Raw genomic sequence first — 230,686 nt, 5'->3', positions numbered from 1 at the left:
CATCGTCGGTGCATAAACCGAGGAGTTCCAGTGGCTGGTGCCCCTGCTGCCGGCCGTCGTAGCCATAGCGGGCCAGATGCAGCCCCAGTGGCGTATGAAGGATGGCCGCCAGTGCCGAGGTTGGCCGTGCACCGAGCCTCTCGACGACGTCGGACCACTGGCTCCGCACTCCTGGATCGTCGTGACCTCGGTCGAGATAGGCCGCCGCGGTGTCGAGATCGATGCCCGCCAGCCGCACCACGACCGGCCGGCTCAGTCGACCGGTGCTCCGCGCTGATGTGTAGCCGTCCGGTCGGGCAGTCAGGACCACCCGGACGCGTTGGCTGATCGCGTCGATCGCTGTGAGGGCGGCGCTAAGCCATTGGCCGGGCATTTCGTCGAGCCCGTCGAGCATCAAGGACACGTGGCCGCCGTCTATCAGCGCGCGGGCGGTGCCACGTCCGGCCGGCCCCCGAGTCAACGCTGTGTAGTCCCGAGTCATCGCTGCTGCCGCGTAGTCGGACAACTCGACAGCCTCAGGATTCCAATCACACAGGCTGACCCAGACCGGGACCGCTGAGCTCGGCCGGCTCTTCGACGTGGAGTCGGCACGGTCGGCGAGTATCGAGAGCAAGAGCTTCAGCATCGCGACGCTCTTGCCGGATCCCGGCGGGCCGGTGATCACCAACTGTGCGCGGGGAAACCTCGAGAACACCTGGTCGTAAAGATCGACGACCGAACCATCCGGGACCGTAGCCGGCATCGGGGCGGGCCGTTTCCGCTGTTTGCGACGGGCGCGACCCGAGGCCGAACTGGAGTCCTTCAGGTCGAGGACGGAATGGTCCAGGTCGACCGACCAACGTACGTCGATCCAATCGTTCGCGAGACCGCCGGCCCAGGCGTGCTCGCGCCAGAACAGGGTGGACTCCTCGGCTAGACGAGCCGCGGCATCCGTGAGGCTGTCGATCGCGGTGTCACGCGGCGCCTTCGCCCACAGGCCGATCAGATACGCGACGACGACTGATACCAGCAGGACACCCCACACGACCGCCGGGTTCCGCAACTGTCGGAGGTGGACCGTATCGGAGGCAAGATTGCCGGCGACGCCGAGCGCGGCCGTCGTCAGCGCCAGGATCAGCCCACGCACCCACCAGAGTGCCGACCGGGTCAGGCCACGCTGCCCCATCCTGCGATGCACCAACTCGTCCCCCGTATCCCCAGGTCGCCGGACCCCGCTCCGGCCACCAGGAGTCCTCAGTACGGGCCGGACACTCGCAGCCGCACTGAGTTCACTCCCTGTGAGGCAGTACGGTCGACCCGGCCGAGGGGTTCAACCCACTCGGTCACCCACCTCAGCACCGTTGCTGGCTTCACCGCACTCCGTCCCAGCTCAACTCCTCCAGATTGACCACGATCGCCTCCTGGGTAGTCCTCGCGATCACCACCACCGCCTCCACCTCCGGGTCCGGGTTCTCCTCCCGGTGCGGCACGTACGGCGGCACGAACACGTAATCGCCCGGGCCGGTCTGGATCCGCGTCTCCACCGGTTCCTCTCCCTCCAGGTCGAGGAACACGAAGACCGGCGAGCCCGCGACCACGTAGATCGCCGTCTCCGAGGCGCCGTGGTGATGGTTGGCCGAGTTCGTGGACGCCGGGACGTGGGTCTGTCCCATCCAGAGGTTCTCGGCCCCGACGGTCTTGCCGCTGATCGCCTCCACCCGGCGCATACCGGTGGTCTGCGTGGTGTCGCCGATCAGGCCGGACGGCGCGATGCGGTGCAGCCGTCGGTGAAAAGGATCCTCGGGAAGATACAAACCAGACATTCAGGCACCCTCTGCTAGTTCGAATACGAGCAATCGCGCGATCGCGGCGGCGGCGGCCTGCGTGACCTCGGGCGGCAGGCCGGTCCGCGACCACACGTTCAGCGGGAGCGGCCGGGGCGCCGGCAGGTCGACCCGCGGCACCAGGCCCTCCGGCGTCTGGCCGAGCGTCGCCATGAGCGCGACGCCGAGGCCGGCCCCGACCGCGGCCTGCACCCCGGCGAGCTGCGCCGACTCGGCGCTGATCTCGGCCGGGATGCCGTGCTCGGCCAGCGTCTCCAACGCGCGCGAGCGGAGCACGCACGGGTCGTCGAACGCGGCGATCGGGATCGGCCGACCGGCCGACGGCGCCCACGACGGGGCCGCGTACCAGGTCAGCTCCAGCTCGCCGACCGGCACCGCCCGCGGGTCGTCGCTGCTGCCCAGCAGCAGCGCGAGGTCGATCGTGCCGGCCGCGAGGCTGTCGCGCAGGCGGGTGCCCCGGTCGATCCGGAACCGCGTCCGGCTGGCCGGGAGGCTCTCTTCCAGCGCCGCGGTCAGCGCGGGCAGCAACTGCGCGGCGGCGTGCTCGGTCGACCCGATGACCACCGCCCGGTCGGTCTCGACGCCGAACGCGCGCAGCGCTTCGTCGTGGGCGGCGAGGATCCGCCGGGCGTGGGCCAGCAGGTGCTCGCCGTCCGGGGTGAAGCGCGAACCGCGGCCGTGGCGGACGACGAGCGGACGACCGATCGCCGTCTCCAACCGGCGGACGTGCTGGCTGATCGCGCTCTGGCTCAGCTGCAGCGAGCGCGCCGCCCGCTGGAACCCGCCGCGGTCGGCCACCGCGACCAGGCTCCGCAGCGGCGCGATGTCCAGCGTCATGCCCACCCCCTCACCGGGAACTCATCAGTAGACGTGATGAATCCCGATCGCGAACCGTCGTTGGACATTCCCTACTTCCTCGATCAGGATAGTCGACATGAAGCCGCCGGTCAGTGTGATGCACCTCCCCGCGGACTGTCGCTGACATCGCCGTCACGGCCCCCGAGGCGCCTGAGTCGCGCCCCCTCGAAGAACCCCCCGACACGGCCCGGAAGGCACCCGTATGTCTCGCCGCACCCTGAAACTCGGCGCCATCCTCCTCGGAGCCGGCGGTCCCGGTCAGCACCACACGTGGCTCGATCCGGACGTCGCCGCCGACGCGAGCGTCGACGTCCACTGGTACATCGCCCGAGCCCGCGAGGCCGAGGCGGCCAAGTTCGACCTCGTCTTCATCGTCGACAGCCAGTTCATCACGCCGGACTCGCCGAATCACTACCTCAGCCGGCTCGAGCCGTTGACCCTGCTGTCGGCGATCGCCGTGCACACCACGCACATCGGTCTGGTCGGCACGGCCACCACCTCGTACAACGAGCCGTTCAACCTGGCCCGGCGGCTCTACTCGCTCGACCACATCAGCGGCGGCCGCGCCGGCTGGAACGTCGTGACCAGCGGCGACGCCGGTACCGCGGGCAACTACAGCCGCGACGAGCACTACGACTACCCGACGCGGTACTCCCGGGCGCTCGAGCACGTCCGGGTGTCCCAGGGACTCTGGGACTCCTACGAGGCCGACGCGTTCCCGCGCGACAAGGAGAGCAAGGTCTTCTTCGACCGCACCAAGCAGCACGCGCTGAACCACCGCGGCGAGTTCTTCCAGGTCGTCGGCCCGCTCAACCTCGAGCGCTCCCGGCAGGGCCAGCCGGTGATCTTCCAGGCCGGCGACTCGGAAGACGGCCGCGACCTGGGCGCGGCGATCGCCGACGCGATCTTCACCCACGCGGCGACGCTCGAGCAGGCCCGGGCATTCCGCACCGAGCTCCGCCGTCGCGCGGCCGAGAAGGGACGCGACCCGGAGAACGTCCTGATCATGCCCGGGATCTTCCCGATCGTCGCCGACACCGACGACGAGGCCAGGGCCCGGGAGACCGAGATCCTCGGCGCGAAGAGCTTCGACAAGGCGCTGGCCGAACTCGGCCGCCCGTTCGGCTGGCACGACTTCCGCCAGTACGACCTGGACGCGCCGTTCCCCGACGTCGACCCGGGTAGCAGCTTCCGCACCCAGGCCGAGGGCATCGCCCGGCACGCCCGCGAGCACGGCCTCACGCTGCGCCAGGTGGTGCAGCGCCAGCTCGACGCCGGCCGGTCGCCGTTCGTCGGCTCGCCCCTGACCGTGGCGACCGAGATCCAGCGCTGGTTCGACGGCGGCGGCTTCGACGGCGTCAGCATCAGCGTCAACTCGCCGCGCGAGTTCGCCCGCTTCACCGATCAGGTCGTGCCGATCCTGCGCGAGCGGGGCGTCGTCCGCGAAGAGTACGAAGCGGACACCCTGCGCGGGAACCTCGGCCTTCCCCTCCCCGAGAACCGCCACACCGCGGCCCGGCGCACGCCGGAGCCGGTCCGATGAACCCTCCCCACCGAAGGAAGAGAACCGCCATGCGGATCCGCTTAGCCCTCGCAGTCGTGCTCACCCTCGTGCTGGGCGCCTGCGCCGGCGGCGGGACCGGCGCCTCCGGCGACGGCACGGCCACGCTGAAGTGGGCCACGTCCTACTTCCCGACGCACTGGGACCCGGTCGTCTCGGGCAGCGGCGCGCAGTTCCGCGAGCTCGCGCTCGTCTACGCGTCGCTGACCAAGACCGACGAGAAGGGCAACGCGGTCCCCGACCTGGCCGAGAGCTGGAAGTACAACGACACCGGCGACGAGGTGACGTTCCACCTCCGGGAGGGCCTCAAGTTCAGCGACGGGACGCCGGTGAACGCGGCCGCGGTGAAGGCCGCGATCGACCGGGCCAAGACCCAGAAGAACTCCGCGCTCTTCGGCGACCTGACGTCGATCAAGTCGGTGACGACGAGCGGCGACCTGGACGCGGTCGTGCACCTCACGCAGACCGACTACCAGATCCCGCTGCTGTTCGGTGAGCGCGTGCTCCAGATCGCCAGCCCGAAGAGCGACCCCGAGACGCTCGACCAGCGTCCGGTCGGCGCCGGGCCGTTCATCGTGACCCAGCTGATCCCCGGCACCAAGGCCGTGCTGAAGAAGAACCCCGACTACTGGGACGCGAAGAACATCCACCTCGACAACGTCGAGCTGGTCTCCGCCCCGGACGCGGCCACCGTGGTCTCCGGCCTGCAGACCGGCGTCTACAACTTCGCCGACATCACGCCGAACAACGCCAAGGCGGCCAAGGACGCCGACCTGGACGTGTTCGTGCAGCCCGGGTTCAACGCGAACAACATCAGCATCAACATCAACAAGGCCCCGTTCACGAACCCCAAGGTCGTCGACGCGGTCCGGTACGCGATCAACCGTCAGGAGTTCGTCGACAAGCTCGGGTTCGGGTACGGCGAGTCGACCGACCAGCCGTTCCCGAAGGGGTACGTCGCCTACGACCCGCAGTCGACGGACAAGTACCCGTACGACCCGGCCAAGTCCCGGGAACTGCTGAAGGGCATTCCGAAGATCAAGCTGACGCTGGTCATCCCGAACGCCGACCCGCAGGCCGAGATCGTCCAGTCCCAGCTGGCCGCGGTCGGGATCACGATCGACATCAAGGTCGACAAGAACTGGGCGACGCCGTTCTTCGCCAAGGATCTGACGCTGTCGCTGTACGGGACGACCGGCCGCGACTCGGCTCTGCAGACGCTCACCGCGCACTTCGGGCCGAACGGGCCGCTCAACCTGAGCTCGCCGTACGAGCCGTCCGGGTTCGAGGCCGCGGCGGCGAAGGTCCGGCAGACCCCGCTGGACTCCCCGCAGTACGCGACCACGCTGCAGGCCGCCACCCGGGCCGGGCTGGAGAGCAAGGCGCTGGTCTTCACCTACTCCTCACCGAACCTGCTGGCCAAGAGCAAGGCGCTCTCGGCGCTGCCGGCCAACCCCGGCCACCTCGACTGGACCGGCGTGCGGATCGACAATGGCTAGCGTCGCGGTCGTCGACGCCGCCCCCGCGGTGATCGACGCCGCTCCCGGCCTCACCCTGCGGCGGGGCGCCGTCCAGGTCCTGGTCACCGTCGCCCGCTCGCTCGCGATCTTCGTGCCGGTCTTCCTGGTGGCGACGTTCGTGACGTTCGCGCTGCGGGCGCTGAGCGGGCTGAGCCCGGCGCACAGCCAGCTGGGCGAGGAGGCCACCCCGGAGGCGGTGGCCCGGATCGAGCACGAGTGGGGCCTCGACCAGCCGTTCCTCGTCCAGTACTGGCACTGGCTGGGCGACGTCCTCCACGGCGACCTCGGGCGCAGCTGGACCAACGGGGTCGACGTCACGACGCTGATCGCCGAGGGGCTGGCGATCAGCCTGTCGGTGGCCACGCTGGCGATGGTCATCGGCGTCGTCTTCGGGTTCGCGTTCGGAGCGCTGGCCGCGCTCCGGCGCGGCACCTGGATCGACCGGTCGATCACCGCCGTGCTGACGCTGTTCTCGATCATGCCGCCGTTCGTCATCGGGATCCTGCTCGTCGAGATCTTCGCGGTCGGGCTCGGCTGGTTCCCGTCCGGCGGCTACGTGCCGTTCGGCGTCGGCATCTCGCCGTGGTTCTCGCACCTGCTGCTGCCCGCGCTCGCGCTGAGCTTCGACGCGATCGCCGACGTGGCCCGGCAGCTGCGCGCCGGGCTGGTCGGGGCGTACTCGGAGAACTACGTCACCGGGGCGGTGGTCCGCGGGCTCGGGCGTCGCCGGATCTTCTTCCGGCACGTCCTGCCCAACGGCGTCGGGCCGGCGCTGGCCGTCCTCGGCCTGAAGTTCCCGGTCATCATCGGCGCCTCGGTCGTCACCGAGTGGATCTTCGGCCTGCAGGGCTTCGGCCGGTTCGCGAACGACGCCGCCCAGGCCGGCGACGTGCCCGAGGTGCAGGGCGTGCTGGTCGTCTCGATCGTGCTGGTCGTGAGCTTCAACCTGATCGTCAACCTCGTGCTCGGCCGGATCACGCCGGCCGCGCACCGGGGGGTGTGAGCGATGGTCCGTCGTGTTCTCGCCCTCCGGGCCGGCCGCATCGCGCTCGTGATCCTGTCGGTCGTCGCGCTGCTCGCGATCGCCGGCCCGCTGGTGGCGCCCGACCGGGCGACCACGACCCCGCTCCTCGGCGTCTCCGGCGACCACTGGCTCGGCACCGACTACCTCGGCCGCGACGTCTTCAGCCGGTTGCTCGAGGGCTCGCGCGACAGCGTCGTCGGTTCGGTGCTCGTCGCGCTGGTCGCGCTCGTCGTGGGAACCGTCCCCGGCCTGCTGTCGGTCCTGCTCGGACGGGTCTTCGAGTGGACGACGCTCCGGCTGGCCGACACGCTCGTCGCCCTGCCGTTCCTGGTCTTCGCGGTGGCCGTCACCGCGCTGCTGGGCAACGGGCTCACCCAGGCCATGGTCGTCACCGGCGTCCTCGTCTCGCCGCTGTTCTACCGGGTGACGCGGGCGGCCACGATGTCGGTCGCGCACTCGCAGTACGTGGAGGCGGCGCGGATCTCCGGCGCGTCGATCGGGTGGATCGTCCGCAGGCACGTCTGGGCCAAGGTGCTCCCGCCGGTCGCGGTCGCGCTGGCCCAGACCATCGGCCTCGGCTTCATCATCGTCTCCAGCCTCACGTTCCTCGGCATCGGCGTGCAGCCACCCGCGCCGACCTGGGGCGGTCTGCTCGCCTCCGACCTCAACTACCTGCACTACCGGCCGTTCGCGCCGGCTGCGCCGGCCCTGCTGATCATGGCGACGGTCTGGGCCTCCAACCTTCTGGCCGACGCGATCCGCGACGTGTCCGGGGCGGCCGGACGAGCTCTGGTCGACGCGAGGAAGGCGGCACAGGTCCGATGACCGCACTGTCCGTCCGGGACCTTCACATCCACGACTACGTCCACGACCGCGAGATCGTGCACGGCATCTCGTTCGACCTGACGCCCGGCCGGGTCGTCGGCATCGTCGGCGAGTCCGGCAGCGGCAAGACGCTGACCTGCCGGGCCGCGCTCGGCATCCTCCCCGAGCACTTCGCGATCACCTCCGGCTCGGTCGAGATCGGCGGCCGGGACATCACCGGGTTGTCGGACGCCGACTGGACCGGGCTGCGCGGGTCGACGATCAGCGCGGTGTTCCAGGACCCGGCGTCGTACCTGAACCCGTCGATCCGGGTCGGGGCGCAGATCGCCGAGGTCGTCCGGGTCAAGCTGCGGGTCTCGCGCCGGGAGGCGCGCCGGCGCACGCTCGAGCTGCTGGCCGCGGTCCACCTGCGCAACCCGGCGCTGGTCTACCAGCAGTACACCTACGAGCTCTCCGGCGGGATGCTGCAGCGGGTGCTGATCGCCGCGGCGATCGCGGCCGACCCGGCCGTGCTCATCGCCGACGAGGCCACCACCGCGCTCGACGTCATCGTCCAGGCCGAGATCCTCGACCTCCTGGCCGACCTGCGGGAACGGAACGGGCTGGCGCTGCTCGTGGTCTCCCACGACCTGGCCGTGATCGCCCAGGTCTGCGACGAAGTGCTGGTGCTGCGCGACGGCGAGGTCGTCGAGCGGGGCACGACGAGCGACGTGCTGCACGACCCGCAGCACGAGTACACCCGGCTGCTCATCGCCGAGCACGAGCAGTACGGCCTGGACAAGTACCTGGAGTCGACCCGTGCCACTGCTTGAGATCACCGGCCTGAACGTCCACTACCGGCGTCATCACGCGCTGCGGAACGTCTCGCTCCGGGTGGAGCCGGGCGAGACCGTCGGCGTGATCGGCGAGACCGGGTCGGGCAAGTCGACGCTGGCCCGCGCCGTGCTCGGGCTGGTGCCCGCGTCGTCCGGAACGGTCCTGGTCGACGGGGCCGACGTGACCGGGTTCCGCTCCCGGCACTGGCGGGCGTTCCGGCGCCGGGGCGTCGTCCAGTACGTCTTCCAGGACCCGCTGCGCAGCCTCGACCCGGACCTGACCGTCGAGGAGTCGCTGATCGAGCCCCTGCTGGTCCGGGGCGTGAACCGTGACGAGGCGACCTCCCGGGCCCGCCATCTGCTGGAGCGCGTCCGGCTGGACGAGGACCTGCTCGACCGGCTGCCCAGCGCGATCTCCGGTGGCCAGCGGCAGCGCGTCGCGGTCGCCCGGGCCCTGATCACCGACCCGGCCCTGCTCATCCTCGACGAACCGGTCAGCGCGCTCGACTCCGCGAACCGCGTCCAGATCCTGGAGATCCTCAAGGGCCTGCCGACCGCGCAGATCTTCATCTCCCACGACCTCGGGTCGGTCGTCGGTGTCGCCGACCGGATCGCCGTGATGTACCAGGGCGAGCTCGTCGAGGACGGGCCGGCCCGGCGGGTCGTCACCGCGCCCGAACACCCCTACACCCAGCTCCTCGTGCGCTCGGTCCCGACGCTGCGGTCGGCCGCGGCCGACCGGGCCGGTCGCGAAGAGCTCCGCGCGCTCCTGCACGCCTGATCGGGAGGTTCCATGCCCCGCCAGATCCACCTCGCGCTGCATCCCTACGGTGTCGGCGGCCCCGGCCAGCACGGTCTGTGGAAAGACCCGCGGATCGCCAAGAACGCCAGCATCGACATCCGGTACTACATCCGGCAGGCCCAGCTCGCCGAGGAGGCGCTGTTCGACGCGCTGTTCATCGTCGACAGCCAGTTCATCAACAGCACCTATCCGTCGCACTACCTGAACCGGCTGGAGCCGCTGACGCTGCTGTCCGCGGTCGCGGTCCACACGTCGCACATCGGCCTGGTCGGCACCGCGAGCTCGACGTACAACTCGCCGTTCAACCTGGCCCGCCGGTTCGCGTCGCTCGACCACATCAGCGGCGGCCGGGCCGGCTGGAACGTCGTCACCAGCTTCGACACCGGCACCTCGCGCAACTACGGGCTCGAGGAGCACCTCGACTACGCGACCCGCTACGGACGCGCGCTGGAGGCCGTCGAGGTGATCCGCGGTCTCTGGGACTCCTACGAGGACGACGCGTTCCCGGCGTCGGGCGACGTGTTCCTCGACCCGACGAAGCTGCACGCGCTGAACCACGTCGGCGAGCACTTCCGCGTGGACGGGCCGCTGAACCTCTCGCGGTCGCCGCAGGGACAGCCGGTGATCTTCCAGGCCGGGGTCTCGGAGGAGGGGCGCAACCTGGCCGCGGCCGTGGCCGAGGGCATCTACGCGCCGGGCAGCTCGCTCGACGCCGCCCACGAGTACTACACCGACGTCAAGCGACGCACCGCGGCGGCCGGGCGCGACCCCGACCACATCAAGATCTTCATCCACGGCGGCCCGGTCGTGGCCCCGACCGACGCCGCCGCCCGGGAGCGCGAGCGGGAGATCTTCGCCGAGGACAACGACTTCGCGCGGAACCTGGCCCTGCTCGGCCGGGGCTTCGGCGCCCACGACTTCAGCGTCTACGACCCGGACGGGCCGTTCCCGGACGTCGCGCACCTGGCCGAGCGGGGCGGACGCACCGGGGCGACGAAGATCATCGAGCGGGCCCGGCGCGAGAACCTCACGCTGCGGCAGGTCGTCGACAGCGTCAACGAGTTCAAGCACTCGCCGTTCGTCGGCTCGCCGCAGACCGTCGCCGACACGATCGAGCAGTGGTTCGCGGCCGACACGTTCGACGGGATCAACCTCGCGTTCCGCACGTCGGAGGAGCTGGAGTTCTTCGTCGAGTCGGTGGTTCCGCTGCTCCAGAAGCGGGAGCTGTTCCGCACCTCCTACGAGGCCGACACCCTGCGCGGACACCTCGGGCTGCCGGTCCCGGCGAACCGGTACGCGTCGTGAACCGCGACGTCCACACCGTCCGCTTCCCGTCGGTGGCGCCGCCGGCCGACGTCGACGTGCTGGTCGTGGGGGCCGGGCCGGTGGGCCTGTCGGCCGCCGTCGAGCTCTCGGCCCGCGGGGTCGGCGTCGCGGTCGTCGACCGGGCCCGGGAGGCGACGCTGATCCGGGCCGGCGCGATGGGCCACACCCCTCGGGTCGTCGAGCACTTCCGCCGCTGGGGGCTGTTGCAGCAGATCCGCGACGAGTGGACGTTCCCGCCCGAGTGGAACCGCGGGATCCGGCTGGTCACCTCGCTGGTCGGCCACGACCTGGCCCCGAACCGGGCGCCGTCGTTCAGCCGGGCTCCCTCGTCCGAGGAGGCCCTGCGCCGGCCACAGTCGGCGCTGCAGAAGGTGTTCCTCGACCACCTGGCCGCGCGCGGGGTGCCGGTCGCGGGCGGCCACGCGCTCACCGCGCTGCGCGAGCACGCCGACGGCATCGACGCGGTCGTTTCCGGGCGGACGATCCGGGCCCGCTACGTTCTCGGCGCGGACGGCGGCAGCAGCACGGTCCGGCGCCTGGCCGGCATCGAGCGCGACGGCGAGCGGGCCACCGAGAAACGCCTGCGGCTGATCGTCCGCACCGGCGACATCTCCGACCGCGTCGGCCCGGCGCCCAGCGGCACGAACATCGTCTTCAACCAGAAGGCGTCCGGGTTCCTGGCCGCGGTCAGCACCCGGGAGTGGCGGGTCTACGCCGGGCCGTACCCGCTGGACCACGAACCGTCCGAACAGGAGCTGCTCGACACCGCGCGGGCCGCGTTCGGGTTCGACCTCGACCTCCAGATCGCCTCGGCGACGACGTTCTACGAGGCCACCCGCATCGCCCGGACGTTCCGGTCGGGCCGGGTGCTGCTGGCCGGCGACGCGGCCCACGTCCGCACGCCCGGCGGCAACCTCGGCGAGGGCTTCGGCGACGTCGTGAACCTCGGCTGGAAGCTCGCCGCGGTGCTCGACGGCTCGGCCCCCGACGCGCTGCTCGACTCCTACGACCAGGAGCGACGTCCGCACAACTGGCGGGTCGCGGAGTTCGCGCTGGCCCGGGCGGTCCGCGGGCGGGCCACGCTGGCCGCGGTGCGCCGGATCGGGGTACCGGCCGACGACGACGTCAGCGAGTCGGCCGTGGCCCGGCGCGAGGAGATCACCCGCCGGATCGGCGCCGACCGGCTGGACGCGTCCGGGGTCACGTTCGACGAGCGCTACGACGCCTCGGCCGTCGTCTGGTACGAGGACGGTCAGCGGGAGACCGAGCCGGGCTGGCGTCCGGACGTCTACGAGGACGACCCGCGGCCCGGACACCGCGCGCCCGACGGCGTCGTCGACCCGTACGGCGGGACGCTGTACGACCGGATCGGGAACGCGTTCGCGCTGCTGGTGCTCTCCGCCGACCGCACGGTCGAGGCCGCGTTCGCCGCCGAGGCGGCCGGACGGCGGCTGCCGTTCACGGTCGTCCACCTCACCGATCCGCAGGTCCGCGAGCTGTACGGGGCGGCGAACGTCCTCGTCCGGCCCGACCAGCACGTCGCCTGGCGCGGCGCGGAGCTCCCGGACGGCGGGGCCGCCGCGGTCCTCGACCGGATCCTCGGGGCCCGGGCCGCCGTCCTCACCACCGAACTGGCAGGAGCCTGACATGTCCGAGCACGACTACAGCGCGCCGTCGGGGCTCCGCACCCGGGGCACGATCCTGATCCTGCCCGGCCGGGGAGAGACGCAGCGCAGCTACGGCCGCCTCGGCGCCCGGCTGGCCGCGGACGCCTACCACGTCCGGGTCCTTCCACCGGCCGCGGCCGTCTCCGACCTCGGGGACGACTTCGTGGCGCCGGTCGTGCTGATCGGGGCGGACCTGGGGGCGGCCGTGGTGGGCGCGGCGGCGGCGCGCGGAGACTTGCCGGGGGTGGACGCGGTCGTGCTGGCCGGGCTCCCCGGCTACGGTGTTCAGACCACGGACGGATGGGACGCCGAGCTGGACGCGCGCACCCACTGTCCGACCCACCGCGGGGTGCTGAGCGGGGATGCGGACTTCCGGCCCGGTGCGCTGGACTCGGCCGTCCCCAGCGACCTGCTCGACGCCGTCTACGGGAGCACCAGCGAGCTCCCGCACCTGCTGCTCGTCGGTGACGCCGACCCGTACGCCGACCGGGCCGCCCTGACCGGCGCGGCCAAGTCGCTGCCCCGGGCCCGGCTCGCGGTGGTGCGGGGCGGCCATCACGACGTCCTCAACGACCTGCAGCACCGGTCGGTGGCCGCGGAGATCGTGACGTTCCTCGAGGCGCTGCGGGAGTCGCTGGTGCCGGTCGTCACGGTCGAATCCAGTGCGTGGTGAGGGCATGACCTCGTTGGCCATCGATCCGCACCGGCTCCGGCACGTGTTCGGGGCCTTCCCGTCCGGGGTCGTCGCGGTGGCGGCGGTGCTCGGCGACCGCCCGGCCGGGCTGCTCGCGAGCAGCTTCACGTCGGTCTCGCTCGACCCGCCGCTGGTGTCGTTCTGCGTCGCCCACACGTCGACCACCTGGCCGGTGCTGCGCGACGCCCGCCGGCTGGGCGTCAGCATTCTCAGCGGTGAGCTCGAACAGGCCGGACGCCGCCTGGCCGGCAAATCGGCGGACCGGTTCGCCGGTCTGTCGTGGCGGGCCACCGACGACGGCGCGGTGCTGCTGGAGCAGGCCAGCGGGTGGTTCGAGACGAGCATCGACCAGGAGGTGCGGGCCGGTGACCACGACATCGTGGTGCTGCGGGTCCAGGACCTCGACGCCCACCACGACCTGAGCCCGCTGGTGTTCCACGGCAGCCGCTTCCGCCACCTGACCTGACGGGTCACCCGGGCGCCCGGTCCGGAACGGACGGGCCTTCCGCGGCTGGTGCGGACGGGCCGGTCAGGCCGGGAAGCCCAGGGCGGTGGCGGCGCGGGCCGGGGTCGGGTCGGACCAGTACTGCCCGTAGGCGGCGGTGGTCGAGATCGAGCGTGGCTCGGCGCGGTCGAGGTAGAGGATCCCGTCGAGGTGGTCGGCCTCGTGCTGGGCGATGCGGGCCGGCCAGCCGGAGAGCTCCAGCGCGTAGGTGCGGCCGCTACGGTCCGCTGCGGTCAGCCGGACCCGGCGGTGCCGGGCCACCACCGCGGTGAGCCCGTCGACGCTCAGGCAACCTTCGTAGAACGCCACCGTCTCGTCGCCCAGCGGGGTGACGGACGGGTTGACGAGATCGAGCGGCGCCTGCGGCGGACGTTCGCGCGCCGCGGCCAGCTCGGGGGCGATCCGGGCCGGGTCGTCGATGACGGCCATCGCCAGCGGGATCCCCACCTGGGGCGCGGCCAGCCCGACGCCGACGCCGGGCAGGTGGGCGCGCATCGCGTCGAGGAGTTCGGCGAGCAGATCGTCGGGGAGCTGGCCCTCGTAGCGGGCGGCCGGCCGGCGCAGCACCGGGCTGCCCACCGGCACGATGGTCCACGGCCGGGGCGCGGTCAGCAGCGTCTTCACCTGAGCGGCGAGGGAGTCGTCGACGGTCGTCACAGGAATCAGGGTAGTTGTCCGCTCGTGCGTGCCGATTTACGTTTCGAGGGCCTGTTCCGTTTCAGGCTCGACTCCTGAGGAGGCCCGATGGAAACCTGGGACGCGATCCGTTCACGCCGGAACGTCCGCGAGTACACGCCGGAACCGATCTCCGACGAGCACCTCGACCGGATTCTCGAGGCCGGCTGGCGTGCTCCGTCGGCGTCGAACCGGCAGCACTGGGACTTCGTGCTGGTCACCGACCGGGAACAGCTGGCTGAGCTCGGCACCGTCTGGCGCGGGGCCCAGCACATCCCCGGAGCACAGGCGGCGATCGCGCTCGTGGTGCCCGAGCCGCCGGACGAGCGCAGCAAGGTGGTCGATCAGTACGACCTCGGTCAGGCGACGTATGCCATCATGCTGGCCGCGGTGGATCTGGGGATCGGGGCCGGGCATTCGTCGGTCGGGGATCAGGAGAGGGCCCGCGAGATTCTCGGGGTGCCGGCCGAGTACCAGGTGGCGTTCCTGATCGGTCTCGGGTACCCGGCCGACCGGCCGCTGCGCCCGATCGAGAACCCGAAGCGTCGCCCGTTCGACGAAGTCGTTCACCGCGGCCGCTGGTAGCGGAAACGTCAGTCGGGTAGTCGTCCGCTGCGACGATGGCGGCCTGCACCCGAGGCGGCCATCGATGTGAGGTGGGCACATGCGTCCGCGAACCGCAGTGGCAGTGATCCTCGTGGCGGTCGCCGCGGCGACCGTCTTCTGGCTCGGCCGCGCGACGGCCCCGTCGACGGAGTCGGCGCGCAGCGCCGGGTATTCGGCCGGGCTCCGCACGGGCGAGGCCCAGGGCCGGCAGGAGGGCCGGGCGCTCCAGGAGGGAGCGGCACTGCCGGCGACCTCCCGGCGGCCGGTCACCGACGCCTACAACGACGGCTACGCCGACGGGGCCAACGACGCGTTCGGCGGCGGCGACGGCGGATGGGACCTGTCCAAGCCCTACGTGATCGCGGTGGAGAAGGGCAGCGGCCGGATCGTGTATCGCATCCGGTCGCACACCCCGCTGGTCGCGAACGTCAACTACTACCTGTGCGCGAACGGCCGCGACCTGTGCGAGGAACCCCGGCGCTGACCGGCACCTTCGACGGTGATCGCGGCTCAGCCGAGCCAGAGGCAGAACGGGTGCCCGGCCGGATCGAGGTAGACCCGCACGTCCTCCTGGGGCTGCCACTCGGCCGGCCCGACGCCGCCGTCCGGCGGCCGGAGCGACACGAAGGTCGGCTCCTCCGACGCGATCTCCCAGCCCAGCAGCCGCGCGTAGAACCGGGCGAGGCCCGGCGGGTCCGGCGTGCTGAGGTTGACGGTGGTCAGGGTCAGTCCGGTGGTCATCGCGCGGCCTCCTCGGGCGCCGACGGGAGCAACGGTCAGGGGCGGAGCGTGACTTTCCCGGTGGTGCGCCGGGCGAGGAGGTCGTCGAATGCCCGGCCGACGTCCGCGAGCGGATACGCCGCGTGCGTGAGCGGCCGTAGCCGACCGGTCTCGACCAGCCCGAACAGCTCGGTGAGCGGCTCGGAGTAGGCGCCGGGGTCCGCCAGGGCCGGCCGCAGCCAGAAACCGGCGACGGCCAGGTTCCGCTCGGCGAGGACGGCCGGGTCGACCGGCGGCCGCCCCTGCCGGGACGCGTTGCCGAACGTCACCAGCCGTCCGAAATTCGCCAGCGCGTCCAGCCCGGCGCTGAACGTCCGGCCGCCGATCGAGTCGAGGACGACGTCCACCGGGGCGCCGTCGTTGGCCGCCCTGACCCGCTCGGCGTAGCCGTCGGCGTCGTCGGGAATCGCCGCGTCGGCGCCCAGGGAGAGCGCGAGCTCCCGCTTGGCCGGGGTGGACGCGGTGCCGATCACCCGGGCCGCGCCGAACTGCCGGGCCAGCTGGATCAGCAACGAGCCGACGCCCCCGGCGGCCGCGTTGACCACCACGGTCTCGCCCGGACGGAGGCGGGCGGAGTTGCGGAGCAGGTGCCAGGCGGTGAGGCCCTGCACGAGCAGAGCGAGCGCGGCCGCGTCGTCGACGGCGTCCGGGACCGGAACGGCCTGATCGGCGGCGACCACCGCCCACTCGGCGAAGCCGCCCCCGTCGAAGGTCGGGGCCAGCACCCGCCGGCCGGCGCCGGTGCGGCCGACGACCTCGGTGCCGGGGACGAACGGCAATGTTGGAACCGGATGGTAGGAGCCGGCGATCCGGCTGGTGTCGGCGAAGTTCACCCCGGCCGCGGTCCCCTCGATCAACACCTGTCCGGGGCCGGCGGTGGGCTCGGGCCGGTCGACCAGCCGGAGGACTTCGGGGCCACCGAAGCGGGAGCACTCGACGGCGAGCATCGGCGTCAGCGGCCCGGCCGGGACCGGTGCTCCGGGCCAGGTCGTGCCGTGTCCGCCGGGTGGTCGTGGATCATCGGTCCTCCGGGGCTCGCGTGCTCGTACCGTGCCGCCAGCGTTCCACGAACCGGTCCGCCGTGCTGTTCCGCGGTCGCCGGAACTCACTTTCAGCTCCTAGTCAGGAAACGACTGCCACCGTGCAGGCGTGACGCACCGAATCCGCCGCGCGCTGCTGCTCCTGGCCGCGACCGCGCTAGCTGTTCTCGCCTGCCGCCACCTCGGTGCCCTGGGCGCATCGTGGTCGGTCGCCCTGCACCGGCTCGCCGGGCTCGGCTGGGGACGTCTGTGCGCGCTCGGCGTCGTCTGGATGCTCGGGCTCTGGGTGCACACGCTGGTGCTCACCGCGTCGCTGCCCGGGCTGACCCGCCGCCGCGCGCTGACGCTCAACCTCTCCGGCAGCGCGGTCTCCAACGTGCTGCCGCTGGGCGGGGTCGCCGGCACCGCGATGAACCTCGGGATGGTGCGCGGCTGGGGGCACAGCGGCCGGGACTTCGCCCGCTTCACGATCGTCTCCAAGGCCAGCGACGTCGCGAGCAAGCTGCTGCTCCCGCTGGTCGCGACCGGTGCGCTGCTCGTGCTCGGCCCGGTCCGCCCCGGCCCGCTCTGGCTGGGGATCTCCGGCCTCGCCGCGGTGCTCGGCGGCCTGCTCGTCGCCGCGATGTCCGGACGCCTGAGCGCGCTGCTGAGCGTCGTCGGATTCATCGAACGGGTGGCCCAGCGGACGGGAAGCCGGCCGCTCGGCTGGACCGCGCACGCGGAAGCCGTGTTCACCGGGTCCGGCGAGCTCGTGCGCCGCCGCTGGGCCGCGCTGACCGGCGGGATGAGCGGTTACCTGCTCCTCCAGGGTCTGCTGCTCTGGCTGTGCCTGGCCGCCGTCGGCCTGCACGTCGCCCCGCCGGTCGTCTTCGGCGGTCTCGTCGCCGAGCGGGCCCTGACGCTGCTCGCGCTGACGCCCGGCGGCGCCGGACTCGTCGAGGCCGGAACCGTGGCCGTGTTCGCGGTGCTGGGCGTCGATCCCACCGCCGCGCTGGCCGGCGTCCTGCTCTACCGGGCCTTCATCTTCCTCGCCGAGATCCCGGTCGGTGGCGTCGCCACCGCGCTCTGGGCGCTCGGCCGCCGCATCCGTCCCGCCTGAACCCTTCCGGAGCACCCATGCGCATCGCCCACGTCACCGACGTCTACCTGCCGCGGCTCGGCGGCGTCGAGCTGCAGGTCCACGATCTGGCCACCCGCCAGCGGAGCGTCGGCCACGAGCCGATCGTCGTCACGACGACGGCCCCGCCCGACCTCCCCGAAGCCGACCGGTTCGCCACCCACTTCGCGCACGTGCCGGTCGTCCGTCTCGGCGCGGGCTCGCCGGGCGCCGGACCCTACCGCGGCGTCACCCAGCGTGGGCTGGAGCGCGTCCTCGACGCCTTCGGCGTCGACGCCGTGCACGTTCACCTCTCGACGTTCTCGCCGCTGTCCTGGTCCGCCGCCCGGTCGTCGATGCGCACCGGCCGGCCGACCGCCGTCTCGGTGCACTCGATGTGGCACGACGTGCTGCCGCTGGTCCGCGGGTACGCCCGGTGGCACGGTGCGCGCACGTGGCCGGTCGCCTGGGCCGCGGTCAGTACCGCGGCGGCCGCCGCGGTCCGGGAGGCTCTCGATGGTGCACCGGTCTCCGTTCTGGCCAACGGCATCGATGCGGACGCCTGGCGGCAGCCGCCCGTCGCTCCGGTCGACGACGTGCCGACGCTGATCAGCGTGTCGCGGATGGTCCGGCGGAAGCGTCCCCGGGCGCTGCTCCGGACCTTGCTCGACCTCCGCGCCGAGTATCGGTTCCGGACCGTGCTCGTGGGCGACGGCCCGCTGCTGCCCGCGTTGCGCCGGGACGTCGTCGTCGCCGGGGCGCAGACGGACGTCACGCTGACCGGTGCCCTGGACCGGGCGGCCATCCGCGGCCTGCTCGGCCGGGCCGACCTGTACCTGGCGCCGGCGTTGCGGGAGTCGTTCGGCATCGCGGCGCTGGAGGCGCGCAGCGCCGGACTGCCGGTGCTGGCCAGGGCCGGGAGCGGCGTCGGCGACTTCGTCGCACACGGCGTGGAAGGCTGGCTCGCCGCCTCCGAGACCGAGTTCCGGACGACGATCGCCGGTCTGCTCGCCGACCCGGCGACGCTGCGGGCCGTCCGCGCCCACAACGGCGCGGTGCGACCGGCCGTCGACTGGGACTCGGTGCTCGCCGCGGCCGACGCGCTCTACGACCGGGCGGGCCGGAACCGACTCGCCGGAGCCGGCCGATGAGCCCGCGCACGGTCGTCGCGTTCCACGCGCATCCGGACGACGAGGCGCTGCTGACCGGCGGCACGCTCGCCCGCGCGGCCGCCGAGGGGCACCGCGTCGTCCTCGTCGTGGCCACGGTCGGCGAGGCCGGTCTGGCGTCCGCGGGCGACGGCCTCGGACGTCGGCGGTGGCGGGAGCTCCAGCGATCGGCCGCGGCGCTCGGCTGCGCCCGCGTCGAGACGCTCGGCTACGCCGACTCCGGCCTCCACGGCGACGCCCCGGGCGCCCGGCGCTTCCGTGACGTCCCGATCGACGAGGCGGCCGTCCGGCTGGCCGCGCTGCTCCACGACGAACGGGCCGACGTGCTGCTGAGCTACGACGCCCGCGGCGGCTACGGGCACCCCGACCACGTACACGTGCACCACGTCGGCGCCCGGGCCGGCCGGCTCGCCGGGGTCCGCGTCCTCGAAGCCACGATCGACCGGGACGCGCTCCGCCCGGTGCTCCGCCTGCTGCGCCTCACCGGCCGACTGCTGCCGCGTTTGCCGCTGAACGACGTCGACACGGTGTTCACCGACCGGGCGTCGATCACGCACGTCGTCGACGTCCGGAAGCATCTCGGCGCGAAGCGAGCGGCGCTAGCCGCGCACGCGAGCCAGGCAGAAGGCGGGCCGCGCACGGTCGGAGCCCTGCTGCGCCTCCCGCCGAGGGTCTTCGCCGCTGTGCTGGGCCGCGAGTGGTTCGTGGAACGCGGCGGTGTGCCGGGTGGGCCGCTCGACGACATTTTCGCCGACGCCGGAGCCCAGGCTCCGGCCTCTCGGTGAGTTCGCCGCGGCGGTGGCTTTCACCGACGACCCGGCTCGTGAGGTGACGGAGGGGCTCGGTCTTCTGGTCCGGCCGGGCCCCGCAGTCCTCGTCGCGTGCCGGACCCAAGATCAGCGGCGGGGCCGCAGGCCTAACGCTCTCGCGACCTCGATCGCGTCTTCCCGCGAGGCCACGCCCAGCTTGCCGACGAGATCCGAGACCCGGTTACGTATCGTCTTCGGCGCCAGATACAGCCGGGCCGCGACCTGAGATGTCGTCAGACCCTGAACCAGCAGTTCGAGGATTTCCAGCTCACGCGCGTCCAGGCGGGCCAGCCCATCGGTACGCGGTGCGACGGCGGCGGCCGCCACAACCGCCGCTTTGGCCCCCCGGCCGAGCACCATCGTCCCGCCCGCGACGGTGTGGATCGCGGCCAGGATGTCCTCCGGGTCGGAGTCCTTGAGTAAATATCCGTCGAGGCCGGCGCCGATGCTGCGCATGACCGCCTGGTCGTCGGCATGCATGGTGAGCACGACTACGCGGATCGCTGGCCAGCGGGCCTTCAGCCCCGCACCGAGCGAGATCCCGTCGCCGTCGGGGAGGTCGAGGTCGACGAGGGCGACATCGGGGGTTGTCGACACCGCCGACGCCTCGGCGACTGATCGTGCTGTGGCCTGCAGTTCCAGCCCGTCGTCGGACTGTACCAGCGCGGCCAGCCCGGACAGGACGATCGGGTGATCGTCGACCAGCAGGACCCCGATCATGCGACGGCTCCCGCAACCGGCAGCTCGACGTGCAGGTGGACGCCGGTCGGCTGCGCCGACTCGACTTTCAGTCGCCCCCCGAGTTGTTCGGCTCGACGCAGCAGTGACGTGAGGCCGACGCCCGGTACGACGTTCCCGCCAGTGCCGTCATCGCGCACGTCCACCTCGATCCGCCCAGCTACCGCGATTCGTACGTCGACGGTCACCCGCGACGGGTTGCCGTGCCGCAGCGCGTTGGTGATGCCCTCGGCGACACAGCGGTAGACGGCGACCGTGACCTCTGGCGTCAGCGCCGGCCCTGACGTCGGCCAGGGTTCCGTACGCAGACTGATGCTGCGGTCCTCACTGGCGAAGCTCTCGACCAACCGCGTCAGAGCCTCGGCCAGGTCTCCGTCGTGAAGGGCGGATGGCGTCAGCCCGGACACGATCCGCCGAAGATCGCCACGGCAGTCGGCCAGCTCGTTGGACAGCGCCTCGAGAAGAGGTGTGGGGTCGCGGCGCAGTGCGGCCTGTACCCGCATGCTCAACCCGGCCAAGACCGGACCGACGCCGTCGTGCAGGTCGCCGAGGATGCGGGACCGTTCGAGATCGCGTTCGCGGGCGACGTCCTGCCGGGCATGCTCGGCTTCGATCGCCAGCCCAACCGCGCGGGCGACCAGCGAGACCGTCGGCAGTAACTGCGTCACCATTCGACTCTGGCGCGGTTCAGGGCCCTCGGGATGCTCGAGGCGGACGGAGAGCGTGCCGACCCGATCGCCCGCGACCACCAGCGCATGGTTCAGAAAGAGTCCGCCCGGGTGATCCGGCTCGTCAGCGCCGAGCACGATGCTCACCTCCCGGTGCCCGCTCGCCGCGGCCACAAGGGTGGCCGCCTTCGCCAGCAGCTCGCGCGGATCGGCCTCCCGATGCAAACCCGCCGTGATCAGCGCGACATCGGCGGGCGTGAGCACGCCAGGCCCATACCGGCGTTCCAGGTAAGTGCGACGGATCCAGATCCCGAGCGGCCAGGACATCGCGGCCGCCGCGACCGCTACGAACGCCCCGGACGCGTCCGGCGACGGCAGACCCGACCATCGACCCACCGCGCGAGCGCCGACACCGAGGGCGGCGCTGACTGCGACGGCACCCACGACCAGGGCGGCGTCAATCAGCGGCTCGACGATCGGGCGCAACTCACGGACGAGCAGCACCCGGGAGGTGGCCGCCGCAAACGTCCACAACCCGATCATCGTCACGAGCGCGGCCCGGCCCTCGTCCGCGGTCAGCCGACCACCCATCACGGACCCGAACAAGACGGCGGCCCAGAAGGCGAGCCATACCAGCCGACGGCGGGACATCCGGTCGCGGGGCCGGCCAACGGCCCAGGCAATCGCGAGCAGCGCGACGGCGATGGTGAGCAACCCGAACCGGTCCCAGAGCCGCGCGAACGCGACCCAGGGTAGATCGTCGTCCTGGATCAGGGCGACTCCGCCTACCACCGCCGGGATAGCCGCACACGCTGCGAACACCCATCCCAGGCGTCTGGTGTCCGGTCGGTCTACCAAGAGCCCGGCGGCCAGGCCCAGTGCTCCCCAGCCGGCGCTCACGGTCGCGGCGGTCGGCAGCCGATCGAGATTGAGTCCGGCGAAGACCGGGAGCATCCCGGCGCCGGTGGCGAGCGCGACGCCGACGATCGCAGCCGGGAAGCCCGGTGGCCCGGTAGCGCTGTTGGGCTGGACGCTCACATCGCCATGATGCTGGATCGTCGGCGAACACGTCTGCTGCGGGACAAACCTCGGGCCATGACGGGACAATCCCGGGACGGCCGATGACACAAGAGGACGGCGAGAGCATCGCCTTCGGGATGGCATGCCTCCGATGCTGGTCGCAGCCCCGGAGCGTCCGGGCCGAACACCCAGGAGAACACCGTGTCCCAGACCGAATCCGGCGCCGTGCAGGCCGCGAACATCCGCCGCTCGCCGTCAGCTGCCCTCCTCGTCGGCGCGGCCATCGCGTTGTCCACCGGCGTCCAGCTCGCCGTCTTCGTGATCGGAATGTTCGTCGCGAGCGACCACGACATCCACCGATCGCAAGGCGTCAAAGACTCCCTGGTCAGCCTCTCGGTCGTCGCCGCGATCTGCCTGGCCGTCGGCTTCGCCATCGCCCTCTTCACCCGCCGGACCGCCGGCCGCAGCAAGGTCGGAGCGATCACGCTCGGCGCGTTGTCGGTGCTGTCCGTCCCGATTTTCTGGTCAGGCGGTCCCGCGATCTTCGGCGGACTGGCGGCCTGGCTCGGCGGCCTGACCAACGACGGTCCGCCACACACCGGTGCTGCCCGCGCGTTCGGCATCGTCGGCCTGGTCGTCGCCGTACTCAACGTCGTCGCGATCCTGGTACTCACGCTGGGCAACGTCGCGACCAAAGGCTACGGCGCCTGACCGAATCGCCCCGGCCATGTCCGCAGCCTGGTGCGCCCGGAAATCTGGAGACATTCAGGGAGCGCTCATGGGCGGTCGACGCGGCGCGACGACTATCGGTGATTGCTTTGCGATGTTGACAACGGTGACTTGACTTTGGTCTGGGGGAGTCGTGGTCGGTCGGGTATGGATCGGGCTGGTCATCATCTTCCTCGGGGTCGTCGGCCTGTTGCTCGGTTGGCAGATCGAAGAGAACGGCGACAATGTCGCGGTGCTCGCGGTGTTCTCGGCACTGGCGGTCGCTGCCGGTTGCCTGGTAGCCGCCTCTGCCGGTGGGGAGGTCGCGGTCCGGGCGACGGGCGGCCTGCTCTTCGCGGCCGGCCTTGTCGTGGCCGTCACCAACCATGACGTGTCGTGGTGGCTGCCGAGCAACTGGCAGGCGCCGGTGTCGCTGACCGCGCTGGTCATTTCGCTGGCCGGCCTCGGAGTTCTGCTGTTGGCGTTCGGTTTCAGTCTGGCCGGGCTCAGCGGGGGCCTTGGCCTGCTCGGCCTGGCCTGCCTCGCGCTCGACCTTCTGCCGTACATCGGCAGTGACGAACAGTCGGTTCTGCGGGCGGGGGCGACGGCCCTGGGCGCCGTGGCGCTCACTGCCGGTGTGAGTGCAGCCGCCGCCCGGCGGACCCGCGTCGACCGGCGGGTGATGACTGGCGTCGCCGCCGCCGGAGCGGCCGTCATCGTCTATGCCGGCTACGACTCCTACGGGAGTACGTCTCCAGGCGGTTACCGCGCTGCGGTCATCGTCGCGACGCTCACCGGAGCCACGGCATCTCTGGCTCTCGGGGCGGCAATTTTCTGGCCGAGAGTCACGTCATGGCTTCCGTAGTCTTCCGGCGGTAGGGACTCGGAGGACTCGGAGACCGGGCGCGCGACCGGACCGCAGACCGTTCCTCCCGAGCGGGCTCACCAGCCGCCGCCGGTCCAGCCATCGGAGTCGCCTTCTCCAGCACCTGCAGAGCCGGTGACCATCGCCGCGCAATTAGCCGCTGTAGCTGCCAAGCCCTCACCGGCGACGGTAGCTTCCGCGGCGCCAGCACCCGAGTCTGGCTCGCGCGCTCGTGACCGGCTTCAGGCCGCCTCGTTGTGGGTCGGCGTCGTTGTCGGGCTCGTCACGATAGCCAAGGAGTTGATCGCGGCGATCCAGTTGATCTTCCGCTAACCCGAATCCAATGTGGACGTGGAACGGCCCGGAGCGCGGTGTCGCGGTCCGGGCCGGGATGGTGCTGGGTGGATCAGGAGCAGTAGCTGTAGTCCCAGCAGTCGTTGTGGTGACGGCGCTTGTGGTGGCGACGACGCGGGCGGCAGTCGTAGTCGTACGAGTAGTTGTCGTTGCAGTAGTGGTACGAGTTGTCGTAGCAGCCGCTCATGTCGTCCAGCCTCCGGAGAGTTTCGCCGGGAAGGTGTTTCCCCGTCCTGGAACCAGATTCGCGCGGAACGGCGCACCGTTCGATCGGCGGCGTGACGCCGGGAACGTTCGGCTCGTAACAGTCGACATGCGTGTTCCGGGCGGCCGCGCGACGCACCGACGTCCACCCTTGTTGCGTTCAGGGCCTTGACTCAGAACTCCGAGAACATCAGATGCAGACCGACGCGGCCCCGGGTCGGGTGAGCGAATGCCCGGGGGACTGTAACCAGGATCCCGAAGCCATGACGGTGGTAGAGCCCCACCGCCGCGAGGTTCGTTTCGACCACCGCGTTGAACTGCATCCCGGCGTAGTTCTGGCTTCTCGCCCAGTCCAGCGCGAAGCGGCACAACGCCGTGCCGACGCCGCAGCCGCGTGCCTCCGAGGCGACCATGAAGCTTGCGGTGGCGATGTGTGACCCCGGCCCCGACCGGTTCGGCAATCGGTGAGCAACATTCGCTCTTTCCTATGTGGAGATCAGTGTCGGCGCTGGCGACGTTCTTCGGTCGTCACCGCGCGAGCGCAGCGCTCGGATCCGGATCGAGCCGCTGGCCGTAGGTCCGGCCGGCCGGGAAAGTGGTTGGAGGTTCGTCCGGGACCTGGGATCGTCCAGGCATCGTTCACTGCGCCTTGCGGTGGGCCGTGGGGTAAGACCCCGTGGGAGATCGGGTGCTGCGGCCTCGGCCGGGTGGACGGTCTGCTGCGGGCGCCGCCGCCCAGGAGGACGGAACCTCATGCGATCAGTCCTGGCCACGCTCGCGCCCGCGGATGTCCGGCGGTTCGATCGTGACGGATATGTGGTGGTCAAGCGCGCGTTCTTGCCCGCTGACGGGCTCGCGATGCAACGGCGCTGGTGGCGGGAGCTGAAAGAGAGACACGGTTTTGATGTCGACGACCGCTCTGGTTGGCGACCCTTTGCCGGGGACCTGAGAGCCGCCAAGCGCGACCCGATCCAGGCCAGAATCCTGACCGGGCGGGTACGCGGCGTCGTCGACGACCTGCTCGGGAAGGGTGCCTGGCGGACGCCGAGAGATTGGGGCCGCTGCCTGGTCACCTTTCCCGAGCCGGGCGTCTGGCAGGTACCGACTCGGCTCTGGCATTGGGACAATCCCTGCGACCTGCACCTTGATGGCCCGAAGGGGCTGTTTGTCGTCAGCTTCGTCTCGTCGGTGGGTCCGGGATGCGGTGGAACGCTGCTCCTGTCCGGTTCCCATCGTCTGCTGCTCCAGCAGGCAGCGGGATCATCTGCGGATCAGCGACGCGGTTCGGGAATGACGCACTGGGAGCGATTCCATCGCTCGCACCCGTGGCTCCGAGCGCTGACCGGTCACGCGCCGTCGCCGGCCGACCGATCCGCCGCTTTCATGACCGGCGAAACACTCGTCGGCGGCGTCCCGCTGAGGGTTGTCGAATTGACCGGCGAGCCAGGCGACATGGTTTTCTGCCATCCGGCCATAGTTCACTGCGCCGCGCCCAACCGGGGCGTGCGGCCGCGCTTCATGCGGATCAAGAACGAGATTCTCACCCACGAGGGTCGTGAGCTACGTCGGCGACTGAACGCCGTTGCGCACTACTGACGAGTGGTCGGCGTAGCCGATTCGGCCGACGCTCAGCCTGCTCGCACTCCCTCTCACAGCCGCGGGCCGCTCACGTCGGCGGACAGGCCAATCCGCTAGCGCGGGAAATCGTCGCCGGGGTCGATCCCGGCGACGAACCGGGCCAGTTGATCCCAGCTCAGCGGCAGCCGTTTGCTCCGGTAGGCCGACACGACGACGCCGTCGGCGAGCTCCATCCGGGCCTCGATCTCGCCGAGACCGGGGTTGAGCCGCATGTCGACGGTCCGGTCGCCGACCCGGATCGCCTTGGCCGGCCAGCCAGCCGTATCGGTGAACGGGCGCGGGAAGCCGTTCGCGAGTTGCACGGTGAGCACGATGCCGGGCCCCTTCGAAACGCACTGTGCCGGAGCCTGGCCGGGCAGGCAGAACGCCGCCTCGGCCAGGCGCGCGGACCCCGACATCTCGCTGAGCACGACGCCGTCGGGTAGCGACCGGAAACGGACCAGGTCCTCGATCGGCGTGACGCCGTCGACGAGTCCGGCCGCGACCCGGCGCAGGTCGTCCTCGGAGATCCCGAGCGGGACGTCGCCGGCCTTGTTGCTGGCGACGATGCGGATCCACTGACCGGGCTTCCGCTGGTAGATCAGCTCGAGGTAGGGCCCTTCGGCTTCCGGGAGCGCGGTGTAGGGCGGGGCACCGGCACCGTGCTGCGGGACGGTGTAGAGGGTCGCCGGCGTGCCGTCGAGCGTGATGTTCGTCAGCGTTCCGGGCTTCGTCCGGGGGACCGGTTCGTCGGAGAGGACCTGAATCGCGAGCTGGCCGATCGGCGTGGCGCGGTCGGTCTCGATCGACCACGCTCCCGGGCCGGCGAGGTGGGCGTGGGGCTCGGCGAATCCGGCGGGGAGCCAGCCGACCGTGACGGGCGCGCCCGGCACGGCGCCGGACGGACGGTCGAGGGCCTGCAACCGGTCGGCGTCGTCGGCGCGCGGCCACAACAGGATCCCCCCGGCGAGAACGATGAGCGCGACGACCGCGGCCGCCACCATGCGCCTGCGGGCGCGGCGGCGCCGGGCGTGGACGCCGCTCACTAGCCCGGGAGCTTCGGTGACGTCCTCGGCGCACTCGGCCAGCAGGGTCTTCAGCCCGTCGTCGTCCCACTCGGTCATCGATCTTCCCTTCATCGGATCTCGGCCGCGGCGTTGGCGCGTAAGCGGGCCAGGCCACGGCTGGCGTGGCTGCGGACCGTGGCCGCCGTGCACCCGAGTAGCGCGGCGATCTCGCCGTCGTCGCGGTCCTCGTAGAACCGGAGCACGAGCACCGCCCGCTGTTGCCGTGGGAGCGTGGCCAGCGCCGCCATCAGGGCGGCGCGCTCGCTGACCCTGTCGGCGGGGTCACCGTCGCCGGACCGGTCGGCGTCCACCGCGACCGGGATCTCCGAGGACGAGGAGCGCCGTCGCCAGCTCAGGTACTGGCGGAGGATCGTCTGGCGGACGTAGGCGCCCGGCCGATCGGTGCGCCGGATGCGCGACCAGCGACGATGAACGCGGACCAGCGACTCCTGGACGAGGTCCTCGGCCAGCTGGTGGTCACCGGTGAGCAGATAGGCGAACCGGAGCAGCGCGACACCCCGCTCCGCCACGTACTCGTCGAACGTCGACACGCCGCTCCTCTCGGTGGGCAAGCCTCCCTCCTAGGACGCGCCGGCCACACGAGGTGTGGAGCGGATCCGGAAAGTCGTCGCGATCCGCTACGCCCAACCGGCCGGGGTGTCGGCAAGAACGACGTCGTCGCGACGACGCAGGGGCGGAGCGTGTCGCTCGCACGTCTCGGGCTACCTGCCTGGGGGTTCCGCTAGTGCTCGGCGCAGTGAGCGGAGATACCGCGTGGTGACCCGGTCCTGGACGAGGCGGGTGAGAGGCCCGCCGAGCCTGGCCAACGGGGTTGCCGGTTTGGAGAAGGCGGTGACCTCGAAGAAGACGCCTTCGGCAGTTCTCTCCACGACGAAGCGCTCCTCGCCGCTTTCGGGGTGTCCTTGGAGGGTGCCGTAAGCGAAGCCGCTGTGCTTGTCGCCGTCGATGTCGTCGACGACTCGGCAGGGCGCCAGGAGGGTGAAAGGGGCGGGGCCGAAGCCGACGACGACGTGGGAACCGAGCCGTGCGTCGCCGTCGGCGAGGACGGTCAGGCCCGCGCCCCGGTGCATCTGCCAGCCTCGGAGCGCCGTCACGGCGCGGTCGAAGTCCGCAGCATGGTCGCTGACGCGCTCACGGCGACGGAAGAACCGGTAGCCGGGCGGGGCCTGGCTCGCGGTTGCGCCGACCTGGGAGTAGGTGAGGGCGAGCGATCCCGCACGTTCAAGCAGGGCATTCGCCCGAATTCTCATATCGGAGAACTACCCCATTCCGCGGCGACCACCAGAGGTCGACGGCCGCGGACGAAGCGGGCTCTGCGGGTTTTCCGCAGCTTCCCAGTTTCGCTGGTGTGGCGCTGTGAGCTGTGGCTACGGTCCGTGCGTGACGGAGGACGAGTTCTGGTCGTTGGTGAGGCAGCTGGGTGGGGTGGTCACGGAGGAGTCGATCGAACGGCTGACCGCCGTGCTCGCGACGCGTCCGGAGGCCGAGATCACAAGCTTCGCCGATCAGCTGGCGGAGGTCTTGTATCGGCTGGACACGCCGGCGCACGCCGAACAGGATCTGGTCGATCCGGAGTCCGGCGAGTCGCTGGGGCTGTCCGACGACTCGTTTCTCTACGTACGGGCCGGCACCGTCGCCGCGGGGCGCGCGGTCTACGAGCGGGCCCTGATCGATCCGGCGGCGCTGCTGACGACGCTGGACGCGATGGACGGGGAGTTCCTGCTTTCGGTCGCTCCGGACGCGTGGGAGCGGGCGACCGATCTGGCGTGGGACCACGAAACCCCGCTCAGTTACGAGACCGGCAGCAACTGGCAGGCCTGGGGCACGGAGGAGCCCCACGACGACGATCCGTGGGTGCCGCCGTGGCTGCAACTGCACAGCAGCTACGGCATCGGCTGGCAGCGCGTCGGAGAGGACGGCTTCCGCGCGCATTCGACCGCGCAAGACATGGTTCACGACTCGATCGTGAAGGACCCGGCGTGGCAGGCCTGGTGGAAGCCGGCGGGCATACCCGACCTGGAGCTGAACTTCCGGTACGCCTTCGAACCCGACGAGTTCGAGAAGCCTCGAGCCCGTGGGGGCAAGCGCCGTGCGCAGGCAGTGGTGTACTTCGGGATCGAGCGCATGACGGCTCCGACCTCGGACCGGTTGCGGGCGAGCGTCGAGGAGGATTTCTTGCTCGTTTTCGGGCTGGTCCGGGATGCCTTTTCGCTGGCTGTGCTACCGCCGCTTCCCGGTCCGGTGGCGTGAGAGGCAAGAGGTGGGTGGAAGGTGGTCGGCGCTATTGCGCGCTGCTGACCGACGACGTGCCGTTGGGGGAGCTGTTACTACTGGTGCCGGTGGCGCTGGAGATCGTCCGGCCGGTGGTGGCGACCATGCAGATGTCCGTGCTCTCCGACTGGCCGACGTTGCCGGAATCGCTGACGGGTCCGTTTGCACGGCTCGCAGAGCTAGGTGCGGCGCGGGCGCCGGGTGGGTGGATCGTCGATCTGGATCCGCGTGAGGACGAGGAGTATCGGCTCGTCGAGACACTCGGTCCGTGGATGATCTGCGCCGACGGCTACGGGCGCCATACCGACGGGTCCCTCCGCGGCGGCGAGTTCGAGGTGTTCACCATGGCCGACAGCGGCCAGGCGTTGTATTTCGAGTTCACCGATGACGAACTGCGTCGCTTCGACGACGAGATCCGCCGGCTCGATCTGGAGCCAGGGCGGATGCGGTACGTCGAGCCGTGGGCGGACCACTGACGTGGGATCGAGAACGAGCCCGGGGCGCGGTTGGGCGTCGCGGTCGAAGATTGAGCGGGGCGCTGCCTACGCCAGAGTCACCCAACGGCCGGCGTAGTAACGCGGTGGCGCGCACCGGGAGGCCCGTCGACGTGGAATCGGAACAGGATCGGTCGGTTTATGGGGAGGCTGTGCGGCGAGCAATGCTGGAGACCGCCCGGCTGGAGGCGGACCCGAGCGTGCGGATCCTCGCGAGCTGGGTCGACCCGGGCCGGTACGAGTGCGGTGCGTTGTGCGTTCTCTTCGTCCAGCACGGCCCGACGCGGGATTTGGTATTGGGCCTGGACTGGGACCTCACCCGCGATCCGGATGGCTTGGGGCGGACATCGATGACGGCGGAGCGGATGGGTATGGACGTCTTCTACAGCCACGTTCAGGAGCCGCCCGGTAGGGCACTGCAGTGGGCGAGGCATCGGGGCGGGGTGGCCTGGTCCACGGCAGCGGATGAGCCGCCGGCGATCCCGGACGAGCACCGGCTTTCCGTTCGGATGGCTGAAGGGCGGGCATGAGCTTCGTCGACTTCCGCGCACTGTTTTGCGAGGGTCTGCGTACGGAGGAGGAACTTCTGCGCACGCGTATGGGGCTCACCCCTGAGTCCGGTTGGTTGCCCCGACTGCGGTACCGGATTGCGAAGTCACGTCTTCGGGCTAGCCTGCGCCGCGGAATGAGCGTCTCGGGCTGGTGAGCATGACCGTTCGTCGCTCAGCGGACGATCGTGGTGGTCAGGTCGTCGCGGAGCCGGCCGCCCTAAAACGTCGTGGGCACGAGGCCGTCGGCGTCATCACGGGGGAGATGCGCCCGGCTGGTGGGCGGCCGCGTTGCCGGTGGTCACCCTCGAGTTGGTGAGCGCGGTCAGTAGGCGGTGGTAGCTGTCAGCGGTGCCGATCGTGGGGCGAGCGTCCGGGTGCTCGGCGTAGTAGCGCAGCGCGGCCGCGAGGAACTGACGGTCGATGAAGATGCCGTCGAGGGTGAGCGGGTACCACTCGTAGGTCGGCGTCCGCGCTGCGAGTACTGGTCCGGTGTAGGGGCGGCCGCCGGGGGTGGCATGGCGGACGAGTAGCCAGACCGTATTGCCTTCGACGGACCGGGAGCTAGGCCCGTCGCGCGCGAAGGCGTCCCACGGGATCCTGCGGCCGAGCGGAGTAACGACGCCCTCGGCGGTGAGACGGAGCGGCGCTGATCGGTAGAACAACCAGACGTGCGCGCCGGTGATCCCGATCGCGACGAGGACGAGAAGAGCGCAAACGACCGTTTTCGCGGCACCGGTGGTTAGCTCGGTAAAGCTGTGTTCAGTGACGAGACCGGCCAGGAACGGCGTGGTCAGGAGGAACACGGCTCCGCGGATCAGCGGGGTGCTCGGGGCGAGGAACATCGCCGTGCCGCGTCGGTGGCCGATCTGCAGGCCGGCCGGTGGCCTGCGGTTCGCCGACCAGAACAGGGCCATGTAGATCCCGACGAGAATCGGGACAAGGCCGACAGGGATGACGATGATCCAGACCGGCAGGGCGTAGAGCTGTTCGGTCGGCCAGAGATGCCACGCAGTAAATCCGCCCGCGCCGAGGACGCCGAAGAGTAAGGCGATGCGTCGGCTGCGGCGGGTCACGGGGTCGGCTCTCATCGTGCTCAGCGCCCGTGCAGTAGTGTCGCGGCCACGCGGGGGACGTCTTGGGCGAGCGCGGTGAGCAGGCGTTGGAATCCGTCAGGTGGGCCGATCGACGGGCGGGCGCCGGAGTGATCGCGGTAGTAGCGCAGAGCGGCGCCGGGGAGCGCCGGGTCGACGTAGACGTCGCGCAGGTCTCGGGAGCACGGCGGTATTGAATATCGGGTGGTGGCGACGCGGACGTCAGGTCGGCCGTCGGGGGCCGCGGTCCGGACGAGCAGCCACACCGTGGTGCCGCGCGCGGACCGCGAGCTGGGGCCGTCAGGCGCGAGTGCGTCCCACGGGATGCGGCGTCGCAGCGGGGCGATGATGGCATCCGGGGTGATACGGAGCGGCGCGGCTCGGTAGAGCGTCCAGATGTGAAGTCCCAGACCGACGATGGCCACAGACGCGGTTGCTGCGTGAAACAGGACGCGGGTGGTGCCGTCGAACAGTGCGGCGAAGAAGGGCGACGTCGCGAGAAGCGCGGCGAACGGGGCAGAGGTGACGACGAGCGATCCGCGGAGCACCGGAGTGCTCGGCGCAACGAATGCCGGTTTTCCTCGGCGCAGGCCGATTGCGAGACTCGCGGGTCGGCGGCGGCTCACGGCCCAGAGAGCGGCGACGCTGCCGGCTCCGAGGGCGCCGAAGACCAGCGCCGTTCGGCGGCTGCGGCGCGTCACCGGGTCGATCGTCACTCGACGCAGTATCGAGCGCGAGCGTTCGACCGGGGAAGCATGAAGTCCAAGGTTGCGGACTATCCGCAACTTCCTGACCAGCGTAGACCTGGGATGGCGGGTCCAGGTCCTCGACCTTTGGCTCGATGGCCGTACCGCTGACGGACCGGCGGGTTACGAGGGTTCCCGTTGCCCGTCTCACAGCGACCGGCCGTTGGGCCATGGGCGTCGGTGACGGTGGTTGCGGCTTGCGACTTTTGGACGGGTATCGGGGTTTCTTCGCGCGGCGGCGACTGCTTAACGAGCGGGCTACCTAGGAGTTGCAATATCCGTGCAGTCGCTCTTAGCGGAAGGCTCGAAATTCGGTCAAGAGGTGGACAGACCATGCCTCTTGGCTGCGGTTGACCCGCAAGTTTCGGCTCCGGGCGCTGGCAATTGCAGAGACTCTGCTTACGCTTCGCGCATGATCGTGCCAGGGCGAGGCGGGCGTGCCTTGCCGCCCCGGTATGGCAGCCGTGGGTGGCAGGCTCGAGGGAGGCATCAAGAGGGTCGTTTCGAGCGGTGCTCTGATCGTTCGGTCGCCCGACTCTGCGCCCAGCGAATCCTGCTTTTCGCGCCGCCCGAGCCGCGCGAGAATGTCGGCAGACCCCGCGCCTGGATCGATCTGATCGGGCGCTGGCTGGCAAGGATCGGGCTTGTGAGCCTTTTGGCGACTTTATCGGGCTGCAGCGTTCCGCAAGGCGGATTCACCGGCGTGAGCGTGGATGCGTCCGGTCAGCCGGTCGCCGTCATAGCGGTCTGTAAGGGGTGGATCGACGGCGTCGTCCTATACCGCGACGACGGCGAAAAGTTGATCACGCTAGGCAATTGGGATAGCGACCAAAGAATTCGTCGGTATGCGGCGGTTTCGTTGATCGCTCCGCCGACCGGCTGGACGGCAGACCACCCTCTGGACGTGCTCCAGCCCAACACGGTGTACTCGATTTTCGGCGGGACGGATAGCAGCAAGTGGAGCACTCTATCCGTAGATTTTACCGTAGAGGAGCTGCGGGATATTTCGCCGGGAGAGGTTTTATATCTCCAATTCCGGAAAGGTGCCGAGCGGATTGCGCGTACGCCGGCTACCACTTTCCAGCGAACGGTGTGCGCCGACTTTCGGGATTGAGAGATCGCCGGACTTTGGTCTCCCGACAGGCGCGCGCCCGTCAAAATGAACATCGGCGGACCACCCGTCGTGACGAGCACCCGCGGTCGGTAAGCCGAACCGAGGTCTCGCCTCCGTCAGAATTTGAAGAGGCCGGCCGAACTGAATGTCGTGTGCGCATCCGAGGCGAATACCCTGGCGGGTCGACCGTGAGAGGCGGACGCGGTGGCGTTCAGTGAGTTGCCTGGAGAATTGGGGTTCGAGCCGAGCGATCATGACGTCCGGGTCGAACGGCCCCCATGGGTCTTCTGGGTACGCGGCGTCAAACGATACGAGTCATTGACCCGCAGCGTGTTCGACGGAGGAGCGACCGATCTATCGGGCCTTGCATTGATGCTGGTAGCCCTTCTGCTCGCGGTGATATTTGAGCGGGCCTGGGGCCACCGTGCACGATGGAAGGTGGGTGTTCTGCGGGTCGAAGGGTCGCGGTGGGGTCCGGTAGGCCGCGTCAAGGTACTCCTTAAGGAGGTGCTACCGGCTGGGGTTGAGCCTGGGGCGCGGATAGGCGAGCTCGTGGATCGTGTGCGGGCCGGCGAGTTTGACAGCGATGACGAGTTGAAGTCCGGACGGAGTTAGTCCGGGTGCCCGGGCGATGCTGCCCTGTCCTGCGGAAGCTGCGGGTTGTCCGCAAAGGGTCCTGACCAACGAAGCCCCTTCGTAGTGTCGACGTGTGCTTAGGCGCGCGGCGGTCGATTCGGCGCGTTGGCGGTGAACGCAAGGAGATGCCAGGTGCGACGTCTTGATTACCGGAGGCCCTGGTTCACGGCGGTGGTGGCCGGTCTGGGCGTCGTCTCTGCGATTCGGTTCGGGTGGAGCCTCGCGGACAGCTACCGGGCCGCGGCCTGGGCGACAGACACGGTCAGATACGCGTTGCTGCTCGCTCTATTTACGTCTATCGCGGTCGGCTGGTTCGTTCGGTTTGTCGGCGAGTGGCGTCGGGACCGGCAACGAGACAACCCAGCGCGATCGACTAGCGAGCCCGGGGCGTGAGCGGGGGCGAGTCCTGGCGCGAGGCGCTCCGGTTCCTCAACGACTTTGCTGTGTCGACCGGACCGCATGCGCGAATGTTCCTGCCGGGTGTGCGACGGGTGCAGGTGGTCAACCGCGGCCGGGGCGGATGGGTCCGGCTGGACTTCTACGGATACTCGCTCGCCGACGCGACGGACCTGGCTACACGCCTCCTCTTGCCCGATCCGGAGCCCGTCGATGCCCGCGACGCCGACTTCGCCTTCGAGGGCATCCCGAGCAATGAGCCTCCGGATGGTGACGGCGCTGCCGTACGGTTGCGACCGTCGCCAAAGCTGCCGACACTGGCCGCTCACCACGACCTGCCAGGAGCGATCGAGTAACAGTGGTCCAGGGGAACGGTCCGTCGGCTGAGAGAGTCGAAGACCGCCCGCCGTGGCGCCCCGCACGCGCGTTCGGCGTGGTCACGCAGGTAGTGCGGGTTTCCCGCAACTTTCGCGACCCATCGCCCGTCGCAGCCATCGCCGACCGATACTTCGGCGGGTGACCCACTGCAAGCCGTCCGCCCTGCCTTCGGCGCTGGAGACCGAGGAGGTCACCCCGTCGGCCGTGGCCGCAGTGGTACGGCGAAGCCGGACGGTCACGCTGGCCTTCAGCGCAGCGGCCTTGGCTGTCGGCATCTTCATCAAGGTCCTCTTCGTGGGTCCCTTGCGCGGCGAGTACTGGTCGGCTGGGTTATTCCTCCCGATGTACGCGGTCGGATTGGTCTTCTTCGGCCTCCACGTCGCGATGTTCTGGCGCGTCTCCCGACGGCGTCCCGCAGCATTCATGCTCGGTCGCCAACGCGGACGGGCAGTCTTCGTCGGGCCGACCCGGCTCCTGGATCACGCAGCCCTCCCGTATTTCGCTGCTCTGGCCGGGGGATTGCTCGTGATCGGCCGTGTGCCCGTGGACTCGTTCTGGGTGCGGGCGGTCGTTGCCGGCGTCTTCGTCGTGCTGGCCGTCGTTCTGCTGGCCGTCGCGACTTGGCTGACGTTGTTCCGCCGGCCGTTCGTGACGCTGAGCAGTGACGGGCTCGCGATTCGCTGGGCCAGTGGCCTGACCCAGGGTTCCATCCATACGCTGAGTTGGGACGCCCTTGCGCCGGGAGGTCCGCCACCGCCCTCGGGCAAGAACCGGGGAATCTGGCTACTGCTCAACCGACCGCGCTGGCCGGTCGCCACCCCACTGTCGCCTTTCCCACCGGTACCCGCCGAATACGAGCGGTTCTGGATCGCTGAGCGGCGGATCTTCATCGACCCGGTCTTTCTCGCTCATGCGATCCGTTACTACGGCGAGCATCCCAATGCCCGCGCGGGGATCGGTACCCAGCAGGGACACGACCAGCTGACCGCGGCGCTTCGCGCTCTCCACGTCCGACGATCCCCAGCCGATTCGCCTCCGTGGTGATGGCTATCGAGCGGATTAGAGTCCCGGCATGACCGACCGCGCATCACCAGCTGCCCCACTCTCGGGTGTGAGCGTGGCCGTGGTCGACGACCATCCCACGACGCGGGCCGGGACCCGACTGCTCCTCACTGAAGCCGGTCACCCGGTGGTCGCGGAAGCCGGATCGCTCTCCGGGGCCTACCAAATCCTCACCGGCCGGGCGGCCCCGGTCGTGCTGATCCTGGATCTGAATCTGCCGGATGGGCACGCGCTGCGGCACCTGCCTGAGCTGCGCCGGGCCGCGCCGTCCGTGCCGATCCTGATCCTCTCCGCGCAGGACGATCTTCCGGTGGTTCGCGCGGTCCTCGCGGCCGGCGCAGCGGGTTTCGTGCTCAAGGACGCTCCGGCGACCGAGCTCGCCGCCGCGGTCGCCGCCGTGGCCGCGGGCCGGCAGTACGTGCAGCCGCAGCTGGCCGTCCGGCTCGCTCGGGGCCCACAACCGGCCTCCCCGGCGTTGAGCGAGCGGGAACAGGCCGCGATCCGGCTGTGGGCCGCCGGATACACCAACGCTCAGACCGCGCAGCAGCTCTCGGTCAGCGTCCGGACGGTGGAGTCCATCCGCGCGGACCTGCGTAACCGTCTCGGGCTGGTCGACCGGGCACAGCTCGCCGCGTACGCGCGGGCTCACCTGCCGTCGTGACCTGCAAGTCATCCGGAAAGTCGCGATATAACTACACGGCGGTCATCAAACAAGTCACAACCGCCTCGCTGAGCACCAATTCTCGTGTTCGATGAGGTCGTGTCACCCGAACCATCCGTGAGCGGTCCGCGCGCGGCCCAGACTCTGCGACAGCGGCTGACCAGCGCGTGCGTGATCCTCCTCGTGACCGCGGCCTGCCTGGACCACCGGCCGATCCCGCGCGTCCTCGACCTGATCGTCGCGCTGGTCGGCACCGGTCTCGCCGCGGGTCTGGCAGTACGCGCGGCCCGGCGGACCCGGATCCTGTATCTGGCCGGGGCGCTGTTCGGTGTCGCGCTGGCCCTCTCGAGCCTGCCGTTCGACCGGAACGTACTTGGCCTGGGCGTGGGTCGGGCGTTCTACGTCCCGGCGCTGGTCCTGGTCGCGGTCGCGGCGGTCCTGGCCTGGCCGGAACTTCGCGCCGCGTTCAGTCAGGACCGGGAGCGGATGCGCACCGCGGCCGTCGAGAACAGCCGTGCCCACGTCAGCCGCGAACTGCACGACGAGACCCTGCAGGCCCTCGTTCATCTGCGACGCAGCCTCGAGCGCGCCGCCGCGAGCACCGACGAGGGGCTGATGCGGAAAGCAGCCGAGGACGGGGCCGCGGTGGCGGCCGAGCAGATCACCGCGCTGCGCGACATCATCGCCGACCTCCACCCGTCGGTGCTGACTGAACTTGGGCTCAGCGCCGCCCTGGAGACGCTGGCCGACCGCACCGCCCGGCGGCATCCCGAGATCACGATCACCTACCGCCCCCCGAAGGCCGACGAGGCTCCCGTCGATCTGGCGACCGCGCTGACCGCCTACCGGATCACCCAGGAAGCCTTGAGCAACGCCGTCAAACACAGCGGCGCGACCCACGTCGCCGTCCGACTCACCCAGCACGGCGATCAGCTGGTCCTCGAGGTCAGCGACAACGGCCTCGGTCTGCGTCACTCCGACGAACAGGACGCACCCGGCGAAGCCGGGGGACTGGGCATCCCGGCCATGCGGGCGCGGGCCGCCCTCCACGCCGGCGACGTCACCATCCACAGCGACCCCGCCGTCCCCGCGACCGGCGGCTTGACGGGCACCACGGTGACCGCCAGCCTGCGCGCCGTCCTGCTCCCAACTCATCGCGGTCGCGTCAACCCGACCGATGGGTCGGCCCAGGCCAGCGTCGCCTCCAGGTAGAGGCTGTCCGGCTTCCGCGGCGCGGCCACATGGTTCTGCTCGTCAGTTTTGACCGCGTTTACTCGTCCGGTTGGACCGCAGTGGCCGACCTTCGACGTTGATGTTCGCGAGTTCTGCCCGCAGCCGGGTACTTGCGCGACAGCCGGCCCGCGACTGCCTCCGGCGCTCTGCCGCTGATCACTCGCTCACGGAACTCTTGTTGGTGCCCATCATCCCGACCAGCACCATCAACCAACCACTGATCGCCATACAGAGCAGAAATGGCCAGATCGGCAGACCGGCGACCGCGCCGGGCCGCCACAGGCACAAGGCGGCCGCCGCAAGGAGCAACACGAGGCCTGCTGCCCCGGCCGCGACCAGCTGCGGAGCCCGAACGCCACGCGCCACCGGCCCCCGACCCCACCGGCTACCGATGACGCTGCCCAGCACCAACAGCACGGCGAATCCGACGCCAAACGGAGTGCCCGCGCCTGTCCCGGCGCTCAACAAAATGAGGAGGCCGATACCGCACGAAGTGGCCGCGAGAACGAACAGCACCCGACGCACGGTCGCAAACTCCTCACTGCGAAGGGCCACTTAGGTCGCTCGGTGCCCCACCGTCCTGTCGTACAAACCCGCCGAAGTTCCGCCGTCGGGCCACGCGTCTGCGGTCGTTTCTCACGAACATCCAGAGCCTGACCGCCCACCGACTGCGGTCAGAACTGACGAGCGAACCCGGTCACATCTCGCGAACAGAGCCAGCCACCTGCCGATCAGCAATGCGTCACAGCTCGAGGCTGCGATCGACGTCTTCGCGTGGCCAGACCGGTACCGGCCCAAGCTCCTCCCGGATGAACACCGCCTCGTCCCGGTCCAGACCGTAGGAACCGTCGAGCGCGCCTTCGTCGCCGCCGGCGGAGGCCATCGACCACGCGATCCGACACGGCCCCGGGTGGTTCTCCGGCGCCGCGCACAGCGCCTCGCCCAGTACCGACTGAAGTCGCTGCACCTGCTCAGGTGTCGCCAGCACGTTTACCACGATGCGGAAAGGCCAGCGCTCCTCGCCATCGGCTGGCGTTGACTTCGGCTCGGGCACGCGGTCGACGGTAGCCCGTGTTGATGGACCCGGCATCGGGGGTCGCCCGCCCACTTCAGGGTTCGAGGACGTCATACCTGCCTTTCGCGCAAGCAATTCGACCTCCGCTCGGCGGACTCGGCCGTGTAACCACCCCGAGGAGGCTTCTCGGGACCGGCTGTTGATGGAAGGAGCAGCCTGCTGAGCAGGCAGACGGAATGTCACTGCTTCACTCAACGCGACGACTTCTAGCACCGCCGTCGGAAGAGTCGAATGCCTCGGCCTCGGCCCATCTATTTCTCATCCGTCGAGCGAGAGATAGTCAACGTTGAGCCGTCGCCATTCCTCGCTAGCCGTCCGGTCCAAATGGCGGATCACTACGACGCCGCCCCGCTCCAGATATGGCTGCTGCCCGAAGTTTCTGGATCCCAGTTTCACGCCAACTTCAAGGAATAGGGCTGACCAGGCAATCGCCAGCACGGAGACGATCGACGCGGGCGCCACTCATCGATAACGCTGAGATCCACAGCGCGGTGATCAACACGAGAACTGCGAACCCGACTGCTTTGTGCACCTGCCGTGCCCGGTGGATCCGGAGGGAGCCACGCTGTTCCGCCTCGGCCGTGTCGTCGAGCGGCATCGTCACATGCTGCCCAGAGACGACTCCACCCCAGGTTCTGAAGACAGGTACCGCCACCATCCGAATCTCCGCCGATCCGGACGCGAGAGATACCGACGGCGGCACCAAATGCGCGACGTCATCCAGCCGAACCCGAGCAGTAGCCACCAAGCGCCACGCCCTTTCTCACCCACGGCACTGACCGCCTACCCGGTGCGCTCGCCGACTCTAAGACACAGGAATCGCAGGTAGATGCCGGTTGCGGATAACCCGCAACCTTCGCCTCGTGCCTTCACTTCGACGTCGCGTGGACGTGAAGATGGCGCAAGCGGACTTGGAGTCCACCAGGACCCAAGCAACCGTGCTGGCCGCGCATGGGTGGTGCGCCGCCGAAAATGTCAGAGCCGGTTGCTAGACAGTGCGGGCTGAGGGAGGTAGTGGCGTGGCAACCGTGACGCTTCAGGATGAAACAGCAACTGGCCGGGCGCTGGCCACGACGTCGCTGGAAGTTCTACCGGCCATGCTGACCGCGCGCGAACTCGTCCGGCTGCGGGTCCGCGAGGAGGCCGCGCGAACCGACGTTGGTATGCCGTTGGTGGCCGCTCACGAGGGCCGGCCGGTCGACTGGGAGCGCCAGGCCGAGGTCGCCGAGGCCGCTTTCGACCGGAATGGCTTTGTGCTGCTGGTCGGGGATAGGCAGATCGAGAGCCTCGACGAGGTGCTCGACCTCAGCGACGATCCGGTGATCTCGTTCGTCCGCCTGATCGCCTTGGTCGGCGGTTGATGACGCCTCCACTGATCTTCGGCGGGCTCATCCCCGACGCCGAAGCGCTGGTTGCTTCCGGCGCCGATCCGGTATTCGGGCCGGGCGGCTCGCGACGTGCCGACGTCGTGGCCAGCGCGGTCGATGAGGCGGTCTCCGCCGCCATCAGGGCGGGCGGGGACGGTTCGGGGCATTATCCGCGTCCGCCCTACCCGGAGACGGCGGCCGGGGAACTGGAAGCGCGTCTGCGCGCACAGGAGGACGGGCTACGCGGCATGTGCCTGAGCCTGCATCGCCGGGTGTCGGCCCGGGGCTCGGGTAACGGCCACCGGGGTTGGCGCTGCGATGAATCGGTGCTATCCCGCGTCGCTCGCCCCGGGCGGAGCTGGTCGGCGTTCGACCTGAGCTGGGCGCTCGCGCAATTCCCCAGCCAGGGCGGGTGGGGGCCGGGCTTCGGATACGTCGCGGCCCTGCACCTGCCCCTGCTGATGGCCGCTTCCTTACCATCCGAGGCGTTGGCACCATTCGCGCCCGCCCTCAAGGCGGTCGACAGCTTTCTTCGTGAGCATGGTCCTTTCCGGATGGGCGTCGCGGAGTTGCGCACCATGCGCCGGGAGGTGGCGACGCTCCTGGGCCGCCTGGCCGACGAGTCGGCACACCGCTGGCCCTTCGGGATCAATCACGACGAGGATGAGTTCGCCCCAGCCGCCCGAGCGCTGCTCGCCGACCGTGATCCCGCCGTGTCCGCGCTGCTCGACCACTGCGACGAACTCGGCGAGGGACGCAAGCCGTCGGCCGCGTGGCAGCGGCGCGGCACCGACCTGCTGGCAGCGGTCCCGGGCAGCACCGAGATTGTGCGTGAGTTGCTGGTGCTGTTCACCGGTCAGCGCGAGCGGGAAATCACCCTGGCCGAAGGTTGGACAGAGCGCCGATTGCTCTTCGACTGGTCGACGACGACCCTGCGGGGGCTGGTGTGGCTCGCCGCTTCCGATCCCGACGAGGCCACCACGACGCTGCTGGCCGAGGTCGCGAAGGCGGCTGGGCGTCCGTACGCGAAGGGCGGCCCCGGGGTTCCCCGGGTAGCGAAACTGGCCACCGCGGCAGTAGCCGTCTTGGAAGCACGTGACGCGCAGGGACCGGCGCTGGTTCGGCTCCGCGACGCGGTCCGGAACAAGCCGCTCCGCGCCCGGATCGACGCGCTGGTCGCCACCGCCGCTCAGCGGGCCGGCCTCACCTTTGACAGCTACCTCGAACTGGCCGTCCCCGATCACGGCCTCGACACCGACCGCCGCTTGAGCGTGGACCTGGGTGAGTACGCCGCCACGATCACCATCGACGCGGTCCGCGACGTCAGGCTGGAGTTCAGCCGGGCCGGCAAGCCCCTGAAAACCGCACCGGCTGCCGTCCGTCGTGAGCACACCGACGCCGTGGCAGCGCTCCGCGCCGAGGTAAAGGCCATGCGGGCCACCCTTGCGGCCGAGCGCCGCCGGGTGGATGACCTTTTTTCGGCCGAACGCACCTGGACGTTCGACACCTGGCGGTCCCAACTGCTCGCCCATCCGGTCACGGGCGTCTTCGCCGAGGGCCTGCTCTGGCGGATCGGTGAACACACCGTGCGTCCGCGAGCATCCGGAACCGGAGCCTGGCAGCTGGAAGACCTGACCCACCGCGTGGTGACGCCGCACGCCGGCACGCCCGTCCGGCTCTGGCATCCCGGCTCCGCTCCCACCGAGGAGGTGACGGCCTGGCGTGACCGGCTCATAGCCGAGGGCGTCAGTCAGCCGCTCAAACAGATCTTCCGCGAGGTCTACCCGCTCACGCCCGCCGAGGAAGCCACCCGTTCGTACTCCAACCGGTTCGCCGGGCACATCCTGAACTATCGGCAGGCCGCCGCGCTGCTCAGTGGCCGTGGCTGGGACGTCAAGGCGCTCGGCTACTGGGACGACGGCTACGAGGGCACCGCGGTCAAGAAGCTCGGGGCCGGAACCTGGCAGGCGTCGTTCCGCTACGCGCTGGTCGAGCAACACGACGACGTCGCCCAGTTCTGCTCCACCGACCAGGTGCGCTTCGGCCGCCGCGACGGCACCGCATGGCGGGCAGCAGACCTGGCCGAAGTGCCGAGGTTGGTGCTCTCGGAGGCCCTACGCGATGTCGACCTGGCGGTCGGGGTCGCCTCCATCGCCACCGATCCAGCTTGGTACGACCGGGGCGACGGACCGCTCGTCACCTACTGGCACACCGCGGTCGACGCGGAGCTGAGCCCTTCGGCCGAGGTCCGCCGGGACGCGCTCACCCGGCTCCTGCCCCGCACCAGGCTCGCCGGACGGGCCGAGCTGACCGGTCGGTATCTGCGGGTGCATGGCAACCTGTCGAGCTACCGCATCCATCTGGGCTCCGGGAACGTGTTGGTGGAGCCCGAGAACAGCTATCTGTGCATCGTTCCGGGCGCCGGACAGGGCCCACAGGTGCTGCTGCCCTTCGACGACGACCGGCTGTTGTCGCTAATCCTGTCGAAGGCGTTCCTACTCCTCGACGACCAGGGCATCGACGACCCGACGATCCTTTCCCAGCTGCCCCGGCGAGCGGACACCTCCGTTTAGCAACTGTGGTGCCGCTCACAGGGCTACGACCTCGCTGCCGACGATCGGGGGGTAATCCTCATCCGAGGCTGGATAACCCAGCTGAGCTGAGCAGGCGCCGAGAGCCACCGGCGCCGAATCCAAGAGCGCACGACCTGCCACCGGTACCAGGCCCGGGACGAATTCACATGAAGGACCTCCGCACGGTCAACAGGGAAATGTGGCGCGATTTGATCGCGCCACAGCTCAGGGCTGCCGGAATGACCGGATCTGGAACAAGTTTCGTCCTGCCTGATGGGCGGGCAATCGCTGCGATGGGCGTCCAAAATCGCTTTTAAGGCTTCGGTTCTCGACTGCGATTCCTAGTCAACCTGTCGGTCGTCGACCGATACGTTTGGGAGCGCGAGCGCAAGGCAAACCCAGACTTCCCTACGCCCCGGCGCCGACCCCTGGTTCTGCCTCGAGTCGGCCAATCATGTGGCCGAGGTCGCGGACGAAGTAGCCGGCACCATGGTCCGCTACGGCCTGCCAGCGGTCCGGATGCAGATAGCCAAGATTCACGAGTCGACGCCGGGAGGCGGTCAGGTCGATCCGCCTGGTGTTCCTACTAGAGGTCCCGTCAGCCTCGGGCGCAGCGACCCCGCGTGATGGCACGACTGTTCCGCCGTCGGCCCGGCCCGCACAGTGCGCTGGCGCAGTTACTGGAATGGCCGAAGACTCGGCAGCGGTGGTGGGCGTGACGACGCCGCGCTGGCGCGCTTGGCGCAACGGCCCGCTTCAGGGACACATGGTGGTGCGAGTTGGCTAATCTGCCCGAATGGCTGCCGACTACACCGCGACTCTGGCGACCAAGCGCTCCGCCGCGGCGGTGGCTTTCATTGACGACCTGGGCCGTGTACTGCTGGTCGAGCCTACTTACAAGCCTTATTGGGAGCTTCCGGGAGGAGCCGTCGAGGCGAACGAGTCCCCTTATGAGGCGGCGGCTCGTGAGGTGAGGGAGGAGCTCGGTCTCCTGGTCCGGCCGGGCCGGCTGCTGGTGTCGGATTGGGTGCCGCCGCGGGAGAGCCGGACCGAGGGCATGATGTTCGTCTTTGACGGCGGTCAGGGCGTGGACACCAGCGCCATCTGTTTGCCGCCGGAGGAGCTGGGCGGCTGGCGGTGGTGCACCGTCGACGAGGTGGATGCGCGGATGTCGCCGTTGCTGGCCCGTCGTGTGCGCGCGGCGCTGGTGGCCGCTGGGTCCGGCCGAACTTTGTACTTGGAGAACGGCGAGCAGGTCGTCGGGTGAATGGCGGTGGCCGCCCCGGCAGGGGGACCGGGGCGGCTCGGGCTATGCAGCCTGGAGGTTCGCCCCTAGCGGCAGCGGCTTCCTCGGTCTCCTGCACGACGACGCCGAAGCTGCCGTGCACGATCAAGAATCTGGGGAAACGTCTGGAGTCGAGGTTGGCCAGATCATGACCGGTGCCCTATTCCTCCGACACCCTCGGTGGTCCCGGCTGAGCCGAGGCCGGCTATGCCCTGGCCACACTGGGGCTCGGGTTGGCGCCGGCGAGCGGACCGGCCGGCCGCGAGAGCCCGGAGCGTGTGAAGTCGGTGCTCCGAGGTAGCCGGTGTCGCAGTGGCCGTGATCGGCGCGGTCGCGGCGGGCGAAATTGCTGCCCAGAACTTACGTCCATCACTACGCGGAAGGTCACCACGCGCCCGAAGCGGCGGCTCCGGCGTCAGGGTTCCAGCACCGTGATGCCCGCCGTGCCCGCGGCCGGGACGTCGGCCAGAGCCTGCGGCGCCGCGTCCAGCGGCAGCCGGCGCGTCACCAGGCGATCCAGGGGGAACGACGGCGTCCGCACCAGGCGGAGCAGCCGCGGGTACTCGTGCGCAGCCAGGCCGTGGCTGCCCAGCACCTGCAGCTCGTACGCGATCACCCGGTCCATCGGCACGGCCGGCCGGCCGCCCGCCGGCGGCAACAGCCCTACCTGGACGTGCCGCCCCCGCCGGCGCAGGCCGCGGATCGACGCCTCGCACGCGGCCGGGTGCCCGACGGCGTCGAGTGAGACGTGCGCCCCGCCGTCGGTCAGGTCGGGGATCGCCGCCGCGTCGGCCGGGTCCAGAGCCTGCGACGCTCCGAACGCGAGCGCCAGCTGGCGGGCGTCCGGAGAAGGATCAGTGACGATCACCTGCGCACCCGCGGCCACCGCGATCGCGACGGCCGACAGGCCGACGCCGCCGCACCCGTGCACGGCGACGAACTCCCCGGCCCGCACCGCGCCGACGTCGAGCACCGCGCGGAACGCGGTCGCGACCCGGCAGCCGAGCGCGGCCGCCGACGCCGGGTCGAGGCCGTCGAGCGCGACCAGGTTGACGTCGGCGTGGTCGAGGGCCACGAACTCGGCGAACGATCCCCACCCGGTGAAACCGGGCTGGGTCTGACGGCGGCAGACCTGCTGGGCGCCCGCGGAGCACTCCGGACACGACCCGCAGGCCATGACGAACGGGGTCGTGACCGCGTCCCCCACCCGCCAGGAGACGACCGAGGACCCGACCGCGACGATCCGGCCGGCCAGCTCGTGACCCGGCACGTGGGGTACGGAGACGTCGTCGTCGTGACCCTGCCAGCCGTGCCAGTCGCTCCGGCAGACGCCGGTCGCCTCGACCGCGACGACCACGCCGTGCGGCGCCGGGGTGGGGTCGGGCACGGTCGCGATCGAGATCGGGCCGCCGAACTGCTCGAACACCGCTGCGCGCATGTCAGCGAGTGTCGTCGGTCCAGGGGAACGGCTCGCGGTCGGGGGCGACCCAGCCGGTACGGGCGGCCGGCGAGTCCAGGGTGGCCGGCGAGTAGAAACGCGTGAGGAGCCGCGTGTCGAGGAGGGCGGGATTCCGCGCGGCGAACGCCTCGAAGGACGGCTCCTCGCCGAGGTGGAACCCGACCAGCTCGACCCAGGCCCGCGTCATCGTCACGTGGTATCTGGACGGCGCCGCGCTCCGGATGCCGTCGCCGATCAGGTCGACCGCGGGTCCGACGCCGTGGGCGCGTACGGCGAGCCAGGTCAGGTGCACGTGCTCGCGATGGCCGAACCGGCGGCCGTCCGGCGCGACTTCGGCGAACAGCGATTCGAAGGTCATCGGGCCAGTGCCTCCAGCCCGGCGCGCAGGCCCGCGACCGCCTCCGGTGGCAGCCCGCCGAGGGCGCGCTCTTCGAGCGCCGCGATCGCCGTGCGGATGATCGCGGCCGTCGCGCGGCCGGACTCGGTCAACTCGATCTGGACGGCCCGCCGGTCGCCCGGACGGTGCCCGCGGGTGATGTGTCCCCGCCGTTCGAGACGGTCGAGGACGCTCGTCAGCGTGGTCGGTCGCGAGCCGACGTCGGCGCCGAGGGCGGACACCGTCCGCGGACGGTCGTCGGCCAGCGTCGCGAGCACGTTGATCTCGGACGCGGTGAGGTCGAGGTCGACGAGCTCGGTCGCGAGGACCTGGAGCGTCGCATGGGTAGCGCGCTGGAGCGCGAGAAGAGGAGACCATTCCACGAGATCGGATGATACGAGATCGTAGTATCCGCTGTCGATTGAGTAAGTGGGCCCGTGGGAAAGTGGAGGGCGTCACCGCCGGAGAGGGAGGTCGCCGTGGAAACGCCCGATCAGGAGATCCTGTACGCGATCCGGGAGCACATCTCCGAGCACCAGCTGAGCATGAACGCGACCGGCCTCGACCTCGGCACCGGCGCGGCGCTGGTCGTGGCCAGCCGTGAACAGTGGCAACAGGACCCTGACCAGGTCGTGACCCTCAGCGCCGGCCAGCTCGCGCAGGCCATCGCGACGGCGAAGCACCAGGGCATGCAGGAGGTCTACGAGCTCGCCCAGAACGCGCTCACCGAAGACGCCGGTCCACGGCAGACGTGAAGGATGGTGAGCGTCCGTGCGGCGGCGCGCGGTCAGGCGTCCGAAGGCTGATTCTGTAAGCGGAGCGGACCGCCTACCGAAGGGACGCGCGCCATGGACGAGCCCGGGAACAACACCGCCTGGCAGGACCGGTTCGGCGACACGTGGGTGCGCAGCGACGAGGCGGCGCGCAAGCGGTCGGAGGCGCTGGGGACGCTGGCCGACTTCCGGTGGTGGGCCCTCTGCGAGGGTCCGGCCTGGGAGGACGGGATGCGCGGGACGGTCGGGGTCGCGTCGCCGTGGTCGTCGGTCGAGATGCACGGACCGCTGGAGCCGGGCGACAGCGGTCTCGTGCAGAGGGTCCTCGATGCGCTGAACCGGGAGCTCTAATCGAGCGGGGGTAGCTCGGCGGCCTGGCGGGCCATGGCCGCGAGGTGGAGCCAGTCGCTGGGCTGCAGATACTCGAACTCGCCGCGGAGCTGGTCGGAGCGCACGTCGACGACGCGGAGCGTCGCGGCGACCGGGTGGGCGCTGAACGGGTCGAGCTCGAGGAACACGTCGCGGACGCCGGACGGCAGGCGCAGCGCGTCGGACTCGACGGTCAGGACCGCGCTCAGCCCGCCGGGCGAGATGTCGACCGTGGTCCCGTTGAACCGGACCGGCCGCGTCTGCGCCGGTCCGGCGCTGCCGGCCAGCGCCGGCAGAGAGACCGTGGTCCCGCGGAGCGGAACCACGAGCGGCATGCGATGGGCATCGCGGCGCTGCCACGCCGGAGGGATCTTGGCCATCTTCAAGGTGACGACGCCCAGGTCGACGTCGAGCGCGGCGACCGTGCGCATCACGCCGAACGGGGTCGGGATGCTGATCATGCCCCGCTGAGGCGGCGACTCCGATCCCATGACCAGCACCGAGATCTGCTCCTGGTCGCCGACCTCGGCCGGGGCGAGCGTGAGTAACTCGACGGCCTGTACCGGGCCGGTGAGGATCAGCTGAGTGCCGGCGGGCAGGGGGATGGTCATGGTGTGGCTCCTCGTGGGGGGACGTACCCACAGTGCGGTCGATCGGGCGGGGATGCCACGGATTGGTGGGGTTCGCACCTGTGTTGCACCCGGGGGCGCAACTGGTGCGGAGGCCGGGTGGCGGGTGCGGTAGGGTTGGGGAGTCGCGGGATGTGGCGCAGCTTGGTAGCGCACTTGACTGGGGGTCAAGGGGTCGCAGGTTCAAATCCTGTCATCCCGACAGCGGCGAGGGTTTCCGCAGGTCATTAGGCCTGTGGGAACCCTTTTTCGTGTTACCTCGCGGACTGGAACCGAACCCTGCCGAGGATCCCTGCTCCGTCACCCGGGCGCAGGTCGAAGCGTTCCAGACCTCGATGATCGAGACCCGATCGGGCGGGTACGGCGCTGAACAAACACAAGCCGCTGGTCGACGTCGACGAGAGCGCGCACCGACAAGGCGGTCGCCGCGTCGGTCTTCGGCTTGCTGGAGTCGTTCATCGGCCGGTGGGACGCGGTCGACATCTACCGGGTCACCGACGGCCGGATCAGCGAGGAGTGGGCCGCCGACGACGTGACGATCATGACCCAGGTCGGCGCCTTCAGTCCGCCTTGGCCAGCCTGACCGGCCGGGGTGGAGCCGGGAAGATCGTGACCTGCTCCAGGCGTCCGGCGGCGAGCATCCGGGGGAGGAGCGGCAGGTGGCCGGCTCCGGTGATCTGGACGGCTCCGCAGGTCTGAACGAGACGGGCGAGGAAGTTCAGGGCCACCGCGCCGACGAACGTGGCGTCCGAGAGGTCGACGATCGCGGGACCGCGGCCGGCGCCGCTCAGGTCGTGGATGATCGCGTCGAGATCCCCGGAAGCCTGGCGGTCGATGGGGCCGTGCAGCGAAATGGTGTGGCCGCTCCCACGCGCCCGCAGCAGGAAGGTGGAGCGCTCGGCGAGGTCCCGGGAGCGCTCGACGATCTGACGCGACGCGTCGCGGGTGGCTTCGGCGCGGTCGCGTAGGCGCGCCGCCTGCGTGCGCCGGCTGAAGGCGAGGGCGGCGTCGGGTCGAGGGGTGCCGTGTGGCGAAGCCATCGCCATTGAGCGTCATCCATGGCCGAATCCACCGCTGCCGCTCTCAGCGCACGATCGGGCCACGACTATGGCCGAAACGAACCGTCACCGGCCGCGCAGGGTCTTGCTGGGCGGTTGACCGTAGGTGATGCGGTAGAGCTCGGTGAAGCTGCTGTGGTCGGCGAATCCCCAGGCCGCGGCCACCGCCGACACGCTCGTGGTGGCCGGGTCGCCGTCCCGGAGCGCCTCGTGGGCGTGGGTGAGCCGGACCCGGCGCAGGTAGGCCATCGGGGTGGTGTCCAGGTGCCGACGGAACGCCAGCTGCACCGCGCGGATGCTGACGTGGGCGGCGGCGGCGATGTCGGCCGGTCCGATCGGGCGCTGCGCGTTGTCGTCGATGAACGCGACGGCGCGGCGCAGCGCGTCCGGATGGGCGTCGTGGCGGTCCTCGATCGTCGGGTCGCGCAGCGCGTCGTTCGGGAAGACGGTCAGCGCGGTCGCGGCGAGCAGCCGGGACGCGGTGGCCAGCACGAGAGGCGGGGCCACTCCGTCCGCGACCAGCTCGCGGAAGTAGGCGACGGTGGCCAGCCACCGCTGGGCGTCCCGGGCGGTGGCCGGCTGGTAGCCGGTGAACCGGATCGGCGTCGGGACGCGGGCCGGGCTGGTGGCAGCGACCTGCGTGAGCAGGGAAGGCTCCAGGCCGACGTACTCGAGGTCGGACTGGACGATGTCGGCCAGATACGGCTCGTCGGGCTGCCCGGCCAGGAAGACGTCCCCGGCCCGGTACGGGCGGGCGTCGCCCGGGGGGCGGAAGACGATGCCGCCGGCGGCGAGGTGACCGAAGTACAGCCCGCCGAGCTCGTGGCTGCCCACCTCGCAGTCCATGCCGTACGTGATGCGGTGCAGCCCGACCTCCCCGAACTGGTCCAGGCCGATACGCAGGTAGGGCGGCGCGGATGGAGCGGCGAACCGGCGCGCGTCGTAGACGCTCAACAGCATCTCCCGGACCGCCTCGGCGTCGGTGCTCTCGAACAGCGTGGTCATCATCGCCTCCAGTGCCGGCCGGACCACCGAAGCGAATAGGACTCCGGCCGAGTACGCAATCCCTTCAGGATTGATCGGCCGCGGTCAGCCGGCGGAGCAGGTCGTCCAGCTCCCGCACCATCGGGTGTCCGGCCCCGTGCGTGCGCCGGTAGGTGCCCAGCGCCTCCCGGACCAACGGCACCGCCTGCCTGTTCGCTCCCCGGTTGGCCAGCAGCGCGGCCAGGTCGACCTGCACGCCCATCGTCGCCGGATGCTCCCGGCCGTACAGCCGCCGGTAGGCGTCGAGGACGTCGGTCATCTCCGACTCGGCCTCGGCCGGTCGCTCGAGGAGGTTGAGGACGACGGCGTGGTTGTGGCGGGTGCGCCAGGTGTCGGGGTGGTCGTCGCCCTGGTGACGGGCGCGCCGCTCGATCAGCCGGCCGTACGCCTCCCGGGCCTCGTCGAACTTGCCCTGGTGGGCGTAGACGGCGCCGAGGTTGTGCAGCGCGGCCAGCGTGACGTCGGCGCCCTCGTCGGCGTCGGCGACGAGGCCGACGTAGATCTGCTCGGCCTCGGCGAGCCGGGCCGGGGAGCCCCGTAACGTGCCGGCCAGCGTGTTGCGGGCCCGCAACGTGTCGGGGTGCCCGGCGCCGAGCGTGCGGGTGAGGCGGGTGACCGTGTCCCGGATCAGCCCCTCGGCCTCGTCCCGGCGATCGAGGTCGGTCAGCGTGTTGGCCAGGTTCGACGCGATCGTCAGCGTCTGCGGATCGTCCCGGCCGCGGAGATCCTCCCAGCCCGTCAACGCCTCGCGCAGCCGCTGTTCGGCCACCGCCAGTTCGCCGGCGTCGGCCAGGAGCCGGGTGAGATCGTTCAGCGTCAGGAGCCGGTTCTCCGGGTCGTCCGCCCGCGCGTCGGCCAGCCAGCTCAGCAGCTGGACGGCGTCGTCGCGCCGGTCCGGGTCGTCGCCGATCGTGACCGCGTAGAGGTGCAGCGCGTGCCGGGTGTCCGGGTGGTCGAGCCCCAGCCGTTCCCGCTTGCTCTCGAAGTCCAGGCCGCGTGCGGTCTCGGCGTTGAGCACGAGGTCGACCTCGACGACCGGGACGTCGCCCGGCTGCTCGGTGACCGTGATGTCCGCGCGGCCGTAGTCACCCTCGACGTGTTCGGTGGTTTTCCTGGTTCTCCTCCAGAAGGCCATGCTCCATCATCGGCCTGAATGGACGTGCGCGGCCCAGAGAGTCGGCGTCGCGGGGTAGCGGGCCCGGCAGCGTCGCACGGCGTGGTGCAGCGCCGTCGCCGGGTCGGAGCCGGCCCGCAGGCCCGCGTGCAGGTCTACCGCGACCCGCCGGGCCACCAGGTCGTTGACCGGCCACAACGTCCCGATGACGGCCCGGTAGCCGGCGAGCTGGAACGCCGAGACGAGGTGCAGGCTCTCGTCCGGGATCCGGCGCGTGCCCAGCGCGGTCTCGCACGCCGAGAGGACGGCCAGTCGGGCATCCGACAGATCGAGCGCGGACACGTCCAGCGCCGTGAGCCGGCCGTCGGAGAGCAGGAGATGACTGGCCGACGGGTCGTCGACGTCGCTCGCGCCGTGGCAGGCGAAGTGGACGGACGGATGGGTGGTCAGCGCGGCCCGGACCGCGGCCACCGAGGCCTGTTCGCCGTCCAGGCGGAACGGCGCGCCGATCGCCGTGGCCTCGCGCTCCACGTTCGCCAGCACGGGCGCCCCCGGGGCGTCGCCGACCGCGACCGTCACCAGGTCGCCCTCGTCCACAGCGACCGGCCCCGAGGCCTCGCCCAGCGCGCGGAGCGTCGGCGTATAGGAGGAGATGACCCGGTCGAGCACACCGGCGCCGTCCGGACCGGGGGCGGCCGCGTGCAGCGGGAGCATCGCCAGCTCACCCACCGGCGACCACCAGACCCGAGGCCAGGCCACCCCGCCAGCTACCCCGCCGGCCGGCCCGGCGGCCGGCCCGGGGGCCGTGTGCCCGAGCCTGGCCAGCACCGGCTCGGCGATCTCGTCCCAGAGCCAGCGCAGCACGTCGGCGACCGTGTCCTGGGCCGCGCGCTCGCCGGGCCCGGGGACGGCCGCCGCGGCCAGCGCCGCGCCGAACGCGGCCGCCCGGTCGGTCACCGCGCCGGGCGTCAGGCCGGGAAGGCCGACCGGTGTGACGCCCGACGGTTTGACGATCAACGCGTCGCTGCGCACCGCGCTGACGTTGACCAGCACGACCGGACCGTCCGCGGTCGCCGCGAGGAGCCGGGTCAGGTTGGGGGGAGCCAGGAAATCGGCCAGCCCGTCCAGCCGGCGAGCCCGGTCGAGCAGCTCGGCCAGCCGGAGGTCCTGCGCGTGCCGGTCGTCGGCGTCGAGGCCGGTCACCGGGGCCGACGGGACCAGCCGGTCGAACGCGGCGCTCAGCTCGTCGGCCAGGCCCGGTGCCCGGGACCGCAGCTGGGAGAGGTCGCTGCGCCGCTGCAGCCCCTGGCCGCCCAAGACCCCGCGGCCGAGTTCCAGCAGCCGCACCGCGGTCGGCGGATCGCCCGCCTGGAGCGCGCAGGCGGCCGCCTCGGCGGCCAGGCCGTCGAGCCGGGCCAGCGCCCGCTGCTGGTCGACGCGGGCCAGCCGGCGCGGCGCGACCAGCGGCAGCAGCTCGACCGCGTAGGTGTACGCGTCGGTGGCCGCGGACCACGCGTCGGTACGGGCCTCGATGCGGGCCCAGTCCCGGGCGGCCTCGACGCGCTTCGCCGGGCGCAGGGCCGGTATTCGCGCGGCCTCACGCAGGGTGTGCCGGACGGCGGCCAGCATCCCCGGGTCCGACCGGCGCTCCGCCGACGCGAGCAATGCGTTCGCGTGGATGACCAGGGCCTCACCGCGGGTCGACGATCCGGGCGGGCTGCCCCGCACGACGGCCGCGGACCCGGTCACCGCCTGGCGTAACGCCTCCGGGTCGCCGGTGAGCTCGTACTCCGACAGCCGGGCGGCGGCCAGGTTGCCTTGCGCGGCGACCTGGTCCGGATCCTGGTCGACGGCGTCGACAAACGCGGCGATCGCCGCCGCGAGGTCGCGCTCGTCCCGGGTGTGGACGAAGCGCTGCCGATACAGCAGGCCGGTCAGCAGCATGGTCGTGACCCCGGCCCGGCTCGCGCCGGCCCGGCTCGCGCCGGCCCGGCCCCCGCCGGCCCGGCCCGCGATCCGGAGGGCCTCGTCCAGGACCGCGAGGTCACCGGTCAGATCGACCAGATCGTCGAGGGCGGTCAGGTAGTTGTCGAGCCGGTTGGGCCAGAACCGGGATTCCGGGTCCGTCCCGGCGACGACGTCACGCATCAGGTCGACGCCTTCCCGCCCGGCGGTGGCGTCGCCGGTGTGCCGCCCCCGGTCGCGCAGCGCCGCGGCCAGGTTGATCTGCCGCTGCAGCCGCAGCGGGGAGCCGCTCGGCGTGTCGTCGAGGGTCGTCCGGAGATGGCCGATCGCGGTCTGCCGCACGGTCTCGTCGCCGGTGTCGTCGGCGACGTCGAGCAACGCGTCGCCGAGCAGGCCGAGCACCAGCGGGACGCGGTCCCCGGTGGCCGTCCGCGCGTCGGCCGCCAGGAGCTCGACCGCCTCGGACAGTGCACCCCGGTCGGCGGTGAACCGGTACCGGACGAGCTGGGCCTTCGCGCGGACGAAGCGCACCGGCGGGTCGTCCGGCAGCGCGGCCGCCGCGGCCAGGGCCTCGACCGCGAACCCGGCCTGCCCGGTGTGCTCGGCCAGCACGACCAGCGTCTCGGCCCGCATCGTCTCGGCGACCAACCGGCCGTCGGGATCCAGCCGGGGGATCGACTCGTCGCATCCGGCCAGGACCCGGTAGAGATCGTCCAGCTCGCCGAACTCCTCGAAGCGGTCCAGCAGCAACGCGCTCAGGTTCGCGCGCAGCGAGTGCCTGATCGGATGGTCGGGCACGTGGGCGATCGCGGTGCGCAGGGTCGCGATGGCGTCGAGCAGGTCGGCGGCGTCGCCGCGGTACCGGTACCGGTCGCGCAACGCCATCGCCAGGTCGTTCATCGCGTTGATCGAACCGCCGGCCGCGTCTCGCCGATGCTCGGCGATCGCGTCGTCGGACGGGTCCACAGCGGAACGCTATCCTTCGAACGATGAGCGCGGACCAGCTTGCGGTGCTCTGTCGACGTCTGGCCGACGAGACGGACGCGGTCCGCCGGCCGTCTCCGATCCGGACGCTCGCCGAGTCGATCGCCGCCCGGGTCCGCGACGGCGTGCCGGCCGACGACCTCACCGACGATCTCGACGATCTGGAGGACCTCCTGCTCCGGGCGGGCCAGGCGGCCGGGCTGGGTGGGACCCGGTCGTTCCAGCGGCTGCCCGGCGCCGGTGACGGTCACCGCGTCCTGGAGGTGCTGACCTGCCCGGGCCGGAGCTGCGACCGGGTGGAGCGGCCGGCGGCCGAGCCGATCCTCTGCGCGGTCCACCGCGCGCCGATGACCGTCACCCGGCTGCGGCCGTGACGAAGTTCCTCGAAGCGCTCGGCGGCAAGCTGGCCGAGCGCTGGCTCACGCTGCTCGTGCTGCCCAGCCTGCCGCTGACCGCCGCCGCGGCCGCCGGGCTGGTGCTCGGCCACCGGCACTGGCACGACGTCGGACGCCTGATCGACCGGCTCAACCACCTGGCCTCCGAGCCGGCGTTCCGCACCACGAGCGTGCTGGTGCTGGTGCTGGCCGGGGTGCTGGTGGCGTCGGCCGGCCTCGGCCTGGCCGCGTCGGCGCTGGGCGTGGTCGTGGAGCGGCTCTGGCTCGCCGACCGACCGCGCTGGTCCGTCCGCCGTCGCCGCCGACGCTGGGACGCGGCCGAGGAGAAGTTCACCGCGGCCCTGCTGGCCGCGGCCCGCGGCGGCGAGGGGACCGCGCGGGCCCAGGAGCTCAACGCCCGGCGCAACCGGATCAGCGTCGCTCCGCCGACCCGCGCGTTCTGGCTCGGCGACCGGATCGCCGCGGTCGACGCCCGGGTCTGGTCGATCTACCGGCTCGATCTCGGCTCGGCCTGGCCGCGGCTCTGGCTCGCGCTGCCGTCCGACGTCCGGGCCGAGGTCACCACCGCCCGGACGGCCCTGACCGCGGCGTTCCGGCTGGTGGCGTGGGCGGTCGGCTACCTCCTGGTCGGCGTCGTCTGGTGGCCGTCGGCGGTCGTCGGGCTGGCCACGGCGGCCACCGCCTGGTACCGGGCCCGGGTCGCGGGCGAGGCGTTCGCCGAGCTCACCGAGTCGGTGGTCGATCTCTACGGCCGGCAGCTGGCCGAGCTGCTCGGGGTGGAGTGCGAGGGGCCGCTCACCGCCGAGGTCGGCGAGCGGATCACGTCCGCGCTGCGCAAGGACTCGTGATTCGTCGGGCGGCACCAAGCCGGCCGGCGAACTGGTCGCCGACGACCAACCGGTGAACGGCGGGCGTCCCTACGCTCACCCCGCATGGGCGATCTCGACGACATCCGGGTCTGGCTCCAGGAGCAACTCCCCCTCCTGCTCGAAAAGCACGACGTCCCGGCCGCGGGATGGGCGATCGCGCTTCGCGGCGAGGTGGTGGACGGCGCGGCCGGCCTGCTGAGCAAGGCCACCGGCGTAGAAGCCACCACGGACGCGGTCTTCCAGATCGGGTCGATCACCAAGCTCTGGACAAGCACGCTCGTTCTGCAGCTGGTCGACGAGGGAACGGTGGAGCTCGACCGGCCGGTGCGGGAGTACCTGCCGGAGTTCCGCATCGCCGACGAGGCGGCGGCCGCGCGGATCACGGTCCGGCAGTTGCTCGACCACACCGCCGGGTTCGAGGGTGACATCTTCACCGACACCGGCCTCGGCGACGACTGCCTGGAGAAGTTCGTCGCGACCCTGGCCGACGTTCCGCAGCTCTTCCCGCCGGGCGAGCAGTTCTCGTACAACAACGCCGGCTACTGCGTGCTGGGGCGCCTGGTCGAGGTCCAGCGTCAGAAGACCTTCGACGCCGCGCTGCGCGATCACCTCATCACGCCGCTCGGGCTGACCCACACCGCGACCGACGCCTACGAGGCGATCAGGTACCGCGCCGCGATGGGCCACATCGAGCTGGAGCGGGGCGCCGGGTACGAACCGGCTCCGATGTGGGCGATGGCGAAGTCCAACTCGCCGGCCGGCGCGATGCTGGCCATGCGTCCCCGGGACCTGATCGCGTTCGCGCAAATGCACCTGGACGACGGCCGGGCCGCCGACGGCACCGCGGTGCTGAAGCCCGGCACCGCGGCCGCCATGCACGAGAAGCAGGTCGACCTGCCCGACCTCGGCCTGATGGGGACGTCCTGGGGCCTCGGGTTCGAGCGCTTCGACCTCCCGACCGGCACCCTGATCGGCCACGACGGCAACACGGTCGGCCAGGCCGCGTTCCTGCGGATCGTCCCCGACGCCGGGCTGGCCGTCGCGCTGCTGACGAACGGCGGCGACGCGATGTCGCTGTACCGGGACGTCGTCGGCCGGGTCCTGACCGAGTTCTCCCCGGTCAGCCTGCCCCCGATGCCCACCCCGCCGGCCGACCCGCCGACGATCGACGCCGAGAGGTTCCTCGGCACCTACTCGGCCCAGGTCTTCGACCTCACGGTCAGCCAGGACGACGACCGGCGGATCTGGATCGAGCAGGTGCCCAAGGGCTTCTTCGAGGAGATGGGTGGCCGGGCCGAACGGACCGAGCTCGTCCACTACCGCGACGACATGCTGATCCCGGTCGAGGCCGACCGGGGCATGTACATGCCCCACGCGTTCCTCGGCGACGACGGCACCGGCCACGCGCTCTACCTCCACCTGGGGCGCGCGATCCGCCGCGCCGGAACGGAAGCCCGATGAAACTCACGACCGCGGCCGTCAGCGCCCTCGTTCTCGTCCTCGCCGGGTGCTCCGGGAACGCCGCCGACACCGGCGCCGGGTCGGCCCCGGTCGTCGACGGCGCCACGTTCACGCTCGGCCTGTCGTCCGACCCCGGTGCCCTCGACCCGCAGATGGGCGCCGGTACGTCGCTGTTCACCGTCACCCAGTTCGCCTACGACCCGCTGGTCAGCGTCGACGGCAAGTCCGGCGAGATCCAGTCGGCGCTGGCCAAGTCCTGGCAGGTGCAGGACAAGACCGTCACGCTGACGCTGAACGACGGCATCACCTGCGCGGACGGCGCCAAGCTCACCGCGTCGGCGGTGGCCGACAACCTCAACTTCGTCGCGAACCCGAAGAACGCCAGCCCGTTCCTCGGCGTCTTCTACCCGAACGGCGCGAAGGCGGCCGGCGACGACGCGAGCGGCAAGGTCACGATCACGCTGGCCGAGCCGGCCCCGTTCGTCCTCAACGGACTGGGGAACCTGCCGATCGTCTGCCCGAGCGGCCTGGCCGACCGGAAGACCCTGCAGAAGGCGACGTCCGGCACCGGCCCGTACAAGCTGGTCGAGGCGGCCCCGGGTGACCACTACACGTACGAGGTCCGGGACGGCTACACCTGGGGACCCAACGGAGCGACGACCGCCACCAAGGGCACGCCCAAGACCGTCGTCGTGAAGGTCGTCCAGAACGAGACGACGGCGGCGAACCTGCTGATCTCCGGAGGCCTGAGCGCGGCCGAGATCATCGGGCCGGACGCGCAGCGGCTGAAGAAGGCCGGCCTGTTCTCGGCCGGCATTCCGGCCCTGGTGGGGGAGCAGTGGTACAACCACGCGGCCGGTCGCGTGACCAGCGACCCGAAGGTCCGGATGGCGCTGACCCAGGCGCTCGACCTGGCCCAGCTCCGGAAGGTGGTCACGTCGGGCCAGGGCACGGCCGCGACCACGCTGGCGGCGAACGCCCCGGTCGCCTGCCCCGGCGACTCGGTGAAGTCGGCGCTGCCGGCCACCGATCCGGCCGCGGCCGCGAAGCTGCTGGACGAGGCCGGCTGGGTCAAGGGCGCCGGTGGCGTGCGTGCCAAGGGCGGCAAGCCGCTCAAGGTGACGCTGCTATACCAGAACAACCTCGGCAGCGGCGGCGACGCGGGCGCCGAGCTCGCGGTCAGGCAGTGGAAGGCGATCGGCGTCGACGCCGTGGCCCACGCCCAGAGCGAGACGACGCTGACCAGCACGATCTTCGGGGCCGGCGACTGGGACGTGAGCTGGGTGTCGCTCAACGTCTCCAGCCCCGACCAGCTCGTGCCGTTCCTGTCCGGACCGGCCGCGCCCAAGGGCACGAACTTCGCCGCGATCCAGGACGCCGACTACGACAAGGCGGTCACCGCGGCCAAGGCGCTGCCCGGCACCGAGGGCTGCAAGGCCTGGCTCGACGCCGAGTCCGGGCTGATCGCCAAGGCCTCGATCGTGCCGTTCGCCAGCAAGAACGTGCTCATGTTCGGCAAGGCGGCCCGCTTCGACATACCCGGCCAGCTCGCCCCCACCAGCATCCGGATGCTGGCCAAGTAATGACCGCGGCCACCGTCGCACTGGCACCCCCGGCCAACCCGTGGGTGGGGTTCGGCGCGCGCCGTCTGGGGCGGCTGCTGGTCTCGCTCTGGGTGCTGGTGACCGCGTCGTTCGCGATGATCCACCTGATCCCGGGCGATCCGGTCCGGGGCGCGCTCGGCCCGACCGCCCCGGCCGACCTGGTCGAGGCCCGGCGGCACGCGCTGGGCCTCGACGACCCGCTGCCCGTCCAGTACCTGCACTACCTCCAGGGGCTGTTCACCGGCGACCTGGGCACCTCGCTCCAGTCCCGGCTGCCGGTGGCCGACGTCGTCGCCCAGCGGTTGCCGGCCACGCTCATGCTGGCCGTGCTGGCGTTCCTGACCGCGGTCGTGATCGCGATCCCGCTGGGCGTCGCGATGGGCGTGGCGACCCGGCGGGGCCGCGGGCACCGCACCGAGGTCGCGTTCACGTCCACCAGCACGGTCGTCGCGACGATCCCGGACTTCCTGATCGGCGTCGCGCTGGTGTACGTGTTCGGGATTCTGCTCGGCTGGCTGCCGATCGCCGGCAACGACACCGCGGCCTCCTACGTGCTGCCGGTGATCTCGCTGGCGATCGGACCGGCGGCGATCCTGGCGCGGATCGTCCGGGTCGAGATGTCGGCGGTGCTCGAGGCCGACTTCGTCCGGACCGCCCGGGCCAAGCGGCTGCCGTCGCGGACCGTCTACCTGCGCCACGCCCTGCCCAACGCGGTCACCGGCGCGCTGACCATCGGCGGGTTGCTGCTGAGCGCGATGGTGGCCGGCACCGTGCTGGTCGAGAACGTGTTCGCCTGGCCCGGGCTCGGCAGCACGATCGTCCAGTCGATCCTCACCAAGGACTATCCGGTGGTGCAGGCCATCGTCCTCGTCTACGGCGTCGGGGTGCTGCTCACCAACCTCGTGGTCGACGTCGTCCTGGCGCTGCTCGACCCCCGTTCGACGATCCGGGAGGCCTGAGGATGCGCCGGCTCACCCCGACGGCCGTCGTGAGCGTCGTGCTCATGGCCGTGGTGCTCGTCGTGGCCGCGATCGGGCCGGTCGTGTGGGGGCACGGCGCGGACGCGGTCGACACCGATCAGATCCTCGCGCCGCCGTCCGGCGCCCACTGGGCCGGGACCGACAACCTGGGCCGGGACATCCTGCTGCGGGTGCTGGTCGCGACCCGGCTGTCGATCGTGCTCGCGCTGGCCGCGGTCGTGATCACGGTCGTGACCGGGCTGGTGTTGGGGGCGGCGCCGTTCCTGCTCGGCCGCCGATCCGGGCGGCTGGTGGTGGCCGCGGTCAACATCGCGGTCGCGTTCCCCGGCATCCTGCTCGCGCTGTTCTTCGCGGTCGTGTTCGGCGTCGGGGCCACCGGCGCGGTGCTGGCGATCGGGCTGGCCGGCGCCCCGGCGTTCGCGCGCCTCACCCACACGCTGGTGGCCGAGGTGTCGAACCGGGACTACGTCGCGGCCGCGCGGACGGTGGGCGTCGGCCGGGGCCGGATCCTGGTCCGGCACGTGCTGCCGAACATCGGTGAGCCGCTGATCGTCAACGCGGCGATCGGGGCCGGTTCCGCGCTTCTCTCGTTCGCCGGGCTGTCGTTCCTCGGGCTCGGCGTCCAGCCACCCTCCTACGACTGGGGCCGGCTGCTCTACGACGGGCTGAGCACGCTCTACGTCAACGCGGCCGGTGCGCTGGCCCCCGGCGCGGCCGTCGTCCTGACCGGGCTGGCGTTCAACTTCTTCGGCGAGTCCCTGGCCAAGACGCTGGGCGTGCCCGCCGTCGTCGGCCTGCGGGCCCGCGTCGCCCGGAAGGCCGCGCCGGTCGAGCCGGACCCCGATGTCGTTCTGGACGTTCAGGACCTCGAGGTGACGCTGGCCGGGCCGGACGGGGAGATCCGGCCGGTCCGTGGTGTCACGTTCCAGGTCCGCCGGGGCGAGGCGGTCGGCATCGTCGGGGAGTCGGGGTCGGGCAAGTCGATGACGGCGCTCGCCGTCACCCGGCTGATCGGTGACTACGGCCGGGCCGACGCCACCCGGCTCGCGTTGCTCGGCCACGACCTGCTGGCGCCGGACACCGCGGCCCGGCGGCGGACGCTCGGCACCCGGCTGGCCATGGTGTTCCAGGACCCGATGACCGCGTTCAACCCCACCCGCCGGATCGGGGCCCAGCTCGCCGAGGTGGCCACCCACCACCAGAACCTGAGCCGGCGCGAGGCGCGCGGCCGCGCGGTCGACCGGCTGGCCGCCGTCCAGATCCCGGATCCGGACGCCCGCGCCCGCCAGTACCCGCACGAGTTCTCCGGCGGCATGCGCCAGCGGGCGATGATCGGCATGGGGCTGATGGCCGCCCCGGCGCTGATCGTGGCCGACGAGCCGACCACCGCGCTCGACGTCACCGTGCAGCAGCAGGTGCTGGACCTGCTCGCCTCGATCCGGGCCGGGGACGGGGCCGCGCTGGTGCTGATCAGCCACGACGTGGCGGTGATCGGCGACGTGTGCGACCGGGTGCTGGTGATGTACGCGGGCCGGATCGTCGAGGAGCTCCCGGCCGGCGCCAAGGGACTGCACCCGTACACCCGGGCCCTGATGGACGCGGTGCCCGACATGGCCACCGACCTGGACCGTCCGCTGGCGACGATCCCCGGGCGTCCGGTCGACCCGGCCGACGTGCCGCCGGGGTGCGCCTACGCGCCGCGCTGCCCGTTGGCCGACGACCACTGCCGGACCGAGGACCCACCGCTGCTCGCCGACTCGCCGCAGCACCTGGTGGCCTGCTGGCACGCGGGGGAGGAGGCGCCGTGAGCGAGCTCGAGTTCTCGCACGTCACGGTCCGGTACGGGCGCACGACCGCGGTCGACGACGTCAGCCTGACCGTGCCCGAGGGCGCGGTGATCGGCCTGGTCGGGGAGTCCGGCTCGGGGAAGTCCACGCTGGCCAGGGCGGCCGTCGGCCTGGCCCCGCTGACCGCGGGCCGGATCACGCTGGGCGGCGCCCCGGTGCCGACCCGCGGCCGGCCGCGTCCACTCCAGATGGTGTTCCAGGACCCGTACTCCTCGCTCGACCCGCGGATGAGCATCGGTGCGACGCTGGCCGAGGCGATGCCCAGCGGCGTCGACCGGCGCGCCGAGGCCCGGCGCCTGCTCGAGCTCGTCCACCTCGACCCGGGCACGGTCACGACCGTCCCGTCCCGGCTGTCCGGCGGTCAGCGCCAGCGGGTCGCGCTGGCCCGGGCGCTGGCCGCCAAGCCCCGCGTGATCATCGCCGACGAGATCACGTCCGCCCTCGACGTCTCGGTGCAGGGCGCGGTGCTCAACCTCGTCCGCGAGCTCCAGCGCGAGCTGGGACTCTCGATGCTGTTCATCTCCCACAACCTGGCCGTCGTCCGCTACGTCGCCTCGCACGTCGCGGTGATGCGCTCCGGCCGGCTCGTCGAACACGGACCCACCGCACAGGTCCTCGCCGAGCCCGAACACGACTACACCCGCGAGTTGCTGGCCGCCGTACCCGGCCGAGCGCCCCGAAGGAGTACTCGATGATCCACCTCGCCGATCTGGCGATCCCGTCCGCGCCCGCGCTGTCCCCGGACGGCACCCAGGTCGTCTACGTGCTGCGCACGTTCGACGTCGACGGCGACCGGAACGTCGACGAGCTGTGGCTGGCCCCCGTCGTCGGCGGCGCTCCGCGTCGCCTCGCCGAGGGCTCCGCGCCGTCCTGGTCTCCCGACGGCCGTCGGCTCGCGTTCCTGAGCGACGGGCAGATCGCGGTGCTGGACGTCGACGGGGGCGAGCCCGAGCCGGTGACCGACGGGCCGGCCGGGGCGCCGGTCTGGAGCCCGGACGGGAACCGGCTGGCGTTCCTCGCCCCGGCCGGTGACGCCGGCGGCCCGCTCGTGTCCGACGGCCTCGACTACCAGACCGACGGCTCGGGGCTGCACGGCGCGGTCCGGCCGCACGTCCACGTCGTCGATCTGGACGGCCGGACCGTGCGCCGGCTCACCGACGGCCCGGACGGCGTCGGGTCGCTGGCCTGGTCGCCGGACTCCACGACGCTCGCGCTCACCCGCCGCTCCGGTCCCGACGCCGACCTGACCTACCGCACGCCGGTGTTCCTGCTGGACGTCGACTCGTCCGAAGCACGGGTGGTCGCTTTCGCCGACGGGGTGGCGTCCACCGTGGACTGGGCCGGGGACGACGGGCTGCTGGTCGTCGGCTGGGCCGGTGACCCGCGCGGACACGCCCACCTCCACCACGTCGACCTGGCCTCGAAGGCGGTCACCGACCTCTCCGGGGAGCTGGACCGCAACGTGCTGCCCGGCGGGATCGGGTATCCCGGCGGACGGCCGGTCGCGGCCGACGGCCGCGTGTACTTCTGCCTGCGCGAGCACGGGTGCACCCACCTGTGGTCGGTCGCGATCGACGGCGGGGACGCCCGGCCGGTGGTCGACGGGGCCGGGCGGGTCGTGTCGGGGCTGTCGGTCGCGGGCGGGCGGGCCGCGGTGGCGCTGGCGACGCCGGAGTCGTTCGGCGAGATCGTGGTCGTGGACCTGGCGACCGGGGTCTCTTCCGCGGTCACCGACCGGACGGTGGAGCTGCACCCGCGGGAGGAGCGCTGGTTCGAGATCTCCGACGGGACCCGGGTGCAGGGCTGGATCATGCGGGACCGGGCCCGCCGCGGGCCGCGGCCGCTCCTGCTCGACGTGCACGGCGGGCCGCACAACGCCTGGAACGCGGCCGCGGACGACGTCCACCTGTACCACCAGGAGCTGGTCGAGCACGGCTGGGTCGTGCTCGTGGTCAACCCCCGGGGCAGCGACGGCTACGGCGAGGAGTTCTACGACGGCGTGCACGGCGCCTGGGGCGTGGCCGACGCCGACGACTTCCTCGAGCCGCTCGACGAGCTGGTGGCCGAGGGGCTGGCCGACCCCGATCGGCTGGCGATCGCCGGCTACAGCTACGGCGGGTTCACGACCTGCTGGCTGACCGGCCACGACGACCGGTTCGCGGTCGCGGTGGCCGGGGGCACGGTGAGTGACCTGGTCAGCATCAGCGGCTCCAGCGACGACGCGCACTTCCTCAGCGCGTTCGAGCTCGGCGGCCTGCCGTGGGCGGAGCCGGACAGTTATGCCGCGATGTCGCCGCTGACCCGCGTGGCCGACGTCCGCACGCCGACGCTGCTGCTGCACGGGGCCGAGGACCGGACCTGCCCGGTCGGACAGGCCCAGCAGTGGCACACCGCGCTGCGCCAGCAGGGCGTGCCGGCCCGGCTGGTCGTGTATCCGGGCGCGTCACACGCGTTCCTGCTGGTCGGGGCTCCCTCGCAGCGTCTGGACTACCACCGCCGGGTGGTGGACTGGCTCACCAAACACACGACCGCGGCGCATTGGCAGCGGCGGCTGGCCGTCCTGGCCGCACGGCACCGCGTGCCGGGCGCGCAACTGGGCATCCTCCGGGGCGGCGAGGTGATCGAGCTCGCCCACGGCGTGCTGCACAGCGGCACCGGTGCACCGGTGCGCACCGACTCGCTGTTCCAGATCGGCTCGATCACCAAGGTCTGGACCGCCACCGTGGCGATGCTCCTGGTCGACGAGGGCCTGCTCAGGCTGGACACCCCGGTGGCCGAGGTGCTGCCGGAGCTGCGGCTGTCCGACCCCGACGTCACCAAGGCGGTGACCGTCCGGCACCTGCTGACCCACACCAGCGGCATCGACGGCGACGTGTTCACCGACACGGGCCGGGGCGACGACTGCGTCGAGAAGTACGTCGAGCAGCTCGAGGGGGTCGGGCAGAACCATCCGCTCGGCGTCACGTTCTCGTACTGCAACTCCGGCTACTCGCTGCTGGGCCGGGTGATCGAGAAGATCACCGGTCAGACCTGGGACCAGGCGCTGCGGTCGCGGCTGTTCGAGCCGCTCGGGCTGCGGTCCACGAACACGCTGCCCGAGGAGGCGCTGCTGTACTCCACCGCGGTCGGCCACCAGGACGGCGAGCCGGTCACGACCTGGATGCTGCCCCGGGCGATCGGGCCGGCCGGCCTGATCAACTCGACGGTCGCCGACGTGCTGACGTTCGTCCGGGCCCACCTCGACGGTGGTCTGCTGAGCGCAGGGAGCGCGGCCGCGATGGCCGACCACCAGGCCGACCTGCCCGACAAGCAGGTGCTCGGGGACTCGTGGGGGCTGGGCTGGATCCGGTTCGGGTGGGACGGGCACCGGCTGATCGGCCACGACGGGACGACGCTGGGGCAGGCGGCGTTCCTGCGCGTGCTGCCGTCGGCCGGACTGGCCGTCGTGCTGCTGACCAACGGCGGGTCGGCCCGGGATCTGTACCAGGACCTGTTCCGGGAGATCTTCGCCGAGGACGGGGTGTCGATGCCGGCGCCGTTCGCCCCCGGGACGTCGGCCGAGGGCGACGCGTCCGCGTACGTCGGGACCTACGAGCGGGCCGGCGTCCGGATGGAGGTGGAGCCGACCCTCCTGCGGACGACGATCACCGGGCCGCTGGCCGAGCTCGAACCGGACCCGGTCACCGAGTACCCGCTGGTGCCGGCCGGGCCGGGAGTGTTCGCGGTCAGGCCGCCGGAGGCCGAGAACTGGATGCCGGTCACGTTCTACACGCTGCCCACCGGCGAGCCGTACCTGCACTTCGGCGTGCGGGCCACCCCGAAGGTGAGCTGATGGCCGAGCTGCGGGACATGCTCGCCGACGTCCGGGCGCTCGTCGAGTGCGAGTCGCCGTCCGACGACCTGGTCGCGGTGGCCCGCTCGGCCGAGGTCGTGGCCGAGCTGGGCACCGGCATCCTCGGCGTCGCGCCGGAGCGGATCGACGGGATCCACCTGCGCTGGCGGCTCGGCGCCGACCCCTCCCGGGTGCTGCTGCTCGGCCACCACGACACGGTCTGGCCGATCGGCACCCTCGCTGACCTGCCGTACTCGATCGACGGCGGGATCCTGCGCGGACCCGGCTGCTTCGACATGAAGACCGGGCTGGTCATGGCGTTCCACGCGGCCGCCGGTCTGGACGGCGTGACGCTGCTGGTCACCGGCGACGAGGAGATCGGCTCGCTGACCTCGCGCGAACTGATCGAGCAGGAGGCGCGCGGTGCGTCGGCCGCGCTGGTGCTGGAGGCGTCGGCCGACGGCGGGGCGCTCAAGTGCGAGCGCAAGGGCACGTCGATCTACGAGGTCCGGATAGTCGGGCGGGCGGCCCACGCCGGGCTCGAGCCGGAGCGCGGGGTGAACGCGACCGTCGAGCTGGCTCACCAGGTGCTGGCCGTGAGCGCGCTCGCGGACGGCGCCACCACGGTCACGCCCACCGTGGCGCACGCCGGCACCACGACGAACACCGTGCCGGCCGAGGCCACGTTCGCGGTCGACGTCCGGGCCGGGACCCCGGCGGAACAGGACCGCGTCGATCGCGCGATGCGGGCGCTCCGGCCGGTCCTCCCGGGCGCGGTGCTCGAGGTGACCGGTGGCCCGAACCGCCCTCCGCTCGACGCGTCGGCGTCGGCGTCGCTGTACGCGAGGGCGTGCCGGATCGCCGCCGACGGTGGACGGCCGGTGCCCGGCCGGGCCGCCGTCGGCGGTGCGTCGGACGGGAACTTCACCGCCGGGGTCGGCACGCCGACGCTCGACGGCCTGGGCGCCGTCGGCGGGGGTGCGCACGCGGCCGACGAGCACGTCGTCATCGCCGAGATCCCGCCGCGCACCGCGCTGCTGCGGACGCTGGTCTCGCAGCTGGTGGGCCAGCCGTGACCGCCTACGAGGAGGCCGAGGCCGCGGCCGACAAGGCCGGCGTCGTCGTGCGCGAGCTGACCGAGATGGCCGACCTGACCGGGGCGGTCAACCTGCTCGCCGACATCTGGGGACGCCGGGAGAGCCCGCCGGTCACCGCCGAGCTGCTGCGCGCGTTCAGCAAGGCCGGCAACTACGTGACCGGCGCGTACGACGCCGATCGGCTGGTCGGCGCCTGCGTGGCGTTCTTCCACGAGCCGGCCGGCAGCGCGCTGCACAGCCACATCGCCGGGGTGTCGGCCGACTGCACCGGCCGCGGGATCGGCTTCGCGCTGAAGCTGCACCAGCGGGCCTGGGCCCTCGACCGGGACGTCGCGGTCATCGCCTGGACGTTCGACCCGCTGGTGGCCCGGAACGCGTATTTCAACCTGGGCAAGCTGGGGGCCCGGCCGGTCGAGTACCTGCCGAACTTCTACGGGCCGATGACCGACGCGTTCAACGGGCACGAGGACTCCGATCGGCTGCTCGTGCACTGGGCCCTGCGCGACGATTCTCGTCTTCCGGACGCACCCGGCGCGCCCGTCGTCCTCGAGATCGGTGCGGACGGCGGACCGGTCGCCGTTCCCGCGGACGGCGCGGTCGGGCTCGTCGCCGTGCCCCCCGACATCGGGGTGATCCGGGCCACCGATCCGGCCCTGGCCCGGCGCTGGCGTCTCGCCGTCCGGGACGCCCTGACCAGCGTGCAGATCGACGGCTTCGACAGCGGCGGCCACTACGTAGTGCGGAGGGAACCGTGAAGTTCACCGGCGTCCAACTGCGACGCATCTCGATGCCCCTGGTGGCCCCGTTCCGGACGTCGTTCGGCACCCAGACCACCCGGGACGTCCTGCTGGTCGGCGCGATGGCCGACGACGCCGAGGGGTGGGGCGAGTGCGTGGCGATGGAGAGCCCGCTCTACTCGTCCGAGTACCTCGACGGGGCCGCGGACGTCCTGCGGCGGTATCTCGTGCCGGCCTTCCTGGCGTCGCCGGTACCGGCGACCGGCGTCGCCGGGCTGCTCGCGCCGTTCAAAGGCCACCCGATGGCCAAGGCCGCGCTGGAGATGGCGGTCCTCGACGCGTCACTGCGCGTTCTCGGGCGGTCGTTCGCGGGAGAACTCGGAGCCGTGCGGGACCGCGTGCCGTGCGGGGTCTCGGTCGGGATCATGGACAGCATCCCGCAGCTGCTCGACGCGGTCGGCGGCTATCTCGACGAGGGCTACGTGCGGATCAAGCTCAAGATCGAACCCGGCTGGGACGTCGAGCCGGTGCGGGCGGTCCGCGAGCGCTTCGGCGACGACGTGCTGCTGCAGGTCGACGCCAACACCGCCTACACGCTGGGCGACGCACGGCAGCTGGCCCGGCTCGACCCGTTCGATCTGCTCCTGATCGAACAGCCGCTCGACGAGGACGACCTGCTCGGACACGCCCAGCTGGCCCGGCAGATCCGGACCCCAGTCTGCCTGGACGAGTCGATCACCTCGGCGCGGGCCGCGGCCGCCGCGATCACCCTGGACGCGTGCCGGATCGTGAACATCAAGCCGGGGCGCGTCGGCGGCTACCTCGAGGCCCGGCGCATCCACGACGTGTGCGTGGCCCACGGCGTGCCGGTCTGGTGCGGCGGGATGCTGGAGACCGGCCTCGGCCGGGCCGCCAACGTGGCGCTCGCCGCGCTGCCCGGCTTCACGCTGCCCGGCGACACCTCGGGCTCCGGCCGGTACTACGCCGCCGACATCACCGAACCGTTCGTCCTCCGGGACGGGCACCTCGACGTGCCGACCGGCCCCGGTCTCGGGGTGGTGCCGATCCCCGACCGGCTCGACGAAGTAACGGTAACGACCGAGTGGCTACCAGCGTAAACAACTACGGTGAGCCGATGCGGCCTCGCGTGAGTCTCGGTCGCGTGGTCGACGACCTCGGCGCCACGCTGCTCGAGCACGTGTACGGCGACGTCGGCCGCCCGGACGAGCTCGGCGCGGTCGTCTTCCACGACCCGTCCGACCAGCCGGTGCTGCCGGCCTCGGCGCTGGTGCTCGGCATCGGCCTGTCGGTGTCGCCGGAGCTCGTCCGCCGACTGGGGGAGCAGCGCGTGGCCGCGCTCGTCGTCCGGGCCCCGGTGCCGCTGACCGACGAGGTGCGGGCCGCGGCCGACGAGGCCGGGGTCGTCGTGCTCGGCCTGCGCCGGGGCGTCACCTGGGGCCACCTCAACGAGATGCTGCGCTCGCTGCTCGCGCCCGGATCCGACCCCGGCCCGGCCGACGAGGCCGTGCTCGGCGGGCTGCCCGCCGGTGACCTGTTCGCGGTGGCCAACGCGATCGCCGCCCTGCTCGACGGGCCGGTGACGATCGAGGACCGCAGCTCCCGCGTGCTGGCCTTCTCCGGGCGCCAGGACGAGGCCGACTCGTCGCGGGTCGACACGATCCTCGGCCGTCAGGTGCCGGAGCGGTACGCGCGGGTGCTGCACGAGCGGGGGGTCTTCCGGGAGCTGCTCCGCGGCGACCAGCCCGTGTACATCGAGCCGATCCCGGACCGGATCAACGGCTTCGTCGTGCCCCGCGTCGCGATCCGGGTGCGGGCCGGCGACGAGGTGCTCGGCTCGATCTGGGCCGCGGTGCCCGGGCCGCTGAGCGACGAGCGGAACGACGCCCTGCGCGAGGCGGCCAACCTCGTCGCCCTGCACCTGCTGCGGGTCCGGGCCGGGGCCGACGTCCAGCGGCGGATGCGGGCCGACCTGCTCAACGCGGCGCTGGAGGGCGGGGTCGGGGCGGGTGAGGCGCTCGAGCGGCTCGGGCTGTCGAGTCAGCCGCTGCTCGTGCTGGGCGTGGCGCTGGACGAGCGGGACACGTCCGACAGCGCGCGCGTGATGCACGACCGGCAGGGGCTCAGCGACGCGTTCGCGCTGCACCTGCACGCGGTGCACCCGTCCGCGGTGGCCGCGGCGATCGGCGCGGTCACCTACGGGCTGGTGCCGGCGACCGGGGCGCCGGAGAAGGCCGGGAGCCGGGCCGAGCGGATCCTGCAGGGCTTCCTCGACCGGCTGGGCGACCGGCTGCCGTCGATCACCGCCGTCGGCCCGGTGGCGCACGACCTGTCCGACGTCGCCCGCAGCCGGTCGAGCGTCGACCGGGTGCTGCGCCTCCTGCGCGACGGACGTCCCCGGCGCCGGATCGGCCGGTTCGACGAGTTGCAGGGCGAGGCGTTGATCTCCGAGCTGCGCGACCTGGCCGCGGCCCGCGGCGAGAAGCCGACCGGGGCGCTGGCCCGGCTGGCCGAGTACGACGACGAGCACCGCGGCAACCTGATCCAGACGCTGCGGGCCTGGCTCGACGCGTTCGGGGACACCGTGCTGGCCGCGGAGTCGGTCGGCGTGCACCAGAACACGTTCCGGTACCGGCTGCGCCGGGTGGCCGACGTGGGGCAGTGCGATCTCAGCGACCCTGATCAGCGGTTCGGCCTGATGGTGCAGTTGCGGGCCTTGCGTCCGTAGCCGGGTTCGTGGCCGCGGGTTCGTGGCCGCGGGGGTGGGCCGGGCGGCCGCTCGGGAGATCGGGAGGGCGGCCGTGCGGACCGCGACGCGGGCCGCGAGGAGCGCCCCTCCGTCGTCCGGGGCCACCAGCGAGACGGCTCCCGTGACCTCTCCGCTCCGGGTCACGATCGGCGCCGCGACCGTGGAGACGGTGGCCGGGCCCGCGCCTCCGACCGGGTTCGGGCCGGTCACCGCGCAGACGCCCTCGGCCCGGACCTGGGCCATGAACCGCCGTATCCGGCCCGCCTCCGGCGCCTCGGCCAGCACCGCGTCGCGCACCTCGTCCGGCGCCGACAGCCGCTCGACCAGCACCGCCTCGGACCCGTCCCGCACCCCGAGCAGGATGTGCTGACGCGTCACCCGGTGCAGGTCCTCCAGGTACGGCAGCGCGGCCGCGCGCAGGCCGTGCCCCCGCGGGGCCCACGACGCGATCTCCAGCAGCTGCAACCCGACGACGAACTCGCCGTCCGGGAGACGCTCCAACGCGCCCACCGTTCTACGAAGGGACGGTCGGTCTGCACTGTCCGCACGAGCGGATGCTGGCGCAGGTGAAGAAGCCGGTGCCGATGACCCACCACCTGCGGACGATCGACCCGGAGACCGGGGACCTGATCGGCGCGCTCTCCGATGACCAGGCCGGCTACGCGCGGACGCTGATGGAGGCGGCCGGCGTGCCGGTCGCGTACGAGTCGGTGCCGGACGCGCCGCACACGATGCACCAGTTCGACCCGCCGCGATACGCGAAGATCGTCACCGAGTGGGCTGCTGACCTGCGAAACGCGGCCTGGTCCGGGGTCAGCGCACACGGGGCCAGGTGTCCCATCGCAACGGGTTCGCGACGAGCCGGATAGTGTCGGCGGCCGCCCGGCACGTCCCGGTCGCGATCGCGACGCTCCGCGCGGTCTTGGGCCGCTCGGCGCAGCTGACTTCGAACTGCACGGTCGGTTGCCGCACGCGCACCCGGCTGAACTCGCCGTCCTGAATGGTCTGCCCGGGCCGGTGGGCGATCACCGCGTTCGGCTCGAAGTCGAGCGTGAGCGTGTTCGACGCGACGCCGACGTCGATGAACGAGCCGGTGGCCGGGTCCTGGTACGTCGCCCCGTACGTGCGGAGCTCGTCGCCACGGCGGCTGAACGTGACCGAGTCGAGCCGGTAGGCCGGCGGGGTCGCGATCGTGAACGGCAGGCGCAGTGCGGTGTCGGTGACGTGGGTCGACGTCGCGATGCGGACGGCGGTCTCGAGGGCGTCGGGCCCGTCGTCGACCAGCACGCCGGCCTCGGCCCCGGGAGCCCACTGCCACCGCAGTTCGTGCTCGTGCGTGCCCGCCGCGGTGAACCAGCGGCTGGGCTCTCCGCCGATCTCCGGTCCGGCGACGGACGAGGCGTTCTGCATGCCGTGGAACGTCTGGTTCAGCGCGTGGCCCCGTGGCGCCAGCCGGATCCAGTAGTCGGACTCGCCGTCCCGGTCGGACGCGATGAGCGCGACCTCCGTGGTGCTGACCTGCTGCGTCACGTACGGGTTGCCGGACGGCAGCCAGCCGACCTGGATGGCGTGGCGGGCCGGATCGAACTCGGCCGGTGCGCTGGTGAGCGTCGGCCCGTAGCCGGGGCCGGGCACGGCCGGGGCCGCAATGTCGGTGCGATCGGGGCCGACGCCGGTGACCAGCACCGCGACGGCCGACGTCAGCACGAGCACGGTCAGCCCGGCCACCGAGGCCACCCGCCGTCGGTGGCGCCGCCGCCTCCGTTCGGCGCGGCGGACGACCCGGTGCAGGTCGACGGCGCTAGGGCGTGGGGCGTCCGCGGAGATCTGCTGGAACAGCACCCGGGTCGTGGTCTCGTCCATTCTCAGCTCCTCGTCCCGAGGCCGGCCGGGGCCGTGGTCTCGAAGTCCGGTAACGCGCGCCGCAGCGCCGCCAGCCCTTTCGACGTCTGGCTCTTGACCGTCCCGGGTGAACACCCGAGCGTCTCGGCGACCTCGTCGACCGGAAGATCGGAGAAGAACCGCAGGACCAGCACCGCGCGCTGCCTCGGGGGTAGCTGGGCCAGCGCGGCCCGCACCGCGAGCGTCGCCGCGGTGCCGGGGCCGGCCGCGCCCGCCGCGTCGGGGAAACGGTCGACCAGCACGACCCGTCGCGCCCACGGCGTCCGGCGTTCGCTGAGGAAGACGCGCACCAGCATCTGGCGGGCGTACGCGTCGGTGTTGCGGGCGTCGTCGGCCTTGTCCCACTTCAGGTACAGCCGCTCGAGCGAGTCCTGAACCAGGTCGTCGGCGCGGTCCCGGTCCTGGCAGAGCATGTACGCCAGCCGCTGGAACACCGGTAAGCGGGCTCGCACGTACTCCAGGTACGCGTCGCCCGGCCGCTCGCTCACGTCGGTCCTCCGGTCGCCGAGGATCAGTCCCGTCTATGACGGGCGCTGCCCGGCGTACGGTTGCCCGCGTCGGCGAGCTAGCCGAGGACCGCCAGGGCGTCGATCTCGACCAGCATCTCTTCGCGGGGGAGGCCGACCATCACGGTCGTGCGGGCCGGGAGCACGCCCGACGTGACCCGCGACGACACGAACGCGCCATAGGCCTCGTTCATCGTCGCGAAGTGCGCCCGATCGGTCAGGTAGACGCGCAGCATGACCACGTCGTCGAAGGTCGCGCCGCCGGCCTGGAGGATCGCCTCGACGTTCAGCAGCGTCCGCTCGGTCTGCTTGGCGACGTCGCCGGGGTGCAGGTACTCGTTCGTCGCCGGGTCCACCGGCCCCTGGCCGGACACCTGCAGCACGTTGCCCTGGCGGACGCCCTGGGAGTACGTGTGCGCGGGCGTCGGGGCCTGGTTGGTGCTGATCGCGGTGTTCATCGAACTCCTCAGTCTCGGTACCCGCACTCGCGGGAGATGTCGGTGGTGGCGGTGAGCAGGGCGGGCACCAGATCGAGCACACCCTCGTAGGGCAGCAGCACGTCGGGCACCGAGATCGACACCGCGGCCAGCGTGCGGCCGTCGGCACCGCGGATCGGTGCGCCGACACAGTTGATGAACGTCTCGTTCTCGGCGTGGTCTTCGGCCCAGCCGTGCGCGGCCGCGGTGTCGACCTCGATGATGAGCTCGGCCGGCCCGGCCGGCGTGCGGTCGGTGAACCGCGGATAGGTCAGGTCGGCGATCAGCTCGCCCCGCTCCGCGGGATCGAGCCCGGCCAGCAGGACCTTCCCGACCGCGGTGCTGTGCAGCGCCGCGGTCTTCCCGATCCGGGACGCCATCCGGACGGGCATCTCGCGCGGCTCCAACTTGTCGACATAGACCGCCACCGAGCCGTCGAGGATCGCCAGGTGCACGGTCTGGCCGATCTCGTCGCGGAGCGCCTTGAGCCGGGGCATCGCCACCACCCGGACGTCGAACGAGTCGAGCGCCTGCTGGGCCAGCCGGAACAGGTGCGGGCCGAGCACGTACCGGTGCTCGCCGTCGTGGTGGACGAAACCCTCGTCCTCCAGGACCCGGAGCAGCCGCAGCACCGTGCTCTTGTGGACGCCTTCGGCCGCGGCGAGCTCGCCGAGCGTCGCGGTGCCGTTGGCGACGCGATCGAGCAGCGACAGCGCCCGGGCTACTGACTGACTCATCCGACGAGGTCCTCCCAGGCGGGCAGCGTCACCGGTCGATCTTCCCGGACCACCAGCGCGGCCGCCGCACAGCGGTGCCCCAGCGCGACCGCTTCGGGGACGGCCAGACGGTGCCACCGCCCGGCCAGGTAGCCGGCGGCGAACGCGTCGCCGGCGCCGACCGGCTCGACGACCTCGACGTCGAGCGCGGGGACGTGAACGGGCGCCTCCCCGGGCGTGAGGACGAGGACGCCGTGCTCCTCCTGTTTGAGCAAGACCCGGCGGGCCGACGGCAGCGCACGCAGCAGCGCCCCGGGCTCGGTGGTGCCGAAGACGAGCGCGGCCTCGTCGGCGCCGAGCAGCACCTCGTCGGCGGCGGCCAGCAGCCGGCGCAGCGGGGCGTCGTCCCGATCGCGCCACAGCGCGGGCCGGTAGTTCAGGTCGACGGTGAGCGTGGCCGGCCCGGCGGCGAGCGCGTCGCAGAACGCGGCGGCGTCGTCGGAGAGACCTGGGGTGATGCCGCTGACGTGCACGAACCGGGCGCCGGCGAGCGCGGCCGCGACCGCCGGACGGCGCAGGTAGCCGGGGGAGAGCGCGGACGCGGCCGAACCGTCGCGGTAGTAGAGCATCGCCGACCGGCGGGAGCCGTCGGACGCGGTGCCGGGCGCCTTGACGTACAGGCCGGTCGGACGGACCGGGTCGTTCTCGACCGCGCTCACGTCCACTCCGGACTCCGCCGCGACCGCGAGCACGTGGGCCCCGAACCCGTCGTCGCCGAGCCGGGAGAGCCACGCGGTGGGCACGCCGAGGCCGGCCAGCGTCAGCGCGACGTTCAGCTCGGCCCCGCCGACCGTGCGCACGAACTCCGCGGCGTCGCGGAGCGGGACGTCGTGGGCCGGCGTCAGCACCGCCATCGCCTCGCCGACGCAGACGATTTTTCCCGCTTGATCCATTGCCCCCGGCATGCGTCGATGCTAAAACGGTGGCATCGATTTTGCAACGCCCATTGCACAATGCGCAACGCTCGGAGGTGTGGCGGCGTGCGGTACGACGCGGAGAAGATCGGGCTGCTCGGCCCGGAGTACAAGGCGATCCCGGTCGACGCCTGGGGCCGCACCGGGGCCGACTTCGTCGCCTACGCGCCCGGTCTGGCGACGCTGCCCACCCCGCTGGTCACGCTCGACGCCGGGGCGCTGAACAGCAACGCCGCCGCGCTCACCGGCTGGGCCGGCCGGGTCGGCGTCGATCTCGCACCGCACGGCAAGACCACGATGGCCCCGTCGCTCTGGCGCGCCCAGCTCGACGACGGCGCCTGGGGCATCACGGTCGCGACGCCGTGGCAGCTGGCGGTCGCGCTCTCCGAGGGCGTGCCGTGCGTGCTGGCCGCGTATCCGGTGCTGGTCCCGGCCGTGCTGCGCCGGCTCGGGCAACCGCGGTCGGCGCGCGTCCTGGTCTGGGCCGACGGCGTGGACGTTGTCGAGGCGATGGCGCCGCACGTCGCCGGGGCCGCGCAACCGATCGACGTGCTCGTCGACTTCGGAGCGTCCGGCGGGCGCACCGGCGCCCGGACGATCGAGGCCGCCGTGGCCACCGCCCGGGCCGTCGCCGCCACGCCCGGCCTCCGCCTGGCCGGGGTCGCCGGCTACGAGGGCGTGCTGGCCCACGACGCGTCGGCCGAGAGCCTGGCGACGATCCGGGCCTACCTCGAGCAACTCGCCGCCCTGCACACCGCGCTCGGTGACCTCTACGACGGCGAGGCGATCGTCACCGCGGGCGGCAGCGCGTACTTCGACCTGGTCGCCGACGTGCTCGCACCGCTGCACGACCCGCCGGCCACCCGCGTCGTCGTCCGGGCCGGGGCCTACCTGGCCCACGACGACGGCTTCTACCGGGGCATCTCGCCGTCGAACCGGGCCTCCGGGCCGGGCTTCCGGGCCGCGCTGCACGGCTGGGTCCGGGTGATCTCCCGGCCCGAGCCCGGGCTCGCGCTGGCCGACGGCGGCAAGCGCGACCTGCCATTCGACGAGGGCCTGCCCGAGGTGCAGGCGGTCCGCCGTAGCGGTGCCGGCCCGGCCGAGGCGGTGACCGGCGCCGAGGTCACCGCGCTGGCCGACCAGCACACGTTCGTCCGCCTCACCGGCGACGCCGAGAACCTGCGGGTCGGCGACGTCCTGCGGCTCGGCCTCTCCCACCCGTGCACGACGTTCGACAAGTGGGGCCTGCTCCCGGTCCTCGACGACGCCCACGCGCCCGAGCCGGTCGTCGTCGATCTGGTGCGAACGGTGTTCGGATGAGCACCGCGATCCGGGGCGCCACGATCGTCGACGGCACCGGCGCGCCCGGGTACCGCGCTGACGCACTGATCGAGGGCGGTCGCATCACCGAGCTCGGGTCGACGGCCACCGCCACGCACACGATCGAGGCCGACGGTCTCGTCCTCGCGCCCGGCTTCATCGACATGCACGCACACTCCGATCTCGCGGTCGTCGCCGACCCCGAACACCTGGCCAAGACCACCCAGGGCGTCACCACCGAGGTCGTCGGCCAGGACGGCCTGAGCTACGCGCCGATCGACGACACCACGCTCCCGATCCTGCGCGAGCAGCTGGCGGGCTGGAACGGCGTCCCCGACGAGATTCCGTGGCGGACGGTCGGGGGCTATCTGGACGTCGTCGATCGCGGCGCCGCCGTCAACGTCGTGTATCTCGTGCCGCAGGGCAGCGTCCGCATGATGGTCGTGGGAACCGAGGACCGGCCGGCGACGCCGGACGAGGTCCGGCGGATGGCCGCGCTCGTGGGCGAAGGCCTCGACGAGGGCGCGGCCGGGATGTCGAGCGGGCTCACCTACGTGCCGGGCATGTTCGCCGACACCGACGAGCTGGTCGCGCTCTGCCGGGTCGTCGCCGAGCACGGCGGGTTCTACGCGCCGCACCAGCGCTCCTACGGGAAGGGCGCGATCGAGGCCTACGCCGAGATGGTCGAGGTCGCCCGGCGCAGCGGCGTCGCGCTGCACCTCACCCACGCGACGATGAACTTCTCGGTCAACCGCGGCCGGGCGGGCGAGTTACTGGCGCTCGTCGACGCGGCGCTCGGCGACGGCCTCGACGTCACGCTCGACACCTACCCGTACCTCCCGGGCTCGACGACGCTCGCCGCGGTCCTGCCGAGCTGGTCGGCGACCGGCGGTCCGGCCGCGACGCTGGCCCGTCTGGAGGATCCGGGCGCGCTGGCCCGGATTCGTGAGAACCTCGAGGTCACCGGCTCCGACGGCTGCCACGGCGTGGTGGCCGAGTGGGACACGCTGCAGATCTCGGGCGTCCGGAACCCGGAGCTGTCGGCGCTGGTCGGCGCGACGATCGCGGCGGTGGCCGCGGAATCCGGCCGGGAGGCGTTCGAGGTCTTCGTCGACGTGCTCCGCCGTGACCGCCTCGGCACGACGATCCTGCAGCACGTCGGCCACGAGCCGAACGTCCGCGAGATCATGCGGCACCCGAAGCACCTGGCCGGCAGCGACGGGTTGCTGGTCGGCGGGCGTCCGCATCCGCGGGCGTGGGGGACCTTCCCGCGGTACCTCGGCCACTACGTGCGGGAGGAGCGGGTCCTCGGGCTGGAGGAGTGCGTGGCCCGGATGACCGGCCGCCCCGCGGCCCGGCTCGGGCTCGCCGACCGCGGCGTGCTGCGGGTGGGCGCGGTGGCTGACCTGGTGTTGTTCGATCCGTCGACGGTCGCGGCCGGGGCCACGTTCGAGGATCCGCGCCGGCCTGCGGTCGGCATCCCGTACGTCTTCGTGGACGGTCAGCGAGTGATCGACGACGGGCGCCGGACGTCGGCGCGGCCCGGCCGGTCGCTGCGGTGAGCGCGCTCGGGGCGATGTTCGCCGACCGCGTCGTGTGCGTGGTGCGGGCGCCGGTGCTGCCGTCGGCTCCGGCGTTGTGCCAGGCGCTGGCCGACGGCGGGATCCGCACCGTCGAGCTGACGTTCACGACGCCGGACGTGCTGCGCCACCTGTCGGCGGCGGCGTCCGTGCCCGGCGTGGTCGTGGGCGTGGGCACGGTGCTGACCGCGTCCGACGCCCGGGCCGCGATCGACGCCGGGGCCCGGTTCCTGGTGACGCCGGGCGTGCTGCCCGCGGTGGCGTCGGTCGCGCTCGACGCGGGCGTGCCGTTCCTCCTCGGCGCGTTGACGCCGACCGAGGTGCTGGCCGCGGCCGACCTGGGCGCGGCCGCGGTGAAGGTGTTCCCGGCGTCGGCGTTCGGGCCGCGCTACCTGCGTGATCTGCACGGGCCGTATCCGGGGCTGAAGCTCGTGCCTTCGGGGGGTGTCACGGCCGCCAATGCGGCCGAGTACCTGGCGGCGGGGGCCGCCGCCGTTACCGCCGGGACGGGCGTGGTCCCTCCCGACGTGGTCAGCGCCGCTGACTGGTCCGGCATCACCCGACGCGCTACCGAGTTCACCGGAGGTCTGACGTGAGTTGGCTGCAAGATTCGACGGGCGGCTTACTGCTGCTCTGCGCGGCGGCGATCGCCGTGCTGCTCGCGCTGATCATCGTGGTCAAGCTCGAGCCGTTCATCTCGCTGCTGATCGCCGGGTTCGCGCTGGCGCTGGCGGCCGGGCTGCCGGTGTCGCAGATCGTCGGCACCGCGCTGAAGGCGTCGGACTCGGTGCTGGAGACCGGGTTCGGCGGCATCCTCGGCCACATCGCCGTGATCGTCGGGCTCGGCACCGTGCTCGGCGGGATCCTGGAGCGGTCCGGGGGCGCCGACGTGCTGGTCGAGAAGCTCACCGGGCGGTTCGGCGAGCGCGGGGCGCCGGTCGCGATGGGGCTGGCCGGGTTGATCTTCGGGATCCCGGTGTTCTTCGACATCGGCATCTTCGTGCTGGCGCCGCTGGTGTACATCGCGGCGCTGCGGGGCGGGCGGTCGCTGGTGCTCTATGCGCTGCCGATGGTCGCCGGGTTGTCGATGACGCACGCGTTCCTGCCGCCGCACCCGGGTCCGACGGCGGCGGCCGGGCTGCTCGGGGTGAGCCTCGGGTGGGTGATCCTGATGGGTCTGATCTGTGGGCTGCCGGCGTTCGCGGCGGCGGGTATCGCCTGGCCGCTGTGGATCGGGCGGCGGATCAGCATCTCGGTGCCGGAGGAGATGGTAGAGGCCGAGACGTCGGTCGTCGCCCAGCCGGCGGTGGTCGGTGCGGGTGTCGGCGGTGACCGTGGCTCGGGCGGTAGGGATGACGGCGTGAGCGGTGGCCGCGCCGCGGGCGGCGGCGTAGGAACTGGGGACGGCGGCGTGAGCCGGGCGGAGGATGGCCTGGCCGGAGCCGGAGCCGGAGCCGACGACGCGGCCGATACCTCGGCGAGCACGAGCACGAGCGCGAGCACGAGCGCGAGCGCGAGCGCGAGCGAGGGCCGCGGGGCGGGCGCGGCCGCGCCGATCAGCCCGGCGCCCGCGGGCCCGGCCGGTGGGTCGGTCGGGGTAGCCGGAGCGGTCGGGGTGCGGCCGGTGGGGTTGGGGACGGTGCTCGGGATCATCCTGGTGCCGCTCGTGCTGATCCTCGGCGCCACGTTCGGCACGGTCGCGCTCGACCCGGGCACGTTCCTGCAGGTGCTCACGTTCCTCGGCAACCCGGCCGTCGCGCTCACGATCGCCACGCTGCTCGCGTTCTGGCTCCTCGGCGTGCGCCGCGGAAGCACGGTCGCCGAGCTCTCCGAGGTCACGGCCGCGGCCCTGCGCCCGGTCGGGATGATCCTGCTCGTCGTCGGCGCGGGCGCGTTCTTCGGCAAGGTCATCTCGGCGACCGGCGTCGGCGACGCGCTGGCCGGCACGCTCAAGGACGCCGGCCTGCCGATCATCGCGCTGGCCTACCTGATCTCCTGTGCGCTCCGCCTGGCCCAGGGCTCGGCGACCGTGGCCCTGGTCACCACCGGCGGCATCGTCGCCCCGCTGGTCGAGAACGAGAACTACTCGGCCGCCCAACTCGCGGTGCTGGTGATCGCGATCAGCGCCGGCTCGATCATCGCCAGCCACGTTAACGACGGCGGCTTCTGGATCATCTCCCGCTACTTCAACATGACCGTGAAACAGACGCTCGCCACCTGGACCGTCCTGGAAACGATCCTCTCGATCGTCGGCTTCGCGATGACCGTCATCGTCTGGTCGATTCTCTAGCCCGCGCCGGGCGGGCCCATCAGGGGGAGGGCCCGCCCGGCAGCGGCCGGACTACGTGTGCAGGCCGTAGCCGAAGCGGAACAGCGGGTCGTACGACCGGTCGCCGACGTTGATCGGGACCTGGGACACCGAACGAGGCCAGCTCACCGGCAACCGGCCCGTGAACGGCTTCCGCCCGAACAGGACGTCCGCGACCCCGGCACCCTCACTGCCCGGCAACCACGACGCGACCAGCGCGTCCATCACCGGCAACTGGTCGGTGACGACCTGCGGCCGGCCGGAGACCAGCAGCACCACGCACGTGGAGACCGCCGCGCAGACCTTCGCCACGACGGCCCGATCGCCGGCCGAGAGCGTCAGCGACTTCGGTTCCTTCTGGGCCTCGGTGCCGTTCGGCCACACCGGACCACCGACGTCCCCGAAGCCCTCCGCGTACGGCGTCTCGCCGACCACGACGACACCCACATCGGCGTTGCCGACCGGGGCGGACGCGTCAGCGCTGTACGTCACCGACGGGTCCACCGCGCGGATGCCGTCCAGGATCGTCGTGCCGGGGATCGTGTCGGCTCCGGACCGGCCCTGCCAGTCGAGGGTCCAGCCGCCGGCCTGGTTGCCGATGTCGTCGGCGTTGCGACCGGCCACGTAGAGGCGAGCCTTCCGCGACAGCGGCAGCGCGTGACCCGAGTTCTTGAGCAGCACCTGGGACTTCGCGACCGCCTCGCGGGCCAGGGCCCGGTGCGCCGCGGTGCCAACCTGGCCGACCGACGCGTAGGGGTGCTCGAACAGCCCGAGCCGGAACTTCGTCCGGAGGATCCGCCGGACCGCGTCGTCGATCCGCGCCTGGCTGACCCGCCCGGCGACGACCTCGGCCTTCAGCAGGGCGACGAACTGCGGCGCGGTGTTGGGCTCCATGAACAGGTCGATTCCCGCGTTCACCGCGGTCCGGACCTGCAGCGCGGTCGGCCGCGGCGCATCGGCCGGCACCGACGGGTCGGGCAGCTGGTGGATGCCCTCCCAGTCCGTGACGACGAGCCCGTCGAACCCGAGCTTCTTCTTGAGGACGTCGGTGATGAGCTCCTTGCTCGCGTGCATCTTCACCGGGTTGCCGACGCCGTCCTCGGTCCAGTCGACGCTGGAGAACGACGGCATGATCGCGCCGACGTGGTGCTTCCGGATCGCGGTGACGTAGGGCGCCAGGTCGATGCGCGCGAAGTCCTCGCGCGACGTGACCGTGACGCCCTGGTCGATCGTGAAGTCACCGCTGCCGGTGCCGAACTCGGTGTCGCCGTCGCCCGCGTAGTGCTTCGCGGTGGCCAGCACGCCCGAGCGCTGGAGCCCGTCGATCGCGGTCTCCATCGAGATGACCAGGGCCGGATCCTCGCCGAAGCTCTCGTACGTGCGTCCCCAGCGTTCGTCGCGGGTGACGCAGACGCACGGCGCGAAGTCCCACGGCACGCCGGCCGCGGCGGTCTCGTCGGCGGTCGCGGCGTAGACCTTCCGCACCAGCGCCGGATCCCGCGTCGCGCCCAGGCCGATGTTGTGCGGGAACACCGTCGCGCCGAGCAGGTTGCCGTTGCCGTGGACCGCGTCCACCCCGTAGAGGAGCGGGATGTGCAGCGGTGTCGCCAGCGCCGCCCGCTGGAACCCGTTGATCATCGACACCCAGGCCGCGGCGGTGTTCGGCGTCGGCGTCGAGCCGCCGCCGGAGAGCACCGATCCGTAGCGCAGGGTGGTGATCTTCGAGGGATCCGCGGTGACGGCGGCCCGCTCGGCCTGCGTCATCTGGCCGACCTTGTCGTCCAGGGTCATGCGTTTCAGCAGGTCGTCGACCCGCCGCTCGACCGGTAGTCGGGGGTTGAGGTAGGGCGCGTCCGACGCCGCCCGAGCGGGCTCGGGGAGGACGGTCGGGAACGCGGCCAGGGCCAGGGTGGTCACGACGACGGCGACGCCTCGGAAGGGGCGCCGTCGTCGGACCGGGGTAAGGGGAGCCATGCCGTCGATTGTGGCCTGGGTCACATCCACAATGGGCGGTTATCGTGGGATTAGCGCACGGTGAAGATCGGCCAATCCGCCGCGTTCCGGAAGTTGCCGACGCGCTGGACGCTCGCGGTCGTCGACAGGCAGAACTTCTTGAACTCCGCTTCGGTGACCTCCGGATTCGGGTTCCAGTTGCAGGTGCCGGTGATCTTCAGGTCGTCGGCGGCCACGATCATCGTGCTGAACGTGCCGCCCTGACCGTTGCCCGACCGCTCGTGCTTGATCCGCGCCGGCCGGTCCTCGTAGACCGAGTCCGGCTTGCCGATGCCGGTGCCGAGCGGGTTCGCGTTGATGCTGATGAAGCCCGAGCCGGGCCCGGCGAAGGCGACGGTCGCCGACGGCTTCCGGCCTTTGCCGGACGACAGGTCGATCGTCGCCTGGAATTCGCTCAGCAGGGCACCGGTCGGGGCGCGCAGCGTGAACGGCAGCCGGGCGTGGCCGGCGAAGTTGACCCGAACGGCGGTGGCGATCTTGGCCGCCAGTTGCTCCGGGTTGGGCAGCCCCTCGATGTCGACCTCGGCCTCCGCGTCCGGCGCCCAGTTCCAGAGCAGCTGCCAGCCGAAGGGGTCGTCCCACTTGTTCAGCGTGGACGGATGGCCGTTGATGCTCGGGCCGGGCCTCGTCTCCACGATCTTGTTGCCCCTCTCGCGGTTCAGTTTCGTGCCCCGGGAGCCCAGCACGATCGAGACGGAGTTCCTGGTCATGTTCGGGCCGCGCCCGATGGCGTAGAAGCCCAGCGTGGTGTACCGGACCGAGGTGCCCCGCTCGTACAGCGAGTCCGGCACGTTGCTCACCAGCAGCTCGCTGCGCATCAGGTCGAACCGGACCGGCACGCTGCCCGGCTGCGGGATGCTCGCGTGCGGGTTCTCGGCCGGGAGCTTCTGGATCGGTAGCTTCATCGGCCCGGCCGGTGGCGCGGCCCGCTCGGCGCTGCCGCCGAGCGTCAGCGTGGTGACCGCCACGACGACGACCACGAGCACGGCCGCGGCCGCGGCGATCACCCAGCGCGTCCGGTCGCGGTCGCGGGCCTGGGCGAGCTCGATGATGCGATCGATGTCGACCGCGGCGGGCGGCGGCGCCTCGGCCACCACCCTGGTCAGTAGCGCGCGGGTCCGGGACTCGTCCATGATCAACTCCTCGTCCGGGTCGACGTCGTGTCGTCCGCGTCGACGTCGGGCAATGCGCGGCGGAGCGCAGCGAGGCCTTTGGCGGTCTGGCTCTTGACCGTGCCGGGGGAGCAGCCGAGCGTCTCGCCGGTCTCCTCCACCGAGAGGTCGGAGTAGTAACGGAGCGCGATCACGGCCCGCTGCCGGGGCGGCAGCCCGGCCAGCGCGCGGCGGACCGCGACCGCGGACGCGGCATCCGGGTCCGACGAGCCGAGGTCCTCCGGGAACCGGTCGACCAGCACGACCCGGCGCGCCCAGTTGGTGCGACGCTCGGACAGGAACGTCCGCACCAGCGTCGTGCGGGCGTAGGCGTGCAGGTGCGAGGCGGCGCTCGCGCGGTCCCACCTCGTGTAGAGCTTGACCAGCGCGTCCTGCACCAGGTCGTCGGCGTGGTGCCGATCCTGGCAGAGCAGGTACGCCAAGCGCTGGAGCGCGGGTAAGCGCTCCTCCACGTACTCCCGAAATGCCTCGTCCGGCCGGTCGCTCACGCTGTGCCCTCCGGTTGCCCCCGCGGTCTCACCACTAAGAGCCCGCCGGGAGCACGGAGGTTGCCTCCTTCCGGAGGCGAATCTGGTGGATCAGCGGTAGCAGTACGAATCGGACGACGCGTCGCCGCCCTGGAGCCGGATCTGGTGGACCCGCCGTCCCCGGAAGTCGTCGCCGTGCGGGAAGAACGACTCGTCGATGCTCAGCCCGCCGGCCGGGTCGACGTCGAGCTTGGCCATCCAGGCGCCGACGCCGTCCGGATAGAACTGGTCGTCCCAGGCCCCGTACAGCGAGTTCGTGAAGTACACGCGCCGGCCGTCCCGGCTGACCTCCACCATCTGCGGCCCGCCGGCCAGCGGCAGGTCGGGCCGGGCCGGGTGCGGCGTCCGTCCGACGATGCCGCCCAGCCGCACCGAACCGACCTCGACCGGGTGCGCGGGGTCGCTGACGTCGTACTGCTTGAGCTCGCCCGTCGCCCAGCACGAGACGTAGAGGAACTTGTCGTCGACCGACAGGTCGATGTCGGTGACCAGCGGCGGAACCGCGCCGAACGGCTGCAGCGCGGGCGGCAGCAACGCGGGGTCGGCCGGCTCGGCCGGGATCGTGACGACCTTCTCGACCGCGAAGCGGTCGCCGTCGCGGAACCACCGCCAGACCGACGCGGACAGGTCCGCGGTGGAGACCACGACGCCGACGAAACCCCAGGTCGCCTCCGGGTCGTGCGAGGGCCGGACCTCCAGCACCATCTGCTGCTCCGCGCCCAGGTCGACGCGCTGCAGGTGACGTCCCTCGGCCAGGTCCCAGAAGTGCAGCGCGTGCCCGTACTGGCCGCCGAGCAGGAGCTCGGGGACGACGCCGTTCTCGATCATCGAGGGGCTGCCCCACTCGCTGGACACGAGGACGTTCTGGTTCAGGTGCCACCAGGCGTCGTAGTGGAAGTGCTGCGGCCCGCGGTCGGTCTCCCATTTGCGGACGACGTCAAACGTGGCGTGGTCGAGCAGCGCGATGCCGCCGGGACCGTCCGGATCGTCCTCGGGACCGCCGAGGCAGGTGAGGAACACGCCGTCCGGGCCGCAGTGCAGCGTGTGCGGGCGGGAGTAGCCGGCCTTCGCGGCCAGCTCCTTCGCGTCGATGGTCTTGACCAGCTCGGGGGCGCGCGGGTCGGCGGCGACGTCGAGCACGTAGATGTTCGAGGACCGCAGGCCGGGCACCAGCAGGTTGCGCCGGGCCAGCCCGTGCATGTCGTGACCCTCGTGCTTGAGGGCACTGGAGCAGGCGTTCCAGCCGAAATGGTGCAGCTCGTCGCCGAGGTTCGGCACCTCGGTCCAGCCGACGACCCGGCCGTACTCCGGCGATGCCGGGTTGACGTCGACCACGGTCATCGCGTCCCGCTGCTCGGCCGCGCGGTCGAACACGGCCACGTACGCGAGCTCTTCGACGGGAGCCGCCGCGGCGTCGGCGGCAGTGCGGTAGAAGGTCGGATCCAGTGCGTGCGTCATGGCTACACCGCCTAACCGATAGGTCTGGTAGGTGGAGCCAGCCTACGGAACTCCCCGCCCGACCGACACCGGTCAGGGTGTGGCGGCGGCTGGGATCGGGCGGGTCCAGGCGACGAGTTCCTCCGGCGGCAGCGGGCGGCTGAACGCGTAGCCCTGGAGCCGGTCGGCGCCCAGCGAATCGACGACCGCGCACGTCGCCGCGTCCTCGACGCCCTCCACCACCACCTCCAGCCGCAGCGCGTGCCCCAGCTCGATCAGCGCACCCACGACCGCCTTCCCGCCCTCGGTCGCCCCGATCTGGGCGGTGATCGACCGGTCGATCTTGAGCTCGTCCAGCGGCATCGACTGGAGGTGGCCCATCGCCGAGAAGCCCGTCCCGAAGTCGTCGATCGACAGCCGGACGCCCAGCCCGCGCAGCTCGGTGAGCACCGCCGACGCGCGGCCGGCGTCGGGGAGCACCGCGCTCTCGGTGATCTCGGCGGTCAGCCGGCCGGGCTCGACCCGGTGCCGGTCGAGCAGCGACCGGACCCGGGCCGGAAAACCGGCGTCGAGGAAGCACGCGCCGCCGACGTTCACCGCCACCGGCAGGTCGAGGCCGGCGTCGAGCCAGGCCCGGTGCTGGGCCAGGGCCCGGTCGAGGACCAGGTCGGTCAGCGCCGGGATCAGGTCGTTCTCCTCGGCGATCGGCACGAACTCCTCCGGCGTGAGCAGCCCGCGGGACGGGTGCGGCCATCGGACCAGCGCCTCGACCCCGCGCACCTCGTGTGTCGACCGGCGGACGATCGGCTGGTAGTGCACGGTCAGGTCGCCGCGCTCGACGGCCTCGCGCAGCTCCGCGACCACGGTCAGCCGCTCGGACGTGTGCCGGTCGTCGTCCGGGCGGTAGAACGCGATCCCCAGCCCGCCCCGCTTGGCCAGGTACATCGCGATGTCCGCGTGCTGCAGCAGCTCCCCGGCCGAGCCGCTCGGCGTCGGATAGCGGGAGATACCGACGCTCCCCGACACGTCGACCATGACGCCCTCGACCACCATCGGCCCGCAGAGGGCCACGTGGAAGCGATCGCCGATCTCGACCGCGGTGCGGTCGTCGGGGACGCCCGGGATCAGCACGGCGAACTCGTCGCCACCGAGGCGCGCCACCAGGTCGTGCCGGCGGGCGGCCTGGGTCAACCGGGCCGCGACCTCCTTCAGCAGCTCGTCGCCGGCGTGGTGCCCGAGCGTGTCGTTGACCTCCTTGAACCGGTTGAGGTCGAGCAGCAGCAGCGCGACCCCGTCGCCGGGGGCGCAGTCGGCCAGCGCCTGGTCGACCCGCTCGTGCAGCAGGCCGCGGTTCGCCACGCCGGTCAGGCTGTCGTGCGAGGCCCGGTACTGGCTCTCGTCGGCCTGCCGCTCGGTGCCCCGCTGATAGGCGAACAGCACGAGCGTGCAGAGGACGACGAGCGCGACGTCGACCGCCGAGATGACCTCGACCGCGACCAGGATCCGGTGGTTGGCCTGCTGGGCGTCGCGGAGGACGCCGCTGGCCTCCAGGCCGTTGCGGGCGATGTTCACCGTCGCCTGCTTGCGCAGCGCCGACGCGCTCAGCGCGGCCTGCTCGGCGTCGAGCAGCACCTCGGCCCGGTCGCCGCGCTTGTCGGCCTCGACGAGCGTCCGCAGCGTGTAGCTGTACCCGCCGTAGGTGTTCTGGAGCGCGCGGGCCTGGAAGGCGTCGGCCTTGCTGCCGTTGGCGGTCAGCCAGCGGAGGTTCGGCTCCGCCGAGCCGATCGACGAGATCAGCGGCTGCCGTCCGACCGCGCTGTCCGCGCGCAGAAAATCGACCAGCTGTTCGTATTCGATGCTGATCTTCAGGTAGACCTGGTTCCACTGCTGGCTGGTCTGCTCGTGGGCGGAGATCGTGGCCATCGCGCTCGCCGACCCGCGGCTGCTGAACACGGCGAGACCCGCGAGGAGAGCCAGGCCGATCGCCAAGGCGGCCGCCGCGCTCCGCGCGACCGCGCGTCGTCGCATCCACGAGAACCCCATCCTGGGACCCATCGGCCGCGGTGGGGGTGGGCTGAGCCGCCGGACGCAACAAACCCCTGCAGAACGAAGTGCGCGGGCCGATGAGGAGGGCATGCGCGTCCTGCTCGTCGTGGCGCTGCTCGTCGCCGTCGCCGGCTGCACGAGAGAACCCACGACGACGCCGCTGGCCGCGCTCGTCGTCGTGGGCGCGGAGCTCAACTCGGTCACGCAGCTGGTCCGGGGCTTCGCGACCGGCGTCGACCGCGTCGGCGGCGTGCGTCACCGCGAGTTCGGCCCGCAGATCGCCGACACCGCCCAGCAGTTGCGCCAGTTCCAGACCCAGCGCACGCCGCGCCCGGACAGCTACGCGATCTTCACCTACAGCCCGGAGCTGTTCGCCGACCCGCTGGCCGAACTGGCCGACGACGGGACGCCAGCCGCGATGCTGCAGTGCGCGCCGGCGCCCGGCTCGGACGTCCCGCTGCTGGTCGGCAACGACAACCGGCTGCTCGGCGGGCTGCTCGCGCGTCAGGTCGCCCGCCGGGTGCCGACCGGAGCCACCGGCACGATCGTGATCGGCAACCCGGCCCCCGGCGTCCAGTCCTACGACGCCCGCATCACCGGGCTCCGGGAGGCGTTCGGCGTTCTGTTCCCCGGCGTCCGGGTGCTCGGTCCGTTCGACACGAAGCTCGACCCGAAGATCAACCAGGAAGCCTGGAACGTGCTGGTCGCGGCCAATCCCGATGCGCTGGCGTTCGTCGGGGTGGGCGACATGGACAGCGTCAGCATCGTCGCGGCCCGGGCCGCGCACCACGCCCACTGGGCCGCCGGCGGCGTCGGTCTGGCGGCCGGGGCGCTGCAGGCGGTCGTCCGGGACGACCTGGCGCTCGTCTCGGGGGAGACGTTCCTGCAGGGTGCGGTGCTGGGCCGGCTGCAGGCGCGGTACCTGCGCTACGGCGAGAGCCTCCCGACCGGCTGGGTGCAGATCCCGCCGCTGGCGATCACCCGGATGAACGTCGCCGGGATCGTCGCCCGGCAGCGGGACGCAGCCACGACCGCCGCCTGGTTCCGCGCCCAGGCCGACCAGATCGCCGACCACCCGGCCCGGTACCTGAAGCCGCTGGCCGACGCGACGCTCAGTTGACGCCGTTCTCGGCCGCCACCGTCCGGGCTGCCTTGACCGCGTCCGACCAGGCCTGTTCCGGCTTCTTGCCGTGGTACTCGACGTTGCGCAGCTCGTTGAGGTAGACGTCCTGGATCGCCGCGTCCGAGGGTGCCTCGTACGCCCGGCGGGTCTTCCGGGCCGACGCGCTGAACACGTCGATCGTGCGCTGACCGCCGTAGTAGGGCTCGGGCTCGGTCAGCGCGGGCATCGAGTAGCTGGACGGCGTCGACGGGAAGAGCCGGGCGTCGGTGTACGCGCGGGCCTCGTTCTCCGGGCTGAGGATCCACTCGATGATCTCGAACGCGGTCGCCTGATCGGTGGTCGAGGCCGGGATCGCGAGGAACGACCCGCCGATGTTGGCGCCGCCGGCCGGGCCGGCCGCGACCCGCCAGGCCCCCGACGCGCTGGGCGCGTCGCTCTCGATGTCCTGCGCGTGCCAGGCGGCTCCGAACGACACCGCGATCGACCCGGCGGCCAGCGCCGGCCCCCACCGCTTGTCGTCGTTGTCGATCCCGGCGCACAGCCCACCGGTCGACGCCTGCACCGCGACGTCCCAGGCGTTCTTGACGTGCTCGTCGTCGCCGACGAAGTGGTTGAACTGGTCGACGAAGCGCTTGCCCGACTGGCACACCTCGATCGTGAACATCGTCAGCGTGTTGGCCAGCACGTACGTCCCCGGTAGCCGCGCGCGCAGCCGCTTGCCGAACGCGAGGAACTCGGCCCAGGTCGCGGTGGCCGCGTCGACGTCGGCCGGGTCGGTCGGCAGGCCCGCGCGGTCGAACACGTCGGTCCGGTAGAACATCGCGGTCGGGCCGATGTCGATCGGGATCCCGACCTGCCGGCCGTCGACCGCCGTCGCCTCCTGCCACTTCGACGGCAGGTAGGCCGACGTCAGCCGGTCGGCGCCGAGCGTGGTCAGGTCGACGAACTGGTCGGCGCGGGGCAGGAACGAGGCGATGTCCTCACCCTTGATCCCGGTGATCGCGGGGGCCCTCCCGGACAGGGCGGACGTCAGCTTCTGCCGGAAGTTGCCGGAGTACTCGCTGTAGATCAGCGTCGTGTCGTTCCGGAACTTCTGTTTGGCGTCGGCGACGACCTTGGTGCTGAGGCCGCCGGGCCAGCACCAGAGCGAGGTCCCGTCGGTCTTCCCGGCGCCGGTCTTCGTGCCGCACCCGGCGGCGGCCACCGGCGCGAACAGCGACGCCTTCAGGAGCGATCGACGGCGAATCTGCACCTGTACCCCCGAAATTGCCGCATAAACGAAATTTCGCCCAGGCTACAGGTAGGGGCGGAAGAGCAGGCGAGCCAGGCCCTCCAGCGAGTCGATCGCGCGGCCTGGCGTTCTACGCGGTGAGGACGACCTTGGCCCGGGCGTGGTCGGTCTCGAGGTAGCGGATCGCGTCGGCCGCGGCGGCCAGCGCGTACGTGCGGTCGATGACCGACGTCAGCCTGCCCTCCTCGACCAGCGCGCCGAGCTCGGTCAACGCGCGCGTGCTCGGCTTCGCCTCCGGCACCTCGATCCGCTGCTTCACGAACCGCGACTGGAGCTTGGCGGCCACGATGAGTTTCATCGGCCCGAAGGGCGTCCCCCCGGTGGAGACCCCGCCGCCGGAGAGCAGCAGGGTCCCGGTCGGCGTCAGCGACCGCTTGAGGTCGCGGAGCGACCGGTTCCCGACGAGGTCGAAGACCACGTCGTACTGCCGGTCACGCGTCCGGAAGTCGGTCTTCCGGTAGTCGACGACGTCGTGCGCGCCGAGCGATTCGACCAGTTCGACGTTGCGGGTGCTGCACACCGCGGTGACGGTCGCGCCGTGGGCCGCGGCGAGCTGCACCGCGTACGTGCCGACGCCGCCGGACGCGCCGTTGATCAGCACGGTCTGCCCGGCCTCGACCCCCGCGATCTCGACGAGGCTGAGCAGCGCGGTGTTCCCGGCCAGGGGCAGGGCCGCGGCCTGCTCGAACGTCATGCTCGCGGGTTTGCCGGCGACTGCGTTCCGCGGCGCCACCACGTACTCGGCGAACGCGCCCGGGGCCTCGCCGAACACCGCGTCGCCCGGCCGGACGTGGGTGACCGACGCGCCGACCGACTCGACGACGCCGGCGAAGTCGGTGCCGCGGACGCGCTGTTTCGGGGCTGTGAGGCCGCCGACGTCCGGGGCCATGAGCCGGGCGACGTAAGGGTCGCCGCGCATGACGTGCCAGTCGCGGGCGTTGACCGAGGCGGCGCGGACCCGGATCAGCACGTCGTCGTCCTTGCTCGGCCGGGGTGTCGGCACGTCGGTGAACGAGAGCACGTCGGGTGAGCCGTAGCGGTCCTGGACGATGGCCTTCATCGGAGCTCCTTACGTTGTAAGGCTGGCTTACGGCGTAAGGTAGCCTTACGGTGTAAGAACGTCAAGGGTTCTGGGTTCAGCGGGAGACGAGGCGCTCGAGGCCGTCGAGGATCAAGTCGAGCCCGAACTCGAATTCGGCCTGGTCGTCGCACCAGCCGAGGCGCGACTCGGGGTCGACGTGCGCCTGGGCGTCGACCAGCATGCCGACGAGGTTCGGCACCATCGTCGCGAAGTCGCCGAGCAGGACCTCCGGGTCCGCCTCGGCGGGCATCGAGCCGCCCGGATCGAACATCTCCTGGGTGAAGCCCAGCGACCGGCTCCCGAGCGCGTGCATCGCGCGATGCGCGAGGTCGTAGGAGAAGCCCCCGTCGCGCATCAGGCCGACCAGCCGGTCGTGGTACAGGATCGTCGCCGGGCTCATCACGGTCCGGGTCGCGAAGACCCGCGGCGCCCACGGGTGCCGCAGCATGACCTGCCGGGCGGTGAGGATGCGCTGCCGCGCGGCGCTCTGCCAGGCCGCGCCCGCGGTCGGTACGTCGATCTCCGCTACCGCGTCGTTGATCTCGCTCGCGAGCACGTCGACGACGCCGTCGAGGACGTCGTCCTTCTTGGCGACGTAGTGGTAGAGCGACATCGCCTCGACGCCGAGCTCGGTGGCGAGCCGGCGCATCGTGAGCGCCTCGACCCCGCGTTCGTCGGCCAGCGCGATCGCCGCGCGCAGCACCCGCGGCCTGGTCAGCGGGGCCCGCGCCTCAGGAACGTCCTCGGCCTGAGCGCTCACGTCGCGAATCGTACGTCAGCCGTTCTGGACCGCGGCGCGGTGCTCGGGGAGCCAGAGCGCGAGCTGGAGGGCGGTGAGGGCCACGTGGACGGCGACCAGGATGAGCGCGGTCGTCAGGGCGAACGAGGGCCAGAAGTAGGCGAAGAACACGGCCGAGCTGAGCGCGCTCAGCGTGATCGCCAGCATCCAGGCGATCATCGGGCGCTCGCTGTTCGGGGGGCGCGTGGCGCTCCCGGCGGTCGCGTACAGGTACACGGCGACGGCGATCGCGGCCGCGGCGGCGAAGTACAGGAGGGCGAGCTTCTCCCAGCCGGTGCCGGGTTTCTGGGTGGAGACGAGGGTCCAGAGGTCGATCGGGAGCAGGCCGGGGTTTCGTCGCGAGACGAGCGTCAGGCCGGTGAACCAGAGCGTGCCGGCGAGGACGTAGCGGAACACGATGCGTTGGGTCTTGGAGATCGCCGCCCGCTGGCGCGGAGAGCGTCCCTTCGTGTCGCGCGACCGACGGAGCGTCCAGAGCGTGAAGAGGGCCGCGTAGACGCCGAGGGGAGGGAGGAGCAGCGTGGTGGCGGTCATGGCGAGGTGCCAGACGATTCGTGGGCGGCGGGGGGCGCCGATGCCGTCGAGGCCGCGGGGGAACGGGAGGGGTGGGGGGAGGGGTGCCTTGGGGCCGCGGGTGAAGAGCGAGAGCGACCAGTCGGTTTTGACCTTCGCTCGACCTGAGGGTTCGTCGTCCGAGGGTGGGTGCGGCAGGCCGTCGAGGAGGGAGCCTGCGGGGCCCGGGTCGCTTGCCGCTGGCGGCGCCGCCGGACGCGCCACCCCAGCCGACCCCGCGACGCCCCGAGCCGGCGAGCCGCCCGCAGCGCCCCGCCCGAGCGCGGCCCGCCCGGCGGGTGTGGTGCGCCCGGCAGGTGTGGCGCGCTCGGCGGGCGGAGTGGGTGTAGCGCGTCCGGGGGGCTGAGTGGGCGTGGCGCGTCCGGCGGGCGGCGTGGGTGTGGTGCGCTCGGCGGGTTGAGCGGGCGCGGCCCGCTCGGCGGGCGGAGTGGGTGTGGCGCGTTCGGCGGGCGGGGCGGGCGCGGCGTGCCCGGGGGGCGGAGTGGGTGTGGCGCGTCCGGCGGGTTTGGCGGGCGGGGAGTCCGCGGTGGGCGTGGCGCCGGCGGTGGGGGAAGGGGGCGCGGCGGCGCCGCGCGCGGTGGGTGAGGGCGGCGGAGGCGCGCCGGGTGCCTCGGCGGTCGATGGCGTGACGGAGGCCTTGCCCGCTGCGCGTTTCCCCTCCGCGGCCGGAGCAGGCCCAACCACCGGGGCCGCCGCGCCCCCGAGCGGCACGGCGCGTGCGCCATCCCCGCTCGAGCCAGGAGCGGCGGACTTCCCCGGAACGGAAGCCTTCCCGCGAAGGTGCGGGCCGCCGGACACGGGTGCATCGGCTGGGATGGAAGCCCTGCCTGCGGCGGGCGCTGCGCCCGGGATGGGCGCGCCGCTGGCCGCGAGAACCGTCGGCGCCGCCGCCTGCCGAATCGGCTCGTCGGCCGGGGGCGCGGAGGTGGCGCTGCCCACGTCCCTACCGCCCGCGCCGGGAGCGTCCCGGTCGGGGGGAGCGTCCCGGTCGGGGGGAGCGTCCCGGTCGGCGGGCGCATCCGCTGCACCTTGGACCGGCGAGATCGGCGCCGAGCCCGCCGCCCGCGCTGCCGATGCCCCGCCGGCAAGCGGAGCCGCCGCACCGGCGGCGCGGGGGGCTGATGCGGCACCCGCGGCGCGCGCAGTCGGCGCGATGCCCGCGGCCCGTGGAGCGGGTGACGCACCGCCGGTGGAGGGTTGGCCGGCGGCCGCGGTCGCAGCCGGTTCCTGGCCAACTGCCGCCTGTGCGGCGAGCCTCGGAGCGGTTGCCGCACCCGTGGTGCGTGGGCCGGGGCGGTCTGTGCTGGCGGCTCGAGTCGCCGGCACGGTGGGCACGTCCATCGCGGTCCTGGGCGGCAGGACAGAAGTGGCGTCTGTGGCCGACAGCAGCGCCGTCGCCTGGTCCGATTCGGGTGCGGCGACCGCGTCGGGTGGCCGCGACGCCGCGACCCTGCCTGCGCCGGGTCGCTCCCCGGCGGCGGCTTTGTCAGGGGCGGAAGGACTGTTCGCGGCGGGCCGCTGAACAGATGCGGCGTCGGACGCGGAGAGCAGGGTCGTGGCCCTGTCGTCGGTAACTGCTGAGATTGGCGCCTCGGCGAGCGCGGCCGTCGCGGCGGCGGTCCCGGTGGGTGGCGGCACAGTGGCAGCCCCGCCTGCCACTGCCCGCTCGCCTGCCCCGCCCAACCCTGCGCCTGCCCCACCCGCTCCCGCGGCAGGCCCGCCAGCCCCTGCGGCGGCTTCGCCCGCTCCCGCGGCGGGCCGGCACGCACTGGCCGTACCGGCCGCGGCGGCGGCAGGGTCAGCGACCGGCCCCGTGTGTCTTCGGAGACGGTCCAGGAACGCGCCCGACGGTCTTCGGGTCAACTCCTCGTACGCCACCCCCGCCAACTCACACACTTCCACCTTCACCGCGAACACCGGCTTCCCCCGCCGCGCCGCATGGGCCAACTCACCCCGCACCCGCACCGACGAAACCGCCGCGCGACTCCCCACCACCACGACCACCGTGCACGCGTCGATCGCCCTCCGGACGCCCGGCGGGAACGCGTCACCGTCGGGGTGATCCCAGTCGACGACGAACCCCGCCCGCTCCAGGTCAGGAACCAGCGACGACGCGACGAACTCTCGGTCGGCCCGGCTGTAACTAACGAAAACCGCCATCCCGCCCCACCCCCAGCAGAATGCATCGCTCGGGGTCGATGGAACCGCATACCAGGCGCTCCCGGCAGCCGTTATCACCAATTTCCTGGGTGGACGTACCCGACCGTCCCGCCCAGTCCTATTTCAGACTGGGCACCTGCGCCCCGAATCGTTTCAGCCACCCCTCGCCGGTTCGGCCCCGGAACTCTCGGGTACCAACCGGCCGCACGAACCGGTCGGAGATCACACAAAGACTCTTCTGACTCGCCTCGAACGGGGCTTTTTTCTGCCAGTGTCTTCCTGACGGGCACCGCCCGGAAAGCTGCCCCGAAGGAGCCGTGGTGCCGACCACTGCGTTACCCGACGAGGAGACCCGGGGCGTTTCGTCGACCCGTCGGCCGTCGCGCAGCCAGGTCATCACCGGAATCGTCGCCTACGCACTGACCCTGCTGGTCACCGGCCTCCTCGTCACCGGCGGCAACGCCCGCCCGTCGGCACCGACATCCACCCCCACCCCCGCCCCCCGCGCTCCCGTCGTAGCCGCCCCGCAGCGTGACGAGGCGCCCCCGATGTCCGACGAGATCCCGCCGATCCCGGACGTCGAAAAAGTCGTACAGCTCGACCCGCTCCGGCAGGAGAGCCGGGTGAAGGCCCGGGACAACGGGCAGAGCGTCCGCTACGGCGACCACTCGGTCTGGGTCTTCGCCGACACCGTGCTGACGAAGCCGGACGCGTTCCTCTCGAACACCGCGGTCTCGACGTCCGACCTCGACGCCTCGGACGGCATCACGCTCACCGCCGGGGACCTCTCCGGCACCGGTGACGGCACGGTCCACGACGAGTTCCTGCCCTGGAGCTCCCGCGAGAAGTCGTTCGAGAAGTCGCACGCCAGGAACTGCCTCACCGAGGCCTACTGCCAGGTGACGTTCGGGCTCTGGCCCGGCCCGGTCATCGCCGATCAGGCCAACCACCGCGTCCTGGTCTTCTACCACAAGCTCTGCCGCGGCGGCGCGCCCGGCGAACCGTGCTCCCAGCGCTACGGCCAGGACCTCGGCACCGGCGTCGCCGCCGTCGACATGACCACGTACGAGGTCACCCGCCTCACCCCGGCGAACGGTCCGGGGGTCAGCAGCATCGAGGGCCGTGACCCGACGTTGTTCTTCCCGGCCGGCACGCTCTACGCGTCCGAGGCGGTCCTGGCCGGCGACGACGTCTACGTCTACGGCGACTGCACCGCCGACAGCCGCTGCCGGGTGGCTCGCGTCCCGCTGGACCGGCTCACCGACCGCTCGGCCTGGCGTTTCTACGGCGGACGCGACGACGACCACCGTCCGATCTGGTCGGACGACCCGGCCGACGCCGTGGCGACGATCCACGCCGGGGCGGCCGGGAACAGCGTCTTCTTCGACCCCGCGCTGAAGGCCTGGATGAACGTCTACATGGAGTTCGGCTCGCACGAGCTGGACGCGCAGGTGGGCGGGTCCCCGTACGGGCCGTGGTCGGCGCCGTTCACGATCGCCGACACGGACGCCGGTGCCTACGGCGCGAACTACGCGGCCTTCGCCCACCCGGAGTACGCCCAGCGCAACGGCCTGATCCAGTACGTCACGTACTACCAGCAGTCGACCGGCGCCCAGCGCCTGCTGCGGATCACCCTCAGCCCTTGATCACGGGAACCGGCCGCGGCGGCGACGACAGCATCAGCGTGACCGCGCCGGCCTCACCGGCGACCAGGCGGTGGGTGTGGCCCGGGCGGGCGGCGAGCTGCCCACCGGCGGCGAGCTCCGTCTCGTCCAGAGAAGCGGGAGAAGCCACGGTCTCGCGGAGGCTGCCGCCGAGGACCGTCACGGTCTGGAAGCCCACGGAGTGGGCGTGCAGGTCGGTCGCGTCGCCCGGGGCCCAGCGGACCAGCCAGGCGTCGTAGAGGAAGTTGCCGCGGAGGGCCACCGGCCCGCCGTCGGACGCGGCCAAAAGCGCCTCGGCCCCACCGGCCGCGGCGATCTCGGCGGTGATGATCTCGGCGCGCTCGCGGAGCGCGGTCGGCGTGAGCGAGGACGGGGCCAGGAGGTAGGGCTCGAGGTGGTCGAGCCCGGAGGTCCGGGCGGGGGCTGCGGTGCTGATCATCTCGGCCATGCACCGATTGAAGCGGCCCGAGGCCGGCCGCTCTGTGCGCGCGCTGCCGCGCCCAGTGTTCGCTTCCGAACGGTGTCAGCCGGCCAGGGCCAGCGTGCGCTCGGCGATCTCGGCCGGCGACGGGCGCGCGGCGAGCTCGTCCTGGATGGTGACGCTGGCCTTGCGGAGCCCGTCGTCGGTCAACAGGCGGGTCACGTCGTCGAGCGTCAGGTTCCGGCCCGGGAGGCTCAGCCCGGCACCGGCCCGGACGACGGCCTCGGCGTTGTGGCGGTGATCGGCCGCGGTGGCCTGGATCAGCTGCGGTACGCCGGCCGCGAACGCGGACCGGATCGTCCCGGCACCGCCGTGGTGGACGATCCCCGAGCAGGTCGGCAGCACCGCGTCGAGCGAGACCGAGCCGATCGTCCGGACGTTGTCGGGCAGCTGCGGCGGTAAGGCCGGCTCCGGCCGCACCAGCACGATCTCGGCGTCGACCCGGCCCGCGATCGGGACCAGCGATTTCATCAGCCCGGCCGGGCTCCGGCCGACCAGGATCCGGGGCTGCGCCGGGGTCTCGCTGAGCCACGACGGTAGCGGCGCCAGCAGCGGCGGCTCGTACCGCATCGTCCAGCCCGGCCGGTCCCCGACGATCGCGGACGGCAGCACCTGGATCACCGCGGCCGGCTCCGGCAGCCGGTCGATCCGCAGGCGCCGGAGTGCCGGTCCGCCGGCTGCCGCGCTGAGCTCGGCGCCGTCGTACAGGTTGATCTCGTGCCGGACGACGGGGACGCCGCGCGCCGCGGCGGACACCAGCCCGGCCACGGCCAGCGGTTCGGTGACGACGACGTCCGGCGCGAACCGGTCGGTGGTGGCCCGGACGGCGTCGAGCAGTCGCGCGTTGATCGCGCCGAACAGCGCACCGAGGCCCCGGGAGCCGGTGGTGCCGGCCAGCGGGCGCCGCAGCGTCACCGCCCGCGAGGCCGAAGTGAGGTCGAAACCGGGCGCGACGTCCTCCACCGGAAGACCGGATCTCTCGACCGGGGCAATCGCGTCGCCGCCGGTGGCGATCAGGACGTCGGCGCCGGCCGCGGCCAGCGCACGCGAGAGCGGGAGCAACGGAAGTACGTGACCCGGCACGGGCGCCGCGACCACCAGAACGCGCATGCCTGAAAGGTAGGGGACGCACCCTTCCCGCAGAAGGAGATCTGTGACTACTGCGCCAGCAAGTCCCGCGAAAGAGACGAACGGCGCGTCCGGGCGGGAGGATAGGACATGCGATCGCTGGTGGTGACCGAGAACATCACGCTCGACGGCGTCATCGACGCGGACGGCGGCTGGTTCGACCCGGCCGGTCCGGACGACTTCTCCGACGTGACCGAGGCCCTGAACGAGCAGATGCGAGCCGCCGACGCGTTCCTCACCGGGCGCGAGACGTTCGAGGCGATGCGCGGGTACTGGCCGGCCCGGACCGATGACACGAGCGGGGTGTCCGCCTACCTGAACCAGGTGCAGAAGTACGTCGTGTCGTCGACGCTCACCGACCCGGGGTGGGAGCCGACGACGGTCCTGCGAGGACTCGACGAGATCGGCCCGATCAAGCGCGCACCGGGCAAGGACATCGTCGTCACCGGGAGCGTGTCGCTGGTGCAGCAGTTGGTGGCCGGGGGACTGGTCGACGAGTTCCGGCTGTTCGTGTACCCGGTCGTGAAGGGAAGCGGCCGCCGGCTGTTCGAGGGCGCGCCGGCCCTTCCGCGGCTCGGGCTGGCCGAGACTCGGGCGTTTCGGTCGGGTGTCGTGCTGGTTCGGTATCGGTCACAGTGGTCACACGCGTCACAGGTTCGTTAGGGGCGAATTAAGCGGGTCGCATCCGATCCTTTGCGGGTCGGGGGAGTCTCGTCGGGCGACGTACGGTCACCGATCGTGACCGTTCCCCGAGTCGTGCCCGCGCTGCTCGCCGTCCTGATCGGACTCGGCGTGCTCGTCGGGCCGGTCGCCCCGGCGGCCGCGGACGACGAGGGCGGCACGGCGACGCTGCAGCAACGGCTGGACGAGGCGGCCACCGGCTACAACAACGCCCGGGCCGAGGCGCAGGCGTCGGAGAAGCGACGCACCGCGCTGGTCTCGCAGATCGCCGTGCTGGAGAAGCGGATCTCGGCCCTCGACGCCCAGGTCCAGGAGTTGAGCGCGGCCGCCTACCGGAACGGCGTCCCCGACGCGGCGACCGCGATGGCGAACTCGCGCTCGCTGCCCGACCTGATCGGCAACCTGGGGCTCGTCGACACGCTCTCCGAACGTCGCAGCCAGACCCTCGCCGACCTCCGGCAGGCCAGGCGGGACCTGGCCGACACGCAGAAGGACGTCGACGCGCAACTGACGAAGCAGCGGGCGGCCCAGCGGACGATGGGGCGGAAACGGGCCGCGGCCGAGAAGGCGCTGGCCGACGCGAAGGTCGGCGGCCAGCCGACCGGAGGTTTCACCGACAACGCCGACGACCACCCCGCAGCCGCCGGCCCGCCGGCACGCAAAGCCGCCCCCAAACCACGACGGAAACCCACCGCCGCACCCCGCCGCTCCGACGGCACCTACGGCTCCGAGGGCTGCAGCCAGGACGACCCGACCTCCGACGGCTGCCTCACGCCCCGGACCCTGCACGCGCTGCGCCAGACCCGGGCGGCCGGCTTCACGCACTACGTGCACTGCTTCCGGCCGGCCTCGTTCGGCGAGCACCCGAAGGGCCGGGCCTGCGACTTCGCGGCGGCCAAGAGCGGCTTCGGAGGAGCGGCGACCGGCGACGACCGTGCCTACGGGAACCGGCTCGCGGCCTGGTTCATCGCGAACGCCGACCGGCTCGGGGTGCTGTACGTGATCTGGTACCGCCAGATCTGGTTACCTGGCAGCGGCTGGCGCGCCTACCAGAGTGGGAGCGACCCGTCGGCCGCCCACACCAACCACGTCCACCTCTCGGTGCAGTAGGGGCTCAGTCGTCGTCGCCGAGGACGGCCAGGCCGCTGTCCCGGCCGTCGGCCGGGAGGTCGCGCTCGCTGCGGTCGGCCCAGCCCTGGGTGCGGGTGACGCCGAACGACGCCAGCCCGACCATGCCGAACGCGGCCACCGCGACGACGACCAGGAACGCGATCCCGGCGATGATGCCGTAGACGACCAGAAGTGGGCCCATCGGGCCACAGTGGCAGGTCCGGCCGGGAACGCGTGGCTAGTCGGCCGAACTGACGCGCGGAACCGCCGCGAACGCGCTGGGGCGGAACCAGTCCGGCACGGCCCGGCGCAGCGCCGCCGGCCCGGTCAGCTCGACGTCGCCCGCCCGCATCGCGTCCGACCAGGTGACGTCGCCGCGCCAGACGTCGATCAGCCGGCGCAGGTCGGCGGTGACCTGGACGGCGACGTCGTAGCCGGGGTCGGCGTCGCAGACGTCGGCCTCGGCCGGCGTGAGGACGAGCCACCAGTCGCGGCGGCGGGCCGGCGCGGTGGGGAAGCGGAAGCCGACGACCGTGCGCCCGGCCGGGACCGCGCTCAGATCGACGTTCCGGTGCCAGTCCCAGAGCAGCAGCTTGGGGTCCAGGTCGCGGTCGCCGAGCTCGCCGATCCAGCGGACGCCCCACGCGCCGAGCGCCTGGACGATCGGCGCCAGCTCCTCGCCGGCCGGCGTGAGCACGTACTGGACGTCGCGGTCGCTGGGGCGCCGCTCGACGATCCCGGCCGCAGTCAGGTGCTGCAGGCGTTTGGACAGCAGGGTCGGCGAGATGCGGGGGAGCCCGCGGCGCAGGTCGTTGAAGTGCCGGCTGCCGGCCACGAGCTCCCGGACGACGAGCAGCGTCCAGCGTTCGTCGAGCAGCTCCATGGTCTTGGCGACCGGGCAGAACTGGTGGTACGAGGCACCCATGACTCGACGGTACAGATCGTGTACTAGGGCCGGCCCGGCGATTTTCCTACCGTCGGGAGCATGGATGAACTCAAGCAGAAACATCGTGCACTCTGGGCCCTCGGCGACTACCCGGCCGTCGCCGCGGACCTCATTCCCTCCCTCGGACCCGTGCTCGTCGAGGCGTGCCGGATCAGACCCGGGCAGCGCGTGCTCGACGTCGCCGCCGGCACCGGCAACGTGGCGATCCCGGCCGCGCTGACCGGCGCCGACGTCGTCGCCAGCGACCTCACGCCGTCGCTGCTCGCCGCCGGGGAGAAGCTCGCCGCCGAGCGCGGCGCGACCCTCGACTGGCGCGAGGCCGACGCCGAGGACCTGCCGTTCGAGTCCGACGCGTTCGACGTGGTCGTCTCCTGCGTCGGCGTGATGTTCGCGCCACACCACCGGGCGGCGGCCGACGAGCTGGTGCGGGTCGCCCGGCCGGGCGGGACGATCGGGCTGATCAGCTGGACCCCGGAGGGGTTCATCGGGCAGCTGTTCGCGACGCTGAAGCCGTTCGTGCCGCCGCCTCCGCCGGGGGTCTCGCCGGCGCCGCTGTGGGGCTCGCCGTCGCACGTCGCCGAGCTGTTCGGCGACCGGGTCACCGACCTGACCGCCGAACGCCGGACCGTGCGCGTCGACGCGTTCGCCACCGGGGCATCGTTCCGGGAGTACTTCACGACGGTGTACGGGCCGACGATCGTCGCCCTGCGCGGGACCGACCGGCCGGACGAGCTCCGGCGCGCGCTGGACGAGCTCGGCGACCGCTGGCTCACCGGTGGCGCGATGGAGTGGGAGTACCTCCTCTCCACCGCGACCGTCTGCTAAATCCTGGTTTCGCACCCGCCGGACCGTTCCCGCGGGCGGTTCAATCGGCGAATGAAGGTCGAAACGCACTTCGGTGCCGCCCTGCCGGACTGGGTCAGCGCCGAACTGGCCGAGGTTCCCGCCCAGACCCATTCGGACGCCGAGCGCATGGCGCTCGTCCACCGGCTGGCCGCCCGCAATCACGTCGAGGGCAACGGCGGCCCGTTCGCCGCGGTGGTGGCCGAGCGGGCCACCGGCCGGATCGTGTCGGTCGGGGTGAACGTCGTGCTCTCCAGCGGGCTGTCGTCGATGCACGCCGAGGTCGTGGCGCTCTCGTTGGCCCAGGTGGCCGCCTCGGCCTGGGACCTGGGCGCGGCCGGCGGCCCGGCCCACGAGCTCGTCGTCAACTGGCGCCCGTGCGCGATGTGCTACGGCGCGGTGCTGTGGTCGGGCGTGACCCGGTTGGTCGTCGCCGGGTCAGGGCCCGAGCTGGAGCAGCTCACCGGCTTCGACGAGGGCCCGGTGCGCGACGACTGGGACGCCCAGCTCGCGGCGCGCGGGATCGAGGTGGTGCAGGACGTGCTGCGGAACGAGGCGCTCGCGGTGTTCGCCGACTACGGCGGCACGCAGGCGCTCGTCTACAACGGGCGCGGCGGATCGCGATAGGGCGGTTTGTCGCGTTTAATGACCTCGCCGGGAGGAACCGTCGTCGAACGCGAACCGAGGAGGAACCGCGATGACGTCGTTCCTGACGCGCAGGTCGCTCCGCCGCACCGAGCAGGCGTCGCTGGCCGACACCGTCCGCGCGCTGGCCGTCCCGCTCGCCGCGACGATCGCGATCGGGGTGATCCAGCGGCGGCCGTGGGCGGTCCGGCTGGCCGCCCGCATCGACGCCGACCGGCACGGCGTCCGGCAACTGCAGCGCCTACGGGCCCGCTACGGTGACCGTCCACTGCGCCTGCGGACCCCGTTCCGGCGCGTGACGCTCCTGCTGTCCCCGTCCGACGTCCGGACCGTGCTGTCCTCGACCACGGCCTTCACCCCGGCCGCGGCCGAGAAACGCGCCGCGCTCTCGCGCTTCGAGCCCGGCGGGGTGCTGATCTCCCCGGCCGGGGAACGGCCCGCGAAGCGGGCCCTCAACGAGGAGGTTCTCGACGCCTCCCGGCCGCACCACCGTCATGCGGACGCGATGCGGGCCGTCATCCGGGAGGAGGGCGCCGCGCTGGCCGTCAGCGGCGTGCTCGATTGGGACCGGTTCGCGGCCGGCTGGTGGCGGATGGTGCGGCGGATCGTCCTCGGCGACTCGGCCCGCGAGGACTTCGAGACGACGGACCTGCTGGCGCGGTTGCGCCGGGACGCCAACTGGGGACCGTTCCACCCGGCGCGGCCCCGGGTGCGGGCCGACTTCCTGGACCGGGTGCGCGCGTACGTCGACCGCGCCGAGCCCGGCAGCCTGGCGTCGCTGGCCGGGCCGGAGGGCGTCGGGCAGCTCCCGCAGTGGCTGTTCGCGTTCGACGCGGCCGGGATCGCCACCTACCGGGTGCTGGCGCTGTTGTCGTCGCGTCCGGGGCATGGGCGGGACCTGCCCTACCTCCAGGCGTGCGTGCAGGAGGCGATCCGGCTGTGGCCGACGACGCCGGCGATCCTGCGCGACTACGTGGCGCCGCCGTTCGGGGCCGACGATCGCCCGGTCGCCGGCCGGGTCGACCACAAGCTCGCCGACGGGGAGCTGGTCGTGATCTACACGCCGTTCTTCGCCAGGGACGAGAGTCAGGTGGAGTGGGCGCACCGGTTCACGCCCGAGGCGTGGCTGGACGGGCGGGCGGCGGAGAGCTGGTCGATGCTGCCGTTCAGCGCCGGTCCGGCCGAGTGCCCGGGCCGTAATCTGGTGCTGTTCACGACGAGCACGATGCTCGAGACGCTCCTGCGGGGGCACGCGTTCGCGCTGACGACGAGGCCGTACCCGGACCCGCTGCCGGGAACGTTCGACCACGTCGGAACCCGCTTCCGGGTACTGCCCCGCTGACGCCGAGGACCTGACGCGGTGGGTTGCTCGCGGCCCGGGCCGCGGGTGCCCGAGGAGGCCGGGGCGCCGGTATCGGAACGGCAGGGCAGGATGCTCGGGGTGCGGGAATTCTCGGATTCGGAGCGGCGGCGGCGCATCGGGGCGCGGCAGATGTGCGCGACCGACCCCGTCTCAGCGGCCGAATGCGTCGTCGCGCTCCACGCGACCGACCCCGCGACCGTGTTCCTCTCCGTCCGCGCCCGCGTTGCCGACAGCCTCCCGTCCGCGCTGGAGGACGCGCTCTACGAGCAGCGCACGCTGGTCCGGATGCTCGGCATGCGCCGGACGATGTTCGTCGTCCCGAGCCCGCTGCTGCCGGTCGTCGAAGCGTCCACGATGGAGCGCGTGGCCGGGGCGCAGCGGCGGCTGCTGGTCAAGCATCTGCGCGAGGCCGGCATCGACGACACCGAACGCTGGCTGGCCGACGTCGACCGGTGCACGCTCGACGCGCTCGCGGCCCGCGGCGGCACCGCGACGGCGGTCGAGCTGGCGGCCGACGAGCCCCGGCTGCGCACGACGCTGCACCTGGCCCCGGGCAAACCGTACGAGGCCAGGACCGCGATCACGAGCCGGGTCCTCACCGTGCTCGGCGCCGAGGGACGCATCGTCCGCGGGCGCCCGTCCGGCTCCTGGGTCTCCCAGCGTTACCAGTGGGCGCTGGCCGAGCAGTGGCTCCCGGTTCCGCTCGACCGTCCGTCCGAGACCGACGCCCGGGCCCGGCTCGCGTCGGCCTGGCTGCGCGCCTACGGCCCCGCCCACCCGGCCGACCTGCAGTGGTGGACCGGCTGGACCGGCGCGCACGTCAAACGGGCGCTCGCCGACCTGGGTGCGGTCGAGGTCGCGCTGTCCGGCGGCACCGGCGTCGCGCTCCCCGACGACCTCGAGCCGACCGCCGATCCCGGGCCCTGGGTGGCGTTCCTGCCCGCGCTCGACCCGACGACGATGGGCTGGGCCCAGCGCGACTGGTATCTGGGCGAGTACGGCCCGCGGCTGTTCGACCGCGCGGGCAACGCCGGCCCGACGGTCTGGTCCGACGGGCGGATCGTGGGTGGCTGGGCCCAGCGCGCCGACGGTTCGATCGCGGTGCGGTTGTTCGAGGACGTCGGCGCCGACGCCCGGGCCCGCGTCTACGCGGAGGCCGAACGGCTGGAACGGTGGTTCGCCGACGCGGATGGCGTCCGGGTGATCCCACGGTTCCGGACGCCGACCGAGCGGGAGCTAGCGGAGTAGCAGCCGCGCGACGTCCAGCGCCCGGCCGGGCGGCCCCGGGTCGCCCTCGGTGTCCCACACCGCGGACAGCATCGCGACCGCGAATCCCCAGTCGGTGAGCCGGTCCAGCGGAACACCCAGCCCGTCGGCGAGTTGCTCGATCCGACGCGGCACCGCGGCCAGCAACGCGTCGTCGGCCCGGTCGGGGTCGGGGTTGTAGAGCATCGCGCCGGCCTCGAAGCCGGGGTCGCCGACGTAGCCGTGCGGGTCGATCGCCAGCCAGCCGTCGCCGGAGCGCAGCACGCTGTCGGAGCGCAGCACGTTGTCGTGGTGCAGGTCCCCGTGCAGCACGACCCGGCGCGGGGCCGAGCCGCACAGCTCGGCGAAGAGCGCACCGGCCCGCCGAACGAGAGCGAGCGGCAGCGGCCCGGCGTCCCCGAAAGCCCGCTCGTACTGCGAGAACGCGACCCCGAGCGTCGAGACGTCCGGGAGCGCGGGGTCGGGGGCGGCGTCGTGCAGCGAGTTCGCGACGAGCACCAGGATCTCGGTCGCCTCGGTGTCACGGCCCGCGGTCACCATCTCGCGCAGGCGCGTGCCCGGAGTGGCCCGCTCGAGCAGCAGGGCGCCCCGGGCCGCGTCCGCGGCCAGCAGCCGCACGGCCCCGCGCCCGTCGAACGCCCGGAGCGCGGCCGCCTCCGGCCCCAGGTGCGCGCCCGACACCGGCCCCAGCTTCAGGACGACCGGCGTCCCCGACGCGTCGACCGCCCGCGCGACCCAGTTGAACGACAACGCGAACGGCTCGCCGACGGTCAGTTCCCATTGCGCCGCCACGGCGTCCACGAGCGACGGCAGCTCGGCGAGCCACCGGCGTCCGTCCTCGCCCCACGTCCCCTCGACGTTCCGCACCAGGTCGGCCGGGAGGATCACCCGCGGATCGCCGTCGCGTCGCCGCCGACCGGGAACTCCGCCGCACGCCAGGCCTCGAACCCACCGGCCAGGTCGGTCGCCCGCCAGAGCCCGAGCTCACGCAGGCGCTCGGCCGCCACGCTCGACGACGATCCGTCCCACGACACGAGCACGATCTCGACGTCGTAGCTCGTCATCTCGGGCAGGTGCCCACCGCTCCCCGGCACCAGCCGCCACTCCAGCACGGACGGGTCCACCACGATCGCCCCCGGCAACAGCCCCTGCGACGCGCGCTCCGTCGGCGTCCGCAGGTCGATCAGCAGCGCACCACGCACGAACGCGGACACGGTCTCCGCCGGGGTGAGCCGCCAGGCGAACTCCTCGTTGTCGTGGTTCTCGCGGTTCTCGGGCACGACCCCGATTGTGTCCCGCTCTGCCCAATGCTGCCCATCCGACTGCCTCGGTGTCCCGAGGGATGGCAGGCTGACCGCGTGCCTCCCTCCCCGTCCGATACCACTGCGGACGCGGTGATCGCGGCCGCCGCCGCCGCGCTGCACGACCGGTTCGGGTCGGTGCGGATCACCGGCCCGGAGCGGTTGTCGGGCAGCTCCCGGGCCCAGGTGTTCCGGGCCCGAACGTCGGGCGAGCCGGGCACGGTCATCCTGAAGACCCCGACCGGCGTGTTCCCACCCCGCGAACGGGCCGCGTTGACGCTGCTCAGCCGCTCCGGCGTGCCGGGCGCGCCCCGGTTGCTCGCCGTCGCCGACGATCCCGAGGTGCTCGTCCTGGCCGACGCCGGCCGGGGGCCGTCGCTCGCCGACCGTCTGACCGGCTCCGATCCGGACGCGGCGACCGAGGCGCTGCTCGGCTGGGCCGAGGCGACGGCCCGGTTCCAGGCCGCGACCGTGGGCCTCGAATCCGCCTACGCCGACGAATTGGCGTCGCTCTCGCCGCTCGGGCCACCCCCGCTCGACACCAGCGCCGAGCTGCTGGCCGAGGCCGCGGCCGAGCTCGCCGCGTACCTGCCGCAGCTCGGCGTCGTGCCCGACCCGGCCGCGCTGGCCGTGCTGGCGACGGCCGCCGACCGCTTCGAACCCACCGCCCGGGCCCTCGACCCCGGCGACGCCTGCCCGGACAACAACGTCGAGACGCCCGCCGGCCTCGTGCTGATCGACTTCGAGTTCGCCGAGTTCCGGTCGGTCGCCTGGCAGGCCGCGTACCTGCGGGTGCCCTGGCCGAGCTGCTGGTGCAGCTGGCGGATGCCGCCGGACGTCGCCGGCCGCGCCCTCGACCGCTGGCGCGCGACGCTGGCCCCGGCGCTGCCCGCCGTCGCGACGCCGGAGTTCGACGAGACGCTCGACCGGGCCGTCGTCGCCTGGGTGCTGCTCACGACCGCGTGGTTCCTCCCGTCGGCGCTGGCCGGGGACCCGCCGACGACCGACCCGCGCCGTCCGCGGCCGAGCCGGCGTCAGATTCTGCAGTACCGGCTCGGCCTGCTCGCCGAGGCGTCGATGCCGTCCGACCTGGAGCCGCTCCGGGCGCTTGCCGCCGAGGCGCACGCGGCGACCCGGCGGGCGTGGGGGAACGTGCCGCTGCCGCTGGCCCCCGCCTACCGTTGAATCCGCCTACCGTGGAACCGGCGATCGGCCGCCCGGCTGAGGGGGCCATCAGCCGAACCATGGGACTTTGCGTCGGGGGACAGGCCAACGCCCGCCCCGGGGCGCATGATGGGGCGGCGCCGCGGGGGGAAACGCGGCCGCACCCGGGGGAGGGGCCGTGCACCGTCCGAGTGACGTCGGGCCGACCGTGACCGAGCACCGGATCGCCGCCGACGAGGAGGTCCGAGCCGTCCTCCGGTCGCTGGCCGAACCCGCGACCGGCGGGGTCCAGCTCCACGGCGGCTCCCGTGCGGCCCGGGCGGAACTCCTCGCCGCCGTCGTCGGCACGAACACGCCCGCCGTCGTCGGCACGAACACGCCCGCCGCCGTCGGTACGGACGCGTCCGACTGCTCCGCGCGCGGCCGGATCGTCGTCCGGCTGGTCGGGCCGACCAGCGCGGGGGAGGTGCTCGACGTGACCGCGGCCGCCCTGGTGGACGCCGCTCGCGCGGCCGGGCACCCGGCCGGGCATCCGTGGCCCGTCCTGGCCGTGCCGCTGCGGAACCGGGCGCATCCCTGGTCGGTGCGGTTCGGGTTGCTCGCCGTCCACGTGCTGCCGAACTGGCCGGTGCTCGTCGCGTTCGAGGACGCCGACGCCGATCTCACCGACGCCGGGGCGTTCCGCGACCCCGACCTGCGGGATCTGATGACGAGCTGGGCAAACGCGCCCGGGCTGGGCCGGCTTCTGCTCGCCGCCGCCGAGCCGGTCGCGCTACCGGTGAACCCGCATCGGCCGCTCCGGTCGTACCGGGTCGGGGCCCCCTGAGCCGGACGTCGCCCGGTGCACCCCTTCCACCGGGCGGCGTCCCTGCACTCGGACTAGCGCTGACTAGCGCACGCCGACGAGGTCGACGACGAAGATCAGCGTCTCACCCGGCGCGATGACGCCGGCCGCGCCGCGGTCGCCGTAGGCCAGGTGCGGCGGGATCGTCAGCTTGCGACGGCCGCCGACCTTCATGCCGTTGACGCCCTGGTCCCAGCCCGAGATGACCTGGCCGGCGCCGACCGTGAAATCGAGCGGGGCGCCGCGGTTGTACGACGCGTCGAACTCCTGGCCGTTGGAGTGGGACACCCCGACGTAGTGCACCGAGGCCGTCTGTCCGGCGCCCACGGCCGGGCCGTCGCCGACGGTCAGGTCTTCGATGACCAGGTCGGCCGGGGGAGCACCCTCGATCGGGCCGACGTCGGGCTTCTGCATCAGTTGCCTCCTGAGAGAACGAATGGGACGCCTTCGATCGAACCATGGCGGCCATCCGGGCTCGGCGGCGGCACGCCCGGGGCGCCTGGTGCTGGATGCAACTGTCCTAAGCGGACCGTAGGACAACCTTAAGCCGGAAGCGATTATGGGCAACTGATCCCCCGTCTGGGCGATCCTGGTCGGGCCGGCCGGACCACCCCCCCGGGTCCGGCCGGTCCCCGCCGTTGTCAGGTGGTCGGGACCACCACTGCGCCGACCGGTGCGGCCGGTCCCCGCCGTTGTCAGGTGGTCGGGACCACCACTGCGCCGGCTGGCCCGGCCGGTCCCCGCCGTTGTCGGGTGGTCGGGACCACCACTGCGCCGACCGGTGCGGCCGGTCCCGTTGGAAAAGGGGGCCGGCCCGGCGCGCCCATCCCGCGCCCGACCATGCCCCCTACCCGGCCCCTTCCCCGGAACACCTCAAGTTGTAGGGGTTCACCGGGCGCCGGACGCGATCTGGCCATTTCTTGTCCGTGAATCGACCGGCTTCCGGCCGGACATCACCCCGAGCGTGCCCACTTCCGCCCCCGCGTCCCGCTGCGCCAGCGCGACGCCCAGCCGTCGAACGCCTTCCCGGATCTCGTCCACCGTCGTCGTCGTGAAAGAGAGCCGGAGGGTCGCCCGATCGGGCGTCGTGGCGTAGAACGGCGCTCCGGGGACGAACGCGACGTCGTGCGCGAGCGCGACCGGCAGGAGCGCGGCCGCGTCGCGGCCGTCTGGGAGGCGGACCCAGGTGAACATGCCGCCGTCGGGGTCGGTCCAGCGGCTGCCCTCCGGGAGGGTCGAGGCCAGCGCGCCGATCATCGCGTCCCGCCGTTCGCGGTACGCGTCCCGCAGGCGTTCGACGTGCCGGTCGAGGTCGGTGGCGGCCAGGTAGGCCGCGGCGGCGGCCTGGTCGATCGTCGACGTGTGCAGGTCGGCGGCCTGTTTGGCGACGACCAGGGCCGGCCGGAGGGACGCCGGTGTGCGCACCCAGCCGAGCCGCAGCCCGGGCGCGCCGATCTTCGAGAAACTGCCGAGGTGGAGCACGCGGGCCGAGAACGACGCCAGCGGCGGTATCGGCGCTCCGCGGTAGCGCAACTCGCCGTACGGATCGTCCTCCACCACCCAGAGCCCGGTCTCGTCGGCGAGGCGGGCGACCGCGGCCCGGCGGGACTCCGGCAGCGTCCGGCCGGTGGGATTCGCGAACGTCGGCACGGTGTAGAACAGCGCCGGCCGGTGCCGCCGGACGACGTCGGCGAGCGCGTCGGGGTCGACCCCGTCGTCGTCGCCGGGCACGGTGACGATCCGCGCGCCGGCCAGCTGGAAGCACTGCAGCGCGGCCAGGTAGGTCGGCTCCTCCACCGCGACGACCGCGCCCGGGTCGACCAGCGCGGTCGCGACGAGCGTCAGCGCCTGCTGGGAACCCGTCGTGACCAGGAGGCCGTCCGGACCGGTCGGCAGGCCGCGCGCGGTCAGCCGGTCCCCGATCAGCGCGCGCAGCGCGGGGTTGCCCTCCGAGGGCGCGTACTGCAGCGCGAGCCGGGCCTGCGGCCCGGACAGCACCGCGTCGAACGCGGCCCGCACCCCGTCGAGGTCGAACAGCTCCGGCGCGGGCAGCCCGCCCGCAAAAGACAGTACTTCCGGACGGTCGAGCAGCGCGAGAAGGTCGCGCACCGGCGAACTCGCGACGCCTTGCAAACGGGCAGCAACCACGGGGACCCTCCCGGCCTCGGACGAACGGCGGGGCCCGAGCGGTGGTACCGCCTCGAGCCCCGGCCCGCGATGTGGCCCCGGTTGAGGATCCGGTCCGACGCTAGCTCGCGTTCCTAACTTTCGGAACGCTCGTCTCGCGTCGTGGGACGCTCGGCCAGCGCCCGCGCGTACCGCTCGGTGATCGTGACCATCGCGTCCGGGTCGCCGCGGTCGACGCCGAACACGTACCCAGGAAAGTCGAGGTCGCGCTGGATCGCCCAGATCGCGTCGTGGTGGACCGGCGGCATGATCCGGGCCGGGTCGCCGACCGTGACCCAGCCGATCGGCACGGTCGACCCGGGCGACAGGACCGTCCGCAGGTGCACGCAGCCGTTGACGCGGACCTCGCTGCCCGCCCCGATCCGGGCCCCGTTGAACACCGAGCTGCCGGTCGCGAGGAACGTCCGCTCGCCGACCTCGGCCCCGGTGACGCTCGCATGCGGCCCGACCAGGCTGTGGTGCCCGATCGTGAGCGGGTCGCGGGCGGTGCCCCGGAGCACGGCGTTCTCCATCACGATGACGTGCTCGCCGAGGCGGATCGGGCCGCTGTCGGCGGTGACCACCGCCCCGAACAGGATGCGGCAGTGCGGCCCGACCTCGACGTCGCCGGAGACCACCGCGGTCGGAGCCACGTACGCGGTCGGGTGCACGACCGGGCGCGCTCCCCGGTGCTCGAGGATCATCGCGTCCGGGCGCCGTGGCCGTTCTTCTCGAGCGCGGCCCGCAGGCGCTCGGCGGCGTCGTCCATGTCTTCGGAGTCCGGCCGCGGGTCGGCGTTGCGGAAGTCGAAGTCGTCGAGGTCCCAGGCCGGGTACGTGTGCAGGTGCAGGTGTGGCACCTCGAAGCCGGCGATGATCAGCGCGGCCCGCGGCGACTCGAACGCCTCCTTCTGCGCCTGCCCGATGGTCTGCGCGACGCTCGTCAGGTGGGTCAGCAGGTCCGCCGGGGCGTCGGTCCACTGGTCGATCTCCTGGCGCGGCACGACCAGCGTGTGGCCGGGCCGGATCGGCGCGATGCTCAAGAACCCGACCGCGAGCTCGTCCTTCCAGACGAATCGGCCCGGAAGCTCCCCGTTGATGATCCGCGTGAAGATGGTCGCCACCGCCCCAGCATGCCAGAGCCCCGCTTCCCCGCAGCACGCCCGCCACGGCCGGGCTGGTCGGGCGGCCGGGTCGGCCGGCCTGGGTCGAAGAAGCATTGCTGGTGTCTGGGCACCAGCAATCCTTCACCCGTCGTCCACAGATCCTCCGGCGCCGTCGGCGAAACCCCGCCTCGTCGGCCACCGTGGTGCCGTGAACCTCGACGCCCTCCTCGCCGTTCAACAGGGCGTGATCTCCCGCCGCCAGGTCCTCGCGTGCGGGCTGAGCGACGAGGCAATTCGCTGGCGTCTGCGCCGCGGACTGTGGCGACGCGTCCTCCCCGGCCTGTTCGCGACCTTCGGCGGGCCGCTCGAGCACGAGCAGCGCATGATCGTGGCGGCTCTCGTCGGAGGCGATGGCGCGCAGATCACGGGCGTCGCGGCACTGCGGTTCCATCGGGTGAGGTACCTGCCGGACGACCCACGCATTCACGTCCTGGTGCCGGCGGACCGGGTGCGGCGTTCGCGCGGCTTCGTCGTGGTGTCGCGGACTTCCCGGCCGGATCCGCACCCGGTTCTGCGTCCGGCGTTGGACGTCTGCTCGCCCGCCCGGGCCGGTGCCGACGCCGCCCGCACCGGCTACCCGAGGCGCGCGGTGAGGGCGATGCTGGCCGACCTGCTCCAGCGTCGGCGCGTCACGATCGCAGCGCTCGACGCCGAGTACCGGACCGGCCCGAGCCGGGGGAGCCGGCTGCTCCGCGAGGTACTCGACGAACTCGGAGCGGGCGTACGTTCGGCAACGGAGGCCGAGCTTCGTGCCCTCGCGCTGGCCAGCGACGTGTTGCCGCCGATCCGGTGGAATCCCGCGCTGCGCGCCGCCGACGGTACGCGGCTACCCACGCCCGACGGCTGGATCGAGGACGTCGGCCTCGCCTTCGAGCTGGATTCGGCCGAGTTCCACACGTCGCTGGAGGACTACGAGCGGACCAGGGATCGGCACAATCGCCTGGCCGCGCACGGCGTCCTCACGCTGCATTTCAGCCCGGCCGACGTGCGGAAGAATCCCCGCCGGGTGCTCGACGTCATCGAGCGCGCCTACCGCAGACGGCCGCCGGGCTTCTCCGGCGTGCGGGCGGTGGACGAAGGTTTGCTGGTGCCCTGACACCAGCGAACCTTCACCGCGCACTCAGCGGACGCGCGGGCCGGAGCCCGTCGAGCCTCGGACCACCAACTCGGGCTGGAAGACGAACTCCGACTTCGGGCCGGGCACGCCGTGGAGCTCGTCCAGCAGCATCTGGACCGCGGCCGTGCCCATGGCCGGCACCGGCTGGCGCACGGTCGTCAGCGGCGGATCGGTGAACCCCACCAGCGGGGAGTCGTCGAAGCCGATCACCGAGACGTCGGCGGGCACCGAGCGGCCGAGGTCGCGGACGGCCCGGATCGCCCCCAGGGCCATCAGGTCGTTGCCGCAGATCACCGCCGTGCAGCCCTGGGCGATCAGCGTCGCCGCGGCCGCGTGGCCGCCCTCGACGGTGAAGAACGTGTGCTCGATCGGGGCGTCGGCGCCCAGCAGCTCGACGAAGACCGAGACCTTCCGCTGCACCGGGACGAACCGCCGCGGCCCCACGGCCAGCCCGATCTTCTCGTGCCCGAGACTCACCAGATGCGACACCGACTGGCGGATCGCGGCCCGGTCGTCGGCCGAGACGAACGGGGCCGCGACGCCCGGCTGGTAACCGTTGATCAGGACGATCGGTAACTGGCGGGCCGCCAGGCGGTTGTACCGCTCGACGTCGGCGGTGCTGTCGGCGTGCAGCCCGGAGACGAACACGATCCCGGCGACGCCCCGCTCGATCAGCACCTCGGTGAACGCGTCCTCGGTCATGCCGCCTGGGACCTGGGTGCACAGCACCGCGGTGAAGCCCTGCATCGACAGGCCCTGCTCGATGATCTGGGCGAACGCCGGGAAGATCGGGTTGTCGAGCTCCGGGGTGATGAGTCCGATCAGGCCGGCGCTGCGCTGCTGGAGCCGGGCCGGCCGTTCGTACCCGAGGATGTCGAGCGCGGCCAGCACGGCCTGCCGCGTCGCCGGTGACACGCCGGCCTTGTCGTTGAGGACCCGGCTGACCGTCGCCTCGCTCACGCCGGCCTTGACGGCGACGTCAGCAAGCCGGGGGCTCATGATCCGCACTCTAACGCCTCGGTTCGAGCCCCGGATCGCGCGAGACGGCCCGGCTCCCCACGGGGAACCGGGCCGTCTCCGGAGCGCTTCGATCAGGGGGCGGGCGGCGGACGGTAGTCCGATCCGGGCGCGCTCGGCGGCTGCGTCGGGTCGTTGTAACCGGGCGCGCTCGGCGGCTGGTACCCGCCCGGGGCCGACGGGGCGTCGTAACCCGGCGCGCTCGGGGCGCTGTAGCCCGGGCCCGACGTCGGCGCGCCACCGTAGCCCGGCCCCGACGTGGGGGCACCGTACCCGGGACCGGACGTCGGAGCACCGTACCCGGGACCGGACGTCGGGGCGCCGTAACCGGGGTTCGGGCCGGTCGGGCCGCTGGGACCACCCGGGCCCCAGCCCCCGCCGCCGCCCCCACCGGGACCGCCGGACCCACCGCCCCGGCGCCGCATGAAGAGCACGACGCCGATCACGATGATCGCGATGACGAGGAGGCAGCACACCGCCCCACAGATGCCGAAGCCGCCGCCGCTGCGACGCCGGCCACGTGCGGCCTCGGACGCGACCGAGGCCAGCGCCGGGTTTTCGGCGGCCCACGCGGCCGCGGGCACGAGGACGGCGAACACGGTGGCAGCCGCCCCGGCACCGAGTACGGCGAGCATGCGCCGGAAGGAAGTCATGTCCCCAGTGTCCTCACCTGCGCAATCCGGGGGAACCCGGGTCCACCCCTAGGGGGCGAGCGCATCCAGGACGGTGAGCGCGTGCCGCAGCGAGGCCACCGGGTCGGCGTCCGGTGAACCGACCGCCGGATCGAAGTTCAGGTCGACGAACACCTCGGTGACGCCCTGGGCCGCGAGCGCCGGGAAGTCGGCGCGGATCTCCTTCAGCGAGCCGGTCAGCATCCGCTTGCGCGGCCCGACGACCGCCACCCCCCGGCAGACGAACCGCAGCGCGTCCGGGTCGCGACCGGCCTTCTCGGCGCCCGCGCGGACCGTGCCGATCGCGTCGCCGAGCTGGGTGAGATCGAACCGGCTGGCGCTGATCCAGCCGTCGGCGAGCCGCCCGGCGCGGTCAAGGGCCCGGGGTGCGGCGCCGCCCAGCAGGATCGGCGGCCGCGGTGCCTGCACCGGCTTCGGCAGCACAGTGGACGGTTCGACCCGGTAGAACTCGCCCTCGAACGCGACGGGGTCCGGGCCCCAGACCGCGTCCAGCGCGTGCAGGTACTCCTCGAGCCGGGCCCCGCGTTGCTCGAACGGCACGTTGGTCGCCGAGAACTCGGCCGGTATCCAGCCCAGGCCGAGCCCGGTGATCAAGCGGCCGCGGGAGAGCACGTCCAGCGTGGCCAGCTGCTGCCCGAGCACGGCCGGGGCGAGGAACGGCGCGTTGATGATCGCGGTGCCGAGGCCGATGCGTCCGGTCGTCGCGGCGGCGAAGGCCAGCGAGACGATCGGGTCGAGCACGCTCGCGTAGGCCGGCGGGAGCGGCTGCGCCTCGGGGACGAGCAGCCGCTGGAACGACCAGAGCGTCCGGTAGCCGAGTTCCTCGGCGTGCCGCGCGACCGTGACCACGTTCTCCGGCGTGGCCCAGGAGCCGGAGACCGGCAGTCCGAATCCGATGTCCATGGGCCCGAGCATGCCAGCAACCCGGCTGCACCCGGAGAACCCCCGTAGCCTCACCGACCGATTTCGCACGTCCGCCGGGAGCCCGCCGACCTTCCTGGTGACGCCAACGGCAACCGCCGCCGGCGCCAACCAAGGGGGATTCTTAGTGCGAAACACCACCGTGCGTACGAAGCTCGCTTTCGGCGTTCTGACCGCCGCGATCTTCACCACGATGGCTGTCGGTGCGGGCTCCGCGGCGTCGGCTGCCGAGTACCCGTCCGGGGGTTACGACAACTACCGCTACAGCACCTCGTACGGCCCGTGGGTCAAGCGTCACTCGCAGCGCCCGGTGTCGACGACCGTGCAGCAGGCCGCCCCGGTCAAGACCGCCCCGGTGAACACCGCCCCCGCTACCCCCGCCCCGGCCGCTCCGGCCAACACCGTGACCGCGACCGGACCGACCGCGACCGGCGGGAACAACGCCCCGGTGCAGGCCGTCCTGCTCCAGATCAACAAGGTGCGGGCCGCGGCCGGCGCCAAGGCGCTGACGCTGAACAACCAGCTCGTCTCGGCCGCCCACCAGCACAACCTGACGATGGCCGGCGGGTGCGGGCTCTCCCACCAGTGCGCCGGTGAGGGCAACGGTGGCGCGCGGATCAGCGCGCAGGGCCTGAAGTGGTCGGCGTGGGCCGAGAACATCGGCTACGGCACCACGTCGGCCGCGACCGACGCCGCTCACACCGCGGTCGCCACCAAGATCACCCAGAGCATGATCGACGAGGTGGCCCCGAACGACGGTCACCGTCGGAACATCCTCAACCCGTCCCTGAGCCAGATCGGCATCGACCTCTACCGCGACAGCAACGGCACCCTCTGGATGACCCAGGATTTCGCCAACTGAATCGCCTGACCGGCCCTGATCGCACCTCGCGATCGGGGCCGGTTGCATTTGGTAGCGGGAGCATCACTCCTTGCAACCGATGTGCAACCGTGCGACACCCTTTTTCGCACCCGAACGGGTCAAATCTTTGTGTGTCGGACCGGAACAGCCCCGCTGCGGGAGTGGGCGCGGCCGGCACCGACCGAACGACCTCAAGGGGGACCGCATGACCACTCTTGCCACTCCGGAGCGCCTGTCCGAGCGGGAACTCGACGCGCTCGTGCGGGATCACCTCGCGCTGGTGGGCCACCTCGTCCGGGAGATGCTGGGCCGGGTCCCCGCGCACGTCAACCGCGACGACCTCACCTCGGCCGGCCTGGCCGCCCTGGCCGCCGCCGCGAAGTCCTACGACCCGTCCCGGGGCACGCCGTTCGGCTCGTTCGCCACCGTCCGGATCCGCGGTGCGCTCCTCGACGAGCTCCGCGGCCTCGACTGGGCCAGCCGATCCGTCCGCCACCGGGCCCGGAAGATCGAGACCGCCACCGCCGAGCTGACCGCTCAGCTCGGTCGCACGCCCACCGAGGCGGAACTGGCCGAGACACTCGGCGTGGCCGTCTCCGAACTGCACTCGGCGGCCGACGACGTCCAGCGCGCCGTCGTGCTCTCGCTGCAGGGCTTCGCCGCCGGGACGGCCGAGGACCTGGTGCCCGACCGCACCCAGGGCCCGGAGGAACTCCTGCTCCACCGCGAGAAGATCGGCTACCTGCACCAGGCCATCTCGGCGCTGCCCGAGCGGCTCCGGACCGTCGTCGAGTCGTACTTCCTCGACGAGCGCCCGATGGCCGTGATCGCGGCCGAGCTCGGCGTCACCGAGTCGCGGGTCTCGCAGCTGCGAGCGGAGGCGCTGACCCTGCTGCGCGACGGGATCAACTCCCAGCTCGACCCCGACCAGCTCCCGACCCACGTCCGCCAGGACGGGTGCATCGCCCGCCGGCGTCACACCTACTACACCGACGTCGCGGCGCGCGGGAACCTGCACTCGCGTCTCACCCACACGTCGCCGCTGGGTACCCCGCTGCGCGGGGCCCTCAAAGCGGCGGGCTTCTGAGCTACCGGCTGCACCGCGGTCGGTGACGCGCGGCCTTTCCCGCGGGCCGCGTTCGGGAGCCCCTGCCTAGTCGGCGGGGGCTCCCGGTTCGTCGTCGGTCGGCCAGGGGCCGGTGACGGCCGGGCGGGACGGGTCGGCCGACCACTGGGACCACGAGCCCGGGTAGAGCGACGCCTCGATGCCCGCGATCGCGAGCGCGGCCACCTCGTGCGCCGCGGTGACGCCCGAGCCGCAGTACACGCCGACCGGCGCGCTCCCGGTCACGCCCTTCCCGGCGAACAGTTCGCGGAGCTCGTCGGCCGGTCGGAACGTGCCGTCGGGCCGGAGGTTGCCCGCGGTCGGCGCCGAGACCGCGCCCGGGATGTGGCCCGGACGGGAGTCGACCGGCTCGACCTCGCCCCGGTACCGCTCGCCCGGCCGCGCGTCCAGGAGGACGCCCGAGCCGGCCAGCGCGGCCGCCTCGTCGGCGTCCAGGACCGGGAGTTGCCCGGGCCGCAGCGGAACGTCCCCGCCGCCCGGAGCCGGGTTCTCCCCGCTCTCGACGTCGTAGCCGGCCGCGATCCAGGCGCCGAGCCCACCGTCGAGCAGCCGGACGTCCTCGACCCCGGCCCAGCGCAGCAGCCACCAGGCCCGGGCGGCGGCCAGCCCGCCCGTGTTGTCGTAGGCGACGACCGGCTTCCCGATCCGGACGCCCCAGCGCCGGACGGTCTCCTGCAGGTCGGCCAGGGCGGGCAGGGGATGCCGGCCGTCGGCCACGGTGCCCGGAGACGCCAGCTCCGTGTCCAGATCAGCGAAGAGCGCACCCGGGACGTGCCCGGCCCGGTAATGCTCCCGCCCGGCCGGGTCACCCAGGGCCCACCGGACGTCCAGCAGGGTTACCTGCGGCAGTCTGCACAGGTCTGAGGCGGTGATCAGGAGGGCGGTCACCGGCCGGTCCCCTCGGTGGTGCCCAGCAGAGCGTCGGGAAGAGCGGGATCACCACCGCCGGGCGGGACACCGTCGCGCGCGGCTCTCGCGACCGCGGCCTGCATCGCCGCGTTCAGCGGCGTCGGGACGCCGTGCAGACGGCCGAGGAGCACGATCTCGCCGTTGAGGAAGTCGGCCTCGGTCGCGCCGGCGCCCTTCCCCAGGCTCTGACGGGTGGAGCTGCCGCCGTACCGGTCCATCAGGTCGGCGGAGAGCCCGACGCGCATGTCGGGGTCGGCCGAGAGGTCGGCCGGGTCGAAACCGGCCTTCTCGACCACCCGGCGGGCCTCGGCCTGGAGCGCCTCGGCCAGGTCGTCGAAGCGCTCGTGGCCGGCGTAGAGCGCGTCGACCGGGTTGACGACGTTGTTGATCAGCTTGCCGGCCTTCCATCGCGGGAGGTCGTCGACCAGCCGGACGGCGAAGCCGGAACGGCGCAGGTCGGTGGCCCAGACCTCGGCGTCCGGGTCGAGACCGCCCGGGTAACCGCCCAGGTAGAACGCGCCGACGACCGGATCGCCGGGCGCGACGACCTCGCCCGGGCGCAGGTAGCTGCTCGGCATCTGGACGGCCGCGCCGGACGTGCGGGCGAAGCGGCGCAGCGCGACGCGCTCGTTGTCCAGGCCGTTCTGCAGGCTGATCAGCGGCAGCGACTCGGCCGCGGTGGTACCGCCGGTGACCGGGCGCCACGACCACTCGGCCAGCACGGCCTCGGTGTCCTGGGTCTTGGTGGCCAGCACCAGGACGTCGCCGACGGTCAGGTCGACCTCGGCCGCGGACCCGGCGACCGGCAGCTTGATGCGCCGCTCGCCCTCCGGGCGGACGTAGCGCAGGCCGTCGGTGGCGATCGCGGTGCGGTGGGCACCGCGGGCGACCAGGACGACGCCCACGCCGGTCGAGCGCAGCTGGGCGGCGACCGGTGCGCCGATCGCGCCGGCGCCGATGATGACGTAACGGCTCACGTCAGCCCTTCCTCTCGGCTCGGTGTCCTGCTTACCGCACGCGGGGGCGGGTCCGGCGCCGGGCCTCGCCGTTTTCGCGGAAGGAGGATTCGCGGAAGGAGGAGAAGCAGCGCGCAGCCCAGGGCCGTGCCGCCGGCGACCGTCATCGCGGCCCGGGCCGAGAACGCGTCGGCCACCCAGCCGATCAGCAGCGCGCCGAACGGCGTCGTGCCGAACCAGCCCAGCGTGAGCAGCGACATCATCCGGCCGAGCATCGCCGGTTCGGCGACCTGCTGGACGAGCGCGGTGACCGTCGACTGGTACCAGGTGATCGCGATGCCCATGACCGGGAGGATCACGAAGAAGACGGCCAGGTTCGGGGCCACGCCGGCCGCGGCGACCGTTACCCCGAGTGCGCCGGCGGCCAGCGCCAGCCGGCGCCGGTTCAGGCGCGCCCCCACCGCGACGAGTCCGCCGAGTACGGCGCCGACCGCGTCCGTCGAATAGGCCAGTCCGACGTAGTTCGAGCCGCCGCGGTAGGTGAACGTGACCATGGCCGCGAGCATCACCGCGAAGTTGAACGTGAGACCGCCGATCGCGACGTTGGCCAGCAGGGCGTCCCGCAGATCGGGGTGGTGCCAGGCGTATCGCAGGCCGAACGTCTCCGCTCGGCGGATCGTGGTCGGCCGGTCGGCACTCTCACCCCGTCGGAGAAAAAGGAGCGCGATGACGACGACCAGGTACGACGCGCCGTTGGCGGCGAAGCAGGCGGCCGGGCCGAGCGTGGCGTAGATCAGGCCGGCCAGCGCCGGACCGGCCAGGCGCGCGGCCGCGCCGCTCGTCGTGATCAGGCTGATCGCGCTGGAGCGGTGATCGGCGTCGATGAACCGGGGGAGCAGCGTGTAGATCCCCGGGCGGTCGAACGCCTGGGCGACCCCGAACAGCCCGGTGGCGACTCCGAGCGACCACACCGGCGCGTGCCCGGTCGCCGCGAGCACGGCCAGGACCAGCGCGGTGGTGGCGCTCAGCGTCGAGGTGCCGATCAGTAACCGGCGGACGTCGACCCGGTCGAGGACGCGGCCGGTGAACGGCGACAGGATCAGCGTCGGCCCGAACTGCACGGCGGTGACGAGGCCGAGCGCGGCCGCGCTGCCGGTCAGGTGCAGGACGAGGAGGGACGTCGCGAGGTTCTGGGACCAGGTGCCGATGAACGAGACGACCTGGGCGCCGAACAGGATCCGGAACGCCGGGATCCGGAGGGCGCGGGTGCCGCGGAAAGCGGCCCGTGCGCGGGCGCGCACGCTGGAGGTCACCCGTCCAGCCTCCGCTACGGCCCGGACGCCCCTGAGGTCAGGGGGCCGGGGTGACCGATGGCCAGGGGCCGCCGGGGACGGGGATGCCGGTCGCGGACGGGCGCGGTTGCGTCCAACCGGGGGTGCCGCCGGCGGGCTCCTCGACCCGCCATCCGGGCGACGGGGCGGTGCTGACCGCCGGGACCGACCCGGGGCGGGGGACGTCCGGCTCGGCCGGGACGGCCGCGCCGACCGCCGGTTCGGCGTCGGCCAGCCGCCGGAGGTGGTCGCTGACCATCGGCCGGGCCGCCCGGGCCAGCGCTTTCACGGTTTCCGACGCCCCGGCGGTGAGCTCGGCGGTGGCCAGCGAGGTGGCCCGCTGGTGTTCGGTGACCTGGGTCGACACCCAGAGCCGGTCGAACTCGTCGGCGGTGGCCGTGCGGTAGCGCTCGGCGAGGGCTTCCTGTTCGGGCGTCGGGGTGGCCGGCAGGACGACGTCGAGGGCGATCGCGGCCTGGGTGAGGGCCTGGTCGGCGAAGGTGTGGTCGTCGATCCAGCGGGCGGCGAGGTCGCGGACGGTGGACGTGCCGGCGCGCTGCTGGGCGATGCGGGCCGCGCTGATCTCGGCGAGGTTGCCCTGGTGGGCGGTGCGCAGGAACAGTCGATCCTGGGCGTTGGGCTGGGTCGGGGTCGTGGCCAGCAACCCGACGATGATCAGCGCGGCGAGCGTTCGCATGCGCGGTGTATGCCCGGTTGTGTACCGTTTACTCGGTGCGGCTCGCCAGCCGGTCGTGGCGCTGGGACGCGGCCTGGGCGCTGCCGAGGCCGAGCCCGAACGCGATGTCGGCCCACGTCATGCCCCGGCCGCGGGCCAGCAGGAGCAGGCTGAGCTCCAACTCGTCGAGTTCGGCCCGGACCAGCGGCACCAGCGTGAGGGCCGCCGTGAGGTCGTCGGCGTCGACCTCGGGCTCGCCGTCGCGGTAGCCGGCCGACCCTCCGGCCAGGAACGCGGCCAGGCGGACAGCCTCGTGCGGGCCGAGCATCGCCGGGTTGACCTGGCGCGCGCGGGCCTCGGCGTCGCCGCCGTGCCGCTCGGCCAGCCGGAACAGGGCGGTGTAGGTGCGCTCGGCGCGAGCCCGGCTGGGGTTGGGCTTCTGCATGGTTCCGATTTTAAACTACCCGTTGTCAACGACACGTTGAATTGCTCGAACCTGTGGACGACGCGCGCCGCCGTCGTCGCGCGGACGCTACGGTTTCCCGGAGCACGAACGGGGCCGGGAGAGACCCGGCCGAAGACGGATTGGTGAGCTGCGTGGCAACAGAATCGGTGGCGGCCGGTGTCGGAGCGCCGGGGGTGGCGTCGATCGGTCGGCGCATCGCCGACGAACTCGGCGTCCAGGAGCGGCAGGTCGATGCCGCGGTCACCCTTCTCGACGGCGGCTCGACGGTGCCGTTCATCGCCCGGTACCGCAAGGAGCAGACCGGCGCGCTCGACGACGCCCAGCTCCGCACGCTCGAGGAGCGTCTCGGCTACCTGCGCGAGCTCGAGGAGCGCCGGGCGGCGGTCCTCGAGTCGATCCGCAGCCAGGGCAAACTCGACGACGCGCTGGCCGGTCGCATCAACGCGGCCGACTCGAAGGCGCGGCTGGAAGACATCTACGCGCCGTTCAAGCCCAAGCGGCGTACGAAGGCGATGGTGGCCCGCGAGGCCGGGCTGGAGCCGTTGGCCGACGCGCTGCTGTCCGACCCGGCCCATGACCCGCAGACGCTGGCCGCGCAGTACGTCGACGCGGAGAAGAACGTCCCCGATGCGGCGGCGGCGCTGGACGGCGCCCGCGCGATCCTCGTCGAGCGGTTCGGTGAAGACGCCGACCTGATCGGCGAGCTGCGCGAGCGGATGTGGGAGCGCGGTCACGTCGCTTCGCGGGTCCGGGAGGGGCGGGAGGAGGCCGGGGCCAAGTTCTCGGACTACTTCGCGTTCTCCGAGCCGTACTCGCGGCTGCCCTCGCACCGCATCCTCGCGCTGTTCCGGGGGGAGAAGGAGGAAGTTCTCGACCTCGATTTCGCGTCCGACGATGCTGAGCCCGCAGGCGCCACTGACTACGAGATCCGGATCGCGGCGAAGTTCGGGATCCGGGATGCCGGGCGTCCGGCCGACCGGTGGCTGCTCGACTCGGTGCGCTGGGCCTGGCGGACCCGGATCGTGGTCCGGCTCGGCATCGACCTGCGGCTCCGGCTGCGCCAGTCGGCCGAGGACGACGCGGTCGCGGTGTTCGCCGGCAACCTGCGTGACCTGCTGCTGGCCGCGCCGGCCGGTACGCGCGCCACGATGGGGCTCGACCCGGGCCTGCGCACCGGTGTGAAGGTCGCGGTCGTCGACGGCACCGGCAAGGTGACCGCGACCGACACGATCTACCCGCACGAGCCCCGCCGCCGCTGGGACGAGTCGATCGCGACGCTGGCCCGGTTGTGCGCGGCCCAGAACGTCGAGCTGATCGCGATCGGAAACGGGACGGCGTCCCGGGAGACCGACAAGCTGGCCGCCGAGCTCATCGCCAAGCACCCCGAGCTGAAGCTCACGAAGATCGTCGTGTCCGAGGCCGGTGCGTCGGTCTACTCGGCGTCGGCGTACGCGTCGCAGGAGCTGCCCGGTCTCGACGTCTCGCTGCGCGGCGCGGTGTCGATCGCCCGGCGCCTGCAGGACCCGCTGGCCGAGCTGGTGAAGATCGACCCGAAGTCGATCGGGGTCGGCCAGTACCAGCACGATCTGTCCGAGCTGAAGCTGTCCCGCTCGCTCGACGCGGTCGTCGAAGACTGTGTGAACGCGGTCGGCGTCGACCTGAACACCGCGTCGGTGCCGCTGCTGGCCCGGGTGTCGGGCATCAGCACCGGCCTGGCCGAGAACATCGTCGTGCACCGGGACGCGAACGGGCCGTTCCGCTCGCGGGCGGCGCTGGCCGGGGTGCCGCGGCTGGGCCCGAAAGCATTCGAGCAGTGCGCCGGTTTCCTACGCATCCCGGGCGGTGACGACCCGCTGGACACGACGTCGGTGCACCCGGAGGCGTACCCGGTCGTGCGGCGGATCGTGTCGTCGGCCGGCAGCGACGTGCGGAGCCTGCTCGGCAACACCGCGGCGCTGCGGGCGCTGAAGCCGACCGACTTCGTCGACGACCGATTCGGGTTGCCGACCGTCACCGACATCCTCACCGAGCTCGAGAAGCCCGGCCGCGACCCACGCCCCGAGTTCAAGACCGCGACGTTCACCGAGGGCGTCGAGACGCTGTCGGACCTGACCCCCGGCCTCGTGCTGGAGGGCGTCGTGACGAACGTGGCCGCGTTCGGAGCGTTCGTCGACGTGGGCGTGCACCAGGACGGTCTCGTGCACGTCTCGGCGATGTCGAAGACGTTCGTGAAGGACCCGCGGGATGTCGTGAAGCCGGGCGACATCGTGCGGGTGAAGGTTCTGGACGTCGATGTGCCGCGGAAGCGGATCTCGTTGACGTTGCGCCTGGAGGACGAGGCCGGCCCGGGCGGGAGCCGGGCGTCCGGCGGAGGCCGGGGCCGTGAGGGCGGCCGTGACGGCGGCCGCGACGGTGGGCGTGACGGCGGCCGTGACGGTGGGCGTGACGGCGGCCAGCGTGGGCGGGACGGGTCCGGGGGCGGGGCGCCGGGTGGCCCGGGGCGCGGGGGGAGCGGGTCGCGCGGTGGGGGCTCGCAGGGTGGGGGCTCGCACGGCGGGAGTGGCCGGGACGGCGCGCATCGTGGTGGTGCGGGTGGCGGGCGTGGGCAGGGAGGTGGCGGCCAGCGGCAGCGGGGCGGCCGGCCTGAGCCTGAGGGTGCCCTGGCCGACGCGCTGCGCCGGGCCGGCTTGGTGGGCGGCGACTCCGACGACCGAGGAGACCGCCGCAAGCGCTGACCCGCCGAGGGCCGGTTTGCCGGGGTTCGGCCTGCTGGGGGCCGGCCTGTTGGGGCTCGGCCTCTGCGGTTAGGCCGTTCCGGAGGGTGGCTCGTCACGGATGGGCCGCTGGGCGTGGCCTGTGCCGGATGGCTCGCCGAGGGGGCGCGCCGAGGGTGGCCCGCCGCAACGGGCCGCCGTGTCCGGGCCAGCGACAGCCGGCCCGACGCGGACGCAGTGCCGAGGACCGGTCCGCCGCGAAAACCTCGCTCCTGCGCCTTGACCCGCGCCCCGCCGCCCGGGGCCGACCCCGGCCGTCTCGGACGTACTTCCACCGCGCCATTCCGCAGCTCGCACGCCCTCGGTGCTCGCGCCGAACGGCGCTGCGGGGCCTCGCGACCCCCGTCGGTCAGCCCCGCGAAGCAGGGGCTTCGAAGGGCGTGTCCGGGTAGAGCTGAGGCCCCGTCACCCCGCAATGCAGGCACTGCGCCAGATCGAACTTCGCCGGCTCGGCCGCCGGCTTCGCCGCCCCCACCGGCGCGCCGCCCACCGGCGCGCCGCCCACCGGCGCCCCCGAACCCACCGGCACCGCCGCCGGAGCCTCGCCCGCGCCAGTCAGAACCCCGTCCCCCGGCACCCCAACGCCCGCACCCGGCCCGTCCCCGTCCGAAAGCGCCCCCGGAACGCCCCCACCAGCGACAGCCGCCCCCGGAACAGCTCCACCAGGCACCGCCCCACCCGGCACGGCCGCGCCCGCGGCCGGCGCACCGGGCGCGCCGGTCGGCGCGCCGGCATCCGCACCGACCGAGCCGGCTGCGGCCGGCCCAGCGCCCACCGGCGCCCCCGCCCGAATAGTCGTGAACGACAAAACCCCACCCACGACGAGAAGCGCCGCACACACCATCATCGCCATCCGGAACCCGTCCGACATCGCCCCCGGATCCGCATAAGCCTGACCACTCAGCCCCGCCACCACCGGAATCACCGCCACCGACAGCAACCCCGCCGCCCGCGCGACCGCGTTGTTGACGCCGGACGCGATTCCCGCGTGCCGCGCCTCGGCCGAGCCGAGCACGGTCGCGGTCAGCGGCGCCACGGTCAGCGACAGCCCGGCCCCGAACAGCACGACCGCGGGCAGCACCGACCCCAGGTACGTCGCCCCCGGCCCGATCCGCGTCGCGAGCAGTAAGCCACCCGCGGCCACCAGCGGCCCCACCGTCAGCGGGATGCGCGCGCCGATCCGGTCGGCGAGCGCGCCGGAGCGCGACGAGAACGTCAGCATGATCGCGGTGACCGGCAGCAGCGCGGTGCCGGCGGCGATCGGCGAGAAGCCGGCGACGACCTGCAGCTGAAGCACGAGCAGGAAGAAGAACACGCCGAGCGCGGCGTAGACGAGGAACGTGACGCCGTTGATCGCGGTGAACATCCGGTTCGTGAACAGGTCCAGCGGCACCAGCGGATGCGGCGACCGACGCTCGACCAGCAGGAACCCGGCCAGCAGGACGACGCCCGCGGCCACCAGCGTCCACACGAACGGACCGAAGCCCCGCCCGCCGGCGATCAGACCGTAGGTGAGCACGCCGAGCCCGGCCGCGCCGAGCACGGTGCCGCTCACGTCGAAGCCGCGCACGCTCGACGTGTCCCGGGTCTCCGGCACGTGCACCCGGGCGATCACGACGACGACGACCGCCAGCGGCAGGTTGAGCAGGAACACCGTGCGCCAGTCCCACTCGACCAGCCACCCGCCGACGAACGGGCCGATCGCCCCGGCGATGCCGCCGAACGCCGACCAGGCCCCGACCGCCCGCGAGCGGTCGCGCGGATCGAACGTGGCCGCGATCATCGCCAGGCTGCCCGGCGTGAGCAGCGCCCCGCCGATGCCCTGCAGGGCCTGCGCGAGCGCGAGCAGCCCGGCCGACGGCGCGAGCGCGCAGAACAGCGACGCGACCGCGAACCAGATGACGCCGAAGATGAAGACCCGCCGCCGGCCGAAGCGGTCGCCGAGCGCGCCGCCGAGCAGGATCAGCGCGGCCAGCGTGAGCGTGTACGCGTTGACGATCCACTGCAGCCCGGCGAAGTCGGCGTCGAGGTCGTGGCCGATCCGCTCCAGCGCGACGTTGACGACCGTGCCGTCGAGCATGACGAGGCTGGAGCCCAGCACCGTCGCCAGCAGCACCCAGCGCCCCTGCGCGGTTCCCATCCGGAGGCCCGTGCCATCCGCCATGTCAGCCCTCCGCCCCTGAACCCCTGCCGCCGGGACGCTACCCGATCCCTCCGACGAGACCATCCGTCAGACGACGGTCGCCGATTACTCTGCGCCGAGCAGAGGTGTCAAACGACGATCCGGTGAACGACCCCCGGGCAGGATCGCCCACTTATTCGATATTTGCGGGGAGAAGTCGGTCGGTGACATGGCTGACATCGGCTGATGCAGTAGGGGACTCTGCGGTGAACACTGTTTGGAGCTGCTAGGTTCCATCACCGTGAGAGTGGTCACACACCGTCGTCAGAACCTCCGTCTCAGACCGGTCCGCGCCGTCGTGGCCGGCGTCGCCTGCGCGAGTCTGATACTCGCCGCCGCCGGGTGCGGCATGGCGCCGACGCGGTCCAGCGCGGCCACCAGCGACCGGTCGCAGGCCCAGCTCGGCCTCCTGGTCCCCGACTCGACGGCCGACGACTGGGACGCGCTCCGCAGCGCCGCGGTGGACGCCGGCGACCAGTTCGCGATCGACGTCTCCCCGGACGCCGCCGACGAGACCGACCCGGCGGCCCAGATCCGCAAGGTCGAGGCGTTCGGCGAACAGCAGCTCAAGTGCTTCGCGATCGCCCCGGTCGACCCGGCCGCCCTCGTCGGCCCGCTCGCCGCGCTCGCGAAGAAGAAGGTCTCGATCTTCAACCTCGGCCTCCAGATGGACGACGAGGCGGCCGCGAAGGCCGGCTACCAGATCACCTCGATCATCGGCCCGTCCGACGAGGAGATCGGCCACCAGGCCGCCCGCGAGATGATCACCGCGGTCGCCAAGGGCAGTGAGGTCGCGATGGTGCTCGGCACCGACTCCGACCCGAACGCCGCACTCCAGCGCAAGGGCTTCACCGACGCCGCCGACGGCAACCTCGTGGTCTCCACCACCAAGGCGACGAACGACAACTACAACACCGCGGTCCAGGTGGTCACCGACACGATCGCCGCCAAGCCGAGCCTCAAGGGCATCTTCGCCAGCAGCGACGTCATCGGTCGCGCGGCGGCCAAGGCGGTCAAGGCGGCCGGGAAGGCCGACTCGATCTCGGTGATCTCGGTCGGCGGCACGATCGAGGGTCTGCGCGCCGTGCAGTCCGGTGAGCTCGAGGCCACCGTGGCGACGTTCCCCGCGTCGGTCGGCGAGCTGGTCGTCCGGGCCTGCCGTCAGGTCGTCGACGGCGGCACGGTCAAACCCCGGCTGGTGACCCAGAGCTACGCGGTGAACAAGGCGAACGTCGGCGCCGAGCTCGACTCGTACCCGCAGCCGACGCAGCCGTTCCCCGACCCACTGGTGTGACCCATTGCCCTGTAAATGGGGCATAGTGTGGTGAATGGGGACCCTGTCGTTCGCCGCCGACGAGCTGCGACCGGCGGCGCTGCTGGCCCTCGACTCGGACGGCCGGGTCGCGCTGGCCGACGCGCCGGCCGGTGAGCTGTTCGCCTGCCCGGCGGACGCGCTGCTCGGCCGGCCGCTCGCCGACCTGCTCGCGCCACCCGACCAGGAGCCGTCCGCGCGGGGCCTGCTGCAGGCCGAGCCGGGCACGGTCGCGACGACGCCGTTCCGCCGGCCCGACGGCAGCGTGTTCACCGCGTCGGCGGCCCGGGCCGCGCTCACCGGCCGGGACGGTCCGCTGGTCGCGCTCACCCTGCGGACGGCGGCCGAGTACGGAGCGGCCCAGAGCTGGCTCGCCGGCATCGTCCGCTCGGCCCGCGACGCGATCATCGGGGAGTCGCTGGACGGCCGCGTGACCTCGTGGAACGCGGCCGCCGCGCAGCTCTACGGCTACACCGAGGAGGAGATGGTCGGCCGCCGGATGGCCGACCTCTACCCGCCCGAGCGGGCCAGCGAGGAAGAGGACATCCTCCGCCGGATCCTGGTCGGCGAGAGCGTCGAGATCTACGAGGCCCAGCGCCTGCACCGCGACGGTCACCGGATGCTCGTCGAACTCTCGGTCTCGCCGGTCACCGACGCGGCGGGCCGGATCGTCGGTGCGGCCCGGGTCTCCCGGGACGTCACCGCGCGGCACCGCTACGAGGCCAAGTTCCGCTGGCTGCTCGACGCGACCGCGCTGGCCATCATCGGCGTCGACCGGGACGGGATCATCCAGCTCGTCAACTCCGAGGCCCAGCGGCTGTTCGGCTACCCGGCCGACGAGCTACACGGCCAGCCGGTCGAGATCCTGCTGCCGGAGAGCGTCCGCGGACGGCACGGGCAGCACCGGGCGATCTACGCGACCGACCCGCGGATGCGCCGGATGGGGGAGGGCCTGCAGCTGCGGGCCCGCCGCAAGGACGGCTCCGAGTTCCCCGCCGAGATCTCCCTCGCGTCCATCCAGACCGACGAGGGGCTGCTGGTCGCCGCGACCGTCACCGACATCTCGGCCCGGCTCGACCAGGAGACCGAACACCGGCGCCTGGAGAACGAGCTGCAGCGATCGCAGCGCCTGGACAGCCTCGGCCAGCTGGCCGGCGGCGTCGCCCACGACTTCAACAACGTGCTCGCGATCATCAGCACGCACGCGTCGATCCTCGAGGAGGACCTCGAGGACGCGGCCGCCACCACGCCCGCGCTGGACGGCGCGCACGAGGCGGTCGCGCAGGTCCTCGCCGCGTCCGAGCGCGGCGCGCGCCTGACCCGCCAGTTGCTCGCGTTCGGCCGCCGCGAGATCGTCCGGCCCGAGGTCTTCGACCTCAACGACGTCGTCCGCGACGTCCAGCGCATGCTCACCGGCACCCTCGGGGCGGACGTCGTCCTGGGCGCCGATCTGGCCCAGCGCCCGGCCGCGGTCAGTGCCGATCCGGGACGCATCGAGCAGGTCCTGGTGAACCTGGCCGTCAACGCCCGGGACGCGATGCCGGCCGGCGGCTCGCTGACCGTCCGGACCGGCCACACCGTGATCGGGCCGGTCGAGGCGGCCGAGCACGGTCTGGAACGCGGGGCGTACGTCGAACTGGCGGTGATCGACACCGGGACCGGGATGCCGCCGGAGGTCGCCGAGCGGGCGTTCGAGCCGTTCTTCAGCACCAAGGCGGCCGAGGGGCACGGTACCGGCCTCGGGCTGGCGTCGGTGTACGGCATCGTCGCGCAGGCCGGCGGCACGATCGGGCTGGACTCCACGGTCGGGGTCGGCACGACCGTGACGATCCTGCTGCCGTCGGCCGAGCTGGCCGCGCTGGACGACGACCGGCCGGACGCCGGACCGCCCGAACCGGCCCGCCCCGGCTACGGCACGATCCTGCTGGTCGACGACGAACGGGAGCTGCGCGCGTCGATCGAGACGATCCTGACCCGGGTCGGCTACACGGTGTTGTCGGCCGCGTCCGGGGCCGAGGCGGTGGAGCTCGCGACGACGTACCGGGGGCGGCTGGACCTGCTGCTGACCGACATCACGATGCCCGGTCTCTCCGGCCGCGAGGTCGCCGACCGGGTCCGGGCCACGCACCCGTCGATCCAGGTGCTGTACATGTCGGGCTTCGCGCAGCGGTTGCTCACCTCGAAGGGCACCATCGACCCCGAGGTGACGCTGATCGAGAAGCCGTTCAACCGGCGCGACCTGCTGGCCGCGATCGAGGAGACCCTGCGCCTCCCGGTCTAGCGGCGGCGAAAGCGGTTGCGCACCGCGTCGAGGAGGCGCGCGAGCGGGTGGCGGCGTCGTTCCGGGGGATACGGCTGCCAGGCCGGCGGCGGCTCCTCCACCGGCCCGGAGGCCCGGGCGCTGGGAACCGCCCTAGCGGCCCGCTCCCGGCCCGGAACCGCGTGCAGCGCGGCCCCGGGGACGCGTTTGGGCAACCGCTCGGGCGTCCCCGGTCTGGCCCGCGGGCCTCGGGGACTGGGTATGGGCATCGGCTGGCTCATGGGTCTCCCTCGTGCTGCCGGTGCACACGTTCGAACTTCCCGGTCGTCCTCGCGTGAGCGTCACGCAGATGATTGCCCGAGGGCGTGCCACCGATTGATGCATGCACGCATGGGCTCCATACCTGTCGCCAGGACCAGCGCTTCCGGGGATAGTCTCCGGATATGGCGATCTATGACATCCCGCTGCGGACGCTCTCCGGCGACCCGGCGACCCTGGGCGACTACGCCGGGCAGACGCTGCTCGTCGTGAACGTCGCGTCGAAGTGCGGCCTGACCCCGCAGTACGAGGGCCTCGAGCGGCTCCAGAAGAAGTACGAAGACAAGGGCTTCACGGTTCTCGGGTTCCCCTGCAACCAGTTCATGGGGCAGGAGCCGGGCTCGGCCGAGGAGATCCAGGAGTTCTGCTCCGCGACCTACGGCGTCACGTTCCCGCTGTTCGAGAAGATCGAGGTCAACGGCGACAACCGGCACCCGGTCTACCAGGAGCTCACCGCGGTCCCGGACGCGTCCGGCGAGGCCGGTGACGTGCAGTGGAACTTCGAGAAGTTCCTGATCGGCAAGGACGGCGACGTCGTCGCCCGGTTCCGCCCACGCACCGAGCCGGAGTCGGCCGAGGTCGTGAGCGCGATCGAGTCCCAGCTGAGCTGAGCCCCGCCGTGGTGCTGTCTCCCGCCGAGCGTCGGCCCCGTCGTGCCGACGCCCGGCGCAACTACGACCGCTTGCTGGACGCGGCCCGCGAAGCCGTCGCGACCCACGGCGCCGACGCCTCGCTGGACGACATCGCCCGGCGGGCCGGCGTCGGCTCGGGAACCCTCTACCGGCACTTCCCGAGCCGGTCCGCGCTGCTCGAAGCGGTGTTCCACGACCAGGTGGCGGCCCTTCTCGAGCAGGCGAACGCCCTGACCGGCACCGAAGACCCGGGGGCGGCGCTCGACCGCTGGCTGCAGGCGGTACTCCAGCACTCGATCCGTTACCGGGGCCTGGCCGCCTCCCTCAAGGCCGCCGAGAGCGGCTGGTGCCACGCGACGATGCGCACGGCCGCCGACGAACTGGTCGAGCGCGCGAAGGCCACGGGCACGGTCCGTCCCGAGGTCACCGGCTCCGACCTGCTCAAGATCATCAACGGCCTGGCTCTGGCCAACCTCGAGTGCGCGGACGCCGACGCGAGCAGCGCGCGGATGCTCGGCTACGTCCTCGCCGGGCTGCGCCCGCCGGGCCGGCCCCAGCTATCGAGCTAGGACTTGCCCTCGGCCACCACCGCGGCCAGCAGCGCGGTGTCGGCCCCCTCGCCCGCGGCCGGCGGATGCGGCAGCCGGTGCTGGTTGAGGATCTCCGCGTCCCGGAGCGCGACGGCCCGGGCCAGGTCGGTGATCCGCCGTTCCATCTCCCGCGTCCGCAGGTAGAAGTTGATCACGACGAACACGAACGCGACGACGGTCGCGTACAGCACGAGGTCGGCTCCACGGCCGACGCCGACCCAGTGCGCGATCGCCGTGATGTCGTCCGGCCGGACGACCGCGTACGCGGCGAACAGCAGGAACGCGACGAACGCGAGCCGCTTGCCGGCCTGCAGCCGGACGCCGTGCTGCTGCCGGACGAAGTAGAACAGCGACGCGGCGACCGCGAGCAGCAGCAGGAACTGGATGACCATCGGTTACACGCCTCGATGACGCAGGGACAGCTCGAACAGGATGTTGACGCCGTTGACCAGGGACTGGCCCTTGGCCCGGGAGTAGTCGGTGTAGAGGATCGTCACCGGGATCTCGGCGACCCGCCAGTTCGACCGGGCCAGCTTGCCGACGATCTCGGACGCGTGGGCCATGCCGTTCATCCGGATCCGCAGCCCCTCGGCCGCCGGCCGGTTGAGCACCCGCAGCCCGTTGTGCGCGTCGGTCAGCTTCAGCTTCCGCGCGGTCGGGCTCAGCGCCACCACGGTCTTGAGGACGAACCGCTTGAGCCACGGCACGGTCTCGCGCGACTCCAGGAACCGCGAGCCGAGCACGACGTCGGCCTGGCCGGAGCGGGCGACCTCGAGCATCCGCAGCGCGTCCTCGACCCGGTGCTGGCCGTCGGCGTCGAACGTCACGAAGTACTCGGCGCCCGGACGGTTCAGCGCGTACCGGAGACCGGTCTCCAGCGCCGCGCCCTGGCCCATGTTGATCGGGTGCTGCACGAGGTGCGCGCCGGTCGGGGCGATCGCGGCGGCCGAGCCGTCGCGGCTGCCGTCGTCGACGCAGACGATGTTCGGGAACGTCTGCCGGGCGTGCTCGACGACGTCGGCGATCACCTGGGCCTCGTTGTAGACCGGGATGACCAGCCAGACGTCCTTGTTGTCAGGGACGTGCGCGTCGGCCGGGGCGTCGTGCAGATCGCCCTCGGCGACCGCCGGGGTTTCGACGCCGGTACTCTCCGCCACCTCTTCGCTGCTCAGGACAGCGGAGTCCTCGTCCGTCACGATGCTCTCGCCTTCGTTCTCGATTCCGACGAACTCTAATCGCGTCGCGCCACTCATACCCATCGCCTCGTCACCGACCACCAGATCGTGACCAGACCGTTGACCGTGCTGGCCAGGGCCGGTACGGGAATCACCGACGGATCGACTTTTGTCGTCAAAAGTCCCATCCACTCGCGGTCCGGCACCGTCGCTTCCGCCTTCAGAACGCGACGCCTCGCCCGGATGTGCGCCCGGTGCGACCACAGCCAGCGCCAGCCCTTCACCTTCGCCGGGAACCAGCCCTGCGAGGCCGCCATCAGCGTCATCGCCGCTTCCAGCCCGGCCAGCGGCAACGCCAGCAGCACCAGCGCCTTCCCGCTCCACAGCGTGGTCACGAACAGCAGCCGGTTCCGCTCGACCAGGTACATCTTGAAGTCGTTGCGGGAGAACTCGTACCGGTGCACGGCCACCGCGTCGGGCACGTACAGCACCCGCAGCCCCTTCCGCCAGGTGCGGATCGAGAGGTCGGCGTCCTCGTGGTAGGCGAAGTACTCCTCGTCGAAGCCGCCCAGCGCGTCCCAGTGCGCCTTCGGCACCACGACGCAGGCGCCGGACGCGCCCGCGGTCTCCATCGGCTCGGTCAGCGTCTCCGGCTGGCCCATCCGGCCCGACCACGACAGCCCGAGCACGTGGATCGGGTTCGCGCCCGCGTTGAGCAGCGCCGGGTCCTCGGCCAGCCGGACGCTCGCGACCGCGATGCCCACGTCCGGCTTCGACGCCTCCTCGACCAGGCGCGCCATCGTCGTCGGCTCGACCACCGCGTCGCCGTTGACCAGCGCGAGGTACTCGCCGGTGGCGGCCCGGGCCCCGAGGTTGCAGCCTCCGGCGAACCCCGTGTTGGTGCCCGGCCGGACGACCGTGACCCCGTCGACCTGCTCCAGGACGTCCACGTCGTCGGTGGTGCACCCGTTGTCGACCAGGACGACGTCGACGTCGACCTTCTCCGAGGCGAGCAGCGCCTCGACCGACCGCCGCAGCCAAGGCTCCGCCTTGTAGGCGAGCACCACCGCGCTCACGCGCTCAGGCGGCTGGGACATCAGTCAGCTCCTTCTGGGGGACGCTTCGCAGCGCGCGGGACAGCACGGCGCCCAGGACGACGATCGTGACGGCCGCGCTGGCCAGCTGGGCGATCACCGCGTCGGTCACCGGCTCGAACGGCAGCGCGAACGACGCGGCGAACACCACCGCGCCGAGCACCCAGCCGCCGGCGACCCAGCGGTGGTGGCCCAGCGCCAGCAGCGCCGGTTGCACGATCTGGACGGCCATGCCGGCGACGGTGCCGAGCATCAGGGCGGTGACCAGCATGTTCGAGCTGGTGAAGGTGGGGCCGAACGCGATGCGGCCGAGCCAGTGCCCCAGCACCGCGCTGCCCAGGAGCGCCACCGCGCCGACCGCGGCGACGAGCAGCAGCGCCGGGCGCACGGCCCGGCGGAGCGCGCCGGGGTCGCTCTGCGCGGCTGCGTGCGCGAAGCTCGGCAGCACCAGCGACTGCGCGCCCTGGAACACGAACAGCGGGATCCGAGCCAGCACGACCGCGGAGGCGAACGTCGCCGCGGTCGCCGCCCCGGCGTCGTCGTTGGGCAGCAGCGCGTTGACGACGACCGGAGCCGCGTTCGCGATCGCCAGCGACAATCCCCAGGCCACGGTCAACAGCCCGACGCCCCGAGCCAACGGCCCGAAGTCTTGGGGGGCTCCGGGGCCACCGGCCTCCGCGTCGCCGCGTACGTCCGGGAGGAACCAGCGCGCGGTCAGCGCCACGGCCACCGCGGGGGCCAGGCAGAACACCAGCCCGTAGCCCGCGGACCACCCGGCCACGCCCGCGCCGCCGAGCGCCAACGCGGCCAGCACCACCCCGGCGACCAGCCGGACCGTGCCCTCGGTGCCCACGGAGGTCCCGTACCGGCCGAACGCCCGGCGCCCCCCGAAGTTGCCCCGGGTCACCGACACGACCGCGTACGACGCGCTGGCCAGCAACAACCCGGCCAGCAAGACCCCGGAACCGTGCAGCACCTCGGGCAGCAGCACGGGGGAGAGCGCCAGCGTGAGCACCGCGATCCCGGCGAACAGCCCGCCGGAGATCAGCCCGAGCTGCCGCACGACCGGCCGCGGATCGAGCCCGCGGGCCAGCCGCGTCGACACGTTCCGGCTGGTCTCCTGCTCGACCGCCGCGAACAACCCCGGCCCGATGATGTTGACCAGCAGATACACCGACGCCAGGGCGGAGTAGTCGGCGTCGTCGAAGACCCGGCTGGCGATCGCCAGGAACAGATATCCGGCCCCGCCCAGCACCAGGAACCCGGCCCCCACGGACGCGGCGCTGCCCAGCAGCGCACGCAACCGGGAGGTGGTGTTCACGCGGCGGCTCGGGCCTTCTCGACCAGCTCGACGAACGACGGCCGCTCCAGCGCCGACGCCAGCTGATCACGCCAGTGCGGCTGCACCGGGAGGCCGGCGGCGGCCCAGCGGTCGTGGCCGAGCACGCTGTATGCGGGTCGCTTCGCGGGGCGTGGGAACGCGTCCGAGGTGGTGGTCCCGACCCGGTCCGGGTCGAGCCCGGCCAGCCGGTAGATCTCCTGGGTGAGGCCGTGCCAGGTCGTCTCGCCGGACGCCGTGCCGTGGTAGATCCCCGGTGCGGCGTCCGCGCGGCCCAGGGTGACCAGCTGCTCCGCCAGGGCGAACGTCCAGGTCGGCTGCCCGTGCTGGTCGTTCACGACGCTCACGGTCGGGCGCGAGGCGGCCAGCTTGAGCATCGTCGCGACGAAGTTCGTGCCGGTCTCGCCGTACAGCCAGGCCGTGCGCACCACGTAGCCGGTGTCCGGGAGGAGGCCCAGCACGGCCTGCTCGCCGACCAGCTTGCTCCGGCCGTAGGCGTTCACCGGGTCGGTCGCCGCGTCCTCCGGGCACGGGCGCGTCGCGTCGCCGGGGAGCACGTAATCGGTGGAGACCTGCAGCAGGCGCGCGCCGGCCGCCGCGCACGCCGACGCCAGCACCTCGGGCCCGTACCCGTTGACCCGGGTCGCGGTGGCCTCGTCGGTCTCGGCGTCGTCGACCGCGGTGTAGGCGGCGGTGTTCACCACCACGTCGTGGCCGCTGACGGCCGCGCGGACCGCGTCCACATCGGTGATGTCGAGGTCGGCCCGCGTCGCAGCGGTCACGGTCTCGCCGGACAGCAAGGCCGTCAGGTCGTGTCCCAAGGCGCCTCCGGCGCCGGTGATCAACCAGCGCACGACTACTTCTCCAGTGCGGCGCGCTGCTTGAGGGGCTCCCACCAGTCGCGGCGGTCGCGGTACCAGGCGACGGTGTCGGCGAGCCCTTCGGCGAACGGGACCTGCGGGGTGTAGCCGAGTTCGGTGGAGATCTTGGTGATGTCGACGGAGTAGCGCCGGTCGTGGCCCTTGCGGTCTTCGACCGGGGTCACGAAGTTGTCCCAGTCTCGCCCGGTGGCGTCCAGCAGCAGCTGGGTCAGCTCCTTGTTCGTCAGCTCGGTGCCGCCGCCGATGTTGTAGACCTCGCCGGCCCGCCCGCCCTGCAGGGCGAGCTGGATGCCCCGGCAGTGGTCGTCGACGTGCAGCCAGTCGCGGATGTTGCCGCCGTCGCCGTAGAGCGGGACGGGTTTGCCGTCGAGGAGGTTGGTGACGAACAGCGGGATGACCTTCTCGGGGAACTGGTAGGGCCCGTAGTTGTTCGAGCAGCGGGTGACGACGACGTCGACGTGGTGGGTGCGGTGGTAGGCCAGCGCCAGCAGGTCGGAGGAGGCTTTGGAGGCGGAGTAGGGCGAGTTGGGTTGCAGCGGGTGGGTCTCGGGCCAGGAGCCGGTGTCGATGGAGCCGTAGACCTCGTCGGTGGAGACGTGCAGGAACCGGCCGGTTCCGCTGCGGTGGAAGGCGTCGAGCAGGGTCTGGGTGCCCAGGACGTTGGTGGTGACGAACTGGGCGGCGCCGAGGATGGAGCGGTCGACGTGGGATTCGGCGGCGAAGTGCACGATCGCGTCATGTCCGGGGACCAGATCGTTCACCAGGTCGACATCGGTGATGTCGCCTTTGACGAACGTGTAGTTCGGGTGGTCGGCGACCGGGTCGAGGTTCGGCAGGTTCCCCGAATAGGTCAGCGAATCGAGGACCGTCACCGACCAGTCCGCCGCCCCGGCATAACCGCCGGTCAGCAGCGTCCGGACATAATGCGACCCGATGAAACCGGCACCCCCGGTGACAAGAATCCTCACGGCCGCGGAGTGTAGTCACCGGGAGCGACAGACCGTGAATCGGCGGATCGCCGGGGTGTTTCACGCAGTCCTCCTCGCGAGGCCCCGATCGCCGTATTCTGAGCGTCGTCGCCGGGAGGGGGCGCGATGACGGCGGAGTCCCTGGCGGAGTGGGCCCGGGCGCACGCGCGGTCGGCCGGGCGGTCCGGAGGTGCGCCGGCGCGTGTGCGACCTCTCGTCGTCCGCCCATTGCTCCGTCACACCGACATCACCGACGGCCGGGTGTCGTCGGTGACCTTCGTCCGGGCGCCGACCGGCGTGACCTCCCTCGTGGCGACCGACTTCGCCGGGGCGGTCCGACACCGGGACCTCTCGTCCGAGCGGACTCGCGTCGAGCGCGCCCCCGAACCCGGTGCCGAGATCAGCGCCGCGGTGGCGTACGCCGGATCTGACGACCGCATCCGGCTGGTCACCGGGGCCAGAAACGCGGCCGTGGGTGTCGGCGACCTCGACCGGGAAGCCGACCGCTATCGGATCGGCCCGGCGGAGGACTGGGTCGTGGCCCTCGCGCTGACCGAGTCGGGGCCCGGCCGGGCGGTCGTCGCCGCCGGGACGGAGCGCGGCGCCGTGCACGTCATCGAGAACGTCGGGAGCGCCTTCAACCTCCGTACGCTGCGGACCCCGGGGGAGTCCGCGGTGACCGACGTGGCGTGGCTGGACTCGTTCGGTGACCGCGAGTCCGGCGCATCTTTCGTGCTGGTGGGGTGCACGGACTCGAACGCCTACGTCTTCGAGGTCGGTTCCGAACAGCTCGTCGCCCGGCTGCCGGGCCACCACAGAAGGGTGCGGTCGGTAGTCGCCGTGCCCGGTACCGACCTGCTGGCGACCGGGGACGACGACGGGTCGATCCGCCTCTGGCGCGGCGGAAACGTGGTCGGTGAGCTCGCCGGCCACACCGGGACCGTGCGGTCGCTCGCCGCGGTGACCCTGCCGGACGGGTCGACGCTGCTGGCGAGCGCGGGCGGCGACTCGACCGTGCGGCTGTGGCACGTCGAGGCACGCGTGTGCGTGGCGGTGCTCGACGACCCGGCGTTCGCCATCGTGGTGGCGCTGGCGCTCGTGGACGGCCGACCGGTGCTGGCCATCGGATACGACCAGTCGGAAGTCCCCGGCGCGTTCCAGGTCTGGGATCTCGAGACATCCGCCGAGCCGGTCGCAGGGCGACACGAGGGCATGGTCCGAGGGGTGGCGTTCGCCCCTGACGGATCGGGTGACGTGATCTCCGGCGCGGACGACGGGCGCCTGGTGAAGTGGAGCCCCGGACGAGCCGACGGGGTAGAGCTCTCCCGCCGGGCCGGGCCGTTGCGCGCGGTCGTGGCCGGGCCTGGCTGGATCGTCTCTACAGGCGGCCGGGAGCTCGAGCTGTCGCCGTATCCGCCGCGGACGGGGACGCTTCCGGTGCGGGCGTCCTACGACGCCGAGGTCGGGCCGCTGGCGTACCTGCCATCGCTGGGCGGCGAATCGGGTCTGCTCGCCGTGGGCGCGGAGAACGGCCACGTTCACATACTCACGATGGACGATCTGTCCGAGGGCCTTTCGGAAGCGCTCGTGACCAACGATCACGGCCAGGAATTCGTGCCTCGCGGTGCTCTCGGCCGGTCCCACAACGCCCACTCGTACGAAGTCCTGGCACTGGCGCTCTGCCGCCTGGGTGATCGGCCGATCGCCGCGACCACCGCAGTCCGATACGACCAGGTCCTACTGTTCTCCGTCGATGACAACGGTGGCTGGCTGGGGTCGTTGCCCAACGCTCCCGACGGAGTCACCGCGCTCGCGTACGGTGCGGGAGGGCTCGCGGTGGCGGACCCCGCAGGTGTCCTCACGATCTGGGACCCGGCCACCCGGCAGGCTCTGCGGACCATGCGGAGCGGAGCGGTGCACGCGCTGGCCTGGCTACCGGGCGGGCGAGCGACGCTGGTCGCAGGCGGAGCCGACGGGGTCGTCCGCCTCTGGGACGCCGGCACCGGCGAGGTCGTCGCCGAACTCCGACAGTCGGCCGCGGTGTGCTCGCTGGCCGCACGGCGGCTTCCGAGCGGTGAGCCTCAGCTGGCCGTCGGCACCGCCGACGGCGAGGTCCGGACGGTCACCGTGCCGATCGACGCCGCGGGCTTGCCGCTGCCGCCGCGCAGGCCGGACGCTCTCACGGTCACCGACTGGCCGTTCGCACTGGACGGCCTCCGCCCGAACTCGAACGAGCTGCGGGGCCGCACCGTCGGGCTGGCCACTCTCCCGGACGGTCGGATCCTGGTCGCGGCGGTGAACGACGACGCCGTCCAGATCTGGGACGTGCGAGTGGGAAACCTCGTCCAGAGGGTCCGGAGCCGTGCCGCACCGCAGAGTCTCGCCTGGATCCGCCCGGTGACCGAGGAGCCGGAGCTGGTCGTCGGCTATGGCGACGGGAGCGTGCGGGTGTGGGATGCGCTGACCGGGGCGGTGCGCCACGACCTCGGGTCCGGACCCGCCAACGGTCACGTGGCGGTCGACGGCGTCCGCCACCGCGGCTCGCTCCTGGTGGCCGTCGGATACCCGGACGGCCACTCCGAAATTCGAGACGTCGATGCTGATACCTCGATCGGGCTCGAACGGCAGCGTGCGTCCGTCGTCGATCTCCGGTTCAGCCGGGACGACGGGAACGGTCTGCTCGCAGCGGCCACGACCGACGACGTCGCCCGGGTCTGGGTGCCGCCCCGACCGTCGGCGGTGCGGGACCTGAGGGCTCCTCGACCGGGTCCGAACGGAACTCGCGCGGTGGCTTGGAACGATTCGGTCGTGGGCGCCGAAAGGCTCGCGACGGCCGACCACGACGGGGTGCACGTCTGGGATCCGCGGACCGGTGAGCTCGTGCGGCGGATACCGCAGACGGACCTGGCGACACTCTCGGTCTCGTGGCTCCGGCTCGGGAACGGCGACGAAGTGCTGGTGGCCGCGTGCGGAAGCGGCGAAGCCGCGCGGCCGGCCGGAACGCTCCGGTTCCACTCGCCCGGGACCGGAGAGATGCTGGCCGAGTTGCCTGGCCGGCTGAGGCAGACGTGGGCGTTGGACTCGGTGCCGCTGCGGGACGGACGGGTGCTGCTGGCGGCCGGTGGGACCGGTGACCGGCCCGTCCAGCTGTACGTCGTCGAGGCTCAGCCCGAACCGGCCGAGGCGCCGCCGCCGGGGCCGGCGGCGCCCGTGCCGCGGGAGTGGGGCGTCGTCGCCGACGGGCTGGTCCGGCTCGCGTCCGGCGGGGTCTCGCCGCCGTTCGGGTATCTTCTCCGGACGGTCGAGCTGCTCGGCGCGCCGCCACCGGCCGGCGTTCCCGAGCCGATGCGTCATCCGATGCTCGGTCGCCTGCGGGACCTCGGCTGGCCGGTGGCCGCCCGGGTCGGACTGGCCGTGCTGCTGCTGGCCGACCTTCCGCCGGAGCCGCGGTTCACACCGCCGGACTCGAGCGCGTCCGATCAGCTCGACACCCTGCGGACCGCGCTCTCCTCCGCCACGGTTCCGCCGCACCCCGCCGCTCTTCCGGTCGACGAGATACGACGTTCGGCCGACCGCCTGGACGGGCGGGTGGTGAGTCTGCTGCGTGTTCTCGGGCCGGACGCCGTCGCGGCCGATCCGCTGTTGCCGTTGCGGTTGCGTGACCGGGCCGCGTTCCTGCCGAACCTCGATCCGGCGACGAGTGGAACGGCCGCCGCGGCCGTGCTGGACGCCTCGGACGCGGTCGGGGCCGTCGCAGCGGCCGGCCACGCCGGCGCGGGTGGGCTCGGAAGGCGCGGCCGGCTGACCGGCCTGCTACCCAGCCAGCTCGCCCTTCCCGATGACGCTTTCGACCTGCGATTCGCTCGCGGTGAACTGCTCTTCCGCCATCACGACGCCGAACCCCAGTGGCGTCCCGAGCCGGTCGTGCTCGTGCTCGACACCAGCCCGGGTACGTTCGGCCCGGTCGAATCCGCGCTCCGTCTCGTCGCCCACGTCGTGGCGGTGACGTCGTGGCGGGCGGGTGTAGCGCCCCAAGTCGTCACCACCGATCGGCCCTGCGTTCCCACCGAACTCCGGACACCGGCCGATCTCGTCACGGTATGGACGCGTCGCGGATGGGATCCGGCCACTCTCGGAACGGCGGTGACGACCGCCCGGCGCAGCGGCCGAGTGGTCGCAATCCTGACCGACTGGCACCGGGCCGTCGAGCACCCGGTGGTGACCGGGTCGGAGACCCGGCTCGTCACCAGCCACGTCCCGGGAGACGAACCCGACTCAGCCCCGGCCGGCCCCTATGAGGTGCGCATCCCGCCGGGACCGACGGCGGCCGAGGTGGCGACGGCGGTGCGCATGCTGGTAATTCCCTCGGCGGTCCCGAGCGCGGCGGCCCGGGACGCGTTCCGATGAATACGCTGGCCGAGTGGGCGGACCGGCAGGCACGGTCGGTGGGACGTTCCGGGACGGCCGCGGCTTCGCCGTCGGCACCCGGTTCGCGGACGGTGGGTGCCGCGTTGCTGGCCTCGCGGCGGGTAGAGGACTGGGTGTCCGGCCTCGCATTCTGCGAGACGCCGGACCAGCACACTCGCCTGGTCGCATCGGAGTACAGCGGCGCGGTGCGGACCTGGGATCTAGGGGTGCGTGGGCGGCAGCCGGCCAGGAACCTCAAGCGTTTCCCGACTCGTCCGTCCGCCGCGCCGCTGAGCACGATCGCCGTGCTGGGTGAGCCGGGGCTCCCGCCGCTGATAGTGGCGGGCGGCCGAGAAGGAACGGTGGAGTACGAGTTCCGGCCCGATCGAGGCGTCTTCGCGGCGATCACCGGCCGGGGGGAGCCGTCGGTGACGCGGACGCTGGGGTCGCTCGAGACGGGCCAGGAATTGGCGGAGTTCGCGATGGCGCCGTCCGCCGCCGGCGGAGGGTGGTGGATCGCGATCGGTGACCCCGCCGGCCGGGTCTGGGCGTCGTCTTCGTCGGCGCGCGACGGTCGGCGAACACTGTCGCCCGACCATCGCAACCTCCCCACGACCGGCGGAATCCGGTGCCTCGCCTGGGTCCGGTCCGGTGGCTCCTTCGGAGTGTCGTCCGATGGCGAGCCGCTGCTGGCGATCGCCGATCGGGAAGGTCACGTCCACCTGTGGGACACCGGCACAGGCGATCGAATCACCACCCTGGACGGTGACCACCTCGGCGTCCGCACGATGATCGAGGTGCCGACCGCCGACGGGCTGCTCGTCACGACCGGGTTCGGGCTCCGGGTCTGGAACGGCGAGCGCTGTCTGGACGAGCTGACCGGGCACACCGACTTCGTCCGGTCGGTGGCCGCGCTCGCGCTCCCCGACGGAACCACCTTGCTGGCCAGCGGGAGCCAGGACGGCACCGTGCGGATCTGGGACCCGGAGCGGCTGACGTGCCTCGGCCTCGTTCCGGTCGGAGACAAGGTCCATTCGGTGGCGCTCGTGGCCGTGGCCGGTGGACGCACGCTGCTTGCCTGCGGAACCGGTGACCCGCCGGGCACACTCCAGCTCTGGGAGCTGGCCGTCGCCGGCGATTCGGCCGGCCCGTCCGAGCCCGACGGATCGGTGATCGTCGGTCGTCACCGTGGCCCGGTCCGGTCGGTCGCCTTCGAAGAGCGCGACGGCGCGCCGTCCGCTGTCCTGTCCGGTGGCGACGACGGGATCGTCGCGCGATGGCGGACGGACCACCGGGCGGAGGGAGAGGTGATCGCCCGGCACGACGGACCGGTACGGGCCGTGCTGTCGCGTCTCGGAGACTTCGACGCCGTGGTCTCCGGCGGTGACGACGGGATGCTGGCGGGCACTCGCACCGGGTCCATCGGCGCGGTCCGGCCGTTCAGCGCGCAGTACGACGCACCGATCACCGCGCTCGCCACTTGGCCATCGTTCGGCCACGACGGGGGCCTGCTCGCGATCGCCGCCGGATCGGTCTTCGTCGAGGACGTCCGGGACATACCCTGGCTCGGTCCCTCGGCCATCGCGTCCGACATCGGCGGACGCCCAGCGATTCGGATCGAACCCTTCGGCATCGAGGTCCGGGGAAAGACCAGCCCATTCCGGGCGCTCGCGTTCGGGGAGGCGGGTCCGCGACTGTTCCTGCTGGGCGAGGAAGAGTACGACGGTCCTCCGCGTCGTCCCTGGGGCCTCCCGACGCCCGCGCCCGGCGTCCACGACGGATTCGTCGACTCGCTCGGTGACGCCGTGAACGCTCTGGCGTTCGCCGAAACACCGGCCGGTCCGATCGTGGCGTCGGGTACGGAGACCGGCGAGGTCGTGCTGCGGGACGTCACCGACTCGCGCATGATCGGTCGTCTCGTCACCGGACGCGACGCCGTGCACGCGCTGGCCTGGCTCCCGGCCGCGGCCGGACGGTGGCCCGTGCTGGCGGTGGCGTGCGGAGACGGCGGCCGAGTGCTGATCTGGGACCCCGGCACCGATCGCGTACGCCGAGAGTTTCCTCAGCCGGCCGTCGTGCGGTCGCTCGCGGCCCGCGCGGTACCTGGCACCGACTCCGTTCAACTCGCGCTGGGTGCCGACGACGGTACGGTGCGGACGCTGGTGATTCCGGCGGCCGAACCGTCCAGGCCGGCCCCGGAACCGTCCGCGGGAGACCTGACGATCACGGACTGGCCGATTCCCCTGGAAGGGATGGACGGCTCGCGCGGAGCCACGACCGGCCGGTGCATCGCGGCCGCGGTGCTCGCCGATGGACGGCGGGTCGTCGCCCGGTCCCTGACCGATGGCGTCCACGTCTGGGACTGCCACACCGGCCGGCTGCTGCGGACTCTTCGGGCATCCTCGGCCACGCAGATAGCCTGGGTACGGCCGGTAGGCTCCGATCCGCAGCTGGTCGTGAATTTCTTGGATGAACCAGCGCAGATCTGGAACCCGGTGACCGGGGTGGTGGTCCAGCGGTTGCCGAACCCCGGGAACACGACATTGGCCGTGGACGCGGTGGAAACCACGTCGGGGGCCCGGTACCTGGCGCTGGGATTCTCGTCCGGGACTGTCGAGCTGATCGACGGCACCGGTCGTACGACTCTCGAGCATCCCACCGAGGGCCCGGTGGCAGACGTCCGCTACAGCGACGGGCCACCCGCCCGGCTCGCGGTGGCGCACCGCGACGGGAGTGTTGCGGTATGGGACGCCGGGCAATCGCCGGCCCGGTTCCGGGTCTTCGACAGCGAGGAGTCCGACCCGTTGAACGGCATGAGTGCCGTCGCCTGGTCGTCGGAGAGAGGAACCGCCCAGCGGCTGGCGACTGCGGCCGACGGCGGCGTCAAGATCTGGGACGCCGAGACCGGCGCGCTGCTCCGGACGCTTCCGGTCGTCGGGGCGGCTCTCTCCGTCGTCTGGTTGCCGTTCCCCGACGGTACGGAGGTGGTGGCCTGCGGCGGCGGAGCGCCGGCGGATGGCTCCAACGGCACGATCCGGATCTTCGATCCGGCCTCCGGAGCGCTGTTGGCCGAGCTCCTCGAGCAGATGTACCAGGTCTGGTCGCTCGACGCGGTGCCGCTCGCGGACGGACGCGTCCTGTTGGCCGCCGGGGATTCGTTGCGCACCCCGCTGCGCCTGTACGCGGTCACGCTGCGACATCGGTCCGCTCCTGCGCCGGCCGACCCGGTCACGCCATTGGAAGCGGCCTGCGCGGACCAACTGGTCGCACTCGGCGCGGGTGGACTCTGGCCGCCCCTCGGGTGGCTGGTGCCGGTCGTGGACGCGCTCGGTCCGGACCCATCGTCCGAGCACGCCGGGCTCGCCGCCGACCCGGGCCTCTCCCCGGCGCGCGATCTGGGGTGGCCGGTGCGGGCCCGCGTCGGTCTGGCCGCGTTGTTGCTGGCGGCCCTGCCGTCCGAATCCCGCTGGGTGGCCCCGCCGGACGTCAGCGCGGCCGATGCGCTCACCGCTCTCCGGGCCGCGCTGCGCTCCGGCGCGGCCCCGCCGGTCATCGACCGGCTTCCGCACGAACGGTTGCGGGACGCCGCGCGTCGGCTCGACCGCCGCCTGTGGGCCCTGCTCCGCGTGCTCGGCGCCGAGGCCGTGGCCGCGGACCCGCTGCTCCCACTCCGGCTCCGGGATCGCGCGGCCACCGCTCCTGATTTCGCTGCCGCCCTGGTCGGGCTCGCTGCCTCGTTCACCGATGCGGACGTCGCCGAGCGGACCGGGGCGACGACGGTGGCCGGCCACGCCGGTGCCGGCGGCATCGGACGTCGGGGACGTCTGACCGGACTGCTGCCCAGCCAGCTCGCGCTTCCCCCGGACGTACTCGACCTCCGGCTGGTTCGGGGCGAGCTGCTCTACCGGCAGTTCGAGGGTGAGCCCGAGCCCCGCCCGGAACCGGTGACGCTGGTGCTCGACACCGGCCCGGCCACGTTCGGCCCGGTCGAAACCGCCCTGCGCCTGGTCGCGCATGCGGTGATCGTCGCTTCATGGCGGGCCGGGCTGCCGGCCGCGATCGTCACCACCGATCGGCCGGAAGCCGTGACGGCGATCCGGTCGCCCGCCGACCTGGTCGCGGTCTGGACCCGCCGAGGGCTGACCTCGGACACGCTCGCTCGTGCCGTCGCCGCCGCGGGGACGACCGGTCGCGTCGTCGCGGTCCTCACCGACCACCACCGCGCCGCCGAGCATCCGCTGGTCGGGGCGCCGCGCCTCCGGGTCGTCACCAGTCATGTGCCCGGCGACGAACCGGACGTCGGGCCGGCGAGCGGCTTTCACGCACACGTCCCGCCGTCGCCGGACCGAACCGCGGTGCAGTACGCGGTGCGCGCACTGCTGCGGCCCGCAACGAGAGCGACCCCGGCGGGCAACGCCCCGATATCGTGAGCTCCACGCGGTGTCACCCACGACGGTAAGGGGGCCGGATGGGCGCGTCCTCGGAGTACGGCCTGCGCGAGTGGGCGGCGGCCCACGCCCGGACGGTCGGTCGTTCGGGCAGCCCAGCCGACCGGCCGACGGCGCCGTCACGACCGACGCTCACGGCGCGCTCCCGTCTCTTGCACACGGTATCCGGCCATTCCGCCGGCATCGCGGGCGTGGCCTGGGCCCGGTCGGCGGCCGGTGCGACCGTCTTGGTCAGTAGCGACATCGACGGCCGAACTGTCATCTCCGACGGTGGATCGGGCCGTGTACGGCACACGTTCGGCGGCGCGGTCCGCATCAACATGTTCGCGAACGCGAGCCTGGATCTGTCCGATGCCTCGTCGATGGTCATCGTGCAAGCGACGAACGGCTTCAACGTCGTCGACGTCGACGACGGGTCCTACCGCCCACTGCCGGGCGCTGACCGGCAGGCGACCGAGGGTCCTGGCTACCTGTTCCGGGATCCGGACGGATCCGTCTTGTTCGCCTATCTGGACGCCGTGTTCACTTTGCGCATCCTCGACGCCGAATCCGGATCTGACCGTGCCACGGTCAGCATGGGGTACTCGTATACCGGTGAGCGGACGCTGAGTTACGTAGCCGTCTCCGAAGACGGCTGGATCGCGGTCAGCACCAGCGACGACCGACGCGTTGACGTGTTCCACCGCAGCGCTCCGGCGCGGCGGGCCGCGCTGGAGTCCGACGTCGACGAGGCGTCGCCGTCCGTCGCCTGGTTCCGCGACACCGACGGCCGGTCGCGGCCGGCCGTCGGGCACCGCGACGGAACGATCGAGGTCTGGGACGGCCCGTGGAGCGGCGCGCCGGAGCCGACTGTGGTTCGGACGATGAGATGTGTGCTGCCGGACGGTCGGGGGCGCCGCCCTACCGGCGATTCCGCGCGCGATGATCCACCGGCCGTGCGCGGTCTGCGCACGGTCACGTTGGCGGACGGAACCGCGCTGCTGGTGAGCGCCGATCTCGGGGGCACCGTGCGGCTCTGGCAACCCTCGACCGGCGACTGCCTGGCCGCACTCCGGGTCCCCGACGTCGGAGCGGGCGTCCGCACGGTCGCGGCTACCGCGACCGACGACGGACGGCTCCTCGTGGCCTTCGGCCCGGTGGCATCGGCCCGGCCGGACGTCCATGTCTGGGAGATCGAGACCGCGTGGTCGCCGGCGCGTGACGACGGGCCGGGCGTTTTCGGCGCGGGCACGCCCACGGTCGCCGTCGCATTCGAACCGGCGGACGGGCCGCCGACCGCACTGGTCTCGGCCGATGCCGACGGCTTGGTGGTCCGTCACCCCCTCGACGGCCCGGGTCGGCCGGAGATCGTGCGGACGGGGGGCGGTCGTGTCGCCGGTCTCACCCCCTTGGGTGTCCGAGTCCCGACAACGATCACGTTGGACGACGGAAAGATTCTCTGCCCCGGTGTGCAGAGCGTCCTCCTCTCTACCCCGATCGCCGCCGTGGGCTCGGTGCCGCGGGGTGGCACGGTCCTGGCCGTGCGGTCCGCTGACGGACGGGTGTCCGTGCTGGACATGGACACGCCGGCCGCTGTCGTCGTCACAGTGGAGCCCGCCGCCCCGCCGACCGGCGCCGGTGTGCTCGCGTCGGCGTATCCGGCTCACGACCTCATCGCGATGGAAGGCGCTCCGTCGGAGCTGATGGTCTATCGGAACGAGACACTTCTGGTCCGCACCGACGCGCACTCCCGCCGCATCACCGCGCTGGCGTTCGCCGAGACGCCGGACGGTCTGTGCCTCGCATCGGCCGGCGAGGACGGACAGATCCGGCTGTGGGACGGCGAGGCGTTCGTGGTGCTGCGAACCCTGGGGTCCGGTGCGCCGGTCCGGGCGCTGGCTTGGGGCCCGGCCGGGCCGGGCGAGTGGCCGGTCCTGGTGTCCGGCGGTGACGACGGCGTCGTCCGGTGTTGGGACGCGCGCGACGGCCGTGAGATCGCTCGCCGGGAGCAGGGGGTGCCGATCACCGTTCTCGCGGTCGCTCCCGACCGGGAGGCCGGCCGGAACGTCGTCGCGGTCGGCGGCATCGACGGGGTGCGGCTCGAGCACATGTCCCGTCGCGACGATTCGCCCGGCCCGGGCCCCACCCTACGCGTCGAGCCGTGGCCGGTAGCTCTCGACGACGTTCCCGCCGGAAGCGGCGAGGCCGAGCATCATCCGTTCCTCGCCACCCGCACGCCCGACGGTGACGTCTGGGTGATCGGGTCACAACCACCGGACATCCAGATCTGGAGCCTGGCGTCCGGCCGGGTCGTGGCGCGCACGACGATCCCGCATCGGTCTCCGTTCCCGCTCGCCGGCTGGGCCCAGTGGCCGGGGTCGCCGCCCGAGGTCCTCATCGTGTCCGGGGACGGGATCGTCGGGTGGGATCCGGTGTCGGACCGGACTCGCGAGATTCGTGAGGGTGACGGCGGCGGAACTCTCGGACCGTACGTCGATACCGCGCCGGGGCGGATGCTGGCAAGTGCTGAGGCGTCGAGGGTGCTGTTGGTCCGAGATGTGGCGTCCGGCGAATCCGTGGTCGAGGCCGCGGCCCGTCCGGCTACTGGGTGGCGGGCGATTCCGCGGTACGGCCGAACGACGACCGGCCGGTCGGTGGTCGCCTATGCCGGTCCGGGCGGCGGGATCGCGGTGGTGGACGCGATTTCCGGCGAGCGAGTGGCGCGACTGCCCGGCCAAGGGCACAACGTCGTCAGCATCGCGCTCCATACCGACCCGCGCACCGGCCGCCTGCTCGTCGCCTCCGCGAACGCGTCGCGTGGATACGCGCTCTGGGACGTCGAGAACGCCGAACTTCTTCGGTCCGGCGAGCATGCCGAGGGGCAAGAGCCGCTCTCGGTCGCCTGGGTCGATCTGCCGGACGGGCGCCTACTCCTCGCCGCCGGGTACATGGGCGACGACGGGCACATCCGGCTCTGGGATCCGTTCACCGGCGCACTTCTGCACACCATCCGCACGGACTTCCGGATCCTCCGTGCGCTACAGGCGATCACCGTCGGTGACGGACGGCTGGCGCTCGTGGCCGCCGGCGCGGGGCCGGCCGCCGTCCGTGTCTACGTGTTCCCGGGCCTGGCTCCCGTCGCCGCTGTCGTCGAGCCGGTGCCGCGGCGGCTCGAGGACGCCGTGCGGGGGCTGTGTGCGCTGGGCGTGGGCGGCCTGTGGCCGCCGCTGTCCTGGGTGGACGACTTGGTCACAGATCTCGGCCAGGCCCCGCGCACCGACCATCGCGCGTTCGGCGAGCTCCGGTCACTGCGCTGGCCCGCGTCCTCACGGGTCGGGCTGGCCGCACTCCTGCTCGCCGAACTGTCCGCGCCGGACCGCTTCACGCCGCCGGCGGACATCGATGCCGCCGCGCTGGAGACCGCTCTCCATACCGCCCTCAGCGCGCCGACCGCTCCGGGCACGCCGCCCCCGTTGCCCGCCGACCGACTGCGGGCGGCCGCCGACCGGATCGACGGACGGCTCGTGTCGCTGCTCCGGATCGTCGGCCCGGACGCCGTGTCGGCCGATCCGCTGCTACCGCTGCGCCTGCGCGATCAGGCCGAAACGCTGCCGGACGTGGCGCCCGACGCACTCGGGCTGGCCGCCGCGCTCGTCACCGACACGACGTCCGCACGTCCGACGTCGCTCGGTACGGTGCATCGCCCTGGCTCCGCCGGAGTGGGACGCCGGGGCCGGCCCACGGCACTCCTCCCGAGCCAGCTCGCGATGCCCGACGACGTATTCGCGCTGCGTCTCGTCCGCGGTGAACTACTGTTCCGGCAGCACGTAGCCGACCCCGAGCTGCCGCCGGATCCGGTCGTGCTGGTCCTCGACACCGGGCCGGGCACGTTCGGCCCCGTCGAGGCCGTGCTGCGGCTCGTGGCGCACGCCACGGTCTGCACGCTGTTGCGCGCCGGTGTCCCGGGCCGTCTGGTGACCACCGACCGGCCCGGCCTGCTCTCGACGCTGCACCGCCGGCCCGACCTCATCCAGCTCTGGACCCGACGTGCGCTGACCGACGATGGTCTGCCGGCCGCGTTGGCGACCGCTCGCCGCGCCGCCGAACCGCACCCGGTCGTGGTCCTCACGGACTGGCACCGAGCGGCCGACCAACCGGTGACCGTCTCCTCCGCGACCAGGCTCGTGACCAGCCACGTGCCGGGCGACGCGCCGGACGGGCCGACCGGTGACCCGTTCCACGTCCATGTGGCGCCCGTTCCGGAGCCGCTCGTGCTGGCCGACGCGGTCCGGACACTGCTGCGGCGGACAAGTGCCCCAGCCATGGGAGGCGTCCGGTGAATGCTGGCACTCCCCGCGGATGAGCCACCAGCCGGGCGCCGTTACCCGCGCGGGCTGAACGCCTCGTTGTGAGGACGTAATTCCGATGCGACCTCGACGATCCGGCTCCCGCCGTCGCGCATCGCCCCGTCGCCCAGCAGGCGGTTGACCCGGTGCCAGAAGGTCAGCGGAGGGCCCCAGGCCGGTCGGGACCCTCGCGGAAAACCCACCCGGTCGAGGATGTACACCACCTCGTCCTGCTCGAAAGCGTCGACCAGGGCCCGCAGCTCGCGATCGGACAGCGTCCGGCGCGTGGTCTCCGGCGGCTTCGCCGCCACGCCCCTCGGCGCCGCCCCCGGGGACGCCGACGCCGATCCGTCGCACAACGCTTTCAGCCGAGCGATGAAATCGTCAGATGGCATCCCGTCGTCGTCGACCGGCTCGGCTTGCAACGCCCCGAGCAGAATTCCCAGGGGGACGGTGTGGTCGAGCCAGAGCGGCAGGATCGGCCGACCGGCCGAGCCGGCGTAGAGCGTCTCTCTCTCGACCCAGGCGGAGTCCGCCGCGGCGGCCGACCAGACCACGAGAACGGCGGCGCAACCGTCGATCTTCTCCTGGACCACCGGAACGAAGCGGGCGCCGGTCTCGGTCTCGGAGTCGTACCAGGTCGTCACCCCGTGATCCGCCAGGTGTCGCACGAGGCGGCGGACGTACGGCTGATCCCGACGGCTGTAGCTCACGAACACATAGCCGGCCAACGTCCCTCCCCGGACCGACGGCAGTGGCGCCAGGGTACTGAACAGGTGCGCCCGGCCGTACCCTGGGCGGACGGGACGCGCGTCGGACGGGGGACGGATGAGCGACCCACTGGGCGACTGGGCGGTCACCCACGCCCGCACGGTTGGCCGCACCGGTGTCTCCGGGCCGGGAGCGTCCCCTCCCGTGCCCGACTTCGCTCTGCCACCCCGGGTCGCCTGCGCCCGTCGTCTGGAGGTCGAGGCGAGGTCTCCCTGGATCAAGGGTCTGACCTGGTGCGAAAATGCCGACGGCCGACCGCTCGTCGCCGCCGCGGCAGGGACCTACCAGGTCCAGCTGTGGGATCCGCAGTCCGGCGGTGTGTACGCGACGCTCGGCGCGGCCGACGGAGACGTCACGTCGATCGCCGGGCTGCACGGGCCCGGTCTGGCGCCTCGACTGGTGACCGCCGCGACGGACGGTTCGGTCGACGTCTGGGATCTGGGCCGCCGGGAGCGAACGTACCGTCTGGACGCAGGCGATTCCGCCTGGGCGGCTCTCCGGGCCTGGATCGAACCGGACGGCCGCGCCAGGGCGGCTGTCAGCTCCGCTCGACCGGACGGCAGTCGGGTCGAGCTGTGGGACCTGGACAACGGTCGCACAATTCGATCCTTCGGACCGGTGCGGGGATCGGTGGGTGACGTCGTGGCCTGGAGAGACGCGTCGTCGGGTCGATCGCGGATCGCGATCGGAATCAACTTCTCCGGCTGCGAGATCTGGGACGTCGACACGGGCCGGCTGTTGCAATCGCTGGAATCCAGCCAGGAGGCGATGTGGGCCCTGGTCACGGCCGGGCGGCCAGGGCGATCCCCCTTGCTGATCGCCGGGTACACCGACGGAACATTGGACGTCTGGGCGGACGCGCGAAAGGTACGGCAACTCGTCGGACACACCTCCAACATCCGGGCGGCTGCCGTCCTCGAGAGCGGGGACACCGGCGTCCTCCTGATCAGCGCGAGCGACGACGGAACCGTGCGGGTGTGGCATGTGGCCAGCGGGGAGTGTGTCGCGACGATCGAATCCGGGCAGGGCATGGTGACTGCGGTGGCGGCGCTCGCGCTCCATGACGGGCGCGCCGTGGTGGCGCTCGGCTCAGCGGACGAGTTCGCGAACGGGCGGCTGCAGGTGTGGGAGCTGAACATCGACCCGCCGCTGGTGGATCTGCCGGCGGCCCGGAACACCGCGCCGCTCACCTCGGCCGACCTGACGGTCGACGAGTGGCCCGTCCGCCTCACCGGAGTCCGGCCTCGCCCGGTCTTTACCTGGGGCCGCAACGCGGCCCTGACCCGATGGCCGGACGGACGAATCGTGCTGGCCGCCGCCCAGACCGGCGAGGTCCGGATCTGGGACGTCCACACCGGCGCGACGATCAGCGTCTTGCGAGCCCCCGGAGAGCCGCGCTCGCTGGCCTGGGTCCCGCCGGGCACCGGATCACCCCGCCTCGTGGTGGGCTACACCGGCTACGTCTGCCGCACGTGGATGGTCGAGGACGGCACCTGGGTCGAGCGCGATCTCGCCGGCGATGGCAGCGGGGGCAACGGGGTCACGGTCGTCGACGTGACCGAGCGCGACGGGCGAGCGCTGATCGCGGCCGGACGCGGCGACGGAACGATCGAGCTGATCGACGCCGACAACGGTGCCACCCTCCAGACGCTCGGTGACGTCGGCCCGTCCCGTCGCGGTCTCGTGGTCGGCGCGGACTCGGCCGGCCGGACCATGCTCGCGTCCTTGACCGGGTCCGGCTACGTCCAGGTGCACGAGGTGGACTCGGGAGAGCTCCTCGCCGACCGAGGGCCCTACCAGACTCCCCACATAGCCTGGGTACCCGGCCGCGACGGCACTCTGCGGCTGGCTCACACCACGTATGACATGACGTCCCGCAGGGCCCCCGCGTCCCCCGTCAGCGACGTCGGCTGGTGGGGCGAGAGGGACACCGCGTCGATCCCCGGGCTGTCGGTGCCCCTCGACGTGGCCTCGATCACCGCGCTCGTGTTGCCGGACGGGCGGGCCACACTGCTGTTCGGCGGGTCGGGACACAACCAATCCGCGGAATCGGAGGACCACCTGACCGACGGCGGTGCGGTCCGCTTCTACGATGCGGAGACCGGAGCCGAGCTGTACACGCTGCCGGGCCGGCTCGTCCAGGTGTTCGCACTGGCCACCCTGCCCCTGCCCGACGGTCGGTTCCTGCTCGCGACCGGCGGCACCGGCGACGAATCGGTGCGCCTCTACACGGTCTCCGGACCCTGGGCCCGCCCGGCGCGCGCACCGGTCGCGCTCGCTCCCGTCACCGCCGGACTGCGCCACGCCGCCACGGGGCTCGTCACGCTCGGACTCCGCGATCTCTGGTACCCCCTGTCGTGGATCGACCAGCTGATCACCGCGACCGGCCCGGACGGTGACGACGATCCGGGTATCCGGCGGCTTCGGCAGCTGCGATGGCCCCCCGCGGCCCGGGTCGGCCTGGCCGCGCTCCTCCTCGCCGACCGGCTCGGCGCGCCGAGGTTCCGGCCTCCCGACGGGTCGACGCCCGGCGGACAGCTGGCCCATCTGCTCGCCGCGCTCGCCTCAGACCCGGATTCCCGTTCCGCGCTGCCGCTGCCGCCGGACGATGTGCACGCCGCCGCCGACCGCCTCGACGGGCGCCTCATCACACTGCTGCGGATCCTCGGTCCCGACGCCGTCGCCGCCGATCCCCTCCTTCCGCTCCGGCTCCGGGACGGAGCCCGCGCCATGCCGGACGTCGACCCCGGCTTGCTCGGACTGGTGGGTGCCGTCTCACCGCGTGAGGAGGCGGTCCGGCCGGCGTCGGCGAACGCGGTGGGCGGCCGGCCGGACGCCGGCGGGGTCGGGCGCCGCGGGCCGCTCACCCGCCTGCTTCCCAGCCAGCTGGCGCTCCCCGCCGACGTGTTGGATCTCCGCGCTCAGCGGGGGGAACTGCTGTTCCGCCAGCAGCCGGTGGAATCCGAGCGACCGCCGGAGCCGGTGACGTTGATTCTCGACACCAGCCCGAGCACGTTCGGCCCGGTCGAGAACGCACTCCGCACCGTCGCGCATCTGATCGTCGTCACCCTGTGGCGGGCGGGTCTGCCGGCCTGGGTGATCACCACCGATCGGCCCGGACTGTGCCTGCCGCTGCGCGAGCGGGCCGATCTGGCCGTCCTGTGGACGCGTCGCGGGCTCATCCAGACGGGACTCGAGACGGGACTGGCCACCGCTCGGCGTCGCGGCCGTCCGTTGGTAGTGCTCACCGACTGGCATCGGGCCGCCGACCATCCGCTCGCGCCAGGGCCCTCGCTCCGCCTCCTGACCAGCCACGTGCCGGGTGACGAGCCGGATGCGTCGCCCGGGCCATTCCGCGACCACCTCCCGCCTCATCCGGACGGACCCGCTCTGGCCGGAGCCGTCCGGGTCGCGCTCCGTTCGGCCCGAGTCCACGCCGGAGCCCCGCGATGACCGGCGAACCGGTCTGGCGTCCGGCTGTCCTCGCGACGGCAACCGGTGACGGACGCGTGCGGTGCGACCTCTGCCCGCACGCCTGCGTCCTTGCCGATGGCGAGATCGGCGAGTGCCGGGTCCGGCGCAACTCCGGCGGGCGGCTGGAGACCGCGACGTTCACGACGACCGTCGCGCACCTCGACGCGGTCGAACGCAAGCCGTTCTTCCACGTGCGCCCGGGCTCTCAGGTACTCACCGCGGCCGGGCCCGGCTGCTCGTTCCGCTGCAACTACTGCGTCAACCACCGGCTCTCGCAGTATGGGCGGCCGGGCGGTTCGTCGGACTTCGCCGGAGATCCCGCGCAACCGTCGACCTTGGTGAGCCAGGCCGCCGACGCCGGGGCCGCGATCGGCCTCAGCTACGCCGAGCCCTCGCTCGCGCCCGAACTCACGCTCGCGCTCGCCGGACTCGCCGCGCCGCGTGGGGTCCCCGTGCTCTGGAAGACGAACGGCTTCCTCACCGCCGCGGCGATCGATCTCGTCGCTCCGGTGCTGACCGCGGTCAACGTCGACGTGAAGGCGGCGACGGACGCGGCCCACCGCCGTTTGACCGGCGCTCCGCTCGCCCCGGTGCTGGACGCGATCGAGCGCTTCCGGGCGGCCGGAGTGTGGGTCGAGGTCTGCACGCCGCTCATTCCCGGCGTGTCCGACGCGCCGGCCGAAGCCCGGGCGATCGCCGCGAACCTGGCCGCGATCGATCCGGCCGTGCCCTGGCATCTCGTCCGGTTCACGCCGGACTTCCGGATGCGCCGTCCCGATCCGACGCCCCCCGCGGTCCTCGCGCGCGCGGCCGCCGACGGCCGGGAGGCCGGCCTGACGTTCGTCTACGTCGAGCGGGCGCTCGGCGACCAGGGGCGTGCCACCTATTGCCCGGCCTGCGGTGTGGTGCTCGTCGACCGGACGTTGTGGGCCTCCCGGGAGAACCATCTCGTCGACGGCCGGTGCCCCGGCTGCGGGCTCGCGATTCCCGGTCGGTGGGCTTGACGCGGCACTACCATGACAACGGGGTGCTCGGACGTTCCGATGGGGAGGGACGCGGATGTCTGAGGCAGAAGCGAACGACGAGGTCGTGTTCGTCGCGTCGTTACCAGATCTTATCGATGCGTCCGAATACGACGATCATCCGGACGGAAGGCTGGTCCGTCTCCGGCTGACGGTCGGGGCCGACGGCGTCGAGTTGCTCGGGGACGCCTTCCGTCCCCAGGAGCTCGAAGCCCTGCTGCGGACGCTCGGCGGCGGCCCGACCGAACAGATGCTCTGCGGATGAGCGAGGCCGACGAGCCCGGTGCGCTCGGCGAGTTCGCCGCCGGTGTGGCCGCCGGTCTCGATCCCCAGCCGCAGGCCGGAGCGTCCCGCACCGGCCCGGCCGTGACCAACATCGGGTCCCGGTGGAACCACACGACGTGCTCGGTGTGCGGCCAGACGTTCCGCCGCGAGGACGCCGTGCGCATCACCGAGCAGGATGGCATCGCCGCCCCCGCGGTGACCCATCGCGATCCGGCCCTGCGCTGCGACCCGGACGTGGGGGCGCCACCGGCCGAGCAGTCCGGTGATGACGTCGCCGACTTCGCGGCCGGGCTGGCCGCGGCCTGGCGGCCGCTCGACGGCGCACCGATCAGCCGTCTCTCCCCCCGTGACTGGCGGATCCCGCGTCCGGGTGGCCGGCCGGGGTCGGACCGGCGTCGGCGCTGCCTCTACTGCGGACACACGTTTCGGGCCGAGGAGCACGTGGTCGTCTGTCCGTGCAGCCCGCACGAGCCGAAGTGCGGTGCCGCGGTGCACCGCGATCCCGGAGCGGGTCTGGTCTGCTGGGAGAAGTGGCGGCCGGACGGCGAGCTGGCCATCTGTCCGATCACGCTGACCCGGCTCGATCCGCGATGACCGGCGCCGGGAGCGCTGATCGTTTCGACCGCCAGCACGGCATACCCGGCTGGGATCAGCAGCGTCTCGCAGCGGCGACGGTCGTCGTCGCCGGTGTCGGGGCGCTCGGCAACGAGGTGGCGAAGAATCTCGCGCTCGCCGGGGTCGGCCGCCTGATCCTCTGCGACCCGGACACGGTCAGCCTCACCAATCTTCCGCGGACCGTCCTGCTCGGCCCGGACGACATCGGCCGCCCGAAGGTCGTGACGGCACGCGAAGCGCTGAGCCGCCTCGCGCCCGGCTGCGTGATCGAGACCCGCCAGGCCGAGCTCGCGGCCGGCGTCGGGCTCAGCGAGCTGGCCGACGCGGACGTCGTCGTCGGATGCCTGGACTCGCGGCACGCCCGGCTCCGCCTCCTGGGCCGGTGCGCTCTGGTCGGAGCCCGGCTGGTCGACGGTGGCACCCATCCGTGGGGCGGAGAGGTGCGCCTGCGCCTCGAGGTGGACGAAGCGTGCTACGGCTGCTCACTGACGCCCCACCAGCGGGGCGAAGCCGATCTCCCGTGGAGCTGTGCGGATCCGCTGCCGGGTGGCGAGCCGGCACCCGCGTCGATCCTGTCCACCGCGGTCGTCGGCGGCTGGCAATCGCTGGCCGCCTCGGCGCTGGTCCTCGGCACGCCCCCGCCATACCGGGTCCTGCGGATCGACGGCCGAACCGGCCGGACGGCCCCCGTGCTGTTGACGCGCGACGGCGGCTGCCCGTACCACCGGCCGCTCGAAGGCCCGCGGACACACCTTCCGATCGATCACCGCGCGACGGTTGCCGAGTTGCTCCTCCACCTTCCGGCCGACGCCGACCCGGCAGTGTGGACAGCGTTCCCCGTTTCCGGCCACTGCGGAGCGTGCGGTCGGCGATACGATCCCCCCGGGTTGTCCGACCCCCTGTCCGTCACGGACTCGGAGTCGGAGGACGGCACCGCGCAGACGCGTTCGGGGGGCGTCGACGCGTGTGGACACTGTGGAGCGCCGCTGGGCCGGCCGCGGCTCTCCGAACGACTGCGCGACGCCGAGTCCGGTCGCCGGCTGTACGAGTACGGGGTGGCGCCGGGCGAGATCCTGCCCGTTCTGACGCCGGAAGGGGGGTACCGATGGTTCAGCCTCAACGGCGCCGTGCGGCCGGTGACGAACCCGCACGCCGTTTCCGCGACCTCCCGCTGACCGACGACGACCGGATGACGCTCCGGCGTGTGCTGCCGCGGATCTTCGCCGAGGCCGGTTCGGCCCGTGATGTTCTGCTCCGGATCGGGCTGCGACCGGACCAGATTCTGCCGTTCGCCGATGCCCGGACGTTCTGGCAGGAGATGTTCGCCCGGATCGACGCCGGCGCGGTCCAGCAGCCGCACTACCGGCTGCTCGCCGAGGTGCTCGAGGTCTACCCGTATCACCCCCAACTTCGTGAGCTGGCCGAACGGTACGGCGTCATCGGCCCGGGCGACCACGACGAGGTCGTGCCGTTCCGCTCGCTAGCGGCCGCCGACGAGCCGGACCCGGAGCCGGAGCCGGAGCCGTCCCCGGTGGAGGGCATCCGCGCCACTGATCTCGACGACCGGGTCGTGCACGTCCTGGTCCGGGCGGGCTCGGAAGACGAGCGACAGACCGCGGAGGCCACCCTGGCCGGGCTGGGCCTCGAGCCCCAGGAGGTTTGGTCCACCCCGTACGCGGTCTCCTTCGCGGTGGCCTTCGCCGACCCTGCCACCGTCCGCCGTCGGCTTGACGACACCGACCTGAGCTGGAACGTCGTCCCCCCGGGCCGGCGGGATTACCTCCTGCGCGCGCTGTACGTCGAGGGACCGGACGGTCGGGCGTTCCGCATCCGGGACGTCCCGGCCCAGCAGACGGTCGGCGACGTCTCCGCGCAGGTGATGGGGGCCGAGTACCCGACTTCCGATCCGACCAGGAACGTCGTCGTCGAACACCTGAAGCCCGACGGCACCGACCGGCGGCTCAACTCGCAGGACACCCTGGACGACGCCGGGGTGCGCGACGGCGACCGGGTCCGGCTGGGCGTCGAGGCCACGGCCGGGTCGATCAACCCGCTCGACCGGCAGGACGCGCTGTTCCGGGCGCGCAACCAGCTGATGGCGTTCGCCGACTCCCGGCCCGACGTCTCGGTACGCGCCAACTCCACCGAGCTGCCGACCGAGTACGAAATCGACTTCGTGGCCCGGAGCTTCGCGCCCGGACCACCAAGCAGCGGCGCGCCGGACGAGCCCGGCGATCCGGTCGAGACGAGCAAGCACCAGGTGCGGATCCAGCTCCCGCCCGAGTTCCCGATCCAGCCACCGCTGGTCTTCTGGGTCACGCCGATCTTCCATCCGAACGTCTATCCGAACTACGACGGTCCGCTCGCCCGCAAACGGCCGTTCATGCGGGGCAAGGTATGCCTCGGCGCGCTCGACGAGCTGTACCAGCCCAGCCTCGACTTCTCCGAGCTGGCCCAGGTACTCGTCGACATCGCCGGGTTCCGCAACTACGGCCTGTTCGAGGTCGGCGGGGCCGTCGACGAGGAGCCCACGGTGCGCGGGAACTACTACGACCGCCGGGCGGCCGAGTGGGTCTGGGACAACCAGGACCGGATCGCCGGAATCGGTGGCACGGTGTTCTTCCGCCCACGTTCGGTCGGTGGCACCTATCGCAACGTCATCGAGTTCCTGCCCGACCCCGACGACTCCGACCCCGACGATCCGCGCTCCGAGGACGAATTCGGCGCCGGCGGTGGGGGGTGACCGCCGAGGTCGAGATCTACCGGACGGACGACTATCTCAGCGTGGGGCGGGTGCCACTGGTCCCGCTGCTCCAACACTTCTTCGAACCGATGCTCGGCCGCTCGCTGGCCGGCTGCCGATTCCATCTCTTGTTCCTGCCGGTCGCCGAGGACGGCGTCCTGCCGGGGCCGCCCGAGCTCGTCAATCTCCGTGGCAGCCACGGTTACGTGCAGGTCCGGATCGTCCAGGCGGGGGGAGACGACACCGTGCTGTACCGCCATCCACATCCGGTCAGCGAAGTGATCGCCGGACCGCTCCAGGAGCAGCTCGCGAAGGCCGCTCCGGCCGAGACACACTGGGGGTTCGGTGTAGTCGCCCCCGGATTCGACGGTCGCATGGTCCGGCCGACACCCGCGGTCGACGGGGTCATCGGCATCCGCACCAGCGGAACGGTGACCCCGCTTTTCCACCTGGAGGAGGTCGCCGAGCCGGACCCTCCGCTGGCGACGCTGGAAGACCTCGGCGTCACCGATCCCGCGCCCGCTCACGGCTCGGTCGCGGTCGTCGTCGCCGCGGACGTACACGCCCAGTTCGACCACGAGGCGGACTTCTCCCGCGAGGTCGAGGAGGGCGGTTTTCTGGCCGGGCACGTCCACCGCGACTCCGCGGACCCGACTCGCCTGCTGGTGGAGATCACGGCCGCGCTGGCGGCCGAACGCACCGGCGCCTCGATGCTGCACTTCACGTTCACCGGCGAAAGCTTCCTTCGGATCGCTCGGCAGCTCATCCGGCGCGGCAACGGCGAGCGGCTGGTCGGCTGGTATCACACCCATCTGTTTTCGGCGAGTGATCGCCTGGGGCTGTCGTCGATCGACGTCGACCTGCACCTCACGACGTTCCGGCGCCCCTGGCAGGTGGCCGGGCTGGTCAACCTCGACCGTACGAGCCGGGTATTGCGCTTCTACCACCGGGCTCCGGACGCGTCGGCCGCGCCGATGGAGCTGTCGCCGTACTGGGTGGCCGCGCCATGACCGTCGACGCCACGCCGCCGCCTGCCGCCCGGTCGCCGCGCGCCGTCCGGTTGCCGTGGGGCGAGAGGTCCGCCGAGCAATCGGTGCATGCGGTGTTGCGCTGGGCGGTCGATCGGACCGGCAGCCTGCCGGTGGGGCCGCTGACCGGAACCCGGCGGCTGGGTGAGCCCAGCGCATCCCTGCAGACGTCGCTCCGCGAGCTCGCCCAGCAGCACGCGGCCCGGCTCGGCGCGGGCGTGCCGCCGTTCGGCGACGACGGGTCGATCGGTTCGGAAACGCTGCTGCTCGCGGCCGCGCTGGCCGGCCGCGGTCAGCCGGTACTGGCCGAGCGGCTGGCCGGAACGGTCACCCCGTTCGTCGGCTGGGCCGATGCGGTGGCCCGCCACGGACTGCTCGACGCCGTCCTGGCCGGCGGGCGCGGGCCGGCGGCCCGCGGCCAGCAGTCTCGCGTCCCCGATCCGCTGATCGACCTCCTGCGCGACGGCTCCGGTCTGACGGCGGTACTCGACCGGCCGTCGCTTCGGCGGCTCGGGTCGGAGGCCACCGGGCGCGAAGCCCAGCTGGCGGTCGACCTGCTGGGTCGTCCGCGGGGGCCGGCGGTTCTCGTCAATGCCTGGTCCCGCTGGTCGGCCGATCCGGAGGTGCTCCGCTGGCGAGAGGAGCTGCTGACCCGGTTCGCGCTCTCGCACGCCGACGCGGTCCTCGACGTCTACACCGCGGCCCGGGCGCGCCACGGCGGCGACTGGACCGCCCGGCTCGGTTGGGCGGCGACCGAGCTGGGTTCCGGAAACGCGGATCCGCTGGCGCTCGCCACCGTGCGGTACTGGGCGCCCCTGGCCAGTATCGACCGGCGATCGCCGCAGGCACTGCGGAGCCGGCGGCTGCTACGCGATCACCGGTACGCGCTGACGCTCGTCCACCGATTCCGACTGACCCGGGCGGTGCAATCATGAGTGGCCAGATCGAGATCACACTGGTTCCCCTCGGCGACCCGCAGCAGCTGAAGGATCGCATCCTGCTCGTCGAAATGGACGAGCCCGAACTCACGCTCGGCGGGCTGCTGACCGATTCCCCGGCGCTGAGCCTGGCACCGCTCGAGCCCGAGCATCTCGAGATCCCGGTCCGCCGGCTGCGGCTGAGCGTGGTCGCTCCGTCCGCCGGCACGCCGGTCTACCGTCCACCGGATCTCGCTCCACTGCGCGTGGACGGCGATGTACCAGCAGACGCGACGCGACCGAGGCCGACTGACACACCGGGGGCGCCGAGCACACCGGGGGTGCCGAGCACGCCCGGCACGCCGGGTACCGACGTTCCACTCGGAGCGGTCATCGTCGCCGGCGTGGACCACCCGGCCGAGCTGTCCGACCGGGACGCCGTGCTGCTCGCCCACGACCTGGAGATCACCGCTGCGGCCGGATACCTCGAGCGGGGCTTGTCGGTCCTCGTCCGGTGCGAGAAGTTGCTCGTCGAGCACCTGGCCGAGGACATCGTCGGGCGGTCGGGCCGGGACGCGGTGCACGTGCGCGCCGCGGCGACCGAACAGCCCGCGGGTCCGTTCGGCATGTCCGCGGACCGGCGCACGATGTTGCTGGCCGCGTTGCAGCAGGCGGTCGCGGACGCCAAGCCGCAGGACGTCCTCGTCGTGCGCCATCTGGACCTCCTGGCCGGAGGCACCGACGCGACGCTCACCGCGGAAGCCCGCGAGCTGACCGACGTCCTCTACGACCGCAGTGACCGGGTGCTGCTCGCGTTCGTCGACCCGTCCCTGGTCGTCCCGGAGGTGCTCGCCAACCGGTTCGACGTCCGATTGGCGATCGACATCCTGCCCCGGGTGCTTCCGGCGGCCGACGGCTCGACCGTCCCGGTCGGCCGGGCGCTGATCACACGCGACGAGGCCGAGCGGTTCGCCGGTTTCGACGACGGTGGCCTCTACAAGCACGTCGCCGGTCTGAATGCCGTCCGGCTGCGCCACGCGTTGCGGTTCGCCCATCACCAGTACCGGGAGCAGGCGGATGAGGGACGGCGACCGTCGTTCGCCGACCTCCTGCACGAGCTCCGTGTCTTCAAGGCTCGGACGTCCAGCGCCTTCGAGGTCCCGACCGTCCCGTTCGACGCGATCGGCGGTTACGACGACGTGAAGACGGAGCTGATCCGGGCACTGACGATCATCAACGGCGCACCCGATCTCCCGGTACATCTCCAGCACGACCTGGTGCCCCGCGGCTTCATCTTCCACGGGCCGCCCGGTACCGGGAAGACGCTTTTCGCCAAGGCGATCGCGGCCCGGCTGGACGCCACCATTCTGGTCGTCTCCGGACCCGAGATCACCGACATGTACGTGGGGGAGAGCGAGCGGAAGATCCGCGAGCTGTTCTCCGAAGCTCGCCGCAACGCCCCCTCCGTGGTCGTGTTCGACGAATTCGACTCCATCGCGGCCAGCCGCACCGGCCGGGACGACGGGGGCAGCCGGGCCGGGAACGCGATCGTCGCCCAGCTGCTCACCGAGCTCGACGGGTTCCGTCCGGAGGTTCCGGTGCTGATCGTCGGTACCACCAACCGGATCGACCTGATCGACGAGGCGCTGCTGCGTCCCAGCCGCTTCCGGCCGATCAAGATCGACCTGCCGAACTCTCGCGCGCGCGAGGAGATCGTGAGGGTGCACGCCCAGCACTTCGACGTGCCGGTCTCGAAGAAGCTCACCGGCGCCATCGCCCGCGCCACCGAAGGCATGAACGGTGACGAGATCCGATCCATCTTTCGGGACGCTCGTGCGGATGAGCTGGTCGGTGATCCGAAACGTCCGGCCGACGCACGGCGGCTGGGCGAGCTCGTCGGTGAGCTCCGCCGTGGCAAGCAGCAACGCGACGTCGATCGCCGACAGCCACTCGGTAGTCCGGGTGAGCGCCGGGGCCGGACGACTCTGGTGCTGCCCGCGTCCGCGCTCGGGTCGCTGGGTGATCTGGCCGGACTCACCGGCCAGGGCGAGACCTCGCTGGCCGCCGAGGGGGTTGCGAGTGCCGCCGCGGCCGACGAACTGGCCGAGGCGCTCCGGCCGCTGTCCACCCAGACCACCGCAGCCCTTGGGGAGGGCGATCAGTAGTGACGACGACCACACTCGACCGCGCGACGCGCGTGCTGGCCCGCACTTACGCGACGCGACTCGACGAGGTCAAACGTGACTTCGTCGGTCGGGACGAGGCCGTGGACCTGGTAGGCCTGGCCGCCCTGTGCGGAGAGCACGTACTGCTGCTCGGGCCCCCGGGTACGGCGAAGAGCAGCCTGCTCGACCGATTCCGGCGCATGCTCAAAGCGCAGTACTTCAGCTACCTCCTGACCCGGTTCACCGAACCGGCGGAGTTGTTCGGCCCGGTCGACCTCCGGTTGCTGCGCGAGAAAGGTGTGTACCGGGTCAACACGACCGGCATGCTACCGAAGGCCGAGGTCGCGTTCCTCGACGAGGTTTTCCAGGGCAGTTCGGCCATCCTGAACACGCTGCTGACGCTCGTCAACGAGCGCACCTACCACAATGGAGCCGAGGCCGAGCCGGTCCCGCTCGTCACGCTGCTCGGGTCGTCCAACGAGATGCCGGACGATCCGCTGCTGGCCGCGTTCAGCGACCGATTCCTGTTGCGCTGCACCCTCGGCTACGTTCCGGACGACGACATCGAGGACGTCCTCGGGCTCGGCTGGACCCGCGAGAAATGGCTCACCGGTAAGGAGGCGCTCACCGACAGCGGTAACGGTGCCCTCCCGGCCGGCGCAGCGACGTTCCCGGTGACCGATCTGATCCGGCTGCGGCGTGTCCTCGGCGAGGTCGACCTGGCCCCGATCCGGCCGGCCTACGGGCGCATCGTGCGGGCGCTCCGCGCGGAGGGCGTCACGTTTTCCGACCGGCGGGCGGTCAAGGGCCAGAAGGCGTTCGCGGCGACCGCGCTGCTGGCCGGGCGGCGGGAAGCCGAGCTGTCCGACCTGGCGCCCCTCGTGCACCTCTGGGCGAGCCCGCGGGACGAGCCGACGATCCGCCGGGTCGCCGCTGACCACGACGTCCCGCTGGACAGGCTCGGTCACGTCACCCGGGACCCGGCCGAACTGCGACTCGAGCTCCGGAAACAGGTCGCCGAGCGGGAACGGATCACCACCGTCGAAGAGTTTCGCGACCTGCTGCGCCGTGGTCGTGCACTCGCCGTCGAGCTCCGCCGGGACCATCCGCAGCAGGGCGCGCTGATCGAGGACGTCCGGCGCGAACAGCGGGAAATGGTGACCGCCTACCGCGAGCTGCTAGGGGCCGAAGCAGAGAGGAGCGTCGATGTGTAATCCACGCCGCGTCCGGGTGCGGGCCAGCCGGACGATCGAGGACGCCTGGGAGCAGCAGGTGCGGCGCCAGGTCGTGCGGCGGGGCACGGCGACCGGCGAGGCACGCGTCCGCGAGTCGCTGGACGCGACGCTGGGCGGGCCGACGCTCGCCGCGCTGGCCGGCGTCCTCGGCCGGATCCCGGGCTGGGAGCAGGACGGCGACTCGTTCCGGCACGCCGTGGAGGGTGGCTATGTCGCCTACCATCCGCAGACCCGGGAAATGGAGATCGTTGCCCAGGCCAGTGCGGATGTACAGGTCACCGGGGACGCCTCCGAGGTCGTCCGGGGAACCGTGTCGGAGACCGCTGAGGTCGAAGGCGTCGGCACCTACTACGACGACGGGTGGGGCGGACGCCGAGAGTCCGACGCACGGCGCGACGCCGAACTGGACGCCGAACGCGGCCTCGCGGCGCGGGCGCGCGAACTGCTGGACGAGGCGCGCAGGCAGGCCGATCTGGCCGAGGGCGCGCGGGTGGAGGCGGAGGCGGGCGAACGGGCGGACGCCGCGCTCGCCGAGGCGGCCCGAACCCGCGCGGAGGCGCTCAGCCGGGCCGCCGAGGCCCGCTTGGAAGCAGTCGGCGTGCAGGCCCGCAGCGTGTTCCATCGAGCGCTGGCCGAGGCGTACCGGGACGCGATCCTCGCGTATGCCCGCGCCCGCCGGGCTGAGGGCCTCCGCCTCACCGAGGCCGGCGGCGTGATCGAGATCGAGTTCGAAATGCCCGCCTGAGACGGTGTGGCCGGACGACAGGGACGTGGGGCGATGCGCGTACGGGTCACCTTCCGCTACAACGCCGAGACCGGGGAGGTCGAGGAATTCCGCGTCGACGATGTCGGCTCGTCCGGCGTCACCGGTCGCGCCGAGGACCACGACGCGCGCCACGACCGGGCGACGGCCGACGTTGCGCAGGTCGTCGAACGCAACGCTCTGATCGAGGAACTCGCGCCCGGCCCGGCCGTCGAACGGCAGGCCCACGTGCGGCCGTCGGCCGAACCGGAGACCCGACGGGAGGCCGAACGCGATGCCTGACGCCGACCTCCTGCGCCACGCTGCGGCGTGTTACCACACCGCCGGGCAACCGGCCGAGGCCGCCCGCTGCCTCGCGCTCGCGGGCGCGCACCGCCAGGCCGGCGACGAGTTCGCGGAGCTCGGGCTCGATCGGGCCGCCGCCGACCAGTACGTACTCGCCGGCGAACCGGAACTCGCCGGCTGGCGCCTCGTGCATCACGCCGGCGACCCCTCGGCGGCCCGCGCCGTGCTCGCGGCCACCGACGGTCACTCGGCCGTCCGCCGCGCCGTGGTTCTGACCCGCTGCGACGTCGCCGAGGGGGTCCGCCGCCCGCCGTTGCTCGACACCTTCCGGGCGGTGTGCGCGCTGCTCTCCGGAGCGGATGCGACCGCCGAGGCTCGGCAGGCCGAGGAGTGGGCCATAGCCCTGGCCGAGCAGACGCGACGGTACGACCAGGCGGCGCTGGTATTCGCCGCGGCCGTGCGGGGCGGCCGCTGGGGGGCCGTGGATCGCTGGGCGGAGTGGTCGCGCCGGGTGCTACGCACCGAGCTGACGCTACCGCCGCTGCCATCGGCGCCCGCGGATGCCCGGCCGCCCGAGGAGATCGATCCGATGGATGTGACGGGGCCGCTGTCGCTATGAGCGATCCATTCTCCAGGCAGGTCGAACCGATTCCCGCCGATCAGCTGCCCTCGCGGGCGTCGGGCCGGACGGCGCCCGACGACCCCTCGGATGACGGCTACGAGGTCGACGACTACCAGTTCGACGACGAGGCTCGGGCTGAGGAGCCCGGGAGCAGGGCGGCCGATCCGGTGCCGGCTCCGGTCGTTGATCTGGCCGGGCGCTTCGGGTCGGCGTCCGCGGCCTTGATCTACCTCGGGCAGGCGCGGGCCGCCGGGTATGGCTCCGACGTCCGGATCCTCCGTCCGGCGTCCGGGCCGGCCTGGTGGGTGGCGGGAACGCTACCCCTCGACCTCGGCCGGGAACTGGTCGCGGCCGTCGGAGGCCGCGCCTACGTCGAGTCCGGCGGACGGCTCTGGCCCGACACCGGCTGGGGACCGCCTCCGGCGCCGGGAGCCGCCCGCGGTGGCCTCGACTTGGGGACGTTGACCGACGCGGACCTCACCGAACTGGTGCGGGTGGCCGGCCTGCGGGCGGTGGCCTTGGGCGTTGCGCCGGCCGAAGCCATTGTCCTGCTGCGCGGGGAGCACGCCTCCGGCCTGGTGCAGCGGGCGCTCGAGCTGGGCCTGTCGGTCTCGCACCAACTCGTCCGGCTGGAGCCGCTGTTCGAGGGACCGCCGACCGGCCGCCAGGGCGCGGTCGCGCGGACGACCACGCTGACCGCGATGCGGCTGACCGCCGGAAAGGGCACGCTACCGCCGTCGTTGCTGGTGGCCCTGGCGAACGATCCGTTCGTCACCGTGTGCCGGGTCGCCGTAGGCGGCCGACTGCTGGTCGAGGCCGGCTTCGCTTCGCCTCTCCCGGACGATCAGCTGGCGGCTCTCGTCGATACGGACGCCTGGCTGCTGGCCGGCCCGGGCGCAGGGTGCGCTCGGCTCACCTGGATCGGAGAGGCGTCGGACGCTGCCGGCCTCGCGCGGCTCGCAGACGACTATCCGCTGACCCCCGCGTCCGGCTCGGACGACCCCCCGGTCCACCTCAGCGTACCGGCAGTGCGGATCGTACCGGCGCGGGCACACGGGATTCCGGTCGACGCGGTGCTGCTGGAGGGCGACGATCTCGAGACGCTGCCCGCGCTGCTGGAGGGGCATCCGCTGGCCGACATCGCGATCCTCGTTCAGGGACGTGATCGGCACCTGCTCACCGCGGCCGGAGGGCTGCTGGAACGGCTGGCGATCGGTGAGCCGCTGCGGGCGGTCGGCCCCGGTCCGCTCTACGTCCCGATCGGATACCGCTTCCGGCCTCGGATCCCAGCTGCGGCCCGGCGCCGGTTGTTCGGTCAGGACGAGCGCACCGCGGTGGTGGCGCTGCCCGAAGGCGCGGTCGCGTTCGACCTGTCGCGCCATGAGCCGGTGTGGACGCTCTGGGTCGGCCCGCTTCCGGACATTGATCCGCAACTGCCGGTGGAGGCGATCGAGACGCTGGCCGCGATCGAGGTCGAGTTGACGCCTGAACTTCCGAAACCGGCCCCGCCGAAGGAGCCGCCGACGGCCGGCCGCCGGGCCCGGGACTGGATCGCCCGGCTGGCCGGCCGGGGACAGCGGGAGGCGTCCGAGCGGCGGAGCTGGCGCGACGAGGCCTGGGACGCCGAAGTCGCGGGCAATCTGCCGGCGGCGGCCGAGCTGTTCAGCCGCCACGGAGAGCCGCTGCGCGCGGCCCACTTGTACGAGCGGGCCGCCCTCGAGGCCGACCGTTTCCGCCGCTGATGTCGGCCTCGCTGAGGCTGGTCGTGCGACCGGGCTCACTTAACGTTTCGTGAAGGCCGCAGCGCGCGAACATCGGTACTTCTGAATCGCGTACGCTGCGCACCGTGCGCGGAATCCTCCTGGCCGGCGGCACAGGTTCCCGTCTGTGGCCGATTACTCACGCTGTGTCGAAGCAGCTGATGCCCGTCTTCGACAAGCCGATGGTGTATTACCCGCTGTCAACGCTGATGTACGCGGGCGTCCGGGAAGTGCTGGTGATCACCACACCGGGGGACGCGGCGCAGTTCGAGAAGCTTCTCGGCGACGGCTCGCAGTGGGGCATGGACATCCAGTACGCGGTGCAGCCGTCTCCGGACGGGATCGCGCAGGCGTTCCTGATCGGTGAGCAGTTCATCGGCGACGAGCCGGTGGCGCTGGTGTTGGGCGACAACATCTTCCACGGTGCGGGTCTGGGCCGGCAGCTCTCGACGCACAACGGGCTGACCGGTGGCCGGGTGTTCGCCTATCCGGTGGCCAACCCCGAGGCCTACGGCGTGGTGGAGTTCGACGAGACCGGCACGGTGCTCTCGCTGGAGGAGAAACCGGAGAAGCCGAAGAGCAAGTACGTGGTGCCCGGGCTGTACTTCTACGACAACCGGGTCGTGGCGATCACCAAGGGCCTGAAGCCGAGTGCCCGGGGTGAGCTGGAGATCACGGCGGTCAACCAGGCCTACCTCGACGAGGGGGCGTTGAAGGTGACCGTGCTGGATCGGGGCACCGCGTGGCTGGACACCGGCACGTTCACGTCGCTGGTTCAGGCGGCGGAGTACGTGCGGGTGATCGAGGAGCGGCAGGGCTTCAAGATCGGCTGCGTCGAGGAAGTCGCCTGGCGGCAGGGTTACATCGACGACGCCCAGCTGCGTGCGCTGGCCGAGCCGCTGCGCAAGTCCGGCTACGGCGACTACTTGATCGAGCTCCTCGAGCACTAGGGTGCCGGAAACACCGTCAGACGAAAGGGCTTGGACGTTGGCGACCAACGAGGCACCCGGCACCGCCGGCGCGGACTACGCCGAGCGGCTGCAGCGGCTGGAGACGGCCCGCTGGAAGCAGGTGCTCAACGTCCAGGCCCCCTACCGGTGGAACCTGCGCCGGCTGCAGCTCGGCCGCACGCTCGATGTCGGCTGTGGCATCGGTCGCAACCTTTCGCACCTGCAGGACGGCAAGAATCCGCCGCCGGTCGGCGTCGACCACAACCCCACGTCGATCGAGCTCGCCCGGGCCCGCGGCTTCACCGCGTACACGGTCGACGACTTCTTCGCCTCGGACGACTTCCAGCCCGGCTCGTTCGACGCGATCCTGGCCTCGCACCTGGTCGAGCACCTGCTCGAGCCGGACGCCAAGGCCGTGGTCGAGTCGTACCTGCCCTACCTCCGCTCGGGCGGCCGCGTCGTGTTCATCACGCCGCAGGAGAAGGGCTACACGACCGACGCGACCCACATCCGGTTCAGCGGCTTCGACGAGGTCTCGGCGCTGGCCCGGGACGTGGGTCTGACCGTCGTGAAGAAGTACTCGTTCCCGTTTCCGCGGTTCGCCGGGAAGTTCTTCGCCTACAACGAGTTCGTCGTGGTGGCGCGCAAGCCCTGAGGTGACCACCAGGTCGCCGACCCCAGCACACCGATGAGTGCGGGCACCAGCAACGCCCGCACCACGGTCGCGTCCAGCAGGATGCCGATCGCCAGCGCGCTCGCGAACACCTTGAGCTCGGTCGCCGGGGCCGCGGCCAGCGACGCGAACGCCAGCGCGAGGATCAGCGCCGCGCTGGTGACCAGCCGTCCGGTGCTCCCGAGGCCGCCGACGACGGCCTCGGGCGTCGAGCCGGTGCGGTCGTACTCCTCGCGGATCCGGGCCAGCAGGAAGATCTCGTAGTCCATCGAGAGCCCGTAGAGGAACGCGAACACGATCGCCGGGATGAACTCGGTGATCGAGCCCAGGGCCGGCAGCCCGCCGAGCAGCTGCGACCCGTACCCGTACTGCCAGATCAGCACCAGCGCGCCGAGGCTCGCGGCCAGCGAGAGCAGGTTGAGCAGGACGGCCTTCACCGCGAGCACGACCGAGCCGAACGCGCGGGTCAGCACGGCGAACGTCACCAGCGCGATCAGGCCGAGCATGAGCGGGAACACGTCGTAGATCGCCGAGATCGCGTCCTTGCTCTGGGCCGCTGGCCCGCCGACCTGGGCAGACTCGGGCACCGCGTCACGGACCCGCCGGAGGGTCTCGGCCCCGGCGTCGGTGCTCGGCTCGTCGGCCGGGAGCACCTCGAGCAGGCCGGGCTCGGACGTCACCACCGCGACGACGCCCGGGATCTCGCGCAGCGCGTCCGCCGCGGAATCCCCCGCGAGTACCTCGATCGGGGCGAGGACGCCCGTGGGCACCCCGGCCGTCCGCAGGGCCTGCAGGCCCGCGGCCGCCGGGCCGGTCGCGGTCGACGACTCGGTACCGGGGTCGCCGAGCCGGAGCCCGCTCGCCGCACCGGCCAGCGCGAGCAGTACCACCAGGCCCGCCGCGGCGGCCGCCCACCGGTGGCGCAGGACGAGCCGGGCCCAGCCGCTCCAGCGCCGGTCGGCGTTCCGGCCGACCGGCCGGTGCGGCCAGTCCAGCCGGGGACCGGCGGTGGCCAGCAGCACCGGCAGCAACGTCAGCACGAGCAGCACGCTCACCAGCGGGATGAGGATCCCTCCGAGCCCGATGCTGCGCAGCACCGGCACCGGGACGAGCACCATCGCGACCAGCCCGATCGCCACGCTGACGCCGCTGACCAGCACTGACCGGCCTGCCGTCAGCATCGCCCGGCGCACCGCGCCGACGTTGTCGGTCGAGGCCCGCTCCTCCCGCCAGCGGGTGACGATCAGCAGCGCGTAGTCGATCGAGACGCCCAGGCCGATCAGTGCGACGACGAACTGGACGACGGTGTTGACCTCGGTCAGCTCGGCCAGCCCGCGCAGCAGCAGGAACGAGCCGAGGATCGCGATACCGGCGAGCAGCACCGGCAGCGCGGCCAGCGACGAACCGAACACGAACGCCAGCACGACCAGCGCGCCGACCGCGCCGATCAGGACCTCGGTGAGGATGCTGAGCCCCTGCCGGCCGCCGCCCGAGTCGGTGAGTTGCGCCAGCCCGGTGACCTGCACGGACGAACCGGCCGGCAGCGCGGCCCGGACCACGCCGACCGGCACGGCACGCCGGTCGGACGCCCAGACCAGCCCGTAGGTCACCCGTCCGGAGTCGGCGAGCAGCGCGGGGTCCCGGGTGTCGGCATAGGAGACCGCCCGGCCGCGGACCGCGTCCGCGGCGGCCGCGAAGGCCCGTCCCAGGGCCGGGTCGTCGGCCGTCGAGCCGGGCGGCAGCCGGACGACCACCACCTGCGGGGTGACCGCCCCGCCGCTGCCGTACCGGTCCACGATCCGCTGGTTCGCCTCGTAGCCGGGTTGCCCGGGCTGGCTGAAGTCGGCGGTGAGCGCCTTCGAGAGGCCGGGCGTGACCAGCACCCCGGCGACGGCCACCAGCAGCCACGACAGGCAGACCACGAGCTTGTGCCGGAGCACGAAGTCGGTGAGTGTTCGCATGTACGCCAGCTCACCGGGCGCGGCTGCGGCCGCCCTGGGACCGCGCCGGGAAAACCCTGGGAGTCCACCGGCCCGGCCGTCGGATTCCCAGGTTTTCCCCAGCCTTCGCGTGCTCCCGGCCGCCAGGATGGAGGGATGACCAACGAGGTGTCCCGCGTCCTGGTCGTCGACGACGAGACCGCGCTGGCCGAGCTCGTCGCGATGGCCTTGCGCTACGAGGGCTACCGCACCGCGGTCACCGGTTCCGTGCGCGGTGCGCTGACCGAGGTCGGTCGCTTCCGCCCCGACCTCATCGTGCTCGACGTCGTCCTTCCCGACGGTTCCGGTGTGGACGCCTGCGCGCGGCTGCGTCGCGGCGGGACGACCGCTCCGGTGATCTTCCTGACCGCCCGCTACGACGTCCGCGACCGGATCGCCGGGCTCGACTCCGGCGGCGACGACTACCTCACCAAGCCGTTCAGCCTGGACGAGCTGGTCGCCCGGGTCCGGGCCGTGCTGCGCCGGAGCGGGCCGTCGTCGCGGACGCTCCTGGCCTGCGGAGACCTGGAGATCGACGAGGACGCCTACGAGGTGCGCCGCGGTGGCGTCCCGGTGACGCTCACGCCGACCGAGTTCCGGCTGCTGCGGTACCTGGCCGCGAACGCCGGCCGGGTGCTGAGCAAGGCCCAGATCCTCGACCACGTCTGGGGCGGGGACTTCGGGGCCAGCGACAACACGGTCCAGACGTACGTCAGCTATCTGCGCCGCAAGCTCGACCCGCTCGGTCCGCCGCTGCTGCACACGGTCGCGCGGGTGGGATACGCAATGCGGCCCCCACCGTGATGCTGCGGACCCGGGTCGCGCTGACCACGGTGGCGCTGCTCGCGGTGGGCCTGCTGGGGACCGCGATGGTGAGCGCATGGTCGATCCACTCGGTGGCGAACCAGCGCACCCAGTCGAACCTGGCGTCGGCGGCGGCCCAGGCGGGCGCGGTGCTGACGCTGGTGGACACGGGGCCGGGGGCCGACCCCGCTCCGATCGAGGCGACGTTGGGGGCGGTGCTCAGCCGGAACGAGCACCTGTCGTTCGGGGCCGTCGTCGATGCCCGGGGCCGCACGCTGGCGACGTCCGGCGCGGTCCCGGAGGCGGCGCTGACCCGGGCCGGAGCCGTGCGGACGGCCGACGGGCGCGCGCTGCCCGCGGACACCGTCCGCTCCTATCCGTACCGGTCGGGGCCGAGCCGGGTCCCGGCCGGGGACGAGCGGACGCTGGTGCGCGTCCTGCGCGTGTCCGGCGGTGCCACGCTGGTCGTCGGCTCGCGGACCGGGGCGACCGACGCGCTGGTTCGGACCGTCCTCACGACGATCCTGAGCGTGCCGATCGTCGCGCTGGTCGCGACCGGCCTGGCCAGCTGGTGGCTGGTCCGCCGCGGCCTGCGGCCACTGGCCCGGATCGCCGACTCGGCCGACGGCGTCAGCCTGGAGGACGTCGGTCAGCGGATCGCCGTGCCGGAGGGGTTCGGCGAGGGGCGTCAGGTCGCGCAGGCGCTGAACCGGATGCTGGATCGGATCGGGACCGCGCTGCGCGAGCGGGACGCGTCCGAGGAGCGCCTGCGCCGGTTCGTCGACGACGCCTCGCACGAACTGCGCACGCCGATCGCGACGATCCGCGGCTACGCCGAGCTGTTCCGTCGGGGCGTGCCGGCCGAGGATCTGGCCCTGGTCATCGGCCGGATCGAGTCCGAGGCGCAGCGGATGGGGCTCCTGGTGGACGACCTGCTGGCGCTGGCCGCTCTGGACCGCGACCACGCCCCGGTGATCGCGCCGGTCGACCTGGTCGCGGTGGCGACCGACGCGGCCGCGGCGGCGGCCGTGGCCGGGGCGTCCGGGCTGACCGTGCACGCCCCGGACCCGGTGACCGTGTCGGCCGATCCGGTCGGCGTGCGCCGCATCCTCGACAACCTGCTGGCGAACGCGGCCCGGCACACCCCGCCCGGCACGCCGGCCGAGGTGCGGGTGTCGGTCGAGGACTCCGGCGACGTCCTGCTGGCGGTCGTCGACTCCGGGCCCGGCCTGCCGGATCCGGACCGGGTGTTCGAGCGCTTCTACCGGGGCGGGACCCGCAGCCCGGGCCCGAGCTCCGGTGCCGGGCTGGGACTGGCCATCGTGGCCGCGATCGCGGCCGCTCACGGGTGGTCGGTCGTGGCTCGGAACATGCCCATCGGTGGTGCCCTGGTAGGCGTAAAGATCGAAGGGGAAGGGGTGCAGGACCGCCGGCGGACGCCCGACGGGGGCGGGAAACGGAACGACGGCGGGGACAGTACGGTGGCCGCGTGAAGATTCGACCGCTGAGCATCGACGGTGCTTTCGAGATCACCCCGGTCCTGCACGGCGACCCCCGCGGGTTGTTCACCGAGTGGTACCGGTTCGACCATCTCGCGGAAGCGGTCGGTCATCCGCTCCGGCTCGCGCAGGGGAACCTGTCGGTCTCCGCGCGCGGGGTCGTGCGGGGGATCCACTTCGCCGACGTGCCGCCGAGCCAGGCGAAGTACGTCACCTGCGTCCGCGGCGCGGTCGTCGACGTCATCGTCGACCTGCGGGTGGGTTCGCCGACGTTCGGGCAGCACGAGACCGTCACGCTCGACGAGGGTGACCGGCGCGCGGTGTACGTGGCCGAAGGCCTCGGGCACGGGTTCTGCGCGCTGAGCGACGACGCGACGCTGACCTACCTCTGCTCGGAGACGTTCGCGCCGACCCGGGAGCACGCGATCCATCCCCTGGACCCCGATCTCGCCATCGACTGGCCGGCCGACGAGCCGCAGCTGTCGGCCAAGGACGCGGCCGCGCCGTCGCTGGCCGAGGTGCGCGCGGCCGGCGGGCTTCCCGACTACGAAGAGTGCCAGCGCTACTACGCGTCGCTGAATCGCGCCTAAAACGAAACGGAGAGCGACCGCCGTACGGGGCAAATCGACCACGCGTCCCGTTGCCGGGTGCGAGTGGGAAACCCCCGCTAATGTTCAATCATGGAGCGGCGGATCTTCGGTCTCGAGACCGAGTACGGAGTCACGTGCACGTTCCGGGGCCAGCGGCGTCTCTCGCCCGACGAGGTGGCGCGGTACTTGTTCCGGCGTGTTGTCTCGTGGGGTCGGTCGAGCAACGTCTTCCTGCGTAACGGCGCCCGGCTCTACCTGGATGTGGGGTCCCACCCCGAGTACGCCACGCCGGAGTGCGATTCGGTCGCTGACCTGGTCACCCACGACCGGGCCGGCGAGCGGATCCTCGAAGGCCTGCTGGTCGACGCCGAGCGTCGGCTGCGCGACGAGGGCATTGCCGGCGACATCTACCTGTTCAAGAACAACACCGACTCGGCCGGCAACTCGTACGGGTGCCACGAGAACTACCTGGTCTCGCGGCACGGGGAGTTCGCGCGGCTGGCCGACGTCCTGATCCCGTTCCTGGTCACCCGGCAGCTGATCTGCGGCGCGGGCAAGGTGCTGCAGACGCCCCGGGGTGCGGTCTACTGCCTGTCCCAGCGGGCCGAGCACATCTGGGAGGGCGTCTCGTCGGCGACCACCCGGTCGCGCCCGATCATCAACACCCGCGACGAGCCGCACGCGGACGCCGAGCGGTTCCGTCGTCTGCACGTCATCGTCGGCGACTCGAACATGAACGAGGTCACGACGCTGCTGAAGGTCGGCGCGGCCGACATCGTGCTGCGGATGATCGAGGCCGGCGTCACGATGAAGGACCTGACGCTGGAGAACCCGATCCGGGCGATCCGCGAGGTCTCGCACGACATCACCGGCCGCCGCACGGTCCGGCTGGCGAACGGCAAGGAGATCAGCGCGCTCGACATCCAGATGGAGTACCACTCCAAGGCGTCGGAGTTCGTCGAGCGCTACGGCGGCGGCCCGGCCGCGCGCCGGATCATCGACCTCTGGGGCCGGGTGCTCAAGGCCGTCGAGGGCGACGATCTGGGCTCGGTCGAGCGGGAGATCGACTGGGTGACGAAGCTGAAGCTGATCGAGCGGTACTCGGAGCGGCACGAGCTGTCGCTGTCGAGCCCGCGGGTGGCCCAGCTCGACCTGGCCTATCACGACATCCGTCGAGGTCGCGGCGTGTTCGCGGTGATGGAGAAGCGCGGCGCGGTCGAGCGGGTCACGCGCGATCTCGACGTGTTCGCGGCCAAGTCGGTGCCGCCGCAGACGACCCGCGCGCGCCTGCGCGGGGAGTTCATCCGGCGGGCCCAGGAGCGGCGGCGGGACTTCACGGTGGACTGGGTGCACCTGAAGCTCAACGACCAGGCGCAGCGGACCGTGCTGTGCAAGGACCCGTTCCGGGCCGTGGACGAGCGGGTCGATCGCCTGATCGCGTCGATGTAGGAGCGGTCACCAGTTCAGGATGTCGGTCGTGGTCGGCTGCAGTGAGCCGACCACGATCGCGCTGACCGGGAAGCCCTTCTTCTCGGCGGAGGAGAAGCCGGCCAGCTCGGCCGGGATCGACGTGGAGCCGGGTGCGCCCACGCGGAAGCCGTCGCCGGTCCGGCAGCCGGTCGCGGTCGGCGGGCAGCCGCGCCACTGAATCCCCGCGAACGCGGTTCGCCGTGGCTTCAGGAGCATGCCGACCGGTTTGTGCGGACGGTTGACCTTCGTGGCGGGCACGCTGAGCGCGGTGCCCTTGCTGGTCAGACCGACGACGGGCCAGCCGCTGAGTGCGCACTCCCGGCTGCCGAGGTTGGTCAGAATGACGAGCCCGACGCCGGGGCCCGTCTTGCCGGTGCCGAGCTGTCGGATGACCCGGGCGGACAGCTGCGCGGTCTTGCACGGTGCCGTGTCGCCCGGAGGGGGCGGGGGAGCCTGGGTGGCGGGTTGGAGCGGCGGCTTCGTGCCCGGCTCCGGTGGGGCGACGCTGAGCGGCTCGACGGGCTGGTTGGAGCCGACTTCGTCGGACTGGTCGTCCTGGGAAGCGTAGGGTGTCCCGGGTCCAGCGGGCGTCCCGACGGTAGGGGTTTGTGGCCCGCTGCCGCTGCTACAGCCGGCGAGCAAGACCACGCTCAGGCATGCCCCGACGAGGCTCCGCTGCATTGTGCTCTCCTAACTGCCGGTCAGGACCAGTTGAGGATGTTCGATGTTCCAGACTGGATCGTGCCGACCTGCAGGGCGCTGATGGCGAGCTCGGGCGACTCGCCGGACGGCACGCCGATGAGTGTCGTTTCGGAGATGTGGTCACCGGGTGGCCCGAGATGGAGACGAGCTCGGGTCACGCAGGCGTCGCCGGACTTGGTACAGGCCGACCAACGGAGGGCCGCATACGCGGATTCGCCGTCCGCGAGGCTCACGCGGACCGGAGGTGCGGGCTGGGGAACCTCACGGGGTATCACCTTGCCGTCACCTGCGACCGAGGTATTGGGCCAGCCCGACAAAACGCACGCGGTTGAGGAATCGTTCGTGAGCGTCACGAGGGCGTAGACCGGACCTCCGACCGCGTCGGGCGGTTGACGAATCACTCGGATACGTAGCTGCCCGGCTGAACACGTACCCCCAGGCCCGTTGGTGGCCTGGACGTCGTGACTCCCGCCCTGGGCGGTGGCCGGCTCCGGGCGCAGAGCGCCGCCGGCCGGCGTCCCGTCCCGGTCGGAGCTGCAGCCGGCGGCGAGCATCACCGCGACGAGCGCTATCAACTGGACACGCATCAAAGACGCGATCGCGACAAGAGCGGACATAGTGCAGTAAGGATGCCTTGGCCTCAAGGGCCGACGATCCAGGCGCGCCGGGATGTGTCGGGATGCGGCACCTGAACGCGACGAGCTTTCTCGATACCCCTTCATGACGTTTTAATACGTTATGTTGCAATTAGGTAGCTGTACAAACCGGGGGCACTGATCCGCGTCGTCCTGCCGGACACCCGCTCCCACAGACTCAGCACGTCTGATGAAGGAGACCCATGTTCCAGGCCCCATCCAAGGTCGCGCGGCTGGCAGCTGCGACGGCTGCGTTGCTCGGCGCCGGAGGCGGCGCGTTCGCGCTGGCGCCGGCGGCATCCGCTGATACCAGCACGCTGATCACGATCACCTCGATGAGCACGCAGAAGGGTTCGACGGCCGGCGGCACATATGTCGTCATCACTGGTAGCGGGTTCAACAGCGTCGCCGACACCGACCTCGACGGCTTCGCGGATTTGAGCGCCGTGTATTTCGGCACGACCGGCGCCGGCAACTCGGCCACCACGAACAACGCGACGGTGGTGACGGTCGTGGACGACACGCTCTTGCTGGCCAAGGCTCCTGCGGTGGCGGCCGGCAAGGTTGACGTGACGATCAAGGACTCGGCCGGCAATACGACAGCGAACACCGCGAAGGACGACTTCACGTTCATCGACCCGGTCAGCGTCACGAGCATCACCAGTGCGTCGGGCGTCGTCGGTGACAGCACCGCCAACACACCCGTGTTTGCGCTGTTCAATCCGCTCGGCGGCAGCACGGTCACGCTCGGGTTCTCGACTCCAGCGCTTACTCAACCTGCGGCGACCAAGCTCACCGTCACCTTCGCCGGCGCGAACGGAGCAGTCCTCACGACAACCGGGTCGTACACCTGGACAGCGGGAACCGCTGCGAGCGGCAACAACGCCGCGACGCCCAGCACCGGCACACTCAAGGTCACGGCTCCCGCTGGAACGCCAGGCGCGAACGCGGTGAAGGTCGTCATCTACAACGACGGAGTGGCTGGTACGGGCAACTCGCTCGACTCCAAGTACGCCGCCGTCATCAGCTCGTTGAGCCGGACAACTGCGCCGCTGTCGGGTGTGAGCGGAAGCCTGTCCACCACTCCGCCGACACCGGCGCTGACGGTCTACGGCAAGGGACTGCAGGGCGTCACCCAGCTGACGGTCAGTGGCGCGTCCAACGCGAGCCTCACTTGCGCGGGTGTGACCGGAAAGCTCGATACGCAGTTGAACTGCGCGTCGATTCCGGCGGTCACCACTGCGGGCGCGTACTCCCTGACATTCACCCCGACGACCTCGACCATTCCGGTCGCCGTCGTGGGCCCGAGTGGAAGTGGGACGACCGCGACGACGGGTAACACGCTGACGTACGTCACAGCCTGATCTCCGACTGACGCGGCCCGGGCTCCCGGAAGACGAGCCCGGGCCGCCAGCGCCTACCGCAGGGAGGCGGCGTGGCGGCCGGCGGCGGCCGCCGAGAGAAAGTAGAGCGGGTCCTCGTCAAGCGAGCGGCCCATCGTGGAGAGCCTGACCGGCGAAGCTCGTAGGGCTTCGTCGAGCCCACCGACAGGCACTTCCACTATCCGGTGCCGCTGCGGCAGCTGTGCTAGCTGACCGCCGATCCGCTCCGCCAGATTCTGCGGTATCGGCGTGGGTACCGGCAGGTCGGCGCCCGCCAAAGCCACCTTCCCGTAAGCCGTCAACGAATGATGCGACACCCCCACATGCCGCTCCCGCGCATCCCCCGACGAAATCCGCAACGACCCCACCGCCCGGCCGCCCAGCACGGAAACGGCGTTCACCGCTTCCCCCGCGGCCACGCCCGAGAACCCCCACGGCGTTCCCGTCCCGAGGTTTCCCGGTCCCTGGGACACCACCGCCACGTCCGCGTCCAGCACGTGCCGTGCGGCCAGTAGTCCGGTGTGCAGCGTGACCGCCTCCAGGTCGCCGCCGAACGCCTGACCCACGGTGACCGTCCCGGCCAGCAGGCCCGACAGGGCGGCCACCGACCGGGAGAACCACAGCGGCAGCGCTCCGCCGTCGGTCATCACGTAGACCACCCGTGCGGCCGGGCTTGCGTCCAGCACCCCCGCCAGCACGGCGGGCAGCGCCGAGTGCAGGTCGGCGACCACGACCGGCATGCCGTCGAGCGACGACGCCGCCGCCAGCACTTCGTGGTGCGGCGAGTCCTGCTCGTCCACGCCCAGAACCGTGACCTGCTGCGGCGTGTACCGGGCCTTCACCATGTGCCCCGGTCCGGCCAGAACCTCTGGATCCGGCGGCAACCGTGACGGCAGCGCTACGACCAGCGCGTACCCGCCGGTCCCCAAGCCCATCGCCAGCGCCGTCGTGTTCAGCAGCACGTCGTCCCCGGCGACCGGCTCACCGACCAGGGCCGGGTACGCCAGCGCGCGCAGGGAGGAGCCCTCCACCGCTACCGACAGCTCCACCGCGCCGGCCCACGACCGTCCGACCGACTCCACGACTCCCCGCCGCCAGCGAATCACCCGGCCCACCGTAGTGCTCCGCCCCGCGGCGCTGCGCGCCCCGCCACGCCACGGCCCGCCCCGCGGCGCTGCGCGGCCCCGCCCCGCCCCGCCACGGCCCGCCACGTCCCCGCGCGGAGCGCCCCGCCAAGGCACGACACTGTCAACAGGCACCCCGGCTGCGCCACGCTGGTCGCAGAAGTGAAGTAGCGTCGGCTGGTGTGTCCCGTCGACGCACCGAACGCCTGGTCAACCTGCTGCTCTGTCTGCTCTCCACCCGCCGGTACCTCACCGCGGCGCAGATCGCGGCCATCGTGCCCGGGTACGAGCATGATGAGAACGACCCGAAATCGCACGAAGCGTTCCAGCGAATGTTCGAGCGCGACAAAGGTGAGCTCCGCGACCTCGGCGTCCCGTTGGAGACCGGCACGAACAGCGTGTTCGACAGCGAACCGGGCTACCGCGTCACCCGCGGTGACTATGCGCTCCCCGAGGTCCACCTCGACCCGGAGGAGGCCGCCGCCGTCGGCATCGCAGCCCGCCTCTGGCACCACGCCGAGCTCAGCAACGCGGCCAGCTCCGGCCTCACCAAGCTGCGCGCCGGGGGAGTCGACCTCGCCGACGGCCCGCCGCTCGGCATCGAGCCGGTGGTCAGCGCCGATCCCGCGCTCACCCCGATGCTCGCGGCGATCGACGTCCGCCGCGCGGTGAAGTTCGGCTACCGCACGCCCCGCGACGACCAGCCCCGTCAGCGACGCCTGCAGCCCTGGGGCGTGGTGTCCTGGCGCGGCCGCTGGTACGTCATCGGCCACGACCTCGACCGGAACGCGACCCGCTGCTTCCGGCTCTCCCGCGTCGTCGGCACGGTCTCCGCGGTCGGCCCGCTCGGCGCGTACGCGCCTCCGGAGGGCCTCGACCTGGTCGCGCAGGTCGCCGCGTTCGACCCGGAGCCGACCGACCAGAAGTCCGCCCGCGTCCGCGTGCGGGTCGGCGCGGCCGCCGGCCTGCGTCGCTGGGCCGACGCGGTCCGGCCCGAGGAAGAAGAGACCCCCGAACTGCTCGAGGCGGACGTGACGGGAGCCGGCGCCGTAACCCTGCTCGACGATCCGGGCGCGCCGGAGGCGGTCGTCCCGCCGGCCGCGGAACCCGACCCCGATGCCGACGAGTGCGGCGAACCGGCCCCCGACGCCAAGGCGGCCTGGGACATCGTGACGCTGAGCTACTCCGACCCGGAAGCCCTGGCCGCCCGCCTGGCCGGCTACGGCTCCGCGGTCGTCGTGCAAGATCCCCCGGACGTCCGCGACGCGGTCATCCGCCACCTGACCAGGATGGCGGCGGGCATCCCGGCCCCCCGCCCGGGCGAGGCCTCGACTCTGGAGACCCGCGCCGTGGGAGGCTCCCGATGAGCGGCGCGGGCACCGAACGGCTGGCCCGCCTGCTGGCGCTGGTCCCGTACCTGCAGGCCCGCCCCGGGGCGCTGATCTCCGAGGTCGCCGAGGACCACGGCGTCACCGAGCGGCAACTCCGCGACGACCTCCAGCTGCTGTTCGTCTGCGGCCTCCCCGGCTACGGCCCCGGCGACCTGATCGACATGTCGCTGGACGACGACACGGTCACGCTGACCTACCACGCCGAGCTCGACCGGCCCCTCCGTCTCACCGCCGACGAGGCCCTGGCGCTGATCGTCGCCTTGAGAGCACTGGCCGAGACCCCGGGCGTCGACGGCGCCGCCGTCGGCCGGGCCCTGGCCAAGGTGGAGGGCGCGGCCGGCGAGGCCGGTCGCTCGGCCAAGCAGGTCGCGGTCACCGGCGGATACGAAGACACCGGGGTCGCCGCACAGGTGCGCGGCGCGCTCGAGCGCGGCCGCGCGCTGAAGATCGTCTACTACACGGCCGGGCGCGACGCGACGAGTGAGCGGGTCATCGACCCGATGCGCCTGCTCGTCGTCGACGGACGCGCCTACGTGGAGGCGTGGTGCCGCCGGGCCGAGGCGGTCCGGATGTTCCGCATCGACCGGATCGACGCGCTGGAGGAGCTGCCCGAGCCGTCGGTACCGGCCCGGGGAATGAGCCCCGAGAGCGGGTTCCGCCACGGCGCGGTCTTCGCGCCGGCCCCTGATTCGCCGCTGATCACGCTGCGCGTCGGCCTGGGCAGCCGCTGGATCACCGAGTACTACCCGTGCGACGACGTCCGGGCCGAGCCGGGCGGCACCTGGCTGGTGACGCTGCGGGCCAGCGACCTGGAGTGGGCCCGCCGGCTCGCGATGGGCCTGGGCGAGGACGCCGAGGTCGTCAGCCCGCCCGAGCTGGCCGAACTGGTCCGCTCCGAGGCGCGGGCCGCCCTGGCCGCGTACTAGTCCGGCCCTGCACCCCCCACCCTCCGGCCCTGCACCCCCCACCCTCCGGCCCTGCACCCCCCACCCGCCCGCCCGGACCGGAAAGCTAACCTCCTCCCGTGACCCTTGCGAGCTGGATCGTCCTGGCCCTGGTCGTGCTCGGCGTCGTGCTGCTCGTGCTGATCGCGCTGCCGCTGCTGCCCAAGCTGGGCCGGCTGAAGCGCGCCGCCGACGTCGCCAAGGGCAAGGCGGCGGAGGCGCAGGCGCTGCAGGCCGAACTCGAGCGGCTGCAGGGACAGGTCCTCGACGTGCAGACCAAGATCGAGACGCTACGCCCGGCGCGCTAAATGTCTACAACGCGTCGAAATAGCCACCTCCCAGCGTAGGGGCGGTTCCCGGGGCTCATTCTCAGGGCCTATCCTTCGAACCGCAGGGCCGGTGAGACGTAGGATGAACCGGTATCCGATTCGAGAGGTGTCGTCATGGGTGCTCTCAAGCCCTGGCATATCGCAGTGCTCGTCGTCGTGCTGCTCTTGCTGTTCGGGGCCAAGCGTCTCCCGGACGCGGCGCGTGGCCTGGGCCGCTCGCTGCGGATCTTCAAGGCCGAGACCGAAGGTCTCATGAAGGACGACGTCAAGGGCAAGGCCGAAGCGAAGCACGAGCGTGCGCCGCTGGCCGATGACCGCGGCGATCCGGCCGACCAGTTCGGCGAGCGGACCAACCCGGTCGTCGAATCCCGGGTGGTCGACTCGCGAAGCGAGACCCGCGACCAGCGGTGAGCCCAGCGCTTCGCCTCCGACGACGTACGCCCAAGCGGCCGGTGTCGTCGGACGGCTCGATGACGCTCATGGAGCACATCCGTGAGTTGCGTGACCGCCTGTTCAAGGCGTGCGTGGGCATCGTCCTCGGTCTGTGCGTCGGGCTGTACTTCTCCGAGCCGGTCCAGAAGTTCCTGACCGACCCGTACTGCAGCCGATTCGTCGACCAGAAGTGCCAGCTCAACGCGCAGACGCCGCTCGAGCCGATCATCGTCAAGCTGAAGATCGCGCTGTACATCGGCCTGATCATCTCGTCGCCGATCTGGCTGTTCCAGCTCTGGGCGTTCGTCGCACCGGGCCTGCACCGGCGGGAGCGCCGGTGGGCCTACGGGTTCATCGCGTTCGCGGTGCCGCTGTTCGTCGGCGGCGCCATCCTCGCGCACTTCGTCATCAACAAGGGCATCCACTTCCTGTTGCCCACGAACGGCGACTATCAGTTCACCACCGACATCGCCGGCTACATCGACTTCGTCACCGGCATGCTGCTGATCTTCGGCGTCGGGTTCGAGTTCCCGCTGCTGGTGTTCATGCTGAACCTGGCCGGGGTGGCGAGCGCGCGCCGGCTGCTCGGCTGGTGGCGGGCCGCGGTGTTCCTGACGTTCGCGTTCACCGCGGTCGTCACGCCGACGCCGGACCCGTTCGGCATGACCGCGCTCGGCGGCTGCATGACCCTGCTCTACTTCGGCGCGGTCGGCGCCGCGTTCCTCAACGAGCGTCGCAAGGCCCGGGCCCTCGCGCGGAGCGGCTACGGCAGCCTGTCCGACGACGAGGCGTCCGAGATCGAGCCGGCGCTCGACCCGGTCGAACGCAGCGGTCCGGTCGAACCCAGCGAGGCTCCGCGTCCGACGCGTCGCGAAGACCTCTGAGTCGTCCCGCCGACGGCCCCGCGTGCTCCGCGCGCGGGGCCGTTCGCTGTTCCGGCGCCCGCGCCCGGAGTACGCTGCGCCGATGCACGCTGACCGGCCCGCCCTCGGTGACCTGGCCGGCCGCGTCGGGGTGCTGGCCCACCCGTCCGCGGGCCGCGGCCGCGTCGGCCGCCATCTGGCCGAGGTCCTCGCCGCGCTCGGCCCCGCCGACCCGCTGGTCCTGTCCGCGGCGACGGCCACGGACGTGCTCGCCGCCGCTCACGACGCGGTTCGGTCCGACGTCGCCGGGCTGGTCGCCGTGGGCGGGGACGGAACCGCGCACCTGGCGATCCAGGCCGTCGCGGGCACCGGGGTGCCGCTCGGGCTGGTGCCGCTGGGCACGGGCAACGACCTGGCCGACGCGGTGGGGGTCCCGTCCGCCCCGGCCGAGGCGGCCCGCGCGATCGTCGCCGACCTGGCCGAGGCCCGCACCACCCCGATCGACGCGGTCCGGGTGACCGGAGCGAAATCCGGCGGGGAAGCGCACTGGTACGCGGCGATCCTGTCGGTCGGCTTCGACTCCGCGGTCAACGCGCGGGCCAACCGGATGCGCTGGCCCCGCGGCCCGCGCCGCTACGACCTGGCGATCCTCGCCGAATTGGCCCGCCTCCGCACGTACTCGCTCAGCCTCCGGCTCGACGGCACCCCGGTCGAGACCCCGGCGCTGCTCGCCGCGTTCGGCAACACCCGCTCGTACGGCGGCGGCATGCGCATGTGCCCGGACGCCGACCCCACCGACGGCCTGCTCGACGTCACGGTCGTCAGCCCGGTCTCCCGCCTGGAGCTGATCCGCGTCAAACCGCGCCTCTACGACGGTTCCCACGTGACGCACCCCTCCGCCCGTACCTACCGCGCCGCCACGATCGAGGTGGACGCTCCGGGAGCGGCCGTTTTCGCCGACGGGGAGCCGTTCCTGACGCTCCCGCTGACGCTGACCGTGGTACCGCGGGCGCTCCGGCTGCTCGGGGCGCGGCTACCGGGCTGACTCTCGACCTCAGGCTGAGACCGCTCAGGTCGGGTCCGTGCGTGCCGATGAGGTATTCGTGCTCCGTCGCCTGCTGGTCGTCCTCGTCGTCCTCGGTGTTGCCCTCGGGGCCGCGTCGCCCGCGCGGGCGAACCCGTACTGGCGGGTGAGCGTCACCGTGGCGCCGGGCAAGGCGTCGTGCACGCTGACCTGGATCCGGGACTACTACGACGGGCCGGTGAACGGATACACGGTCTGGGTGGTGCCGCAGAACGTCCTGATCAATGCCCCGCAGACGTATCGGAAGATCCCGGTGACGCCGCAGTCGCCCGGGACCACGAAGACCGTGAAGGTCGGTGCGCTGACCAAGGGCGCGCCGTACGTGTTCTGGCTCGAGGCGTCGTTCCCGAGCTACTTCCGGAACGGTCCGATCACCATGCAGGTCGCTACGACCCGGGTGTGCGTGCCGACCTAAGCTCTGGGGCGTGCTGGCCGATGTGGTGTCCTCGCTCCGCTGCCCGCACTGCGACACCGCTGCCGACGTCCCGGTGGCCCTGACCGACGACGGCCGGGTCCTGCGCTGCGCGGCCGGCCACACGTTCGACGTCGCTCGGCAGGGTTACGTCAGCCTGCTGACCGGCCAGGCGCCGGCCGTGCCCGGGGATACCGCGGCGATGGTCGCGGCCCGGGAGTCGTTCCTCGGCGGCGGCCATTTCGCGCCGATCGCCCAGGCGGTCGCCGCGAGGGCCGCCGCGACAACCGCCCCCGGCCCGGCCGCGGCCGGGCCGAGCGCGGGCGGGCCGAGCGCGGGCGGGCCGGGTGTCGGCGGGCCGGGTGTCGGCGGGCCGGGTGCCGGCCTGGGCGGGCGGGAGGGCCTCGGGCTGCTCGATCTCGGCGCGGGTACCGGCTACTACCTGGCGGCCGCGCTGGAGGCCGTGCCCGGCGCCGTGGGGATCGCGGCCGACATCTCGGGGTACGCGTTGCGCCGGGCGGCCCGGGCGCATCCGCGGATCGGGGCCGTCCGATGCGACGCCTGGCGTCCGCTGCCGGTGAGAACGGGCGCGGTGGACGTCGTCCTCAACGTCTTCGCCCCGCGCAACGGCGGCGAGCTCTCCCGCGTCCTCAGGCCCGGAGGGGTGGTCCTGACCGTCGCGCCGACCGACCGGCACCTGCGGGAGCTCGCGAGCGCGGTGGGCGCGGTGTCGGTCGACCCGCGGAAGTCCGACCGGGTGGATGCGGCCCTCGGGCCGTACCTGACCGCGGCGGGCAGCGAGACGATCGAGACGACGGTGCGGCTGGACCACGCGGCCGCGGTGACCGCGGTCGCGATGGGGCCGTCGGCCTGGCACGTCGAGCCGGACGAGCTGGCGGCGCGCATCGGGGCGCTGCCCGCGCCGATCGAGGTGACCGTGTCGGTCACGCTCAGCGTGTACGAGAGGGCGGTATGAGCGGGTATCTGGAGGAGCTGTTCTCGCTGCGCGGGCGGGTCGCGCTGGTGACCGGCGGGAGCTCGGGCATCGGCCGGACGATGGCGTCGGCGCTGGGCCGGTCCGGAGCGCGGGTCGTGGTCGTGGCGCGACGGCAGGACGCGCTGGCCGAGACCGTCGCCGAGCTGACCGCCCAGGGCGTCGAGGCCGTCGCGGTGAGCGCGGACCTCGGCCGGCGGCACGACGTGTGGCGTGCGGCCGCGGAGGCCGTCGACGCGTTCGGCGAGCCCGACATCCTGGTGACCGCGGCCGCGGTGAACCACCGGCCGCCGATGGACGCGCTCACGCTCGAGGAGTGGGACGCGACGCTCGAGCTCAACCTGACCGCGCCGTTCCTGCTCGGGCAGCGCTTCGGGACCGCCATGGCCGACCGCGGCTGGGGCCGGATCATCCACGTGGCGTCCCAGCAGGCCGTGCGGGCGTACCTGAACAGCGGCGCCTACGGAGCCTCGAAGGGCGGAGTCGTGGCGCTGACCCGCTCCCAGGCCGAGGCCTGGTCGTCCCGAGGGGTGACCTGCAACGCGGTCGCCCCGGGGGTGGTCCGCACGCCGCTGACCGCGCCGGTCTTCGCCGACGAGGAGAAGGCCGCGGCGATGGCGGCGCGCACGATGATCGGCCGTAACGGAGAGCCCGAGGACTACGCGGGCGTGGCCGTCTTCCTGGCGAGCGAAGCCGCCGCCTACGTGACCGGTCAGACGGTCTTCGTAGACGGCGGCTTCTCGGTGCATTGAAGAGCGGCGGGCCCGGTCGGACCCGCCGCTTCGTCACCTACCGGCGTCAGCCGAGATCGCTGTAGGTGAAGGTCGCGCCGCTGGTGATGCCGTAGGCAGCGCTGTTGTCCGGCGTGAACGTCACCGACACCGGCCCGGCCGCGTGCCCGGGGACGTCCTGGCAGGTGACCTGAGTGTCTTCCTTACCGGTGACGTTGGTGCAGGTGGCCGAGTTGCCCGTGCCGAACAGCCACCCGGTGGCGTTCTTCAGGCCGGCGCCGGTGATCGACAGCGCCGGCTTGCCGCTGGCGCCGGTGATGCCCGAGGTCGGCCCCGTGATGACGCTGAGCTTCGTGATGACCGCGACGTACTTCGCGTTCGTGTCCGCGGTTCCGGCCACACCGTCGCTGTAGAGGACCACCGACACCGTTCCGCCGGTACCGGTCGGTGTGCCCGCCGGGGCGGTGATCGAGAGCGTGTCCGCCGCCGAGTAGGCGACCTTCGCGACCGCACCGTTCACGGTTGCCGTGATCTTCTTGCTCGTGACGTCCGACGACTGCCCGACCGAACCGGAGGGAGCCACGGTGGCCGTGAAGGTCGTGCCACCGGCGGCGCTCAGCTTCACCGTGTTGGCGACCGTCGGAGTGAGCGGCTGGATGTAGGTGAAGTTGTCGGTCGCGGTGTCCGCGCTGCCGCCGTTCGCGTTCGTCACCTGGACCTGCACGTTGGTGCCGGTGCCGGCCGGCGCCTTCGCGGCGATCTGGGTGTCGGACAGCACGATGATGCTCATCGCGTTGTTGCCGCCGAACGTGACGTCGCCGTCCGAGGTGGTCTCCGAGACGCCGGTGAACCCGGTGCCGGTGATCAGCACGTTCGTGCCGCCCGCGGTGCTGCCTTTCACGACGCTGAGTGATTTGACGGTGGGCAGATCGGCCGCCTGCGCGACTCCGGCCAGCCCGACCAGACTTCCGACGACGGTGGTGGCGACGACGAACGTCGCTGCGGTCCGGGTGCGGCCGCGGTAACTCTCCAGCATGTGTTCTCCATGCGACGGCGGGGACGGAGCCCCGGATCCAGACGGCGCCTACACGCCGCCGAACGCTCGTCGCCAGACAAACATACCGAAAGACTAATAACAACACTAAACGGTCAAATGGCCTGATGCGGCCGGGTCAGAGGTTCGTGTACGTGTAGATGGAGCCCGCGGTGAGGCCGGCGGTCGTGCCGTCGGTGAACGTCGGGAGGACCGGGACCGCGCCCGCCGGGCCGGCCGGGATGTTCACGCACGTCCACGTCGTCGACTCCTTGCCGGCGGCCGCGGTGCACGTCCCCGGGGTCTTGCCGAACGTGAAGCCGGTCGCCGTGGCCAGGCCGACGCCGGTGATCGTCAGCGCCGGCTTGGCCGTCGAGCCGGTCGTGCCGGCGAGCTTTCCGCTGGTCACCGACAGCTTGGTGACGACCGCGTCGTAGCGGGCGTGGGTGCTGTCGGCCGGTCCGGCGACCCCGTTGTTGTAGACGACGATCGGGAGCTTGGCGCCGGTCTTCGTCGGCAGTCCGGCCGGGGCGGTCAGGTCGACGTGGGTGGCATCGACCCAGGTGAGCGGGGCGGTCGTGCCGTCGACGGTGGCGGTGATCTTCTTGGCCGCGAACGTGCTCTGGGAGGTGCCGAGGTCGAGGTTCTTGCCGGAGAGCGTCAGGCGGACGACCGTGCCGCCGGCCGCGGACAGCTCGGTCCTGTCCGGGACGGCGACCGTGATCGGGTCGAGGTAGGTGAAGTCGTCGCCGGTGGTGTCGGGGCTGGTGTATGTGCCGTCGGTGACCGAGACCTGCACCTTCGTGCCGGTGCCGGCCGGGGCGGTGGCCGCGATCTGGGTGTCGGAGAGGACGAGGAACGTGGTGGCGGGGGTCGTGCCGAACAGCACCGACGACTTCTTCGTGGCGTCGACGCGGCTGAAGCCCTTGCCGGTGAGGACGACCGTGGTGCCGCCCGCGGTGCTGCCGTAGGCGCTGCTCAGAGACGCGACCGAGATGACGACCGGGCCGGTGGGGGTGGGCTTGGGCGTGGTCGACGCTTTCGGGGTCGCCTTGGCGCGTGCTTTTGCCCTCGGTTTGGGGGCACGCTTGGCCGCCGCGGGAGGCGTCCTCTTGGTCGTCGGGCCGGAATTGGCCAGCGCGGGGGTCGCGGCGGCGAGCGTGCCGATTCCGAGCGCGCTCGCGCACAGGAGAGCGGCGGCCGCGGCGGCCGCGCGGGTGTCGAGCTTCACGAGTCGTCTCCTCCGTGAGACCAAGGCGGTACCGGAGAAGACATCGGCACGCCGCGGCAGCGCCTGAGCCCCCCACGGCCCCGGTCGCCGGCGGCGGCGCCGCCCTGCCGCACCGCCCTGCCGCACCGCCCTGCCGCACCGCCCTGCCGCACCGCCGCCCTTCGGACCGGCCGCCGGCGGTGCAGGCCGCGCGCGGCCTCGCTTCGGTCAGAGGCCGGCCAGGGCCAGGACCGCGGCCAGGCCGTGTACCTCGCCGGGCGGGCTCGCCGGCAGCACCAGAGCTTGGATCCCGCTCTCGGCCGCGCCGGCGTCCGCGAGCGTGTCGCCGACCATCAGCGCCCGCTCCGGCTCGACCCCGACCGCCTCGCACGCGGCCGCGAAGATCTTCGGGCTCGGCTTCATCGCGTCGACCTCGTACGAGAACACGAACGCGTCCACCCACTGCGTCAGCCCGTGGTGGTCGAACGTCGGCCGCAGGTCGTGGGCGATGTTGCTGACCACGGCCACCTTGATTCCGTGCGCGTGCAGCGTCTCCAGGACGTGGGGAGCGTCCGGATACGGCACCCAGGCCTCCGGCGGGAACATCGCGTCGTACAGCGCCTCGGCCAGCCGCGGATCGGGCAGGTCGGCGCGGGCCATCAGCGCGACGTAGGCCTCCCGGTGCTGCTCGGGAGTGAGATCGCGGGCCGCGTAGAGCTCGGCCAACGCACCGGAGAGCCCGGTCGGCGCCGGGCCACCCGGACGTCCGGACCGGATCAGCCGCTCGATCATCTCGCCGGATTCGGCGTCGGTGAACTGCAGACCGAGGGGAGTGGCCGCCCGGACGAGCCAGTCGGCGGCCGGTTCGACCGACAGCAACGTGCCGGAAAAATCGAAGAAGACGGCGTCAATAGGACGGAGCTGTCGGGCATCGGACACGGTCCTCACGCTAACGCACCGCGCGAACCACAGGCCTCCGTGGTGATCCCGCGCAAAAACCTATCGAGCTGGTAGGTATTGCGTCCGGCCCGCGTGAAACAGGGCCGCTATTCGGAAATAACAATGTAATGGTATTACTTTGGTGGCGACCGTCCGTGACGGTTGCACCGTTTTCTGTTGCGACGAAAGCCCAGGTGACCGGCCAGTAGTTGACCGAACGGCGGTTTTGTTTCGACGAACGGACGTGGTCGGCCTAGTACTCGCTGTTACCTCGGCATCGTAGTGGTGGTCACTCCCGGATTTTGTGGTTCATGATCGCTTCGGGCACCGCTTCGCTTGCGGGGACCGATAGCGTGAGACTTGAACGGGCCTGTATTGTCTTTTCGCAACGGGCCAAAGCAATTTGAAACTTTCCGTTAACCAGAGGCTTTTTCGAAAGCTCCGCGTCGATTGTGAGGCGGTCGGACAGGTCTGTGCGGCGTCGGTACGCCGCCTGGGACCGCCGTATGTCCCCACAGCCAGACGGTCACGAACAGCGAGGATGGGGGGCAGTCCATGCTCAGTCGCGCCGAGATCATCGAGGAAATACTGACGCTGGCGCCGGCAGGCGAGTTCGGTGCCGACCCGGAGGCCGTGCGCGCCCGCTTATGGGAGCTGACGAGCACCCTGATCAGCTCGTACAACAACGACGAGCCGATCACGGTCGATCCCATGGACATCTACCGGCAGCGCGCGGTACCGCTGGAGGAGGCCCGCCTGGCCGACTTCCTGCGCGGCCGGCGCGTGCTGGTCACCGGCGCCGCGGGCGCGGTCGGGTCCGAGGTCGTCGAGGCGCTGGCCAACCGGCTGCCGACCGGCGCGATCCTGGCGCTCGACCTCAAGGAGTCGCCGGTTCCGGCCGGCGCCGAGGGCCGCGTGATCCCGGTCGTCTGCGACATCCGGGACGTCGAGGCCACCGGCAAGGTGTTCGCCGAGTTCAACCCGGAGATCGTCTACCACCTGGCCGCGCAGCGCGAGCCGGGCCTGGCCGAGTTCGAGACCGCGTTCACGATCACGACGAACATCTCCGGCACCCGCAACATCGTCACGCTGTGCGAGCAGTTCGGCGTCGAGATCTTCGTCCACGCGTCCACCGGCAAGGCCGCGCGCTACTACACGCCGGACGTCTACGCGGGTAGCAAGAAGGTCGCCGAGTACATGATCGCCGAGCTCGCGCCGGCGATGACGACCAAGGTCGGCATGGTGCGGTTCACGCACATCGCCGAGAACAGCATCGTGTTCGACGACTTCCGCCGGAAGGTCGGCAACGGGGTCCTCAACATTCACGAGCCGTACCGGCTGATGTACGTCCAGAGCATGGTCGAGGCCGTCGCGCTGGTGCTCAACACGACGCTCTACGTCGACGACGGCGAGGCGACGCTGGTCACGGTCGGTGACCTGGGCTGGCCGCTCGACATCCTCCGCCTCGCGCTGCACACGATCGCGATCAGCGGCCAGGAGGTTCCGCTCTGCTTCATGGGTCTCCCGGCCGGCTACGAGAAGCACACGTTCCTCGGGCAGCTCGACTGGTCGGCCCCGTGGAAGACGCACCCGATGCTCAACGCGCTCGAGTCCGAGGGCGCGCACCTCACCGACGACGAGGGCATGATGATCTCCCGCCCGTCGCGTCCGGCGGCGTCGGTGCTCGCCGAGGTCGACCGGCTCTGTTCGGACGTCGAGGCGTCCGACGTCGAGGACCGCGACACCCACAAGCGGCGGCTGGCCGAGTTCCTGCAGTGGGGTTGCAAGGCGACGTTCGAGAGCTCGGACGCCGTGCAGCGGATGCGCATGCTGATGTGGGGCTGCGACCCCGAGGTGCTCGCGCGGGAAGGCGCCACGGTCGGCGAATTGGGCCCGGTGGTCCCGATGCTGATCGATTCTTTGCAGGGTGTGCAATTCGGCCCGGAATTCGCCACGCTGAACGCCGACCGCGTCAGCCGGACGCTGCGCAGCTTGGCCGAGGAGCCGGAATTGAAGCCGATGGTCGACGCGATCAACCCGGCGCCGAATCCGGTCGCGGCCACCGCCTGAGTGACATTTCCGAATCCCCGGGTGCGGCTGCGGCCACACCCGGGGATTCGCGCTTTCCGCGACCAATTCTTTCGCTTGCCAGGAATCGTTGGTGAATCGCCGGTAACGGCCCGAAGTGTCGGAATACGGCTCAGTACCAAGCTGCTCACCGGGGGTGACGTCGTAACGCCGCCCGCGCGCCGCGTGAATCGATCGCGCACTCGCGTAGCCTGGGCGGTATGAGCTCCCCCGCCGAGCAGTACGCGGCGGCTCGTCGGAGGGCCTCCTACCCGGCCTACACCGACTTCACCGCGCAGCTGTCGTTCGACCTCGATGATTTCCAGCGGGAGGCCTGCCAGGCACTCGAAGACGGTGGAGGGGTGCTGGTCTGCGCCCCGACCGGGGCCGGCAAGACCGTCGTCGGCGAGTTCGCGGTCCACCTGGCGCTGCGTCACGGCACCAAGTGCTTCTACACGACGCCGATCAAGGCGCTGTCCAACCAGAAGTACAACGACCTGGTCGCCCGGTACGGCGCCGAGCAGGTCGGCCTCCTCACCGGTGACAACGCGATCAACGGCGACGCGCCCGTGGTCGTGATGACCACCGAGGTCCTGCGGAACATGCTGTACGCCGGTTCCGCCGCGCTGACCAACCTCGCGTTCGTCGTCATGGACGAGGTGCACTACCTGGCCGACCGGTTCCGCGGTGCGGTCTGGGAGGAGGTGATCATCCACCTCCCCGAGTCGGTCGCGCTGGTCTCGCTGTCGGCGACGGTCAGCAACGCCGAGGAGTTCGCGGAGTGGCTGGTCACGGTCCGCGGTGACACCGCCGTCGTGGTGTCCGAGCACCGCCCGGTGCCGCTCTGGCAGCACATGCTGGTCGGCCGCCGGATGTTCGACCTGTTCACCGAGAAGTCGACCGCCGAGGCGACCCAGAAGGACGTCGACCCCGACCTGACCCGGTTCGTCCGGGACCAGCTCCGCCGGGTCCAGTACACCCGCAGCGGCCGGCCGATCCGGGCCAAGAACCTGGTGCCGTTCCGGTCCGACGTCATTGAGCGCCTGGACGCCGAGGGCCTGCTCCCGGCGATCACGTTCGTGTTCAGCCGGGCCGGCTGCGACGCGGCCGTCCAGCAGTGCATGGCCGCGGGCCTGCGCCTGACCACGCCGGACGAGCGGGCCGAGATCCGGCGCATCGCCGAGGAGCGCACCAAGGACCTCGCGGCCGAAGACCTGCAGGTGCTCGGCTACTGGGAGTGGCTCGACGGGCTGCAGCGCGGGCTGGCCGCCCACCACGCCGGCCTGCTGCCGGTCTACAAGGAGGTCGTCGAGGAGCTGTTCGTCCGCGGGCTGGTCAAGGCGGTGTTCGCCACCGAGACGCTGGCGCTGGGCATCAACATGCCGGCCCGGTCCGTCGTCCTCGAACGTCTGGTCAAGTTCAACGGCGAGACGCACGTCGACCTGACCGCGGGGGAGTACACGCAGCTCACCGGACGCGCCGGACGGCGCGGTATCGACGTCGAGGGCCACGCGGTCGTGGTCTGGTCGCCCGAGATCGACCCCCGGCACGTGGCCGGCCTGGCCTCGACCCGCACGTATCCGCTGCGGTCCAGCTTCCGGCCGTCCTACAACATGGCGGTCAACCTGGTCGGGTCGGTCGGGCGCGAACGCGCCCGCGAGCTGCTGGAGACGTCGTTCGCGCAGTTCCAGGCCGACCGGGCGGTGGTCGGCCTGGCCAAGCAGGCCCAGCGGCAGCACGACGCGCTCGACGCCTACCAGGAGTCGATGACCTGCCACCTCGGTGACTTCGCCGAGTACGCGGCGCTCCGGCGGCAGATCAAGGAGCGCGAGAACTCGCTGGCCAAGCAGGGTGCGGCCCAGCGCCGGGCGGCCGCGGCCGACTCGCTGGAGAAGCTGCGGATCGGCGACGTCGTGATGGTGCCGACCGGCCGTCGCGCGGGCCTGGCCGTCGTCCTCGACCCCGGGACGCAGCCGCTCGGCGAGGCGCGGCCGCTCGTCCTCACCGCGGACCGGTGGGCCGGACGCCTGTCGCTGGCCGATTTCACGCAGGAGATCGACGTCCTGACCCGGATGCGGGTGCCGAAGCACTTCAATCACCGGTCGCCGCAGGCGCGCCGGGACCTCGCGTCCGCTCTGCGGACGGCCGGGGCCGACGTGGCCGCGGTCAAGCGGCGGAAGGGCCGCGCGGCCGCGGCCGACGACGACGTGCTGGCCGAGCTGCGCGCCGCGCTGCGCAGGCACCCGTGCCACGGCTGCAACGACCGCGAGGACCACGCCCGCTGGGCCGAGCGGTTCGACCGGCTCTCGCGGGAGACGCACCAGCTCGAGCAGCGCGTCCACAACCGCACGAACTCCCTCGCGCGGACGTTCGACCAGGTCTGCGGCCTGCTGGAGAGCCGGGGCTACCTCGACGGCGAGCGGGTCACCGACGCCGGTCGCGGGCTGGCCCGGATCTGGTCGGAGTCCGACCTGCTGGTCGCCGAGTGCCTGCGCGCCGGGGTCTGGGAGGGCCTGTCGGCGCCCGAGCTGGCCGGCGCGGTGTCCGCGCTGGTGTACGAGGCGCGGCGGGCCGACGAGAGCCCGGCGCCGGTGCCGAACGGGCCGCTCCGGGACACGCTGGCGGTGATCGGCCGGCTCGCCTCCGAGCTGCACGCCGAGGAGAGCCAGCGTGGGTTGTCGCTGACCCGCGAGCCCGACTACGGGTTCGTGTGGCCGGCGTTCCGATGGGCGCGCGGCGAGGCGCTGGAGCGGGTGCTCACGTCGGTGGCCGGTATCGAGGGCGAGATGCCGGCCGGGGACTTCGTCCGCTGGTGCCGGCAGGTCCTCGACCTGCTCGACCAGATCGCCGGCGCGGCCTCGGCCGAGAGCGGACTCCGCAAGACCGCCCGCGAGGCGATCGAAGCCACTCGCCGAGGCATCGTCGCGTATACGGCTGTCGCTTAACGCCCTGTGTGATTAGATCTCCGGCATACCGGGCGTTCTAGTCAGTTATCTGGGCAAGTGGGGGCTGAGTGCCGCACGATGGGCAGTACGACCGGGGGTTCCTCACCGACGATGCCGGTGGCGTTCCCAGCGCTCGGTCCGCGGCCGACGGTGTGGACCCGGCCGCGGACCACGCGGCCTTCCAGGCCGCGTTCGGTGCCCGCGGCGGCGGTCCGGCCGCCGGTGACTTCATCGACGACTTCGTCGATCTCGTCGGGCATCACCTACGGACGCCGCTGACCGCGATCCGGACGTTGCTCGAGCTGCTGGCCGACGACAGCGCGGGCGGGCTCGACGCGGCGACGGCCCAGCGGCTGGTCGGCGCGGTCAAGTCCAACTCCGACCGGATGCTGCGCGTCATCGACACGCTGTTCCTGCTGGCCCGGGCCCGGCAGTCGAACACCGATCACGTGCCGGTGGACCTGGCCGCGGTCGTCGACCGGGTCGGGACCGCGGTCGCGCCGGCCGCGAACGGCAGCGGGGTCGCGGTGACGGTCGAGGCGACGCATCCGGTCTGGACGGTGGGGGACCCGGTGCTGCTGGAACAGGCGATCGAGCACCTGGCCGGCAACGCGCTGCGGTTCACCGACCGCGGCGGCCGGCTGAGCCTGCGGGCCCTGGCCGGACCCGAGCCGGTCGTCGAGGTGCAGGACACCGGCATCGGCATCGCGCCCGAGCTCCAGCCCGGGCTGCTGCGCCCGCTGCGTCTGGTGGCCGGCGTCGACGGCGGCTCGGCCGAAGGCGAGGGGGAAACCCACCTCGGGTTGGGCACGATCAGCGCGATCGCCCAGGCGCACCACGGCGACCTCGACGTGAGGTCGTCGCCGGGTACGGGCACCACGTTCCGCCTGAGGTTGCCGGCGCTGAACTGAGCGGTCAGCCGGCCAGGGCCTTCTCGAGGCGGCCGACCGCGCTCTCCAGGCCCCAGCGCTCGGCCAGCGCCGCGACCCGCTCGGGGTCGACCGGCGCGTCCGGCAGCTCGTCGATCACCTCGGGAATCGGCGCTTCCCGGGCCACCTTCACGACGTCCGGGGCGACCGCGAGGTACTCCCGGGCCGCGTCCAGTTTGCGCCAGTGCGTGGCCGGGAGCGCTTGTGCCTTGGCGTCCACCGCGGCCATCAGGCCGGCCAGGTCGCCCCAGCGTCCGAGCAGGCCGGCCGCGGTCTTCTCGCCGATCCCGGCGACGCCGGGCAGCCCGTCGCTGGGGTCGCCGCGCAGCGTGGCGAAGTCGGCGTACTGGCTCGGCTCGATGCCGTACTTCGCGCGCACGGCCGGGGCGTCCAGTTCCTCCAGCTTCGCGACCCCGCGTCCGGTGTAGAGCACGCGGACGCCGCGGTCGTCGTCGACCAGCTGGAACAGGTCGCGGTCGCCGGTCACCACGTCGACCGGGCCGGGGCCGCGGGTGGCCAGCGTCCCGATCACGTCGTCGGCCTCGTAGTGCGGCGCGCCCGCGGTCGCGATGCCGACCGCGGCCAGCACCTCGAGCAGCACCGGGACCTGCGGCGCGAGCTGGTCGGGAACCTCCTCGACGGTCGGGTCGCCGCCGACCTCGGCCAGCCGGTGCTCCTTGTACGACGGCACCAGCGCGACCCGCCAGGCCGGCCGCCAGTCCTCGTCGAGGCACGCGACCAGCCGCGCCGGCTGGTACCGGGTGACCAGGGTCGAGACCATGTCGAGGAAGCCACGCACGGCGTTGATCGGCGTCCCGTCCGGCGCGGTGATCGACGTCGGTACGCCGTAGAACGCGCGGAAGTACAGGCTGGCCGCGTCCAGGAGCATGAGTGAACCCACGGCGTCAGACTGCCAGATTCGAGTGATTCGAGTCGCGTCTGAGAAACACCGAGCGGGGTAGATACGTTTTCCTGACGACGACCTGGGGAGGCAGTCGTGGCGGACGAACTGGCCATTTCGGATGTAAAAGACGAGAGTCGCTACGAGGCGACGCTCGACGGCGTCGTCGCGGGCGTGGTCGAGTACCAGCTCGACGGCGACGTCATCATGTTCACGCACACCGGCGTGCCGTCGGAGTTCGAGGGGCGGGGCATCGCGTCGCAGCTGGCCCGGTACGTGCTCGACGACGCACGCAGCCGCGGCCTGGACGTGCTGCCGCGTTGCCCGTACATCGCGGGCTGGATCGCGAGGCACCTCGAGTACCTCGACCTGGTGCCGCCGGCCTCCCGAGTGAGGTACAAGCTGCCCGCCGAGGCCTGACCGACCTGCCCGCAGAGGCTCAACCGACCATCTAGCCTGGCGGCATGTCTGAATCGCTCTACCCGTCCGGCCGGCTGCGGATGGCCCAGCGGGCCACCGCGGCCGCCGGCCTGGACGCGCTCCTGCTCACGCCCGGTGCCGACCTCCGCTACCTCACCGGCTACGACGCCCATGCGCTCGAGCGGCTGACCTGCCTGGTCCTGCCGGCGACCGGCGACCCGGTCCTGGTCGTCCCGGCGCTGGAGGAGGCGGCCGCCAAGGCGTCCCCGGCCGGGGGCATCGACCTGGAGATCCGCGCGTTCCCCGAGGGCGACGACGCGTACGCGCTGATCCGTGGCCTGCTGGGCGCCGGTCCGCGGCGGCTCGGGCTGGCCGACCGGATGTGGGCCGAGCAGGTGCTGGCGTTCCGGGGCACGTTCCCGGACGCGGAGCAGGTGCTGGCCGGTGGGGTGCTGCGTCCGCTGCGGGTGCGGAAGTCGGCCGCCGAGGTCGAGGCGCTGCGCCGGGCCGGTGCGGCGATCGACCGCGTGCACGCGCGGATGGGCGAGTGGCTGATCGCCGGGCGCACCGAGGCCGCGGTGGGCCGCGACATCGCCGACGCGATCCTCGAGGAGGGCCACGCGCAGGTCTCGTTCGTCATCGTCGGCTCCGGTCCGAACGGCGCCAGCCCGCACCACGCGGTGTCCGGCCGGGTCATCGAGGACGGTGACCCGGTCGTCGTCGACATCGGCGGCATCACCGCCGAGGGCTACTGCTCCGACTCGACCCGCACCTACGTCGTCGGTGACCCGCCCGAGGGCTTCGCGACCGCGTACGCGGTCCTCTTCGAGGCCCAGGAGGCGGGGGTGGCCGCGGTCCGTCCGGGTGTCACCGCCGCCTCGGTCGACGCCGCCTGCCGGGACGTCCTGACCGCGGCCGGTTACGGCGATGCGTTCATTCACCGGACGGGGCACGGCATCGGGCTGGAGGAGCACGAGGAGCCGTGGATCATCGGCGGCAACGAGACCGTGCTGGAGCCGGGCATGGCGTTCAGCGTCGAGCCGGGGTTCTACCTGTCCGGGCGGTACGGGGCCCGGATCGAGGACATCGTGGTGTGCGGCGAGGACGGCCCGGACCGCTTGAACGTGACGCCGAGAACGCTCACGTTGCTGTGAGCCCGTGATCCCGGGCGTACAGCGCCGCCTGGGTGCGGTCGCGCACACCGAGGCGGCCCAGAATTGCCGAGACGTGGTTCTTCACGGTGCCCTCGCTGACCACGAGCGCGGTCGCGATCTCCCGGTTGGTCGCGCCCCGGGCGAGCAGCCGGAGGACGTCGACCTCGCGCGAGGTCAGCCCGGCCGACCCCGCCCGCGCCCCCGGAACGACCCCAGCCCCGCCCCGCGCCTCCAGCGCGTTCAGCAGCCGCGCAGTCGCCGCCGGGTCGAACTGATCGACACCGGCGTGCGCCATCCGCACCGCGCGTGCCAACTCCGCGGCCGGCAGGTCCTTGAGCAGGTAACCGCTGGCACCGGCCCGCAGCGCCCGGACCACGTACTCCTCGTCGTCGAACGTCGTCAGCATGAGGATCTTGCAGTTCGGCGCGCGTCGCCGGACGGCCGCGGCGGCCTCCAGTCCGTCGGCCGACGGCATCCGGACGTCCATCAGCACGACGTCCGGCTGGCGGGCCACGGCCTCGGCCACCGCCTCCCGCCCGTCGGCGGCCGTGCCGACCACCGCGATCCCGTCCTCCAGCGCCAGCAACGACGCCACGCCCTCCCGCACCAGCCGCTGGTCGTCGACCACCAGCACCCGGATCGTGCTCACCGCGCCGGAACCCGGGCCTCGGCCGCCGCCGGGAACCGCGCGGTCAGCGTGGTGCCCCGGCCCGGCGGCCCGTCGAGCACGAGCGTCCCGCCGAGCGCGGCCACCCGCTCCCGCATGCCCGCGAGACCGAACCCGCTCACCCGGTCGAGCGACTCCGGCAGCCCGATCCCGTCGTCCGCGACGACCACTTCGACCCCGCCCGCCCGCGGAGCGTCCGGATCGAAGTGGACGGTCACCGTCACCCGGCGGGCACCCGCGTGCCGGACCGCGTTGGTCAGTCCCTCCTGGGCGACGCGGTAGACCGCGTCCCGGACCTCGGCCCCGCCGAGGCCCTCTTCACCGCTCACGGCGGACGTCACGGACATGGACGCCGTCCGCAGACGCGCGGCCAGGGCGGCGAGCCGGGTCCGGAGCGACAGCGGGTCGGCGCGCAGGGCCGAAACCGAGCGGCGGACCTCGGCCAGGGCCTCGCGGGCGGAGCCGTGGGCGTCGGAGACGGCCCGGGCGGCGACGTCGGCATCGCGGGTGCGGTAGGCGGTGGCCTTCTCGAGCTGGATCGCGATCGCGGTGAGGTGGTGGCCGAGGCTGTCGTGGATGTCGCGGGCGACCCGGTTGCGCTCGTCGGCCGCGGCCAGCGCGGCGACCTCGTCCAGCAGCCGCTCGGCCCGCGCGCGCTGGGCGTCGGCGGTCACCGCGACCGCCGCCATCGCCACCGCGAGCACCAGCCCGACGAGGAACATGACCAGGTCACCGACGGCCTCCCGATCCGTCGGCCGGGTGAGCGTCCAGAGCACGAGTACCGAGCCGTAGGCGAGCGCGGTGAGGGAGCCGGCCCGGCGGCCGAGCGTGAGGTAGACCGCGAACGGGACCAGCAGGAACAGGATCCGGGCCAGGCCGGAGCCGTCCGCGGCCGCGACCGCGTGGATGAGCAGCGCCCGGGCCACCAGGCCCGGGACGGTCCCGCGGTCGATCCGCTCCACGACGAGCAGCGCGAGCAGACCGACGACGAAGCAGGTCAGCCGCCAGGCCGGGCCGTGGGCGAGGCCGGCGACGGCGAAGTAGAGCCCGCCCACCAGGACGGTCACGTAGAGAGCGGACGCCACGCCGGCCAAGGGACGGGTGAACACGCCCTCACGCTAACCGCCGGGCCGACGCCGTCGAAATAGGCCGTTCGGCATAGGCCGGACGGCAGGGGAGGGGGTGCCGGGCGGCGCGCAGAGGGGTCTCCCGGCACTCCTGCCGGGGCGGGTGCGCTCCCTACGGTCGAGCCCTCTTCCTCATCAACGGAGGCGTCCGATGACCGACTCTGCGCTGTTTCGCCTGGCCGGCCTGGCCGGCCTGCTGACCGGGGTGCTGCTGCTGTTCAACGACCTCCGGCGCGAGGACCTCGTCCCGGAGAACGCGCTGACCGAGAGCATCGCGCCGATCCCGGCCCTGCTCGCGCTGTTCACGCTGACCGGGCTCTACCTGTACCGGCGCCGGCGGGTGCTCGCGCTGGTCGGCTACGCGCTGAACTTCGCCGGGATCGCCGGGCTGCTGGTCCTGGAGTTCCTCGCGCACTTCGTGTTCGCCGGGCTGACGACGGCCGAGCGCGAGGACCTGGTCGCGGGCCGGACGTCGGTGGCGTTCCTGGTGATCGCCGGCGTGTTCGCGGCCGGGGTCGTGCTGTTCGCGGTGACCTCCTGGGCGGTGTATCCACGCTGGGCGGTGGTGCTCTACGCGGTCGGGTTCCTGCTCGCCGCGGGCCGTGGGGCGGTGCCGGATCCGGTGGTGTCGCTCGGCTTCCTGCTCGGGTCGGTCGGGGTCCTCGGCCTGTCCTGGGTCCTGTGGACCGGCGGTCCGGTGGACCGGCCCGTCGGAGCGACTCTCCGTAGCCGGGCAGAATGACCCGTATGGCGACGCTCTACCGCAACGGTGAGATCTACAGCCCCGCCGATCCCTTCGCGACCGCGCTGCTGGTGGACGGTGACCGGGTGCTGTTCGTCGGCTCCGACGACGCCGCCGACGCGGCCGCGTTCGGGGCCGGCGAGGTCGTCGATCTCGAGGGCGCGCTGGTCGTCCCGGGGTTCGTGGACGCTCACGTGCACGCGACCCAGACCGGCCTGACGCTGGTCGGGCTCGACCTGTCCGGGCTGCCGACGCTGGCCGCGGCCCTGGACGCGGTCGAGCGCTTCGCGGCCTCGCGCCCCGGCCCCGTGCTCGGCCACGGCTGGGACGAGACGGCCTGGCCGGAGGGCCGGGCGCCGTCGGTCGAGGAGCTGGCCCGGGCGGCCGGAGCCGACCGGCTGGTCTATCTCTCCCGGGTCGACGTGCACTCGGCGGTCGCGTCGGCCGCGCTGCGGGCCGCGGTGCCCGACCTGGCCGGGATGGCCGGTCACGACCCCGACGGCCCGCTGAAGCGGGACGCCCACCACGCGGTGCGCACGGTCGCGCTCGGAGCGATCTCGGCCGGTCAGCGGGGTGAGGCCCAGCGGGCGACCCGGGCGCACGCGGCCGCCCGGGGCATCGTCGCGCTGCACGAGTGCGGCGGGCCCGACATCGGTGGCGAGGACGACTTCACCGGCCTGCTCGCGCTCGCCGCGGCCGAGCCGGGCCCGGACGTCTTCGGGTACTGGGGCGAGTGGCGCTCGGCGGCGAAGGCGCGCGAACTCGGCGCGGTCGGCGCCGGTGGCGACCTGTTCATCGACGGGGCCCTGGGCTCGCACACCGCGGCCCTGTCGGCCCCCTACGCGGACGCCGACACCCGCGGCCACCTCTACCTCGACGCCGATCAGATCGCCGAGCACGTCGTCGACTGCGTCCGGCACGACACCCAGGCCGGGTTCCATGCGATCGGCGACGCGGCCCTGACCGCGCTGGCCGACGGGCTGGCCGGCGCGGCCGACGTCGTCGGGCTCGATCGGGTGCGGGTCGGGCGGCACCGCGTCGAGCACGCTGCGATGCTCGACGGCGGGCTGATCAAGGCGCTGGTCAACCACGGTGTGGTGGCGAGCGTGCAACCGGCCTTCGACGCGCTCTGGGGCGGTCCGTCGGGGATGTACGAGCGCCGGCTCGGCCCGGCCCGGGCCGCCGGGCTGAACCCGTTCAACGCGCTGGCCGGGGTCGGGGTGCCGCTGGCGTTCGGATCGGACGCCCCGGTGACGCCGCTCGACCCGTGGGGCACCGTGCGGGCGGCGGCGTTCCCGCACGACCCTGGGCACGCGATCAGCGTCCGGGCCGCGTTCGCGGCCCACACCCGCGGTGGGTGGCGGGCCCTCGGCCGCGACGACGGCGGGATGCTGGTGCCGGGCGCGGTGGCGTCGTTCGCGGTCTGGGACGTCGAGGAGCTGGTCATCCAGGCCCCGGACGACCGGGTGGCGCGCTGGAGCACCGATCCGCGGGCCGGCGTGCACGGCCTGCCCGCGCTGAGCGGGGGAGCGACGCCGCCGCGGTGTCTGCGCACCGTCGTGCGCGGCGAGACCGTGTACGTGGCGTGACACGCCGACGAGGACGACACGCCGGGACTTCTGCCCCGCCCGAGCGGCTCGGTTGACCAGGGACGATGTCCGCTCTGTACCGATTCGTCCCTATTGACAGGAGACGGATGGCAATTACGGTGAACCGGTAACTTCCGCGGGCACCGGACGGCGACGGAACGTGCCCTCGCGCGCTGGGCAAACGCGGTGGCGCCACCGCAGGGGCCAGGTCCAGCACTCGAGGGGTGGCGGGACGACGACGGTCGCGTCCGGCGCCAGGTCGTGGTGATGGAGGTTCGGAAGGATCAGTAGACAACGTCTCGCGCGGTGGCAGCCAGCCGGTGCGCAGTCGGTCCGAAGGTCCTCCCACCCTCCTCCTGCACCGGTCGGGGAGTTTCACTGCACAGGGGCCGCGGCGTGCACGCCGCGGCCCCTGTGACGTTCCCGGCGCCTACCACAGGGAGTTCTTCGGTCTCGGTCCGGCCACCGTGCCGCAGTGCGCCGGGGGAGTGGGCACAATCGTTCTCGGACACGACCCCCTCCCGGGTCGGGAGGGAGGATCGGTGCTGCGCGAGAAGGACGGCGGGGCCGTCGCTGCTCCTCCGCCCGAAGCGGAAGACGCTCCCGAGGTGCGCCAGGGACGGCGCTGGAAGAGTCGGCCGCCGGGTGAGCCTCCGTTGCCGGGCTGGATCGCCGCGCTGCTCGCGGTCGCGTCGGGCGCGCTGCTCGTGCCCGCGTTCCCGCCGTACGACCAGTGGTGGCTCGCCCCGATCTCGGTCGCGTTGCTGGCTGCCGCGGCGCACCGTCAGCGGGCGCGCCGGGGGGCCTGGCTGGGGCTGCTGCACGGCGCGGTGTTCTTCGGGATTCTGCTGCAGTGGGTCGGCATCTACGTCGGCGCGCCGTTCGCCTACCTGCTGGCCGGGGTCGAGGCGGTGTACCTGGCCGGATTCGGCGCGCTGCTGGCCGCGTCGTCGCGGGTGATCGACCGCTGGCGGTGGACCTGGCCGCTCGTGGTCGGGGCCGCGTGGGTCACGCAGGAGGCGGTGCGGTCGCGCTGGCCGTTCGGCGGGTTCCCGTGGGGACGGCTCGCGTTTGCCGAGACCGACGGCCCGCTGCTCAAGCTCGCCGTGCTCGGCGGGGCTCCGCTGGTGACGTTCGCCACGGCCGCCGTCGGCGGCCTCCTGGCCGCCGCGGCGTGGCGACGGTGGCCCCGCGCGGGCGCGGCGGGTCCGGCGGCCGCGGCGGGTCCGGTCGCCGTCCGGTCCGTGGCCTGGCTGGCCGCGGCCGGGCTCGTGCTGCTCGCGGCCTGGTTCGTGCCCTCGCCGACCGCGAGCGGGAGGACGATCACGGTCGCGGTGATCCAGGGCAACGTGCCGCGGCTCGGGCTCGAGTTCAACGCCCAGCGCCGCGCCGTGCTCGACAACCACGTCTCGCGCACTTTCGCCCTCGCCCAGGACGTCGCGGCCGGCCGCCGTCCGCAGCCCGACATCGTCATCTGGCCCGAGAACGCCTCCGACATCGACCCGCTCCTCAACGACGACGCCTACAGCGAGATCAGCGAGGCGGTCGCCGCCATCAAGGCCCCGATCCTGGTCGGCGCCGTCCTCCAGGGCCCCGGCGACTACCTCACCAACGCCGGCCTGGTCTGGGAGGCCGGCAAGGGCCCGACCGACCGGTATGCCAAGCGCCACCCGGTCCCGTTCGGCGAGTACGTCCCGCTGCGCTCGATCGCCCGCAAGGTCACGACGAAGGTCGACCTGATCCGCCGCGACTTCAAGGCCGGCACCGAGATCGGCACGGTCGGCATGCCCACCACCGACGCCGGCACGGTCCGCGTCGGCGACGTCATCTGCTTCGAGGTGGCGTACGACGGGCTGGTCACCGACACGGTGAACGCGGGGGCGCAGATCCTCGCGGTCCAGACGAACAACGCGACGTTCGGCAAGTCGGGCGAGAGCCCCCAGCAGGTCGCGATGGCCCGGCTGCGGGCCGTGGAACACGGAATGTGGGCGGTCGTGGCGTCGACGAGCGGAATCTCCGCCACAATAGGACCGGACGGGACGATTCATGACCACGCGGGCATGTTCGAAGCCGGAACCTTGATCCGGTCACTCGCGTTGTCGGATGACCGTACGCTAGCGACCGCACTGGGCAGGTGGCCGGAAGCGGTGTTCTGCGCGCTCAGCGGCGCCGCACTGGCCGCGGCCGGGATCGTGCGCCGGCGAACGACGAGGGAAGGCTGACACTGGTGACGGCCGAGAAGATGGATCCCGAGATCTCCGACGATGACCGGGCTCCCGAGTACCCCGGGCTGGGGCACGTCGTGGTCGTCATCCCGACGTACAACGAGGCCGACAACATCCGGGTGATCGTCTCCCGGCTGCGCGCCGCGGTGCCCGACGTCGAGGTGCTGATCGCCGACGACGGGTCACCCGACGGCACCGGCGAGATCGCCGACGAGCTGGCCGCGGCCGACCGGCTGGTGCACGTGCTGCACCGGGCGGGCAAGGAGGGCCTGGGCGCCGCCTACCTGGCCGGGTTCGCCTGGGCGGCCGAGCACGGCGCCGACGTCATGGTCGAGATGGACGCCGACGGCTCGCACAACCCGGAGGAGCTGCCCCGCCTGCTCAACGCGCTCCGCGACGCCGACGTCGTGATCGGGTCCCGGAAGGTGCCGGGTGGCAAGATCGTCAACTGGCCGATGTCGCGGGTGATGATCTCCTCGGTCGGCAACCTCTACACCCGGCTGGCGCTGAGCTTCCCGGTGAAGGACAGCACGGCCGGCTTCCGCGCGTACCGGGCCGAGGTGCTGGCCGCGAAGAATCTCAGCGGCGTCGCGTCGCAGGGGTACTGCTTCCAGATCGACATGGTCTACCGGGCCTGGCGGTCCGGATATCGCGTCGTCGAGGTGCCGGTCACGTTCGTCGAGCGCGAGCGCGGCCAGAGCAAGATGAGCCCGGACATCGTCCGGGAGGCACTCTGGCGGGTCGGCCTGTGGGGCGTGCAGGCTCGGCTCGGATCGGCGAAGAAGGCGCTCGACCGGCTGCGCTGAGAGCCTCCTGAGAGTTCATCTCAAGGCTGCGAACCGGACGTACGCTTGATTTATGAGAGCCTTGCCCGCGGCCTTCGTTCTGTCGATCGTCTTCGCCGTCGCCGAGATCGCCGTCCTGGTGCAGATCGGTCAGGCGATCGGCCTCGGTTGGACGCTGCTGCTGATGCTCGCCAGCGCCGTGCTCGGCAGCTGGCTGCTCCGCCGCGAGGGCGGCCGCGCCTTCCGCGCGCTGCGTGAAGCCGCGCGGGAGGGCCGCACGCCGGCCAAGGAGACGGCCGAGGGTGCCGTCGTGCTGGCCGGCAGTCTGCTGATGATCCTGCCGGGCTTCCTGTCCGACGTCGTCGGCATCCTGCTGCTCCTGCCACCCGTTCGGACGCTCGCCGGACGGCTCGTGCTCCGGTCGGCCGCCCGGCGCCTCCCGCCCGAGGTCAGCACGGCCCTGCTGGGCCCGATGCAGGTCCGTTCCAAGCGCATGCGGACGCCGGCCGGCGCGGCGTCGCCCGGCCAGGGTGAGCAGATGCCGGCGAGGACGACGAACGCCGGGGCCGGCACCGTCATCGAGGGCGAGATCGACCGCTAAGGCGTGTTTCATAAGTTCAGGACGCCGTGGGCGCGGCCCAGGCGGCGATCCGGCAAGGCGGAGCCTTGTCCGGATACCGCTGTTGTATCCGGACAAGGCGACAACGCCGCCGGTCGTCGTCTGGGTCGCGCCCACGGTGGGCTGCTGGCTTATGAAACACGCCTTAGTCTTGTCTTTTAACCTGGGGCGGTGTGGCCTGCGGTTTCGTGTGGTCGTGATTGGACACGAGGGCGGCCTTCGGTGATCATGTCGTCTCGCCAAAGATGAACATGAACGCAACCGAAGGCCGTGATGAGCAGTGTGCCCGACGCGGGTGACCGCGTCGAATCGTTGGAGAGACTCGCCGGGTTCCGCGAAGAGTTCTATGGCTGTCTGACCCGCCGCGCCGATACGTTGTTCGAGCTGGTCGACGCGGTGCTCTGCGCCGACGGGCCGGTCCGGACCCTGGCCGGGCTGAGTCTGGCCCCAGAGCATCGCCGCGGTCACGGCGCGTTGTATGACGCGGTCAACAACGGACACGTCGAACTCGGACGGCTGCGCCGGGCCGTGGCCGGGCTGCCGCTGCCACGCGCCGCCGGCGGCCGGATCGTGCTGGCCGTGGACGTGAGCCCGTGGCTGCGCCCCGAAGCACACACCAGTCCCCGCCGGTTGTTCTGCCACGTCACCGGGCAGACCCGGGCCTCCGACCAGCGCATCCCGGGCTGGCCCTACTCGATCGTGGCCGCCCTGGAGACCGGCCGGACCTCCTGGACAGCGATCCTGGACGCCGTGCGTCTCGGGCCGGCCGACGACGACGCCGCGGTCACCGCCGCCCAGCTGCGTGAGGTCATCGACCGACTGACCGGCGCCGGGCACTGGCAGCCCGGCGACCCGGACATCCTCATCGTCGCCGACTCCGGTTACGACTGCGCCCGCCTGACCCACGACCTGGCCGACCTTCCGGTGACCATCCTCGGACGCATCCGCGCCGACCGGGTCCTGCGCCTGCCCGCCCCGCCCCGGCCACCGGGCACCTGGGGCAGGCCCCGCCGCCACGGCGGCGAGTTCCGCCTGGCCGACCCGGCCACCTGGCCGCAACCGGCCTGTCACACCAGCACCGCGACCAGCCGATACGGCGACGCCGACGCACGCTCCTGGAACCGGCTGCATCCCCGGCTGACTCACCGCGCCGCCTGGATCGACCACAACGGCCCGCTCCCCGTCCTGGAAGGCACCCTGATCCGGTTGCAGGTCGAGCACGTCCCCTCCGGGCACGACCCCAAACCCATCTGGCTCTGGTGCTCAGCGGTCGACCTCGACGCCGGCCAGGTCGACCGGCTCTGGCAGGCCTACCTCCGCCGCTTCGACCTCGAACACACCTTCCGTCTGCTCAAACAAACCCTCGGCTGGACCCGCCCCCGCCTGCGCGAACCCGAAGCCGCCGACACCTGGACCTGGCTACTGATCGCCGCCCACACCCAGCTACGCCTCGCCCGCGACCTCGTCACCGACCTGCGGCTGCCCTGGGAGAAACCCGCCATGACCGGCAGGCTCAGCCCCGCCCGGGTCCGCCGCGGATTTCGGAACCTCCGCCCGAAAACCCCACTACCAGCCAGAGCACCAAAACCCGGCCGACCCGGACCAGGACGCCCACCCGGACGCCCCAACCAAAACCGGGCACCCCACCACCACGTCGGAAAAACCGTCCTCCGAGCCCGCACCCTCACACAACGACAAAAACCCGAAGGTTAAACAGCAAGTTAGATCACGGCACACGAAAAGCCCGCCACCCCCGGAGGGGTGGCGGGCTTCGTCGTTGGCTGGGTTACCTCGTCAGGCCGAGCGGCTACGGCGGCCCCGGAGGACCTCCAGACGCTCCGCCAGAACCTCTTCCAGCTCGGCGACGGTGCGCCGCTCGAGGAGCATGTCCCAGTGCGTTCGCGGTGGCTTGGCCTTCTTGGCCTCAGGCTCGTCACCGTCGATGATGCGGGCCACCGTGCCATCGGCCCGGCATTCCCACGTGATCGGGATCTCGGCATCAGCCGCGAAGGGAACCGTGAACCGGTGCCCACGCGGGCACAGGTACTCTCCCTGCTGGCGGGGCGCCAGCTCCGTGTTGCGGTCGGTCTCGTAGCTCACTGCTCCGAGCCGACTACCGCGCAGCGTGCGCTCACCCATCTGCATCAACCCCCTGGCGTCTGCGGTCAGCCACCGGTACCAACGACGATGACGGACAGAAGATTCCGCCGCCGTGGAGATATGTGCCCAGCAGCACAGCACCGCATGCGCACATGCGGCAACTCATTACAAGGAGGACACGCGTGGACCAGGCTCAATCCGCTCCCGCCGATCGCGCTCGGCAGATCGTGCTCGCGGTCGCGTTGATCCGATTGGCCGTCGGTGCCGTCTCCACTGCTCAGGATACCGTCCTGCCCCGCAGCCTGGGTATCGATAGCGCCACCGCGGGGCGAATGGCGTTTATCACCCGGATGTTCGCGACTCGGGAGATTGCGCTCGCCCTCGGGACCGGTGCGGCGGTCGTCAAAGGCGGCTCGGGCGCCCGATCCTGGGTGCTGGCCTCGGCATTGGCCGACGGATTCGACGCGGTGACGCTCGTCACGGCGGCGCGGTCGGGCCGGGCCGCGAAGCTCGGCAGCTATGCCGCCGCGGCCGGCGCGGTAGCGGCCGTGGGTGGCGCCCTCTGGTACGCCGCGACCCGTCGCTAGGCCGCCGGACGCCGACTCCGAACCTCCAGCCGGGATGTCACGTGCAGTGACCGAAACCGGATTGGATACCGTGCGCACGGCTGCGGACAGTGGCCATCGGGCACGGGCGGCCCATCAACGACGGGCGGAGACGACAGGTGGCGGCGAGCATGACGGTGTCGGGCGGGGACGAGTACGACGTGATCGTCGTCGGTGCCGGACCGGTCGGGGAGAACGTCGCCGACACGGTCGTCCGCGGTGGCTTGTCGGCGCTGATCGTCGAGCGCGAACTCGTCGGCGGTGAATGCTCGTACTGGGCCTGTATACCGAGCAAGGCGCTGCTGCGACCGGCGGCCGCGCTGGCCGACGCCCGCCGGGTCGACGGCGCCGCGTCGGCGGTGCGGGGCGGTCCGAACGCGGTCCAGGTCCTGGAGCGGCGCACGGCGTTCGTCCACAACTGGTCGGACGACTCCCAGGTCGGGTGGCTCGACTCGGCCGGCATCGCGCTCATGCGGGGCAGTGCCCGCCTGGTCGGCGAGCGTCAGGTCGAGGTGCGGACCCGCGACGGCGGCGCCCGTCGGCTCACCGCCCGGCACGCGGTCGCACTGGCCACCGGCAGCCGCGCGGTCGTCCCGGACGTCCCCGGGCTGGCCGAGGCCGACCCCTGGACCAGCCGGGACGCCACCTCGGCCACCGCGGTCCCGGACAATCTGGCGATCCTCGGCGGGGGCGTCGTCGGGTGCGAGATGGCGACCGCGTTCGCCGCGCTCGGCAGCCGCGTGACGCTCGTGGCCCGGGGGAGCGGGCTGCTGCCCCGGCTGGAGCCGTTCGCGGGTGAGGCGGTCGCCACCGGCCTGAAGAACGCCGGGGTCGACGTCCGCCTCGGGGCGACGGTCACCGCGGTCGACCGGGACACGGCCGGCGTCCGGATCGACCTCGAGGACGCCGACGGGACCCGCACGATCCGGGCCGACGAGGTACTGGTGGCCACCGGACGCCGCCCGGCCACCGACGGCCTCGGCCTGGACGTCGCCGGCCTCGAGAACGTGCTCGACGTCGACGACAGCTGCCGGGTGACCGGCGTCGACTGGCTCTACGCCGTCGGCGACGTGAACAACCGGGCGCTCCTCACCCATCAGGGCAAGTACCAGGCCCGCGCGGCCGGGGCCGCGATCGTGGCGCGAGCGGCCGGCCAGCCGGTCGAGCTGGGCCCGTGGAGCCCGTACGCCGCGACCGCGGACCACGTCGCGGTGCCGCAGGCGGTCTTCACCGACCCGGAGGTCGGCGCGGTCGGCCGGACCGAGGCCGAGGCCCGGGAGGCCGGCCTGCCGGTCCGGACCGTCGAGTACGACCTCGGCCAGGTCGCCGGGGCCGCCCTGTATGCCGACGGGTACACCGGCCGGGCCAAGCTGGTGCTCGACGCCGAACGCGACGTGATCCTCGGCGCCACGTTCGTCGGGACGACCGCGGCCGAGCTGGTGCACGCGGCCACCATCGCGATCGTCGGCGAGGTACCGCTGGCCCGCCTCTGGCACGCGGTGCCCTCGTTCCCGACGATCAGCGAGGTGTGGCTCCGGCTGCTGGAAGCGTCACGCGGCTGACGCGGACAGGCGCTCGGCTAGGGCCTTGCCGGTGAGCTCGGCGTTGGTGTGGGCGTTGGCCAGCGACTCCGCGGCCAGCGGCCGGAGCTCGGCCATGGCCGGGGTGACCTCGGCCAGCGTCAGCTCGGCCTCGACGATCTCGAGGTCGAGCCCCCACATGTCGACGAGCACGCGGCGCAGGTACGGCGTGTTGTGGTCCCAGCCCTCGCGCGGGGTTCCCGGCGCGTAGCCGCCGCCCCGGACCGTCACCAGGATCCCCGGACGACCGGCGATCGCCGACGGGGCGCCGGGCGCGAACGCCGGCGTGGTGATCAGTGTGTCGACCCAGTTCTTGACCGAGGCCGGCACGCCGTAGTTGTAGAGCGGGATCGCGAACAGGTAGGCGTCCGCGGCGACCAGTTCGTCGGCCAGCGTGGCGGCGAGCGAGGTCGCGGCGGTCACCGCGGGGGTCGGCTCCGCGCCTGGGTTCATGACCGAGCGGATGATCGTCGACCAGGTGTCCGCGGGCAGCGGGTCGAGGCCGATGTCGCGCCGGGTGATCGACGCGTCCGGGTGCTGGGCGCGCCAGGCGGCCTGGACGGTGTCGGCGACCGCCCGGCTCACGGAGCCCTCGGTGCGGATGCTGGCGTCGAGGCGGTACAGGGTCACGAGATCTCCTCAGCAGACGAGTTGTACGAGAGATAGTATTGCCAGCAGACGATCTCAACGACAACCCTTCTGTGATTTTGCTTTTACGGAGATTGGTGGTGGCGACCCGTAGGATGGACACCATGGCCGTGGTCCCCGCTCCGGCACCCCCGTCGCTCCCGCTCAGCGACGACCTCGGGTGGTCCCTCGGCGTGCTCTTCCGCGCCTACACCAAGGCTGCCGGCTTCGTGATGGCCGACGTCCCCGGCGGGCCGCGCGGCTACCAGATCCTGGCGACGTGTGTCCGCGACACCCCGGGTACCCAGCTCGCGCTCGCCCACCAGCTCGGCGTCGACCGCACGGTGATGACGTACCTGCTCGACGACCTGGAGAAGGCCGGTCTGGTCACCCGTCAGCCCGACCCGGCCGATCGGCGGGCCCGGCGCATCGTCGCCACCGAGACCGGTCGGGCCACGCTGGCCGAGCTCGACAAGGGCCTGTGCGAGGCGGAGGACCGCCTGCTGGCCGGCTTGCCCGACGGCGAGCGGGCGACGTTCCGCGAGCTGCTCCAGCGGCTGGCCGCGAACGTCAACCTGGCCGACCCGATCCACAACGCCTGTCAGGCCGTCGAAGACATCGGCGAACGCTGACCACCGTCAAGGGGTCACCCGGCTCGCACTGACGTGCGCCCGCCCGTAATACTGCGCGCGTGCGTATGGACGGCGTGACCCTGGCCGTGTTCGTGGGTCTGGCCCTGGTGATCGTCGTTCTGCTGGGAATCCTGTACTTCGCCCAGTTCAACTAGGCCCTGTCCTGCGAATCTCGCTCGCAGCGAGGCACCGCTCAGCCGTCGTCAGGCAAGGCGGAGGGATGTCCGGATACCGCTGTTGTATCCGGACATCCCGACAACGCGGCCTGGCGGCGGCTGAGCGGAGCCGCAGCCGAGCACGGATTCGCAGGACAGGGCCTAGGCCAGTTCGCTCAGGCCAGGGACAGCTGGCCGGCCGTGGGTACGGCGGGGCCGAGGTCGCCGTCGCGGTAGTGGCGTCGGCACAGCACCTGGTAGTGCACGTCGGCCGCGTCCGTGTCGGCGACCAGGATCTGATCGCCCGTGCGGGTCACCTCGCCCTTCACCACACGGGCGTTCTGCTGCCCGGGGCGTCCGCACCAGCACAGCACCTCGACCTGGAGCCGGATCAGCTCGTCGGCCAGCTCGAACAGCCGCTTGGTGCCCGGGAACAGCTCGCTGCGGAAGTCGGTCGCGAGCCCGAACGCGTACACGTCGACGCCGGCCCGGTCGGCCAGATCGGCGGCCTGCTCGATCTGCTCGCAGGTGTAGAACTGGGCTTCGTCGCAGATCAGGTAGTCGACCCGCCGACCGGCCCGCCATTCGGCGCCGACGACCTCGTGCAGGTCGGTGTCGGCGCCGACCTCGAACGCCGGCGCGTCCAGCCCGACCCGGCTGGAGATCCGGGCGCTGCCGGCCCGGTCGAGCTTGGTCAGCAGCAGGCCGTGGCGTCCCTGCCGGGCGTGGTTGTGATTGATCTGTAAGGCCAGCGTGGACTTCCCGCAGTCCATCGGTCCGTAGAAGAAGCGGAGCATCCCCGGCGAGCCGGTAGGGACGCGGACGGATCGTGCGGCAGCCATCAGAGCAGCCTAGGTGGCTCGTTCCCGGCCGCGAGAATCGCCCGCCGCATCGGCACCGCGAGCAGCAGGAAGAACCCGACGACGAAGAACACGATCAGCGACACGATCGAGATCCGATAGCTGTCGGTCAGCTGGTAGGCCAGCCCGAACAGCAGCGGGCCGAGCCAGCTCGTGCCCCGGTCGCTGATCTGGTAGATCCCGTAGTACTCGGCCTCCTTGCCGGCCGGGATCAGCTGGCTGAACAACGACCGCGACAGCGCCTGGCTGCCGCCGAGCACCAGTCCGATCGCCGCCCCCAGCGCGACGAACTGCAGCGGCGCCCTGGCCGGCACGAAGTACGCGGCGACCAGCACGACCGCCCACAGCACCAGGCTGGCCAGCACCGCCTTCCAGGCCCCGATCCGCCGGGCCACCGCGCCCAGCAGCAGCGCGCCTCCGAACGCCAGGAACTGGATCATCAGGATCGTCGGCACCAGCGCGGTCTGCTCGAGCTTCAGCTCCTCCGTCGCGTACGTCGCCGACAGCGTGATCACGGTCTGGATGCCGTCGTTGTAGACCAGGTACGCGATGAGGAAGAACAGCGTCAGGCGCAGCGAACCGAGCTCGCGGAGCGTCCGCCCGAGTTGATTGAAGGCGTAGAAGACCGACCGGCTGCGGGAGGTCTCGACCGGTGGCCGGTCGCGGAGCGGCCGGATCGCGTACACGGCGAAGACCGCCCACCAGGCGCCGGCCGACACGATGCTCCACCGGGCGATCTCGGCGGTCGACCAGCCGAGGCTGTCGCCGGCCAGCACCGCGATGACGTTGAACAGCAACAGCAGACCGCCGCCGAGGTAGCCGATCGCCCAGCCGCGACTGCTGACCGCGTCCCGTTCGTCCGGATCCGAGATTTGCGGGAGGTAGGAGTAGTACACGGTCTCGGCCGCGCCGAACAGGATGTTCGAGACGACCAGCAGCGCCCCGCCGAGCAGGTACCGGTCACCGGTGACGAACAGCATCGCCAGCGTCGTGCCGGCGCCGAACGCGGTCAGCCAGGCCAGCAGGCGCTTCTTGTGCCAGGACCGGTCGGCGTACGCGCCGACGATCGGCAGCACCAGGACCTGCGCGAACACCGACAGCGAGAGCGCGTAGGCGAAGAACGACCCCGGCGCGACCGGGATCCCGAGGGGGTGCAGGTCCGCGCACGTCTGACCCTCCTCGGCGCAGCCCGCGGCCTTCTCCGCGATCGAGGTCAGGTACGGCCCGAGGAAGACGGTGGTGACCGTCGTGTTGTAGGCCGACGCCGCCCAGTCGTAGAAGTACCAGCCCCGACGTTCGCGGGGTGTGGACACGGGTTCGGTCACCGTCTCGGTGGTCACGGCGGCGTCCTCGGGAGGTTCAGGCGGCCCAGGAGCCGCGGGCGGTGAGCACGTCACGGAGGACGTCGATCCGGTCGGTCATGATGCCATCCACACCGAGGTCGAGCAGACGGTGCATGGTCGCCGGGTCGTCGATCGTCCAGACGTGGACCTGGAGGCCGGCCTGGTGGGCCTTGTCGACGAACCGGGCGTCGACCAGCCTCAGGCCGCTGTGCCGGATCGGGACCTGGGCCGCGCAGACGCCGGGAGCGAAGGTCGGCCGGCTCCGAGTGAGCGAGGCCAGCTTGAGGCGGGCCACGTCCCGCGGGCCGAGGCTCGTCGCCACGCTCCCGCCGAAGGCGGCTCTGACCCGGTTGAGGCGCGCGTCGGAGAAGCTCCCGACGCACACCCGGTCTTCCGCCTGGTGGGTGGTGATGGTGGCGATCAGCGGCTCGACCGCCGCGTCCGCCTTCACGTCGATGTTGAGGCGGACGTCGGGCCAGGCGTCGAGAAGTTCGTCGAAGAGGGGGACTTTCTCGGTGCCGCGGACGCGGGCGGCGCGGACCTCGGCGAGCGGGAGCGCAGCGATCGCGCCGCTACGGTCGGTGACCCGGTCGAGGGTCCGATCGTGGAAGGCGACGAGCTGGCCGTCGGCGGTGGCGTGGACGTCGGTCTCGAGGTACCGGTAGCCGGCCGCGACGGCCTGCGCGAACGCGGTCATCGTGTTCTCGAGGCCGTCGGCCGCGCCGCCACGGTGAGCGAACGCGAGGGGACGCGGAGCATCGAGAAAGGGGGGTGGCACGCGGTTCAGTATCGCGGTCGGTCGGGGAACCGACATGGGCGATCCGGGCTGTCGTACGGCCCCGATAAGGTGACCGGCGAAAGGGGGAGCCTCATGCGCGTGCTGGGTATCGACTTCGGCACGTCGAACACAGTGGCGATGCTCCGCACGCCGGACGGCCGGGTTCGGCCGCTGTTGTTCGACGGTTCACCGTTGCTGCCGTCGGCGGTCTACCTCGGGACCGACGGCCGGATGGTGGTGGGCCGCGACGCCGAGCGCAACGCGCGGGTCGACCCCGGGCGGTTCGAGCCCAACCCCAAGCGCCGGGTCGACGACGGCACCATCTTTCTGGGCGACCGCGAGCTGACCGTGCCCGAGGTGTTCGCGACCGTGCTCGGCACCGTCGCCACCGAGGCCCGCCGCCAGATCGGCGCTCTCCCCGACGAGGTCCGGATGACCCACCCGGCCCGCTGGGCCGAGCGGCGCCGCAACGTGCTGATCGAGGGCGCGGTCCGGGCCGGGTTACCCCGCCCCAAGCTGATCGCCGAGCCGGTCGCCGCGGCGTCGTACTTCACCGCCGAGCTGCAGACCGCGGTGCCGGTCGGCCGCTCGCTGGCCATCTACGACCTCGGCGGCGGCACGTTCGACGCGACGGTCGTCCGGCGCACTCCGGCCGGCTTCGAGGTGCTGGCCGAGGGCGGTCTGCCCGACGTCGGTGGCGTGGACTTCGACCACGCGGTCATCGAGCACCTCGGGCAGGTCTACTCGCGCACCAACGGCGACTTCTGGCAGCGCCTGCAGAACCCGGTCGACGCCACCGACCGGCGGAACCGGCGGATGCTCTGGGAGGACGTCCGCGGCGCCAAGGAGATGCTCTCCCGCACGACCAGCGCTGACATCCACCTGCCGGCCATGGAGATCGACGCCCACCTCACGCGCGACGAACTCGAGCAGCTGATCCGCCCGTACCTGGAGCGGACCGTCAACTGCCTCACGACGACGATCACCGAGGCGCACCTCAACCCGCGTGATCTGGTCGGCATCTTCCTGGTCGGTGGGTCGAGCCGGATCCCGCTGGCCGCGCACCTGATCCACAGCCAGCTGCAGGTCGCGCCGACCGCGCTGGAGCAGCCGGAGACCGTGGTCGCCGAGGGCAGCCTGCGGGTCGGTTCGCTGCCCGGCGAAGCGGGGGCCCCGTCGGGCGTGCGGCCGGCGACGCCGGGTGTCCGGCCGGCGGCGGCGCCGGTGGCTCCGCGCTCGGGGCCGCCGGTGCGGCCTGCGGGGCCTGCGGGGCCGCAGGTGTCGGGTGCGCCGACGGGGCGTCCGGTGTCGGCTCCGGCTCGCCCGGTGAGTGGGCCGCCGCCGCACGTGCAGGCCCGTCCGTTGTCGGGTCCGCCGGCCAGCCCGGCGCCGATCCGGACGCCGATGCCGCCCCGGGTCGCGAACCCGATGCCGCCGAGGGTGGCGGCGCCGATTCCGCCGATTTCGTCGGTGAAGCCGGCGGCGGTGGAGCGGAAGCGGTGGTACCAGGAGCCGGCGGTGGTGGTGACGCTGATCGTGGCGCTGGTGTTGTTGTTGGGGTTCTTCATTATTTTGTGTTTGGCGTTGGGGAGTAACGCATAATTGATGTGTCGCGTCGGGCCGATGGGGCGCCGATGCCCGGGCGGGCTGCCCGCGAATACTGGTCGGCGAGGCGTCGGGTAATGCCGCGGCCGCTGGCCCATCGCCATGCGCGGGTTGAGGTTGCATTACGGCTGCGGCGGTAAATGGGCGGCCGCAGATGGTTAAGGTACGTCCACCGCTGACCTTCGCAGCCCTCAGTTGCCGACGCTCCCTACTGGGGGACCTCACTTCGGTAAACCAGGCGTGGTCAGACGGAGCACCAGCCACCTAAACGGCCCTGGTCGGCGTGAGAGAGCCACGGTACGGAGTGGTCGAGGTGCGACCCCTTTGACGTTGCCGGGCTGAGACGGAACGCGCCGCCTGATCGCTGGTTTTGCTCGGCAACCGGGGAGTGTTGGCGCGCGCAGAGCCGTTGAAGGCGCTAGCGCACTCGATCCTCCGATCGTGGGCGAGCGAGCGCTGCAGCATCGCGCGACCGGTGCGGTATCCGAGGCTTCCGGCGGGCAACGCCAACTCGTCTTGAGCCACGATCAAACATCACACTCGGCGCTAGCTGGAAGGCGCGCAAGAATGTGAGTGGGCACCTCCCGAGCGAGCGACCGCCGCGCCGGCCCACGGGCGGGATGCATTGTTGTCATTCGTGAAAGCCATAATCAAAACACGGCTGCTCCGTGCGAGCGCAGCTGAGGTGCCCAGCCGCAGGCCCACAGCCAGGGCGCCAGGCAGCTATGACCGAGCATTTGGACGTCTATCCGACGCTCGAGTTGTGCTGTGCGAACGCTCGTCCGGGCCAGGGTCACCGTACGCAAGGCTCACGGCCACTCCTAGAGATATGCGCATATCACGTTGAGCCATCGCACCATACCGAAACATTGCAGGCGGCGACGAGTGCAGTACAAGCCCTTCGGACGATGTGTCAAATAGCGACGAAGGTGGCGCAGGGGCACTACCTTGAGCGGTCTGGGCATGCCGCTCACCGGTGCGCCCTCCACGGCGACACGTCGGGAGTGACTCGATGGCATATACGGCCACGATTCGAACGATACTCTTGTCCTGCCCTCAAGATGTGCCGCGTTCCGATCTCGACGTTGTCCGACATGAAGTGAACCGCTGGAATCTACGGCACAGTCGAAATTACAGCACGACGTTCATCGTGGCGGACTGGTACGGCGCGGTTGCGCCGGACTACGGACGATCGCCTCAAGAAACGATTGATGAGCAGATAGCCGACGAATGTGACTGCTGTCTGGCAATCTTCGCCAACCGGTTGGGAACCCCAACCGGCCTTTACTCGTCCGGTACGGTGCACGAGATCAATAGATTCCGAAGCCGCGACAAGTATGTCGGGATTCTTCATTGCCGCAGGGACATCGATCCCGACGAAATTGATCATATGCAGGCCGCGAATCTGCGTTCTTACCTCACCAGCATCACGGACGAATGCCTGGTGCGCACATACAAAGACGACGCCGAGCTCATCCACCTCATCGATCTGGTTTTGACTAGCGTAATGACCAAGGAGAACGCAAAAATTCATCAGCAGCTCGGGCACGCGGATATTGCGACGGCTGAGGCCGCAGAAGTTCATGTAAGGGTCGAGTCGAGCGAACGATTTCGCACATTCGCTTCTCACCGGTCGTTTAGCAGTCGCGACTGGTATCTCGTACTGCAAAACACCGGGAAGGCGCCTGCCGAGCAAGTAAGGATCGAGCTGGAGTCGGTCTCCAGGGGTGAGAAACCATGGCGCATCCTAGGCGCCAACCATGACGAGTGCGCGGCGGAGAAGATCGATTCCGGCGACGAGATCCGCTTTCACATCGTTGCGACCGACGATTCCTCACGCAGAGTTCGCTGCGTCATCTCATGGATCGACCGGCAAGGCACCCAGCAAATCGAAGAACAATTGCACCTCGTATAGCAACACTTCTAGGTTCTAGTCAGCAAAGGACACAATGTCTATTCTGATCGCCGCCCCCGCCTCGACTACGCCAATCGAAAAAGCGCGGATCTTCAAGCCGTTCGCTAAGGAGGTCATATCTGGCGTATGCCGAGTCGAAGAATTGGAAACGATCCCCGCCGGAGGGCTCAACTGGGAGTATCGAGCGCACTCGCCGACGCCGTTGACAATCCGCTGCCACGCAGACGACACCCCTCTGCGCAAGGACTCCTTGACATCATTCTACGGCGACTTCGCGCTCGCTCGCCAGAGTCACCCCGAACGCATCGCGATCCTGCTTGCGATCGATGAAGTGCCAGCGGACCCAATCGGCGGCCCGAGAGCGCAATACAACGTAATACGCCAGCAGTCATCGAATGAGAATTTTCGGTTCTATGATGCCGAAGATATGCTTGAGGCGGTGGCACGGCAGAAAAGAATTCTGCCAATCGACCAGTTGAAGCGATGGGTCGAAGAAAAAGCCGGATTGAACGTTATCAGAATAGATCTCGTTCTCGGCCAAGCCCTCCGCTTTTGGGCAGTGGAAGTTGACAGTTCGCTCCACCGTTACCTAATATGCGACCCCCTTGGCGTGCTCCTCAAGACGGACGCAATTGAGCGTCTTCCATGGATTGAGATCCAGAGCGTCCTCCCCGCTTTGCAATATGCCTCTGTTGGCAACGAGAAGTACACGTCATTGGCTGCTCCGGTGGCTCCGCTGATTCGTGGGAAGTCCGAGTCGATCGATGACGGTCTATTCGCGATTCTGGACTCCAATCGTCGGTTGCGGCAACAGGTCGAAACAATCGTGTCGGCGGGGAGACGGGCCCTTTGCGCGGAGCGCCGTGATGCCGTGTGCATCGATTTCGAGCGGCTTGCCCTGACGATGTTTAGTGGCATTTCGAGTCGAGAAGCACTCGATAGAGCCGAAGAGTTCGAGCCGCCAACTTCGGATGAGCATCGTGTGGCGATGGCCGTCACGGCCGTGCGCCTAGCGGCCCTGTGGTATTCGTCGAAATGGATTCATAATAGAAACTGGAAGTCGGTCGGAAGTCTCCCCGCCTTTATCGAGCGCCTAGTCGAAAGTGTGAACTTCGACTCCACGTGGGCGGACTCCCTGCCTCTGGTGGTCTCAAATATCGACTCTGCCGTTACGGCTATTTCCGATCCCCAACATGCGCCTTCCACGGGTGCCCGACCGGTAGGCCAACTCCATGTCACAGCGGCCCTGTGTATCCACCTCGCTGCGGCATTTGGACCGTACTGTGAACAATACCGATCGGCGCTGCACCACCAAGTGCTGCCTGATACGGTTCCGGATCTAAATGATTCTCCGACGTTTGAAAGTTGCTGGATTGAGCACGACTTGCAGCTATTGAAAATAGTGGTCGAGGCGCCTAATCCCCGCGTTCATCGACTCGTCACCACTAATCGCTCATTGATCCAGACAGCGCTCGAACGAGCGGAGGACGTGCTCGGCCGATCGGACTCCCAACTACCGTTTACTCGAGTTCAACCCCTTGTCCAACGTGCAAACTTCGAGGTAGTCGACTGCTATTTCGAACTCGAAAGCGAGCACATCCTGAAGATCTTCATGGGTGAGGAGTTGTACGGGAATAAAGACGTGTGGGTGCGAGAGTTGCTGCAGAACGCAATCGACGCGACGTTGCTCCGTAAGGTCTTGCTGGGTGAGCGCGATTATCGGCCGAAGGTGACGATCGTTCATAGCCGACGGGACCGGGAGGTACGCGTCCATGATAATGGTATCGGAATGTCGCTATATCACGTCAGGAAGTTTTTCTCAAAAGTGGGTAGGTCCTATTATCGATCACCCGAGCTAGAGGACGAGCTTCGCAGCAGGAGCCGCACTTTCAGCCCGATCAGCAAGTTCGGAGTGGGCTTTCTATCGGTATTTATGGCAGCGACGTCAGCGAGGATCACTACGTTTCACGCAGCAGATGATGGACCTCGCGAGGGACTTGACATCTACATTCCGGGATTGATGGAGGATTTCTACCTTCAGCGTATACCGTCTGCGGCGCCTGGCACCCTGATCTCACTCGAACTCAAGGACGAACTGCAAGAATCAATCTCAAAGCTCGTTCATCGTCACTTTCTTTGTCCCGTAGTAGATATCTCGATTATTGACGACGATGCGCAGGAGCACATCCCTGCGAACGCTACACCACCTATCGTCCCGACGATTGTGCCCTCGGGTGCCTGGCGCTCTTCGGTCGAGCTGATCGAGGTCGAAATAGAAGGACGCGGGTACTCCGGTACCGTCTGTATTGCCGTTCCGAAGGTCGGCCCCTCGTCAGGCGAAAGGCGTGGAGAATTCTTTTGGCAGAATTCGCCGGATAATCGGATCGCCCTCGCTCAGGCAGGAATATGGGTCAAAGATGATAACAAGATCTTCGGAGAACGGAGAGGTCACGGGGAGACTTATCACGCCTACTTCCGACGGATCTACGGCCTCATAAATTTTGATGCGGACGTTCTCAAGCTAAATGTATCTCGCAATGAATTCATGCTCGATTCAAATTCACAAAACAAATTGAAGTCGGACTTGATTACCAAGACCACCGCTGCGTTGAAGAGACATCTGATCGATGCGGTCGACAAGATACCTAATCCTCGCGAGCGGAGCGACTATCTTCGCTCGGCAATCTTCGGTGCGGTCGAGGATGGGCAGCAATTCTACTACACTCCTGCCCGGACCCCGGCGTCCAACTACTCTTATAGCAACTCCGATGTTCTGACCGATGCGATGGCCGATGTCTATGGTCAACACGTTCTACTGGACCAACTAACTTCGACTGAGCGGCGGAACCAGACCCTTTCGGACGTGTTGGCTCGCGGTGCTGGCGCTCACAATGTGCGCGTTTTTTATACCAAGATACAAGACATCAACGCCGACCCGCTATTTGCTGCTTGGCTTTCCGAGCAGCGGATTGATACGAAGGTCTTCTTCACCCGGACGATTCGCGAAGCTGCATTGTTGCTTCGAAGTGCGCGGAGACTCGGCTATCAACGCGACATCGCGGAGCTCGATGCAGCGCAATTGCAACAGGCAATCCACTACGAAATCGTGCCTAGTGGCATCGACTTCTATCTGCACGCGTCCGCCGGAATAGCAGAGTTCGGCGACTACAAACCTACGACGGCGATTGTGATTGTTCCCATCAGCAAAAAGACTGTCAGCCGTGGGCGCGGCGCGGCGATGCTGCGTGCCGACTGCAGTGAAGCGCCGTACGTACTCATCGATCGGCAGCACTGGCTGGGCGATTTTCTGGTTCGGGTCGCGGAGGTTGCCTCGGGGACTCCCTCGCTTCGGCCACAACTGCGAGAATTCTGCTCGCTACTCGTACAAACCGTGGCGCTGGGCAACACTGCCGAGATTCGTCGTGAGGGGCTTCAATCCGCAAATAACTGGCTGAGCCGCATATACACTCTGATCGAGAGTTCCATCCAGGTCGGCGATTGGTCCGTAGTACAGCAGCGGAAAATGCTCGAGATGAGCGACACTGTCGGAAGCCGAAAGCGCTCGAGTTGACCTTCAGTCATAGTTCGACGGCGCGAGCAGCCGGCATTGCTGTTTGCTGGTGACACAGGCATGCCGACATCTCTTGGCCGGAAGGCCGCCCCGGTCAGCGCAAGCTGGCTCGGAGCGGCACGCCCGCCCGGTGGAATCGGGTGGCCGTCGCGCTAGTGGGTGCGCGTGGGCGGGCCGTGGCCCGGCAGCGGGCGCCGGTCGCCGTGGCAGCGTTCGTCAGGGGCGTCGGCAGAGGCAGAAGGGGTGGCCGGCGGGGTCTTGGAGTACGGTCCAGCGGTCGGCGCCCGGCTGAAAGGTGGGCTTGGTGGCGCCCAGCGCGACGCAGCGGGCGGCGGCCTCGTCCGGGTCGTCCACCGAGAGATCCAGGTGGAAGCGCTTGTCGGGGGCGGCATCCTCGGACCACTCCGGAGGCACATGACCCTCTACGCGGCCGAAGCCGATCGGGGCCCCGGCCTCGGGGCTGATCATCGCGTACTCGGCCTGCCGGTGGACCACCGGCCAGCCGAGGATCGCGCTGTAGAAGTCGGCCAGCGCGCCCGGGTCGGGGGCGTCCAGGTTCACCATGGCCAGCGTGGCCAGCGGGGTCGGTTCAGACATGAGCTGAGCCTGACGGGTGATCCTGCCATCTTGTGTCAGGTATTACGCCGGGGGTCCCCAGAGGCGGGCCAGATTGCGGACGGCCGGGTCTTCGCTGGTGACCAGGTCCTGGTAGGCGTCCTGGGTGGGGTCGCCGACGTCCGCCGGTTCGCCGAGGGCGGCTCGGAGGTCTTCGGCGCCGCCGTCCGGGGTCGGGGGGACGCTGTCGCCGGTGACCGCGGGCTCGGGTGCGGCGTCTTGCTGGCCCAGGAGGGCGGTGTCCACCCAGGGTGGGCCGCCGATGGGGTCCGGGACGTCGATGTCGGCCAGGTCGGGAAGGTCCAGCCAGCCGGTGTCGGTGGAGTCCGCGAACGTGAGGTCCGGGTCGGCGCCTACCGGGTCTTCGGTGTCGGGGATGGCCTCTGGGTCGGGGGTGTGGTCGTTGGCGGCTCCGTCGCCCGGGTGGGTGACGTCCACGGCCGGCTCACCGTCCGCGGCCGGCTCACCGTCCGCGGACGGCTCGTCGTCGGCGTCCGGCTGGCCTTCGTCTGTGTCCGGCTCGTCGCCGGCGTCGGGATCCGCTGCGCCGGTGTGGTCGTTGGCGGCTCCGTCTCCCGGGACGTGGTCGGCGGCCGTATAGTCCACGGGCGCCGCCTCGTCGAAGGCATCGTCCCCGTCGCTGCTAAGACCCACTTCTCCCGGATGGTCGGCGTCCGGATGATCGGCGTCCAGGTCTACTGCGCCCGGATCGTCGGCATCCGGGCCGTCGTCCAGATCTACGGTGATCTGGTCCCAGCCGTCACCGACCTCGGGGAGGTCAGCGTCCGGCGCGTCGTCCGGTAGGCCGTCGTCCGGGAAGTCGTCGCCTACGTGGCCGTCCATGACCTACGCCTTCCCCGAGGCCGCGGCCGAGGCCGAGGCCGGCGCCCCCGCCGAAGCGGGGGCCGCGGCCGCCGCGATCGGCGGGACCGTGATCCGGGTGGCCGCCTTGGCCTTGCCCAGCACCTCGTCCAGCTGCTTGATCCGCCCCCGGATCCCGTCCCGGTCGGCCTGCAGCACGGTCCGCTTCTTGGCCCGGTTGGCCTTGTCGTCGGCCAGCGACTTGTCGATCTCGGCGATCTGCGCGTCGAGTTGCTCGACCCTCCGCTCGACCGCCTCGTCCAGCGCCACGGTCAGCGCGAACTGCAGGTCGGTGAACCGGTGCTGGACCTCCTCGGCGATCGACGCCCGGGCCTCGTTGAAGACCTCGCGGAGCCAGATCTTGGCCTGCTGCCGGTCGTTCCCGACCCGGCGGCGGTAGAGCATGAACGCGCCGGCCGCGAGGCCGACACCCAGGCCGATGACCGGGATCGCGATCCCGGCCGCGGCCGTGCCGGCCAGCACCACGCCACCGCCGTGCATGGCCAGGTTGCCCATCAGCGACGCGGTACCGGCGGCCCCGGTGATGACCAGCGCGTTGTCCGCGCCCCCACCGTCGCGCTGCGGACGAGCCGACGCGACCGCGCGCAGCCGGGCGTTGAGCCGGGTGAGGATCTGCGAGAGCTCGGCGTCGGAGAAGACCTCGCGCAGCACCTTCGCGCCGATCAGCCGGAACCGGCGCTCCATCTCGGCCGAGATCCGCAGCGCGATCGCCTGTAGTGCCTGGTCGACGTCGGTCGGCAGCCGCTTGATGCGCTCGCCGGTGGCCTTCTCGACGATCGTCAGGTAGTGCTCGGACGCCTTGGTCACCTCGGCGCGGAGCAGCGACGTCGCGTCGGTGCGGGCGCGCTGCACCTCCGTGTTGAGCGTCAGCGTCCAGGTGCGGGCGTCCTTGCGCTTGCGCTGGACGAACTCGGCCCGCTCGGCCTTGAGCTTCTCGGCCATCCCCGGATCGGGGTCGACCGCGCGCATCTTCTCGCCGATCTGCGTGTCCATGCCGACGAGTTCCGAGCGGACCGTCCGCAGGAGGTTGGCCTGCACGAGCAGCGCGTTCCGCACCGCGACCTGGCGTTGCAGCGCGTTCCGCAGGTCGGCGATCCGGGACTCCTTGCGGACCTCGTCGGCCGCCTCGGGAATCGGCATCTGGTCGGCCAGCTCGGCCAGCCGGGCCGAGACCGGGAAGAACGCGGCCTGCGCGAACCTCGGCGCGTGGGTGTGCAGCAGCGCCTTGTCGTCGTCGAGCACCGTGCGCCAGCCCGGGAACGCGTCGGTCTTGGTCAGCGCGAACATCACCAGGTTGACGCGCTTGCTGGCCTCGAGCAGGAAGTCCAGCTCGGGCTTGGAGAACGGCGACGAGGCGTCGACGACGAACAGCAGCGCGGTGGCCTTCTCGACCGCGTCGAGCGCGATCTCGGCGTGGGTGGAGTCCAGGCCGCCGACGCCGGGCGTGTCGATGATCGTGACGTGCTGGAGCAGCGGCGCCGGGTGGAACACCTGGATGTGCCGGGGCGGGCGCTGGCCGTCGGGCATCGCGCCGAGCACCGTGCCCCAGTCGCGCAGGGCCTCGAGCGAGAGCGGGTGCGGCGAGGGGTCGCCGGGCACGTGGGCCAGCGCCCGGGCCGGGTCGCCCGCCGCGAACTCCAGGTACGCGCTGGTCGCGACCGCGGCGTCCACCGGGGACAGGCCCGGCGTCGCCAGCAGGGCGTTGATCAGCGAGCTCTTGCCGCGCTTGGTCTCGCCGACCACGACGACGGTCGGGTGACCGACGTCGGCCCGGCGGACCTGGTCGAGGTCGGAGGCCAGGTCGGGGTCGAGCCGGCGGATGTGGCCGAGGCCGGTGTCGACCGCACCGCGGATCTGTTCCTCGACCGCTTTCAGGGCCGCCGCGGGGTCCGGCTTCGGGGCCGTCATCGGGCGTCCCCCTGGTAGACGGTCACGACCGGCGCACGCAGCACCTGGCCGCGGTCGGTGTAGCCGGAGATCTCGACGGCGGCGATCGTGCCGGCCAGCCGCCCGTCGGCGGTCGGCGTGGTGCCGCCGGCCTCGTGCCGCGCGGTGTCGAACGGTTCACCGGCGGGCCGGTCCTCGACCACGCCGACCTCGTTCAGCGCCCAGGCCAGGCGGTCGGCGATCGCCTTGCTGGTGGCCCGGTCGCGGACGTAGATACAGGTCTCGACGAGCGTCTTGCGCTCGCGCTTGAGCAGGCCGGTCTCGGCCGGCGCACCGGTCTCGGTGAGCACCGCGTGGGTGCCGGTCGCGGTCGCGGTCCCGGTCGGGCGGCCGCCGAGCGGCTGCCCCACGGCACCGAACCCGCCCCCGTCGCCCGGTCCGCGGGAGCCGGAGACGTACCCGGCGCCCGATGCCGGCGCGTCGGTCCGGGGCAGGAACAGCGCCACGCCTCCGACGATCGCGCCGGTGAACAGCGCGCCGAGGAACCCGAACACCGCGGTCAGGGCCGAGAACCCGCTGCAGTCGGCGGTCGCGCCGGTGAGCGTCAGCGACTCGTTGATGCCGGGGAGGTTGCTGTTCTGGCTCGCGCCGTTCTCGTTCTTCGGGGAGCCGCCCTGGGTGTCGTTGTTCCCGCCCGGGTCGAGCTTGTCCTTCTTGATGTCGCCGGTCGCGCTCGGCGACGCGTTCTGCGGCGCGTTCGCCGGTCCGTTGACCGCGGTCGACGGACCGGTCGAGACGGTCGACGTCGGCGAGATCTCGTCGCACCCGGGTCCGCCAGCGACGAAACCGGTGACCAGGCCGGTCAGCACGGCCAGGACAAGGGTCAGCCCGGCCACGATGAGCCGGACGAAGCTGGTCGGCATGGTGGGGAAGCTCCTTAGGAGGCGTTCGCGCGAACGCGCTGGGACAGCAGGTAGAAGCCGCGGTGGGCGACGTGGGCGATCCGGGCCTGGGCCGGGCTGGCGCTGGCGACCGCGAACGTCCGCCAGCGGGTGGCCGCCTCGAGCGCGGCCTGGGCCAGCTGCGGGGTCGGAGCGCCGGCCAGTTGGAGGATCCAGCCGGGGTCGTCGGAGAGCGCGAGCCGGGTCAGCTCGGACTCCATCCCCGACGGCAGCTCGACCGCGCCGGTGGTGACCTGCTGGGCCACCTCGAGCAGGCGGAGCTGGTGGTACTCGGGTTGCTGGAGCAGGCGCTCGACCGCGTCCCGGAGCAGTTCCCGGTCGGCCGGACGCTCGGCCCGGGCCGCGATCTGCTCCAGCGTGGTGAGCGCCCAGCCGGCCTTGATCGCGTCGGTGCGCCAGCGGAACGCCTGGTCGAGCGTCTGCCGGACCCGGGGGAAGCCGGAGGCACGGTACAGGCGCCGGATCAGCTCACCGGTGGCCAGCGTGGGGTCGGCGGCCAGCGAGGCCACCGCGAACTGGATGCCGTACAGGTCGAGCAGGCGCAGCAGCCGCTCGCGCTGCTCGGCCGGGACCTCGCACTCGCGGGTCGTGAACAGGTCGACCGAGGCCATCAGCACGGCCCGGTCGACCGCCGACAGCGCCGCCAGCGCGCGCAGGCTCTCGCAGTCGGCCGCGGTCAGGCGTCCGGCCTCGGTGGTCTCGGCCAGCAGCCCGACGACCGGGACCACGTCCGCGACCTGGCGGCGCAGCGCCTGGGCCTGGGTCTCGGCCAGCGGACCGGCCACCGGCCAGGGGTCGCCGCCGCCGCCCAGCTTGTCGACCTTGTTGAACAGCCCGAGCGAGTTGATCGGGTTCGACGACAGCCGGGCCGAGATCGACCGGAACGCCTCCAGGGCCTCCAGGTCGTCCTCGCGGACCGACTGCGTGAAGACGTAAATGATCGCCTCGGCCCCGGACAGCGCGCTCTGCGAGTCCGAGTCGAGGTCGTCGTCGACCGGGTTGTCGTTGAACAGGAAGCGCCGGGTGCCCGCGCTGACCTGCGCGTTCGTCGAGCTGAGGCCGGGGGTGTCGACGACGGTCAGGTCGCGCAGCCGGTCGCTGGCCAGCGTGACGTCGACATAGGACACCTCCTGGCGGGGGATGCCGAGGCGCTGCGGGATCATGCCCGATTCGTCCAGCGGGAGGCTGACCCGCAGGCCGTCGCGCCGGACGACGTCGACCCGGTCGGCCGGGCCGTAGCGGAACTGTGTCACCAGGCGGGTGCACTCGCCGACCTCGGTCGGCGCGACCCGGCGCCCGATCAACGCGTTGACCAGCGTCGACTTGCCGGCCTTGAGCCGTCCGGCGATCGCCACCCGCAGCGGCTCGCCGAGCCGCCGGGAGAGATCGGCGACCGCCGTGCCGGTACCGCCGCCGAGCCGGGGACCTACCTCCCGGCACAGTCCGGCGACGCGCTGGCTCAGCGGACCTGGCCCCACGGTGAACTCCTCGAGTGCTGCTGCTGGTGTTTACCTGATCATGCCGGTCGCCGGGTCGCGGCCGGTACCGCGGCCCCGACGACCGTCGATGATCAGGCCGTCGTGAGGTCCGGCGCCGTGGTCGCCGTCGAGCCGCCGGTCGTCGTGCCCGGCGTCGTGTCCCACTGGCCGTCGCCGTCGGCGTCGGTGTAGGTCGCGTCGATGGTGCCGTCGCCGTCGCTGTCGATGTACTCGGTGTCGGCGACGCCGTCGTTGTTCGTGTCCGCGACGTACGTGTCGATCGTGCCGTTACCGTCGGTGTCGGCGCCCACGATGTCCGCGTCGCCGTCGCCGTCGGCGTCGTAGGCGATCTGGTCGACGACACCGTCGTTGTTCGAGTCGTAGCCGGCCGCGTCGGCGTCGCCGTCACCGTCGGTGTCGACCAGGACGGTGTCGTAGGCGCCGTCGCTGTTGGTGTCGATCACCTCGTACGCGGTGCCGTCGGTGTTCTCGACCAGGTAGCCGTCGGCGGTGCCGTCGCTGTTGTAGTCGACTTCCGTGGCACCGTCCGGGGCGCTGTGGTCGTCGAAGGTGGCGTCGGTGCCGTCGTCACTCATGGGGGTGTTCCTTTCGGGGTTGTCTGGTGGGGGATCCCGGTTGGGCTCATCGTGCCGAGGAGGGGTCCTCCGCCGGGAGCTGTGTCGGGGGTTTGACTGTGCAGGATTCGCAGCACTGACCCTAGGCATATCCTGCGGCGGTTCCATCCCTAGTTCGTGCCAGTCGGATGGGGCGCTTCGCAGCAGGCAGCGGGAGGAAACGCGGTGGTCGACGCCGACGGGGGAACGCCGGCCGACCGGTTGGAGGTCATCGACCGGCTGAGACGGCCGGGGCTGGTGGTACTCGCCGGCGGGCCCGGAACGGGCCGCACCACCGCGCTGCGGTCGCTCGCCTCCTCGTTCCGCGGACCGGTGTTCACCGGTGGCGGTCTGGCTACCCTGCGTCACCTGCCGGGGATGGCGCTGGCGCGCGCGGTGCGCGCCCGGCTTCCCGAGCGCGATGCGCCGCTCGCCGCCGAGGCCGTGCGGGCCCGCGTCGGCGAGGGCCTCCTGGTGGTCGACGACGTGCACCACGCCGACCCGCTGTCACTGGCTGTGCTCCCGTTACTGGCGGACGTCTGCCGAGTGCTCGTCGCCATTCGGACGCCCGGCGGGTTGCCGCCGGGCGCGGAGGAGGCGTTGCGTTCGGCGGCGAGCCGGTGGACGGTGCTGACCGGCCTCGACGCCGGCCCGGCCCGGGACCTGGCCCGGTCGGTGGCTCCGGCGCTGGACGCGCGGGCTCTCGACGCCGTCCTCGACCGGGCGGGCGGGAACCCGCTGGCGATCCGGGCGCTGGCGATGCGCGCCGTTTCGTCCGGCCCGGAATCGGACGATCCACCGCCCTCGGCGGCCGAAGACAGCGCGGCCGGGGCGCTCGACCGGGCGGTCGCGGCGGCGGTGGCCGACCTGCCGCGGCCGGCCCGGACCGCGCTCGCCGCGCTGGGGTTGCTCGGGCGACCGGCGTCGCCGCTGCTGCTCGGGCCGGGGGTGCCGGAGCTGGTGGACGCCGGGTGGGTCACTGTGGACGGTGAGGTGGTCACGCCGTCGCCGCGGTATCTGGCCGAGGTGGCGGCGGCGGTGTTGCCGTCGGCGGAGCGGTCGGGGTTGCACCGGCGGTTGGCCGACCTGCTGAGCGGGCTCGAGTCGGCCCGGCACAGCCAGGCGGGTGGCGACCCGGTCGGCGCGTACCGGTCGGCGCTGGCCGCGGCCCGGAGCGCCCCGACGGTCGGCGACCGGGCCGCCGCGCTGCTGCTCGCGGCGGACGCGGCGATGGAGGCCGGGGCCACCGGCGCGGACGGCGTCCGACCGGGTGAGGCGCCGGCCGAGCGGGTCGGGGGGAGGGTGCGGTCGTTGGGGGCGTTGCGGTTGGAGGCGGCCGAGGCCGCGCTGGCCGCCGGCGACCTCGCCGGCTGCCACCGCGTACTCGGCCATGCGCCCTCAGGCGACGGCTACGCGCCCTTCGGCGACGGCTATGCGCCCTCAGGGGACGGCTACGCGCCCGACGGCGACGGCGCGGCTGCGCGCGGCACGGCGGGTGGCGCGGCTGCGGGTGGCGTGGCTGCGCGGGGCGCGGCGGGTGGCGCGGCTGCGGGTGGTGTGGCTGCGCGGGGCACGGCGGGTGGTGTGGCTGCGCGGGGCGCGGCGGGTGGCGTGGCTGCGCGCGGGGCGGCGGGTGGTGTGGCTGTGGGTGGCGCGGCGGGTGGGGTGGCTGCGCGGGGCGCGGCGGGTGGTGTGGCTGCGGGCGGCGGTGCTGCGGGGGGCGTGGCCGGTGGCGCCGGTTGGGGTGGCGCGGGCGGTGGGTGGGTGAGTGCGGGGGATCGGGTTCGGGCGGCGGTGTTGCGGGCGGAGGCGTTGCTGCAGGGCGGGGACGCGGCTGGGGCGGTCGCGGCGGCGCGCGCCGCCGCGGCGCCGGGGATCGCGGCGCCGGGGGTCGCGGCGCCGGGGGTCGCGGCGGAGGGGGTCGCGGCGGAGGGGGTCGCGGCGGAGGGGGTCGCCGCGGGCTGGGGCGCTTCGGGCTGGGTCGCCGCGGACGGGGCTCCGGACGTGTTGCGGGCCGAGCACGTGCGGGTCACGCTGCTGGCCGAATTGGCGATCGACCCGGACCGCGCCGGCGAATGGGCCGGCGGATGGGCCGGCGGATGGGCCGGCGCGGTGCCGGCCGAGCTCGCCGGGTTCCCGGCCGTGCGGGTCGCGCTGGCCGCGGTCGGGGCCCGGGAACGGCGCGACGGCTGGGTCGACTCGCTGACCGCCGCGGCCGGCGCCGCACTGGCCGACGGGCGCCCGGTCGACGCCTGGTGGAGCGGCTGGCTCCTCACCGAGAACCTGCTGGCCGACGGGCGCGTCACCGAGGCGCACGCCGTCGCCGGTCAGTACCGGGCGGCCTGCGCCGGGCAGCTCGCCTACTCCTGGGAGACCCGGTTCGCGGCCGCCGAGCTCTGGTGCGGCGCGCTGCTCGGCGCCGACCTCGACGCGGTCGTCCGTGGCGCGGTGGACCTGCTCGACCGCACGCTCCCGGCCCAGGCCCGCAGCTATGCACTGGCCGCGGCCGCGCTCGCCCTGGCCGACACCGGCGCGCTGGCCCCGGCCCGCGCCCGCCTCGACCGAGACCGCGCCGGCCGCGCCCGCCGAGACGGGACCGGCCGGGACGGGTCCGGCCGGGACGGGACCGGCCGGGACGGGACCGGCCGCGACGGGACCGCTCGGGACGGGATGTCCGAGCTCGTTCAGTGGGTGGACTCCGAGGTCGCGTGGCTCGACGGCCAGCCCGATCGGGCGCTGTCCGCCGTAGGGCCCGCCGACGGGTCACTGGCCGGCGGCCTGGGCGCCGTGACCGCCCGCTGGGCCCGCCACGACCTCGGCGCCGACGCCGACGCCCCGGCCCGGCACCGGCTGCTCCCGGTGCGAGCCACCCTCTCGGCCTGGGCCGAATCAGCGGCGGGTCCCGCTCGCTCCGGCGCCGGCTCCGCGAGCGCCCCGGGGCACCCGGCCTCGGGCGGCTCGGCCTCGGGCGGCTCGGCCTCGGGCGGCTCGGCCTCGGGCGGCTCGGCCTCGGGCGGCTCGGCCTCGGAAGGCCCGACCCCGGGCGGCCCGGTCTCGGGCGGTCCGACCGCGTTCGAGGCCGCGGCCGCGCTCTGGCAGGGCAGCGCGCTGCGCGAGCAGGTCCGCTGCCTGCTCGCCGCCGGGCTGTCCACCGGGGACGTCGACCGCGCGCTCCCGCCGCTCCTGGCCGCCGAGAAGTACGCCGAGCACGCCGGGCTCACCGTGCTGCTCGGCCGGGTCCACCGGGCGCTCCGCCAGTTCTCGGTCCGGCGCTCGACGATCGACCGCACCCGCACCAGCACGCTCACCGCCCGGGAACGCGAGGTGCTGGCCCTGGTCGCGGCCGGTGAACCGACCCGGCGCATCGCCGGTCAGCTCGGCATCTCGCGCGAGACCGTCGAGACCCACGTCCGCTCGGGGATGCGCAAGCTCGGCGCCCGGACCCGCACCGAAGCGGCCACGCTCGTCCTGGAGGGCGCCGGATGACCGGCCCGGCGGCGCGTCCGCTCTACGTGCTGCGCAGCCCCGGCGACCTGGCCGCGGTGGTGCGGCAGCTGGCCGCGGACGGCTGGGCGGTCCGCACCGGGCTGGCGGTGCCGGACGAGCCCTGGGACCTGACCCCGACCCGTACGGTCGTCACCGGCCCGGTCGCCGACGAGGGCGCGGTGGCCGGCGCGGTGCTGGCCGCCGCCCGCGGGGCGGGCGTCGTCGCGGTCGCCGACGCCGAGAGCCCGACCGGCCAGGCCCTGCTGG

The 230,686-nt window shown here is 72.0% G+C and carries 204 protein-coding genes, 1 tRNA gene and 4 pseudogenes (1 of these 209 cut by a window edge); 122 read left to right on the top strand and 87 right to left on the bottom strand.

From position 1 onward, the window contains the following. The 3 genes from FL583_RS01035 to FL583_RS01025 all read right to left on the bottom strand — a co-directional run. A protein-coding gene (locus tag FL583_RS01035; RefSeq protein WP_142702512.1) for an NACHT domain-containing protein crosses the window boundary here: on the bottom strand, positions 1-1,126 show its 5' portion. The gene continues 1,013 nt to the left of window position 1, outside the view; only the first 1,126 of its 2,139 coding nucleotides appear in the window; its start codon is at positions 1,124-1,126; the stop codon falls past the left edge of the window. Between the two features lie 223 nt (positions 1,127-1,349). After that, on the bottom strand, positions 1,350-1,802 hold the full coding sequence (locus FL583_RS01030) for a cupin domain-containing protein (protein WP_142702511.1): 453 nt from the start codon (positions 1,800-1,802) through the stop codon (positions 1,350-1,352). After that, positions 1,803-2,660 (bottom strand): LysR family transcriptional regulator, encoded by an 858-nt coding sequence (locus tag FL583_RS01025; RefSeq protein WP_142702510.1) that lies wholly within the window; start codon positions 2,658-2,660, stop codon positions 1,803-1,805. 223 nt (positions 2,661-2,883) lie between these two features. On the opposite strand from FL583_RS01025, the gene FL583_RS01020 reads away from it, so the two are divergent. From FL583_RS01020 to FL583_RS00975, 10 genes are read left to right on the top strand one after another with little or no spacing between them, the layout of a single operon-like run. Beyond that, positions 2,884-4,224: an NtaA/DmoA family FMN-dependent monooxygenase gene (locus tag FL583_RS01020; protein ID WP_142702509.1), complete on the top strand. Its 1,341-nt coding sequence runs from the start codon at positions 2,884-2,886 to the stop codon at positions 4,222-4,224. Then, positions 4,221-5,741 carry an ABC transporter substrate-binding protein gene (locus FL583_RS01015; protein ID WP_142702508.1) on the top strand — a complete coding sequence of 507 codons (1,521 nt, stop codon included), beginning with the start codon at positions 4,221-4,223 and terminating at the stop codon, positions 5,739-5,741. Before FL583_RS01020 ends, FL583_RS01015 begins: the two co-directional genes overlap by 4 nt. Beyond that, on the top strand, positions 5,734-6,765 hold the full coding sequence (locus tag FL583_RS01010; RefSeq protein WP_142702507.1) for an ABC transporter permease: 1,032 nt from the start codon (positions 5,734-5,736) through the stop codon (positions 6,763-6,765). Before FL583_RS01015 ends, FL583_RS01010 begins: the two co-directional genes overlap by 8 nt. A gap of 3 nt (positions 6,766-6,768) precedes the next feature. Then, a complete protein-coding gene (locus tag FL583_RS01005; protein ID WP_142702506.1) occupies positions 6,769-7,611 on the top strand; it encodes an ABC transporter permease in 843 nt (280 codons plus the stop codon). Next, positions 7,608-8,423, top strand: coding sequence for an ABC transporter ATP-binding protein (locus tag FL583_RS01000; RefSeq protein ID WP_142702505.1), 816 nt, complete (start codon positions 7,608-7,610; stop codon positions 8,421-8,423). Before FL583_RS01005 ends, FL583_RS01000 begins: the two co-directional genes overlap by 4 nt. Further along, the gene (locus tag FL583_RS00995) at positions 8,410-9,207 is read left to right on the top strand and encodes an ABC transporter ATP-binding protein (protein WP_142702504.1); all 798 of its coding nucleotides are present in this window, start codon (positions 8,410-8,412) and stop codon (positions 9,205-9,207) included. Before FL583_RS01000 ends, FL583_RS00995 begins: the two co-directional genes overlap by 14 nt. Positions 9,208-9,219: 12 nt before the next feature. Further along, positions 9,220-10,533 (top strand): NtaA/DmoA family FMN-dependent monooxygenase, encoded by a 1,314-nt coding sequence (locus tag FL583_RS00990; RefSeq protein ID WP_142702503.1) that lies wholly within the window; start codon positions 9,220-9,222, stop codon positions 10,531-10,533. Further along, entirely contained in the window at positions 10,530-12,200 is a 1,671-nt protein-coding gene (locus FL583_RS00985) for an FAD-dependent oxidoreductase (RefSeq protein WP_142702502.1), read from the top strand. The genes FL583_RS00990 and FL583_RS00985 overlap by 4 nt, the downstream gene beginning before the upstream one ends. 1 nt (position 12,201) lies before the next feature. Next, positions 12,202-12,894 (top strand): alpha/beta fold hydrolase, encoded by a 693-nt coding sequence (locus tag FL583_RS00980; protein WP_142702501.1) that lies wholly within the window; start codon positions 12,202-12,204, stop codon positions 12,892-12,894. 4 nt (positions 12,895-12,898) lie between these two features. Further along, positions 12,899-13,381, top strand: coding sequence for a flavin reductase family protein (locus tag FL583_RS00975; RefSeq protein ID WP_142702500.1), 483 nt, complete (start codon positions 12,899-12,901; stop codon positions 13,379-13,381). A gap of 63 nt (positions 13,382-13,444) precedes the next feature. On the opposite strand, the gene FL583_RS00970 is transcribed toward FL583_RS00975, so the two are convergent. Then, positions 13,445-14,083 carry a peptide deformylase gene (locus FL583_RS00970; RefSeq protein WP_142702499.1) on the bottom strand — a complete coding sequence of 213 codons (639 nt, stop codon included), beginning with the start codon at positions 14,081-14,083 and terminating at the stop codon, positions 13,445-13,447. Positions 14,084-14,164: 81 nt separating this feature from the next. Here FL583_RS00970 and FL583_RS00965 point away from each other — a divergent pair, with 81 nt between their 5' ends. Both FL583_RS00965 and FL583_RS39860 read left to right on the top strand, forming a co-directional pair. Continuing rightward, the gene (locus FL583_RS00965; protein ID WP_142702498.1) at positions 14,165-14,680 is read left to right on the top strand and encodes a nitroreductase family protein; all 516 of its coding nucleotides are present in this window, start codon (positions 14,165-14,167) and stop codon (positions 14,678-14,680) included. A gap of 79 nt (positions 14,681-14,759) precedes the next feature. Continuing rightward, positions 14,760-15,185, top strand: a complete 426-nt coding sequence (locus FL583_RS39860) for a hypothetical protein (protein WP_170323423.1) — start codon at positions 14,760-14,762, stop codon at positions 15,183-15,185. A 26-nt stretch (positions 15,186-15,211) separates the two neighbouring features. On the opposite strand, the gene FL583_RS00960 is transcribed toward FL583_RS39860, so the two are convergent. Both FL583_RS00960 and FL583_RS00955 read right to left on the bottom strand, forming a co-directional pair. Then, positions 15,212-15,442, bottom strand: coding sequence for a VOC family protein (locus FL583_RS00960; protein ID WP_205751748.1), 231 nt, complete (start codon positions 15,440-15,442; stop codon positions 15,212-15,214). Between the two features lie 35 nt (positions 15,443-15,477). Next, complete coding sequence (locus FL583_RS00955) at positions 15,478-16,428, bottom strand: quinone oxidoreductase family protein (RefSeq protein ID WP_142702497.1); 951 nt, start codon at positions 16,426-16,428, stop codon at positions 15,478-15,480. A gap of 202 nt (positions 16,429-16,630) precedes the next feature. Between FL583_RS00955 and FL583_RS00950 the strand changes: the two genes are divergently transcribed. From FL583_RS00950 to FL583_RS00940, 3 genes are read left to right on the top strand one after another with little or no spacing between them, the layout of a single operon-like run. Next, the gene (locus FL583_RS00950; protein ID WP_142702496.1) at positions 16,631-17,620 is read left to right on the top strand and encodes a lysylphosphatidylglycerol synthase transmembrane domain-containing protein; all 990 of its coding nucleotides are present in this window, start codon (positions 16,631-16,633) and stop codon (positions 17,618-17,620) included. Between the two features lie 17 nt (positions 17,621-17,637). After that, positions 17,638-18,768 (top strand): glycosyltransferase, encoded by a 1,131-nt coding sequence (locus FL583_RS00945; protein ID WP_142702495.1) that lies wholly within the window; start codon positions 17,638-17,640, stop codon positions 18,766-18,768. After that, entirely contained in the window at positions 18,765-19,571 is an 807-nt protein-coding gene (locus tag FL583_RS00940; protein ID WP_142702494.1) for a PIG-L deacetylase family protein, read from the top strand. Before FL583_RS00945 ends, FL583_RS00940 begins: the two co-directional genes overlap by 4 nt. 111 nt (positions 19,572-19,682) lie before the next feature. Here the strand turns inward: FL583_RS00940 and FL583_RS00935 are convergent, their stop codons facing one another. Beyond that, entirely contained in the window at positions 19,683-20,315 is a 633-nt protein-coding gene (locus FL583_RS00935; RefSeq protein ID WP_142702493.1) for a response regulator, read from the bottom strand. Beyond that, positions 20,312-21,955 carry a sensor histidine kinase gene (locus FL583_RS00930; RefSeq protein ID WP_170323422.1) on the bottom strand — a complete coding sequence of 548 codons (1,644 nt, stop codon included), beginning with the start codon at positions 21,953-21,955 and terminating at the stop codon, positions 20,312-20,314. The genes FL583_RS00935 and FL583_RS00930 overlap by 4 nt, the downstream gene beginning before the upstream one ends. A 267-nt stretch (positions 21,956-22,222) precedes the next feature. Here FL583_RS00930 and FL583_RS00925 point away from each other — a divergent pair, with 267 nt between their 5' ends. The 3 genes from FL583_RS00925 to FL583_RS00915 all read left to right on the top strand — a co-directional run bounded on the left by FL583_RS00925 (position 22,223) and on the right by FL583_RS00915 (position 23,927). Next, positions 22,223-22,732 (top strand): hypothetical protein, encoded by a 510-nt coding sequence (locus tag FL583_RS00925; RefSeq protein ID WP_142702491.1) that lies wholly within the window; start codon positions 22,223-22,225, stop codon positions 22,730-22,732. Positions 22,733-22,883: 151 nt separating this feature from the next. Beyond that, complete coding sequence (locus tag FL583_RS00920; RefSeq protein ID WP_142702490.1) at positions 22,884-23,594, top strand: hypothetical protein; 711 nt, start codon at positions 22,884-22,886, stop codon at positions 23,592-23,594. 135 nt (positions 23,595-23,729) lie between these two features. Next, positions 23,730-23,927, top strand: coding sequence for a hypothetical protein (locus FL583_RS00915; protein ID WP_142702489.1), 198 nt, complete (start codon positions 23,730-23,732; stop codon positions 23,925-23,927). Positions 23,928-24,000: 73 nt separating this feature from the next. Here the strand turns inward: FL583_RS00915 and FL583_RS42235 are convergent, their stop codons facing one another. Further along, positions 24,001-24,135, bottom strand: a complete 135-nt coding sequence (locus FL583_RS42235; RefSeq protein ID WP_276611514.1) for a hypothetical protein — start codon at positions 24,133-24,135, stop codon at positions 24,001-24,003. Positions 24,136-24,325: 190 nt separating this feature from the next. Continuing rightward, positions 24,326-24,607, bottom strand: a pseudogene (locus FL583_RS00910) (N-acetyltransferase family protein); the annotation flags it as partial. A 298-nt stretch (positions 24,608-24,905) separates the two neighbouring features. Between FL583_RS00910 and FL583_RS00905 the strand changes: the two are divergent. Continuing rightward, the gene (locus tag FL583_RS00905; protein ID WP_142702487.1) at positions 24,906-25,748 is read left to right on the top strand and encodes a phytanoyl-CoA dioxygenase family protein; all 843 of its coding nucleotides are present in this window, start codon (positions 24,906-24,908) and stop codon (positions 25,746-25,748) included. A 95-nt stretch (positions 25,749-25,843) separates the two neighbouring features. Here FL583_RS00905 and FL583_RS00900 read toward each other — a convergent pair whose 3' ends face one another. The 3 genes from FL583_RS00900 to FL583_RS00890 form a co-directional block, all read right to left on the bottom strand. Then, a complete protein-coding gene (locus FL583_RS00900; RefSeq protein ID WP_142702486.1) occupies positions 25,844-26,893 on the bottom strand; it encodes a hypothetical protein in 1,050 nt (349 codons plus the stop codon). Between the two features lie 11 nt (positions 26,894-26,904). Next, positions 26,905-27,408, bottom strand: coding sequence for a SigE family RNA polymerase sigma factor (locus FL583_RS00895; RefSeq protein ID WP_205751747.1), 504 nt, complete (start codon positions 27,406-27,408; stop codon positions 26,905-26,907). A 150-nt stretch (positions 27,409-27,558) separates the two neighbouring features. After that, on the bottom strand, positions 27,559-28,107 hold the full coding sequence (locus tag FL583_RS00890; RefSeq protein WP_142702485.1) for a DUF1990 family protein: 549 nt from the start codon (positions 28,105-28,107) through the stop codon (positions 27,559-27,561). 130 nt (positions 28,108-28,237) lie between these two features. On the opposite strand from FL583_RS00890, the gene FL583_RS00885 reads away from it, so the two are divergent. The 3 genes from FL583_RS00885 to FL583_RS00875 all read left to right on the top strand — a co-directional run bounded on the left by FL583_RS00885 (position 28,238) and on the right by FL583_RS00875 (position 30,152). After that, entirely contained in the window at positions 28,238-29,107 is an 870-nt protein-coding gene (locus FL583_RS00885; protein ID WP_170323421.1) for a DUF4240 domain-containing protein, read from the top strand. Positions 29,108-29,121: 14 nt separating this feature from the next. Then, complete coding sequence (locus tag FL583_RS00880) at positions 29,122-29,604, top strand: hypothetical protein (RefSeq protein ID WP_142702483.1); 483 nt, start codon at positions 29,122-29,124, stop codon at positions 29,602-29,604. A gap of 182 nt (positions 29,605-29,786) precedes the next feature. Beyond that, on the top strand, positions 29,787-30,152 hold the full coding sequence (locus tag FL583_RS00875; RefSeq protein ID WP_142702482.1) for a hypothetical protein: 366 nt from the start codon (positions 29,787-29,789) through the stop codon (positions 30,150-30,152). A 272-nt stretch (positions 30,153-30,424) separates the two neighbouring features. On the opposite strand, the gene FL583_RS00870 is transcribed toward FL583_RS00875, so the two are convergent. After that, on the bottom strand, positions 30,425-31,261 hold the full coding sequence (locus FL583_RS00870; RefSeq protein WP_142702481.1) for a hypothetical protein: 837 nt from the start codon (positions 31,259-31,261) through the stop codon (positions 30,425-30,427). Between the two features lie 5 nt (positions 31,262-31,266). Further along, a complete protein-coding gene (locus tag FL583_RS00865; RefSeq protein ID WP_142702480.1) occupies positions 31,267-31,980 on the bottom strand; it encodes a hypothetical protein in 714 nt (237 codons plus the stop codon). Positions 31,981-32,422: 442 nt separating this feature from the next. On the opposite strand from FL583_RS00865, the gene FL583_RS00860 reads away from it, so the two are divergent. The 5 genes from FL583_RS00860 (at position 32,423) to FL583_RS00840 (ending at position 37,469) form a co-directional block, all read left to right on the top strand. After that, positions 32,423-33,124, top strand: coding sequence for a hypothetical protein (locus FL583_RS00860; protein WP_142702479.1), 702 nt, complete (start codon positions 32,423-32,425; stop codon positions 33,122-33,124). 1,025 nt (positions 33,125-34,149) lie between these two features. Beyond that, a complete protein-coding gene (locus tag FL583_RS00855; RefSeq protein WP_142702478.1) occupies positions 34,150-34,512 on the top strand; it encodes a hypothetical protein in 363 nt (120 codons plus the stop codon). Positions 34,513-34,672: 160 nt separating this feature from the next. Continuing rightward, positions 34,673-35,578, top strand: a complete 906-nt coding sequence (locus FL583_RS00850) for a hypothetical protein (protein WP_142702477.1) — start codon at positions 34,673-34,675, stop codon at positions 35,576-35,578. A 28-nt stretch (positions 35,579-35,606) separates the two neighbouring features. Further along, positions 35,607-36,257, top strand: a complete 651-nt coding sequence (locus tag FL583_RS00845; RefSeq protein WP_142702476.1) for a response regulator transcription factor — start codon at positions 35,607-35,609, stop codon at positions 36,255-36,257. Positions 36,258-36,374: 117 nt separating this feature from the next. Next, complete coding sequence (locus FL583_RS00840; RefSeq protein WP_142702475.1) at positions 36,375-37,469, top strand: sensor histidine kinase; 1,095 nt, start codon at positions 36,375-36,377, stop codon at positions 37,467-37,469. Between the two features lie 177 nt (positions 37,470-37,646). Here the strand turns inward: FL583_RS00840 and FL583_RS00835 are convergent, their stop codons facing one another. Together FL583_RS00835 and FL583_RS00830 are read right to left on the bottom strand one after the other, a co-directional pair. Further along, positions 37,647-38,006 carry a hypothetical protein gene (locus tag FL583_RS00835; protein ID WP_142702474.1) on the bottom strand — a complete coding sequence of 120 codons (360 nt, stop codon included), beginning with the start codon at positions 38,004-38,006 and terminating at the stop codon, positions 37,647-37,649. A gap of 226 nt (positions 38,007-38,232) precedes the next feature. Then, on the bottom strand, positions 38,233-38,544 hold the full coding sequence (locus tag FL583_RS00830) for a hypothetical protein (RefSeq protein WP_142702473.1): 312 nt from the start codon (positions 38,542-38,544) through the stop codon (positions 38,233-38,235). A 1,049-nt stretch (positions 38,545-39,593) separates the two neighbouring features. Here FL583_RS00830 and FL583_RS00825 point away from each other — a divergent pair. The 3 genes from FL583_RS00825 (at position 39,594) to FL583_RS00815 (ending at position 43,772) form a co-directional block, all read left to right on the top strand. Beyond that, entirely contained in the window at positions 39,594-39,926 is a 333-nt protein-coding gene (locus tag FL583_RS00825; protein ID WP_205751746.1) for a hypothetical protein, read from the top strand. After that, entirely contained in the window at positions 39,926-42,505 is a 2,580-nt protein-coding gene (locus FL583_RS00820) for a DUF4132 domain-containing protein (protein WP_142702471.1), read from the top strand. The genes FL583_RS00825 and FL583_RS00820 overlap by 1 nt, the downstream gene beginning before the upstream one ends. Positions 42,506-43,301: 796 nt before the next feature. Beyond that, positions 43,302-43,772, top strand: coding sequence for an NUDIX domain-containing protein (locus FL583_RS00815; RefSeq protein WP_142702470.1), 471 nt, complete (start codon positions 43,302-43,304; stop codon positions 43,770-43,772). Between the two features lie 433 nt (positions 43,773-44,205). Here FL583_RS00815 and FL583_RS00810 read toward each other — a convergent pair whose 3' ends face one another. The 3 genes from FL583_RS00810 to FL583_RS00800 are packed head-to-tail and all read right to left on the bottom strand — an operon-like array spanning position 44,206 to position 46,008. Then, positions 44,206-45,228, bottom strand: coding sequence for a zinc-binding dehydrogenase (locus FL583_RS00810; RefSeq protein WP_142702469.1), 1,023 nt, complete (start codon positions 45,226-45,228; stop codon positions 44,206-44,208). A gap of 1 nt (position 45,229) precedes the next feature. Continuing rightward, positions 45,230-45,607, bottom strand: coding sequence for a hypothetical protein (locus FL583_RS00805; RefSeq protein WP_142702468.1), 378 nt, complete (start codon positions 45,605-45,607; stop codon positions 45,230-45,232). Next, positions 45,604-46,008, bottom strand: a complete 405-nt coding sequence (locus tag FL583_RS00800) for a MarR family winged helix-turn-helix transcriptional regulator (protein WP_142702467.1) — start codon at positions 46,006-46,008, stop codon at positions 45,604-45,606. The genes FL583_RS00805 and FL583_RS00800 overlap by 4 nt, the downstream gene beginning before the upstream one ends. A 96-nt stretch (positions 46,009-46,104) precedes the next feature. Between FL583_RS00800 and FL583_RS00795 the strand changes: the two genes are divergently transcribed. Together FL583_RS00795 and FL583_RS00790 are read left to right on the top strand one after the other, a co-directional pair. After that, positions 46,105-46,380: a hypothetical protein gene (locus FL583_RS00795; protein WP_142702466.1), complete on the top strand. Its 276-nt coding sequence runs from the start codon at positions 46,105-46,107 to the stop codon at positions 46,378-46,380. Between the two features lie 93 nt (positions 46,381-46,473). Beyond that, complete coding sequence (locus FL583_RS00790) at positions 46,474-46,749, top strand: hypothetical protein (RefSeq protein ID WP_142702465.1); 276 nt, start codon at positions 46,474-46,476, stop codon at positions 46,747-46,749. Here FL583_RS00790 and FL583_RS00785 read toward each other — a convergent pair. Then, a complete protein-coding gene (locus FL583_RS00785; RefSeq protein ID WP_142702464.1) occupies positions 46,746-47,378 on the bottom strand; it encodes a PilZ domain-containing protein in 633 nt (210 codons plus the stop codon). The genes FL583_RS00790 and FL583_RS00785 overlap by 4 nt on opposite strands. 146 nt (positions 47,379-47,524) lie before the next feature. Here FL583_RS00785 and FL583_RS00780 point away from each other — a divergent pair. Both FL583_RS00780 and FL583_RS00775 read left to right on the top strand, forming a co-directional pair. Then, a tRNA-Pro gene (locus FL583_RS00780) sits at positions 47,525-47,598 on the top strand. Between the two features lie 240 nt (positions 47,599-47,838). Beyond that, on the top strand, positions 47,839-47,979 hold the full coding sequence (locus FL583_RS00775; protein WP_142702463.1) for a nuclear transport factor 2 family protein: 141 nt from the start codon (positions 47,839-47,841) through the stop codon (positions 47,977-47,979). Here FL583_RS00775 and FL583_RS00770 read toward each other — a convergent pair. The 4 genes from FL583_RS00770 to FL583_RS00755 all read right to left on the bottom strand — a co-directional run bounded on the left by FL583_RS00770 (position 47,957) and on the right by FL583_RS00755 (position 53,543). Further along, entirely contained in the window at positions 47,957-48,436 is a 480-nt protein-coding gene (locus FL583_RS00770; protein ID WP_142702462.1) for an STAS domain-containing protein, read from the bottom strand. The genes FL583_RS00775 and FL583_RS00770 overlap by 23 nt on opposite strands. An 84-nt stretch (positions 48,437-48,520) precedes the next feature. Beyond that, positions 48,521-49,459 (bottom strand): helix-turn-helix transcriptional regulator, encoded by a 939-nt coding sequence (locus FL583_RS00765; RefSeq protein ID WP_142702461.1) that lies wholly within the window; start codon positions 49,457-49,459, stop codon positions 48,521-48,523. A 64-nt stretch (positions 49,460-49,523) separates the two neighbouring features. Continuing rightward, positions 49,524-50,633, bottom strand: coding sequence for a tetratricopeptide repeat protein (locus FL583_RS00760; protein WP_142702460.1), 1,110 nt, complete (start codon positions 50,631-50,633; stop codon positions 49,524-49,526). Positions 50,634-50,639: 6 nt separating this feature from the next. Then, positions 50,640-53,543: a CHAT domain-containing protein gene (locus FL583_RS00755; protein WP_142702459.1), complete on the bottom strand. Its 2,904-nt coding sequence runs from the start codon at positions 53,541-53,543 to the stop codon at positions 50,640-50,642. A 23-nt stretch (positions 53,544-53,566) separates the two neighbouring features. On the opposite strand from FL583_RS00755, the gene FL583_RS00750 reads away from it, so the two are divergent. The 14 genes from FL583_RS00750 to FL583_RS00680 all read left to right on the top strand — a co-directional run bounded on the left by FL583_RS00750 (position 53,567) and on the right by FL583_RS00680 (position 70,019). Next, positions 53,567-53,935, top strand: a complete 369-nt coding sequence (locus tag FL583_RS00750; protein WP_142702458.1) for a hypothetical protein — start codon at positions 53,567-53,569, stop codon at positions 53,933-53,935. Further along, entirely contained in the window at positions 53,932-54,804 is an 873-nt protein-coding gene (locus FL583_RS00745) for a hypothetical protein (RefSeq protein WP_142702457.1), read from the top strand. The genes FL583_RS00750 and FL583_RS00745 overlap by 4 nt, the downstream gene beginning before the upstream one ends. An 84-nt stretch (positions 54,805-54,888) precedes the next feature. Next, positions 54,889-56,286, top strand: coding sequence for a serine hydrolase domain-containing protein (locus FL583_RS00740; protein WP_142702456.1), 1,398 nt, complete (start codon positions 54,889-54,891; stop codon positions 56,284-56,286). Next, positions 56,283-57,869, top strand: coding sequence for an ABC transporter substrate-binding protein (locus FL583_RS00735; protein WP_142702455.1), 1,587 nt, complete (start codon positions 56,283-56,285; stop codon positions 57,867-57,869). The genes FL583_RS00740 and FL583_RS00735 overlap by 4 nt, the downstream gene beginning before the upstream one ends. Further along, positions 57,869-58,849: an ABC transporter permease gene (locus FL583_RS00730; RefSeq protein WP_142702454.1), complete on the top strand. Its 981-nt coding sequence runs from the start codon at positions 57,869-57,871 to the stop codon at positions 58,847-58,849. The genes FL583_RS00735 and FL583_RS00730 overlap by 1 nt, the downstream gene beginning before the upstream one ends. 2 nt (positions 58,850-58,851) lie before the next feature. Further along, positions 58,852-60,678 (top strand): dipeptide/oligopeptide/nickel ABC transporter permease/ATP-binding protein, encoded by a 1,827-nt coding sequence (locus tag FL583_RS00725; RefSeq protein ID WP_142702453.1) that lies wholly within the window; start codon positions 58,852-58,854, stop codon positions 60,676-60,678. Then, on the top strand, positions 60,675-61,412 hold the full coding sequence (locus FL583_RS00720; protein ID WP_142702452.1) for an ABC transporter ATP-binding protein: 738 nt from the start codon (positions 60,675-60,677) through the stop codon (positions 61,410-61,412). Before FL583_RS00725 ends, FL583_RS00720 begins: the two co-directional genes overlap by 4 nt. Then, positions 61,409-64,549, top strand: coding sequence for a serine hydrolase (locus tag FL583_RS00715; protein ID WP_142702451.1), 3,141 nt, complete (start codon positions 61,409-61,411; stop codon positions 64,547-64,549). The genes FL583_RS00720 and FL583_RS00715 overlap by 4 nt, the downstream gene beginning before the upstream one ends. Next, positions 64,549-65,625, top strand: a complete 1,077-nt coding sequence (locus tag FL583_RS00710) for a M20 family metallopeptidase (RefSeq protein WP_170323419.1) — start codon at positions 64,549-64,551, stop codon at positions 65,623-65,625. Before FL583_RS00715 ends, FL583_RS00710 begins: the two co-directional genes overlap by 1 nt. Then, a complete protein-coding gene (locus tag FL583_RS00705; protein WP_142702450.1) occupies positions 65,622-66,401 on the top strand; it encodes a GNAT family N-acetyltransferase in 780 nt (259 codons plus the stop codon). The genes FL583_RS00710 and FL583_RS00705 overlap by 4 nt, the downstream gene beginning before the upstream one ends. Further along, the gene (gene menC / locus FL583_RS00700) at positions 66,398-67,501 is read left to right on the top strand and encodes an o-succinylbenzoate synthase (protein WP_142702449.1); all 1,104 of its coding nucleotides are present in this window, start codon (positions 66,398-66,400) and stop codon (positions 67,499-67,501) included. The genes FL583_RS00705 and menC overlap by 4 nt, the downstream gene beginning before the upstream one ends. Before the next feature lie 17 nt (positions 67,502-67,518). Beyond that, positions 67,519-69,129, top strand: coding sequence for a PucR family transcriptional regulator (locus FL583_RS00695; protein WP_142702448.1), 1,611 nt, complete (start codon positions 67,519-67,521; stop codon positions 69,127-69,129). A gap of 142 nt (positions 69,130-69,271) precedes the next feature. After that, a complete protein-coding gene (locus tag FL583_RS00690; RefSeq protein WP_142702447.1) occupies positions 69,272-69,520 on the top strand; it encodes a hypothetical protein in 249 nt (82 codons plus the stop codon). 184 nt (positions 69,521-69,704) lie between these two features. After that, complete coding sequence (locus tag FL583_RS00680) at positions 69,705-70,019, top strand: hypothetical protein (protein WP_142702446.1); 315 nt, start codon at positions 69,705-69,707, stop codon at positions 70,017-70,019. Here the strand turns inward: FL583_RS00680 and FL583_RS00675 are convergent. From FL583_RS00675 to FL583_RS00655, 5 genes are all read right to left on the bottom strand, one after another. Beyond that, a complete protein-coding gene (locus FL583_RS00675; RefSeq protein WP_142702445.1) occupies positions 69,964-71,013 on the bottom strand; it encodes a hypothetical protein in 1,050 nt (349 codons plus the stop codon). The genes FL583_RS00680 and FL583_RS00675 overlap by 56 nt on opposite strands. 2 nt (positions 71,014-71,015) lie before the next feature. After that, complete coding sequence (locus FL583_RS00670) at positions 71,016-71,540, bottom strand: SigE family RNA polymerase sigma factor (RefSeq protein ID WP_142702444.1); 525 nt, start codon at positions 71,538-71,540, stop codon at positions 71,016-71,018. A gap of 77 nt (positions 71,541-71,617) precedes the next feature. Beyond that, a complete protein-coding gene (locus tag FL583_RS00665; protein ID WP_142702443.1) occupies positions 71,618-72,016 on the bottom strand; it encodes a RidA family protein in 399 nt (132 codons plus the stop codon). Positions 72,017-72,024: 8 nt separating this feature from the next. Further along, positions 72,025-72,771: an IclR family transcriptional regulator gene (locus FL583_RS00660; RefSeq protein WP_142702442.1), complete on the bottom strand. Its 747-nt coding sequence runs from the start codon at positions 72,769-72,771 to the stop codon at positions 72,025-72,027. Next, the gene (locus FL583_RS00655) at positions 72,768-73,715 is read right to left on the bottom strand and encodes a sugar kinase (RefSeq protein ID WP_142702441.1); all 948 of its coding nucleotides are present in this window, start codon (positions 73,713-73,715) and stop codon (positions 72,768-72,770) included. Before FL583_RS00655 ends, FL583_RS00660 begins: the two co-directional genes overlap by 4 nt. 75 nt (positions 73,716-73,790) lie before the next feature. On the opposite strand from FL583_RS00655, the gene FL583_RS00650 reads away from it, so the two are divergent. Genes FL583_RS00650 through FL583_RS00635 form a run of 4 tightly spaced genes read left to right on the top strand, consistent with a single transcriptional unit; the run spans position 73,791 to position 78,914 of the window. Next, the gene (locus tag FL583_RS00650) at positions 73,791-75,044 is read left to right on the top strand and encodes an alanine racemase (RefSeq protein ID WP_240746539.1); all 1,254 of its coding nucleotides are present in this window, start codon (positions 73,791-73,793) and stop codon (positions 75,042-75,044) included. Beyond that, on the top strand, positions 75,041-76,606 hold the full coding sequence (locus FL583_RS00645; RefSeq protein WP_142702439.1) for an N-acyl-D-amino-acid deacylase family protein: 1,566 nt from the start codon (positions 75,041-75,043) through the stop codon (positions 76,604-76,606). Before FL583_RS00650 ends, FL583_RS00645 begins: the two co-directional genes overlap by 4 nt. After that, on the top strand, positions 76,603-77,220 hold the full coding sequence (locus tag FL583_RS00640) for a bifunctional 4-hydroxy-2-oxoglutarate aldolase/2-dehydro-3-deoxy-phosphogluconate aldolase (RefSeq protein WP_142702438.1): 618 nt from the start codon (positions 76,603-76,605) through the stop codon (positions 77,218-77,220). Before FL583_RS00645 ends, FL583_RS00640 begins: the two co-directional genes overlap by 4 nt. Beyond that, entirely contained in the window at positions 77,217-78,914 is a 1,698-nt protein-coding gene (locus FL583_RS00635; protein ID WP_205751744.1) for a GntP family permease, read from the top strand. The genes FL583_RS00640 and FL583_RS00635 overlap by 4 nt, the downstream gene beginning before the upstream one ends. Before the next feature lie 51 nt (positions 78,915-78,965). On the opposite strand, the gene FL583_RS00630 is transcribed toward FL583_RS00635, so the two are convergent. The 5 genes from FL583_RS00630 to FL583_RS00610 all read right to left on the bottom strand — a co-directional run bounded on the left by FL583_RS00630 (position 78,966) and on the right by FL583_RS00610 (position 86,109). Then, positions 78,966-80,906 carry a glycoside hydrolase family 3 protein gene (locus FL583_RS00630; RefSeq protein ID WP_142702436.1) on the bottom strand — a complete coding sequence of 647 codons (1,941 nt, stop codon included), beginning with the start codon at positions 80,904-80,906 and terminating at the stop codon, positions 78,966-78,968. Between the two features lie 50 nt (positions 80,907-80,956). Continuing rightward, entirely contained in the window at positions 80,957-82,078 is a 1,122-nt protein-coding gene (locus FL583_RS00625; protein WP_142702435.1) for a hypothetical protein, read from the bottom strand. Positions 82,079-82,080: 2 nt separating this feature from the next. Then, complete coding sequence (locus FL583_RS00620; RefSeq protein WP_142702434.1) at positions 82,081-82,605, bottom strand: SigE family RNA polymerase sigma factor; 525 nt, start codon at positions 82,603-82,605, stop codon at positions 82,081-82,083. Between the two features lie 90 nt (positions 82,606-82,695). Then, positions 82,696-84,102 carry a selenium-binding protein SBP56-related protein gene (locus FL583_RS00615; RefSeq protein WP_142702433.1) on the bottom strand — a complete coding sequence of 469 codons (1,407 nt, stop codon included), beginning with the start codon at positions 84,100-84,102 and terminating at the stop codon, positions 82,696-82,698. A 72-nt stretch (positions 84,103-84,174) separates the two neighbouring features. Then, a complete protein-coding gene (locus FL583_RS00610) occupies positions 84,175-86,109 on the bottom strand; it encodes a putative bifunctional diguanylate cyclase/phosphodiesterase (protein WP_170323418.1) in 1,935 nt (644 codons plus the stop codon). A gap of 106 nt (positions 86,110-86,215) precedes the next feature. Between FL583_RS00610 and FL583_RS00605 the strand changes: the two genes are divergently transcribed. Further along, positions 86,216-87,247 (top strand): substrate-binding domain-containing protein, encoded by a 1,032-nt coding sequence (locus tag FL583_RS00605; RefSeq protein ID WP_142702431.1) that lies wholly within the window; start codon positions 86,216-86,218, stop codon positions 87,245-87,247. Here the strand turns inward: FL583_RS00605 and FL583_RS00600 are convergent. The 5 genes and pseudogenes from FL583_RS00600 to FL583_RS42755 form a co-directional block, all read right to left on the bottom strand. Beyond that, positions 87,240-88,502 carry an ABC transporter substrate-binding protein gene (locus tag FL583_RS00600; RefSeq protein ID WP_205751743.1) on the bottom strand — a complete coding sequence of 421 codons (1,263 nt, stop codon included), beginning with the start codon at positions 88,500-88,502 and terminating at the stop codon, positions 87,240-87,242. The two genes, FL583_RS00605 and FL583_RS00600, sit on opposite strands and share 8 nt — an antisense overlap. Positions 88,503-88,611: 109 nt before the next feature. Beyond that, complete coding sequence (locus FL583_RS00595; protein ID WP_142702430.1) at positions 88,612-89,601, bottom strand: NAD(P)-dependent alcohol dehydrogenase; 990 nt, start codon at positions 89,599-89,601, stop codon at positions 88,612-88,614. Between the two features lie 76 nt (positions 89,602-89,677). Beyond that, a complete protein-coding gene (locus FL583_RS00590; protein ID WP_205751742.1) occupies positions 89,678-90,382 on the bottom strand; it encodes a TetR/AcrR family transcriptional regulator in 705 nt (234 codons plus the stop codon). Between the two features lie 15 nt (positions 90,383-90,397). Next, positions 90,398-90,955 carry a hypothetical protein gene (locus tag FL583_RS41355; protein WP_240746538.1) on the bottom strand — a complete coding sequence of 186 codons (558 nt, stop codon included), beginning with the start codon at positions 90,953-90,955 and terminating at the stop codon, positions 90,398-90,400. 1,908 nt (positions 90,956-92,863) lie between these two features. Next, a pseudogene (locus FL583_RS42755) lies at positions 92,864-93,154 on the bottom strand (toll/interleukin-1 receptor domain-containing protein); the annotation flags it as partial. Positions 93,155-93,474: 320 nt separating this feature from the next. Between FL583_RS42755 and FL583_RS00580 the strand changes: the two are divergent. Next, positions 93,475-94,800, top strand: coding sequence for a DUF4185 domain-containing protein (locus FL583_RS00580; RefSeq protein ID WP_142702428.1), 1,326 nt, complete (start codon positions 93,475-93,477; stop codon positions 94,798-94,800). On the opposite strand, the gene FL583_RS00575 is transcribed toward FL583_RS00580, so the two are convergent. Together FL583_RS00575 and FL583_RS00570 are read right to left on the bottom strand one after the other, a co-directional pair. Next, positions 94,790-95,266 carry a cupin domain-containing protein gene (locus FL583_RS00575; RefSeq protein ID WP_142702427.1) on the bottom strand — a complete coding sequence of 159 codons (477 nt, stop codon included), beginning with the start codon at positions 95,264-95,266 and terminating at the stop codon, positions 94,790-94,792. The two genes, FL583_RS00580 and FL583_RS00575, sit on opposite strands and share 11 nt — an antisense overlap. Before the next feature lie 75 nt (positions 95,267-95,341). After that, the gene (locus FL583_RS00570; protein WP_142702426.1) at positions 95,342-96,409 is read right to left on the bottom strand and encodes a glycosyltransferase; all 1,068 of its coding nucleotides are present in this window, start codon (positions 96,407-96,409) and stop codon (positions 95,342-95,344) included. Between the two features lie 108 nt (positions 96,410-96,517). Here FL583_RS00570 and FL583_RS00565 point away from each other — a divergent pair, with 108 nt between their 5' ends. Together FL583_RS00565 and FL583_RS00560 are read left to right on the top strand one after the other, a co-directional pair. Then, complete coding sequence (locus FL583_RS00565; protein ID WP_142702425.1) at positions 96,518-97,090, top strand: dihydrofolate reductase family protein; 573 nt, start codon at positions 96,518-96,520, stop codon at positions 97,088-97,090. A gap of 75 nt (positions 97,091-97,165) precedes the next feature. Beyond that, the gene (locus tag FL583_RS00560; protein ID WP_142702424.1) at positions 97,166-98,218 is read left to right on the top strand and encodes a coiled-coil domain-containing protein; all 1,053 of its coding nucleotides are present in this window, start codon (positions 97,166-97,168) and stop codon (positions 98,216-98,218) included. A gap of 4 nt (positions 98,219-98,222) precedes the next feature. Here FL583_RS00560 and FL583_RS00555 read toward each other — a convergent pair whose 3' ends face one another. Together FL583_RS00555 and FL583_RS00550 are read right to left on the bottom strand one after the other, a co-directional pair. Further along, on the bottom strand, positions 98,223-98,420 hold the full coding sequence (locus FL583_RS00555; RefSeq protein WP_142702423.1) for a hypothetical protein: 198 nt from the start codon (positions 98,418-98,420) through the stop codon (positions 98,223-98,225). Between the two features lie 36 nt (positions 98,421-98,456). Then, a complete protein-coding gene (locus tag FL583_RS00550; protein ID WP_142702422.1) occupies positions 98,457-99,143 on the bottom strand; it encodes a winged helix-turn-helix transcriptional regulator in 687 nt (228 codons plus the stop codon). Between the two features lie 60 nt (positions 99,144-99,203). Between FL583_RS00550 and FL583_RS00545 the strand changes: the two genes are divergently transcribed. The 4 genes from FL583_RS00545 to FL583_RS00530 all read left to right on the top strand — a co-directional run bounded on the left by FL583_RS00545 (position 99,204) and on the right by FL583_RS00530 (position 103,263). Then, positions 99,204-99,989, top strand: a complete 786-nt coding sequence (locus tag FL583_RS00545; protein ID WP_142702421.1) for a class I SAM-dependent methyltransferase — start codon at positions 99,204-99,206, stop codon at positions 99,987-99,989. Between the two features lie 51 nt (positions 99,990-100,040). Next, positions 100,041-100,634, top strand: coding sequence for a nucleoside deaminase (locus FL583_RS00540; RefSeq protein WP_142702420.1), 594 nt, complete (start codon positions 100,041-100,043; stop codon positions 100,632-100,634). A gap of 70 nt (positions 100,635-100,704) precedes the next feature. Next, complete coding sequence (locus tag FL583_RS00535; RefSeq protein WP_142702419.1) at positions 100,705-101,994, top strand: cytochrome P450; 1,290 nt, start codon at positions 100,705-100,707, stop codon at positions 101,992-101,994. A 90-nt stretch (positions 101,995-102,084) separates the two neighbouring features. Next, on the top strand, positions 102,085-103,263 hold the full coding sequence (locus FL583_RS00530) for a winged helix DNA-binding domain-containing protein (RefSeq protein WP_142702418.1): 1,179 nt from the start codon (positions 102,085-102,087) through the stop codon (positions 103,261-103,263). Here FL583_RS00530 and FL583_RS00525 read toward each other — a convergent pair. Both FL583_RS00525 and FL583_RS00520 read right to left on the bottom strand, forming a co-directional pair. Then, positions 103,252-104,169 carry an aminoglycoside phosphotransferase family protein gene (locus tag FL583_RS00525; protein ID WP_170323417.1) on the bottom strand — a complete coding sequence of 306 codons (918 nt, stop codon included), beginning with the start codon at positions 104,167-104,169 and terminating at the stop codon, positions 103,252-103,254. The two genes, FL583_RS00530 and FL583_RS00525, sit on opposite strands and share 12 nt — an antisense overlap. After that, a complete protein-coding gene (locus FL583_RS00520) occupies positions 104,166-104,561 on the bottom strand; it encodes a rhodanese-like domain-containing protein (RefSeq protein ID WP_142702416.1) in 396 nt (131 codons plus the stop codon). The genes FL583_RS00525 and FL583_RS00520 overlap by 4 nt, the downstream gene beginning before the upstream one ends. A 78-nt stretch (positions 104,562-104,639) precedes the next feature. Between FL583_RS00520 and FL583_RS00515 the strand changes: the two genes are divergently transcribed. Further along, the gene (locus FL583_RS00515; RefSeq protein ID WP_142702415.1) at positions 104,640-105,767 is read left to right on the top strand and encodes a hypothetical protein; all 1,128 of its coding nucleotides are present in this window, start codon (positions 104,640-104,642) and stop codon (positions 105,765-105,767) included. A gap of 157 nt (positions 105,768-105,924) precedes the next feature. After that, positions 105,925-106,572, top strand: a complete 648-nt coding sequence (locus FL583_RS00510; RefSeq protein ID WP_142702414.1) for a hypothetical protein — start codon at positions 105,925-105,927, stop codon at positions 106,570-106,572. A gap of 63 nt (positions 106,573-106,635) precedes the next feature. Here the strand turns inward: FL583_RS00510 and FL583_RS00505 are convergent, their stop codons facing one another. From FL583_RS00505 to FL583_RS00490, 4 genes are all read right to left on the bottom strand, one after another. Next, positions 106,636-107,004, bottom strand: coding sequence for an FKBP-type peptidyl-prolyl cis-trans isomerase (locus FL583_RS00505; RefSeq protein WP_142702413.1), 369 nt, complete (start codon positions 107,002-107,004; stop codon positions 106,636-106,638). 474 nt (positions 107,005-107,478) lie between these two features. After that, positions 107,479-108,699: an aminotransferase-like domain-containing protein gene (locus FL583_RS00500; RefSeq protein WP_205751740.1), complete on the bottom strand. Its 1,221-nt coding sequence runs from the start codon at positions 108,697-108,699 to the stop codon at positions 107,479-107,481. A gap of 152 nt (positions 108,700-108,851) precedes the next feature. Beyond that, on the bottom strand, positions 108,852-109,460 hold the full coding sequence (locus FL583_RS00495; RefSeq protein WP_142702411.1) for a gamma carbonic anhydrase family protein: 609 nt from the start codon (positions 109,458-109,460) through the stop codon (positions 108,852-108,854). After that, on the bottom strand, positions 109,457-109,879 hold the full coding sequence (locus FL583_RS00490; protein WP_142702410.1) for an HIT family protein: 423 nt from the start codon (positions 109,877-109,879) through the stop codon (positions 109,457-109,459). Before FL583_RS00490 ends, FL583_RS00495 begins: the two co-directional genes overlap by 4 nt. Before the next feature lie 190 nt (positions 109,880-110,069). On the opposite strand from FL583_RS00490, the gene FL583_RS00485 reads away from it, so the two are divergent. Beyond that, complete coding sequence (locus tag FL583_RS00485; RefSeq protein WP_170323416.1) at positions 110,070-111,017, top strand: type IV toxin-antitoxin system AbiEi family antitoxin domain-containing protein; 948 nt, start codon at positions 110,070-110,072, stop codon at positions 111,015-111,017. Positions 111,018-111,041: 24 nt separating this feature from the next. On the opposite strand, the gene FL583_RS00480 is transcribed toward FL583_RS00485, so the two are convergent. From FL583_RS00480 to FL583_RS00470, 3 genes are all read right to left on the bottom strand, one after another. Next, the gene (locus tag FL583_RS00480; protein ID WP_142702408.1) at positions 111,042-112,037 is read right to left on the bottom strand and encodes a LacI family DNA-binding transcriptional regulator; all 996 of its coding nucleotides are present in this window, start codon (positions 112,035-112,037) and stop codon (positions 111,042-111,044) included. 92 nt (positions 112,038-112,129) lie between these two features. Then, positions 112,130-112,708 (bottom strand): hypothetical protein, encoded by a 579-nt coding sequence (locus tag FL583_RS40700; protein WP_205751739.1) that lies wholly within the window; start codon positions 112,706-112,708, stop codon positions 112,130-112,132. A gap of 48 nt (positions 112,709-112,756) precedes the next feature. Next, positions 112,757-113,650, bottom strand: a complete 894-nt coding sequence (locus tag FL583_RS00470) for a TIGR03619 family F420-dependent LLM class oxidoreductase (RefSeq protein ID WP_142702407.1) — start codon at positions 113,648-113,650, stop codon at positions 112,757-112,759. A gap of 145 nt (positions 113,651-113,795) precedes the next feature. On the opposite strand from FL583_RS00470, the gene FL583_RS00465 reads away from it, so the two are divergent. After that, complete coding sequence (locus tag FL583_RS00465; RefSeq protein WP_170323415.1) at positions 113,796-114,530, top strand: CAP domain-containing protein; 735 nt, start codon at positions 113,796-113,798, stop codon at positions 114,528-114,530. A 205-nt stretch (positions 114,531-114,735) separates the two neighbouring features. Next, a complete protein-coding gene (locus tag FL583_RS00460; protein ID WP_142702405.1) occupies positions 114,736-115,617 on the top strand; it encodes a sigma-70 family RNA polymerase sigma factor in 882 nt (293 codons plus the stop codon). A gap of 66 nt (positions 115,618-115,683) precedes the next feature. Here FL583_RS00460 and FL583_RS00455 read toward each other — a convergent pair whose 3' ends face one another. Genes FL583_RS00455 through FL583_RS00435 form a run of 5 tightly spaced genes read right to left on the bottom strand, consistent with a single transcriptional unit; the run spans position 115,684 to position 119,973 of the window. Continuing rightward, on the bottom strand, positions 115,684-116,544 hold the full coding sequence (locus FL583_RS00455; RefSeq protein ID WP_142702404.1) for a sulfurtransferase: 861 nt from the start codon (positions 116,542-116,544) through the stop codon (positions 115,684-115,686). After that, complete coding sequence (locus tag FL583_RS00450) at positions 116,541-117,542, bottom strand: ketopantoate reductase family protein (protein ID WP_170323414.1); 1,002 nt, start codon at positions 117,540-117,542, stop codon at positions 116,541-116,543. Before FL583_RS00450 ends, FL583_RS00455 begins: the two co-directional genes overlap by 4 nt. Beyond that, positions 117,539-118,834, bottom strand: coding sequence for an MFS transporter (locus FL583_RS00445; RefSeq protein WP_142702402.1), 1,296 nt, complete (start codon positions 118,832-118,834; stop codon positions 117,539-117,541). Before FL583_RS00445 ends, FL583_RS00450 begins: the two co-directional genes overlap by 4 nt. Before the next feature lie 37 nt (positions 118,835-118,871). Then, positions 118,872-119,549 (bottom strand): DUF4142 domain-containing protein, encoded by a 678-nt coding sequence (locus tag FL583_RS00440; protein WP_142702401.1) that lies wholly within the window; start codon positions 119,547-119,549, stop codon positions 118,872-118,874. A gap of 28 nt (positions 119,550-119,577) precedes the next feature. Next, on the bottom strand, positions 119,578-119,973 hold the full coding sequence (locus FL583_RS00435) for a DNA-binding protein (RefSeq protein ID WP_142702400.1): 396 nt from the start codon (positions 119,971-119,973) through the stop codon (positions 119,578-119,580). A gap of 143 nt (positions 119,974-120,116) precedes the next feature. Between FL583_RS00435 and FL583_RS00430 the strand changes: the two genes are divergently transcribed. Next, positions 120,117-122,729 (top strand): Tex family protein, encoded by a 2,613-nt coding sequence (locus FL583_RS00430; RefSeq protein WP_420843100.1) that lies wholly within the window; start codon positions 120,117-120,119, stop codon positions 122,727-122,729. 718 nt (positions 122,730-123,447) lie between these two features. Here FL583_RS00430 and FL583_RS42230 read toward each other — a convergent pair. Next, positions 123,448-124,932: pseudogene (locus tag FL583_RS42230) on the bottom strand (MFS transporter); the annotation flags it as partial. Between the two features lie 367 nt (positions 124,933-125,299). Between FL583_RS42230 and FL583_RS00420 the strand changes: the two are divergent. From FL583_RS00420 to FL583_RS00405, 4 genes are all read left to right on the top strand, one after another. Next, complete coding sequence (locus FL583_RS00420; RefSeq protein WP_142702398.1) at positions 125,300-126,244, top strand: substrate-binding domain-containing protein; 945 nt, start codon at positions 125,300-125,302, stop codon at positions 126,242-126,244. Positions 126,245-126,278: 34 nt separating this feature from the next. Continuing rightward, positions 126,279-128,543: a PAS domain-containing hybrid sensor histidine kinase/response regulator gene (locus FL583_RS00415; protein ID WP_142702397.1), complete on the top strand. Its 2,265-nt coding sequence runs from the start codon at positions 126,279-126,281 to the stop codon at positions 128,541-128,543. Positions 128,544-128,965: 422 nt separating this feature from the next. Next, entirely contained in the window at positions 128,966-129,451 is a 486-nt protein-coding gene (locus FL583_RS00410) for a glutathione peroxidase (RefSeq protein ID WP_142702396.1), read from the top strand. An 8-nt stretch (positions 129,452-129,459) separates the two neighbouring features. Then, positions 129,460-130,041: a TetR/AcrR family transcriptional regulator gene (locus FL583_RS00405; protein ID WP_205751738.1), complete on the top strand. Its 582-nt coding sequence runs from the start codon at positions 129,460-129,462 to the stop codon at positions 130,039-130,041. Here the strand turns inward: FL583_RS00405 and FL583_RS00400 are convergent. The 6 genes from FL583_RS00400 to rfbB all read right to left on the bottom strand — a co-directional run bounded on the left by FL583_RS00400 (position 130,038) and on the right by rfbB (position 135,519). Beyond that, the gene (locus FL583_RS00400) at positions 130,038-130,454 is read right to left on the bottom strand and encodes a DUF2304 domain-containing protein (RefSeq protein ID WP_142702395.1); all 417 of its coding nucleotides are present in this window, start codon (positions 130,452-130,454) and stop codon (positions 130,038-130,040) included. The genes FL583_RS00405 and FL583_RS00400 overlap by 4 nt on opposite strands. Before the next feature lie 3 nt (positions 130,455-130,457). Beyond that, positions 130,458-131,171 (bottom strand): glycosyltransferase family 2 protein, encoded by a 714-nt coding sequence (locus FL583_RS00395; RefSeq protein WP_420843107.1) that lies wholly within the window; start codon positions 131,169-131,171, stop codon positions 130,458-130,460. A gap of 140 nt (positions 131,172-131,311) precedes the next feature. Further along, entirely contained in the window at positions 131,312-132,334 is a 1,023-nt protein-coding gene (locus FL583_RS00390; protein WP_142702393.1) for a glycosyltransferase family 2 protein, read from the bottom strand. Beyond that, the gene (locus FL583_RS00385) at positions 132,318-133,652 is read right to left on the bottom strand and encodes a lipopolysaccharide biosynthesis protein (protein ID WP_142702392.1); all 1,335 of its coding nucleotides are present in this window, start codon (positions 133,650-133,652) and stop codon (positions 132,318-132,320) included. The genes FL583_RS00390 and FL583_RS00385 overlap by 17 nt, the downstream gene beginning before the upstream one ends. Then, on the bottom strand, positions 133,649-134,524 hold the full coding sequence (gene rfbD / locus FL583_RS00380) for a dTDP-4-dehydrorhamnose reductase (RefSeq protein WP_142702391.1): 876 nt from the start codon (positions 134,522-134,524) through the stop codon (positions 133,649-133,651). The genes FL583_RS00385 and rfbD overlap by 4 nt, the downstream gene beginning before the upstream one ends. A 2-nt stretch (positions 134,525-134,526) precedes the next feature. Further along, positions 134,527-135,519, bottom strand: coding sequence for a dTDP-glucose 4,6-dehydratase (gene rfbB / locus FL583_RS00375; protein ID WP_142702390.1), 993 nt, complete (start codon positions 135,517-135,519; stop codon positions 134,527-134,529). 204 nt (positions 135,520-135,723) lie between these two features. Between rfbB and FL583_RS00370 the strand changes: the two genes are divergently transcribed. The 3 genes from FL583_RS00370 to FL583_RS00360 all read left to right on the top strand — a co-directional run bounded on the left by FL583_RS00370 (position 135,724) and on the right by FL583_RS00360 (position 148,693). Continuing rightward, positions 135,724-139,926: a WD40 repeat domain-containing protein gene (locus tag FL583_RS00370; protein ID WP_170323413.1), complete on the top strand. Its 4,203-nt coding sequence runs from the start codon at positions 135,724-135,726 to the stop codon at positions 139,924-139,926. A gap of 134 nt (positions 139,927-140,060) precedes the next feature. Then, positions 140,061-144,356 (top strand): WD40 repeat domain-containing protein, encoded by a 4,296-nt coding sequence (locus FL583_RS00365; protein WP_170323412.1) that lies wholly within the window; start codon positions 140,061-140,063, stop codon positions 144,354-144,356. A gap of 38 nt (positions 144,357-144,394) precedes the next feature. Further along, the gene (locus FL583_RS00360) at positions 144,395-148,693 is read left to right on the top strand and encodes a WD40 repeat domain-containing protein (RefSeq protein ID WP_142702387.1); all 4,299 of its coding nucleotides are present in this window, start codon (positions 144,395-144,397) and stop codon (positions 148,691-148,693) included. A 41-nt stretch (positions 148,694-148,734) separates the two neighbouring features. Here the strand turns inward: FL583_RS00360 and FL583_RS00355 are convergent, their stop codons facing one another. After that, the gene (locus FL583_RS00355; RefSeq protein WP_170323411.1) at positions 148,735-149,430 is read right to left on the bottom strand and encodes a TIR domain-containing protein; all 696 of its coding nucleotides are present in this window, start codon (positions 149,428-149,430) and stop codon (positions 148,735-148,737) included. A gap of 97 nt (positions 149,431-149,527) precedes the next feature. Here FL583_RS00355 and FL583_RS00350 point away from each other — a divergent pair, with 97 nt between their 5' ends. The 16 genes from FL583_RS00350 to FL583_RS00275 all read left to right on the top strand — a co-directional run bounded on the left by FL583_RS00350 (position 149,528) and on the right by FL583_RS00275 (position 167,989). Then, positions 149,528-152,923 (top strand): WD40 repeat domain-containing protein, encoded by a 3,396-nt coding sequence (locus FL583_RS00350; protein ID WP_170323410.1) that lies wholly within the window; start codon positions 149,528-149,530, stop codon positions 152,921-152,923. Next, positions 152,920-153,948 (top strand): radical SAM protein, encoded by a 1,029-nt coding sequence (locus tag FL583_RS00345; RefSeq protein ID WP_142702384.1) that lies wholly within the window; start codon positions 152,920-152,922, stop codon positions 153,946-153,948. Before FL583_RS00350 ends, FL583_RS00345 begins: the two co-directional genes overlap by 4 nt. Positions 153,949-154,003: 55 nt before the next feature. Continuing rightward, positions 154,004-154,231: a radical SAM-modified peptide, FtsH ternary system-associated gene (locus FL583_RS00340; RefSeq protein WP_142702383.1), complete on the top strand. Its 228-nt coding sequence runs from the start codon at positions 154,004-154,006 to the stop codon at positions 154,229-154,231. Next, on the top strand, positions 154,228-154,845 hold the full coding sequence (locus FL583_RS00335; RefSeq protein ID WP_142702382.1) for a hypothetical protein: 618 nt from the start codon (positions 154,228-154,230) through the stop codon (positions 154,843-154,845). Before FL583_RS00340 ends, FL583_RS00335 begins: the two co-directional genes overlap by 4 nt. After that, entirely contained in the window at positions 154,842-156,041 is a 1,200-nt protein-coding gene (locus FL583_RS00330) for a ThiF family adenylyltransferase (protein WP_142702381.1), read from the top strand. Before FL583_RS00335 ends, FL583_RS00330 begins: the two co-directional genes overlap by 4 nt. Beyond that, the gene (locus FL583_RS00325) at positions 155,972-157,609 is read left to right on the top strand and encodes an effector-associated domain EAD1-containing protein (RefSeq protein WP_170323409.1); all 1,638 of its coding nucleotides are present in this window, start codon (positions 155,972-155,974) and stop codon (positions 157,607-157,609) included. The genes FL583_RS00330 and FL583_RS00325 overlap by 70 nt, the downstream gene beginning before the upstream one ends. Next, positions 157,606-158,619, top strand: coding sequence for a JAB N-terminal domain-containing protein (locus FL583_RS00320; protein WP_142702379.1), 1,014 nt, complete (start codon positions 157,606-157,608; stop codon positions 158,617-158,619). Before FL583_RS00325 ends, FL583_RS00320 begins: the two co-directional genes overlap by 4 nt. Further along, on the top strand, positions 158,616-159,572 hold the full coding sequence (locus FL583_RS00315; protein WP_142702378.1) for a hypothetical protein: 957 nt from the start codon (positions 158,616-158,618) through the stop codon (positions 159,570-159,572). The genes FL583_RS00320 and FL583_RS00315 overlap by 4 nt, the downstream gene beginning before the upstream one ends. Next, on the top strand, positions 159,569-161,719 hold the full coding sequence (locus FL583_RS00310; protein WP_142702377.1) for an ATP-binding protein: 2,151 nt from the start codon (positions 159,569-159,571) through the stop codon (positions 161,717-161,719). The genes FL583_RS00315 and FL583_RS00310 overlap by 4 nt, the downstream gene beginning before the upstream one ends. Further along, complete coding sequence (locus FL583_RS00305; RefSeq protein ID WP_142702376.1) at positions 161,719-162,933, top strand: AAA family ATPase; 1,215 nt, start codon at positions 161,719-161,721, stop codon at positions 162,931-162,933. Before FL583_RS00310 ends, FL583_RS00305 begins: the two co-directional genes overlap by 1 nt. Next, a complete protein-coding gene (locus FL583_RS00300; protein WP_142702375.1) occupies positions 162,926-163,699 on the top strand; it encodes a molecular chaperone DnaJ in 774 nt (257 codons plus the stop codon). The genes FL583_RS00305 and FL583_RS00300 overlap by 8 nt, the downstream gene beginning before the upstream one ends. A gap of 33 nt (positions 163,700-163,732) precedes the next feature. Beyond that, positions 163,733-163,999 carry a hypothetical protein gene (locus FL583_RS00295; RefSeq protein ID WP_142702374.1) on the top strand — a complete coding sequence of 89 codons (267 nt, stop codon included), beginning with the start codon at positions 163,733-163,735 and terminating at the stop codon, positions 163,997-163,999. Then, positions 163,992-164,621, top strand: a complete 630-nt coding sequence (locus FL583_RS00290; RefSeq protein WP_142702373.1) for a hypothetical protein — start codon at positions 163,992-163,994, stop codon at positions 164,619-164,621. Before FL583_RS00295 ends, FL583_RS00290 begins: the two co-directional genes overlap by 8 nt. Next, the gene (locus FL583_RS00285) at positions 164,618-166,366 is read left to right on the top strand and encodes a hypothetical protein (protein ID WP_142702372.1); all 1,749 of its coding nucleotides are present in this window, start codon (positions 164,618-164,620) and stop codon (positions 166,364-166,366) included. Before FL583_RS00290 ends, FL583_RS00285 begins: the two co-directional genes overlap by 4 nt. A 104-nt stretch (positions 166,367-166,470) precedes the next feature. After that, positions 166,471-167,334, top strand: a complete 864-nt coding sequence (gene rfbA, locus FL583_RS00280; protein ID WP_142702371.1) for a glucose-1-phosphate thymidylyltransferase RfbA — start codon at positions 166,471-166,473, stop codon at positions 167,332-167,334. 37 nt (positions 167,335-167,371) lie between these two features. Next, positions 167,372-167,989: a class I SAM-dependent methyltransferase gene (locus FL583_RS00275; RefSeq protein WP_142702370.1), complete on the top strand. Its 618-nt coding sequence runs from the start codon at positions 167,372-167,374 to the stop codon at positions 167,987-167,989. On the opposite strand, the gene FL583_RS00270 is transcribed toward FL583_RS00275, so the two are convergent. Next, complete coding sequence (locus FL583_RS00270; RefSeq protein ID WP_142702369.1) at positions 167,953-169,968, bottom strand: MMPL family transporter; 2,016 nt, start codon at positions 169,966-169,968, stop codon at positions 167,953-167,955. The genes FL583_RS00275 and FL583_RS00270 overlap by 37 nt on opposite strands. A 135-nt stretch (positions 169,969-170,103) precedes the next feature. Here FL583_RS00270 and FL583_RS00265 point away from each other — a divergent pair, with 135 nt between their 5' ends. From FL583_RS00265 to pafA, 4 genes are all read left to right on the top strand, one after another. Beyond that, positions 170,104-170,790 carry a response regulator transcription factor gene (locus tag FL583_RS00265; RefSeq protein WP_142702368.1) on the top strand — a complete coding sequence of 229 codons (687 nt, stop codon included), beginning with the start codon at positions 170,104-170,106 and terminating at the stop codon, positions 170,788-170,790. Further along, entirely contained in the window at positions 170,790-172,283 is a 1,494-nt protein-coding gene (locus FL583_RS00260; RefSeq protein WP_240746547.1) for a sensor histidine kinase, read from the top strand. The genes FL583_RS00265 and FL583_RS00260 overlap by 1 nt, the downstream gene beginning before the upstream one ends. Then, positions 172,280-172,879, top strand: a complete 600-nt coding sequence (locus FL583_RS00255) for a dTDP-4-dehydrorhamnose 3,5-epimerase family protein (RefSeq protein WP_142702366.1) — start codon at positions 172,280-172,282, stop codon at positions 172,877-172,879. Before FL583_RS00260 ends, FL583_RS00255 begins: the two co-directional genes overlap by 4 nt. A 90-nt stretch (positions 172,880-172,969) precedes the next feature. Further along, positions 172,970-174,328, top strand: coding sequence for a Pup--protein ligase (gene pafA / locus FL583_RS00250; protein ID WP_142702365.1), 1,359 nt, complete (start codon positions 172,970-172,972; stop codon positions 174,326-174,328). 6 nt (positions 174,329-174,334) lie between these two features. On the opposite strand, the gene FL583_RS00245 is transcribed toward pafA, so the two are convergent. Both FL583_RS00245 and FL583_RS39855 read right to left on the bottom strand, forming a co-directional pair. Next, positions 174,335-175,030 (bottom strand): DUF4232 domain-containing protein, encoded by a 696-nt coding sequence (locus tag FL583_RS00245; RefSeq protein WP_142702364.1) that lies wholly within the window; start codon positions 175,028-175,030, stop codon positions 174,335-174,337. A gap of 20 nt (positions 175,031-175,050) precedes the next feature. Next, entirely contained in the window at positions 175,051-175,605 is a 555-nt protein-coding gene (locus FL583_RS39855) for a DUF4232 domain-containing protein (protein WP_240746546.1), read from the bottom strand. 284 nt (positions 175,606-175,889) lie between these two features. On the opposite strand from FL583_RS39855, the gene FL583_RS00235 reads away from it, so the two are divergent. Continuing rightward, positions 175,890-177,050, top strand: a complete 1,161-nt coding sequence (locus tag FL583_RS00235; protein ID WP_142702362.1) for an IPT/TIG domain-containing protein — start codon at positions 175,890-175,892, stop codon at positions 177,048-177,050. Between the two features lie 53 nt (positions 177,051-177,103). On the opposite strand, the gene FL583_RS00230 is transcribed toward FL583_RS00235, so the two are convergent. Next, positions 177,104-178,174: a DUF3866 family protein gene (locus FL583_RS00230; protein ID WP_142702361.1), complete on the bottom strand. Its 1,071-nt coding sequence runs from the start codon at positions 178,172-178,174 to the stop codon at positions 177,104-177,106. 200 nt (positions 178,175-178,374) lie between these two features. On the opposite strand from FL583_RS00230, the gene FL583_RS00225 reads away from it, so the two are divergent. The 9 genes from FL583_RS00225 (at position 178,375) to FL583_RS00185 (ending at position 185,393) form a co-directional block, all read left to right on the top strand. Then, positions 178,375-179,559, top strand: a complete 1,185-nt coding sequence (locus FL583_RS00225) for a helix-turn-helix transcriptional regulator (RefSeq protein WP_142702360.1) — start codon at positions 178,375-178,377, stop codon at positions 179,557-179,559. After that, positions 179,556-180,509 carry a helix-turn-helix transcriptional regulator gene (locus FL583_RS00220; protein ID WP_142702359.1) on the top strand — a complete coding sequence of 318 codons (954 nt, stop codon included), beginning with the start codon at positions 179,556-179,558 and terminating at the stop codon, positions 180,507-180,509. Before FL583_RS00225 ends, FL583_RS00220 begins: the two co-directional genes overlap by 4 nt. Before the next feature lie 98 nt (positions 180,510-180,607). Then, on the top strand, positions 180,608-180,835 hold the full coding sequence (locus tag FL583_RS00215; protein WP_142702358.1) for a hypothetical protein: 228 nt from the start codon (positions 180,608-180,610) through the stop codon (positions 180,833-180,835). 135 nt (positions 180,836-180,970) lie between these two features. Beyond that, positions 180,971-181,267 (top strand): Sec-independent protein translocase subunit TatA, encoded by a 297-nt coding sequence (gene tatA, locus FL583_RS00210; RefSeq protein ID WP_142702357.1) that lies wholly within the window; start codon positions 180,971-180,973, stop codon positions 181,265-181,267. A gap of 59 nt (positions 181,268-181,326) precedes the next feature. Next, positions 181,327-182,172 carry a twin-arginine translocase subunit TatC gene (gene tatC, locus FL583_RS00205; protein WP_142702356.1) on the top strand — a complete coding sequence of 282 codons (846 nt, stop codon included), beginning with the start codon at positions 181,327-181,329 and terminating at the stop codon, positions 182,170-182,172. A gap of 82 nt (positions 182,173-182,254) precedes the next feature. Beyond that, positions 182,255-183,196: a diacylglycerol/lipid kinase family protein gene (locus FL583_RS00200; RefSeq protein WP_142702355.1), complete on the top strand. Its 942-nt coding sequence runs from the start codon at positions 182,255-182,257 to the stop codon at positions 183,194-183,196. Between the two features lie 37 nt (positions 183,197-183,233). Beyond that, positions 183,234-183,650 carry a hypothetical protein gene (locus FL583_RS00195; protein WP_142702354.1) on the top strand — a complete coding sequence of 139 codons (417 nt, stop codon included), beginning with the start codon at positions 183,234-183,236 and terminating at the stop codon, positions 183,648-183,650. Between the two features lie 10 nt (positions 183,651-183,660). After that, positions 183,661-184,623 carry a putative RNA methyltransferase gene (locus FL583_RS00190; RefSeq protein WP_142702353.1) on the top strand — a complete coding sequence of 321 codons (963 nt, stop codon included), beginning with the start codon at positions 183,661-183,663 and terminating at the stop codon, positions 184,621-184,623. Beyond that, the gene (locus FL583_RS00185; protein ID WP_142702352.1) at positions 184,620-185,393 is read left to right on the top strand and encodes an SDR family NAD(P)-dependent oxidoreductase; all 774 of its coding nucleotides are present in this window, start codon (positions 184,620-184,622) and stop codon (positions 185,391-185,393) included. The genes FL583_RS00190 and FL583_RS00185 overlap by 4 nt, the downstream gene beginning before the upstream one ends. Positions 185,394-185,439: 46 nt before the next feature. Here the strand turns inward: FL583_RS00185 and FL583_RS00180 are convergent, their stop codons facing one another. The 3 genes from FL583_RS00180 to FL583_RS00170 form a co-directional block, all read right to left on the bottom strand. Beyond that, positions 185,440-186,408 carry an IPT/TIG domain-containing protein gene (locus tag FL583_RS00180; protein ID WP_142702351.1) on the bottom strand — a complete coding sequence of 323 codons (969 nt, stop codon included), beginning with the start codon at positions 186,406-186,408 and terminating at the stop codon, positions 185,440-185,442. Between the two features lie 136 nt (positions 186,409-186,544). Continuing rightward, complete coding sequence (locus FL583_RS00175; RefSeq protein ID WP_170323407.1) at positions 186,545-187,636, bottom strand: IPT/TIG domain-containing protein; 1,092 nt, start codon at positions 187,634-187,636, stop codon at positions 186,545-186,547. Between the two features lie 207 nt (positions 187,637-187,843). Beyond that, entirely contained in the window at positions 187,844-188,554 is a 711-nt protein-coding gene (locus FL583_RS00170) for an HAD family hydrolase (protein ID WP_142702349.1), read from the bottom strand. A 555-nt stretch (positions 188,555-189,109) separates the two neighbouring features. Here FL583_RS00170 and FL583_RS00165 point away from each other — a divergent pair. The 3 genes from FL583_RS00165 to FL583_RS00155 all read left to right on the top strand — a co-directional run bounded on the left by FL583_RS00165 (position 189,110) and on the right by FL583_RS00155 (position 194,477). Beyond that, positions 189,110-190,624, top strand: coding sequence for a polysaccharide biosynthesis protein (locus FL583_RS00165; RefSeq protein WP_142702348.1), 1,515 nt, complete (start codon positions 189,110-189,112; stop codon positions 190,622-190,624). Positions 190,625-190,842: 218 nt separating this feature from the next. After that, positions 190,843-193,566, top strand: a complete 2,724-nt coding sequence (locus tag FL583_RS00160; protein ID WP_142702347.1) for a DEAD/DEAH box helicase — start codon at positions 190,843-190,845, stop codon at positions 193,564-193,566. Between the two features lie 68 nt (positions 193,567-193,634). Next, positions 193,635-194,477 (top strand): sensor histidine kinase, encoded by an 843-nt coding sequence (locus tag FL583_RS00155; RefSeq protein WP_142702346.1) that lies wholly within the window; start codon positions 193,635-193,637, stop codon positions 194,475-194,477. Positions 194,478-194,481: 4 nt separating this feature from the next. Here FL583_RS00155 and FL583_RS00150 read toward each other — a convergent pair whose 3' ends face one another. Continuing rightward, positions 194,482-195,384 (bottom strand): 5'-3' exonuclease, encoded by a 903-nt coding sequence (locus FL583_RS00150; RefSeq protein ID WP_142702738.1) that lies wholly within the window; start codon positions 195,382-195,384, stop codon positions 194,482-194,484. A 108-nt stretch (positions 195,385-195,492) separates the two neighbouring features. Here FL583_RS00150 and FL583_RS00145 point away from each other — a divergent pair, with 108 nt between their 5' ends. Both FL583_RS00145 and FL583_RS00140 read left to right on the top strand, forming a co-directional pair. Next, positions 195,493-195,816 (top strand): GNAT family N-acetyltransferase, encoded by a 324-nt coding sequence (locus FL583_RS00145; RefSeq protein ID WP_142702345.1) that lies wholly within the window; start codon positions 195,493-195,495, stop codon positions 195,814-195,816. Between the two features lie 44 nt (positions 195,817-195,860). After that, positions 195,861-196,970, top strand: coding sequence for a M24 family metallopeptidase (locus tag FL583_RS00140; protein WP_142702344.1), 1,110 nt, complete (start codon positions 195,861-195,863; stop codon positions 196,968-196,970). On the opposite strand, the gene FL583_RS00135 is transcribed toward FL583_RS00140, so the two are convergent. Both FL583_RS00135 and FL583_RS00130 read right to left on the bottom strand, forming a co-directional pair. Continuing rightward, entirely contained in the window at positions 196,957-197,619 is a 663-nt protein-coding gene (locus FL583_RS00135; RefSeq protein WP_142702343.1) for a response regulator, read from the bottom strand. The two genes, FL583_RS00140 and FL583_RS00135, sit on opposite strands and share 14 nt — an antisense overlap. After that, entirely contained in the window at positions 197,616-198,746 is a 1,131-nt protein-coding gene (locus FL583_RS00130) for a sensor histidine kinase (RefSeq protein ID WP_142702342.1), read from the bottom strand. Before FL583_RS00130 ends, FL583_RS00135 begins: the two co-directional genes overlap by 4 nt. A 169-nt stretch (positions 198,747-198,915) precedes the next feature. On the opposite strand from FL583_RS00130, the gene FL583_RS00125 reads away from it, so the two are divergent. The 6 genes from FL583_RS00125 (at position 198,916) to FL583_RS00100 (ending at position 206,437) form a co-directional block, all read left to right on the top strand. Then, the gene (locus tag FL583_RS00125) at positions 198,916-199,506 is read left to right on the top strand and encodes a hypothetical protein (RefSeq protein WP_142702341.1); all 591 of its coding nucleotides are present in this window, start codon (positions 198,916-198,918) and stop codon (positions 199,504-199,506) included. A 5-nt stretch (positions 199,507-199,511) separates the two neighbouring features. Then, the gene (locus FL583_RS00120; RefSeq protein WP_205751735.1) at positions 199,512-201,095 is read left to right on the top strand and encodes an amidohydrolase; all 1,584 of its coding nucleotides are present in this window, start codon (positions 199,512-199,514) and stop codon (positions 201,093-201,095) included. A 542-nt stretch (positions 201,096-201,637) separates the two neighbouring features. Beyond that, positions 201,638-203,317 (top strand): apolipoprotein N-acyltransferase, encoded by a 1,680-nt coding sequence (lnt, locus tag FL583_RS00115; RefSeq protein ID WP_205751734.1) that lies wholly within the window; start codon positions 201,638-201,640, stop codon positions 203,315-203,317. A 20-nt stretch (positions 203,318-203,337) separates the two neighbouring features. Continuing rightward, a complete protein-coding gene (locus FL583_RS00110) occupies positions 203,338-204,126 on the top strand; it encodes a polyprenol monophosphomannose synthase (protein ID WP_142702736.1) in 789 nt (262 codons plus the stop codon). A 52-nt stretch (positions 204,127-204,178) separates the two neighbouring features. After that, complete coding sequence (locus FL583_RS00105) at positions 204,179-204,706, top strand: FxsA family protein (protein ID WP_142702339.1); 528 nt, start codon at positions 204,179-204,181, stop codon at positions 204,704-204,706. Positions 204,707-204,997: 291 nt separating this feature from the next. After that, positions 204,998-206,437, top strand: coding sequence for an NF041680 family putative transposase (locus tag FL583_RS00100; RefSeq protein ID WP_142702338.1), 1,440 nt, complete (start codon positions 204,998-205,000; stop codon positions 206,435-206,437). Positions 206,438-206,518: 81 nt separating this feature from the next. On the opposite strand, the gene FL583_RS00095 is transcribed toward FL583_RS00100, so the two are convergent. Then, positions 206,519-206,863, bottom strand: coding sequence for an RNA polymerase-binding protein RbpA (locus FL583_RS00095; protein ID WP_035856302.1), 345 nt, complete (start codon positions 206,861-206,863; stop codon positions 206,519-206,521). Positions 206,864-207,006: 143 nt separating this feature from the next. Between FL583_RS00095 and FL583_RS00090 the strand changes: the two genes are divergently transcribed. After that, entirely contained in the window at positions 207,007-207,411 is a 405-nt protein-coding gene (locus FL583_RS00090) for a hypothetical protein (RefSeq protein WP_142702337.1), read from the top strand. A 149-nt stretch (positions 207,412-207,560) separates the two neighbouring features. Continuing rightward, positions 207,561-208,991 (top strand): dihydrolipoyl dehydrogenase family protein, encoded by a 1,431-nt coding sequence (locus FL583_RS00085; protein ID WP_142702735.1) that lies wholly within the window; start codon positions 207,561-207,563, stop codon positions 208,989-208,991. Here the strand turns inward: FL583_RS00085 and FL583_RS00080 are convergent. Next, the gene (locus tag FL583_RS00080) at positions 208,980-209,639 is read right to left on the bottom strand and encodes an FMN-dependent NADH-azoreductase (protein ID WP_142702336.1); all 660 of its coding nucleotides are present in this window, start codon (positions 209,637-209,639) and stop codon (positions 208,980-208,982) included. The genes FL583_RS00085 and FL583_RS00080 overlap by 12 nt on opposite strands. Before the next feature lie 122 nt (positions 209,640-209,761). On the opposite strand from FL583_RS00080, the gene FL583_RS00075 reads away from it, so the two are divergent. Beyond that, on the top strand, positions 209,762-210,268 hold the full coding sequence (locus FL583_RS00075; RefSeq protein WP_142702335.1) for a MarR family winged helix-turn-helix transcriptional regulator: 507 nt from the start codon (positions 209,762-209,764) through the stop codon (positions 210,266-210,268). A gap of 331 nt (positions 210,269-210,599) precedes the next feature. On the opposite strand, the gene FL583_RS00070 is transcribed toward FL583_RS00075, so the two are convergent. The 3 genes from FL583_RS00070 to FL583_RS00060 are packed head-to-tail and all read right to left on the bottom strand — an operon-like array spanning position 210,600 to position 213,440. Next, entirely contained in the window at positions 210,600-211,265 is a 666-nt protein-coding gene (locus tag FL583_RS00070; protein WP_142702334.1) for a thymidine kinase, read from the bottom strand. Continuing rightward, positions 211,265-212,623, bottom strand: a complete 1,359-nt coding sequence (locus FL583_RS00065) for an MFS transporter (RefSeq protein WP_205751732.1) — start codon at positions 212,621-212,623, stop codon at positions 211,265-211,267. Before FL583_RS00065 ends, FL583_RS00070 begins: the two co-directional genes overlap by 1 nt. Positions 212,624-212,642: 19 nt before the next feature. Beyond that, on the bottom strand, positions 212,643-213,440 hold the full coding sequence (locus tag FL583_RS00060) for a glycerophosphodiester phosphodiesterase family protein (RefSeq protein WP_142702332.1): 798 nt from the start codon (positions 213,438-213,440) through the stop codon (positions 212,643-212,645). Positions 213,441-213,497: 57 nt separating this feature from the next. On the opposite strand from FL583_RS00060, the gene FL583_RS00055 reads away from it, so the two are divergent. The 3 genes from FL583_RS00055 (at position 213,498) to FL583_RS00045 (ending at position 220,495) form a co-directional block, all read left to right on the top strand. After that, positions 213,498-215,006, top strand: a complete 1,509-nt coding sequence (locus FL583_RS00055) for an Hsp70 family protein (protein ID WP_142702331.1) — start codon at positions 213,498-213,500, stop codon at positions 215,004-215,006. Positions 215,007-216,072: 1,066 nt separating this feature from the next. Continuing rightward, positions 216,073-216,924, top strand: coding sequence for a hypothetical protein (locus FL583_RS00050; protein WP_142702330.1), 852 nt, complete (start codon positions 216,073-216,075; stop codon positions 216,922-216,924). A 34-nt stretch (positions 216,925-216,958) separates the two neighbouring features. Next, on the top strand, positions 216,959-220,495 hold the full coding sequence (locus FL583_RS00045; RefSeq protein ID WP_142702329.1) for an ATP-binding protein: 3,537 nt from the start codon (positions 216,959-216,961) through the stop codon (positions 220,493-220,495). Between the two features lie 216 nt (positions 220,496-220,711). Here FL583_RS00045 and FL583_RS00040 read toward each other — a convergent pair whose 3' ends face one another. The 6 genes from FL583_RS00040 to FL583_RS00015 all read right to left on the bottom strand — a co-directional run bounded on the left by FL583_RS00040 (position 220,712) and on the right by FL583_RS00015 (position 226,915). Beyond that, positions 220,712-221,092, bottom strand: coding sequence for a VOC family protein (locus FL583_RS00040; RefSeq protein WP_142702328.1), 381 nt, complete (start codon positions 221,090-221,092; stop codon positions 220,712-220,714). 42 nt (positions 221,093-221,134) lie between these two features. Then, complete coding sequence (locus FL583_RS00035) at positions 221,135-221,953, bottom strand: hypothetical protein (RefSeq protein WP_142702327.1); 819 nt, start codon at positions 221,951-221,953, stop codon at positions 221,135-221,137. Positions 221,954-221,956: 3 nt separating this feature from the next. Next, positions 221,957-223,900, bottom strand: a complete 1,944-nt coding sequence (locus FL583_RS00030; protein WP_142702326.1) for a dynamin family protein — start codon at positions 223,898-223,900, stop codon at positions 221,957-221,959. Continuing rightward, entirely contained in the window at positions 223,897-224,802 is a 906-nt protein-coding gene (locus tag FL583_RS40695; protein ID WP_205751730.1) for a nucleotide exchange factor GrpE, read from the bottom strand. The genes FL583_RS00030 and FL583_RS40695 overlap by 4 nt, the downstream gene beginning before the upstream one ends. Before the next feature lie 14 nt (positions 224,803-224,816). Then, entirely contained in the window at positions 224,817-226,319 is a 1,503-nt protein-coding gene (locus FL583_RS00020) for a dynamin family protein (protein WP_142702325.1), read from the bottom strand. A gap of 92 nt (positions 226,320-226,411) precedes the next feature. Continuing rightward, entirely contained in the window at positions 226,412-226,915 is a 504-nt protein-coding gene (locus FL583_RS00015; protein WP_205751729.1) for a hypothetical protein, read from the bottom strand. Positions 226,916-227,119: 204 nt separating this feature from the next. Between FL583_RS00015 and FL583_RS00010 the strand changes: the two genes are divergently transcribed. Together FL583_RS00010 and FL583_RS00005 are read left to right on the top strand one after the other, a co-directional pair. Next, on the top strand, positions 227,120-230,419 hold the full coding sequence (locus FL583_RS00010; protein WP_142702324.1) for a LuxR C-terminal-related transcriptional regulator: 3,300 nt from the start codon (positions 227,120-227,122) through the stop codon (positions 230,417-230,419). Further along, positions 230,416-230,686: pseudogene (locus FL583_RS00005) on the top strand (LuxR family transcriptional regulator); the annotation flags it as partial. The gene FL583_RS00010 and the pseudogene FL583_RS00005, both read left to right, overlap by 4 nt.

The sequence above is a fragment of the Cryptosporangium phraense genome, from assembly GCF_006912135.1.
Classification (GTDB): Bacteria; Actinomycetota; Actinomycetes; order Mycobacteriales; family Cryptosporangiaceae; genus Cryptosporangium; species Cryptosporangium phraense.
The sequence above is the reverse complement of the archived record's forward strand: the minus strand, read 5'-3'. Positions and strand labels throughout refer to the sequence as shown.

Coding starts and splice junctions, on each gene's coding strand:
- FL583_RS00440 (WP_142702401.1), bottom strand. CDS start 119,549: ATGCGAACGCTCGCCGCGCTGATCATCGTCGGGTTGCTGGCCACGACC.
- FL583_RS00975 (WP_142702500.1), top strand. CDS start 12,899: ATGACCTCGTTGGCCATCGATCCGCACCGGCTCCGGCACGTGTTCGGG.
- FL583_RS00460 (WP_142702405.1), top strand. CDS start 114,736: ATGACCACTCTTGCCACTCCGGAGCGCCTGTCCGAGCGGGAACTCGAC.
- FL583_RS00760 (WP_142702460.1), bottom strand. CDS start 50,633: ATGGCCTTCTGGAGGAGAACCAGGAAAACCACCGAACACGTCGAGGGT.
- FL583_RS00955 (WP_142702497.1), bottom strand. CDS start 16,428: ATGCTCGCCGTCGAGTGCTCCCGCTTCGGTGGCCCCGAAGTCCTCCGG.
- FL583_RS00270 (WP_142702369.1), bottom strand. CDS start 169,968: ATGCGAACACTCACCGACTTCGTGCTCCGGCACAAGCTCGTGGTCTGC.
- FL583_RS00785 (WP_142702464.1), bottom strand. CDS start 47,378: ATGACCATCCCCCTGCCCGCCGGCACTCAGCTGATCCTCACCGGCCCG.
- FL583_RS00695 (WP_142702448.1), top strand. CDS start 67,519: ATGCGGCCTCGCGTGAGTCTCGGTCGCGTGGTCGACGACCTCGGCGCC.
- FL583_RS00245 (WP_142702364.1), bottom strand. CDS start 175,030: ATGCAGCGGAGCCTCGTCGGGGCATGCCTGAGCGTGGTCTTGCTCGCC.
- pafA (WP_142702365.1), top strand. CDS start 172,970: ATGGAGCGGCGGATCTTCGGTCTCGAGACCGAGTACGGAGTCACGTGC.
- FL583_RS00035 (WP_142702327.1), bottom strand. CDS start 221,953: ATGGACGGCCACGTAGGCGACGACTTCCCGGACGACGGCCTACCGGAC.
- FL583_RS00330 (WP_142702381.1), top strand. CDS start 154,842: ATGACCGGCGCCGGGAGCGCTGATCGTTTCGACCGCCAGCACGGCATA.
- FL583_RS01025 (WP_142702510.1), bottom strand. CDS start 2,660: ATGACGCTGGACATCGCGCCGCTGCGGAGCCTGGTCGCGGTGGCCGAC.
- tatC (WP_142702356.1), top strand. CDS start 181,327: ATGACGCTCATGGAGCACATCCGTGAGTTGCGTGACCGCCTGTTCAAG.
- FL583_RS00725 (WP_142702453.1), top strand. CDS start 58,852: ATGCGCCGGCTCACCCCGACGGCCGTCGTGAGCGTCGTGCTCATGGCC.
- FL583_RS00965 (WP_142702498.1), top strand. CDS start 14,165: ATGGAAACCTGGGACGCGATCCGTTCACGCCGGAACGTCCGCGAGTAC.
- FL583_RS00335 (WP_142702382.1), top strand. CDS start 154,228: ATGAGCGAGGCCGACGAGCCCGGTGCGCTCGGCGAGTTCGCCGCCGGT.
- FL583_RS00350 (WP_170323410.1), top strand. CDS start 149,528: ATGAGCGACCCACTGGGCGACTGGGCGGTCACCCACGCCCGCACGGTT.
- FL583_RS00310 (WP_142702377.1), top strand. CDS start 159,569: ATGAGTGGCCAGATCGAGATCACACTGGTTCCCCTCGGCGACCCGCAG.
- FL583_RS00555 (WP_142702423.1), bottom strand. CDS start 98,420: ATGGGCCCACTTCTGGTCGTCTACGGCATCATCGCCGGGATCGCGTTC.
- FL583_RS39855 (WP_240746546.1), bottom strand. CDS start 175,605: ATGCTCGCCGCCGGCTGCAGCTCCGACCGGGACGGGACGCCGGCCGGC.
- FL583_RS00340 (WP_142702383.1), top strand. CDS start 154,004: ATGTCTGAGGCAGAAGCGAACGACGAGGTCGTGTTCGTCGCGTCGTTA.
- FL583_RS00660 (WP_142702442.1), bottom strand. CDS start 72,771: ATGAGTCAGTCAGTAGCCCGGGCGCTGTCGCTGCTCGATCGCGTCGCC.
- FL583_RS00100 (WP_142702338.1), top strand. CDS start 204,998: ATGAGCAGTGTGCCCGACGCGGGTGACCGCGTCGAATCGTTGGAGAGA.
- FL583_RS00990 (WP_142702503.1), top strand. CDS start 9,220: ATGCCCCGCCAGATCCACCTCGCGCTGCATCCCTACGGTGTCGGCGGC.
- FL583_RS00630 (WP_142702436.1), bottom strand. CDS start 80,906: ATGGCTCCCCTTACCCCGGTCCGACGACGGCGCCCCTTCCGAGGCGTC.
- FL583_RS00655 (WP_142702441.1), bottom strand. CDS start 73,715: ATGCCGGGGGCAATGGATCAAGCGGGAAAAATCGTCTGCGTCGGCGAG.
- FL583_RS00535 (WP_142702419.1), top strand. CDS start 100,705: ATGACGTCGTTCCTGACGCGCAGGTCGCTCCGCCGCACCGAGCAGGCG.
- FL583_RS00055 (WP_142702331.1), top strand. CDS start 213,498: ATGCGCGTGCTGGGTATCGACTTCGGCACGTCGAACACAGTGGCGATG.
- FL583_RS00260 (WP_240746547.1), top strand. CDS start 170,790: ATGCTGCGGACCCGGGTCGCGCTGACCACGGTGGCGCTGCTCGCGGTG.
- FL583_RS00265 (WP_142702368.1), top strand. CDS start 170,104: ATGACCAACGAGGTGTCCCGCGTCCTGGTCGTCGACGACGAGACCGCG.
- FL583_RS00665 (WP_142702443.1), bottom strand. CDS start 72,016: ATGAACACCGCGATCAGCACCAACCAGGCCCCGACGCCCGCGCACACG.
- FL583_RS00345 (WP_142702384.1), top strand. CDS start 152,920: ATGACCGGCGAACCGGTCTGGCGTCCGGCTGTCCTCGCGACGGCAACC.
- FL583_RS00540 (WP_142702420.1), top strand. CDS start 100,041: ATGAAGGTCGAAACGCACTTCGGTGCCGCCCTGCCGGACTGGGTCAGC.
- FL583_RS00480 (WP_142702408.1), bottom strand. CDS start 112,037: ATGAGCCCCCGGCTTGCTGACGTCGCCGTCAAGGCCGGCGTGAGCGAG.
- FL583_RS00900 (WP_142702486.1), bottom strand. CDS start 26,893: ATGACCGAGTGGGACGACGACGGGCTGAAGACCCTGCTGGCCGAGTGC.
- FL583_RS00045 (WP_142702329.1), top strand. CDS start 216,959: ATGTCTATTCTGATCGCCGCCCCCGCCTCGACTACGCCAATCGAAAAA.
- FL583_RS00845 (WP_142702476.1), top strand. CDS start 35,607: ATGACCGACCGCGCATCACCAGCTGCCCCACTCTCGGGTGTGAGCGTG.
- FL583_RS00300 (WP_142702375.1), top strand. CDS start 162,926: ATGTGTAATCCACGCCGCGTCCGGGTGCGGGCCAGCCGGACGATCGAG.
- FL583_RS01010 (WP_142702507.1), top strand. CDS start 5,734: ATGGCTAGCGTCGCGGTCGTCGACGCCGCCCCCGCGGTGATCGACGCC.
- FL583_RS00400 (WP_142702395.1), bottom strand. CDS start 130,454: ATGGTCATCCAGTTCCTGCTGCTGCTCGCGGTCGCCGCGTCGCTGTTC.
- FL583_RS00015 (WP_205751729.1), bottom strand. CDS start 226,915: ATGAGTGACGACGGCACCGACGCCACCTTCGACGACCACAGCGCCCCG.
- FL583_RS00495 (WP_142702411.1), bottom strand. CDS start 109,460: ATGATCCTCGAGCACCGGGGAGCGCGCCCGGTCGTGCACCCGACCGCG.
- FL583_RS00570 (WP_142702426.1), bottom strand. CDS start 96,409: ATGCGCGTTCTGGTGGTCGCGGCGCCCGTGCCGGGTCACGTACTTCCG.
- FL583_RS00565 (WP_142702425.1), top strand. CDS start 96,518: ATGCGATCGCTGGTGGTGACCGAGAACATCACGCTCGACGGCGTCATC.
- FL583_RS00110 (WP_142702736.1), top strand. CDS start 203,338: ATGGATCCCGAGATCTCCGACGATGACCGGGCTCCCGAGTACCCCGGG.
- FL583_RS00120 (WP_205751735.1), top strand. CDS start 199,512: ATGGCGACGCTCTACCGCAACGGTGAGATCTACAGCCCCGCCGATCCC.
- FL583_RS00940 (WP_142702494.1), top strand. CDS start 18,765: ATGAGCCCGCGCACGGTCGTCGCGTTCCACGCGCATCCGGACGACGAG.
- FL583_RS00820 (WP_142702471.1), top strand. CDS start 39,926: ATGACGCCTCCACTGATCTTCGGCGGGCTCATCCCCGACGCCGAAGCG.
- FL583_RS00770 (WP_142702462.1), bottom strand. CDS start 48,436: ATGGCTTCGCCACACGGCACCCCTCGACCCGACGCCGCCCTCGCCTTC.
- FL583_RS00905 (WP_142702487.1), top strand. CDS start 24,906: ATGCGATCAGTCCTGGCCACGCTCGCGCCCGCGGATGTCCGGCGGTTC.
- FL583_RS00680 (WP_142702446.1), top strand. CDS start 69,705: ATGCTGGCGCAGGTGAAGAAGCCGGTGCCGATGACCCACCACCTGCGG.
- FL583_RS00165 (WP_142702348.1), top strand. CDS start 189,110: ATGCTCAGTCGCGCCGAGATCATCGAGGAAATACTGACGCTGGCGCCG.
- FL583_RS00805 (WP_142702468.1), bottom strand. CDS start 45,607: ATGACCTTCGAATCGCTGTTCGCCGAAGTCGCGCCGGACGGCCGCCGG.
- FL583_RS00575 (WP_142702427.1), bottom strand. CDS start 95,266: ATGGCCGAGATGATCAGCACCGCAGCCCCCGCCCGGACCTCCGGGCTC.
- FL583_RS01030 (WP_142702511.1), bottom strand. CDS start 1,802: ATGTCTGGTTTGTATCTTCCCGAGGATCCTTTTCACCGACGGCTGCAC.
- FL583_RS40700 (WP_205751739.1), bottom strand. CDS start 112,708: ATGACTTCCTTCCGGCGCATGCTCGCCGTACTCGGTGCCGGGGCGGCT.
- FL583_RS00625 (WP_142702435.1), bottom strand. CDS start 82,078: ATGGACGAGTCCCGGACCCGCGCGCTACTGACCAGGGTGGTGGCCGAG.
- FL583_RS00960 (WP_205751748.1), bottom strand. CDS start 15,442: ATGACCACCGGACTGACCCTGACCACCGTCAACCTCAGCACGCCGGAC.
- FL583_RS00505 (WP_142702413.1), bottom strand. CDS start 107,004: ATGCAGAAGCCCGACGTCGGCCCGATCGAGGGTGCTCCCCCGGCCGAC.
- FL583_RS00750 (WP_142702458.1), top strand. CDS start 53,567: ATGAGCGCGGACCAGCTTGCGGTGCTCTGTCGACGTCTGGCCGACGAG.
- FL583_RS00150 (WP_142702738.1), bottom strand. CDS start 195,384: ATGCTCCTGGACGCGGCCAGCCTGTACTTCCGCGCGTTCTACGGCGTA.
- FL583_RS41355 (WP_240746538.1), bottom strand. CDS start 90,955: ATGACCGCCACCACGCTGCTCCTCCCTCCCCTCGGCGTCTACGCGGCC.
- FL583_RS00710 (WP_170323419.1), top strand. CDS start 64,549: ATGGCCGAGCTGCGGGACATGCTCGCCGACGTCCGGGCGCTCGTCGAG.
- FL583_RS00875 (WP_142702482.1), top strand. CDS start 29,787: ATGCTGGAGACCGCCCGGCTGGAGGCGGACCCGAGCGTGCGGATCCTC.
- FL583_RS00765 (WP_142702461.1), bottom strand. CDS start 49,459: ATGACCACGCTGTTCGAGAGCACCGACGCCGAGGCGGTCCGGGAGATG.
- tatA (WP_142702357.1), top strand. CDS start 180,971: ATGGGTGCTCTCAAGCCCTGGCATATCGCAGTGCTCGTCGTCGTGCTG.
- FL583_RS00815 (WP_142702470.1), top strand. CDS start 43,302: ATGGCTGCCGACTACACCGCGACTCTGGCGACCAAGCGCTCCGCCGCG.
- FL583_RS00890 (WP_142702485.1), bottom strand. CDS start 28,107: ATGAGAATTCGGGCGAATGCCCTGCTTGAACGTGCGGGATCGCTCGCC.
- FL583_RS42235 (WP_276611514.1), bottom strand. CDS start 24,135: ATGAGCGGCTGCTACGACAACTCGTACCACTACTGCAACGACAACTAC.
- FL583_RS00740 (WP_142702456.1), top strand. CDS start 54,889: ATGGGCGATCTCGACGACATCCGGGTCTGGCTCCAGGAGCAACTCCCC.
- FL583_RS00530 (WP_142702418.1), top strand. CDS start 102,085: ATGCTCGGGGTGCGGGAATTCTCGGATTCGGAGCGGCGGCGGCGCATC.
- FL583_RS00060 (WP_142702332.1), bottom strand. CDS start 213,440: ATGTCGGTTCCCCGACCGACCGCGATACTGAACCGCGTGCCACCCCCC.
- FL583_RS00415 (WP_142702397.1), top strand. CDS start 126,279: ATGGGGACCCTGTCGTTCGCCGCCGACGAGCTGCGACCGGCGGCGCTG.
- FL583_RS00235 (WP_142702362.1), top strand. CDS start 175,890: ATGTTCCAGGCCCCATCCAAGGTCGCGCGGCTGGCAGCTGCGACGGCT.
- FL583_RS00675 (WP_142702445.1), bottom strand. CDS start 71,013: ATGGACGAGACCACGACCCGGGTGCTGTTCCAGCAGATCTCCGCGGAC.
- FL583_RS00125 (WP_142702341.1), top strand. CDS start 198,916: ATGACCGACTCTGCGCTGTTTCGCCTGGCCGGCCTGGCCGGCCTGCTG.
- FL583_RS00290 (WP_142702373.1), top strand. CDS start 163,992: ATGCCTGACGCCGACCTCCTGCGCCACGCTGCGGCGTGTTACCACACC.
- FL583_RS00605 (WP_142702431.1), top strand. CDS start 86,216: ATGCGCGTCCTGCTCGTCGTGGCGCTGCTCGTCGCCGTCGCCGGCTGC.
- FL583_RS00615 (WP_142702433.1), bottom strand. CDS start 84,102: ATGACGCACGCACTGGATCCGACCTTCTACCGCACTGCCGCCGACGCC.
- FL583_RS00730 (WP_142702454.1), top strand. CDS start 57,869: ATGACCGCGGCCACCGTCGCACTGGCACCCCCGGCCAACCCGTGGGTG.
- FL583_RS01005 (WP_142702506.1), top strand. CDS start 6,769: ATGGTCCGTCGTGTTCTCGCCCTCCGGGCCGGCCGCATCGCGCTCGTG.
- FL583_RS00085 (WP_142702735.1), top strand. CDS start 207,561: ATGACGGTGTCGGGCGGGGACGAGTACGACGTGATCGTCGTCGGTGCC.
- FL583_RS00735 (WP_142702455.1), top strand. CDS start 56,283: ATGAAACTCACGACCGCGGCCGTCAGCGCCCTCGTTCTCGTCCTCGCC.
- FL583_RS00070 (WP_142702334.1), bottom strand. CDS start 211,265: ATGGCTGCCGCACGATCCGTCCGCGTCCCTACCGGCTCGCCGGGGATG.
- FL583_RS00095 (WP_035856302.1), bottom strand. CDS start 206,863: ATGGGTGAGCGCACGCTGCGCGGTAGTCGGCTCGGAGCAGTGAGCTAC.
- FL583_RS00185 (WP_142702352.1), top strand. CDS start 184,620: ATGAGCGGGTATCTGGAGGAGCTGTTCTCGCTGCGCGGGCGGGTCGCG.
- FL583_RS00715 (WP_142702451.1), top strand. CDS start 61,409: ATGATCCACCTCGCCGATCTGGCGATCCCGTCCGCGCCCGCGCTGTCC.
- FL583_RS00325 (WP_170323409.1), top strand. CDS start 155,972: ATGGTTCAGCCTCAACGGCGCCGTGCGGCCGGTGACGAACCCGCACGC.
- FL583_RS00105 (WP_142702339.1), top strand. CDS start 204,179: ATGAGAGCCTTGCCCGCGGCCTTCGTTCTGTCGATCGTCTTCGCCGTC.
- FL583_RS00870 (WP_142702481.1), bottom strand. CDS start 31,261: ATGAGAGCCGACCCCGTGACCCGCCGCAGCCGACGCATCGCCTTACTC.
- FL583_RS00220 (WP_142702359.1), top strand. CDS start 179,556: ATGAGCGGCGCGGGCACCGAACGGCTGGCCCGCCTGCTGGCGCTGGTC.
- FL583_RS00980 (WP_142702501.1), top strand. CDS start 12,202: ATGTCCGAGCACGACTACAGCGCGCCGTCGGGGCTCCGCACCCGGGGC.
- FL583_RS00545 (WP_142702421.1), top strand. CDS start 99,204: ATGGATGAACTCAAGCAGAAACATCGTGCACTCTGGGCCCTCGGCGAC.
- FL583_RS00470 (WP_142702407.1), bottom strand. CDS start 113,650: ATGGACATCGGATTCGGACTGCCGGTCTCCGGCTCCTGGGCCACGCCG.
- FL583_RS00315 (WP_142702378.1), top strand. CDS start 158,616: ATGACCGTCGACGCCACGCCGCCGCCTGCCGCCCGGTCGCCGCGCGCC.
- FL583_RS01015 (WP_142702508.1), top strand. CDS start 4,221: ATGAACCCTCCCCACCGAAGGAAGAGAACCGCCATGCGGATCCGCTTA.
- FL583_RS40695 (WP_205751730.1), bottom strand. CDS start 224,802: ATGCCGACCAGCTTCGTCCGGCTCATCGTGGCCGGGCTGACCCTTGTC.
- FL583_RS00295 (WP_142702374.1), top strand. CDS start 163,733: ATGCGCGTACGGGTCACCTTCCGCTACAACGCCGAGACCGGGGAGGTC.
- FL583_RS00595 (WP_142702430.1), bottom strand. CDS start 89,601: ATGAAGGCCATCGTCCAGGACCGCTACGGCTCACCCGACGTGCTCTCG.
- FL583_RS00040 (WP_142702328.1), bottom strand. CDS start 221,092: ATGTCTGAACCGACCCCGCTGGCCACGCTGGCCATGGTGAACCTGGAC.
- FL583_RS00180 (WP_142702351.1), bottom strand. CDS start 186,408: ATGCTGGAGAGTTACCGCGGCCGCACCCGGACCGCAGCGACGTTCGTC.
- FL583_RS00410 (WP_142702396.1), top strand. CDS start 128,966: ATGGCGATCTATGACATCCCGCTGCGGACGCTCTCCGGCGACCCGGCG.
- FL583_RS00930 (WP_170323422.1), bottom strand. CDS start 21,955: ATGCTCCCGGTCTTCGCCGGACTCAATCTCGATCGGCTGCCGACCGCC.
- FL583_RS00420 (WP_142702398.1), top strand. CDS start 125,300: ATGGCGCCGACGCGGTCCAGCGCGGCCACCAGCGACCGGTCGCAGGCC.
- FL583_RS00140 (WP_142702344.1), top strand. CDS start 195,861: ATGTCTGAATCGCTCTACCCGTCCGGCCGGCTGCGGATGGCCCAGCGG.
- FL583_RS00075 (WP_142702335.1), top strand. CDS start 209,762: ATGGCCGTGGTCCCCGCTCCGGCACCCCCGTCGCTCCCGCTCAGCGAC.
- FL583_RS00935 (WP_142702493.1), bottom strand. CDS start 20,315: ATGATCGGGGTCCTGCTGGTCGACGATCACCCGATCGTCCTGTCCGGG.
- FL583_RS00160 (WP_142702347.1), top strand. CDS start 190,843: ATGAGCTCCCCCGCCGAGCAGTACGCGGCGGCTCGTCGGAGGGCCTCC.
- FL583_RS00810 (WP_142702469.1), bottom strand. CDS start 45,228: ATGCGCGCAGCGGTGTTCGAGCAGTTCGGCGGCCCGATCTCGATCGCG.
- FL583_RS01020 (WP_142702509.1), top strand. CDS start 2,884: ATGTCTCGCCGCACCCTGAAACTCGGCGCCATCCTCCTCGGAGCCGGC.
- FL583_RS00360 (WP_142702387.1), top strand. CDS start 144,395: ATGGGCGCGTCCTCGGAGTACGGCCTGCGCGAGTGGGCGGCGGCCCAC.
- FL583_RS00435 (WP_142702400.1), bottom strand. CDS start 119,973: ATGCAGAAGCCCAACCCCAGCCGGGCTCGCGCCGAGCGCACCTACACC.
- FL583_RS00030 (WP_142702326.1), bottom strand. CDS start 223,900: ATGACGGCCCCGAAGCCGGACCCCGCGGCGGCCCTGAAAGCGGTCGAG.
- FL583_RS01000 (WP_142702505.1), top strand. CDS start 7,608: ATGACCGCACTGTCCGTCCGGGACCTTCACATCCACGACTACGTCCAC.
- FL583_RS00790 (WP_142702465.1), top strand. CDS start 46,474: ATGGACGAGCCCGGGAACAACACCGCCTGGCAGGACCGGTTCGGCGAC.
- FL583_RS00860 (WP_142702479.1), top strand. CDS start 32,423: ATGATCGTGCCAGGGCGAGGCGGGCGTGCCTTGCCGCCCCGGTATGGC.
- FL583_RS00390 (WP_142702393.1), bottom strand. CDS start 132,334: ATGTCCCAGCCGCCTGAGCGCGTGAGCGCGGTGGTGCTCGCCTACAAG.
- FL583_RS00610 (WP_170323418.1), bottom strand. CDS start 86,109: ATGCGACGACGCGCGGTCGCGCGGAGCGCGGCGGCCGCCTTGGCGATC.
- FL583_RS00645 (WP_142702439.1), top strand. CDS start 75,041: ATGAGCACCGCGATCCGGGGCGCCACGATCGTCGACGGCACCGGCGCG.
- FL583_RS00285 (WP_142702372.1), top strand. CDS start 164,618: ATGAGCGATCCATTCTCCAGGCAGGTCGAACCGATTCCCGCCGATCAG.
- FL583_RS00945 (WP_142702495.1), top strand. CDS start 17,638: ATGCGCATCGCCCACGTCACCGACGTCTACCTGCCGCGGCTCGGCGGC.
- FL583_RS39860 (WP_170323423.1), top strand. CDS start 14,760: ATGCGTCCGCGAACCGCAGTGGCAGTGATCCTCGTGGCGGTCGCCGCG.
- FL583_RS00200 (WP_142702355.1), top strand. CDS start 182,255: ATGCACGCTGACCGGCCCGCCCTCGGTGACCTGGCCGGCCGCGTCGGG.
- FL583_RS00550 (WP_142702422.1), bottom strand. CDS start 99,143: ATGGGTGCCTCGTACCACCAGTTCTGCCCGGTCGCCAAGACCATGGAG.